Annotated in this window: 234 protein-coding genes, 1 tRNA gene and 1 pseudogene (2 of these 236 cut by a window edge); 106 read left to right on the top strand and 130 right to left on the bottom strand. The window is 58.1% G+C overall.

What is annotated here, in order from left to right:
• The 5 genes from ACT2B1_RS03780 to ACT2B1_RS03760 form a co-directional block, all read left to right on the top strand.
• Positions 1–864, top strand: the 3' portion of a protein-coding gene (locus ACT2B1_RS03780; RefSeq protein WP_171211780.1) for an ABC transporter ATP-binding protein. Its footprint begins 666 nt before the window's first position; only the last 864 of its 1,530 coding nucleotides appear in the window; its start codon lies beyond the left edge, outside the window; the stop codon is at positions 862–864.
• A 1-nt stretch (position 865) separates the two neighbouring features.
• Positions 866–1,960 (top strand): ABC transporter permease, encoded by a 1,095-nt coding sequence (locus tag ACT2B1_RS03775; protein ID WP_171122531.1) that lies wholly within the window; start codon positions 866–868, stop codon positions 1,958–1,960.
• Entirely contained in the window at positions 1,960–2,928 is a 969-nt protein-coding gene (locus ACT2B1_RS03770) for an ABC transporter permease (RefSeq protein WP_481668589.1), read from the top strand. Before ACT2B1_RS03775 ends, ACT2B1_RS03770 begins: the two co-directional genes overlap by 1 nt.
• A 338-nt stretch (positions 2,929–3,266) precedes the next feature.
• Positions 3,267–4,187, top strand: a complete 921-nt coding sequence (locus tag ACT2B1_RS03765) for a sulfite exporter TauE/SafE family protein (protein WP_171124458.1) — start codon at positions 3,267–3,269, stop codon at positions 4,185–4,187.
• 2 nt (positions 4,188–4,189) lie between these two features.
• On the top strand, positions 4,190–4,957 hold the full coding sequence (locus tag ACT2B1_RS03760; protein ID WP_171122536.1) for a TIGR02186 family protein: 768 nt from the start codon (positions 4,190–4,192) through the stop codon (positions 4,955–4,957).
• Positions 4,958–4,960: 3 nt separating this feature from the next.
• Here the strand turns inward: ACT2B1_RS03760 and ACT2B1_RS03755 are convergent, their stop codons facing one another.
• From ACT2B1_RS03755 to ACT2B1_RS03725, 7 genes are all read right to left on the bottom strand, one after another.
• Positions 4,961–5,689 (bottom strand): SDR family oxidoreductase, encoded by a 729-nt coding sequence (locus ACT2B1_RS03755; protein ID WP_481668588.1) that lies wholly within the window; start codon positions 5,687–5,689, stop codon positions 4,961–4,963.
• Positions 5,686–7,218, bottom strand: a complete 1,533-nt coding sequence (locus tag ACT2B1_RS03750) for an ATP-dependent DNA helicase (RefSeq protein WP_171124454.1) — start codon at positions 7,216–7,218, stop codon at positions 5,686–5,688. Before ACT2B1_RS03750 ends, ACT2B1_RS03755 begins: the two co-directional genes overlap by 4 nt.
• Before the next feature lie 61 nt (positions 7,219–7,279).
• Positions 7,280–7,918: an acyl-homoserine-lactone synthase gene (locus ACT2B1_RS03745; RefSeq protein ID WP_171124452.1), complete on the bottom strand. Its 639-nt coding sequence runs from the start codon at positions 7,916–7,918 to the stop codon at positions 7,280–7,282.
• 84 nt (positions 7,919–8,002) lie between these two features.
• Positions 8,003–8,722 (bottom strand): helix-turn-helix transcriptional regulator, encoded by a 720-nt coding sequence (locus tag ACT2B1_RS03740; RefSeq protein WP_481668587.1) that lies wholly within the window; start codon positions 8,720–8,722, stop codon positions 8,003–8,005.
• Entirely contained in the window at positions 8,661–8,879 is a 219-nt protein-coding gene (locus ACT2B1_RS03735; protein WP_481668586.1) for a hypothetical protein, read from the bottom strand. Before ACT2B1_RS03735 ends, ACT2B1_RS03740 begins: the two co-directional genes overlap by 62 nt.
• Positions 8,880–9,085: 206 nt before the next feature.
• Complete coding sequence (gene ccrA, locus ACT2B1_RS03730) at positions 9,086–10,372, bottom strand: crotonyl-CoA carboxylase/reductase (RefSeq protein WP_171122546.1); 1,287 nt, start codon at positions 10,370–10,372, stop codon at positions 9,086–9,088.
• A 136-nt stretch (positions 10,373–10,508) separates the two neighbouring features.
• On the bottom strand, positions 10,509–11,873 hold the full coding sequence (locus tag ACT2B1_RS03725) for a 1-acyl-sn-glycerol-3-phosphate acyltransferase (protein ID WP_481668585.1): 1,365 nt from the start codon (positions 11,871–11,873) through the stop codon (positions 10,509–10,511).
• Positions 11,874–12,016: 143 nt separating this feature from the next.
• Here ACT2B1_RS03725 and ACT2B1_RS03720 point away from each other — a divergent pair, with 143 nt between their 5' ends.
• The 3 genes from ACT2B1_RS03720 (at position 12,017) to deoD (ending at position 15,160) form a co-directional block, all read left to right on the top strand.
• Positions 12,017–13,984, top strand: a complete 1,968-nt coding sequence (locus tag ACT2B1_RS03720; protein WP_171122550.1) for a protein meaA — start codon at positions 12,017–12,019, stop codon at positions 13,982–13,984.
• Positions 13,985–14,112: 128 nt separating this feature from the next.
• Positions 14,113–14,430: an H-NS histone family protein gene (locus ACT2B1_RS03715; RefSeq protein WP_171122552.1), complete on the top strand. Its 318-nt coding sequence runs from the start codon at positions 14,113–14,115 to the stop codon at positions 14,428–14,430.
• A 16-nt stretch (positions 14,431–14,446) separates the two neighbouring features.
• On the top strand, positions 14,447–15,160 hold the full coding sequence (deoD, locus tag ACT2B1_RS03710; protein WP_171239879.1) for a purine-nucleoside phosphorylase: 714 nt from the start codon (positions 14,447–14,449) through the stop codon (positions 15,158–15,160).
• A gap of 249 nt (positions 15,161–15,409) precedes the next feature.
• Here deoD and ACT2B1_RS03705 read toward each other — a convergent pair whose 3' ends face one another.
• The 10 genes from ACT2B1_RS03705 to ACT2B1_RS03660 form a co-directional block, all read right to left on the bottom strand.
• Complete coding sequence (locus ACT2B1_RS03705; RefSeq protein WP_171239880.1) at positions 15,410–15,547, bottom strand: hypothetical protein; 138 nt, start codon at positions 15,545–15,547, stop codon at positions 15,410–15,412.
• Positions 15,548–15,684: 137 nt separating this feature from the next.
• Positions 15,685–16,464, bottom strand: coding sequence for a succinate dehydrogenase iron-sulfur subunit (locus tag ACT2B1_RS03700; protein WP_170414955.1), 780 nt, complete (start codon positions 16,462–16,464; stop codon positions 15,685–15,687).
• A gap of 12 nt (positions 16,465–16,476) precedes the next feature.
• Positions 16,477–18,285, bottom strand: coding sequence for a succinate dehydrogenase flavoprotein subunit (gene sdhA / locus ACT2B1_RS03695; RefSeq protein WP_171122558.1), 1,809 nt, complete (start codon positions 18,283–18,285; stop codon positions 16,477–16,479).
• A gap of 22 nt (positions 18,286–18,307) precedes the next feature.
• Complete coding sequence (gene sdhD, locus ACT2B1_RS03690) at positions 18,308–18,679, bottom strand: succinate dehydrogenase, hydrophobic membrane anchor protein (protein ID WP_171122560.1); 372 nt, start codon at positions 18,677–18,679, stop codon at positions 18,308–18,310.
• A gap of 10 nt (positions 18,680–18,689) precedes the next feature.
• Positions 18,690–19,073 (bottom strand): succinate dehydrogenase, cytochrome b556 subunit, encoded by a 384-nt coding sequence (sdhC, locus tag ACT2B1_RS03685; protein ID WP_171122562.1) that lies wholly within the window; start codon positions 19,071–19,073, stop codon positions 18,690–18,692.
• Positions 19,074–19,276: 203 nt separating this feature from the next.
• Complete coding sequence (locus ACT2B1_RS03680; RefSeq protein ID WP_171239881.1) at positions 19,277–19,939, bottom strand: DUF1194 domain-containing protein; 663 nt, start codon at positions 19,937–19,939, stop codon at positions 19,277–19,279.
• A gap of 57 nt (positions 19,940–19,996) precedes the next feature.
• Entirely contained in the window at positions 19,997–21,025 is a 1,029-nt protein-coding gene (locus tag ACT2B1_RS03675) for a MaoC family dehydratase (RefSeq protein ID WP_171239882.1), read from the bottom strand.
• Positions 21,025–21,231, bottom strand: a complete 207-nt coding sequence (locus ACT2B1_RS03670; RefSeq protein WP_171122569.1) for a DUF1737 domain-containing protein — start codon at positions 21,229–21,231, stop codon at positions 21,025–21,027. The genes ACT2B1_RS03675 and ACT2B1_RS03670 overlap by 1 nt, the downstream gene beginning before the upstream one ends.
• A 10-nt stretch (positions 21,232–21,241) precedes the next feature.
• Positions 21,242–21,796: an NnrU family protein gene (locus ACT2B1_RS03665; RefSeq protein ID WP_481668584.1), complete on the bottom strand. Its 555-nt coding sequence runs from the start codon at positions 21,794–21,796 to the stop codon at positions 21,242–21,244.
• 6 nt (positions 21,797–21,802) lie between these two features.
• A complete protein-coding gene (locus ACT2B1_RS03660; RefSeq protein ID WP_171122573.1) occupies positions 21,803–22,660 on the bottom strand; it encodes an HpcH/HpaI aldolase/citrate lyase family protein in 858 nt (285 codons plus the stop codon).
• A 171-nt stretch (positions 22,661–22,831) separates the two neighbouring features.
• Between ACT2B1_RS03660 and ACT2B1_RS03655 the strand changes: the two genes are divergently transcribed.
• Complete coding sequence (locus tag ACT2B1_RS03655; protein WP_171122575.1) at positions 22,832–23,131, top strand: hypothetical protein; 300 nt, start codon at positions 22,832–22,834, stop codon at positions 23,129–23,131.
• Here the strand turns inward: ACT2B1_RS03655 and ACT2B1_RS03650 are convergent.
• Positions 23,128–23,883 (bottom strand): sulfite exporter TauE/SafE family protein, encoded by a 756-nt coding sequence (locus ACT2B1_RS03650; RefSeq protein WP_171122576.1) that lies wholly within the window; start codon positions 23,881–23,883, stop codon positions 23,128–23,130. The two genes, ACT2B1_RS03655 and ACT2B1_RS03650, sit on opposite strands and share 4 nt — an antisense overlap.
• Positions 23,884–24,030: 147 nt before the next feature.
• On the opposite strand from ACT2B1_RS03650, the gene mdh reads away from it, so the two are divergent.
• The 9 genes from mdh to ACT2B1_RS03605 all read left to right on the top strand — a co-directional run bounded on the left by mdh (position 24,031) and on the right by ACT2B1_RS03605 (position 35,279).
• Entirely contained in the window at positions 24,031–24,993 is a 963-nt protein-coding gene (gene mdh / locus ACT2B1_RS03645) for a malate dehydrogenase (protein WP_170353522.1), read from the top strand.
• A 321-nt stretch (positions 24,994–25,314) separates the two neighbouring features.
• Positions 25,315–26,508: an ADP-forming succinate--CoA ligase subunit beta gene (sucC, locus tag ACT2B1_RS03640; RefSeq protein ID WP_481668583.1), complete on the top strand. Its 1,194-nt coding sequence runs from the start codon at positions 25,315–25,317 to the stop codon at positions 26,506–26,508.
• Positions 26,509–26,591: 83 nt separating this feature from the next.
• On the top strand, positions 26,592–27,473 hold the full coding sequence (sucD, locus tag ACT2B1_RS03635; RefSeq protein WP_170353524.1) for a succinate--CoA ligase subunit alpha: 882 nt from the start codon (positions 26,592–26,594) through the stop codon (positions 27,471–27,473).
• 40 nt (positions 27,474–27,513) lie between these two features.
• Positions 27,514–28,056, top strand: coding sequence for a DUF805 domain-containing protein (locus tag ACT2B1_RS03630; RefSeq protein WP_171122582.1), 543 nt, complete (start codon positions 27,514–27,516; stop codon positions 28,054–28,056).
• A complete protein-coding gene (locus tag ACT2B1_RS03625; RefSeq protein ID WP_171124430.1) occupies positions 28,053–31,010 on the top strand; it encodes a 2-oxoglutarate dehydrogenase E1 component in 2,958 nt (985 codons plus the stop codon). The genes ACT2B1_RS03630 and ACT2B1_RS03625 overlap by 4 nt, the downstream gene beginning before the upstream one ends.
• Before the next feature lie 3 nt (positions 31,011–31,013).
• A complete protein-coding gene (gene odhB / locus ACT2B1_RS03620; RefSeq protein WP_481668582.1) occupies positions 31,014–32,540 on the top strand; it encodes a 2-oxoglutarate dehydrogenase complex dihydrolipoyllysine-residue succinyltransferase in 1,527 nt (508 codons plus the stop codon).
• A 2-nt stretch (positions 32,541–32,542) separates the two neighbouring features.
• The gene (locus tag ACT2B1_RS03615; RefSeq protein ID WP_171122588.1) at positions 32,543–32,812 is read left to right on the top strand and encodes a hypothetical protein; all 270 of its coding nucleotides are present in this window, start codon (positions 32,543–32,545) and stop codon (positions 32,810–32,812) included.
• A gap of 72 nt (positions 32,813–32,884) precedes the next feature.
• On the top strand, positions 32,885–34,273 hold the full coding sequence (gene lpdA, locus ACT2B1_RS03610; protein WP_171239890.1) for a dihydrolipoyl dehydrogenase: 1,389 nt from the start codon (positions 32,885–32,887) through the stop codon (positions 34,271–34,273).
• Between the two features lie 157 nt (positions 34,274–34,430).
• Positions 34,431–35,279: a tellurite resistance TerB family protein gene (locus tag ACT2B1_RS03605; protein ID WP_481668581.1), complete on the top strand. Its 849-nt coding sequence runs from the start codon at positions 34,431–34,433 to the stop codon at positions 35,277–35,279.
• Between the two features lie 9 nt (positions 35,280–35,288).
• On the opposite strand, the gene ACT2B1_RS03600 is transcribed toward ACT2B1_RS03605, so the two are convergent.
• The 4 genes from ACT2B1_RS03600 to ACT2B1_RS03585 are packed head-to-tail and all read right to left on the bottom strand — an operon-like array spanning position 35,289 to position 38,194.
• Positions 35,289–35,894 carry a pyridoxamine 5'-phosphate oxidase family protein gene (locus ACT2B1_RS03600; protein ID WP_481668998.1) on the bottom strand — a complete coding sequence of 202 codons (606 nt, stop codon included), beginning with the start codon at positions 35,892–35,894 and terminating at the stop codon, positions 35,289–35,291.
• Positions 35,881–36,621 carry a lysophospholipid acyltransferase family protein gene (locus tag ACT2B1_RS03595; protein ID WP_171239892.1) on the bottom strand — a complete coding sequence of 247 codons (741 nt, stop codon included), beginning with the start codon at positions 36,619–36,621 and terminating at the stop codon, positions 35,881–35,883. The genes ACT2B1_RS03600 and ACT2B1_RS03595 overlap by 14 nt, the downstream gene beginning before the upstream one ends.
• The gene (locus ACT2B1_RS03590) at positions 36,621–37,520 is read right to left on the bottom strand and encodes a cell division protein FtsX (RefSeq protein ID WP_481668580.1); all 900 of its coding nucleotides are present in this window, start codon (positions 37,518–37,520) and stop codon (positions 36,621–36,623) included. The genes ACT2B1_RS03595 and ACT2B1_RS03590 overlap by 1 nt, the downstream gene beginning before the upstream one ends.
• The gene (locus tag ACT2B1_RS03585; RefSeq protein WP_481668579.1) at positions 37,517–38,194 is read right to left on the bottom strand and encodes a cell division ATP-binding protein FtsE; all 678 of its coding nucleotides are present in this window, start codon (positions 38,192–38,194) and stop codon (positions 37,517–37,519) included. The genes ACT2B1_RS03590 and ACT2B1_RS03585 overlap by 4 nt, the downstream gene beginning before the upstream one ends.
• A gap of 184 nt (positions 38,195–38,378) precedes the next feature.
• Between ACT2B1_RS03585 and ACT2B1_RS03580 the strand changes: the two genes are divergently transcribed.
• Entirely contained in the window at positions 38,379–39,155 is a 777-nt protein-coding gene (locus ACT2B1_RS03580) for a zinc-ribbon domain-containing protein (protein ID WP_481668578.1), read from the top strand.
• Between the two features lie 9 nt (positions 39,156–39,164).
• Here ACT2B1_RS03580 and ACT2B1_RS03575 read toward each other — a convergent pair whose 3' ends face one another.
• The 5 genes from ACT2B1_RS03575 to argH form a co-directional block, all read right to left on the bottom strand.
• Positions 39,165–41,705: a TIGR02302 family protein gene (locus ACT2B1_RS03575; RefSeq protein WP_481668577.1), complete on the bottom strand. Its 2,541-nt coding sequence runs from the start codon at positions 41,703–41,705 to the stop codon at positions 39,165–39,167.
• A gap of 37 nt (positions 41,706–41,742) precedes the next feature.
• Entirely contained in the window at positions 41,743–43,008 is a 1,266-nt protein-coding gene (gene lysA, locus ACT2B1_RS03570) for a diaminopimelate decarboxylase (RefSeq protein ID WP_171239895.1), read from the bottom strand.
• A 65-nt stretch (positions 43,009–43,073) separates the two neighbouring features.
• A complete protein-coding gene (locus ACT2B1_RS03565) occupies positions 43,074–43,223 on the bottom strand; it encodes a hypothetical protein (protein WP_171122604.1) in 150 nt (49 codons plus the stop codon).
• An 85-nt stretch (positions 43,224–43,308) separates the two neighbouring features.
• Entirely contained in the window at positions 43,309–43,491 is a 183-nt protein-coding gene (locus ACT2B1_RS03560) for an argininosuccinate lyase (RefSeq protein WP_171211757.1), read from the bottom strand.
• The gene (gene argH / locus ACT2B1_RS03555) at positions 43,491–44,879 is read right to left on the bottom strand and encodes an argininosuccinate lyase (protein ID WP_481668576.1); all 1,389 of its coding nucleotides are present in this window, start codon (positions 44,877–44,879) and stop codon (positions 43,491–43,493) included. The genes ACT2B1_RS03560 and argH overlap by 1 nt, the downstream gene beginning before the upstream one ends.
• A 21-nt stretch (positions 44,880–44,900) precedes the next feature.
• Here argH and ACT2B1_RS03550 point away from each other — a divergent pair, with 21 nt between their 5' ends.
• The 10 genes from ACT2B1_RS03550 (at position 44,901) to yddG (ending at position 52,892) form a co-directional block, all read left to right on the top strand.
• On the top strand, positions 44,901–45,467 hold the full coding sequence (locus ACT2B1_RS03550) for a TlpA disulfide reductase family protein (RefSeq protein WP_171211755.1): 567 nt from the start codon (positions 44,901–44,903) through the stop codon (positions 45,465–45,467).
• 90 nt (positions 45,468–45,557) lie between these two features.
• On the top strand, positions 45,558–45,887 hold the full coding sequence (locus ACT2B1_RS03545) for a hypothetical protein (RefSeq protein WP_171239897.1): 330 nt from the start codon (positions 45,558–45,560) through the stop codon (positions 45,885–45,887).
• 61 nt (positions 45,888–45,948) lie between these two features.
• A complete protein-coding gene (locus tag ACT2B1_RS03540; RefSeq protein WP_171122614.1) occupies positions 45,949–46,335 on the top strand; it encodes a hypothetical protein in 387 nt (128 codons plus the stop codon).
• Positions 46,332–47,303, top strand: a complete 972-nt coding sequence (locus ACT2B1_RS03535; RefSeq protein WP_171122616.1) for a sterol desaturase family protein — start codon at positions 46,332–46,334, stop codon at positions 47,301–47,303. Before ACT2B1_RS03540 ends, ACT2B1_RS03535 begins: the two co-directional genes overlap by 4 nt.
• Positions 47,304–47,393: 90 nt before the next feature.
• Positions 47,394–47,582 carry a hypothetical protein gene (locus tag ACT2B1_RS03530; RefSeq protein ID WP_481668575.1) on the top strand — a complete coding sequence of 63 codons (189 nt, stop codon included), beginning with the start codon at positions 47,394–47,396 and terminating at the stop codon, positions 47,580–47,582.
• 99 nt (positions 47,583–47,681) lie between these two features.
• Positions 47,682–48,515: an EAL domain-containing protein gene (locus ACT2B1_RS03525; protein WP_171239898.1), complete on the top strand. Its 834-nt coding sequence runs from the start codon at positions 47,682–47,684 to the stop codon at positions 48,513–48,515.
• A gap of 181 nt (positions 48,516–48,696) precedes the next feature.
• A complete protein-coding gene (locus tag ACT2B1_RS03520) occupies positions 48,697–49,872 on the top strand; it encodes an acetyl-CoA C-acetyltransferase (RefSeq protein WP_171122622.1) in 1,176 nt (391 codons plus the stop codon).
• A 186-nt stretch (positions 49,873–50,058) separates the two neighbouring features.
• On the top strand, positions 50,059–50,781 hold the full coding sequence (gene phbB / locus ACT2B1_RS03515) for an acetoacetyl-CoA reductase (protein WP_481668574.1): 723 nt from the start codon (positions 50,059–50,061) through the stop codon (positions 50,779–50,781).
• Between the two features lie 300 nt (positions 50,782–51,081).
• Complete coding sequence (locus tag ACT2B1_RS03510; protein WP_171134846.1) at positions 51,082–52,029, top strand: transcriptional regulator GcvA; 948 nt, start codon at positions 51,082–51,084, stop codon at positions 52,027–52,029.
• Positions 52,026–52,892 (top strand): aromatic amino acid exporter YddG, encoded by an 867-nt coding sequence (gene yddG, locus ACT2B1_RS03505; protein WP_481668573.1) that lies wholly within the window; start codon positions 52,026–52,028, stop codon positions 52,890–52,892. The genes ACT2B1_RS03510 and yddG overlap by 4 nt, the downstream gene beginning before the upstream one ends.
• On the opposite strand, the gene ACT2B1_RS03500 is transcribed toward yddG, so the two are convergent.
• The 3 genes from ACT2B1_RS03500 to ACT2B1_RS03490 form a co-directional block, all read right to left on the bottom strand.
• On the bottom strand, positions 52,889–53,053 hold the full coding sequence (locus ACT2B1_RS03500; protein ID WP_170563647.1) for a YdcH family protein: 165 nt from the start codon (positions 53,051–53,053) through the stop codon (positions 52,889–52,891). The two genes, yddG and ACT2B1_RS03500, sit on opposite strands and share 4 nt — an antisense overlap.
• A 121-nt stretch (positions 53,054–53,174) precedes the next feature.
• A complete protein-coding gene (locus tag ACT2B1_RS03495; RefSeq protein ID WP_171239902.1) occupies positions 53,175–53,948 on the bottom strand; it encodes a tRNA1(Val) (adenine(37)-N6)-methyltransferase in 774 nt (257 codons plus the stop codon).
• The gene (locus tag ACT2B1_RS03490) at positions 53,945–54,160 is read right to left on the bottom strand and encodes a putative signal transducing protein (RefSeq protein ID WP_037316655.1); all 216 of its coding nucleotides are present in this window, start codon (positions 54,158–54,160) and stop codon (positions 53,945–53,947) included. Before ACT2B1_RS03490 ends, ACT2B1_RS03495 begins: the two co-directional genes overlap by 4 nt.
• Before the next feature lie 56 nt (positions 54,161–54,216).
• Between ACT2B1_RS03490 and ACT2B1_RS03485 the strand changes: the two genes are divergently transcribed.
• Positions 54,217–55,215 carry a polyprenyl synthetase family protein gene (locus ACT2B1_RS03485; protein WP_171124389.1) on the top strand — a complete coding sequence of 333 codons (999 nt, stop codon included), beginning with the start codon at positions 54,217–54,219 and terminating at the stop codon, positions 55,213–55,215.
• Here ACT2B1_RS03485 and ACT2B1_RS03480 read toward each other — a convergent pair.
• The 4 genes from ACT2B1_RS03480 to soxR all read right to left on the bottom strand — a co-directional run bounded on the left by ACT2B1_RS03480 (position 55,208) and on the right by soxR (position 60,073).
• Positions 55,208–56,029 (bottom strand): 4-(cytidine 5'-diphospho)-2-C-methyl-D-erythritol kinase, encoded by an 822-nt coding sequence (locus ACT2B1_RS03480; RefSeq protein ID WP_171211748.1) that lies wholly within the window; start codon positions 56,027–56,029, stop codon positions 55,208–55,210. The genes ACT2B1_RS03485 and ACT2B1_RS03480 overlap by 8 nt on opposite strands.
• Positions 56,019–57,734 carry a tetratricopeptide repeat protein gene (locus ACT2B1_RS03475; RefSeq protein WP_174834499.1) on the bottom strand — a complete coding sequence of 572 codons (1,716 nt, stop codon included), beginning with the start codon at positions 57,732–57,734 and terminating at the stop codon, positions 56,019–56,021. Before ACT2B1_RS03475 ends, ACT2B1_RS03480 begins: the two co-directional genes overlap by 11 nt.
• A 101-nt stretch (positions 57,735–57,835) precedes the next feature.
• The gene (locus ACT2B1_RS03470; protein WP_171211746.1) at positions 57,836–59,482 is read right to left on the bottom strand and encodes an electron transfer flavoprotein-ubiquinone oxidoreductase; all 1,647 of its coding nucleotides are present in this window, start codon (positions 59,480–59,482) and stop codon (positions 57,836–57,838) included.
• Positions 59,483–59,617: 135 nt separating this feature from the next.
• Complete coding sequence (gene soxR, locus ACT2B1_RS03465; RefSeq protein ID WP_171122641.1) at positions 59,618–60,073, bottom strand: redox-sensitive transcriptional activator SoxR; 456 nt, start codon at positions 60,071–60,073, stop codon at positions 59,618–59,620.
• 86 nt (positions 60,074–60,159) lie between these two features.
• Between soxR and ACT2B1_RS03460 the strand changes: the two genes are divergently transcribed.
• The 3 genes from ACT2B1_RS03460 to ACT2B1_RS03450 all read left to right on the top strand — a co-directional run bounded on the left by ACT2B1_RS03460 (position 60,160) and on the right by ACT2B1_RS03450 (position 62,159).
• Positions 60,160–60,540: a VOC family protein gene (locus ACT2B1_RS03460; protein WP_171239906.1), complete on the top strand. Its 381-nt coding sequence runs from the start codon at positions 60,160–60,162 to the stop codon at positions 60,538–60,540.
• 141 nt (positions 60,541–60,681) lie between these two features.
• Complete coding sequence (greA, locus tag ACT2B1_RS03455) at positions 60,682–61,152, top strand: transcription elongation factor GreA (protein WP_171122645.1); 471 nt, start codon at positions 60,682–60,684, stop codon at positions 61,150–61,152.
• 14 nt (positions 61,153–61,166) lie between these two features.
• The gene (locus tag ACT2B1_RS03450; RefSeq protein ID WP_481668572.1) at positions 61,167–62,159 is read left to right on the top strand and encodes a hypothetical protein; all 993 of its coding nucleotides are present in this window, start codon (positions 61,167–61,169) and stop codon (positions 62,157–62,159) included.
• On the opposite strand, the gene ACT2B1_RS03445 is transcribed toward ACT2B1_RS03450, so the two are convergent.
• The 5 genes from ACT2B1_RS03445 to ACT2B1_RS03425 all read right to left on the bottom strand — a co-directional run bounded on the left by ACT2B1_RS03445 (position 62,156) and on the right by ACT2B1_RS03425 (position 66,592).
• A complete protein-coding gene (locus tag ACT2B1_RS03445) occupies positions 62,156–63,421 on the bottom strand; it encodes a molybdopterin-binding protein (RefSeq protein WP_171239908.1) in 1,266 nt (421 codons plus the stop codon). The two genes, ACT2B1_RS03450 and ACT2B1_RS03445, sit on opposite strands and share 4 nt — an antisense overlap.
• The gene (gene mobB / locus ACT2B1_RS03440; RefSeq protein WP_171122651.1) at positions 63,418–63,909 is read right to left on the bottom strand and encodes a molybdopterin-guanine dinucleotide biosynthesis protein B; all 492 of its coding nucleotides are present in this window, start codon (positions 63,907–63,909) and stop codon (positions 63,418–63,420) included. The genes ACT2B1_RS03445 and mobB overlap by 4 nt, the downstream gene beginning before the upstream one ends.
• The gene (mobA, locus tag ACT2B1_RS03435; RefSeq protein WP_481668571.1) at positions 63,906–64,550 is read right to left on the bottom strand and encodes a molybdenum cofactor guanylyltransferase MobA; all 645 of its coding nucleotides are present in this window, start codon (positions 64,548–64,550) and stop codon (positions 63,906–63,908) included. The genes mobB and mobA overlap by 4 nt, the downstream gene beginning before the upstream one ends.
• Positions 64,551–64,597: 47 nt before the next feature.
• A complete protein-coding gene (locus ACT2B1_RS03430; RefSeq protein ID WP_481668570.1) occupies positions 64,598–65,551 on the bottom strand; it encodes an AEC family transporter in 954 nt (317 codons plus the stop codon).
• 99 nt (positions 65,552–65,650) lie between these two features.
• Positions 65,651–66,592, bottom strand: a complete 942-nt coding sequence (locus tag ACT2B1_RS03425; protein WP_254449179.1) for a formate dehydrogenase accessory sulfurtransferase FdhD — start codon at positions 66,590–66,592, stop codon at positions 65,651–65,653.
• Here ACT2B1_RS03425 and ACT2B1_RS03420 point away from each other — a divergent pair.
• Both ACT2B1_RS03420 and ACT2B1_RS03415 read left to right on the top strand, forming a co-directional pair.
• Entirely contained in the window at positions 66,591–67,307 is a 717-nt protein-coding gene (locus ACT2B1_RS03420) for an AzlC family ABC transporter permease (protein ID WP_171122657.1), read from the top strand. The two genes, ACT2B1_RS03425 and ACT2B1_RS03420, sit on opposite strands and share 2 nt — an antisense overlap.
• Positions 67,304–67,636, top strand: coding sequence for an AzlD domain-containing protein (locus ACT2B1_RS03415; protein ID WP_171122659.1), 333 nt, complete (start codon positions 67,304–67,306; stop codon positions 67,634–67,636). Before ACT2B1_RS03420 ends, ACT2B1_RS03415 begins: the two co-directional genes overlap by 4 nt.
• On the opposite strand, the gene ACT2B1_RS03410 is transcribed toward ACT2B1_RS03415, so the two are convergent.
• The 7 genes from ACT2B1_RS03410 to ACT2B1_RS03380 form a co-directional block, all read right to left on the bottom strand.
• Positions 67,625–68,257 (bottom strand): hypothetical protein, encoded by a 633-nt coding sequence (locus ACT2B1_RS03410; protein ID WP_171239911.1) that lies wholly within the window; start codon positions 68,255–68,257, stop codon positions 67,625–67,627. The genes ACT2B1_RS03415 and ACT2B1_RS03410 overlap by 12 nt on opposite strands.
• 21 nt (positions 68,258–68,278) lie before the next feature.
• Positions 68,279–68,413 carry an aa3-type cytochrome c oxidase subunit IV gene (locus tag ACT2B1_RS03405; RefSeq protein ID WP_171122663.1) on the bottom strand — a complete coding sequence of 45 codons (135 nt, stop codon included), beginning with the start codon at positions 68,411–68,413 and terminating at the stop codon, positions 68,279–68,281.
• 68 nt (positions 68,414–68,481) lie between these two features.
• Positions 68,482–69,042 (bottom strand): hypothetical protein, encoded by a 561-nt coding sequence (locus ACT2B1_RS03400; RefSeq protein ID WP_481668569.1) that lies wholly within the window; start codon positions 69,040–69,042, stop codon positions 68,482–68,484.
• Positions 69,029–70,867 carry a glycerophosphodiester phosphodiesterase gene (locus ACT2B1_RS03395; RefSeq protein ID WP_481668568.1) on the bottom strand — a complete coding sequence of 613 codons (1,839 nt, stop codon included), beginning with the start codon at positions 70,865–70,867 and terminating at the stop codon, positions 69,029–69,031. Before ACT2B1_RS03395 ends, ACT2B1_RS03400 begins: the two co-directional genes overlap by 14 nt.
• A 64-nt stretch (positions 70,868–70,931) precedes the next feature.
• Entirely contained in the window at positions 70,932–71,381 is a 450-nt protein-coding gene (locus tag ACT2B1_RS03390) for a DUF6173 family protein (protein ID WP_171122669.1), read from the bottom strand.
• 4 nt (positions 71,382–71,385) lie between these two features.
• Positions 71,386–72,432: an MBL fold metallo-hydrolase gene (locus tag ACT2B1_RS03385; RefSeq protein WP_481668567.1), complete on the bottom strand. Its 1,047-nt coding sequence runs from the start codon at positions 72,430–72,432 to the stop codon at positions 71,386–71,388.
• Positions 72,432–74,135, bottom strand: a complete 1,704-nt coding sequence (locus tag ACT2B1_RS03380; RefSeq protein ID WP_171239914.1) for an acyl-CoA dehydrogenase — start codon at positions 74,133–74,135, stop codon at positions 72,432–72,434. Before ACT2B1_RS03380 ends, ACT2B1_RS03385 begins: the two co-directional genes overlap by 1 nt.
• Before the next feature lie 137 nt (positions 74,136–74,272).
• Between ACT2B1_RS03380 and ACT2B1_RS03375 the strand changes: the two genes are divergently transcribed.
• Positions 74,273–75,223 (top strand): L-threonylcarbamoyladenylate synthase, encoded by a 951-nt coding sequence (locus tag ACT2B1_RS03375; RefSeq protein WP_481668566.1) that lies wholly within the window; start codon positions 74,273–74,275, stop codon positions 75,221–75,223.
• On the opposite strand, the gene ACT2B1_RS03370 is transcribed toward ACT2B1_RS03375, so the two are convergent.
• Positions 75,224–75,778, bottom strand: a complete 555-nt coding sequence (locus ACT2B1_RS03370; protein WP_171122677.1) for a YqgE/AlgH family protein — start codon at positions 75,776–75,778, stop codon at positions 75,224–75,226. It abuts the gene before it with no gap.
• Positions 75,779–75,923: 145 nt separating this feature from the next.
• On the opposite strand from ACT2B1_RS03370, the gene ACT2B1_RS03365 reads away from it, so the two are divergent.
• On the top strand, positions 75,924–76,736 hold the full coding sequence (locus tag ACT2B1_RS03365) for a protein-disulfide reductase DsbD domain-containing protein (RefSeq protein ID WP_171239916.1): 813 nt from the start codon (positions 75,924–75,926) through the stop codon (positions 76,734–76,736).
• A gap of 5 nt (positions 76,737–76,741) precedes the next feature.
• The gene (locus ACT2B1_RS03360; protein ID WP_481668565.1) at positions 76,742–77,161 is read left to right on the top strand and encodes an NUDIX hydrolase; all 420 of its coding nucleotides are present in this window, start codon (positions 76,742–76,744) and stop codon (positions 77,159–77,161) included.
• Here the strand turns inward: ACT2B1_RS03360 and ACT2B1_RS03355 are convergent.
• The 7 genes from ACT2B1_RS03355 to ACT2B1_RS03325 form a co-directional block, all read right to left on the bottom strand.
• Positions 77,158–80,556, bottom strand: coding sequence for an efflux RND transporter permease subunit (locus tag ACT2B1_RS03355; protein WP_481668564.1), 3,399 nt, complete (start codon positions 80,554–80,556; stop codon positions 77,158–77,160). The genes ACT2B1_RS03360 and ACT2B1_RS03355 overlap by 4 nt on opposite strands.
• Positions 80,557–80,562: 6 nt before the next feature.
• On the bottom strand, positions 80,563–82,017 hold the full coding sequence (locus ACT2B1_RS03350) for an efflux RND transporter periplasmic adaptor subunit (protein WP_171239918.1): 1,455 nt from the start codon (positions 82,015–82,017) through the stop codon (positions 80,563–80,565).
• 104 nt (positions 82,018–82,121) lie between these two features.
• Entirely contained in the window at positions 82,122–82,664 is a 543-nt protein-coding gene (moaB, locus tag ACT2B1_RS03345) for a molybdenum cofactor biosynthesis protein B (RefSeq protein WP_171239919.1), read from the bottom strand.
• A gap of 6 nt (positions 82,665–82,670) precedes the next feature.
• Entirely contained in the window at positions 82,671–83,291 is a 621-nt protein-coding gene (locus tag ACT2B1_RS03340) for a LysE family translocator (protein WP_481668563.1), read from the bottom strand.
• Positions 83,288–83,887 (bottom strand): metallophosphoesterase family protein, encoded by a 600-nt coding sequence (locus tag ACT2B1_RS03335; protein ID WP_171239920.1) that lies wholly within the window; start codon positions 83,885–83,887, stop codon positions 83,288–83,290. The genes ACT2B1_RS03340 and ACT2B1_RS03335 overlap by 4 nt, the downstream gene beginning before the upstream one ends.
• The gene (locus tag ACT2B1_RS03330; protein WP_481668997.1) at positions 83,887–84,651 is read right to left on the bottom strand and encodes a uracil-DNA glycosylase; all 765 of its coding nucleotides are present in this window, start codon (positions 84,649–84,651) and stop codon (positions 83,887–83,889) included. Before ACT2B1_RS03330 ends, ACT2B1_RS03335 begins: the two co-directional genes overlap by 1 nt.
• A gap of 97 nt (positions 84,652–84,748) precedes the next feature.
• On the bottom strand, positions 84,749–85,138 hold the full coding sequence (locus ACT2B1_RS03325) for a hypothetical protein (RefSeq protein ID WP_171239921.1): 390 nt from the start codon (positions 85,136–85,138) through the stop codon (positions 84,749–84,751).
• A gap of 323 nt (positions 85,139–85,461) precedes the next feature.
• Here ACT2B1_RS03325 and ACT2B1_RS03320 point away from each other — a divergent pair, with 323 nt between their 5' ends.
• The 7 genes from ACT2B1_RS03320 to ACT2B1_RS03290 all read left to right on the top strand — a co-directional run bounded on the left by ACT2B1_RS03320 (position 85,462) and on the right by ACT2B1_RS03290 (position 90,551).
• Positions 85,462–86,397 (top strand): aspartate carbamoyltransferase catalytic subunit, encoded by a 936-nt coding sequence (locus ACT2B1_RS03320; protein ID WP_481668562.1) that lies wholly within the window; start codon positions 85,462–85,464, stop codon positions 86,395–86,397.
• Complete coding sequence (locus tag ACT2B1_RS03315; protein ID WP_171239922.1) at positions 86,394–86,912, top strand: hypothetical protein; 519 nt, start codon at positions 86,394–86,396, stop codon at positions 86,910–86,912. The genes ACT2B1_RS03320 and ACT2B1_RS03315 overlap by 4 nt, the downstream gene beginning before the upstream one ends.
• The gene (locus ACT2B1_RS03310) at positions 86,897–87,283 is read left to right on the top strand and encodes a hypothetical protein (protein WP_481668561.1); all 387 of its coding nucleotides are present in this window, start codon (positions 86,897–86,899) and stop codon (positions 87,281–87,283) included. The genes ACT2B1_RS03315 and ACT2B1_RS03310 overlap by 16 nt, the downstream gene beginning before the upstream one ends.
• Positions 87,280–87,732: a hypothetical protein gene (locus ACT2B1_RS03305; protein WP_171239923.1), complete on the top strand. Its 453-nt coding sequence runs from the start codon at positions 87,280–87,282 to the stop codon at positions 87,730–87,732. The genes ACT2B1_RS03310 and ACT2B1_RS03305 overlap by 4 nt, the downstream gene beginning before the upstream one ends.
• Positions 87,729–89,009 (top strand): dihydroorotase, encoded by a 1,281-nt coding sequence (gene pyrC, locus ACT2B1_RS03300; RefSeq protein WP_171239924.1) that lies wholly within the window; start codon positions 87,729–87,731, stop codon positions 89,007–89,009. Before ACT2B1_RS03305 ends, pyrC begins: the two co-directional genes overlap by 4 nt.
• Positions 89,009–89,614 carry a glycerol-3-phosphate 1-O-acyltransferase PlsY gene (plsY, locus tag ACT2B1_RS03295; RefSeq protein ID WP_171122704.1) on the top strand — a complete coding sequence of 202 codons (606 nt, stop codon included), beginning with the start codon at positions 89,009–89,011 and terminating at the stop codon, positions 89,612–89,614. The genes pyrC and plsY overlap by 1 nt, the downstream gene beginning before the upstream one ends.
• Before the next feature lie 460 nt (positions 89,615–90,074).
• Positions 90,075–90,551, top strand: a complete 477-nt coding sequence (locus ACT2B1_RS03290) for a YHS domain-containing (seleno)protein (protein WP_171122705.1) — start codon at positions 90,075–90,077, stop codon at positions 90,549–90,551.
• A 70-nt stretch (positions 90,552–90,621) separates the two neighbouring features.
• On the opposite strand, the gene ACT2B1_RS03285 is transcribed toward ACT2B1_RS03290, so the two are convergent.
• On the bottom strand, positions 90,622–91,605 hold the full coding sequence (locus ACT2B1_RS03285; RefSeq protein WP_171122707.1) for a quinone oxidoreductase family protein: 984 nt from the start codon (positions 91,603–91,605) through the stop codon (positions 90,622–90,624).
• Positions 91,606–91,799: 194 nt separating this feature from the next.
• On the opposite strand from ACT2B1_RS03285, the gene ACT2B1_RS03280 reads away from it, so the two are divergent.
• Complete coding sequence (locus ACT2B1_RS03280) at positions 91,800–92,657, top strand: DUF2189 domain-containing protein (RefSeq protein WP_171122709.1); 858 nt, start codon at positions 91,800–91,802, stop codon at positions 92,655–92,657.
• Between the two features lie 16 nt (positions 92,658–92,673).
• Here the strand turns inward: ACT2B1_RS03280 and ACT2B1_RS03275 are convergent, their stop codons facing one another.
• Positions 92,674–93,657, bottom strand: coding sequence for an NAD(P)H-quinone oxidoreductase (locus ACT2B1_RS03275; RefSeq protein WP_171239927.1), 984 nt, complete (start codon positions 93,655–93,657; stop codon positions 92,674–92,676).
• 55 nt (positions 93,658–93,712) lie between these two features.
• Positions 93,713–94,405, bottom strand: a complete 693-nt coding sequence (locus ACT2B1_RS03270) for a COQ9 family protein (protein ID WP_481668560.1) — start codon at positions 94,403–94,405, stop codon at positions 93,713–93,715.
• A 111-nt stretch (positions 94,406–94,516) separates the two neighbouring features.
• On the opposite strand from ACT2B1_RS03270, the gene rpsU reads away from it, so the two are divergent.
• Positions 94,517–94,723 carry a 30S ribosomal protein S21 gene (gene rpsU / locus ACT2B1_RS03265; RefSeq protein WP_005614280.1) on the top strand — a complete coding sequence of 69 codons (207 nt, stop codon included), beginning with the start codon at positions 94,517–94,519 and terminating at the stop codon, positions 94,721–94,723.
• A 118-nt stretch (positions 94,724–94,841) separates the two neighbouring features.
• Here the strand turns inward: rpsU and ppk2 are convergent, their stop codons facing one another.
• Positions 94,842–95,759, bottom strand: a complete 918-nt coding sequence (ppk2, locus tag ACT2B1_RS03260; protein ID WP_171122715.1) for a polyphosphate kinase 2 — start codon at positions 95,757–95,759, stop codon at positions 94,842–94,844.
• A gap of 345 nt (positions 95,760–96,104) precedes the next feature.
• Here ppk2 and ACT2B1_RS03255 point away from each other — a divergent pair, with 345 nt between their 5' ends.
• On the top strand, positions 96,105–96,893 hold the full coding sequence (locus ACT2B1_RS03255) for a CPBP family intramembrane glutamic endopeptidase (RefSeq protein ID WP_171239929.1): 789 nt from the start codon (positions 96,105–96,107) through the stop codon (positions 96,891–96,893).
• A 1-nt stretch (position 96,894) separates the two neighbouring features.
• On the opposite strand, the gene ACT2B1_RS03250 is transcribed toward ACT2B1_RS03255, so the two are convergent.
• Positions 96,895–97,353 (bottom strand): Lrp/AsnC family transcriptional regulator, encoded by a 459-nt coding sequence (locus ACT2B1_RS03250; RefSeq protein ID WP_171122720.1) that lies wholly within the window; start codon positions 97,351–97,353, stop codon positions 96,895–96,897.
• A 136-nt stretch (positions 97,354–97,489) separates the two neighbouring features.
• On the opposite strand from ACT2B1_RS03250, the gene ald reads away from it, so the two are divergent.
• The gene (gene ald, locus ACT2B1_RS03245) at positions 97,490–98,608 is read left to right on the top strand and encodes an alanine dehydrogenase (protein WP_171122721.1); all 1,119 of its coding nucleotides are present in this window, start codon (positions 97,490–97,492) and stop codon (positions 98,606–98,608) included.
• A gap of 130 nt (positions 98,609–98,738) precedes the next feature.
• On the opposite strand, the gene ACT2B1_RS03240 is transcribed toward ald, so the two are convergent.
• The gene (locus ACT2B1_RS03240) at positions 98,739–99,545 is read right to left on the bottom strand and encodes a mechanosensitive ion channel family protein (RefSeq protein WP_171122723.1); all 807 of its coding nucleotides are present in this window, start codon (positions 99,543–99,545) and stop codon (positions 98,739–98,741) included.
• 214 nt (positions 99,546–99,759) lie between these two features.
• On the opposite strand from ACT2B1_RS03240, the gene ACT2B1_RS03235 reads away from it, so the two are divergent.
• Complete coding sequence (locus ACT2B1_RS03235; RefSeq protein ID WP_481668559.1) at positions 99,760–100,458, top strand: glutathione S-transferase family protein; 699 nt, start codon at positions 99,760–99,762, stop codon at positions 100,456–100,458.
• Positions 100,459–100,500: 42 nt separating this feature from the next.
• Here the strand turns inward: ACT2B1_RS03235 and ACT2B1_RS03230 are convergent, their stop codons facing one another.
• The 10 genes from ACT2B1_RS03230 to ACT2B1_RS03185 all read right to left on the bottom strand — a co-directional run bounded on the left by ACT2B1_RS03230 (position 100,501) and on the right by ACT2B1_RS03185 (position 110,821).
• Positions 100,501–100,950, bottom strand: a complete 450-nt coding sequence (locus ACT2B1_RS03230) for a YtoQ family protein (RefSeq protein ID WP_171211720.1) — start codon at positions 100,948–100,950, stop codon at positions 100,501–100,503.
• Positions 100,951–101,078: 128 nt separating this feature from the next.
• Positions 101,079–103,475 carry a phenylalanine--tRNA ligase subunit beta gene (pheT, locus tag ACT2B1_RS03225; protein WP_481668558.1) on the bottom strand — a complete coding sequence of 799 codons (2,397 nt, stop codon included), beginning with the start codon at positions 103,473–103,475 and terminating at the stop codon, positions 101,079–101,081.
• A 78-nt stretch (positions 103,476–103,553) separates the two neighbouring features.
• Positions 103,554–104,357, bottom strand: coding sequence for a CE1 family esterase (locus ACT2B1_RS03220; RefSeq protein WP_171239935.1), 804 nt, complete (start codon positions 104,355–104,357; stop codon positions 103,554–103,556).
• A 265-nt stretch (positions 104,358–104,622) separates the two neighbouring features.
• Positions 104,623–104,937 (bottom strand): hypothetical protein, encoded by a 315-nt coding sequence (locus ACT2B1_RS03215; protein ID WP_481668557.1) that lies wholly within the window; start codon positions 104,935–104,937, stop codon positions 104,623–104,625.
• Positions 104,938–106,011, bottom strand: a complete 1,074-nt coding sequence (pheS, locus tag ACT2B1_RS03210) for a phenylalanine--tRNA ligase subunit alpha (RefSeq protein WP_171239937.1) — start codon at positions 106,009–106,011, stop codon at positions 104,938–104,940. It lies immediately after the preceding gene.
• 85 nt (positions 106,012–106,096) lie between these two features.
• Complete coding sequence (locus ACT2B1_RS03205) at positions 106,097–107,164, bottom strand: Hint domain-containing protein (RefSeq protein ID WP_171239938.1); 1,068 nt, start codon at positions 107,162–107,164, stop codon at positions 106,097–106,099.
• 127 nt (positions 107,165–107,291) lie between these two features.
• Positions 107,292–108,662, bottom strand: a complete 1,371-nt coding sequence (locus ACT2B1_RS03200) for a glutamate--cysteine ligase (protein ID WP_171122737.1) — start codon at positions 108,660–108,662, stop codon at positions 107,292–107,294.
• Between the two features lie 64 nt (positions 108,663–108,726).
• On the bottom strand, positions 108,727–109,254 hold the full coding sequence (locus tag ACT2B1_RS03195; protein ID WP_171239939.1) for a hypothetical protein: 528 nt from the start codon (positions 109,252–109,254) through the stop codon (positions 108,727–108,729).
• Positions 109,251–110,099, bottom strand: a complete 849-nt coding sequence (locus ACT2B1_RS03190; RefSeq protein WP_481668556.1) for a GNAT family N-acetyltransferase — start codon at positions 110,097–110,099, stop codon at positions 109,251–109,253. Before ACT2B1_RS03190 ends, ACT2B1_RS03195 begins: the two co-directional genes overlap by 4 nt.
• On the bottom strand, positions 110,096–110,821 hold the full coding sequence (locus tag ACT2B1_RS03185; RefSeq protein WP_171122743.1) for a 16S rRNA (uracil(1498)-N(3))-methyltransferase: 726 nt from the start codon (positions 110,819–110,821) through the stop codon (positions 110,096–110,098). Before ACT2B1_RS03185 ends, ACT2B1_RS03190 begins: the two co-directional genes overlap by 4 nt.
• Before the next feature lie 12 nt (positions 110,822–110,833).
• Here ACT2B1_RS03185 and ubiA point away from each other — a divergent pair, with 12 nt between their 5' ends.
• The 3 genes from ubiA (at position 110,834) to ACT2B1_RS03170 (ending at position 114,094) form a co-directional block, all read left to right on the top strand.
• Positions 110,834–111,796, top strand: a complete 963-nt coding sequence (gene ubiA, locus ACT2B1_RS03180; protein WP_481668555.1) for a 4-hydroxybenzoate octaprenyltransferase — start codon at positions 110,834–110,836, stop codon at positions 111,794–111,796.
• A 65-nt stretch (positions 111,797–111,861) separates the two neighbouring features.
• The gene (locus tag ACT2B1_RS03175) at positions 111,862–113,772 is read left to right on the top strand and encodes an OmpA family protein (RefSeq protein WP_481668554.1); all 1,911 of its coding nucleotides are present in this window, start codon (positions 111,862–111,864) and stop codon (positions 113,770–113,772) included.
• A 1-nt stretch (position 113,773) separates the two neighbouring features.
• Entirely contained in the window at positions 113,774–114,094 is a 321-nt protein-coding gene (locus ACT2B1_RS03170; RefSeq protein ID WP_170387322.1) for a hypothetical protein, read from the top strand.
• Position 114,095: 1 nt separating this feature from the next.
• Here the strand turns inward: ACT2B1_RS03170 and ACT2B1_RS03165 are convergent, their stop codons facing one another.
• From ACT2B1_RS03165 to pgsA, 3 genes are read right to left on the bottom strand one after another with little or no spacing between them, the layout of a single operon-like run.
• Entirely contained in the window at positions 114,096–114,539 is a 444-nt protein-coding gene (locus ACT2B1_RS03165) for a molybdenum cofactor biosynthesis protein MoaE (protein ID WP_171124299.1), read from the bottom strand.
• Between the two features lie 3 nt (positions 114,540–114,542).
• On the bottom strand, positions 114,543–114,788 hold the full coding sequence (gene moaD / locus ACT2B1_RS03160; protein ID WP_142635267.1) for a molybdopterin converting factor subunit 1: 246 nt from the start codon (positions 114,786–114,788) through the stop codon (positions 114,543–114,545).
• Positions 114,789–114,791: 3 nt separating this feature from the next.
• Positions 114,792–115,460, bottom strand: a complete 669-nt coding sequence (gene pgsA / locus ACT2B1_RS03155) for a CDP-diacylglycerol--glycerol-3-phosphate 3-phosphatidyltransferase (protein ID WP_171122753.1) — start codon at positions 115,458–115,460, stop codon at positions 114,792–114,794.
• Between the two features lie 170 nt (positions 115,461–115,630).
• Here pgsA and ACT2B1_RS03150 point away from each other — a divergent pair, with 170 nt between their 5' ends.
• Positions 115,631–116,515 carry a DMT family transporter gene (locus tag ACT2B1_RS03150; protein WP_171239942.1) on the top strand — a complete coding sequence of 295 codons (885 nt, stop codon included), beginning with the start codon at positions 115,631–115,633 and terminating at the stop codon, positions 116,513–116,515.
• Here the strand turns inward: ACT2B1_RS03150 and uvrC are convergent.
• The 7 genes from uvrC to ACT2B1_RS03115 form a co-directional block, all read right to left on the bottom strand.
• Positions 116,512–118,386 (bottom strand): excinuclease ABC subunit UvrC, encoded by a 1,875-nt coding sequence (gene uvrC / locus ACT2B1_RS03145; RefSeq protein ID WP_171239969.1) that lies wholly within the window; start codon positions 118,384–118,386, stop codon positions 116,512–116,514. The genes ACT2B1_RS03150 and uvrC overlap by 4 nt on opposite strands.
• A 290-nt stretch (positions 118,387–118,676) precedes the next feature.
• Positions 118,677–119,456 carry an SDR family oxidoreductase gene (locus ACT2B1_RS03140; protein ID WP_171122757.1) on the bottom strand — a complete coding sequence of 260 codons (780 nt, stop codon included), beginning with the start codon at positions 119,454–119,456 and terminating at the stop codon, positions 118,677–118,679.
• Positions 119,457–119,477: 21 nt separating this feature from the next.
• Positions 119,478–120,440 carry a calcium/sodium antiporter gene (locus ACT2B1_RS03135; RefSeq protein ID WP_171122759.1) on the bottom strand — a complete coding sequence of 321 codons (963 nt, stop codon included), beginning with the start codon at positions 120,438–120,440 and terminating at the stop codon, positions 119,478–119,480.
• Positions 120,441–120,608: 168 nt separating this feature from the next.
• Positions 120,609–121,406: a S49 family peptidase gene (locus ACT2B1_RS03130; RefSeq protein ID WP_171122761.1), complete on the bottom strand. Its 798-nt coding sequence runs from the start codon at positions 121,404–121,406 to the stop codon at positions 120,609–120,611.
• A gap of 113 nt (positions 121,407–121,519) precedes the next feature.
• A complete protein-coding gene (locus ACT2B1_RS03125) occupies positions 121,520–122,281 on the bottom strand; it encodes an ABC transporter permease (RefSeq protein WP_171124289.1) in 762 nt (253 codons plus the stop codon).
• Positions 122,278–123,207, bottom strand: a complete 930-nt coding sequence (locus ACT2B1_RS03120) for an ABC transporter ATP-binding protein (protein ID WP_171211708.1) — start codon at positions 123,205–123,207, stop codon at positions 122,278–122,280. The genes ACT2B1_RS03125 and ACT2B1_RS03120 overlap by 4 nt, the downstream gene beginning before the upstream one ends.
• Positions 123,208–123,307: 100 nt before the next feature.
• Positions 123,308–124,573: a TAXI family TRAP transporter solute-binding subunit gene (locus tag ACT2B1_RS03115; protein WP_171124285.1), complete on the bottom strand. Its 1,266-nt coding sequence runs from the start codon at positions 124,571–124,573 to the stop codon at positions 123,308–123,310.
• A 123-nt stretch (positions 124,574–124,696) separates the two neighbouring features.
• On the opposite strand from ACT2B1_RS03115, the gene ACT2B1_RS03110 reads away from it, so the two are divergent.
• A complete protein-coding gene (locus tag ACT2B1_RS03110; RefSeq protein ID WP_481668553.1) occupies positions 124,697–125,785 on the top strand; it encodes a CaiB/BaiF CoA transferase family protein in 1,089 nt (362 codons plus the stop codon).
• 82 nt (positions 125,786–125,867) lie between these two features.
• Here ACT2B1_RS03110 and hemE read toward each other — a convergent pair whose 3' ends face one another.
• Positions 125,868–126,902, bottom strand: coding sequence for a uroporphyrinogen decarboxylase (gene hemE, locus ACT2B1_RS03105; RefSeq protein WP_481668552.1), 1,035 nt, complete (start codon positions 126,900–126,902; stop codon positions 125,868–125,870).
• Positions 126,903–127,008: 106 nt separating this feature from the next.
• Between hemE and hemC the strand changes: the two genes are divergently transcribed.
• Positions 127,009–127,968, top strand: a complete 960-nt coding sequence (gene hemC, locus ACT2B1_RS03100; protein ID WP_481668551.1) for a hydroxymethylbilane synthase — start codon at positions 127,009–127,011, stop codon at positions 127,966–127,968.
• A 232-nt stretch (positions 127,969–128,200) separates the two neighbouring features.
• Here the strand turns inward: hemC and ACT2B1_RS03095 are convergent, their stop codons facing one another.
• The 5 genes from ACT2B1_RS03095 to ACT2B1_RS03075 are packed head-to-tail and all read right to left on the bottom strand — an operon-like array spanning position 128,201 to position 134,687.
• Complete coding sequence (locus ACT2B1_RS03095; RefSeq protein ID WP_171239948.1) at positions 128,201–129,478, bottom strand: aspartate aminotransferase family protein; 1,278 nt, start codon at positions 129,476–129,478, stop codon at positions 128,201–128,203.
• 1 nt (position 129,479) lies between these two features.
• Positions 129,480–130,583 carry a mandelate racemase/muconate lactonizing enzyme family protein gene (locus ACT2B1_RS03090; protein ID WP_481668550.1) on the bottom strand — a complete coding sequence of 368 codons (1,104 nt, stop codon included), beginning with the start codon at positions 130,581–130,583 and terminating at the stop codon, positions 129,480–129,482.
• Positions 130,580–131,155, bottom strand: coding sequence for a dimethylsulfonioproprionate lyase family protein (locus ACT2B1_RS03085; protein WP_171239950.1), 576 nt, complete (start codon positions 131,153–131,155; stop codon positions 130,580–130,582). The genes ACT2B1_RS03090 and ACT2B1_RS03085 overlap by 4 nt, the downstream gene beginning before the upstream one ends.
• On the bottom strand, positions 131,152–132,234 hold the full coding sequence (locus ACT2B1_RS03080; protein WP_481668549.1) for an alcohol dehydrogenase family protein: 1,083 nt from the start codon (positions 132,232–132,234) through the stop codon (positions 131,152–131,154). The genes ACT2B1_RS03085 and ACT2B1_RS03080 overlap by 4 nt, the downstream gene beginning before the upstream one ends.
• Positions 132,231–134,687: an FAD-dependent oxidoreductase gene (locus ACT2B1_RS03075; protein ID WP_481668548.1), complete on the bottom strand. Its 2,457-nt coding sequence runs from the start codon at positions 134,685–134,687 to the stop codon at positions 132,231–132,233. Before ACT2B1_RS03075 ends, ACT2B1_RS03080 begins: the two co-directional genes overlap by 4 nt.
• Before the next feature lie 68 nt (positions 134,688–134,755).
• Here ACT2B1_RS03075 and ACT2B1_RS03070 point away from each other — a divergent pair, with 68 nt between their 5' ends.
• Genes ACT2B1_RS03070 through ACT2B1_RS03060 form a run of 3 tightly spaced genes read left to right on the top strand, consistent with a single transcriptional unit; the run spans position 134,756 to position 137,155 of the window.
• Positions 134,756–135,643, top strand: a complete 888-nt coding sequence (locus ACT2B1_RS03070; RefSeq protein ID WP_481668547.1) for a MurR/RpiR family transcriptional regulator — start codon at positions 134,756–134,758, stop codon at positions 135,641–135,643.
• Entirely contained in the window at positions 135,640–136,728 is a 1,089-nt protein-coding gene (locus tag ACT2B1_RS03065; RefSeq protein WP_481668546.1) for an aromatic ring-hydroxylating oxygenase subunit alpha, read from the top strand. Before ACT2B1_RS03070 ends, ACT2B1_RS03065 begins: the two co-directional genes overlap by 4 nt.
• Positions 136,729–136,771: 43 nt before the next feature.
• Positions 136,772–137,155, top strand: coding sequence for a carboxymuconolactone decarboxylase family protein (locus ACT2B1_RS03060; protein ID WP_171239953.1), 384 nt, complete (start codon positions 136,772–136,774; stop codon positions 137,153–137,155).
• A 39-nt stretch (positions 137,156–137,194) separates the two neighbouring features.
• Here the strand turns inward: ACT2B1_RS03060 and ACT2B1_RS03055 are convergent, their stop codons facing one another.
• Complete coding sequence (locus ACT2B1_RS03055) at positions 137,195–137,791, bottom strand: TetR/AcrR family transcriptional regulator (protein ID WP_254449181.1); 597 nt, start codon at positions 137,789–137,791, stop codon at positions 137,195–137,197.
• A gap of 140 nt (positions 137,792–137,931) precedes the next feature.
• Here ACT2B1_RS03055 and ACT2B1_RS03050 point away from each other — a divergent pair, with 140 nt between their 5' ends.
• From ACT2B1_RS03050 to ACT2B1_RS03035, 4 genes are read left to right on the top strand one after another with little or no spacing between them, the layout of a single operon-like run.
• Complete coding sequence (locus tag ACT2B1_RS03050; RefSeq protein WP_171239955.1) at positions 137,932–139,287, top strand: flavin-containing monooxygenase; 1,356 nt, start codon at positions 137,932–137,934, stop codon at positions 139,285–139,287.
• Entirely contained in the window at positions 139,284–140,186 is a 903-nt protein-coding gene (locus ACT2B1_RS03045) for a bile acid:sodium symporter family protein (RefSeq protein ID WP_171239956.1), read from the top strand. The genes ACT2B1_RS03050 and ACT2B1_RS03045 overlap by 4 nt, the downstream gene beginning before the upstream one ends.
• Positions 140,183–141,121, top strand: a complete 939-nt coding sequence (locus ACT2B1_RS03040) for an SDR family oxidoreductase (protein ID WP_481668545.1) — start codon at positions 140,183–140,185, stop codon at positions 141,119–141,121. The genes ACT2B1_RS03045 and ACT2B1_RS03040 overlap by 4 nt, the downstream gene beginning before the upstream one ends.
• Entirely contained in the window at positions 141,118–141,897 is a 780-nt protein-coding gene (locus ACT2B1_RS03035; RefSeq protein ID WP_171211697.1) for an SDR family NAD(P)-dependent oxidoreductase, read from the top strand. Before ACT2B1_RS03040 ends, ACT2B1_RS03035 begins: the two co-directional genes overlap by 4 nt.
• A gap of 16 nt (positions 141,898–141,913) precedes the next feature.
• Here ACT2B1_RS03035 and ACT2B1_RS03030 read toward each other — a convergent pair whose 3' ends face one another.
• The 6 genes from ACT2B1_RS03030 to ACT2B1_RS03005 form a co-directional block, all read right to left on the bottom strand.
• The gene (locus ACT2B1_RS03030) at positions 141,914–142,990 is read right to left on the bottom strand and encodes an AI-2E family transporter (RefSeq protein WP_481668544.1); all 1,077 of its coding nucleotides are present in this window, start codon (positions 142,988–142,990) and stop codon (positions 141,914–141,916) included.
• Between the two features lie 224 nt (positions 142,991–143,214).
• Positions 143,215–143,973 (bottom strand): class I SAM-dependent methyltransferase, encoded by a 759-nt coding sequence (locus ACT2B1_RS03025; RefSeq protein ID WP_171211695.1) that lies wholly within the window; start codon positions 143,971–143,973, stop codon positions 143,215–143,217.
• A 269-nt stretch (positions 143,974–144,242) separates the two neighbouring features.
• Positions 144,243–144,332: transfer RNA gene (locus ACT2B1_RS03020), tRNA-Ser, on the bottom strand.
• 325 nt (positions 144,333–144,657) lie between these two features.
• A complete protein-coding gene (locus tag ACT2B1_RS03015) occupies positions 144,658–146,064 on the bottom strand; it encodes an AAA family ATPase (protein ID WP_481668543.1) in 1,407 nt (468 codons plus the stop codon).
• An 857-nt stretch (positions 146,065–146,921) separates the two neighbouring features.
• Complete coding sequence (locus ACT2B1_RS03010) at positions 146,922–147,611, bottom strand: hypothetical protein (RefSeq protein ID WP_481668542.1); 690 nt, start codon at positions 147,609–147,611, stop codon at positions 146,922–146,924.
• Positions 147,612–148,271: 660 nt separating this feature from the next.
• A complete protein-coding gene (locus ACT2B1_RS03005; RefSeq protein WP_480808381.1) occupies positions 148,272–148,748 on the bottom strand; it encodes a MarR family winged helix-turn-helix transcriptional regulator in 477 nt (158 codons plus the stop codon).
• Positions 148,749–148,957: 209 nt separating this feature from the next.
• Here ACT2B1_RS03005 and ACT2B1_RS03000 point away from each other — a divergent pair, with 209 nt between their 5' ends.
• From ACT2B1_RS03000 to ACT2B1_RS02975, 6 genes are all read left to right on the top strand, one after another.
• Positions 148,958–149,488 (top strand): GNAT family N-acetyltransferase, encoded by a 531-nt coding sequence (locus tag ACT2B1_RS03000; RefSeq protein WP_481668541.1) that lies wholly within the window; start codon positions 148,958–148,960, stop codon positions 149,486–149,488.
• Positions 149,489–149,527: 39 nt separating this feature from the next.
• Entirely contained in the window at positions 149,528–149,926 is a 399-nt protein-coding gene (locus ACT2B1_RS02995) for a helix-turn-helix domain-containing protein (RefSeq protein WP_481668540.1), read from the top strand.
• 71 nt (positions 149,927–149,997) lie between these two features.
• Positions 149,998–150,270, top strand: a complete 273-nt coding sequence (locus ACT2B1_RS02990) for a helix-turn-helix domain-containing protein (protein ID WP_481668539.1) — start codon at positions 149,998–150,000, stop codon at positions 150,268–150,270.
• 643 nt (positions 150,271–150,913) lie between these two features.
• Positions 150,914–151,702: a hypothetical protein gene (locus tag ACT2B1_RS02985; RefSeq protein ID WP_481668538.1), complete on the top strand. Its 789-nt coding sequence runs from the start codon at positions 150,914–150,916 to the stop codon at positions 151,700–151,702.
• A 183-nt stretch (positions 151,703–151,885) separates the two neighbouring features.
• The gene (locus ACT2B1_RS02980) at positions 151,886–152,575 is read left to right on the top strand and encodes a hypothetical protein (protein WP_481668537.1); all 690 of its coding nucleotides are present in this window, start codon (positions 151,886–151,888) and stop codon (positions 152,573–152,575) included.
• A 74-nt stretch (positions 152,576–152,649) separates the two neighbouring features.
• On the top strand, positions 152,650–152,898 hold the full coding sequence (locus ACT2B1_RS02975; RefSeq protein ID WP_039524390.1) for a ParB N-terminal domain-containing protein: 249 nt from the start codon (positions 152,650–152,652) through the stop codon (positions 152,896–152,898).
• On the opposite strand, the gene ACT2B1_RS02970 is transcribed toward ACT2B1_RS02975, so the two are convergent.
• From ACT2B1_RS02970 to ACT2B1_RS02960, 3 genes are all read right to left on the bottom strand, one after another.
• Complete coding sequence (locus ACT2B1_RS02970) at positions 152,890–153,903, bottom strand: fatty acid desaturase (RefSeq protein WP_481668536.1); 1,014 nt, start codon at positions 153,901–153,903, stop codon at positions 152,890–152,892. The genes ACT2B1_RS02975 and ACT2B1_RS02970 overlap by 9 nt on opposite strands.
• Before the next feature lie 72 nt (positions 153,904–153,975).
• Positions 153,976–154,182 (bottom strand): cold-shock protein, encoded by a 207-nt coding sequence (locus ACT2B1_RS02965; RefSeq protein ID WP_170430361.1) that lies wholly within the window; start codon positions 154,180–154,182, stop codon positions 153,976–153,978.
• A 534-nt stretch (positions 154,183–154,716) separates the two neighbouring features.
• Positions 154,717–155,217 carry a hypothetical protein gene (locus ACT2B1_RS02960; RefSeq protein ID WP_481668535.1) on the bottom strand — a complete coding sequence of 167 codons (501 nt, stop codon included), beginning with the start codon at positions 155,215–155,217 and terminating at the stop codon, positions 154,717–154,719.
• Positions 155,218–155,344: 127 nt separating this feature from the next.
• Between ACT2B1_RS02960 and ACT2B1_RS02955 the strand changes: the two genes are divergently transcribed.
• The 4 genes from ACT2B1_RS02955 to ACT2B1_RS02940 all read left to right on the top strand — a co-directional run bounded on the left by ACT2B1_RS02955 (position 155,345) and on the right by ACT2B1_RS02940 (position 161,490).
• On the top strand, positions 155,345–155,782 hold the full coding sequence (locus ACT2B1_RS02955; protein ID WP_481668534.1) for a hypothetical protein: 438 nt from the start codon (positions 155,345–155,347) through the stop codon (positions 155,780–155,782).
• Positions 155,783–156,711: 929 nt separating this feature from the next.
• The gene (locus ACT2B1_RS02950; RefSeq protein WP_481668533.1) at positions 156,712–157,794 is read left to right on the top strand and encodes a tyrosine-type recombinase/integrase; all 1,083 of its coding nucleotides are present in this window, start codon (positions 156,712–156,714) and stop codon (positions 157,792–157,794) included.
• Between the two features lie 384 nt (positions 157,795–158,178).
• Positions 158,179–159,222 (top strand): FecR family protein, encoded by a 1,044-nt coding sequence (locus ACT2B1_RS02945; protein ID WP_254428734.1) that lies wholly within the window; start codon positions 158,179–158,181, stop codon positions 159,220–159,222.
• Between the two features lie 33 nt (positions 159,223–159,255).
• Positions 159,256–161,490, top strand: coding sequence for a CHASE2 domain-containing protein (locus ACT2B1_RS02940; protein ID WP_481668532.1), 2,235 nt, complete (start codon positions 159,256–159,258; stop codon positions 161,488–161,490).
• 44 nt (positions 161,491–161,534) lie between these two features.
• Here ACT2B1_RS02940 and ACT2B1_RS02935 read toward each other — a convergent pair whose 3' ends face one another.
• From ACT2B1_RS02935 to ACT2B1_RS02925, 3 genes are all read right to left on the bottom strand, one after another.
• The gene (locus tag ACT2B1_RS02935; RefSeq protein ID WP_171240379.1) at positions 161,535–162,614 is read right to left on the bottom strand and encodes a hypothetical protein; all 1,080 of its coding nucleotides are present in this window, start codon (positions 162,612–162,614) and stop codon (positions 161,535–161,537) included.
• A 106-nt stretch (positions 162,615–162,720) separates the two neighbouring features.
• Positions 162,721–163,038: a DUF3775 domain-containing protein gene (locus tag ACT2B1_RS02930; protein ID WP_171122860.1), complete on the bottom strand. Its 318-nt coding sequence runs from the start codon at positions 163,036–163,038 to the stop codon at positions 162,721–162,723.
• Between the two features lie 89 nt (positions 163,039–163,127).
• Positions 163,128–163,901: a DUF1365 domain-containing protein gene (locus ACT2B1_RS02925; protein WP_171124251.1), complete on the bottom strand. Its 774-nt coding sequence runs from the start codon at positions 163,899–163,901 to the stop codon at positions 163,128–163,130.
• A 147-nt stretch (positions 163,902–164,048) separates the two neighbouring features.
• Between ACT2B1_RS02925 and ACT2B1_RS02920 the strand changes: the two genes are divergently transcribed.
• The 3 genes from ACT2B1_RS02920 to ACT2B1_RS02910 all read left to right on the top strand — a co-directional run bounded on the left by ACT2B1_RS02920 (position 164,049) and on the right by ACT2B1_RS02910 (position 165,826).
• A complete protein-coding gene (locus ACT2B1_RS02920; protein WP_171124670.1) occupies positions 164,049–164,705 on the top strand; it encodes a sigma-70 family RNA polymerase sigma factor in 657 nt (218 codons plus the stop codon).
• A gap of 10 nt (positions 164,706–164,715) precedes the next feature.
• Positions 164,716–165,366 carry a ChrR family anti-sigma-E factor gene (locus ACT2B1_RS02915; protein ID WP_481668531.1) on the top strand — a complete coding sequence of 217 codons (651 nt, stop codon included), beginning with the start codon at positions 164,716–164,718 and terminating at the stop codon, positions 165,364–165,366.
• A 160-nt stretch (positions 165,367–165,526) separates the two neighbouring features.
• On the top strand, positions 165,527–165,826 hold the full coding sequence (locus tag ACT2B1_RS02910) for a hypothetical protein (RefSeq protein WP_481668530.1): 300 nt from the start codon (positions 165,527–165,529) through the stop codon (positions 165,824–165,826).
• A gap of 3 nt (positions 165,827–165,829) precedes the next feature.
• Here the strand turns inward: ACT2B1_RS02910 and ACT2B1_RS02905 are convergent, their stop codons facing one another.
• From ACT2B1_RS02905 to ACT2B1_RS02880, 6 genes are all read right to left on the bottom strand, one after another.
• Positions 165,830–167,065: a DNA recombination protein RmuC gene (locus tag ACT2B1_RS02905; protein ID WP_481668529.1), complete on the bottom strand. Its 1,236-nt coding sequence runs from the start codon at positions 167,063–167,065 to the stop codon at positions 165,830–165,832.
• Positions 167,066–167,117: 52 nt separating this feature from the next.
• Positions 167,118–168,977, bottom strand: coding sequence for a DNA mismatch repair endonuclease MutL (mutL, locus tag ACT2B1_RS02900; RefSeq protein WP_171240376.1), 1,860 nt, complete (start codon positions 168,975–168,977; stop codon positions 167,118–167,120).
• A 280-nt stretch (positions 168,978–169,257) separates the two neighbouring features.
• Positions 169,258–170,187 carry a metal ABC transporter permease gene (locus ACT2B1_RS02895; protein WP_171240375.1) on the bottom strand — a complete coding sequence of 310 codons (930 nt, stop codon included), beginning with the start codon at positions 170,185–170,187 and terminating at the stop codon, positions 169,258–169,260.
• On the bottom strand, positions 170,184–171,389 hold the full coding sequence (locus ACT2B1_RS02890) for a metal ABC transporter permease (RefSeq protein WP_481668528.1): 1,206 nt from the start codon (positions 171,387–171,389) through the stop codon (positions 170,184–170,186). The genes ACT2B1_RS02895 and ACT2B1_RS02890 overlap by 4 nt, the downstream gene beginning before the upstream one ends.
• Positions 171,390–171,391: 2 nt before the next feature.
• A complete protein-coding gene (locus tag ACT2B1_RS02885) occupies positions 171,392–172,195 on the bottom strand; it encodes a metal ABC transporter ATP-binding protein (protein ID WP_171123226.1) in 804 nt (267 codons plus the stop codon).
• A 3-nt stretch (positions 172,196–172,198) separates the two neighbouring features.
• Positions 172,199–173,152 carry a metal ABC transporter solute-binding protein, Zn/Mn family gene (locus ACT2B1_RS02880; RefSeq protein WP_171122879.1) on the bottom strand — a complete coding sequence of 318 codons (954 nt, stop codon included), beginning with the start codon at positions 173,150–173,152 and terminating at the stop codon, positions 172,199–172,201.
• Between the two features lie 201 nt (positions 173,153–173,353).
• Here ACT2B1_RS02880 and deoC point away from each other — a divergent pair, with 201 nt between their 5' ends.
• The 3 genes from deoC to ACT2B1_RS02865 all read left to right on the top strand — a co-directional run bounded on the left by deoC (position 173,354) and on the right by ACT2B1_RS02865 (position 177,565).
• Positions 173,354–174,352 carry a deoxyribose-phosphate aldolase gene (gene deoC / locus ACT2B1_RS02875; RefSeq protein WP_171240372.1) on the top strand — a complete coding sequence of 333 codons (999 nt, stop codon included), beginning with the start codon at positions 173,354–173,356 and terminating at the stop codon, positions 174,350–174,352.
• Between the two features lie 10 nt (positions 174,353–174,362).
• The gene (locus ACT2B1_RS02870) at positions 174,363–176,696 is read left to right on the top strand and encodes an aldehyde dehydrogenase family protein (RefSeq protein WP_481668527.1); all 2,334 of its coding nucleotides are present in this window, start codon (positions 174,363–174,365) and stop codon (positions 176,694–176,696) included.
• A 137-nt stretch (positions 176,697–176,833) separates the two neighbouring features.
• The gene (locus ACT2B1_RS02865; protein WP_171124231.1) at positions 176,834–177,565 is read left to right on the top strand and encodes a cyclic nucleotide-binding domain-containing protein; all 732 of its coding nucleotides are present in this window, start codon (positions 176,834–176,836) and stop codon (positions 177,563–177,565) included.
• Positions 177,566–177,568: 3 nt separating this feature from the next.
• On the opposite strand, the gene ACT2B1_RS02860 is transcribed toward ACT2B1_RS02865, so the two are convergent.
• The 7 genes from ACT2B1_RS02860 to ACT2B1_RS02830 form a co-directional block, all read right to left on the bottom strand.
• Positions 177,569–178,873, bottom strand: a complete 1,305-nt coding sequence (locus ACT2B1_RS02860) for a M16 family metallopeptidase (protein WP_171240369.1) — start codon at positions 178,871–178,873, stop codon at positions 177,569–177,571.
• Positions 178,870–180,210 (bottom strand): M16 family metallopeptidase, encoded by a 1,341-nt coding sequence (locus ACT2B1_RS02855; protein WP_171240368.1) that lies wholly within the window; start codon positions 180,208–180,210, stop codon positions 178,870–178,872. Before ACT2B1_RS02855 ends, ACT2B1_RS02860 begins: the two co-directional genes overlap by 4 nt.
• 82 nt (positions 180,211–180,292) lie before the next feature.
• Positions 180,293–180,811, bottom strand: coding sequence for a DUF3035 domain-containing protein (locus ACT2B1_RS02850; protein WP_171122891.1), 519 nt, complete (start codon positions 180,809–180,811; stop codon positions 180,293–180,295).
• Positions 180,812–180,861: 50 nt separating this feature from the next.
• The gene (lspA, locus tag ACT2B1_RS02845; protein ID WP_481668526.1) at positions 180,862–181,332 is read right to left on the bottom strand and encodes a signal peptidase II; all 471 of its coding nucleotides are present in this window, start codon (positions 181,330–181,332) and stop codon (positions 180,862–180,864) included.
• The gene (gene purH / locus ACT2B1_RS02840) at positions 181,332–182,921 is read right to left on the bottom strand and encodes a bifunctional phosphoribosylaminoimidazolecarboxamide formyltransferase/IMP cyclohydrolase (protein ID WP_171240365.1); all 1,590 of its coding nucleotides are present in this window, start codon (positions 182,919–182,921) and stop codon (positions 181,332–181,334) included. Before purH ends, lspA begins: the two co-directional genes overlap by 1 nt.
• A 22-nt stretch (positions 182,922–182,943) precedes the next feature.
• A complete protein-coding gene (locus tag ACT2B1_RS02835) occupies positions 182,944–184,683 on the bottom strand; it encodes a heparinase II/III family protein (protein WP_481668525.1) in 1,740 nt (579 codons plus the stop codon).
• A 90-nt stretch (positions 184,684–184,773) separates the two neighbouring features.
• On the bottom strand, positions 184,774–186,030 hold the full coding sequence (locus ACT2B1_RS02830) for an RsmB/NOP family class I SAM-dependent RNA methyltransferase (protein ID WP_171240364.1): 1,257 nt from the start codon (positions 186,028–186,030) through the stop codon (positions 184,774–184,776).
• Positions 186,031–186,118: 88 nt separating this feature from the next.
• Between ACT2B1_RS02830 and ACT2B1_RS02825 the strand changes: the two genes are divergently transcribed.
• Complete coding sequence (locus tag ACT2B1_RS02825) at positions 186,119–186,301, top strand: DUF1674 domain-containing protein (RefSeq protein WP_171123228.1); 183 nt, start codon at positions 186,119–186,121, stop codon at positions 186,299–186,301.
• Between the two features lie 4 nt (positions 186,302–186,305).
• Here ACT2B1_RS02825 and ACT2B1_RS02820 read toward each other — a convergent pair whose 3' ends face one another.
• Positions 186,306–187,160, bottom strand: a complete 855-nt coding sequence (locus tag ACT2B1_RS02820; RefSeq protein ID WP_171240363.1) for a LysR family transcriptional regulator — start codon at positions 187,158–187,160, stop codon at positions 186,306–186,308.
• Positions 187,161–187,258: 98 nt separating this feature from the next.
• On the opposite strand from ACT2B1_RS02820, the gene tmpA reads away from it, so the two are divergent.
• Both tmpA and tmpB read left to right on the top strand, forming a co-directional pair.
• On the top strand, positions 187,259–188,395 hold the full coding sequence (gene tmpA / locus ACT2B1_RS02815) for a 2-trimethylaminoethylphosphonate dioxygenase (RefSeq protein WP_171240362.1): 1,137 nt from the start codon (positions 187,259–187,261) through the stop codon (positions 188,393–188,395).
• Positions 188,392–188,982 carry a (R)-1-hydroxy-2-trimethylaminoethylphosphonate oxygenase gene (tmpB, locus tag ACT2B1_RS02810; RefSeq protein WP_171240361.1) on the top strand — a complete coding sequence of 197 codons (591 nt, stop codon included), beginning with the start codon at positions 188,392–188,394 and terminating at the stop codon, positions 188,980–188,982. Before tmpA ends, tmpB begins: the two co-directional genes overlap by 4 nt.
• Positions 188,983–189,110: 128 nt before the next feature.
• On the opposite strand, the gene dapB is transcribed toward tmpB, so the two are convergent.
• Positions 189,111–189,920, bottom strand: a complete 810-nt coding sequence (gene dapB, locus ACT2B1_RS02805) for a 4-hydroxy-tetrahydrodipicolinate reductase (RefSeq protein WP_171124214.1) — start codon at positions 189,918–189,920, stop codon at positions 189,111–189,113.
• A 90-nt stretch (positions 189,921–190,010) separates the two neighbouring features.
• On the opposite strand from dapB, the gene rbfA reads away from it, so the two are divergent.
• The 6 genes and pseudogenes from rbfA to ACT2B1_RS02775 all read left to right on the top strand — a co-directional run.
• Positions 190,011–190,406 (top strand): 30S ribosome-binding factor RbfA, encoded by a 396-nt coding sequence (gene rbfA, locus ACT2B1_RS02800; RefSeq protein WP_170379347.1) that lies wholly within the window; start codon positions 190,011–190,013, stop codon positions 190,404–190,406.
• Complete coding sequence (locus ACT2B1_RS02795; RefSeq protein ID WP_171240360.1) at positions 190,403–191,140, top strand: phosphodiester glycosidase family protein; 738 nt, start codon at positions 190,403–190,405, stop codon at positions 191,138–191,140. The genes rbfA and ACT2B1_RS02795 overlap by 4 nt, the downstream gene beginning before the upstream one ends.
• 60 nt (positions 191,141–191,200) lie before the next feature.
• A complete protein-coding gene (gene truB / locus ACT2B1_RS02790; protein WP_171240359.1) occupies positions 191,201–192,106 on the top strand; it encodes a tRNA pseudouridine(55) synthase TruB in 906 nt (301 codons plus the stop codon).
• A 20-nt stretch (positions 192,107–192,126) separates the two neighbouring features.
• The gene (locus ACT2B1_RS02785; RefSeq protein ID WP_481668524.1) at positions 192,127–192,630 is read left to right on the top strand and encodes a DUF1643 domain-containing protein; all 504 of its coding nucleotides are present in this window, start codon (positions 192,127–192,129) and stop codon (positions 192,628–192,630) included.
• 94 nt (positions 192,631–192,724) lie between these two features.
• Positions 192,725–193,075, top strand: coding sequence for a calcium-binding protein (locus ACT2B1_RS02780; RefSeq protein WP_481668523.1), 351 nt, complete (start codon positions 192,725–192,727; stop codon positions 193,073–193,075).
• Between the two features lie 33 nt (positions 193,076–193,108).
• Positions 193,109–193,324 (top strand): annotated as a pseudogene (locus tag ACT2B1_RS02775) (calcium-binding protein); the annotation flags it as partial.
• On the opposite strand, the gene ACT2B1_RS02770 reads toward ACT2B1_RS02775, so the two are convergent.
• On the bottom strand, positions 193,217–193,486 hold the full coding sequence (locus ACT2B1_RS02770; protein ID WP_481668522.1) for a hypothetical protein: 270 nt from the start codon (positions 193,484–193,486) through the stop codon (positions 193,217–193,219). The pseudogene ACT2B1_RS02775 and the gene ACT2B1_RS02770 sit on opposite strands and share 108 nt — an antisense overlap.
• Here ACT2B1_RS02770 and ACT2B1_RS02765 point away from each other — a divergent pair.
• The 5 genes from ACT2B1_RS02765 to ACT2B1_RS02745 all read left to right on the top strand — a co-directional run bounded on the left by ACT2B1_RS02765 (position 193,466) and on the right by ACT2B1_RS02745 (position 197,223).
• Positions 193,466–193,717 carry a hypothetical protein gene (locus ACT2B1_RS02765; protein ID WP_481668521.1) on the top strand — a complete coding sequence of 84 codons (252 nt, stop codon included), beginning with the start codon at positions 193,466–193,468 and terminating at the stop codon, positions 193,715–193,717. The two genes, ACT2B1_RS02770 and ACT2B1_RS02765, sit on opposite strands and share 21 nt — an antisense overlap.
• Before the next feature lie 146 nt (positions 193,718–193,863).
• Positions 193,864–194,133, top strand: coding sequence for a 30S ribosomal protein S15 (rpsO, locus tag ACT2B1_RS02760; RefSeq protein WP_481668520.1), 270 nt, complete (start codon positions 193,864–193,866; stop codon positions 194,131–194,133).
• A 333-nt stretch (positions 194,134–194,466) separates the two neighbouring features.
• Positions 194,467–195,096, top strand: a complete 630-nt coding sequence (locus ACT2B1_RS02755; protein ID WP_171122923.1) for an outer membrane protein — start codon at positions 194,467–194,469, stop codon at positions 195,094–195,096.
• Positions 195,097–195,207: 111 nt separating this feature from the next.
• Positions 195,208–195,864 (top strand): sulfotransferase family protein, encoded by a 657-nt coding sequence (locus tag ACT2B1_RS02750; protein WP_171240355.1) that lies wholly within the window; start codon positions 195,208–195,210, stop codon positions 195,862–195,864.
• Positions 195,865–196,089: 225 nt separating this feature from the next.
• Positions 196,090–197,223, top strand: coding sequence for a Hint domain-containing protein (locus ACT2B1_RS02745; protein WP_171240354.1), 1,134 nt, complete (start codon positions 196,090–196,092; stop codon positions 197,221–197,223).
• Positions 197,224–197,336: 113 nt separating this feature from the next.
• Here the strand turns inward: ACT2B1_RS02745 and ACT2B1_RS02740 are convergent, their stop codons facing one another.
• On the bottom strand, positions 197,337–198,938 hold the full coding sequence (locus ACT2B1_RS02740) for a BCCT family transporter (protein ID WP_171211670.1): 1,602 nt from the start codon (positions 198,936–198,938) through the stop codon (positions 197,337–197,339).
• A 421-nt stretch (positions 198,939–199,359) separates the two neighbouring features.
• Between ACT2B1_RS02740 and pnp the strand changes: the two genes are divergently transcribed.
• The gene (gene pnp / locus ACT2B1_RS02735) at positions 199,360–201,507 is read left to right on the top strand and encodes a polyribonucleotide nucleotidyltransferase (RefSeq protein WP_481668519.1); all 2,148 of its coding nucleotides are present in this window, start codon (positions 199,360–199,362) and stop codon (positions 201,505–201,507) included.
• A 56-nt stretch (positions 201,508–201,563) separates the two neighbouring features.
• Here pnp and ACT2B1_RS02730 read toward each other — a convergent pair whose 3' ends face one another.
• Positions 201,564–202,199: a DUF1326 domain-containing protein gene (locus tag ACT2B1_RS02730; protein ID WP_171122936.1), complete on the bottom strand. Its 636-nt coding sequence runs from the start codon at positions 202,197–202,199 to the stop codon at positions 201,564–201,566.
• Between the two features lie 299 nt (positions 202,200–202,498).
• Between ACT2B1_RS02730 and ACT2B1_RS02725 the strand changes: the two genes are divergently transcribed.
• A complete protein-coding gene (locus ACT2B1_RS02725) occupies positions 202,499–203,200 on the top strand; it encodes a glycosyltransferase family 25 protein (RefSeq protein ID WP_254429135.1) in 702 nt (233 codons plus the stop codon).
• A gap of 65 nt (positions 203,201–203,265) precedes the next feature.
• Here ACT2B1_RS02725 and ACT2B1_RS02720 read toward each other — a convergent pair whose 3' ends face one another.
• Positions 203,266–203,916 (bottom strand): peroxiredoxin, encoded by a 651-nt coding sequence (locus tag ACT2B1_RS02720; protein ID WP_171122940.1) that lies wholly within the window; start codon positions 203,914–203,916, stop codon positions 203,266–203,268.
• Positions 203,917–204,134: 218 nt separating this feature from the next.
• Between ACT2B1_RS02720 and ACT2B1_RS02715 the strand changes: the two genes are divergently transcribed.
• A complete protein-coding gene (locus ACT2B1_RS02715; RefSeq protein WP_481668518.1) occupies positions 204,135–205,574 on the top strand; it encodes an aldehyde dehydrogenase family protein in 1,440 nt (479 codons plus the stop codon).
• Between the two features lie 175 nt (positions 205,575–205,749).
• Here ACT2B1_RS02715 and ACT2B1_RS02710 read toward each other — a convergent pair whose 3' ends face one another.
• Positions 205,750–206,592 (bottom strand): methylated-DNA--[protein]-cysteine S-methyltransferase, encoded by an 843-nt coding sequence (locus ACT2B1_RS02710; protein WP_171240351.1) that lies wholly within the window; start codon positions 206,590–206,592, stop codon positions 205,750–205,752.
• A gap of 117 nt (positions 206,593–206,709) precedes the next feature.
• Here ACT2B1_RS02710 and nth point away from each other — a divergent pair, with 117 nt between their 5' ends.
• Positions 206,710–207,354 (top strand): endonuclease III, encoded by a 645-nt coding sequence (gene nth / locus ACT2B1_RS02705; RefSeq protein WP_171240350.1) that lies wholly within the window; start codon positions 206,710–206,712, stop codon positions 207,352–207,354.
• Positions 207,351–208,340, top strand: coding sequence for an adenosine kinase (locus tag ACT2B1_RS02700; RefSeq protein ID WP_171122949.1), 990 nt, complete (start codon positions 207,351–207,353; stop codon positions 208,338–208,340). Before nth ends, ACT2B1_RS02700 begins: the two co-directional genes overlap by 4 nt.
• Positions 208,341–208,349: 9 nt before the next feature.
• Here the strand turns inward: ACT2B1_RS02700 and ACT2B1_RS02695 are convergent, their stop codons facing one another.
• The 4 genes from ACT2B1_RS02695 to ACT2B1_RS02680 all read right to left on the bottom strand — a co-directional run bounded on the left by ACT2B1_RS02695 (position 208,350) and on the right by ACT2B1_RS02680 (position 211,121).
• Positions 208,350–209,186: a DUF547 domain-containing protein gene (locus tag ACT2B1_RS02695; protein WP_171240349.1), complete on the bottom strand. Its 837-nt coding sequence runs from the start codon at positions 209,184–209,186 to the stop codon at positions 208,350–208,352.
• A gap of 128 nt (positions 209,187–209,314) precedes the next feature.
• The gene (locus tag ACT2B1_RS02690) at positions 209,315–210,025 is read right to left on the bottom strand and encodes a glutathione S-transferase family protein (protein WP_481668517.1); all 711 of its coding nucleotides are present in this window, start codon (positions 210,023–210,025) and stop codon (positions 209,315–209,317) included.
• 64 nt (positions 210,026–210,089) lie between these two features.
• The gene (gene sigZ, locus ACT2B1_RS02685; RefSeq protein WP_171240347.1) at positions 210,090–210,629 is read right to left on the bottom strand and encodes an RNA polymerase sigma factor SigZ; all 540 of its coding nucleotides are present in this window, start codon (positions 210,627–210,629) and stop codon (positions 210,090–210,092) included.
• A 6-nt stretch (positions 210,630–210,635) separates the two neighbouring features.
• On the bottom strand, positions 210,636–211,121 hold the full coding sequence (locus ACT2B1_RS02680) for an RNA pyrophosphohydrolase (protein ID WP_171122956.1): 486 nt from the start codon (positions 211,119–211,121) through the stop codon (positions 210,636–210,638).
• Between the two features lie 138 nt (positions 211,122–211,259).
• Here ACT2B1_RS02680 and ACT2B1_RS02675 point away from each other — a divergent pair, with 138 nt between their 5' ends.
• The 3 genes from ACT2B1_RS02675 to ACT2B1_RS02665 all read left to right on the top strand — a co-directional run bounded on the left by ACT2B1_RS02675 (position 211,260) and on the right by ACT2B1_RS02665 (position 214,012).
• Positions 211,260–213,287 (top strand): NADPH-dependent 2,4-dienoyl-CoA reductase, encoded by a 2,028-nt coding sequence (locus tag ACT2B1_RS02675; RefSeq protein WP_171240346.1) that lies wholly within the window; start codon positions 211,260–211,262, stop codon positions 213,285–213,287.
• A gap of 153 nt (positions 213,288–213,440) precedes the next feature.
• Positions 213,441–213,638: a hypothetical protein gene (locus ACT2B1_RS02670; protein WP_254428736.1), complete on the top strand. Its 198-nt coding sequence runs from the start codon at positions 213,441–213,443 to the stop codon at positions 213,636–213,638.
• Positions 213,635–214,012 carry a hypothetical protein gene (locus ACT2B1_RS02665; protein ID WP_481668516.1) on the top strand — a complete coding sequence of 126 codons (378 nt, stop codon included), beginning with the start codon at positions 213,635–213,637 and terminating at the stop codon, positions 214,010–214,012. Before ACT2B1_RS02670 ends, ACT2B1_RS02665 begins: the two co-directional genes overlap by 4 nt.
• 24 nt (positions 214,013–214,036) lie before the next feature.
• On the opposite strand, the gene ACT2B1_RS02660 is transcribed toward ACT2B1_RS02665, so the two are convergent.
• Positions 214,037–214,477 carry a DUF4399 domain-containing protein gene (locus ACT2B1_RS02660; protein WP_254428737.1) on the bottom strand — a complete coding sequence of 147 codons (441 nt, stop codon included), beginning with the start codon at positions 214,475–214,477 and terminating at the stop codon, positions 214,037–214,039.
• Between the two features lie 228 nt (positions 214,478–214,705).
• Between ACT2B1_RS02660 and ACT2B1_RS02655 the strand changes: the two genes are divergently transcribed.
• Positions 214,706–215,611 (top strand): LysR family transcriptional regulator, encoded by a 906-nt coding sequence (locus tag ACT2B1_RS02655; RefSeq protein ID WP_171122965.1) that lies wholly within the window; start codon positions 214,706–214,708, stop codon positions 215,609–215,611.
• Between the two features lie 51 nt (positions 215,612–215,662).
• On the opposite strand, the gene ACT2B1_RS02650 is transcribed toward ACT2B1_RS02655, so the two are convergent.
• On the bottom strand, positions 215,663–216,580 hold the full coding sequence (locus ACT2B1_RS02650; RefSeq protein WP_171122967.1) for a hydrogen peroxide-inducible genes activator: 918 nt from the start codon (positions 216,578–216,580) through the stop codon (positions 215,663–215,665).
• Positions 216,581–216,676: 96 nt separating this feature from the next.
• Here ACT2B1_RS02650 and ACT2B1_RS02645 point away from each other — a divergent pair, with 96 nt between their 5' ends.
• Positions 216,677–217,639: a sodium-dependent bicarbonate transport family permease gene (locus ACT2B1_RS02645; RefSeq protein ID WP_171240343.1), complete on the top strand. Its 963-nt coding sequence runs from the start codon at positions 216,677–216,679 to the stop codon at positions 217,637–217,639.
• Between the two features lie 4 nt (positions 217,640–217,643).
• Here ACT2B1_RS02645 and ACT2B1_RS02640 read toward each other — a convergent pair whose 3' ends face one another.
• From ACT2B1_RS02640 to ACT2B1_RS02625, 4 genes are read right to left on the bottom strand one after another with little or no spacing between them, the layout of a single operon-like run.
• A complete protein-coding gene (locus ACT2B1_RS02640) occupies positions 217,644–218,546 on the bottom strand; it encodes an OmpA family protein (RefSeq protein WP_481668515.1) in 903 nt (300 codons plus the stop codon).
• A complete protein-coding gene (locus tag ACT2B1_RS02635; protein WP_171240341.1) occupies positions 218,543–219,115 on the bottom strand; it encodes a peroxidase-related enzyme in 573 nt (190 codons plus the stop codon). Before ACT2B1_RS02635 ends, ACT2B1_RS02640 begins: the two co-directional genes overlap by 4 nt.
• The gene (locus ACT2B1_RS02630) at positions 219,112–219,840 is read right to left on the bottom strand and encodes a GNAT family N-acetyltransferase (protein WP_171240340.1); all 729 of its coding nucleotides are present in this window, start codon (positions 219,838–219,840) and stop codon (positions 219,112–219,114) included. The genes ACT2B1_RS02635 and ACT2B1_RS02630 overlap by 4 nt, the downstream gene beginning before the upstream one ends.
• Complete coding sequence (locus ACT2B1_RS02625) at positions 219,837–220,559, bottom strand: competence/damage-inducible protein A (RefSeq protein WP_171240339.1); 723 nt, start codon at positions 220,557–220,559, stop codon at positions 219,837–219,839. The genes ACT2B1_RS02630 and ACT2B1_RS02625 overlap by 4 nt, the downstream gene beginning before the upstream one ends.
• 52 nt (positions 220,560–220,611) lie before the next feature.
• Between ACT2B1_RS02625 and sfsA the strand changes: the two genes are divergently transcribed.
• Entirely contained in the window at positions 220,612–221,310 is a 699-nt protein-coding gene (gene sfsA / locus ACT2B1_RS02620) for a DNA/RNA nuclease SfsA (protein WP_171240338.1), read from the top strand.
• Positions 221,311–221,479: 169 nt separating this feature from the next.
• Entirely contained in the window at positions 221,480–221,851 is a 372-nt protein-coding gene (locus tag ACT2B1_RS02615) for a lipoprotein (RefSeq protein ID WP_171240337.1), read from the top strand.
• Positions 221,852–221,911: 60 nt separating this feature from the next.
• Here ACT2B1_RS02615 and ACT2B1_RS02610 read toward each other — a convergent pair whose 3' ends face one another.
• Complete coding sequence (locus ACT2B1_RS02610; RefSeq protein ID WP_481668514.1) at positions 221,912–222,292, bottom strand: hypothetical protein; 381 nt, start codon at positions 222,290–222,292, stop codon at positions 221,912–221,914.
• A gap of 187 nt (positions 222,293–222,479) precedes the next feature.
• Here ACT2B1_RS02610 and map point away from each other — a divergent pair, with 187 nt between their 5' ends.
• Positions 222,480–222,740: the beginning of a type I methionyl aminopeptidase gene (gene map / locus ACT2B1_RS02605; protein WP_171122985.1), read on the top strand. 552 nt of this gene lie beyond the right edge of the window; 261 of the gene's 813 nt are visible here — the first part of the coding sequence; its start codon is at positions 222,480–222,482; its stop codon lies beyond the right edge, outside the window.

Genomic DNA, 222,740 nt, shown 5'->3' with positions numbered 1-222,740 from the left:
GTCAAAACGGCCGAGACCAACCCACAGGAACTGGCCGAGCTGATGGTGGGCCGCAAGGTCCTGTTGCAGGTCGACAAGGTGCCCGCTCAACCGGGCAAACCCATTCTGGAAATCGAAAACCTGCGGGTCGTCGATGAGGCCGGTGTCGAACGCGTCAAGGGCATTGACCTGACCGTACGCGCAGGCGAGATCGTGGGCATCGCGGGTGTCGCCGGAAATGGCCAGTCCGAGTTGCTGGAGGTATTGGGCGGAATGCGCCCCGGCCTTGGTTCGATCAAGCTGAATGGCTCTCCTCTGGCGCTGAGTGGTGCTGGATCGGACGGGCAGGCCCGGCGCGCCCAACACATCGCCCATGTGCCCGAGGACCGTCAGCGCGAAGGTCTGATCATGGACTTCCACGCGTGGGAAAACGTGGCGTTCGGCTATCACCGGGACCCGGCGTATAAGCGCGGCATCTTCATGGATAACGCCGCCCTGCGCGCAGACACCGAGCGTAAGATCGAAAAATTTGACGTCCGGCCGCCAGATGGGTGGCTGGCCGCCAAGAATTTTTCGGGTGGTAACCAGCAAAAGATCGTCGTGGCCCGCGAAATCGAGCGCAACCCCGACCTGTTGCTGGTCGGTCAGCCCACGCGCGGCGTGGATATCGGCGCGATCGAGTTCATTCACAAACAGATTGTCGCCCTGCGTGATCAAGGAAAAGCAATCCTGCTGGTTTCTGTCGAACTGGAAGAGATATTCTCGCTGTCCGACCGGATCGCTGTGATGTTCGACGGACATATCATGGGTGAGCGTCTGCCCCATGAAACGGACGAAAAAGAACTGGGCCTGCTGATGGCCGGTGTTGCGGGAGAGGCCGCGTAATATGGATAAAATGCCCAAATGGGCCGACGTCATCCTGATCCCGCTGATCAGTCTGATATTGGCCGCAATCCTGTCGGCGCTGGTCATCCTCGCCATCGGAGAAAACCCTCTCGAGGCTGTAAACCTGATGGTCACCGGCGCGCTGGGGTCCACCTATGGCTGGGGCTACACCCTGTATTACGCGACCAACTTCATGTTCACCGGGTTGGCGGTGGCTGTCGCCTTTCACGCCCGGATGTTCAATATCGGCGGCGAAGGACAGGCCATGTTGGGCGGGCTGGGTGTTGCCATGGTCTGTCTGTATATTGACTGGCCACATTGGAGCATCGCGTTGCTGGCCGCATGTGTCGGCTCGGCGCTGTTTGGCGCGATGTGGGCTGCAATTCCGGCCTATCTGCAGGCAAAGCGTGGCAGCCATATCGTGATCACCACGATCATGTTCAATTTCATAGCCGCTGCGTTTCTGAACTATATGCTGGTCAACGTGATGCGTCCGCAGGGCTCGCAAGACCCCGCGACGGCACGCTTCCCCGAAACTGTGCATCTTCCGACGTTCCAGTCGATGTTCTCGACCGCAGAGAATGCCCTGTTCCGCGGCGCGCCTGCGAATATCTCGTTCTTTGTGGCTTTGCTGGCCTGTGTCGTGGTCTGGGCGCTGATCTGGCGCACTCGGCTGGGATACGAAATCCGCGCCTACGGCCATTCCGAAACCGGTGCTGTTTATGCCGGGATTTCACCCGTGCGTATCACCATCATCGCGATGCTGATTTCGGGCGCGCTGGCCGGCATGATGGCCATCAACAACGTAATGGGCGAGGCTGAACGGCTGGTTCTGAACTCGACCGAGGGCGCAGGCTTCATCGGGATCGCTGTGGCTCTGATGGGTCGATCTCATCCGTTTGGCGTGTTCCTTGCCGCGCTCCTGTTCGGCTTTCTGTATCAGGGCGGCGCGGAACTGGCGTTGTGGACCTCGATCCCGCGTGAGCTGATTGTGGTCATTCAGGCCCTTGTGATCCTGTTCACCGGAGCACTGGACAACATGGTTCGGATGCCGCTTGAAAAGCTGTTCCTCAGCCTGCGGAAAGGAGCACAGTGATGGAGTTCTTTGTAACGCTCATCCAGGTCCTTGATTCCGCCATCCGTCTGGCGACTCCCTTGCTGCTGGCATGTCTGGCAGGGCTTTATTCAGAGCGGGCGGGTATTTTTGACATCGGTCTGGAAGGCAAGATGCTGATGGCGGCCTTCTTCTCGGCTGCGGTGGCTGCTGTGACCGGTTCGGTCTGGCTGGGCCTTCTGGCAGGTATCGGGGCTTCGCTGATCCTGTCGGCGCTGCACGGCGTGGCATCTATCACGTTCCGGGGCAATCAGCTTATTTCGGGGGTCGCCATCAACTTTCTGGCGTCGGGGCTGACTGTCCTAATCGCTCAAAGCTGGTTTCAGCAGGGCGGCCGCACCCCGTCGCTGTTTGGCGGCGGCCGTTTTGAGCCGATCAATTTCCCCTTCGCAGACGCCCTGAGCGGCGTTCCCATTATCGGACCTATCTATTCCGAATTGCTGTCGGGGCACTCCATTCTTGTCTACGTGGCGTTCCTGTTGGTTCCTGCGACATGGTGGATTCTGTATCGCACCCGCTTTGGCCTGCGCCTGCGCGCTGTGGGTGAAAATCCTGCAGCGGTGGATACGGCCGGCGTTTCCGTTGTTGGCCTTCGGTTCGCAGCCGTCGCGATCTGCGGCGTTTTGTGTGGTATTGCCGGAGCGTATCTGGCCACCGCCCTACAGGCCGGGTTCGTCAAAGAGATGACAGCCGGGCGCGGCTTTATCGCACTGGCTGCGTTGATCTTTGCAAAATGGCGCCCGTGGCACGCGATGTGGGCCTGCCTGTTGTTCGGCCTGCTGCAGGCCGTGGCGTTGCGGTTCCAGAATATCGACCTTGGCGGTGTTGTCATTCCGGTTCAGGTCATGGACGCCCTGCCCTATATCCTGACCGTAGTCATTCTGGCCGGGTTTGTGGGCAAAGCAATCCCACCGCGCGCAGGTGGCGAGCCTTATGTGAAAGAGCGCTGATAAGTCCAGATATGGACATGTTTCAGTCCTGTTCGCTGCAGAGCGGCATGCAGAGTTGATTTTGCATGCCGCAAAGGTTCTAAAGAGGTATGCGCGTGTTTCCTGTGATATCCGACCTCGAACAAAGACCCACCGGGGATCCGGGCGCACTGGAACACAATTGGGAAGCGGCGGCATCTCAATTCCCTTTGCTCAACCCGGGTGTTTTGATCGGACGGATCACAGCCGGGTCGCCAAGCTTTTTCACTGCCTCCGAACGCGTTAATGCGCAACCACGTCACTTTTTGCCGGACCGTATCGCAGCGTGCGATGCATCCAGCCTCAACCGTTAAATAGTCATGCAGATTTATCTACCAATCGCCGAAGTCTCTGTGAACGCCTTTCTGTTGCTGGGGCTGGGCGGGATGGTTGGCATCCTGTCGGGCATGTTTGGTGTCGGCGGCGGCTTTCTAATGACGCCGCTGTTGTTTTTTATCGGTATTCCCCCGGCCGTGGCCGTGGCGACCGAAGCCAACCAGATCGTCGCCTCTTCGTTTTCCGGCGTTCTGGCGCATTTCCGACGACGAACTGTCGACTTCAAAATGGGCACGGTCCTTCTGACAGGGGGGTTGATCGGTGCGGCGCTTGGGGTAGTCGTCTTTAACTATCTCAAAAGTCTGGGCCAGGTCGATCTGCTGGTAACGCTGTGCTATGTCGTCTTTCTTGGGGTCGTGGGCAGCCTGATGTTCGTCGAGAGCCTGAACGCATTGCGCAAATCAAAGAAGGGCGGCGGTGCCCCTGCCCCCCGGCGGCAGCGCGGCTGGGTTCACGCGATGCCGTTCAAGATGCGTTTCCGCACCTCGGGCCTGTATATCTCGGTCATCCCGCCTATGCTGGTCGGCCTTTGCGTCGGCGTTCTGTCCGCGATCATGGGAGTTGGCGGCGGATTTATCATGGTTCCTGCGATGATCTATCTGCTGGGGATGCCCACAAAGGTCGTTGTCGGAACTTCGCTATTCCAGATCATCTTTGTGACTGGCTTTACCACAATGCTACATGCGACCACCAACTATACGGTGGATATCGTACTGGCCGTCCTGCTTTTGGTCGGCGGGGTTGTCGGCGCGCAGATCGGAACAGTGATCGGATCACGGATGCCCGCGGAACAGTTGCGCGTACTTCTGGCGGCGTTGGTTTTGGTTGTTTGCGGCAAACTGGCCCTGGACTTGCTGATCGAACCCTCCGAGCTTTACTCGCTTGGCACGGAAGGGGGGCACTGATCATGCTGAAACGCTTGATCCTGCTTTTTGCGTTATGCGTCACCCCTGCCCTTGCCGAGGATGAGCAGGTCGTGCTTGGCCTTAGTCATGACCGCGTGGCCATCACTGCCACATTCGATGGTTCTGAAATCCTGATCTTTGGCGCGGTCAAGCGTGAAACTCCCATCCCCTCGGGCCCACCGCTGGAGGTCATTGTGGCCGTTGCTGGCCCCTCGAGCCCTGTCATGGTTAGACGCAAGGAACGCAAGCTGGGGATTTGGGTAAATACCGACAGCGTCCTGGTGGACCTTGCGCCCAGCTTTTATGCCGTTGCGACCAGTTCACCGCTGGATGACATTCTGTCGGATACCGAGGATCTGCGGTACAGAATTTCAATTGAACGCGCCATCCGTTCCGTTGGTGCAGCGATGCATATCCGAAGCGCACAGGACTTTGCCGATGCCGTCGTCCGCATTCGCGAAGATGAAGGGCTTTACTCGATCCGTGAAGATACAGTGGCCGTGGACGAACAAACCCTGTTTCGAACCTCGATCGCCATGCCCGCCGACTTGACCGAAGGCGACTATACCGCGCGCATTTTCCTTACCCGGGACGGCAGCGTGATTTCACAGTTCGAAACCACGATCGACGTTCGCAAAGTCGGTCTGGAGCGGTTCCTTTACAACATGTCCCGTCAGCAACCGGTTTGGTACGGGCTGATGTCTCTGGTAATAGCCATTGCTGCGGGCTGGGGCGCGTCCACCGCTTTCCGTTTACTGCGCGAGAACTAAAGGCTACCCGCGACCGATATAGGGCATGGTTGTCGCCATCACGGTCATGAACTGGACATTGGCCTCAGCCGGCAAGGACGCCATGTGAAGCACGGACTGGGCCGCATCCTCAACCGCCATGGTTGGATCGGGCTGCTCACCCGCCGCAATCGCATTGTCGACCAATCCCTGAACCATCTGCGTCCGCGCGTTGCCGATATCAATCTGGCCGCAGGCAATCCCGAAGTCGCGCCCATCCAAGGACAGACTACGGGTCAAACCGGTGATTGCATGTTTCGTCGCTGAATAGTGGACCGAGTTCGGGCGCGGCACATGCGCTGCAATCGAACCGTTATTGATGATCCGCCCACCCTGCGGGGATTGGTGCCGCATGATCCGAAACGCTTCGCGTGCTGACAGGAACATCCCATTCAGGTTGACGTTAACGCTTTGGTACCAATCCTCCAGCGCGATTTCGTCAATCGTGCCGCCGGGTGCAAAAATTCCCGCGTTGTTGAACAGCACATCCAATCGTCCGGCCTTGTCCAGAAAGCTGTTGAACGCGCCCGAGACCGCCTTGGGCTCTGTCACATCCGCCGGCAAGGGAACAGCGTTAGATCGGCCACTGGACATCGCCGCCAAAGTGTCCGCGCTGCGCGCCAAAAGCCCAACGGTCCATCCCTCATCCAGAAAAAGCTCGGCCGTCGCGCGCCCAATGCCCGCGCTGGCCCCAGTGACTATGATCGTCTTCATGTTTCTTCTGCCTCCAACGTCAGCGAGGCCGCCGGATGCGCACGCAGATCATCCACCAGCAGCGGGTGGGTGGGTTTGGCCAAGCGGTTGCGCACCACCCAGATCAACCTCTCTTGCGCGCGGGTGATGGCCACATAGGCCAACCGCTTCCACAACGGCTGCCCGGCCTCTGTCCGGCCCATCCGGGCGGCTGCATAAATGTCCGGGGCAAAGACCTGAACCGTGTCCCACTGCGACCCCTGCGCCTTGTGGATCGTCACGGCGGCCCCATGCAGAAAGGTTGCGCCCATTCGCGCGGCATAGGGGATAAAGGGCTCTTCCTCATCCGGCATCTCAATTTTCACAATCGACGCAGCGCTGACCTGCGGGTCTTCGGCCCCCATGACGTGCAACCGGGAAAACCCCGGTTTACGTCCCGGCCCCAGATAGATGACCTGAGCACCCTTGATCAGCCCGCGCGCCTCAAGGTCCAGACGCTTTTTGCGATGTTTCAAGGGCAGCTCAATCCCATCGCAAATCAACGGCTCACCCTCCAACAACTCGGTGTCGGGGGCGCCGTGGACGTGCCGGAACGCCTGAATCAGACGGATACGCGTCGCATTGCGCCAGACCAGAACGGGGCTGCGAGCCATCAGATCAACTTCGACTCTTTGTCCCCAGACTACACGCTCATCCTTTTGGGCGGTCTGTTCGACCAGCCGTTCGAAATCTTCGAAACCCATCTGCGGGTCTGCCAGCGCATGAGCGAGGTCCAGAATAGGGTTATCCGCAGTCTGTCTGTGTACCCGGTGCAAAATCTGCTTACGTGGCTCGGGCAATGCGTCAAACACCATGCTGCCGGATTGATTGACCGGGGCCAACTGGGCGGGGTCGCCAAAAAGCAACAGCGTTGGGAAAATCTCTTGCAAATCCTCGAACTGGCGATCATCCAGCATCGAGGCCTCGTCCACGAACCCGATATCAAGAGGTTCATCCCGACGTTTCCAACCCGTTATGAAATCGGACCCGCGCAACCCCGCGGCTGCCAAAGCGCCGGGGATGGATTTGTTGTTCTGGTAGAACGCAGCCGCGCGGTCCAGCGCTTCGTCCGTCAGCCCTTCGATCTCGGGCTGCTCATCGTTGCCCGCCAGCCATTCGGCGATGCGTTCGTATTCCGGGTCATATACTGGCGTATAAAGGATACGATGGATCGTTGTCGCGGGCACCCCGCGCAGGCGCAACACACTTGCTGCCTTGTTGGTCGGCGCAAGGATGGCCAAGCTGCGCTTTTCGCGGGCCTTGCGGCTTTCGAAATCGCCCGAGACAACCTGAACGCCCGTTTCTGCAAGGGCCTTGTAAAGCTCGGCCAGCAAAAGGGTCTTCCCGGATCCCGCCTTACCGATAACCGCCATGACACCGGATTTCCCGTTGCCCGGAAGCTTCAGCAGGGCGTCGTCATCCAGATCAACTCCGGCGGATTTGAGCATCTCGGCAATGCTGTCATAGGCGGCGGCCTGATCATCAGAGAAGGTCACGGGGGGCAAAGACATGGCGCGACCCTACAGGGCCACGCCAGCTATCACCAGATACGGAATTACGTTTTCGCGTGCTTCAGGCTGACAAGGAAAATCGGTGTTGCCGCCCGGTCCCGAACGCGGTCTTGAACCACAGCCGAGACAATTCCCGCGGGATACCCGCGCGCTCTGCAACCCGATAGCAGTCTTCAGCCGAATAGGGCCAAAGCCCCACGGAAATCTGGTCACGGCCTTTACCTTCGGAGCCTAAAACGTTCGGCGATGACCCGATAAGGCGATAGATCCGAATCATCCGCGCATCAAAAACACCCGCGATGTGAGTCAGGCCGAACCCTTCCATGATTTCACCCCCGCTCAACATGATTGCCCCAGCGGTATGAGGGCTAGCCGTGCGAGACAGGCAAAAGCGAGTCACCTCCCAGATCACGGGGCTGTTGATCGGCTCACCCCCTGTCAGATGTCCGAAAACCTCATTCACCATGACGCGGCCCGTTGTCGGCAGAACCCGCATGGACCCGCCATGGCTGCCGTCCTCCTCCTCCCAGATGACATAGAGCGGGTTCAGATCATCGTATTGATCCCGCTCCTCTCCGTTTTCATTGACGTAAACATCCCAGCCCAGCCGGGTTTTGAACTGATCCGCGCGATCGCGGAACATTCCGTCGGCCAGCTTCGGAAACTTGTGCAATTCATCTGCGAACAAATAGCGCAACATGACTTTTTCCCCTTGTCGTCCTGTGCAGGAACGAAGGGGGGTACAAAGTCGTAGTTAATTTCCCGTTCGAGGAGCGCCCGACCGTTAAACCACTATTAATCCTCGGCTGAGTGCGGTGGCGATGGCGTGGGTGGTGTTCTGCGCCCCAAGCTTGGCACGGGCGCTTTCGATGTAAACACGTAGCGTATGCTCTGAGATTGACAGGGAATGGGCCACCTGCGCCCGGTTATAGCCCAACGCCAGCAATGTCATGGCATCCACTTCTCTTGGAGACAGCCCGCGGGTCGCGTCCGGCTGCCTGTCACTTTCAAACTCCAGCGCCTTGCGATTGAAAAAATGAGCAATCAGGATCAATTCGCGCCCATGGGTTTCCATGAAGCTTTTCCAGGTGTCATCCTCACAAGAGTGATTTACCGTAAACAGGGCGAATTGCCCGTTCGGGCCACGGATCGGGATTGAATAACCCTGATTACCTACCCCATGTTCCAGTGCATCTTTATAGAAGTTTTTTGCGACCTTTCTCGACCAATCCAATGTCTTCCAGTCAACAGGATGGAATCTTTGGAAACACCCCAAAATCACAGGGTCAATTCGGTGGTAGTTTTTCTCTCGGTATCTTTCGGCCCACCGATCAGGATACGTAGTATAGCCGTATTGATCACCGGCCCCGTCAACCCAATGGTAAATGATATGTTCGATCTGCAGCCTGTCGCGAAGCCGAACGGCGACATCGCCAAGTTCGTCAAGCGTGCTGGTGTTTTCCAAGTCCTCCAGAACTTGACTCAAATCGAGTTGTATTCCCATCCGCGGGTGCCCGTGCCTCGTTGCTTGCGGACGCAATCTCGGCTGCGGCGATCAGTTTGGTGTCATCCAACTGTTCGGCAAGCGTGGTCAGACCGTTCTCAACCGCAAAGGCGTTGAGGTCCGACAGAACGTCCAGTATCCACTCATTTCTCGCCATCTAGGGTCGCTCCGAAAGGGTTAACGAAGGGTTAACACAACTATAGCATGCGGGATGTTTTTTGCCCTATTCACCGGTTTCTACTCCCCCAAAATAGGGGGCAACGCTTCGGTAACTTATTGAAACAAAAAGATATGGATGAAATAGAAAACGCCCGCGAACCGAAACAACGATTCGCGGGCGAAACTATTTAGGATTCAGCCGGTTTAGCTGCGTGCGTCCAGAACCTCTTCCAGTGTACGCATTCCTGTCCGCGGCGCCTGAACCAGAACCGACATGTTGCCTGGCTTGTGCTCGTTCCGCATCATCTTCATGTGCGCTTCGGGCAGTTCATTCCACGAGAACACTTCGGACATGCACGGATCCAGACGACGCTCGACCATCAACTGGTTTGCGGCTGACGCCTGTTTCAGGTGAGCAAAGTGCGAACCTTGCAGACGCTTCTGGTGCATCCACATGTAACGCACATCGAAGGTCAGGTTATAGCCGGTGGTCCCGGCGCAGATCACAACCATGCCGCCCTTTTTCACCACGAAGGTCGACACCGGGAATGTGCTTTCACCGGGGTGTTCGAAGACCATGTCGACGTTCACACCCTTGCCGGTGATGTCCCAGATCGCCTTGCCGAATTTGCGGGCTTCTTTGAACCACTCGGCATATTCCGGTGTGTTCACCGTGGGCAGTTGACCCCAGCAGTTGAAATCCTTGCGGTTCAGAACGCCCTTGGCACCAAGGCCCATCACAAAGTCACGCTTACTTTCGTCCGAGATCACACCGATCGCGTTTGCACCAGCGGTGTTGATCAACTGGATAGCATATGACCCCAGACCGCCCGAAGCACCCCAGACCAGTACGTTCTGGCCGGGCTTCAGGTCATGCGGCTCGTGTCCGAACAGCATCCGGTAAGCAGTTGCCAACGTCAGCGTGTAACAGGCGCTTTCTTCCCAGGTCAGGTGCTTGGGGCGCGGCATCAACTGCTGTGCCTGCACGTTGGTGAACTGAGCAAACGATCCGTCGGGCGTCTCATAGCCCCAAATCCGCTGGCTGTCCGAATACATCGGATCACCACCGTTACACGCTTCGTCGTCACCATCATCCTGGTTGCAGTGGATCACGACCTCGTCGCCCACTTTCCAGCGCTTAACCTTGTCACCGACGGCCCACACGATGCCCGATGCATCGGAACCCGCGATATGGAAAGGCTGGCCGTGGCCGTCAAACGGGCTGATCGGCTTACCCAGCGACGCCCAGACGCCGTTATAGTTCACACCGGCGGCCATAACCAGAACCAGCACCTCGTGGCTGTCCAGCTTGGGAACATCGACCACTTCAAGCTGCATTGCCGTGTCCGGCTCACCATGGCGTTCTTTGCGGATCGCCCATGCATACATTTTCTTTGGAACAAATCCCATCGGAGGGATTTCGCCCATCTCATAGAGGTCTTTTTCCGGCGCGTCGTAGGACGCGATACCGCTTTCGGTGTCCAGAGCCATGTTGGCCTCCTATTATTTCAACCCTTCGCCGCGATGCAGAATCGCAGCATTAACAGATGAGATATTGGGCATTGAGCAACATTGCAATAGAATTTGCACCTATTTTGTAATTTTATGACCCAGCAGATGCAGAAATTTACTTTGCTGCCGCAGCATTCATGCCTTCGACATCTATGGGCGCGGACGCCGCGTAATAGCTCAACAGGTCAACCCTTTGGCCGGATTGAGATATTTTCCCGTCCACCTGTTTCAGAATCCGCCGCTGCACGAGTTGATCCAAAGCCTGTGTGATTGCTGTGTCCTCGGGGCCTACCAAAGTTCCGTCACGTCGCATGAGTTCAGACACGAAGATACGCACGTCATCTTCCAGCAATTCCCCGCGTTCTTGAATCAGTTTGCAGATGGCAGGCAAGGGAACCAAAGGAATCGCGTCGCGGATTTGGCCCATCAAGGCGCGGGCAAGGTCTGTCATGACATCCCGGTCGTGATCTGATCGGAAGTCCTGCAAAGAAATTGGCTGACCATACCGGACCGAGGCCAAGCCAAATCGCGTGTATCGCCCGATCAGCTTTCGCCCAATCTGTTTCATGATCCAACCGGTGATCACCCCGATCCGGGCGCGAAAGCGCCGATCACTTCCGAGGGCCGCTTTGGTCAGGATCGTATCCTCCAACACCCGGTCATAATTCAGAGCCACTGGAACAAAGACGACGTCTTGCCCGTCTGGGCTGGTGCCATCCAGAATATATTTCAAAAGCCCCAGCTTCGGACGCCCCAATGCTCCGGTCAGGCTTAGCCCCCCCTCTGGGAACATGGCCTGTGTCACCCCGGCTTCGGTTGCATGTCGCACGTAGCAGGCCAGCACCTGACGATAGAGTTCACTGCCCGATCTGCGCCGAATAAAATAAGCCCCCATCGCCCGAATCAACCGGCTAAGAGGCCAGACCCGCGCCCACTCACCGACGGCATATGACAGTGCAGAGTGCTGAGCCGCTAGGTAGGTCACCAGAACATAGTCCATATTGCTTCGGTGATTCATCACGAACACAACGGTCGCGTCTGGATCAATGTTCTTGATGGCCTCTTCGTCCTGATAGCTAAGGCGCACATCATAGAATGCGTTGCTCAGCATCCGCGCCAATCTGATCGCAAAGCTGAAATAGGCAACTGCGGAAAAGGATGGCACGATCTCACGCGCATATTTTCGCGCCTGCTCGAACGCGACCGCCTCGGGGACACCTGTTTCGCGTGAATGATCCTGCACCGCCTGCCCCACCTGAGGATCGTAGATAAGGCGCTGAATCATGTCATGACGTTCAGCCAGCTTGAACGGTTGGATCGGTCGTTGAAGCCGTTCGTTCAGGCGTTTGACCGCGCGCTCCAGTCGACGTCGAAAGAACCACCTCACGGATGGGAACAGGAAATGCGATGCCAACGTGACCGCGGCAAACACCAGGATCAGCAAAAAAAGCCAAAGCGGAAGCTCAACGGTCTGAGTCATGCGCGCACCCTGCCAGCAAACGTTGCGTCCTACAATCAGAACAAGCCAGAATGCCGCGTCGCAGCGAATTGACATATCCCGAAAATTGCGCTTTAGAACCCATGGACGTAATTTTCTTACCCACCTGAGATACGAGGCACGTTATGACGCAGACGCAGAAAGATCGCCCCTGGCTCATCCGAACCTATGCCGGTCATTCCACCGCCAAGGCATCAAACGCACTGTATCGTGGGAACCTTGCCAAGGGTCAGACCGGGCTTTCTGTGGCCTTCGATCTGCCGACGCAAACCGGTTACGACAGCGACCATACCCTGGCACGCGGCGAGGTTGGCAAGGTGGGTGTGCCGATCAGCCATCTGGGCGACATGCGGGTTCTGTTCGACCAGATTCCGCTGGAACAGATGAACACCTCGATGACCATCAACGCGACCGCTCCTTGGTTGCTGGCGCTGTATATTGCAGTCGCCGAAGAACAGGGCGCGGATGTCTCGAAACTGCAAGGGACCGTTCAGAACGACCTGATCAAGGAATACCTGAGCCGCGGCACTTATGTATGCCCGCCCAAGCCCTCGCTCAAGATGATCGCGGATGTGGCCGAGTATTGCTATTCCAATGTGCCAAAATGGAACCCGATGAATGTGTGTTCCTATCACCTGCAAGAAGCGGGCGCGACACCTGAACAAGAGCTGGCCTATGCGTTGGCAACCGCAATCGCCGTTCTGGACGAATTGCGCCCGCGCGTACCGGCCGAGGATTTCCCGGCGCTCTGTGGTCGGATTTCGTTCTTCGTGAACGCAGGCATCCGGTTTGTGACCGAGATGTGTAAGATGCGCGCCTTTGTTGACCTGTGGGATGAGATTCTGCAGGACCGCTACGGCGTCGAAAATCCAAAGTTCCGCCGCTTCCGGTATGGCGTGCAGGTGAACTCTTTGGGTCTGACGGAGCAGCAGCCTGAAAACAACGTCTATCGTATTCTGATCGAGATGCTGGCTGTGACCCTGTCCAAGAAAGCCCGTGCCCGTGCCGTGCAATTGCCTGCGTGGAACGAGGCATTGGGCCTGCCCCGCCCGTGGGATCAGCAATGGTCCATGCGGATGCAGCAGATTCTGGCCTATGAAACCGACCTACTGGAATATGACGACCTGTTCGAAGGCAATCCCGCCGTGGATGCCAAGGTCGAAGAGTTGAAAGAAGGGGCGCGCGCCGAACTGGCCAACCTGGATTCGATGGGCGGCGCGGTCGCGTCGATCGAATACATGAAGTCCCGCCTCGTCGATTCGAACGCCGAACGCCTGAACCGGATTGAGCGCAACGAAACCGTTGTGGTCGGTGTGAACAAATGGACTGACGGCGAAGCTTCGCCCCTTCAGACCGAGGATGGCGGCATCATGGTTGTCGATCCGGCGGTCGAACAGGAGCAGATCGACCGCCTGAACGAATGGCGCACTCAACGTGACGAGGCGGCAGTAACCGCGGCGCTGGCTGCACTCCGCAACGCGGCACAGACGGGCGCCAACGTCATGGAGCCGTCGATTGCCGCAGCAAAAGCAGGTGTAACCACAGGTGAGTGGGCGGAAGAAATGCGCAAGGTCTACGGCACCTATCGCGGCCCGACAGGGGTTTCAGGGTCTGTGTCCAACAAGACCGAGGGGCTGGACGACCTGCGTGCCGCCGTTGACGCGGTTAGTGATCAATTGGGGCGCCGCCTGAAGTTCCTAGTTGGTAAACCCGGGCTGGACGGCCATTCCAACGGGGCCGAACAAATCGCCTTCCGGGCACGCGATTGCGGCATGGATATCAGCTATGAAGGTATTCGCCTGACACCCGAGGAAATCGTGGCTGCTGCATCAGAAGACAAGGCACACGTCATTGGATTGTCGATCTTGTCTGGCAGCCACATCCCGTTAGTTCAGGACGTCATGACCCGACTGCAAGAGGCTGGTCTGACGGATATCCCTGTTGTCGTCGGCGGGATCATTCCTGATGAAGATGCAGCAAAACTGAAAACTATGGGCGTCGCGAAAATCTACACGCCAAAGAATTTCGAGCTGAATACGATAATGGGCGACATTATCACTCTGGCTGATCCGCAGAATTTGGCAGCAGAATAGCCGACCCTCTCGTTTCTTTTATCGGTATGCCTATTCCCTTTGGTAAAGGGGATAGGTAAAACCCATGCCTGCACTTAAAGTGAGCCTTAAGGGAGGCTGCCCATTCGGGCATGGCATGGAGAATAATAATGACAATTGATCTCGAGGTTATGTCGCGCAAGGAGCTAATTAAACTGCGTGATAAAATCGAAAAGGCGCTTAAAAAGGCGGAAATACGGGAACGGCAAGAAGCATTGAAAGCCGCTGAACAGGCCGCTGCTCAATACGGGTTCTCTTTGTCTGAATTGGCTGCAGACGGCGCTGGGTCGGGAAAAGGGTTTAAGGCCAAGGCCAAGTACCGCAACCCCGCAGACCCCTCACAAACCTGGTCTGGTCGGGGACGCAAGCCGCAATGGATACACGACGCGCTTAAGTCTGGTGCAAGTATCTCGGATCTGGAAATCTGATTGGAATAAAAAACAAATGACGATTCATATTGGCGCTGAAAAAGGCGAAATCGCAGAAACTGTTTTATTGCCGGGTGATCCCTATCGGGCAAAATGGGCGGCGGAAACATTTTTGGATGACGCGAAACAAGTCAATAATGTGCGCGGCATGCTGGGATTTACCGGAACCTGGAAAGGAAACCCCGTTTCCATTCAAGGTAGCGGAATGGGAATGCCGTCATTGTCGATCTACGCGAACGAATTAATTCGCGACTTTGGCGCAAAAACGCTGATCCGGATCGGATCGTGTGGGGGAATGCAAGATAGTGTCAATGTCCGCGATGTCATTCTGGCAATGACTTCGACAACACTAAGCACCCCGTCGCGTGGCATCATGAAGGAACTCAACTTTGCGCCTTGCGCGGATTGGGGTCTGCTGCAAGCAGCAGCTCAAGCGGCCGAGGCCAGCGGCACTCCGACCCACATCGGGGGAATCTACTCCTCGGACGTGTTCTATGATGAACGGCCCGACCTGAACGAACAGATGGTCCGTCACGGAGTTCTTGGCGTCGAAATGGAAGCAGCCGAGCTTTACATTCTGGCCGCACGGCACAAGTGCCGGGCTCTGGCCGTTCTGACCGTATCCGATCACCTGCTAACCGGTGAGGCTCTGCCCGCATCCGAACGGGAAAGCAGCTTTGGCGACATGGTTGAAATCGCTCTGCGTGCGGCATTCCCAAATGCCGCCTAAACAGGACGGGACGATCAGAGTATCCTTTTGAGATTACTTCCTTAGGCAGGTTTTAGGGCTATCAGCCCCAACCTGTTGCGCCCCGCAATAGGCGCAAATCCAGACACCCTCCTTACGGTGCTGACGCCAGCGGCAGTCACGTGTCAAAGACGATGTTCGTGACCGCCAGATGAAATACGCAGAAACGCCAGCGGCCAGCAAAAGCAATAGAATGGGCATGCTTATGCATTACCCATTCCTTTAATGCGTTCAAGCGGCGTTCGCATATTCGAACAAGTCTGGTTCATGGGTGTCAGACGCAACAGGTTCCGGCGTGTAATAGGCCCAAGCCTGTTCCAGCGCCTCAAGCGCTTCGTCTGCTTTGGTTTTTAGGTTTTGATCCTGCATCGGAGCGATCCCTTTTACAGTTGAATCACTCCTCCCTGCGCACAAGATAGTGCCGAGCAGGGAAGGCTGCATCGCATTGTTTTGCAACCTCGCCATGCGCTTGCCGCAATGCGGCAAGCACTGATTTTGCGCGCACCTTAAACTGCGCGTTCGACCATCATCTTCTTGATCTCGGCAATCGCCTTGGCCGGGTTCAGACCTTTAGGGCAGGTCTTGGCGCAGTTCATGATCGTGTGGCAGCGGTACAGCTTGAACGGATCTTCCAGCTCATCCAAACGCTCACCGGTCGCCTCATCACGGCTGTCGATGATCCAGCGATAGGCATGCAGCAATGCTGCGGGGCCAAGGTAACGGTCGCCGTTCCACCAGTAGCTGGGGCATGAGGTCGAGCAACTTGCGCACATCACGCACTCATACAGACCATCCAGCTTTTTGCGGTCTTCGATGGACTGCTTCCATTCTTTCGCGGGCCGGTTGGTCTTGGTTTCCAGCCACGGCATGATGGACGCGTGTTGCGCATAGAAATGGGTCAGATCGGGGATCAGGTCCTTGACAACCGGCATATGCGGCAGCGGATAGATTTTCACGTCGCCCTTGATCTCATCCATGCCATAGATACAGGCCAGCGTGTTGATCCCGTCGATATTCATCGCGCACGACCCGCAAATCCCTTCGCGGCAGGACCGGCGGAAGGTCAGCGTGGGATCAATCTCGTTCTTGATCTTGATCAGCGCGTCCAGAACCATCGGGCCGCAGCTATCCATATCAACGAAATACGTATCAACACGCGGGTTCTGTCCGTCATCCGGGTTCCAGCGGTAAATCTGGAACTTGCGCACATTGGTTGCGCCTTCGGGCTTTGGCCATGTCTTACCGGTGGTGATCCGGGAATTCTTGGGGAGGGTCAGTTGTACCATAAGTTCCTCTCCTTAGAACGTCCGCGCCTTGGGCGCGATTTTCTTCAGGCTGATGCCGCCTTCATCCTCGGTGGTCAGAGGATCGACGATAACGGGGCGATAGCTGAGTTCGACCTTATTTCCTTCAACCCGGCTGACCGTGTGAACGCGCCAGTTTTCGTCGTCACGCTCGGTGAAGTCCTCATGCGCGTGGGCACCGCGGGATTCCTTGCGCGCCTCGGCCCCAACAATAGTGGCAAGCGCGCTTGGCATCAGGTTGGTGAGTTCCAGCGTTTCCATCAGATCGCTGTTCCAAACCAACGAGCGGTCGGTAACTTTAAGGTCATCCATCTTGGCGGCAATCGCCGTCATCTTCTCGACGCCTTCGGCCATTGTCTTGGCGGTCCGGAACACGGCTGCGTCGGCCTGCATGGTTTTCTGCATCTCAAGCCGCAGGTCAGCCGTTGGGATAGACCCGCTAGCGTTGCGAACGGCATCAAACCGGTCAAATGCCTTATCGACCGAAGCTTGGTTCAGCACCGGGTTCGGCGCGTCGGCATCGACAACCTTACCCGCCCGGATCGCAGCCGCGCGACCAAACACCACGAGGTCGATCAGCGAGTTGGACCCCAGACGGTTCGCACCGTGGACCGAGGCACATCCGGCCTCACCCACCGCCATCAGGCCCGGAACAACTGCGGTCGGATCATCGGCGGTCGGGTTCAGAACTTCGCCCCAATAGTTCGTCGGGATACCGCCCATGTTGTAGTGGACGGTCGGCAGAACCGGGATCGGCTCTTTGGTGACATCAACACCGGCAAAGACGCGCGCGGATTCCGAAATCCCCGGCAGTCGTTCAGCCAACGCTTCGGCGGGAAGGTGGCTGAGGTTCAGGTGAATGTGATCGCCATTGTCGCCATGGCCACGACCCTCGCGGATCTCCATCGTCATCGAACGGCTGACATAATCGCGTGGCGCAAGGTCTTTGTATTGGGGCGCGTAACGCTCCATGAACCGTTCGCCTTCTGAGTTGGTCAGATAACCACCTTCGCCCCGTGCGCCTTCGGTGATCAAACAGCCCGAGCCGTAGATGCCAGTCGGGTGGAACTGCACGAATTCCATATCCTGCAGGGCCAGGCCCGCACGTGCCACCATACCGCCACCGTCACCGGTGCAGGTATGGGCCGATGTTGCGCTGAAATAGGCGCGGCCATAGCCGCCAGTTGCCAGCACCACCATCTTGGCGTTGAAGACATGCATCGTGCCATCGTCCAGCTTCCAGCAGACGACGCCCTGACATTGCCCGTCATCGGACATCACAAGGTCGATGGCGAAATATTCAATATAGAACTCGGCATTGTTCTTCAGCGACTGACCGTACAGCGTGTGCAGGATCGCGTGACCGGTCCGGTCTGCGGCGGCACAGGTCCGCTGCACGGCGGGGCCTTCGCCGAATTCCGTAGTATGGCCACCGAACGGGCGCTGATAAATCTTGCCCTCTTCGGTGCGGCTGAATGGAACGCCGTAATGTTCCAGTTCGTACACCGCCTTTGGTGCCTCACGCGCCAAATACTCCATCGCGTCGGTGTCACCCAACCAGTCCGAGCCCTTGACGGTGTCATACATGTGCCACTGCCAATGGTCTGGTCCCATGTTCGACAGGGACGCAGCAATACCGCCCTGCGCCGCAACCGTGTGCGAGCGGGTCGGGAAAACCTTGGTGACACAAGCCGTGCGCAGGCCCTGCTCGGCCATGCCCAGAGTGGCGCGCAAACCGGCGCCGCCGGCGCCGACAACAACCACGTCATAGTCGTGTGTTTCGTATTCGTATGCAGCTGTCATTTGTTTTTATCCCTACCGCGCCTTAAAGCGCCAGCTTCACAAGGGCAAAAAGCCCCGCAGCAATCAAAGTGTATCCAAAAGCTGCAACTGCCATCAGGCTCAGCTTTTCTGCGACGCCGTGCACATAGTCCTCAATCGCCACCTGTGCCTCGCGGACCAGGTGAATAATAACGACGACCAGCGTCAGCCCAGTTATGATCGCCGGGAACGGACGGCTGTAATAGGCAAGAACCTCTTCGTAGGTTCCGCCCAGCCCGTTCGCGAAAGTGAACACAAATAGTGGAACAAGGAAAACCAGTGCCGTCGAACTGGCCATCATTTGCCAGTGATGATGTGTCCCCTGCCGGCCTGCACCTGTGCCCTGCGCACGTTTACGGTCTGTCAGATAACTCATGGTGTCCCCCTTAGACCGCAATCGCTGTTATGAACGAAAGAACGGTGGCCAGCACCAACATGCCGATCCCCAGCTTTTCCGAGATGTTGACGTCCACGCAATACCCCAGATCCCAGATCACGTGGCGCAACCGCCCGAGCATGTGATAAAAAATCGCCCAGGTCGCGCCAAACATGACCAGATCGCCCAACCAGCTTCTCATCAAGCTATCAATAAAGTTGAACGCGGACTCTGACGTTGCGGCTGCCAGCAGCCACCACACAACGAAGAATGACATCGCCAAGGCTGCGATTCCGGTGATCCGCACCAGAATAGAGGTCGCTGAGGTCAACTGCGGGCGATAAATCGTAAGATGTGGTGAAAGAGGGCGATTGCCCCGATTTACATCGGCCATGTCGGATTGGCTCCTTTTCGGTTGCTTCCGAAGGTTTTACTGTTTTTTGCAAGTCTGTCACGCGCTGCAACTGCAAAAAAGCTCATATTTGGCGCAAAATGGTGGATATTTTGAAATTGTGATCACACAAAATAATGACGTGATCACAAATGAAATCACAGCTTTCAGATGTTAGCGCCTTCACCTCCGAATCTGACCCAAAGCTATTCCAGCCCGGCGGTTTGCTGTGTCACTTCGCGCAGCAGTTTCTTACGAATTCGTTCGGGGTAATCTTCGAAACCGGCGGCAGAAACGACGAATGCGCCTTCGCCAACAATAACATTCTCAAAGAAATATGCGGTCAGGTCCGGTTCGGTTTCCTCGATGGCAATCGCGTTCACAGTCACGCCCCGGCTGCGCAAAACGCCATGAATTTCCGTCGGTTCAACCCCTTCGTTTGAAATTCCGTCGCCCGAGATGTCAATCAAGTGCCTTTTGCATTCAGAAACCGTATTGAAACTGGTTAGGGTCATTTCCAGTGCTTCGCCTATCGCCGTTGAGAAGTTGCGCCACACACGCGGGTCCGATGCCACTTGTCCAGCAAAGGCGTCCAGCGTTTCGAAACTGTCAATTCGCGTCCATGGTATCGTCACTTTCTGACGCGATGCGCCAGTCCACTGCACCAGCATTAGGCGCGCGTCACCGCGCACCAATGCCTCGGACACAATGGGGTCGCGCAACCCGGCCGCAAGGCCGTCCATCTGGATACGGTACTCGGTGGAATCAACAGACCCCGAAACGTCCACAGCCAAAGCCAAGGCCAGATCACAAGCCAAAGCAGGCGGAGTCAGGCAGACACAAACAGCAATCGAGCGAAACACGAGCATGACCGCAGCCTAGCACGTTTGGAAAAGGCTGCGATCACATGAATGTGGGCGGCCCGATCAGACGGGCATCAGGGCCCAATAGTCCAGATCAAGCAGGATGTTTGGCATGTACCGACCATCTTCGTTCTTTAGCTCAAAAGGCTCCCCACCTTTGGTCGCCACCAATCGCAAACGGATCGCCCCAACTCCGGGAACATCTGTCTCGGCCTTGTCCAGAACCTCGGACCACGCCTTGATCGTATCGCCAGCGAAGCACGGGTTGGCATGTGCACCGCCGTTCAGGCCAACCACCATCTGTGCATTGGCTAAACCGTTGAACGACAGCGTCCGCGCCATCGAGATCACGTGTCCGCCATAGATCAACCGCCCTTCGGGTCGAAAGGTCAGGTCGAAATGCACCTTGGCAGTGTTCTGCCACAGACGCGTGGCCAGCATATGCTCGGCCTCTTCCACGGTCACACCATCCACGTGGTCAATCTTTTCGCCGATCTCATAATCGCCCCAGCGATGCGCCTCACCCGCTAGGGCGAAATCGTAGTTCGAGAAATCCAATCCCTGCGGGATGACCAGATCGCCCGGCTCCAGCGCCTTTTTCAGTTGCGGCACAACCGCTTCGGGCGCTGGGGTGGACAGGTCCGATTTGCGCACCATCACCCAGCGGACATATTCCATGACCGCCTCGTGGCGCTGGTTCAGACCACGGGTGCGCACGTAAACCACCCCGGTCTTGCCATTCGAGTTCTGCTTAACCCCGATTACCTCGGATTCCGACCGCAGCGTGTCACCGGGATAGACCGGCTTCAGCCAGCGCCCCTCGGCATAACCCAGATTGGCCACCGCGTTCAGCGAGACATCCGGCACAGTCTTGCCAAACACCACGTGAAACGCCGCCATGTCGTCCAACGGGCTTTGCGGCAGGCCCGAGGCCCGGGCGAACTCATCCGAGGAATACAGCGCATGGCGCGCCGGATACAGCGCGTGATACAACGCACGTTCGCCATCGGTCACGGTGCGCGGTACCGCATGGTGCAGCACCTGCCCGACGGAATAATCCTCGAAAAAGCGGCCCGGATTGGTTTTTGCCATTATTGCTGTCCCAGTTTCATGTCAGAGGAGTAATCTGCCGCGACCTCTTTGGTCACAGCCTGCGCGCAGCGCATCACGTTATTTGCTGCGTCAAAGGCATAGGACGGGTCGCCATACAGCTCCCAGCCTTTGGCCAGCGCGTCGGACACTTTGTGGCAAAAGGCCGAGGTGTCCTCTTCCGTCAGCAGACGATAAAGTTTTGCCATCCTCAGCCCCTTATGATCCGAACGGCGACGGGCCAACCAACCCGTGAATATAGCCGATCACGCCCAGCAGCACGATTGAGGCCACAAAGAACATCGCATCCTTGCCATAGGTGCCGGGCTCACCAGGGGTCCAGTCGGGTTCGGCCCGGTTGATCATAACCACCTCGACCAACGCCCACAGGAACAGCCCGCCAAACAGGATGATCGAGGCTAGATCGCCATTGACCAGCAAATGCGCAAATGCCCAAGCGCGGAAGCCTGCCAGTTGCGGGTGGCGCATCTTGTTCAGCAGACGGCTTTTTTTCCCAGCGGGGCTCATCATGAAGATGGCGATCAACACCAACAGATTGTTGATGTGAACCATGAAAGTCGGCGGTGCCCAGACATAGATGAAATCGGTCATGCGATAGCCGAAGATCATCAGCAAAATCGCCGCCACCAGCGCCAGAGCTACCGCGCCTTTACCACCATTGCCCATGGCCGCGCGCCGCGCGGGCGCGACGCGTTTGAACAGATGTGCGGCCCACCAAAGCGCCACACCAAGGATCAGAAGAACAAAGCCCATGCTGGCTTACCCCGCTTGCAAAGCTGAAATCGCCTCTGCTTTTGCCAGAATTTCGCGGGCGGTTGCAACGTGCAGGTTTTCCACGATCTTGCCATCCACGACAGCAACGCCCTGCCCTTGTGCTTCGACCTCTTCAAAGGCGGCAATCTGACGTTGCGCCAGGTCAATTTCGGCGTCAGACGGGGCGAAGGCCGCGTTCGTTATCTCGACCTGAGCGGGGTGGATCAGGGTCTTGCCGTCAAAGCCCATGTCACGGCCCTGCGTGCATTCTGCGGCCAGACCTTCGTCATCCTTGAAAGCGTTATAGACGCCATCCACGATGATCAGCCCCTCGGCCTTGGCGGCCAGCAGACACAGGCCCAGCGACGTCATCAGCGGCAGGCGGTCGGGGCGGAACCGGGTCTGCAATTCCTTGGCCAGGTCGTTGGTTCCCATAACAAAGCCCGCCATCAGCGGATGCGCGGCGATCTCGGCGGCGTTCAGCATTCCGCGCGGGGTCTCCATCATCGCCCAGATCGGGATATCGCCAGTGATCGCGGCCAGCGCGTCCACATCAGCGGCCGAGTTCACCTTGGGCAGCAGAACCACATCGGCGTCCATGTCCCGCACGGCCTCGGCATCGGCGCGGCCCCATTCGGTGTCCAGTCCGTTGATCCGCACAATCTTAACCCGCGCGCCATATCCACCCGCGGCCAAAGCGGCCTTGAGCGTTTCCCGCGCGTTGTCTTTTTCGTCGGCGGCGACGGCATCTTCCAGATCAAAGATAATCGCGTCGACCGGCAAGGTGCGCGCCTTGTCCAGCGCCCGATCTTTCGAGCCGGGGATATACAGAACAGAACGATAGGGGCGCTGACGGGGGTCCATTGGCCTCTCCCTTGTGAAATAAAGTTGCGCGGAATGGGGCATTTTTTGTCGGAAAGTTCAAGGACAAAATCGCCGCGTTGCAGCATTCGCGACGCAACGTGCGTCGGTTTAACCAGATTTCGGCACGTCACTTGCACCCTTTTGGACAGATGGAATCGAAAGGGTGCAAGGATGCAGAATACGCTGTTCAAGATGACGATGGGGCTGGGCATCATGGTTCTGGCCGCCGTTCAGGTGCAGGCACAGACCTGCGCGCCCCGCGAGGAGATCATAAAGCGACTGGCTGAAACCTATGGCGAGACCCGACAGGGTATTGGCATCGCGCGACAAGGTGCGGTGATGGAGGTCTATGCCTCGACCGCAAGCGGTAGTTGGACGATCACGGTGACGTTGCCGGACGGGATGACCTGCCTAATCGCGTCCGGTCAGTCCTATGAGGACATGGACGAGGCACTGCCGCCCAACGTCTAAGTCAGTGCATCCCAGATCAGCTTGCTACCCGTCAGAGTCAGCAGGACATAGGCGATGCCAAAGAATAAGCGTTCGGACATCATAAAATGTGCCCGGACACCCAACCATGCGCCAAGAATGGCAAAGGGGGCCAGCAGCAAGTCCGCCAGCGCCGTATGCCACGTAAACAGGCCCAGATAAGCGAAGGGCACGAATTTCACCGCGTTGATGACCCAGAAGACCAGCACGGTGCTGGCCTGAAACTCGGTCTTCGTCAGGCGTTGCGACAGCAGGTACACGGCGGCAGGCGGACCGCCAGCATGGCTGACAAAACTGGTGAACCCGGCCACCAACCCTGCAAACAGCCCGGCCGACGGCGGCAGACGGTTGGCAAAACCACGAATCCAGCCCCTGCTTTGCGCCACATGCCAAATCACGAACCCGACCGAGATCCCTCCGATCAGCAGGCGAAGCAAGTCGTCGTCGGTGGCACGATAGAGCCACGCGCCCAGCGCGACACCCGGCACAGCCCCCAGAATCAACAGGCGCGAATCCGGCCAGCTCCACCGTTTCCAATAGGGTTTCAGGGTGGCAACGTCGATCACCATCAGAATCGGCAACATCAACGCCAGCGCCTGTCCGGGCGTCAGGATCAACGCCAGAATCGACGAGGACGCAAAGGCCACACCCGACCCGAACCCTCCCTTGGAAATGCCTGCAAAGATCACGGCAGGGATAGCCACGGCAAAGAACATCAAGTCCAGTTCGAACATTCAGCATTCCAGAAAAGCAAGAATTCACGCCCCTTGGACGCTAGGAAAATCGGTATGCGGTTGTATGCCACGCAGCAGAACACTTGCACAAATCCGTTTTACCGACTAGCACAACCGCGATTTCAAAACCCATCGGAGATATTCCAAATGGCCAGACCCAAGATCGCGCTGATCGGCGCAGGTCAGATCGGCGGCACGCTCGCCCACCTCGCTGCAATGAAAGAACTGGGTGATGTCGTCCTGTTTGACATCGCCGAAGGCACACCGGAAGGCAAGGCGCTGGACATCGCTGAATCCGGCCCCTCCGAAGGGTTCGACGCCAAGCTGAAAGGCACCCAGTCCTACGAGGACATCGCTGGCGCCGACGTCTGCATCGTCACCGCCGGTGTTCCCCGCAAACCGGGCATGAGCCGCGATGACCTGCTGGGCATCAACCTGAAAGTCATGAAATCCGTGGGTGAAGGCATCGCCGCCAATGCGCCCGATGCGTTCGTCATCTGCATCACCAACCCATTGGACGCGATGGTCTGGGCGCTGCGCGAATTCTCGGGCCTGCCCCACAACAAGGTCTGCGGCATGGCAGGCGTTCTGGACTCGGGCCGTTTTGCGCATTTCCTGTCGGAAGAGTTCAACGTGTCCATGCGCGACGTCACAGCATTTGTTCTGGGCGGCCACGGCGACACGATGGTTCCGTCGGTGCGCTATTCGACCGTTGCTGGTATCCCGCTGCCCGATCTGGTTGAAATGGGCTGGACCACACAAGAGAAACTGGACGCCATCGTTCAGCGTACCCGTGACGGTGGCGCCGAAATCGTTGGCCTGCTGAAAACCGGCTCGGCCTTCTATGCTCCGGCAACATCGGCGATCGAAATGGCCGAAGCCTACCTGAAAGACCAGAAGCGCGTCCTGCCCTGTGCCGCCTATTGCAACGGCGAACTGGGCGTTGACGGCATGTATGTAGGCGTCCCCACCGTGATCGGCGCGGGCGGCATCGAGCGTGTTGTCGACATCAAACTCAACGAAGAAGAGCAAGCCGGTTTCGATAACTCGGTCAACGCTGTGAAGGGCCTGATCGAGGCATGTAAGGGCATCGACAGCTCTCTGGCCTAATTTCGGCCGTTTCGACATTCCAAACCGGCCCACAAGTTGGGCCGGTTTTCTTTTGTACTGGCCTCTTGATCCGCAATACTTGCGGGAAGAGTATTAGCGCAAACACCTCAAACACCCTTTTTGAATGTGTTTTCAAAGGCGCGAAACGATTTATCGAATCATAAATTTAACTTCCGTCATTTTGTGATCACACCCCAAAAAAGTGTGATCACAAACAGTAAAAATCTCTGTAAAAAAGGGCTTTGAAAACAAAAAAACCTTTAAATTTACCCTTCGGACATTTCTATAACGAAGTAATCGTAGTCAAACGGGACAGTTTCGATGAACATTCACGAATATCAGGCCAAGGCTCTTCTTCGCAGCTATGGCGCTCCGGTCTCTGAAGGTCGCGCGGTTCTGCGCGCCGAGGAAGCCAAAACCGCAGCCGGTGAACTGGACGGCCCCTTGTGGGTTGTAAAGGCCCAAATCCACGCGGGTGGCCGCGGCAAGGGCTCGTTTAAAGAGGCTGACGCCGGTGAAAAAGGCGGTGTCCGTCTGACCAAGTCGGTGGAAGAAGCCGCCGAAGAAGCCAAAAAGATGCTGGGCCGCACGCTGGTCACACATCAGACTGGCCCCGCAGGCAAGCAGGTCAATCGCATCTATATCGAGGCTGGTTCCGGCATCGAACGCGAACTGTATCTGGCCCTGCTGGTGGATCGCCAGACCAGCCGCATCTCGTTCGTATGCTCGACCGAAGGCGGCATGGACATCGAAGAAGTGGCCGATTCCACGCCTGAGAAAATCCTGTCCTTCTCGGTGGACCCTGTGACCGGCTATCAGGCTTACCACGGCCGCCGCATCGCCTTTTCGCTGGGTCTGGAAGGCGCGCAGGTCAAGCAATGCGTCAAGCTGATGGGTCAGCTGTACCAGGCCTTCGTCGAGAAGGACATGGAGATGCTGGAGATCAACCCTCTGATCGTCTCGGATAGCGGCGACCTGAAGGTACTGGACGCCAAGCTGGGCTTTGACGGCAACGCGGTTTACCGCCACCCCGACATCGCCGAGCTGCGCGACGAGACCGAGGAAGACCCCAAGGAACTCGAAGCCTCCAAATACGATCTGAACTACATCGCCTTGGATGGTGAGATCGGCTGCATGGTCAACGGTGCCGGGCTTGCGATGGCGACCATGGACATCATCAAGCTGTATGGGGCTGAGCCTGCCAACTTCCTCGACGTGGGCGGCGGTGCGACCAAAGAGAAAGTCACTGAGGCGTTCAAGATCATCACCTCGGACCCGAACGTCAAAGGCATTCTGGTCAACATCTTCGGCGGCATCATGCGCTGTGACGTCATCGCCGAAGGCGTTGTCGCAGCGGTGAAAGAGGTCGGCCTGAAGGTTCCGCTGGTCGTGCGTCTGGAAGGCACGAATGTCGAGAAAGGCAAAGAGATCATCAACACCTCTGGTCTGGACGTGATCGCCGCGGACAACCTGAAAGACGGTGCCGAGAAGATCGTGAAGGCGGTAAAAGGCTGATTGTCATCCCGTAAGGCGGGCTTCAGCCCGCCTTTCCCAAGATTTTGGCGGGCCAAAACCCGCCCTACAAAGGAGAACGCCAGATGGCAGTCCTCATCGACGAAAATACCAAAGTGATCTGTCAGGGCTTTACCGGTTCGCAGGGCACATTCCACAGCGAACAGGCCATTGCTTATGGCACCAAGATGGTCGGCGGTGTAACCCCCGGCAAAGGCGGGATGACCCATCTTGACCTGCCCGTGTTTAACTCGGTCCACGAGGCCAAGCATGTGACCGAAGCCAACGCCAGCGTGATCTATGTGCCGCCGCCTTTCGCGGCTGACTCGATCCTCGAAGCGATTGATGCCGAGATGGAGGTGATCGTCTGCATCACCGAAGGCATCCCGGTTCTGGACATGATGAAGGTAAAGCGGGCGCTGGAAGGCTCGAAATCGCGCCTAATCGGCCCGAACTGCCCCGGTGTCATTACGCCCGACGCCTGCAAAATCGGCATCATGCCCGGCCACATCCACAAGCGCGGCTCGGTCGGCGTTGTGTCGCGTTCGGGCACCCTGACCTATGAGGCCGTCAAGCAGACCACCGATGTGGGTCTGGGCCAATCCACCTGTGTGGGCATCGGCGGCGACCCGATCAAAGGCACCGAGCATATCGACGTGCTGGAATGGTTCCTGGCGGACGACGAAACCCACTCGATCATCATGATCGGTGAGATCGGTGGCTCGGCCGAAGAAGAAGCCGCGCAGTTCCTGGCGGATGAGGCCAAGAAGGGCCGCAAAAAGCCGGTTGCTGGTTTCATCGCAGGCCGCACAGCCCCTCCGGGCCGCCGTATGGGCCACGCGGGCGCGATCGTCGCCGGCGGCAAAGGCGGAGCCGAGGACAAGATCGAAGCCATGCGCTCGGCCGGTATCGTTGTGGCAGAAAGCCCCGCGACGCTGGGTGAGGCCGTGCTGGAAGCGATTGGTTAAAGCGGCGGCTTAGCCGTCTACTTTGGGAGGAACGGAAAACATGACCTTTGGTGAGGCTGTCAAAACGTGTTTCTCAAAGTTCTTAACATTCTCGGGCCGCGCCTCGCGGCCCGAGTACTGGTTCTTTTTCCTGTTTATCGTGATCTGGAATATCATCGCCGGGATTATTGACTGGCAGTTTTTCACTCAGGTCACCACGACGGAAACGGGCACGACGAAATCCGTCACCGCCACATCAAGCCAACCGGTACAGTCAATCGTCGGCGTAATCGTCTTTTTCCCGCATCTCGCGGTCGCATGGCGCCGGATGCATGACACCGGGCGCAGCGGGCTTTATGCGCTGCTGCCGATCCTGCTGATCCTCGGAGCCGCCGCAGTTCTGATTTTCGGAATTGGTCTGGCGTCCAGTTTCCAGCACGGTGGCAATCTGGACATCCTGTTTACCCGCGCCACTTTGCTGGTCGTCATTCCGACGCTGCTGGTTCTGGTGGTGTCGCCTCTCCTGGTGCTGTGGTGGCTGACCCGCCCCAGTCAGCCAGGCACAAATCAATACGGTCCCAACCCATATGAGGTAACCCAATGACCGAACACTCGCCCAACTCTGCCTTTCATGCCTCAAGCTTTATGCAAGGGCATAATGCCGAATATCTGGAGCAGCTTTATGCTCAGTACACAAAGGACCCCGGCGCGGTAGACGCGGCCTGGGCCGAGTTTTTCAAGGCCATGGGCGACGCGACGCCGGACGTCCAGAAAGAAGCCGAAGGGCCATCATGGGCGCGAACCGACTGGCCGCCGATGCCAGCGGATGATCTGACCGGGGCGCTCACTGGGGAATGGGCCGAGATTGACGCCAAGGCGGCGGGAAAAAAGATCAAGGACAAGGCGGCAGACAAAGGCGTTGAGGTCAGCGACGACCAGATCAAGCGCGCCGTTCTGGACAGTCTGCGGGCGCTGATGCTGATCCGGGCCTATCGCATCCGGGGCCATCTGGCCGCCAATCTGGATCCGCTGGGGATGCGGGCGGCCAGCACCCATCCTGAACTGGACCCCAAGACTTATGGGTTCACCGAGGCCGACATGGACCGGCCGATCTTTATCGACAACGTGCTGGGTCTGCAGATGGCCTCGATGCGGCAGATCGTAGATATCGTGAAGCGGACCTATTGCGGCACCTTCGCGCTGCAATACATGCATATCTCCGACCCTGAACAGGCCGCGTGGCTGAAGGAACGGATCGAAGGATACGGCAAGGAAATCGCGTTTACCAAGGAAGGCCGCAAGGCGATCCTGAACAAGATGGTCGAGGCCGAGGGCTTCGAGAAATTCCTGCACGTCAAATACATGGGCACCAAACGGTTCGGTCTGGACGGGGGTGAGGCCCTGATCCCCGCGATGGAGCAGATCATCAAGCGTGGCGGTGCCTTGGGCGTCAAGGAAATCGTCATCGGGATGCCGCACCGTGGCCGTCTGAACATTCTGGCCAACGTGATGCGCAAACCCTATCGCGCGATCTTCAACGAGTTTCAGGGCGGCAGCTTCAAGCCCGAGGACGTGGATGGCTCGGGCGATGTGAAATACCATCTCGGTGCTTCTAGCGACCGTGAATTTGACGGCAACAGCGTGCACCTGTCGCTGACCGCCAACCCTAGCCATCTTGAGGCAGTGAACCCGGTGGTTCTAGGCAAGGTCCGCGCCAAGCAGGATCAGTTCAAGGACGCCGAGCGTACCTCCGTGATGGGCATCCTGCTGCACGGCGACGCAGCTTTTGCCGGTCAGGGTGTTGTTGCCGAAGGGTTTGGCCTGTCTGGTCTGCGCGGTCACAAGACCGGCGGCACCATGCATATCGTGGTAAACAACCAGATCGGCTTTACCACCGCGCCGCATTTCAGCCGCTCCAGCCCATATCCGACGGATATCGCGCTGATGGTTGAGGCACCTATCTTCCACGTGAACGGCGACGACCCCGAGGCTGTGGTTCACGCCGCCAAGGTCGCCACTGAATTCCGCCAGAAGTTCCACAAGGACGTGGTCATCGACATCTTCTGCTATCGCCGGTTTGGTCACAACGAGGGCGATGAGCCCATGTTCACTAACCCGATCATGTATAAGAAGATCAAAACGCATAAGACCACGCTGTCGCTGTACACCGAGCGTCTGGTCAAAGATGGCCTGATCCCCGAGGGCGAGATCGAGGACATGAAGGCCGCGTTCCAGGCTCATCTGAATGATGAGTTCGAGGCCGGAAAAGACTACAAACCCAACAAGGCCGATTGGTTGGACGGGCGCTGGTCGCACCTGGACAAGAACAAGGAAGAATATGTGCGTGGCGACACTGCGATCACGCCCGAGACAATGGCCGAGATCGGAAATGCGCTGACCCATGCGCCTGCGGATATCGCCGTTCACAAGACGGTGTCGCGCCTGCTCGATCACAAGAAGCAGATGTTCGACAACGGCAAAGGTTTTGATTGGGCAACGGGTGAAGCGCTGGCCTTCGGGTCCCTGCTGACCGAAGGCTATCCGGTGCGTCTGTCCGGCCAGGACGCGACGCGCGGCACATTCAGCCAGCGCCACTCTGGCTTTGTGCATCAGGAGACCGAGGAACGGTATTACCCGCTGAACAATATCCGCGCCGGCCAGTCGCAGTATGAAGTGATCGACTCGATGCTGTCCGAATACGCGGTGCTGGGCTTTGAATATGGCTATTCGCTGGCCGAACCCAACGCCCTGACCCTGTGGGAGGCGCAGTTCGGCGATTTTGCCAACGGCGCGCAGATCATGTTCGACCAATTCATCAGCTCGGGTGAATCGAAATGGCTGCGTATGTCCGGGTTGGTGACGCTGCTACCGCACGGGTTCGAAGGGCAAGGCCCGGAACACTCGTCCGCCCGGCTTGAACGGTTCCTGCAGATGTGCGGTCAGGACAACTGGATCGTGGCGAACTGTACGACGCCCGCGAACTATTTCCACATCCTGCGCCGACAATTGCACAGGACATTCCGCAAACCGCTGATCCTGGTAACGCCCAAGTCGCTGCTGCGTCACAAGCTGGCCGTCAGCACGGCCGAGGATTTCACCACCGGGTCCAGCTTCCACCGGGTGCTGTGGGATGACGCGCAGCAGGGAAATTCCGACACCAAGCTGGTCGCAGACAAAAAGATCAAGCGGGTCGTTCTGTGTTCTGGCAAGGTCTACTATGACCTGCTGGAAGAGCGCGACGCGCGCGGTATCGACGATGTCTATTTGTTGCGGATCGAACAATACTATCCCTTCCCCGCGCACTCACTGATCAACGAGCTTGAGCGATTCAAAGGGGCCGAGATGGTCTGGTGTCAGGAAGAACCCAAGAACCAAGGGGCCTGGACCTTTATCGAGCCGAATATCGAATGGGTCCTAACCCGGATCGGTGCCAAGCATACACGGCCACGCTATGTCGGCCGCGCGACGTCGGCCTCGCCCGCAACGGGTCTGGCCAGCCAACACAAAGCCCAACAAGAAGCGCTGGTGAACGAAGCGCTGAGCATTGAAGGAAAATAAGCAATGTCCATTGAAGTTCGTGTTCCCACGCTGGGCGAGTCGGTCACCGAGGCCACGGTCGCAACCTGGTTCAAAAAACCGGGCGACGCAGTGGCTGTGGATGAGATGCTGTGCGAGTTGGAGACCGACAAAGTCACCGTCGAAGTCCCTTCGCCTGCCGCTGGTGTGATGGGTGAGATTGTTGCAGCCGAAGGCGAAACCGTAGGCGTTGACGCTTTGCTGGCGACGATCGCAGCCGGAGAAGGCGCCGCCCCGGCTCCGGCGGCGGCCCCAAGCCCTGCGCCTGCCGCCGCACCCGCAGCGTCTGGCGGAAGCGTGGACGTGATGGTTCCTACGCTGGGCGAATCCGTCACCGAAGCGACTGTGTCCACTTGGTTCAAACAGGTCGGCGACAGCGTCGCGCAAGACGAAATGCTGTGTGAGCTTGAAACTGATAAGGTCTCGGTCGAGGTTCCCGCCCCGACGGCTGGCGTATTGGCCGAGATCGTAGCGCCCGAAGGCACCACCGTCGACGCAACGGCAAAGCTGGCCGTGATTTCCGGCGCAGCGGCAGGTGCAGCCCCGGCACCGTCAGCACCGGCAGCGGCACCTGCCGCGGGTACCGGCGATGGCAGTGGCAAGGATGTCGCCAACGCACCGTCCGCTGAAAAAGCTATGGCCGAAGCAGGACTGTCTGCAGATCAGGTCACCGGATCCGGGCGCGATGGCCGCATCATGAAAGAGGACGTCGCAAACGCTGTTGCAGCGGCCGCTACGGCACCAGCACCTGCGGCGGCTGCCCCCGCCCCTGCTTCCCCTGCCCCACGCGCGCCGGTTGCCGCAGAGGATGCCGGGCGCGAAGAGCGTGTGCGCATGACCCGTCTGCGCCAGACCATCGCCAAGCGCCTGAAAGACGCGCAGAACACGGCCGCGATCCTGACCACCTATAACGAGGTGGACATGACCGAAGTGATGGCCCTGCGTAGCCAGTACAAAGACCAGTTCGAGAAAAAGCATGGCGTCCGTTTGGGCTTTATGTCCTTCTTCACCAAAGCCTGCTGTCACGCTTTGAAAGAAGTACCTGAGGTGAACGCCGAGATCGACGGAACGGATATTGTCTATAAGAACTTCGTCCACATGGGCGTGGCTGCGGGAACTCCGCAGGGTCTGGTGGTTCCGGTCATCCGCGACGCGGACAGCATGTCCTTTGCCGAAATCGAAAAGGCGATCGCAGAAAAAGGCAGACGTGCCCGTGACGGCAAGCTGTCCATGGCCGAGATGCAGGGCGGCACCTTCACCATCTCGAATGGCGGTGTCTATGGCTCGCTGATGTCTTCGCCGATCCTGAACCCGCCGCAATCGGGCATTCTGGGTATGCACAAGATTCAGGACCGCCCCATGGTGATCAACGGTGAGATCAAGATTCGCCCGATGATGTATCTGGCCCTGTCCTATGATCACCGGATCGTTGACGGCAAAGGCGCGGTGACGTTCCTTGTCCGCGTAAAAGAAGCGCTGGAAGACCCACGCCGCTTGCTGATGGATCTGTAATCATGGCGACTCATGTACTTTGGGAGGCTGACGTGGCGGACTTTGATGTCTGGCTGAAAGTCTTCCGCGAAGACCAAAAAATGCGAGAGGCCGCGGGAATCCGGGACCTCCACATCTGGAAAGACCCAGATCAGAAAGACCACGCAGTTGCGTTGTTCGAAATCACGGATCTGGAGCGCGCTCAGGACTTTATTGAATCTGAGGAACTGGCCATGCATCACGAGCGTGGCGGAGTTGCCCATATCAAAACAAAAATTCTGACACCGGTCTGACTATTGCCGGGTGCGCCATCCCATGATGGCCACCCGATTTAAATTTAACTCCTCAGGTTCTAGGAGAATAAAATGGCAAACTATGATGTCATCGTTATTGGCGCCGGCCCCGGCGGCTATGTCTGCGCGATACGCTGCGCCCAGTTGGGTCTGAAGACCGCTGTCGTTGAAGGGCGTGAAACGTTGGGCGGCACCTGCCTGAACGTAGGCTGCATCCCATCGAAGGCATTGTTGCACGCATCGCACCAGCTTCATGAGGCCGAGCATAACTTTGCCAAGATGGGCCTGAAGGGCAAAAGCCCCTCGGTCGATTGGAAGCAGATGCAGGCCTATAAGGACGAGGTGATCGACGGTAACACCAAGGGCATCGAGTTTCTGTTCAAGAAGAACAAGATCGACTGGCTTAAGGGCTGGGGCTCAATCCCTGCCGCAGGTCAGGTCAAGGTGGGCGATGAGGTCCACGAGGCCAAGAACATCATCATCGCCTCAGGGTCCGAGCCGTCCTCGCTGCCGGGTGTCGAGGTGGACGAGAAAATCGTCGTGACTTCGACCGGTGCGTTGTCGCTGGGCAAAATCCCGAAAAAGATGGTTGTGATCGGCGCGGGCGTGATTGGGCTGGAGTTGGGCTCGGTCTATCAGCGTCTAGGCGCCGAGGTGACTGTGATCGAATTCCTCAACGAGATCACGCCGGGTATGGACCCCGAGGTACAAAAGACGTTCCAGCGGATTCTCAAGAAGCAGGGCCTGAAGTTCGTCATGGGCGCCGCCGTGCAAAAGACCGAAGCCACCAAGACCAAGGCCAAGGTCACCTACAAGCTGCGCAAAGATGACAGCGAGCACGTGATCGACGCCGACACCGTGCTGGTCGCCACCGGGCGCAAGCCGTTCTCGGATGGTCTGGGACTGGATGCTCTGGGCGTCGAGATGACGCCGCGCGGCCAGATCAAGGTTGGCAGTGATTGGCAGACCAACGTGCCCGGCATCTATGCCATCGGTGACGTGACCGAAGGCCCTATGCTGGCCCACAAGGCCGAAGATGAAGGCATGGCCGCCGCCGAGCAGGTCGCAGGCAAGCACGGCCATGTGAACTACGGCGTTATTCCCGGTGTGATCTACACTTGGCCCGAGGTCGCAAATGTCGGCGAAACCGAAGCCACGCTGAAAGAGGCGGGTCGCGCCTATAAGGTCGGCAAGTTCATGTTCATGGGCAATGGACGCGCCAAGGCGAACTTTGCCGCCGACGGTTTCGTCAAGATTCTGGCCGACAAGGAAACCGACCGCATTCTGGGCGCACATATCATTGGCCCCGCTGCAGGTGACCTGATCCACGAAGTCTGCGTCGCGATGGAGTTCGGTGCGTCGGCTGAAGACCTGGCCCTGACTTGCCACGCCCACCCGACCTACTCGGAAGCCGTGCGCGAGGCTTCGCTGGCCTGCGGGGACGGCCCAATCCATAGCTGACCTTTCAGCACTCAAAACATCAAAGGCGGGCCAAAGTGTCCGCCTTTTTTATTCCGCGACTCTGCCTTAGTTTTGCTCTCGCTTAGGTTGATCAACACCTTGTGACCGCTGGGCGCGTCCCTGCGGCTGGGATCGAACAAATTTTTTTGAGGCTGATATGAGATTTCTTTCATTTTGCGCTGCGGCGCTGATTATCGCGTTATTTTTCGGAAAAGAGGCACAGGCGGGGCGCGCGGGTGGCGTTTGGGGTACATCCGAGCAGATGACCCTGATTACCCCTACGGATATTGAAGACAACAACGGTCAAAATCTGTCGTTGTGCCATCTGACCAAGAAAACGCACATCATGTTCGCCGGGGTTTGGCGCAGCTCTATCGGCTATGTGATGGCGCCGAATAAATGCGACAGCGACAGTTATTACAACATGCCCGCAGACAGGCTGGAGCTTGGGAAAGCACTGGGAGACTTTCCTTCGGACTTGCCAGCGCAACCCAAAATGTCGCGTGCGGACATGGTGTCCGGCTTTTGGGGCTTGGGCGCAATCGCCGTTCTTCTTATTTTGGCCGGAGCAAAAAAGGCGGGGCAATCCAAGCGCACGAAAGAACGCTATGCGGAAATGGGCACAGCAAATCCCGCAGCGTTGCAGGCAATGGATGCGATGTGTCACGCTGCAAAAGCGGACGGCTCGCTTGATGCGGCGGAAATTTCAACGATGGCCAACATCGCCCAGCAGATGACGGGTGAAACCTTTGATGAATCCCGTATTCGCCGCATATACAATATGGCCGAGGCCAAACCAACGGATGCGCAATTTGCAGCCTTTGGCCGTGGGCTGACTGCCGATCAGAAACGCATGGTCATGCAAGCCACGCTGATGATCGTGGGCGCAGATGGCGATCTGGACAAGGCTGAAACAGTGTTTATTCACAAACTGGCCAAGGGTCTCGGCATCAGCGTGGACGAGGTCAAGGCGATGTTCCAGAACATGACCGCTCAACCCGCCTGATCTGCGGATTTACCACATCGTTTTCGCGGCTCGTGCTTGCCATTCCTGATCATAGCGCGCGCCGCCCTCTTCTCCGCTTGAGGCCTCAGCTAGAATTTCGCCGATAGTGGGAAGGTTGGCGCTTTCGTCACCGCTGTTCCAGGTGCGCGCCCGGATAAGCGCGCGGGCGCATTGTGTGTAGACCTCGGCGATGTCGACAACGATCACCGTCGCTGGACGTTTGCCGTTTTTCTCAAACCGCCCTGTCAGAGCCTTGTCTGCCGTCAGTCGGGCCGTGCCATTCACACGTACGACATTGTTTGACCCCGGCACCATGAACATCAGGGAAACGCGCGGGTCGCGCACGATGTTGCGCAGGCTGTCCAGCCGGTTGTTGCCCCGCCAGTCGGGCATCGCCAGCGTTCTGTCATCCAGTTCCAGAACCACGGGCCCGTCATCTCCGCGCGGGCTGCCATCCACACCTTCCGGACCGACTGTGCTGAGGACGCACAAGCGCGACGCCATGATCCATTTTCGGTACAAAGGGGTCATCCGGTCCGCCACTTTGCGTAGGGATGGCGCACCTGGCGTACCATAGAGGCTTTCGAGCGTTTCTATGTCCTCAATGAACTCCATCTGGATCAAACCCCACTTCCCGCATCAACGCATCTGAACGCGTTTCGATTGCCTCTTCCAGTCGGGTCAGAAACGCCTCCCGCTCGACACCCGGCTCGATCGGGTCCAGGAAATCGACAATCGCCAGACCGGGTTTTCGCATCACCCCGGTCCGAGGCCAGAAAACTCCGGCGTTAGTAGCCGCCGGAACACAGGCAAAACCCAACCCTTCGTATAGCACTGCGGCACCAACCTTATAGGGTTTCCGCGCGCCGGGGGCGACACGCGTGCCTTGCGGATAGATGACCAACTGACCCGGCTCGGCAAACTCTGTCGCGACGTCCTTTACCATCTTGGCCACCGCTACGCCTTTCTTGCCGCGATTCACCGGGATACACCCAAGCCGACGAGCGTAAAGACCAATCATCGGAGTCCATAGCAATTCCCGCTTCATGATGAACTTTCCATGCGGGACCGCGTGGAAGATTATCATGATATCCAGAAACGACTGGTGTTTGGCCCCAATTACCACTTCATCCACGGGCACCGTGCCGCGAACTTCGAAGCGAATACCAACCATCCAACGTGCCAGCCATAGGGTTGTGCGGGCGTACAGCTTGCAGGCCTGCAACGCGCCTTTCTTGGCAAACAGGGCGTAAGGCGCAAAGACAATGCCCAGAACCAACATCCAAGCGTAAATCACGATCATGAAAATCAACGATCGAATCCACTGTATCGCATCAGCCATCACGAAAGCTCCGTCAATTTGCGGGTTGCCGCGGTCCAAGTGGCCAGAAACGCAACTGCGGCTCCCATAAGGGGGATAAGTAACGGCAGAAACCAACCCAGCCCCTGAAACCCGAGGCCGGTCAGGAACCCACCCTCATCCGAGGCTTCGGGCAGCAGCAAGACCCCTGTCATCCCAAGCACAACGCCGACCAAGGCACCAAAGAACGCGCGATACGTGAACCGACGCACGAAAGCATTTGCGATGAACCTGTCGCGCGCGCCCACAAGCCGCAGAACTTCGATAATCTGCGCATTGGCCGCAAGTGACGCGTTTGCAGCCAATGTGATCATGGCCGCCGTCGCAACACCGATCAGCAGGATTGAAATCCACCCCAGCCGTCGCAGCGACGTCGCCGCATCGACCAGTGGCTCGCGCCAACGGGTATGGTCATCCAGCACAGCGCCCGGCACCTCGGCCCCAAGCCGCAAGCGAAGGCCGGTTACATCCAGCCCTGGCGCGCCCTCGATAATCTCGATCAGTTGCGGGACGGGCAGCGTATCCAATGGCAGGTCCGGGCCGAACCACGGAGACAGCAGGGCCAATTGCTCATCCGATGTCAAAGCCCGCGCAGATGCAACTCCGGGCGTTTGCGACAGCACCGTCAACGCGGCCTCGGTCTGCGCGGCAAGCTGATCGGACGGGGCATTGATGCGCAACGTAGCGGCCCCTGCCAGCTCGGTCGCCCAACGGTCCGCCAGTCGCCCCGATGCCAGTGACAGGGCCAGTGCAAACACCGCAAGGAAAGCCATCGCGCCTGAGACAAACACTGTAAGCTGCGCCGTATACCCCGTTGGGGGAACAACGCGATCAGTCCGCTTGTCCCGTTTCAGCAGATTGCGAATGGTACCCTCGCTCATAGATCTGCTCCGGCCAGTTGGACCTGTCGTTGCGAGATGCGCAACACACGCGCCTGAACCTGGCTTTTGGCCGCCCGGATGAGGCTAAGGTCATGGGTGGCGATCAAAACAGTTTTTCCCATCTTGTTCAGCTCCACCAATAGACGCAGCAGACGCTGGGACATCTCCCAATCGACGTTCCCGGTGGGCTCGTCCGCCAGCACGACATCCGGCGACAGGATCACTGCCCGGGCCAGGGCTGCGCGTTGACGCTCACCACCGGACAGTTCGGGCGGAACCGCGTCTTGCCGCGTGCCAAGCCCGACCCAGTTCAACAACTCGGTCAAGTCCTGCTGCTGCGCAAATTCGGCACGGCCCGACACCATCAGCGGCAGGGCCACGTTCTCGGCCAATGTCATGTGATCCAAAAACCGGCAATCCTGATGCACGACTCCGATCCGGCGGCGCAGCAACGCCATTTGATCGCGGTCCAGCGTGGCAACATCTTGCTCAAATGCCTTAAGCTGGCCTGAGGTCGGCAACAGCGCCCCATAGCAGAGTTTCAAAAGGGTCGTCTTACCCGCCCCCGACGGCCCGGTCAGAAAATGGAACGAACCCGGGTTCAACTGTAGGGAAACATCGCTCAGCAATGCCCCTCCACCATAGGTATAGCTGACGTTTTCCAGCTCGATCACAGGCGCCCCCCGGTTATTCTGTTGTTCTTCTTGCCCGAGCATGGTGACGGTTTCAATGCCTGCACCGGGTCGAATTGGTGACACTTGCGGCGTGAAACCGAAAACACTCTTTGCTGTCAGGTCTTAACGGAATATCATTCCTGAAAAAACTATCATCAGGTCAATACTATGGCCGGGAGGCAGCATGCGTCTTACTTGTCCGAATTGCGGTGCCCAATACGAGGTGCCAGACGAGGTTATCCCTTCAGAGGGGCGTGACGTTCAATGCTCCAACTGCGAAAAAACATGGTTCCAAAGCAAAAAACCAGAACCCGTGGCCACGCCCGAACCAGCGAAACCCGAAACCGGCACGACTGAGAAAACCCCGGCAGAACCTGCGCTGGAACCACCGCAAAAACCTGCAGCGGACGCGGAACCGGATACCCCAACGGCCGAGGACAAACCGTCCGAGGACTCAGCGTCGGGCAACGTTGATCCTGCCGTAGCGAACATCCTGAAAGAGGAAGCCGCGCGTGAGGCTGACCTGCGCGCGAAAGAAGCTGAAACTCTGGAAACGCAGCCCGATTTGGCGCTAGACGCGCCTCCAGAGCCTGAGCCAGAGCAGGCAATCAAGGACCTGACGGCAAGGGAAACGGCCGAGGATGCCGGTCAGAAAGACGCGCTTCCCGATGTCGACGCAATCAATTCCTCGCTGCGTAGCGAAGAACCCGCACCCAAGAAAAAAAAGAAAAAGAAAGAAGAGGTGGAACTGGTACCGCGCAAGTCTGGCGGTGGGTTCCGGCGTGGTTTCCTGCTGATGATCATCATTGGCGTTATCCTGTTCCTGATCTACGGCAACGCACAACGCATTTCCGAGGCCGTACCGCAGGCTGATCCTGTCCTTGATGGCTATGTGACACTTGTCGATCAGGCACGCGTTTGGCTTGAGGCGCAGACCGGAGCCGGCACACCGCAGAACTGACCTGTCGCGTTAGAACCGCTCCAGCAGTCGCTTGAGATATTCCAGTTCAATCTCAGGCCGGTCCGATTCTCCGGTCCGGCGGCGGATTTCGTCCAGCAATTCCCGTGCCCGGCGATAGACATCTTCGCCCTGCAGCAGGTTGTCATCGGTTGAAATCGACCCTGCTGCACCCGGGCTACGACCCAGAGGATCGCGATTGTTGGCCTGCATGTCGCCTTCCTGCGCGCCTTGACCGGGCTGGTTCTGCTGGTTCTGGGCTAACGCCTCACCCAGTGAACGCATACCTTCGCGCAGGGCTTCCATCGCCTCGGACTGGCGATCAATCGCCTCGGCCAGATCGTCACCGCGCAGCGCTTGCTCGGCCTCGTCCATGGCGCGGCCCGCACGACCCAGCGCGTCGCGGGCAAATTCGCCCTCGGGCGTTCCAGCGCCGGGCAAGTTCTGTTGCTGCCGACCAAGCTCATCGCGCAAGGCTTGCTGGCGATCGGCCAGCGATCCCTGACCCTGCTGACCTTCTCCGGCCTGATCCGAACCCTGACCCTGACCACCTTGGCCTTCGTGGCTTTCGCCGCGGCCCTGACCCCCATTTCGGCCTTCATTGCCCTGATTTTCACCAGCTTGCGCGCCGGGATTGAACTGTTCCTGCAAATCGCGGAAAGCCTGATCGCTCAGCCCCTGCTGTTCGCGCAGCGTCTCGGCCAGACCTTCCATCGCCTGCTGGCCTTCGGACTGCTGGCCCTGACCCTGACCTTGCGTGATGCGCATGTTTTCCATCATCTGCTGGAACTCTTCCAACGCCTGCTGCGCCTCGGCCATACGGCCCTGTTCCATCAGTTCCTGAATACGGTCCATCATGCGCTGCAGGTCGTCCTGCGTCATTTGCATGGTTTCGCCGTTCTGACCTTGCTGACCTTCCTCACCGCCATTTTCCTGCGCCAACCGCTGAAGCTGCCGCATATAATCCTGCGTAGCCTCGCGCAGTTCTTGCATCAACTCGGCGATTTCTTCATCGGTTGCGCCGTTCTGCATCGCCTCGGTCAGGCGTTCCTGCGCGCGACGCATCCGTTCCAACGCATCCGCCAGCGTTCCTTCCTCGATCAGAACCGCCAGATCCCACAGGGACTGAGCAATCTCAGCCTGCTGTTTCGGTTTCAGGCCGTATTCGGTGAATGTCTCAAGCCGCCGAAGCGTCACGCGCAACCGCAGATAAGCCGTATCCGATCGGAACACGTCTTCGGGCAAATGAGACACTGCCCGCAAAAGCTGCGCAACGCGCGTGGCGTTCTCGCGTGTCCATAGCAGATCGCGCCGCTGTTCGATTATCGCCGCCGCCAAGGGATCGAAAAAACGACGGGCAGGCAGCGCCGTCATATACGGCTCGGACTGCGTTTCCTGATCTGCGGCATCGCGCGCGGTCAGAGTGATTTTGACAGGCAGATGCGCCCAGGGGTGTTCCGAGAAATCCTCGATAAAGTCCTCGATAAAGTCGGTGCGATCCCCTGTAATCGGCATCGGCAATTCAACGGAAATTACGTCGCGTGGTTCTGGCTCAAGCGTCAGACCATAACGGCGGTCAACAGAGGCAAGGTCGAGTTCGATGGTGGCCGAACCGGATTGAACGCCATAGTCATCACCAGCCGCAAAGGGCAGCTTCATCTGCCCTCCAGCTTCGGCCTCGGCTATATCCGCAACGGCAATCTGGGGCGGCGCGTCCGCTATGATATCCAGCGTCCAATCTCGTCCAGAAGGACCATCAATCCTCAATAGCCCGGACCGGTCAGCAACAAATTCCTGCTCGGGCGCGGTTGCAGCTTCGGTCCCCAGCGGAGTGGTTGTTTCGGTAAGGCTGTGCGCACCGACCTCGCCATAAAAGCGAAGCGTTACCCGGCTGCCCTGCGGGATCGACAGCGTTGGGTCGGATTGATCGGCCAGATAGAGCGTCGGTAGGCCGGTGTATCTTGGCGGCTCTACCCAGCCTTCCCAACTTGGCCCCTGCCCTGCCATCGCGGCCCCCGGTGTCATCTCGGCCACCGATCCGATGCGCCAGAACGACCCGAACAAGGCAGCGATCACCAAGGCCAGCAGCGCCGAATAGCGCAGGGCATAGGGGTCGCGATCCGCAAGGCGCAAGTTTGGCTTGACCGGCTCGGCCTGTGCCGCACGCTGGGCCATCCGGTTTTGGTGCGCGCGCCACAAAGCGACAGAGTCCGCATCCATCGAGCCAATTGCCTGACTGTCCATAAGCGCCTGAATAGGTCGGCCCGGAAGGGTCTCATCCAGACGCATCAACGCTTCGGCCCGGGACGGAAGATGGAATCGCCTTGCCCCCAAAGCCAGCGCAGCCAAAAGACCCAGCACCGAAAGTGATCCGACGATCCAGACGGTTTCAACCGTCACAAGATCTTGCAGGCCCAGCATTAACGCGGCCAAAATCACCATAAGTACAGAAAAAAACGGCCAAAAAGCACGCCATACTCGCTCGGCCAGCATCCCTGCATGCGTCAGCAGCAGGGACAGTCTTGGGATCGGCAAGGTCGGTCTTGTGCGCAAGGCGGGCCTCCGTCAACGGGCCCGCGCGCCTATCGCGTCAAAGCCACTCTGGTATGGTATCGCGGTTTATCATTTCGTCAAAGCTTGGGCGTTCACGAATTACGGCGAATTGATCGCCATGCACCAGAACTTCGGGGATCAGAGGGCGCGTATTGTATTCGCTGGCCATCACCGCACCATAGGCCCCGGCGCTGCGGAAGGCGACCAGATCGCCCGGCGCAAGCGGCGGCATGCTGCGCTGTTTGGCGAATGTATCGCCGGTTTCGCACACGGGGCCCACGATGTCATAGAGTTGCTGTTCCACCCCCGGCGCGGGTTCATTCACGGCGACGATATCGTGATGCGCCTCGTACATTGCGGGGCGGATCAGGTCGTTCATGGCCCCGTCGAGGATCAGGAAATCACGGCCTTCACCCGATTTCACGTAGATTACTTTGCTGACCATCAGCCCCGCATTGCCCGCAATCAGGCGGCCGGGCTCGATCTCGATCTCGCACCCCAGATGGCCCAGCGTTTTCTGGATCAGCGCGCCATATTCCACCGGCAGCGGCGGCGCATCATTCACGCGAGTATAGGGGATACCCAAGCCTCCGCCCAGATCCAGACGACGGATATTGTGACCTTCGGCGCGCAGCTGCTCGGTCAACTCGGCGACTTTGGTATAGGCTAGCTCGAACGGTTCCAGCTCGGTCAGCTGCGAGCCGATATGAACATCGATGCCGATCACCTCCAACCCCGGCAGGCTGGCTGCTTGGGCATAAACCTCGGACGCGCGGGCGATCGGGATGCCGAACTTGTTTTCCGACTTGCCGGTGGCGATCTTGGCGTGGGTCTTGGCGTCCACATCCGGGTTCACCCGCACGGTGATCGGTGCCACAACGCTCAGTTCCAGCGCAATCGCGTTGATCACTTCCATTTCAGGTTCGGATTCCACGTTGAACTGGCGGATACCGCCGGTCAGCGCCGTGCGAATCTCATCCGCCGTTTTGCCAACACCCGAGAATACGATCTTGTCGCCTGGCACGCCTGCGGCCTTGGCCCGCAGATACTCCCCGCCCGAGACCACATCCATCCCCGCGCCCGCCTGCGCCAGCGTCTTCAGGATCGCCTGATTGCTGGCCGCTTTCATCGCATAGCAGACAAGGTGGTCCATGCCGTCCAGCGCATCATCAAACAGCTTGAAATGCCGCAGCAGGGTCGCTGTGGAATAGACATAGAAAGGGGTTCCGACGCTCGCGGCGATTTCGGAGATTGGGACATCCTCGGCGAAAAGCGCGCCGTCGCGATATAGAAAGTGATCCATACCCGCGCGCTTAGACCAAAAAGGGCGCGCGGATCAATGGATTCTGCGCGCGCCCTTGCGTTGCATTAGTTGGATGTTGAAACGCCGACCCGTCCGTAGCCGGAAATCTTGATCCCTGACCCGCCCGAGTTGGTCTCGGGCTCTGGGCGCGGGTTGTACGAAGGATCACACGCCGCCAGAACGGCAAGCGACAGGATCAGGCCAATAGTTTTCATTCGTGTCTCTTCGGAGTTAAGGCGCCAAAGCGCCAGTTACCGGGTGCAAATGGGCGCGGAGCCAGAGAATTGCAATCTTCGTTCGTCAGCGGCCCAGGTAAATTCCCAACCCGCCGCGTTGCAGACCAATTCCGCCACCCACATGCGTGCCGCTGCTGCCGACGCCGATATTGGCGTTCATCGTCGGTTGAATCGGCTCGCCGTCCGCGCCGCACCCGACCAGTACCGCTCCGAGCGAGACCAAAAGCAAAACTCGCATGATCTGCATTACACCAACGCCTTCCACCGCTTGATCTGGGCACGCACCTGATCCGGGGCTGTGCCGCCGTAGGATTGACGCGAGTTTACCGAGTTTTCGACGGTAAGAACAGAATAGACATCCTCGGTGATATCCGCGTGAACCGATTGCATGTCTTCCAGCGTCAGGTCAGGCAAATCGCAGCCCTTGCTTTCGGCCATCGCGACCAACGAACCGGTGACGTGGTGCGCGTCGCGGAATGGCAGGCCCAGCACCCGCACCAGCCAATCGGCCAGATCGGTCGCGGTCGAGAACCCAGACCCCGCCGCAGCCGCCAGACTGTCGCGGTTGGCGGTCATGTCCTTGACCATCCCCTCCATCGCAGCCAGCGCCAGCATCCAGTTGTCGGCGGCGTCAAAGACCTGTTCCTTGTCTTCCTGCATGTCCTTGGAATAGGCCAGCGGCAGACCCTTCATCACCATCATCAGCGCGGTGTTCGCGCCGTAGATACGGCCAACTTTGGCGCGGATCAGCTCGGCCGCATCGGGGTTTTTCTTTTGCGGCATGATCGACGAGCCGGTCGAGAACCGATCCGACAGCGTGACAAATCGGAACTGGGCCGAAGACCAGATCACCAGCTCTTCGGCAAAGCGCGAAAGATGGACGGCGCAAATCGAAGCCGTCGACAGGAATTCCAACGCAAAGTCACGATCGCTGACCGCATCTAGCGAGTTCGCAGCGGGGCGGTCAAAGCCCAGCGCCTGCGCGGTCATGTCCCGATCAATTGAGAAGGACGTTCCGGCCAGCGCTGCAGCACCCAAGGGGGATTCGTTCATCCGTGCGCGCGCATCTCGCACACGCGACAGGTCACGGCCAAACATCTCGACATAGGCCATCATGTGATGGCCCCAAGTGACTGGTTGCGCCGTTTGCAGATGGGTGAAACCGGGCATGACCCAATCAGCCCCGGCCTCGGCCTGTGTCAGCAGCGCGCGGATCAGGGCCAGCAGGCCGGTTTCGGCGGCATCAAACTGATCGCGGACCCAGAGTTTGAAATCCGTCGCGACCTGATCGTTTCGCGAACGCCCTGTGTGCAAACGGCCTGCGGGTTCTCCGATCACCTCTTTCAGGCGCGCTTCGACATTCATGTGGATGTCTTCCAGCGCGGTTGAAAACTGAAACGAACCGGACTGAATTTCTGACAAGACTGTGAGCAGCCCTTCCCGAATGGCCTGCGCATCACTATCACTTATGACGCCTGTGGCAGCCAGCATGGCGGCATGGGCGCGCGAGCCTGCGATGTCTTGGGCTGCCATCCGCTGATCGAACCCGATCGAGGCATTGATTGCCTCCATGATCGCGTCTGGACCGGCGGCAAAGCGGCCGCCCCACATCTGGTTCGAGGATTGATCGGTCATGTAAGAAAACCCGGAGTTGATATGCGCCTATTTCGTCTGATCCCCCTTTATATGGCCCTTGCGCTGGGTGCAAATGCGGCTTTGGCTGCGGATGTCGAATCTCTGAAGCCGCTCCGTGACGGCACGCTGAAACGGCTGATCCTGCACAAAGAACCCAAACCTCATGAGTTGGTCGAATTCCAGCTTGAAGATGACGGCGGCACCGCAACGCTGGCGGATTACAATGGCAAGTATGTTCTGGTGAACTTCTGGGCCACGTGGTGCGCCCCTTGCCGTAAGGAAATGCCCCAGATTGCTGAACTGCAGGAAGAGTTCGGCGGCGACAAGTTCGAGGTTGTCACCCTGGCCACAGGCCGCAACTCGGCCGCCGGGATCAAGAAGTTCTTCGAGGAAAACGGCATCGATAACTTGCCCCGCCATCAGGATGCGGGCTCGGCTGTTGCGCGTGAGTTCGGTGTGATTGCCTTACCGATTACCGTGATCCTGGATCCCAATGGCGACGAGATCGCCCGGCTTATCGGAGATGCCGAGTGGAATTCAGACAGCGCGAAAGCGATTATCGCGGCTCTGGTGGGTGCGGAAAGCTAGGCCCAACGCACCAAACTCCATTCTGTGCTAAACTAAGACCGGCCCCAACGGGCCGGTTTTCGTTTGTAACCTGCAGAAAGGGAGACGGCGATGAAACCGGTAGTCTTACTGATTGGCCGTTTGCCAAATGTGATCGGTGATGTTGCGCAGCAATTGGACCATATGCCCATTCAATGGCTCGGCGCGCATGATCAGGACGAAGTCAGGCGGCAACTGGATGCCGAACCGCAGATTGCCTGCGCCATAATTGGAGCAGGGCTGGACGACAAAATACGTGGCGAACTGGTTGGAATAATTGCGTCACGCAGGCCGGATATCTGTATCCACCTCAAAGATCGGGCCTCCGGTCCCGAAGGGTTGGTCCCGTTCGTCAGACGCGTTGTTCAACACGAAGTCTTGACCGACGCCCCGGCAAGCTGACGCGACGCCACCTTTGACAGTTTCCGCCGGGATTTGCACTCTGCCCGTCGGGAGGAAGGCTATGCCGCTTGAATTACTGCTGGTTCTGGTGGTTGGAGGAATCGCCGGGATCACGTTGATGATGCATCTCTCGGGCAAATCCCGTGTGCGTACTCTGACGCCGGAAAGCGCGCGGTCGGAATGGCTGCGCCATGTGCCGGATGATGACATCATAGATGTGACAGTGGCCCATGATGGCCATAGCGCGCTGATCCGCACCCCTTCTGGTAGCGGGCTGGTGTGGTCCTTTGGCGCAGACACTGTGGCCCGTCATTTGCTGGACTTTGACTGGATGGACCATCCGGACGGATTTGAAGTCTTTTTCCACGAATTCGGCACACCCAAAGTCCTTGTCCGCCTAGACGAATTCGAACGCCAGCACTGGCAACTTCTGTTGGAGCCTGCATGACCGATCAAGTTACATTTCCAGACGCCGTGCAATGGGCCATTCCCTTTTTCATTGCCGCCATTCTGGCCGAATTCATATGGATCGCCGTGAAAGGCAAAGGGGGCCGGTACGAGACCCGGGATTCTGTCACTTCGTTGATCATGGGGGCCGGCAATATCGCCTCGGATCTCATGGTGGGGTTCTTGATATGGGCCGGGTTCATGTGGCTTTGGCAAATCACTCCGCTGAATCTGGGCACGTCGATCCCGGTGATTATCCTGTGCTTCGTGCTGGATGATCTCCGGTATTACTGGGTGCACCGTTTCGGTCATCGCATCCGCTGGGTCTGGGCCAGCCATGTGAACCACCACAGTTCGCAGCACTACAACCTGACAACGGCGTTGCGACAGACCTGGACCTATTCATTCACCTTCATGATGGTCGTTCGTTCACCATTGATCCTGCTGGGGTTCCACCCTGCAATGGTGCTGTTCTGCGGCGGTGTGAACCTCGTCTACCAGTTCTGGATTCACACTGAAGCCATAAAGAAAATGCCCCGCTGGTTCGAGGCCGTAATGAACACCCCTAGCCATCACCGCGCCCACCATGGCCGCAACGCACGCTATCTCGATTGCAACTATGCGGGCACCTTCATCATCTGGGACAAACTGTTTGGCACCTTCGTCCCCGAGCAGGAAGACGACAAAGTCGATTATGGTCTGGTTCACAACATCGGCACGTTCAACCCTTTGCGGGTCGCCTTCCATGAATGGGTCGGTATCTGGCGTGACGCCACGCAACCGGGGCTGACAGTGCGGCAGCGGCTTGCCTATTGCTTCGCGCCTCCGGGCTACAGCCACGACGGAAGCCGCGACAACTCGGAACAGATCAAAGCCAAGCACATTGCCCGCCATCCCGAAGATCGCGGGTCGCCCGGATTTGAACAATTCGAAACAGAAATGCCCAATTCGCAGGCAAAGCGCGTCTGACGCCTCCACCCAACTTATGTCTGATCTTGAAATGTGATGCGCGCAATCCATATCAACGGGATACGCGAAACACACAGCAGGAGGCAGGACATGACCCGATCTATGACCGCATCGACCATATTGGGTCTGACTGGTTTGCTGGTTGCAATGTTCGCCGCGTTAAGCGGAGCGTTGCCCCTGTTGATTGCAATTGGGTTTTCCATGTTGGCGCTTGGCTTTACCGGAGCCGTAATCGGGGCCGCTGCGTCTCTGGGGCGAGCTTGGGAAGCGGCACGATAACGCTGACGCACGGATCATTCCCACCCACCGTTAACTGCAAATTCACGAGTATGCCTTGAAATCGAAACCTGACCTATGGCGGCAGGGATTGTCAGACTCATGCAGGACAAAACACTGGCAGACATGCCCGAGGGGGCGGAAAACCCCCTGAATGCGGCCGTCACTTCGCGCGATGCGACGGCGGTACAAATGGCCTCCGAAGCGATAAAGCACAAACAATGCAAACTGGCCTTCCAACCCGTTATACAGGCCAGCCCTCCGCACGGCGTCGCATTTTATGAGGCGTTCATCAGGGTTCTGGACGAAACAGGCCGGGTGATCCCTGCGCGTGAATTCATGCCGCAACTGGAAAAGACTTCAATCGGTCGTGAAGTGGACTGCGTCGCGCTTGAGATGGGATTGCGCACGCTGGCCCGGAATCCCGACATCCGAATGTCGATTAACATGTCCGCACGTTCGATCGGGTATGGGCGATGGTCCCGCGTGATGGAACGGTTTCTCAAGAAGGACGTTAGCATAGGTGAGCGCTTGATTTTGGAAATTTCGGAAAGCTCGGCCATGACCTTGCCTGATCTTGTGGTCGACTTCATGGACCGTATGCAGCCTCGGGGGGTTGCGTTTGCACTGGATGATTTTGGCGCCAGCAATTTCAGCTTTCGTCATTTCCGCGAGTTCCTGTTCGATGCGGCCAAAATAGATGGCCAATTTGTCCGCGGCATCAGCACCAACCCTGACAATCAGGCACTGGTGCGCGCCCTGATCGCCGTCGCGCGTGAGTTTGAAATTCTGGTCACCGCCGAATCGGTAGAAACCAGAGAAGACGCGGAATTCCTTATCGCTAACGGCGTTGACTGCCTTCAGGGTTTTTTGTTCGGCTCGCCTTCGATCAAGTCTCCGTGGAAGGCGGAAAAAACACCTAAAACAGCAAGTTAACCGGGAACAATCCGCCCAAACCCCGCCTGAGACAAGCTGACCATTGCTGCAACTGCAGCATTGCGCTATTCCAAGTGCAGTTGGAGCGGGGGATCACGAGGCGCTCTTTCTGTCAGGGGCCACCCCTGCGACCTGCGCCGTCATGTTTCCCACAGAACCTTGATGGTAAAGGATTGTCTTAATGACCAACGTAGTAATTGCATCCGCAGCACGCACAGGCGTCGGCAGCTTCGGCGGATCATTCGCCAACACCCCTGCCCATGACCTCGGAACGGCAGTTCTTGAGGCCGTGGTTGAGCGTGCCGGAATCGAAAAAGGCGAAGTCAGTGAAACCATCATGGGTCAGGTACTGACCGCCGCGCAGGGTCAGAACCCCGCGCGTCAGGCGCATATCAACGCCGGTCTACCCAAAGAAAGCGCCGCCTGGGGCATCAACCAAGTCTGCGGTTCGGGCCTGCGGGCGGTTGCGCTGGGCGCGCAACACATCCAGTTGGGCGATGCGGATATCGTCGCCGCCGGTGGCCAGGAAAACATGACCCTGTCCCCCCACGCCGCTGCGCTGCGAGCTGGTCACAAGATGGGCGACATGAAATACATCGACACCATGATTCGCGATGGTCTGTGGGATGCGTTCAACGGCTACCACATGGGTCAGACCGCTGAAAACGTGGCCGAGAAATGGCAGATCAGCCGCGATGCGCAGGACGAATTCGCAGTCGCCAGCCAGAACAAAGCCGAGGCCGCGCAAAAAGCCGGCAAGTTCGCTGACGAGATCACGCCCTTTACCATCAAGACCCGCAAGGGCGACATCGTGATGGACAGCGACGAATACATCCGCCACGGCGCAACGATGGAGGCGATGGCCAAGCTGCGCCCCGCGTTCACCAAGGACGGCTCGGTCACGGCGGCGAATGCGTCCGGTCTGAATGACGGTGCGGCGGCGACCCTGCTGATGTCGGCCGAGAATGCGGAAAAACGCGGGATTGAGCCTCTGGCCCGCATCGCATCTTATGCCACCGCGGGTCTGGACCCGTCGATCATGGGCGTCGGCCCGATCTATGCATCGCGCAAGGCGCTGGAAAAAGCCGGCTGGTCGGTTGACGATCTGGATCTGGTCGAGGCCAACGAAGCCTTCGCCGCACAGGCCTGCGCCGTCAACAAGGACATGGGCTGGGACCCGTCGATCGTGAATGTGAATGGTGGCGCGATTGCCATCGGCCACCCGATCGGTGCCTCGGGCTGCCGGGTTCTGAACACGCTTCTGTTCGAAATGAAGCGCCGCGACGCGAAAAAGGGTCTCGCGACCCTCTGCATCGGCGGCGGCATGGGCGTCGCCCTGTGTGTGGAGCGCGACTAAGTGGCTTGAAACCCGAATACAAAGGGGCGTCCGGTGGGCGCCCTTTTTTGTTACACTGGGGCCTGCCCCACAGATGCGACGATATTACCGTGCGGAACTTCAAAATTCAGAGCGAAATAATATTGCGCAAGATCACCTCTCAAAGTAACAGCATTACCAAGACGATATGAATTGGAGGAGTCCTAAATGGCACGTACAGCACTCGTCACCGGCGGTTCCCGCGGCATCGGCGCAGCAATTTCCAAGGCGCTCAAGGCTGAAGGATACAATGTTGCAGCCACCTATGCCGGCAATGACGAAGCCGCAGCAAAATTCACCGAGGAAACCGGCATCGCCACGTACAAATGGAATGTTGCCGACTATGACGAGTCCAAGGCTGGGATCGAAAAGGTCGAGGCCGAGGTCGGCCCGATCGACATCGTGGTCGCCAACGCAGGCATCACCCGCGATGCGCCGTTCCACAAGATGACCCCGGAACAGTGGCATCAGGTAATCGACACCAACCTGACAGGTGTGTTCAACACCGTGCACCCGGTCTGGCCTGGAATGCGCGAGCGCAAGTTCGGCCGCATCATCGTCATCAGCTCGATCAACGGTCAGAAAGGCCAGTTCGCGCAAGTGAACTATGCCGCGACCAAGGCAGGCGATCTGGGCATCGTGAAATCCCTCGCGCAAGAAGGCGCGCGCGTAGGCATCACCGCAAACGCGATCTGCCCCGGCTACATCGCAACCGAGATGGTCATGGCGGTCCCTGAAAAAGTACGTGATTCCATCGTTGCGCAAATCCCGGCTGGTCGCCTGGGTGAGCCCGAGGAAATCGCACGCTGCGTTGCGTTCCTGGCGTCGGACGATTCTCAATTTATCAACGGCTCGACCATTTCGGCCAACGGTGCACAGTTTTTCGTCTAATCCGAACACAGAAACAAAAAACGGGCCGGTCTCTTCAGACCGGCCCTTCTTTTATCCCGTAAGGACGCGCGCGCTGCGTTCAGCGGGAACCAAAAAGCCAGTTCATGGCCTGCTTAAGCATCTTACCGCGTTCAGCATGGGCCCGCTGAAAGGCGCGGGCGGCTGCGGGGTTTGTTGTCATCTCGATCATGGCAGACATCCTTTCAGTTCAGCTTTGTTTGACTTGAGCTGAATATGCGCCTTATCAATGTTGGCGACAAACGAGCTTTCTGCGAACTTCAGTTAAGAATTTCTTATGCTATGAGCGACTACCTTCCCCCTCTGACCGCGTTGCGCGCCTTTGATGCCGCCGCGCGCCATATGTCCTTTGCGAAAGCCGCCGAAGAACTGCATGTCACTCCTGCGGCCCTGTCCTTTCAGATCAAATCACTTGAGGAACATCTGGGCCGCCCTTTGTTTCGCCGCCTAAACCGAGCCGTCGAACTGACCGAGGCTGGGCGCGCACTGGCACCCGGCGCGGCCGAGGGCTTTGCCGCATTACAGGCCGCCTGGCAGGCGGCCCGAAGGCAGGGAAACGATACCAGCCTGACCGTGACCGCAGGCCCTGCTTTGACCGCCAAGTGGCTTGCCCCGCGCCTTTATGAATTTGCGCGGGCGCATCCTGAGATTGACCTCAAATTCTCGGCCACCTTGCGCAATATGGATCTGGAGCGTGACGACGTAGATGTGGCAATCCGGTTTGGCTATGGCGATGACGAGGGATTATATTCCCTGCCCGTGCGCAAAGAATGGCTGACGCCAGTCATGACACCTGAAATGGCCGAACGGTATGCAACGCCCGACAGCCTGAAAGACGCCCCCCTGATTTTTGACGACTCGATTGCGTTTCTCCAACCGCCCAGTGACTGGCCCACATGGTTTCGGGCGGTCGGCGTAAATTATGCGCCCACACATGGCGCGCATTTTTCGAATGCAGACCACGCGATCGACGCAGCGGTTGCGGGGGTTGGGGTTGTGCTTGGTCGCCGCGCGATGATCATCAAAGACCTGACCGAAGGGCGCTTGGTCGCACCGTTCAAGACGGCCATCGAAACGCGGGGGCGGTTTCGTTTTTTGTGCCTCCCGGGGGCAGAGAACCGCCCCCAAATCGCCGCCTTCCGGGATTGGTTCATGGACGAGATTGAAAAAACCGCGCATATCTCGGATGAATTCGAAATCATTCCGGTGGAAGAGGTCCCTGCCCTATGACAAGAACCCGTGCGACAGGGATCGGATTTATCGCGGTCCTGCTGTGGTCTTTGCTTGCCTTGTTCACGGTAGGATCTGCGCCCACACCGCCATTGCAGCTAAACGCTATATGTTTCTCAATCGGCGGCACGCTTGGATTAATCTGGACCTGGGCCAACGGTGGCCTGTCTCAGCTTCGAAACGTGCGCTGGACAACCTACCTGTTCGGAACGATCGGGCTATTTGGCTACCACGCGCTGTATTTCTCGGCCTTGCGCATGGCACCTGCGGCCGAGGCTGGCTTAATCGCATATCTCTGGCCCTTGCTGATTGTCCTCTTTTCAGGGCTGTTGCCCGGCGAGAACCTACGACTGGGGCATCTGTTCGGTGCCTGTCTGGGGTTCGCCGGGGCCGCTGTGATCATTGCCGGGGGCGGAAGTGCAGGATTCCAATCGGATCACCTGCCGGGATACGCCCTGGCCCTGTTATGCGCGCTGACATGGTCCGGCTATTCGGTATTGTCCCGGCGCTTGGGCGACACGCCGACAAGCTCAGTCGCCGTGTTCTGCGTTGCTACGGCCATAGCGTCCGCTTTACTGCACCTGGCCGTTGAAGAGACCGTGTGGCCGGACACAGCGACAAGCTGGGTTTCCGTGCTGGCCTTGGGTCTGGGGCCGGTGGGACTGGCGTTTTATGTCTGGGATATAGGGGTTAAACAAGGCGACATTCAAATTCTGGGAACGGCGTCCTACGCGGCACCCTTGTTGTCTACGCTTATTTTGGTTGTGGCCGGGATCGCGGCCCCCTCGTGGGGATTGGCGATCGCGGCCGTTTTAATTACGAGCGGCGCGACCATCGCGGCCCGCGCCAGTATGAGCAGTTAACTGGACAGGCGCTCGATCTCTTCTTTCAGTTTCAGCTTCTGTTTCTTGAGTTGAGCGATATGGAGATCATCGATACCTGGCGAGCGTTGGGCTTGTTCTACTTCGAGACCGAGAGTTTCGTGCTTTTTCTTCAGTTCCGTCAGATGTGCGCTCACGCTCATGGCGATACTCCTTTGTTGGTGTCTCAGGTTTACGTATGAAGTTGATCACATCGTTTCCAGCCTGTCACGCTGCAGACGCACAGAATCTGTAATAAATCCGACAAATTCGGCTGGTTAATGCCTATCGGTCCGGGAAACAGGCCAGCGCTGCGCCATCGCGCAACACCGAAGATACGTGCGGCGTATAGCTTTCCCCGTCTTTTTCGTGGCGCTCTCCTGCGTGCAAAATCAGGGGTGCATGCAGTTGGAAAGCTGCGCGCCCCCCCTTTTTTGCCCGCAAAATCACCAGCTCGGTCTTGCGCCCGGACCGGGCTGACAGCGGCACAACTTCGATTGATCCCAGCCGCCCAGAACACGAGGTCAGCATTTCCGGCAACCGATCCGCCTTTTGGATCATGTGTAGGGAACCCTTCGGCGCAAGGCGTTTGGCTGCAGCGTCAAACCAAAGGTCCAGCGGTGTATCTCCGCCCAATGCGACGCTTCGTCCCTGATCCACGGACGGGCTATGCGCCCCGACACGGTAATAGGGCGGATTGGCGATCACATGATCAAACTGACGCTGTTTCAGGTCCGACGGCATGGCCGTCAGGTCCGCTTGAATAACTTCCAGCCGTGCGGCGTTTTCAACAGCGTTCCGACGAGCCAGATCAGCATATGGCGCTTGTAATTCCACCCCGACAGCCTGCAACCCCGGCACACGTGCCATCAGCGACAGCACCGCTGCCCCAGCCCCGCAGCCCAACTCCAGCACGCTTTGGCCCTGTTTTGCCGGAACACAAGCGGCCAGCAGGATCGGGTCCACCCCGGCGCGGTATCCGCCACGAGGTTGCCACAGGCGCACACGGCCACCCAAAAAGTCATTCAGGGTCAGGTCATCATCGTCAAACAGGGTCATCGGCCCAACGGAATTTCATTGTCACGCATCACGCGCTCGGCCCGCGTCAGGTCATCGGCCCGGACCATCAGGCGGCGCGGGAAAATTCCTATGCCACCTTCGAGGATGCTCATATTTACGTCCATCTGAAAGCAGTCTATATCCTCGCCTTCAAGAAGGGCGGATGCAAACGCCAGGATCGTTGGATCGGTGCTGCGCAAAAGTTCTTTCATGGGGATGGATGTAAGGGCAAGGTGCGGCAGAAGTCGAGCCTTGTATCAGGAGTGTGATGACGATCAGCACGGTCTCAAAACCGCATGAGCGGCTGGCGGAAATTCTCGCGGGTGAAATGGACGCAGTAAATGAACTGATCCGAACCCGCATGGCGTCCGAGCACGCCCCGCGTATCCCGGAAGTAACGGCGCATCTGGTCGAGGCGGGCGGCAAGCGTTTGCGCCCGATGCTGACCCTGGCCGCAGCGCAACTGTTTGGCTATCAGGGCAGCCACCATGTACGGCTGGCAGCGACTGTTGAATTCATCCATACCGCCACTTTGCTGCACGACGATGTTGTGGACGAAAGCGGCCAGCGGCGTGGGCGCCCCACGGCAAACCTTTTGTGGGACAACAAATCCAGCGTTTTGGTGGGCGACTACCTGTTCTCGCGCAGCTTTCAGTTGATGGTCGAGACAGGATCGCTGCGCGTGCTAGATATCCTGGCAAACGCATCAGCGACGATTGCCGAAGGTGAAGTCCTGCAAATGACAGCGGCCACCGATCTGGGCACCAACGAAGCGATCTACTTGCAGGTTGTACGGGGCAAAACGGCGGCATTGTTCTCAGCCGCGACCGAAGTCGGCGGTGTCATCGCCGGTGCAGCAGAAGAGCAGGTTCAAGCCCTGTATGACTATGGTGATGCGCTGGGGATCGCCTTTCAGATCGCGGATGACCTGTTGGATTATCAGGGCGACAGCACTGCGACCGGCAAAAACGTCGGTGACGATTTCCGCGAACGCAAACTGACCTTGCCCGTAATCAAGGCCGTCGCGCAAGCAACCCCAGAAGAACACGCATTCTGGGAGCGTACGATTGGCCGTGGCCGTCAGGAAGACGGTGATCTGGACCACGCGCTTGGGTTGATGGCCAAATACGGCACGCTGGACGCCACGCGCTCGGATGCGCTGGGATGGGCGAATAAGGCCAAAGCGTCGCTCGACATTCTACCCGACCATGAAATTCGCACGCTGCTGCGCGATTTGGCGGATTATGTGGTGTCTCGCCTCAATTGAGCTGAACCGCGCGACACCACCAGTCGGGATAGGCTGCGCCAATCTCGTAGGCTGCGTAATGGGCCGCCTTCATACTGGGGTAGAGCGCAAAGCACGTCGACCCTGACCCTGACATCCGAACAAGCAGAGCCTCCTTGGTGGCGGCAAGTTCATCCAGAACCCGACCAACCTCGGGTGCAAGCTCCTTGGTCGGGCCTTCAAGATCGTTTCGTTGATCGCGCAACCATGTGGCACAGTCCTCAGCGGCGGCAAAGATCGGTATATCATCCGGCATGGGGTCGTTGTTGCGGCTATCCAGTGCAGAGAAGACGGCCCCTGTGGGAACCTCAACGCCCGGATTGACCAAAAGGGCTGGCATTTGTGGCAAAACAACCGGTGTCAGCCCATCGCCAATGCCGCGCATTCGGCTGGCCTGCGCAGCCATGCAGACGGGGATATCCGCGCCAAGTGACAAAGCGATCTCATCTGGAATGCTGCCGCCCTGATCGCCAACCATGCGCAAAGTGGCCGCGGCATCGGACGATCCCCCACCGATCCCGCCACCGTGCGGCAGCACTTTGTTCAGGTCGATATGCCCTGCCCAACCTGCGGCTTTGGCCGCTTTCCAAACCAGATTACGGTCATCCGCAGGAACGCCTGCCGCATGCTCACCTGTAACCGTGATCGACAGGTGATCTCCGCGCGTGAAGCGCAGCGTGTCACCCACATCCGCAAATACCACCAGTGAATCCAGCAGGTGATACCCGTCGGCCCGTCGACCGGTCACATGCAGAGTCAGGTTGATCTTGGCGGGCGCGAAAGCCTCAGCCTTCATTTGCGACCTTCAATGGGTCTGCACCTTCTTCGGCCAGAACTGCATCCAGCCCGATCTCAAGCTTGCGGCGAATTCTGTCCGGGTCGGCTTCGCCGTCCGTGTCATCGGGGTCGATGAAGGATAAGGCGCGTTTCCATTGGAACTCGGCCTCGCGCGCGCGTCCGACCGCCCAATAGACATCCCCCAAATGGTCGTTCACCACGGGATCGACCGGCATCAGCTCAACCGCGCGCTCCATATGCTCAACCGCTTCGTCATAGCGTCCGAGACGGAACAGAACCCAACCCAAGCTATCCACAATGTAGCCGCTGTCAGGCCGCGCGGTGACAGCGCGTTCGATCATGTTCAATGCTTCGTCCAGCTTCTCGCGCCGCTCAACCAGCGAATACCCCAGATAGTTCAACACCTGCGGCTGATCCGGGTTCAGTTCCAGCGCCTGCCGGAAATCGGCCTCGGCCTGATCCCAGTTCTTGAGCCGCTCGTGCGAGATGCCGCGCGCGTAATACAGGAACCAGTTTCCCCCGACACCGCCTTCAATCAGTTCGATGGCCTTGTCATAGGTTTCCACCGCATCAGCATAGTTCTCCTGCCGTCGCTGAAGATCGGCCAACGCAACATGAACGCTGGGCAGGTTCGGACTTTGGGTGGCAAGGGTCTGCAAGACTTCGGCGGCCGCATCGGTTTTACCTGCGCGGCCAAGCACCTCGGCGCGGCCCAACTCGGCTGCGTGATAATCGCTGCTTTCGGCAGGCACTTTGCGATATGCCTCAACTGCCAGATCATATTGCTCGAGCTCGTCCAGCAACTCAGCGCTCAGCAAAATTGCGTCAACGTGGTCAGGCCGTAAGAAAGCTGCGGTTTGTGCGTAAAGCAGAACGTAGTTCTCCGCCGCCTCGGTGCTGAGCGCAGCCCCCACGGAAAAGAACACTTCTGCCATGCCGTCCTGCGCCGTTCGCACATGCGTGAAGGGCAGGGTTTCTTCCGCTGTCAGGCGCGCCTCATAGCTTTCGATGGATGGGTCGCTGCCAGCGGCAAACACGTCATCCAGAAAGGCCAGCGCATCCTGGTTGCGATCAAGCTGTGACAGCACCTCAACCCGTGCCAGTGCCGCACGGCGCGTGAATTTAGCAACCGCCCCTTCGTCGGCTGCAAAAATCGCTTCGGCCCCTTCGAAATCCCCGACCGAGGCCAATGCCAGCGCCTTGTGGTAAAGCGCGAATTCCCGCAACCCTTCCTGTGTCGCCACCTGATCGAACTGATCCATCGCTTTGGTCATGGACCCCTGACCAATGTGGGCCCATCCCAACATCAAACCGTCGACCAACGGTCCGACGCCCTGCGTTTCGGGATCAAGCGCCAACAGTTCGTCCAGCTTGTCATCCGCAACAAGGTTAGCGGCGATAACCATCCGAGCCGCCTGACTGGGAAGGTCCATTTCAACAACTGTGCGGGCCACAGGCTGAGCGCGCTGCAACTCGCCCAGCGACAGCCTGGCAACGACGACGCTTTCCAGCAGCTTGTGGTTTTCGGGGTCAGCGCGCAGGGCCTGAGCAAAGTAACGCTCGGCTGCGGTATAATCGTTCTGGAAAATCGCCTGACGCCCGGCCAAATATGGCCCGGACCCGGTATCCGAAAAAGCCGGAAACGTGACTGACGAAGAAAGCAGCGCAACTAGCGCTGCGCGACGGAGGAGGGAAGCCACCAAAATCCTGCCTTGCTATTGTTTACTGACCAACAAGCTAGGACTTTGGCAGGTAAGAGGCAATGGCAGAGCCTTCACGACCCTGCCAGTGCCCGTCTTTTCGCTTACATGTTGGGATAGTTCGGCCCGTCACCGCCCTGTGGCGTGGTCCAGGTGATGTTCTGGCTGGGATCCTTGATATCGCAGGTCTTGCAGTGAACACAGTTCTGGAAGTTGATGACGAATCGCGGTCCGTTCTCATCCTCGACCATCTCGTACACGCCTGCCGGGCAATAGCGTTGCGCCGGTTCGTCGAACTTGGGCAGGTTGACATTGACCGGAATCGCTGGATCGGACAGCCGCAGGTGGCAGGGCTGACTTTCCTCGTGATTGGTCATTGCAAACGAAACATTGGTCAAACGGTCGAACGACAGCACGCCATCGGGTTTGGGATAGTCGATGGGCGTGTGCTTGCTGGCCTCTTCGGTTGCTTCGGCATCGTTCTTGCCGTGACCCAAAGTGCCAAACAGCGAAAAGCCCAGCGTGTTGGTCCACATGTCCAGACCACCAAAGGCAAGAGACGCCGTCAGGCCCCATTTCGACCACATCGGTTTGACGTTGCGCACCTTCTTCAGGTCGCTGCCGATGGCACCGTCGCGCACGTCGGCCTCGTAAACAGTCAGCTCATCGCCCGCACGGTCGGCCTTGATCGCGTCAAACGCGGCCTCGGCTGCGGCTTTACCCGACAGCATCGCATTGTGGTTACCTTTGATGCGCGGCACGTTGACCATACCCGCCGAACAGCCCAGAAGCGCCACGCCCGGCGCGACCAGTTTCGGCATCGACTGATAGCCGCCCTCGGTGATCGCACGCGCACCATAAGCCACGCGCTTGCCGCCTTTCAGCAACTCGGCCACCATCGGGTGATGCTTGAAACGCTGGAATTCCATGTAGGGATACAGGTGCGGGTTCTTGTAGTTCAAGTGGACCACAAAACCGACGTAGACCTGATTGTTTTCCAGGTGATAGATGAACGACCCGCCGCCTGCGTTGCTGCCCAGGGGCCAGCCCATCGTGTGCGTGACCGAGCCTTCCTTGTGCTTGGCCGGGTCGATCTCCCAGATTTCTTTCATGCCGACGCCGTATTTCTGCGGCTCTTTCCCGGCTTGCAGATCGTACTTGGCGATGACTTCCTTGGACAGCGACCCGCGCACGCCTTCCGACAGGAAGACGTATTTGCCGTGCAGTTCCATCCCCGGCTCGGTGTTGGGGCCATATGAGCCGTCGGCCTCGAGACCAAAGACACCGGCAACCACGCCTTTGACTTCGCCATTCTCGCCGTAAACCAGCTCGGAACACGCCATGCCGGGGAAGATTTCCACGCCCAGCTCTTCGGCCTGTTCAGCCATCCAGCGGCAGACATTGCCCATCGACACAATGTAATTGCCGTGGTTGTTCATCAGTGGCGGCATCGGCCAGTTGGGGATGCGGATCTGTCCCGCCTCACCCAGCATATAGAAGTTGTCCTCTTCGACCGGCGTTTTCAGCGGCGCGCCTTTTTCTTTCCAGTCTGGGATCAGCGCATCAAGGCCACACGGGTCAAGAACCGCACCCGATAGGATATGCGCGCCCACTTCCGAGCCCTTTTCCAGAACCACAACATTCAGGTCCGCATCCAACTGTTTCAGACGGATGGCCGCCGACAGGCCCGCGGGGCCTGCACCCACGATCACCACATCGTATTCCATCGCTTCGCGTTCAATCTCGGCCATCGCGGGCTCCTTAGCTAACTTTCCGAATTGGCGCTTTCACTGCGTGGTCTGCGCAATTTTGTTTCACGGGTGATTACATGGTCACAAAGACCTTGGTCAATCAAAACACGGCGTAACATTGCTGCAATGCGGCAGTTATGCCTCGGGAGAGTCCCCCATCAGATACCTGGGACCGCTACCATAGGACTTGGCACGGTCATCCGGGTTGTAAAGCGCGCATTTCGGCAGGCTCAGGCACCCGCAACCAATACAGCCGTCCAGATTGTCGCGCAGTCGTGTCAGTGTCTCGATTCGCTGATCCAGATGGGTCCGCAACCCGACACTGATTTTCTGCCAATCCTTTGGGGTCGGGGTCCGATTGCCCGGCAAGCCTGACAACACTTCACGGATTTCGGGCAAGGTCAGGCCGAACTGTTGTGCGATCATGACAAAGCTCAGCCGACGAATATCGGCGCGTTGATACCTTCGCTGCCCGCCCGCATTCCGCCAAGGCGCGATCAGGCCCTGCGCCTCGTAATATCGAATGGCCGAAACTGCCAACCCCGTACGCCGTGCAAGAGCGCCAATTGCAAGCCCCTCAGATACCGCCATTTTACCCTCATAAATATCTTGACCTAAAGTTAGGTTTAGAAATTACGGTGAGTCGGGACAAGCTTCAAACTTAAAAAGGAGTTCCCATGATGGCGACGCTTGAACACACAAACTTCACGGTCCGCGACCCTCAGGCTTCGGCCAAGTGGATGCACGATGTCTTTGGCTGGAAAACCCGCTGGGAAGGACCGGCGATCGCGGGCGGATATACGGTCCACGTGGGCAGCTCGCACACCTATCTGGCACTTTACGCACCCAGCGATCCCAAACCATCAGGCGAAAGCAGCTATGACATCATTGGCGGGCTTAATCATGTTGGTGTTCTGGTCGAAGATATCGACGAAACCGAAGCCCGGGTTGTCAAAGCCGGGTTCACGCCAAAGTCGCACGCGGACTACGAACCCGGTAAACGGTTCTACTTTGATGACGAAAACGGCATAGAATTCGAAGTCATTAGCTACGACTAGGCTGTAATCCGCAGGTTGGGCGGCTTCGCCCCCTTGCATTTCCCGCGCCATTTGGGTCAGGTATTTGACGACCCATCAATTCGCCCCGACGCTTGTCTCATGCGGCGGGGCGAAACAATTTTATGCGTGGACGAAAAGAACATGGAAAAAATTCCGATGACGCCCGCGGGCAATGCCGCGCTCGAGGCGGAACTGAAAAACCTCAAGTCGGTCGAGCGCCCGGCGATCATCGAAGCCATCGCCACGGCCCGCGAGCTTGGCGATCTGAAGGAAAACGCCGAATACCATTCGGCCCGTGAAAAGCAGGGCTTTATCGAAGGCCGCATCAAAGAGCTGGAAAGCATCCTGTCGCTGGCAGATGTGATAGACCCTGCCAAGTTGTCGGGCGCGATCAAGTTCGGTGCAAAGGTCACGCTTGTCGACGAAGACACGGATGAGGAAAAGACCTGGCAGATCGTGGGTGAGTATGAGGCCAATATTGAAAACGGCCTGCTCAACATCAAATCCCCCATCGCCCGCGCCCTGATCGGCAAGGACGAGGGGGACAGCGTCGAAGTCCGCACCCCCGGCGGTGTGCGCTCTTATGAGATTTTGAACATAGAATACGCCTGACCGGAGCGGTAACCATGTCCGAGCCCACGCCAGAGCAGGAAGACGAGCGGCCGACCGCACTGGGCATATATGACAAGCCTGCAACGCCGTCAGTGACCGAAATCGAGATTGTCGCGATCGCGCTCAGTGTGATCTGGCTGATCGTGTCGGTCGTGTTTCTGGTCCTGCCCGGCAAGGTGGAAGGCGGCAGCTTTGTCGTCACCTTGCTGGCCGTCTTCATGCCCGTCGTGATGATCTGGGTTGCGGCCACGTCGATGCGTGCCAGCCGGGTCATGCGTGAAGAAAGCGCCCGGCTGCAAACCGCCATTGACGCGATCCGGCAGGCTTACGTGATGCAGCAACAGCGCGCCGCCAGCGGGTATGAACCCGCCGTTACCAAGAAACTGGATGAAATCGCTCAGACCGCGAAAAAGACCGAAAGCGCACTGGCAACCTTTTCGACCCAGCGCACCGAACCCGCGCGTAGCACAATCAACAGTGGGACAGGGGACCAAACTTCGCTGGAGCTGGGCACGCAGGCCGACGAGATTGCCCCGCGGCTGAGCACGGATGTCTTTATTCGCGCGCTGAATTTTCCCGAGACACAGGAGGACACCGAAGGCTTCGACGCGCTGCGGCTGGCCCTGAAGGATCGAAAAACGGCGCAGTTGGTGCAGGCGTCACAGGATGTTCTGACCCTGCTCAGTCAGGAAGGCATCTATATGGACGACCTGCGCCCCGACATGGCGCGACCAGAAGTCTGGCGACAGTTCGCCCAAGGCGCGCGCGGTCGCGCCGTTGCGGCATTGGGCGGAATTCGAGACCGATCGTCCCTTGCACTGACAGCTGCACGCATGAAGCAGGACCCGATTTTTCGGGACGCGGCACATCATTTCCTGCGCCGGTTCGATCACATGATTGTCGAGTTTGAACCGGATGCCAGCGATGCCGATCTGACCGCGCTTGGTGATACGAGAACCGCGCGGGCTTTCATGCTTTTGGGGCGTGTGGCCGGTACGTTCGACTAAAGCCCGAAACTGCCATAGGGAATAAACCGCACCATGTCGCCCGGCTGAATGTGGCGGGCACCGTCCTCGATCTCGACCAGACCCTCCGCCCAGCTCAGCCCGCTGATCCGACCGGACCCTTCCGAGGCAAAGACTTCGACTCGGCCCCCGCGAACACGGCCGCGCAGATATTCACGTCGTCCGGGTTTCTTGTGTTTTTCAAACGCGGCAGGAAGATCAAAGCCCTGCGGCGTCGACCAGCCCTCGCCCGCCAAAAGACCAAGCGCTGGCCGTGCAAAAATCAGCGTGCAGACCAGCGCCGCCACGGGATTACCCGGCAAGCCGAAAACAGGGGTTTCCTTCCACATCCCAAGCGCCAGAGGGCGCCCCGGCTTCAATGCAATCCGCCATTCCTGCATTGCACCGGCCTGTTTTAACAAGGCTGACACGTGATCTTCATCCCCCGCCGATGCCCCGCCGCTTGTCAGGATTACATCCGACTGCCCGGCTGCAAGATCCAACCTGTCCTTTAGGATCGCACGAACATCGGGGACACGCCCCAGATCAACCGCTTCGAATCCCATTTTCCCGATCATCGACAAAAGCATCGGGCGGTTGGCGTCGAAAATCTGACCCGGCCCAGCGATGTCGCCGGCTTCAATCAACTCATCGCCTGTCGACAGAACGGCAACGCGCAACTTGCGGCGGACCGGCACCTCGGCAATCCCTATCGCCGAAAGAAGCGCAAGATCTGCCGGGGTCAACCGTCGCCCGGCGTCCAAAACAGTATCGCCTTCGTTCACGTCCTCTCCGGCGCGGCGGGCGTTTGCGCCTTTCCTGAGCGGGCCGTGAAAGGCGATATGGCCATCCTTGACGGTGACGTCTTCCTCGAGAACGACAGTGTCCACGCCCTCGGGCAAGGCGGCGCCCGTCAAAACCCGTAGGGCATGGCCCGAGGCCACCCGCCCCTCAAAGGGCATCCCTGCCGCTGCACGTCCATCTTGCAGGGGCATCACCTGCGGCCCTTCCGGGGCAGCGCCAGAAAACCCATACCCATCCACGGCGGAATTCGGCTGCGGCGGGTTTGAACGCAGCGCCTGAATATCTTCAGCCAGAATTCGCCCCTCGGAGTCCGAGACCGGAGTCGTCTCAGACCCGGTCACACCTGTCAGCCTGTCCTGTAACAGAGCCAGGGCATCATCCACCGGCGTCCAGCTCACCCCGGCGGGCAGCGCAAAACAATCGTTGCTCAATGGGGGCGGTGCGATGTTCGGTTTGCTCATAACCCGACTTCCTGCAGGATAAAATCTGCGATGGCCTTTGTGTCGTTCAGGTCGAAAACGGGCACATTCAGGTCCATCAGTGTATCGCTGGCCACGGCGCGGATCGTGTCATTCTCCTCCGCCAACAAGCTATTACCGGGCTCGGCCCTGAAAGCTTCGATCTTGGGATGGGCTTCACGTTTGAAACCTTCGATCAGAACCAGATCAACCGGAGTCAGTCGGGCCAGAAGGCTTTTCAAGGACGGCTCGGGCGCTCCGCGCAATTCCTGCATGATGGCGATCCGTTGGCCCGAAGCCAGCAAAACCTCATTGGCCCCGGCGGTACGATGGCGATAGCTGTCGGTGCCCTTCTGATCGACATCTACACTGTGATGCGCGTGTTTGACGGTGGACACGGAAAATCCGCGCCCGCTGATTTCCGCCACCAGACGTTCCATCAACCCGGTTTTGCCTGCGTTCTTCCAGCCGGTGACGCCATAAACTCTCATGCCTGCGCCAACAATTTCTGCGCCCGGTCCAGATCATCCGGCGTGTTGACGTTGAAGAAAGGATCAAACGGATCAACAGGAAACAGCGCCTCGCGCCCCGCATGTTGATCCGTCCACAGGACGACTTTGCGCAAACCACCCTGCAAAGCCGCGCGCAGGTCGTCACGCAACGCCACGGGCCACAGTCCGAATGTCGGATGCCGGTTGATCTTTTTCCCACCCCCGGATTTCAAGGCCTCATCCCCTGTGCGCGGCGTGGTTGCAAGAACCAGCGGGTTGGCCTGCCCTTCTGCTGCCTCGGTCAGGCGCATAACCAGATCGCGCGGAAAGAACGGCGTATCGGCGGCGGCGGTAACGATACATTCAGCATCCTGTTCAGCCGCCCAGTCGAGCCCGGCCAAAACGCCCGCGAGCGGGCCTGCAAACCCTTCGATCGTGTCGGGAACAATCGGCAGGTCGTACCCACCAAACCGGGTCGGATCGCCATTCGCGTTCAGCGCCAGATCAGCCACCTGCGGGCGCAACCGGCCAATCACGTGGTCCAGCAGGCTTTTGTCGCCAATTTTCAGCAGGCCCTTGTCTCCACCCCCTATCCGGGTGGCCAGACCGCCTGCAAGGATAACGCCGAGAGGTTTGTTCATTCCTGTACCTGATTGGGATCAGTCGCTTACAACCTTGTAAATCGAACTCAGTTCAATTGGAACGCGGTTGGATAAAGGTTGTGCAATACAAATAACCACATAATCAACGTTCCCACCGACAAAAACGACGTTGCGGAAACGATGTGCGCGGCCAGTTGCGGTTCCTGATCATAGTGCTTGGCAAGCAGAAAGATGTTCTTGGCGGTCGGAACCGCCGCTGAAACCGTTGCGGCGATTGTCCAAAGTGGGTCCAGACCAATCAGATGCGCCGCCAGAAGCACCAGCCCGGGCGCAGCGATCAGCTTGACCAGTGTCAGAAGCAGGATCAAAGGCCCCGTTTGAATAATCGTCCGCACGCTGGTCGTGAAGCCGATTGCGAACAGCGCAACCGCGGCCAAAGCTTGGCTCAGAAGTTCAAGGTAATCGGATACCGAATCCGAAAACCCGATCCCGGTGAAGGAATACGCGATTCCCAGCAATGTGGCCGCGATGATCGGATTTTTCAGCACGTTCAGGAAAATCCTGTAGATTGGTGTCTTGGCGCTGGCCTTATGTCCAGCCGAGCTTTCCAACACGGTCGTCATGACCAAAAGCATCAAGGCGACAACCAGATTCGCCAACACAGCCGGTAGCGCACCCTTGGCTCCGAAAATCGCGTGTAGAACGGGCAACGCAACTAAAGCCGTGTTCGAGGCAACCCCGGCAAAGGCCGCGACGGTGGCAGAACCGGTCTCAAATCCCGTGAAACTTTTCAAACCTGCGAAAAGCAGCACAAACAAAAGCAGCAACGTCCCGCCGTAAGACAGATAGAACCCATAATTAAGAAGATTTTGGAACTCTTCCTGCCCGATCAGATAGAACATGATGGCCGGGATCAGGACATAAACCGCAAACTGGACCAGCGCGTCAGACGTGTCCTGGCCCAAAAGGTTCGTCCAGGAAAATACGTATCCGGTCAGGATTACCGCGAAAACCGGCGCGATAAGATTAATCAGCTCCATGTTGCCATCAGGCGGGAATTCACCTGCACTCCTGTTTGCTATACCCCATACTAGGGCATATCTGTCGGAATTCGCAGTATTATTTATAAAGTGCCATTTCTAGCCCAGTGCGCTTTTCCGTTTGTGCTTTTTCTCTTCAATCGGAACGGTTGCCGGATCCACGTCCCGCACGAGCCGATCTTCGCCTGCCAGACACACGAAACGCTGCCCGCGCATCCGACCGATCAGCGTCAACCCAACCTCGCGCGCGATCTCAACGCCCCAGGCCGTGAAACCCGAACGGGATGCCAGAACAGGAATACCCATCATGGCCGTCTTGATCACCATTTCCGAGGTCAAACGACCTGTGGTGTACAGGATCTTGTCCTCTGCCGCTTCGCCCTCGGACAGCATCCAACCGGCGATCTTGTCGACCGCGTTGTGCCGACCCACGTCCTCCATATAAACCAACGGGCGGTTTTCCCGGCACAACACCGTGCCATGGATCGCACCCGCCTCAAGATAGAGCGAGGGTGTGCGGTTGATCTTGGCCGCCAGATCATAAAGCCACGATGTGCGCACGGTGACCTGAGGCAAGCGCACGTCTTCGAGACCCTCCATCATATCCCCAAAGACGGTTCCAACGGCGCAGCCACTGGTACGGGTCTTTTTCTTGAGCTTATCCTCATAAGACGTCTCGCGCGCCGTGCGGACAACGACGATTTCCAGATCTTCATCGTAATCGACACGGGTAATCTGGTCGTCAGGCAGCAGCATGCCCTGATTGCGTAGAAAACCCAGCGCCAGATATTCGGGGTAATCGCCAATGGTCATGGCGGTCACGATTTCCTGTGAGTTCAGGAAAATCGTCAGCGGACGTTCTTCCACCACTGAAATCTGGCTGGCCTCGCCATTCTGATCCACACCTTCGACGGCACGTGTCAGGCGGGCCGCCCTGGGGTCGGGAGCGATGATGTAGTCTGACAGGTTCTGTTCCGTGGCCAATTGCAACCCTTTCCCAAGACCGCTACTGCTGCGATCAACACCATAGGATTTAGCCATGGCAGACACCACATCCAAGTCATACTTCTGGAAAGGGTTTCGGGACGGGACCCCGTTTATCTTTGTTGCGATCCCGTTCGGCACACTGTTCGGCGTGTTTGCGACCGAAGCAGGCTTGAACATCGTCCAGACGATGGCTTTCACCTCAACCGTTTTTGCCGGGGCCGCCCAGTTTGCCGCCCTGCAACTGCTGCAAGATCAGACCCCGACCGCGATCATTCTGGTATCCGCCTTGGCGGTGAACCTGCGCATGGCGATGTACTCGGCCTCATTGACGCCGTTTCTGGGCGCGGCCCCGATGTGGCAGCGTGCTTGCGCGGCCTATCTAACTGTCGACCAATCCTATGCCAGTTCGATCGTTCAGTTCGAGAAAGAGCCAAACATGACCGTCCCGCAACGGATGGCCTATTTCGTCGGCTCGGTCACGCCGATCACACCTCTTTGGATACTGGCAACCTACCTCGGCGCGGTTCTAGGTACGCGTATTCCGGAAAGTTGGGCACTGGATTTTGCCCTGCCGATCACATTTCTGGCGATGATCGGCCCAATGATGCGCACCCTGCCTCATGTGGCGGCGGCACTTGTTGCGATCATTGTGTCCCTGCTGACGGTGGCGATTCCGTTCAATCTGGGCCTGCTGATCGCCGGGTGCGCCGGCATGATCGCAGGCGCGCAGGCCGAATTGATGGCCGAACGCAGAAAGGCCGCCGCATGACACAGCCTGATCCTGTCACTATCTGGACCATCATCATCGGGCTTGCCATCGGCAGCTATGCCCTGCGCTTTGTCTTTATCGGCCTGGTCGGAGATCGCCCGATGCCGCCATGGTTGCTGCGCCATCTGCGCTATACGGCCGTGGCAATCATTCCTGCGCTGATCGCGCCGTTGGTCGTCTGGCCCACGGCAACAGGCGGTCAACCCGACGCACCGCGCATGGCAGCGGCGGCTGTGGCCATAACTGTCGGACTATTCACCAAGAACGTGATCGCGGCCATCTTCAGCGGGGCCGCAACGCTTTACGGGCTGCTCTACCTATTGGGCTGAGTCAGCCTCCAACTGGTTCAGTTGCTCATTATTAAAGGCGAGACCGGTTTGAAGATCGGCGTCGTCGTTTTCCCGGTATTCAGCGGTTTGAACACCCGGTAGCTGGGCAAACTGGTCCGACAACTTAACGGGATAGAACGTGGTTTCGATCTGCTCGAACCCCGGCACTTGCTGCAGCAACTGGGCGGTCGAATTGGCACAGAATGCACCTGCAACCGGCCCCGATTGCTTGGCAAGCTGCAGGGCAATCTCGGCCTGTTGGGGGGTCACTTCGACAGTTTGAATGCGCGCATAATGCGTTTCGCGCGCGTGGCTGCTGCGATAAGCGCGTTCCACATTCGGGGTAATGCCGTACAGGACGTCGTCCTTGATCGGCACCACATCCGCCCTGAATGATCCGGCGGGGTCAAAGATCACCCTTTCGCTGCCGCTGATCATCAGCGACGTATGGGCACCTGAACCCGTCCGGGTGCTGATCATTGTATAAAGGGTCAGGCTCGACGGCCCCGGATCGCGATAGGACCGCGCCGAAATTTCAGCCAAATCCGCCTGCGGACGCTGTGACCCAGCGCAACCCACAACTGTCACAGCCAGCAGGCAGGCAATCAAAACCCTGATCACGGCCAACCCCGTTTTTCGGATTTAAGCGGCAAAAACCGCCAGGAAAAGGCAGAGGAAGGCGATGGCAACCACACACCATGTGGTCGCTTTGATGAACCCGTTGAAGGTTTTGGTTTGGACGGTGATGTCCATTTCGCCGTGCTTGTGTTCAGCCATGATTGTCAGAATCCCAATTCGCGTGTTTGAGATGTTGGATAATCGAAAATCCCGGGCCTGTCACCACGTCATTCGCGCGCAGGGGTCAGGGGTGGAAACACCGAACATCCCGGATAGCCGAACCCCCAGCGCCACGGAAGCCCGGAACACGGAGCTCCGCCAAATCGGACGGCTGCGTGCATTGCTTCGGCGGTCACGGAGTGCGCTAGGCGGATCTGATCCGGCGTCATGTCATAGCGCTGTGCGTAGCCATCGGCGTGGTCTTCTCCGTGCTGTTTGACACAGGCGCGCAAGGCGCTGTCCGCTGCCACGCGGGCCGCGAAACTGTCATCGGCCGTAAGCGCGCCACCGGCATTGTGATAGGCGCGGTCATGGGTGACGCAGCATCCCTCCCACGGCGGGTGGGCTTCGTAGAGCGCGCTGAACTTGGGAAATGTATCCGCAACAAAACGCCAGCTTGCCGACAGGCCGCCCGAACAGCCATCTGTTTCAAACGGCGTCAAGGCGGCCTCGTCCAATTGCGCGACCAAGGCGCGATGCGCGGGCATTTCGATGCTGCGCAGGACATCCTGCGAATGCGCAGGTGATGCGATCAGCCCCACCGCAAAAATCAGGTTACGGGCTGTCATCTCGCATCGCCTCTGTGTCTATTGACAGACCAAACGCGTTGGCCAGCCACAGCACCAACCGCTCACCCGGCCCCATTTCGGCACGTGCGCGCAGAACTTCGTTTGCCATAGCGGGGCGGTCTGTGATCAGCCCGTCCACGCCCATCGACGCCATCGCAGACATCTGCAGCGGATCATTGACCGTCCAGACATAGATGTCCTTGCCCGCCGCCTGAACCGAACGCACCAGCCCCGGCGTGGCCATCGCAGCATTTACAGCGACAAAATCCCCTTCAAGCCCTGACAGATCACCGATTGCGGTGGCCGCAAGAACCCCGGCGCGCCAGTCCGGGCGCAATTTCTTCATCTTTTGCACGGCCGGATACTTCAGCGACATCGTGGCGATGTCGTCCTGCATATCGAGTTCCTCGACCAAGGCCGCCACGCGGTTTTCCAGATCAACGTCGTGACCATAGTATTTCAATTCGATGATGACCTTGGACTTGCCCTTGGCCGCCGCCAGCACGTCGCGCAGGGTCGGGGTGCGTTCTTCCGCGTATTCGGGGTCAAACCAACTGCCGACGTCGATCTCGGCCACCTCTTCAATGGTCACATCCCAAACCTTGGTGGGGACGCCCGCCAGTTTCATGAAATCGCTGTCATGAGCAACGATCACCACATCATCCGCAGTTTCCTGCACGTCGATCTCGACCCAGTCGGCGCCGTCCTCGATCGCCTTCAGGACAGCCGCCATCGTGTTTTCCGGCCGCAAGGCAGCGGCCCCGCGGTGGCCAATGACCTCGGCCCGGTCGGGGGCCTGTACCTGTTCCAACAGATGCTGACCAAACCACAGACCGATCAGCACCGCGACCACAGCGCCGCCGACTGCGGTGAACAACGGCACCCGCAGGCTGCCGGGTTCGGGGTGTGGAGGCTCATCCGTCCTGATTTCAAAGAACCTGTCCAGAACCACGGCCAATGCGCCCAGCGCGGTCGCTGCCAAAACCAGCCCCGCCAGCGACCATAACCCGGCAATCAAAAGGCTGTAGGTCAATGCCAGGCGCAGGTTCGAGCTGTCCTGAAGTGGCACGATGGCGAACAGCACCCCGGCAACCCATGCAATCAGCGTCGCAATCAGCAGCCGCACTATCAGCCACACCGCAAGTTCGATCTTTAGCTGCCCCCGTTTCCCTTCCATCCTTTCGGTGCTGAGGGCGAAGGTCTCAGCCGGGCGCACCTGTTCGAACAGAACCAGATGCAGCGACAGCGCCCATCCCGACAATCTACGGATCAGAACCCAGGCCATGACCAGCAAAACAGCCCCGATCAGAACCACGGCCAACCAAAAAGAGGGCGGTTTGAAAGTCAGGTAATAGTTGATGTCATATTCCGTCAGTGTCCACCAAGCGATCAGGGCAGACACCGCAGCGAAGGGCAAAACCAACAGCAAGACCCGCAGAACAAACCGCACCGCGAAGCCAAACAGCGCTGGAAGGCTCGACAAAATCAGGCCGATGGCAGCGCTTCCTGCGCGCCATGGGTCAGATTCCCCCATCCGCAGCGATCCCGTCATGACAGAAAATACGAACACTTCGGCCAGCAGAAACAGGCTCAGAACGGCGACAGCGACCAAAAAACCGGCCGGAGATAGGACAAAGGCCGCGATGTCCTGATCCGTCAGCGCCGTCTGGCTGGACAGTGAAACTGCAAGGTTCGCGGCAATCGCCAGCCCCGGTGTGATAAGCGCGATCAAAAGCAGACGCACCACGAAATAGATCGGAACAAACACGCGGCGGCGCGCCCATGCGCCTTTGTAGGCATTTGTAACGGCTGAGAAACTTGTCACCTGACGCCCCCCTGAATGATCCCTTCATTCAAGGCCGCGCCGTCACGAATTGCAAGTCAGGCGATCAGCTTTCTTCCAGATTAGCCGCCAGCCGGAACCCGATGCGATTTGCGGGTTTGTCTTCGACCGATTTCGGCAGGGCGCGCAGCATCACGTTCAATTGGCTCACATGCTGCACAAGCTGGGTTCGCGCACCAGTCGCGTCCGAACCGTAGAAAGTGATGACATCGGGGTCAAAATACCCCATCCCTTCGATCCGCATTACACCCGCATCGCCGCCGGTAAAGCCCATCGCGATCTCGTGGTCGCTGTCCAATGTCTGCTCAAAGTTCTGGATGTACAGGATCAGACGCTCATAGGCCCATTGCGCAGGGCTTTTGGTTTCTACGGGCGTCTTCAACGGGTCGGGCAGGTCTTTTGCACCGGATTTCGCATCGGGGTTGGAATGAACCTCGTAACATCGGGGAAGGGCCGCGGATTCTGCTGCCTCGGCCGAGGTTTCGATCTTGTCCATACCTTTACCCTTTGCGCTGAAACTCCCACGCCCCGTCCGCGCGGAGCGTCCGGGTGACAGCACCAATGTGGTAAAGATGGTTGAGATGTGCAACCGACTCAACCAAAGCCAGCCCGTACTCACCCTCGGAAATCTTGCGTTTGAACAGCGGAAGGAAACAGTCGGCGGCGGTTCTGGGCGTGTCCAGATAGTCGCGCAGGCGATCCAGTGCACTGTGGTGGTTTTCGATCAACTGCTTCATCCGTAGTGGCAAACCGGTAAATGGCAGCTTATGCCCACCCAGCGCCAGTTGGTCAGGCCGGGCCAGACCTTGCAGACGCTCGCACGCCTCCAGCCATTCAGCGACCGGGTCCGCCATCGGTTCGGTGACAAAGACGCCAAGGTTGGGACTGATCGAACTGAGAATCTGATCACCCGTAATCACCAGATTGTCGTCGCGGCTCCAGAATGTGGCATGTTCGGGTGCGTGGCCATTGCCCATATGCACGACCCAGTCGCGACCACCCATGCGGATCACGCCATCCTGCTTGATCCGGGTAAAGCCCAACGGCATCGAATAAACCGTGTCGCAATAGTTAAAGGGCCGCTCGGTCAAGCGCTTGGCCAGAATGTCCGGCGCCATGCCGGCGCTGCGATAGTAGTCCAGCGTTTCCTGCGGCCAGTTTTCCTGCACATCCAGCGTCAGCATTCGCGCGAACAACCACGCCGTGCGGGTCGTGATCAGTTCCGCGTCGTGTTCGGATTGAAACCAACCTGCATTGCCGATGTGATCCGGATGATGGTGGGTGACCACCACGCGTTTGACCGGCTTACCCGCCAAGGGGCCAGCCATCAGGGTTTCCCAGATGGCACGGGTCTTATTCGACGAGAATCCGGTGTCGATCAGCGTCCATCCATCACCGTCATCCAACGCATAGACATTGACATGATCCAGCGCCATGGGCAGCGGTAACCGCATCCACAGAATACCTTCGGCGACCTCGATCGCTTGGCCCGTAGCCGGAGGCTCGGGCCATGGATAGCGGATCGCCAAAGAGGTATCGCCGTCCATCAGGCTGCCAGCTCGTCCGCGCTGAGGGCATAGACATCGTCCGCGCCGTTCTGCGCCTGCGCCAGAAGACCCGCGAATTCAGGCAGCAGCGCATTTACATAGTAGCGCGCCAGCTTAAAGCGGGGGCCTTCCGGTTCCGCCAGAGCCGCCTTGAGGTGATAATGCCCACCCAAAACACGCGCGAAGGCGTGCAGATAAGGCACCGCACCTGCGAAACGGGTATTCATGTCGGTCTGCGACACAAGCCATTCGGTAGCTTCACGCAGGCTCTCGGTGGCTTCCCAGACAGGTCCGGCCAATTCGGGCATAGTCGCGCGCGCTTTTTCTGCGTGATCTTCGATTTCGTCCAGAAGGCGGCTGGCCGCTTCGCCACCATCCATCATCTTGCGGGCAACAAGGTCCATGGCCTGAATGCCGTTGGTGCCTTCGTAGATCGCAGTCACACGGACGTCGCGGTAAAACTGTGCAGCTCCGGTTTCTTCGATGAAGCCCATGCCGCCATGCACCTGAACACCGGTTTCCGAGACACGCATACCGGTTTCGGTGCCGAACGCCTTGCAGATCGGGGTCAGCAATGCCGCACGCGCGCTCCATTCCGCGTCGCCAGTGGCATCGGCCATGTCGATCGCAGCCGCATTTGCCAGCATGATCGAGCGCGCAGCAAAAGTGTCGGCCCGCATCGCCATCAACATCCGGCGCACATCCGCGTGGTCGATAATGGTCCCGGACGGTGTCTTGCCCTGTTTCCGTTCCAAAGCGTATTGCACCGCGTGCTGATAGGCACCTTCCGCAGCACCCACTCCCTGACCGCCAACGCCCAGGCGCGCGTTGTTCATCATGGTGAACATCGCGGCCATGCCGCCATGTTCCTTGCCCACAAGCCAGCCCTTGGCGCCGTCATACTGCATTACACAGGTCGGCGACCCATGCAGGCCCATCTTGTGTTCCAGCGAAACCACTTTCAGGTCATTGGCCACACCGGGGTTTCCACTCTCGTCCGGCAGGTATTTTGGCACCAGAAACAATGAGATACCTTTTGTGCCCGGCACTCCATCGGGCAAACGCGCCAGAACCAGATGGCAGACGTTTTCGGCAAAATCGTTGTCACCCCACGAGATATAGATCTTCTGACCTGACACCGCATATGTGCCGTCGCCATTGGGTTCCGCTTTTGAAGTCAGCGCGCCAACGTCCGATCCGGCCTGCGGTTCGGTCAGGTTCATGGTGCCCGACCATTCGCCTGCGATCATCTTGGGCAGGTACAACTCTTTCAACTCATCACTGGCGTGATGTTCCAGCGCCTCGATCTGGCCCTGTGTCATCAAAGGGGCCAGTTGCAGCGACAGACAAGTGGCAGCCATCATTTCGTTTACTGCTGTGGTCAAAGTCATCGGCAGGCCCATGCCACCATATTCGGGGTCCGCGCTCATCCCGATCCAACCGCCTTCGGCAATCGCTTTCCAGCCGTCCGCATAGCCCGGCGAGGTGCGCAGCACGCCGTTTTCCAGACGCGCGGGTTCCAGATCACCGGGGCGTTGAAGCGGTGCCATAATCTCTTCGCACATCTTCCCGGCTTCGGTCAGGATGGCGCTGACTACGTCCTCGCTGGCTTCCGCGAATTTTTCAGTCGCAGCGATCTGGTCAAACCCGATCGCGTTTCGTAGCAAAAATTCATAATCAGCGATTGGCGCGCGGTACGGCATGTCTTCCCTCGGAGTTGTTTCGTTCGGTTTAGTATGGCGGGGTTGGAAATTCCACCGCCGACCTATATGCATCTGGGTTTGAACGATTACGTAGCTTTACCAATGTTACACGCAATCAAAACGCAGCGTCACCGCCAATGAGTCCTAACGGCACACGGGAATATACCGCGACCCCCAGCGGAATAGCGCAGGCTGCGGACCTGTTACGGCAGGGGCTGTTGGTCGCCTTTCCGACCGAAACGGTTTACGGGCTCGGCGGAGATGCCCGAAATGGCGAGGCCGTGGCCAGCATTTACGCCGCCAAGGGACGCCCCAGTTTCAACCCGTTGATCGCGCATGTTGCGTCTGTCGAAGCCGCTCAACGCTTTGTTGAATGGTCCGATCTGGCGGAAAAGCTGGCGCGAGCTTTTTGGCCCGGTCCGCTAACATTGGTGCTGCCCTTGCGCCCAGACCACGGCATCTCTTCTCTGGTGACCGCCGGGTTGGACACGCTGGCCGTGCGCGTTCCAGCGCATCCCACGGCACGCGCGCTGCTGGGTGCGTTTGACGGGCCAGTTGCGGCGCCTTCGGCCAACCCTTCGGGTCAGATCAGCCCGACCACGGCCGATCACGTGCGGGCCGGGCTGGACGGTCGCATCGCCGCCATTCTGGACGACGGGCCCTGTGGTGTGGGATTGGAATCCACCATCGTCGGGTTGGCTGGCGCCCCGGCCCTGCTCCGCCCCGGCGGAGTGGCGCTGGAACAGATCGAATCCGTTCTGAACACTAAACTGCATCTCCACCTGCCGGGGGACCCGTTATCCGCGCCGGGGCAATTGCAGTCGCATTACGCCCCGGACGCACCTGTTCGGCTAAACGCCTGCGAAACGCAGGGCGACGAAGTTCTGCTGGGGTTTGGGGCGGTCGAATGCGATTCGAATCTGTCGCCGGACGGAAACCTGACCGAGGCAGCGGCCAATCTGTTTGCCGCGCTGCACAGCCTTAACGAGACAGGCCGGCCCATTGCGGTATCGCCGATCCCGGATCACGGTTTGGGTGTGGCTATCAATGACCGGCTCCGCCGTGCAGCCGCCCCGCGCGATAGCTGATCAGGCGCGCCCGGCGCTGGCCGACAAAGTCAGCGGGTCCACACCCAGCGTTGCAAGTGTAGCTTCCCATTTCTCATCATCAGGAACGTCGAACACAAGCCGCGACGACGCCTCGGTCGTCAGCCAACCGTTTTGGGCGATCTCATCCTCAAGCTGCCCCGGCCCCCAACCAGAATAGCCCAGCGCCAGCGTGGAATTCAAAGGCCCCTTCCCCGAGGCAAGATCTTCAAGCACGTCCAAAGTGGCGGTCATGCTGAAATCGTCCGAGATTTTCATCGAATGCAGGTTCGCGTCGTAATCCGAACTGTGCAGCACAAATCCACGGGACATTTCGACCGGACCTCCGAAATGGACCAGACGCTCGCCTATGATCGGGATCTCGCAGGCGATATTTAGCTGTTCAAGCAGGGCTTTGATCCGCAGGTCCGACGGTTTGTTCACAATCAGCCCCATGGCACCGTCTTCCCCGTGGCTGCACATATAGACCACCGAATGATCAAAGCGCGGATCCCCCATGCCGGGCATGGCAATCAACAGTTTTCCGGTCAGGTCCATAAGATGCCATCTCTTGCTGAGTACCTTTCAACAATGGCCTTGGGGGGGTTGGATTGGCAAGGGATCAACGCAGATTTCCGCGGATTTCATTCTGGTGACCGGAACGTGACTTGGATTCTGGCCCAACTCCGCGCATGTATTGGGTATGAAAGTAAACGGGACATTACCTGCGGTCGCATTGACCCTGAGCTTTTTGACATCCGGGCCAGCTTTGGCTCAGGTCACAGGGTCGGTGGTCGAACTGGACGTGCTGGATGGGGGTCGCACCGCGCAGGGCACCTATCTGGGGGCTATGCGTGTGACTTTGCAGGAAGGTTGGAAAACCTACTGGCGCGCGCCCGGAGATGCCGGAATTCCGCCTCAGTTTAACTGGAGCGGCTCGGACAATGTGGGCGATATATCCTTTACATGGCCCGCGCCCTCGGTCTTCGATCAGAACGGTTTGAAATCTATCGGATACCAGGATCAACTGGTTCTTCCCGTTGAAATCACACCGAAGAATGCCGCCAAACCCGTTCGCTTGCGGGGAACAATGGATTTGGGCGTCTGCAAGGATGTGTGCATCCCCGAGCAGTTGGGCTTTGATCACACGCTGAATGCTGATGCAGGCCGCAATCCCGCGATCGCCGCCGCGCTTGCACAGCGCCCGTTTTCCGCGAAAGAGGCGCGCGTGGCGCACACCAGTTGCCGTCTGACACCCACGTCGGACGGAATGCAGATCGAAGCCCGCGTCACCATGCCCTCGGCCGGAGGGCGTGAGATCGCCGTGATCGAACCCGGCAACCCGATGCTGTGGGCCTCGCCCCCGGAAACGGAACGACAGGGTGACACGCTGGTTGCCACGTCTGAGGTGATCAGCGAATCCGGCGGTGCCTTTGCGCTGGACCGATCCGAGATTCGGATTACCGTTTTAGGCGCAAGCCACGCGGTTGATATTCAGGGGTGCAGCGCAGGCTGACAGGCATGACGCAAACTCCCAAAATCGGCGCATTGGCCGTCGTCGTCCATAACGAACAGGTTCTGTTGGTCCAGCGCAGCAAACAGCCCGACGCGGGGCTTTGGGGTTTTCCCGGCGGCCACGTAGAATGGGGCGAAACTGTTCTTGAGGCCGCGCAACGGGAATTGCGCGAAGAAACCTCGGTCATTGCCGAGCCTTTGCGATATCTGGATAATCTGGACCTTCTTCGCCGGGACGCGCAAGGCGCAGTGCTGTCACATTACCTGCTGGTCGGTGTCGCCTGTGCATACCGCTCAGGAACCCCTATTGCCGCAGACGACGCGCAGGATGCGCGCTGGTTTCCTTTGGATCAAATCCGTCGCGGCGAGCTGGCCATGAGCGACCGAGTGCCAGATTTGCTGGAAACCGCGCTAAACCGCGATTAGGCTGGCCGCCCTTTCAGACGTACATACAGCAGGCTGGACAATGTGACGGAAAGCAGAAGGATCAGCACCGCCCCGGCAAAGAAGGCGCCAAGCCCCATCTGCAATACAGCGAGTCCATCCTCACCGGCATAAAGTCCCGACAGCGGTCCAAACGGTATGCCGGTCACGGCTGGCAGAACCATCGTCACGCCAAGCCACAGCAACATGACCAGCCCCGTCACAGCCAGCGCACCGCGCACGACACGGTCCGGTGCCCGCAGCCCCCTGCGCATGGCTGTCATTGGGCGCGACAGGTCATTTAGAATGGCCAGCAGCGCAGGAACCAGCAGCAGAACCAGCAGCATCCCGAAGGCCAGCCCGTAGACCAGAGTAATAACCGTCGGCTTGAGGAATTGCGCCTGTTGCGACCCTTCATACAAAAGCGGCGTGAGTCCCAGAACAGTAGTCAGCGTCGTCAGCATCACCGGCCGCAAACGGTCTGCCGTTCCTTCAATGATCGAAGGCACAAGCCCACGCTCTTGCCGGTAAGCATCGATGGTCGTCACCAGAACAATCGAGTTGTTGATGATGATCCCAGTCATCCCCAACAACCCCACTACTGTGAACATGCTCAGCGGCACGTCCCAGACGTAGTGCCCCCAAATCGTTCCGACCAAGCCAAACGGTATGATCGCCATAACGACCAGAGGTCGCGTCCAACTGGCGAAGACCCAGGCCAAAACCAGATAAATCCCCGTCAGGCACAAAATCAGACCAGTCCGCGCCTCGGACAGGAATTCATCCTCCTGTTCACTCAGGCCTGCCATCGTCCATTCGACCTGACGCTCCGAGGCGATACCGGGCAAAATCTCTTCCTGCATCGCGCGGGCGATTTCGGCGGCCCGGGCGGGGTCATCCTCGGAAATGTCGCCATAGACCGAGACCACCCGCAAGCCGTTCTCGCGCCGCACGGTCGAGAACCCGGACTTTCGCTGTACGGACACGATATCGGCCAAGGGTACATAAACGCCGTCTGGCGTGCGCATCAGCGTTCGCTCAAGGAAGTCGGCGGTCAGTTCCCCCTCGGGAAGTTCCACGCGAATCTCGGCGCTTCGGGGACCATCGGGGAAGGTGGCGGCCTCAATACCGTTCAACCGGTCGCGCAGAACCCGACCCAGCGTTTCGATCCGGAAACCCAGCGCCTGCCCCTGCGCTGTGAGATCCAGAATGAACTCTTCCTTGTCATATGCCAGATTATCTTCAAGGGCCGAGACTTCGGGGTATTTCGAAAGTTCGGATTGCAGATCTTCAGACGCGGATTTGAGCGTATTTACGTCCGCGCCATAAAGCTGAACGTCAATCGCATCACCACCCGGACCGGACCGCCAGCCCCGGAAGCTGAGGATTTCCACCTTGGGATGGCGCGGAACAAAGTCCTGTAGCTCGCCCACAAATTCAAAGCTGGAATAAGGGCGCAGATCGGCGTCGATCAATTCAATCGAAATCCCGCCCAACAGGTCCGAATCCTTGCCATCCGCTGCCGACAAACCGCGCCCTGCTGTGCCGCCCACTTCGGCTAGCACGTATTCGATGGGATTGCGCCCATGGCGTTCTTCGTAAATCTCGCCCAGTTCTTCGGCTGCGCGTTGGACCTGCTGCATCATTGCCAGCGTGTCGGCGCGGGTCGCGCCCTCGACCATGATGAAATTGCCTGTGATCGAGCCGCGCTCGGGCGCGTTGAAGAACCGCCAGTTCACGTCGCCCCGAATGAAAAGCGCGATCTGGCTGGCCAGAAATACGATCATGACCGCAACGACGACATACCGCGCCCAGATTGCCCATGCGATCAAGGGCCGGAACAAAGTGTCCCGGACCCAACGGAACCCCCGATTTACCACCCGGTTAGGCAAGTCATACCAATGTTCCTTGGCCGAATGCGCGATTGCGTGGGCCATGTGGTTGGGCAGGATCAGAAAACACTCGATAAGCGAGGCGATCAGGACCGCGATGACAGTAAAGGGTATGTCGCGGATCAGCTCTCCGAACCGCCCGCCAATGGCAGTTAACCCGAAAAAGGCGATCACAGTTGTCAGGGTCGCGGCAAAGACAGGCATCGCCATGCGCCGCGCGGCGCGTTCGGCAGCGATCATGGGGGCCTCGCCCAGCCTTCGCGCCCGGAAATCCGCGTGTTCGCCAACAACAATCGCGTCATCGACAACGATGCCAAGCGTAATGATCAAGCCAAACAACGAGACCATGTTGATCGAAAGCCCGCCTATATACATGAAGGCGATGGCCGCAGACATGGCCACCGGAATACCCGCCGCAACCCAAAAGGCGATGCGCGCGTTCAGAAACAGGAACAGCAGGCAAACGACAAGCCCTAGCCCAACAAGCCCGTTGTCGATCAGAATATCCAGACGGTTGGTAATCGCCTGCGCTCGTGTGCGGATCAACTCAACCGTCACGCCTTCGGGCAGGCTAGCCTGCATCTCGGCAACCACATCTTCGACGGTATGCTGAATTTCAATGGCATCCCCGAGGTTCGAGCGGTCGACCCGCACGGACATGGCCGGGTTATCACCCACGTAATAACTGCGGTTCCGGTTGACGCCCTCCACCCGGATCACGGCGACATCGCCAATCAGAAGTTTTGAGCCGTCCTCGAAATTGCGGAGCGGAATGCCTTCGATTTCCTCTGGCGTCCGCTTTTCGGTGCCGGTCCGAATGCGCGCATTGGCTCCGGTAACATCACCTGCTGGATTCGCCGTTACTTCGGCAGCGATGGCCGAGGCGATCTCGGACAGGGTGATATCATTTGCGATAAGCTGCGCTGTCGGAACTTCGACCACGATACGAGGGGCCGCAAGGCCACGGATCGTCGTCCGCGTGACACCCACGGCGAACAGGCGGTTGATCAACTCATCGGTGAACTTGGCCAGATTGTCAGGCGCGACAGGTCCTGTGACCACCACATCCGTAACTCGGTCGCGCCACCCGCCGCGGCGTATAGTCGGTTCGTCGGCGTCTTCCGGCAGGTTGGTCACACCGTCGACGGCGGTTCTGACATCCTCCACTGCGCGGGACATGTCCCAGTTGGGCTCAAACTCCATCCGAATACTTGCCCGCCCCTCGCGCGAGGTGGTTTCGGTACTGGCCACCCCCTCGACCGCCAACAGCGCAGGTTCAAGAAGCTGAACGATGCCATTGTCCACGTCTTCGGGACCGGCCCCGTCCCACGCGACGTTCACATCGACGCGCTCAAGAATGACATCGGGAAAAAACTGCGCGCGCATGTTCGGGATGGCCGCTGCCCCCAGAACAAGCATGACAAGCAGCAAAAGATTGGCGACCGTCCTGTGCCGGGTAAAGTAGCTGAGAACGCCGCCTGCCGCACCGGGTATGTCGCGCATCATCGGGCCTTACCCCCCTGCCCGATTTTCCAGACGCCGCACAAGTGACGCCGGCACTTTCGCCTCACGCAACTGCCCCAGAACGCGGTCCTTCACAGCATCCGGCATTCGATCACTGGCTTCGACCTGCGCCACCAACCGCGCGCGTTGTTCTTCGGTCAGCTCGACCATATCGGCCAATGCGCCTGCGTTGGCCTCGGCTCGCAGGGGTCGCACCCGGACACCCGCCCCCAGCAGGGGCGTTCTGCCGACCACAACCTCTCGGCCTTCCAGACCCTCACCGCGCAACAAGACCTCATCCCCCTGACGACGAACAAGCTGCACAGGCAGCGACTCAAGCCTATCCCCCTCGCCCAGCACCAAAACCGTGCCGACCGCATCCAGAACGGACGAGGGCAGGCGCACGACGTTGTCCAACGGTTGTTCCTCAACAGTGACCGTCACGAAATCGCCGGGCTTGAACCCGGATGCATCGTCCAGACGGGCATAGATCAACCGCCCGGTCTGCCCTTCGCCCGCCGAACCGCTGTCGCGGCTGATGCGCCCTTGCGCCATCAGGTCGGTGCCTGTGACCTCGAGCGACACTGTGACAGGCGCGTTGATCAACCCGCCCTGCGCATCCAGCAGGCGTACATATTGCGCAGTCGATACACGGAACGCCACCTCCAGCGCATTCGGATCGACCAGTTCAGCCAGCTTTTCATTGGCGGACACCAAGCGCCCTTCGACCAGCGTCACATCTGTCAGCGTACCGCCAAACCGCGCCTTTACTGTCATGTCATCCAGATCGCGCTCGGCGGCCTCCAGCGCGATACGCGCCCGCGCCAGCAGGGTGGTCGCCTGATCCACGCGCGATTCCGCCTGCGCCAGTGCAATCCGCCGCGCCAGAACCGACTGTTGAGCGGATGCCTCGGCCAGTTCAGCCTCTTCCACGGCGGCCGGGGTTCCGACGCCCCGCGTCTGCAAGTCTTTCTGACGCTGCAAGGCACGACCGCGCAGGCCTGCCTGCGCCTCGGCCGAATTCAACTCGTCCTGCGCCAGCAGCAAAGACCGCTCGGCATCGCGTTCTTCGAACTGAGCGTCCAGAAGATCGGATTTCGCACGATCCAGTGCAGATTGCGCATCGGCGGGGTCAAGCTCGACCAACACTTCGCCTTGTGTCACCACACCGCCATCTTCGAAGTCTTCGGACAGCGAAATCACCCGCCCGCCCAAAGCCGCGCGTAGTTCCAGCCGCCTGCGGCTTTGCACTTCGCCGAAGGCCTCCAGATAGGGGATGACAGTCGTAAGCTCGGCTGGCTGGACGGAAACGGCAAACACACGCTCGCGCGCCTGCGGAGCCTCATCGTCGCGTGTCAGCACATCCTGAACAGCACCCGAAATCATTTGGACAGCCACAAACAGCAGGGCCAGCGTCACAGACGCCAGGAACACACCGACAAGGCTCTGCCGTAGAAATCGCATTCACTTTTACCCCGGTTGCATCAGGCTGCCATTTGCAAAAGGTAGCCGGGCTGTCGAAATTGCCAAGCTACAAAGCACGTTAAACGCTTAAACGTGTGAACAGTTTACTTCCGTCGCAGATGTTCGTCCAATCTGGGCATTATTTCCACGAAATTGCAGGGCCGGTGTCGGTAATCGAACTGTTTTTTCAAAATGCCGTCCCACGCATCCTTGCACGCGCCGGGGCTGCCGGGCAGCGCAAACAGATAGGTTCCTCCGGCCACGCCGCCGGTTGCGCGGGATTGCACCGCCGAAGTGCCGATTTTCTCCATCGACACTATGGTGAAAACGGTGCTAAACGCGTCGATTTCTTTCTCATAGACGTCGCGATGCGCCTCGACTGTTACATCGCGCCCGGTCAGTCCGGTACCACCGGTCGAAATCACGACGTCGATTTCCGGGTCCGCGACCCAATTCCGCAACTGCGCAGCAATCTCGGCACGCTCATCCCGGATGATCTTGCGGTCCGCGACTGTATGGCCAGCCCGTTCGATCCTGTCGACAAGCGTCTGGCCCGAGCGATCTTCCTCCAGCGCGCGCGTATCCGATACGGTCAAAACAGCGATCCGGACGGGGATGAAATCCAAGGTTTCGTCAATGCGCGACATTTAGCGTCAGGCCCTTTCCATGATGGCAAGTCGAATGGCAAGGGCCGTGAAAATACCGCCCGTCACCCATCCCATGATACTAGAGGCGCGCGGGTTCGAGATCAGCACTCGCCCCGCACCGCCTGCGAAAACCCCAACCAGCCCATTCACCACGAATCCGCCCAGCGCGATGATCACGCCCAAGATCAGGAATTGCGGCAGGATCGGACCGATGGCCGGGTTCACAAATTGCGGGATAAAGGCCAGCACGAACAGAATGACCTTGGGATTGGTCAGGTTCACAACCAGCCCGTCCCGAAACGCGTATCGCGTTGGTTTGGCGGGTTTGTCATCCGAAACCGCCCCGTAGCGGATTGCACCCCAGGCCAGATACATCAGATAGGCCACGCCCATCCAGCGGATCACGTCGAACAACCACGGCAGGGTAGACACGGCAGCACCCAAGCCAAGCCCTGCCAGCAACACGTGAACCATCAGCCCCGCGGAAACCCCCGCGCTGGCGATCAGTGCAGGTTTCGCACCAGATCGCAGCCCCTGTCCGAAACAGAACATCATGTCGGCCCCCGGCGTAAAATTCAGCGCCATAGCCGCCGGTATGAATGCCAGCAACGTCACCGTTTCGATCATGAGGTCACCTCGAACCAGTTCACTTTAGGACCAAGATTGGCGATCTGCGTGCGTCCGATGGCGCCACGATAGCCCCAACTATCATGGATATGGCCGTGCAAAGAGTATTGCGGCTGCAGGCGTTCTATCGCATCGCGCACGGCAACCGACCCTACCGCATCGCCCATTGACGTCGTATCGCCATACCCTTTGGGCGGGGAATGCGTGATCAGGACATCGGCGGCGTCGCAACGCTCCAGCAACTCGGCGGCTTCCGATTCCGACAAGTCACAGGACCACTCACCAAACGGCGTGGCAGGAACACCATATCCAAGGCCAAACAGACGCAGACCATCCACAGTCATCCCCGACCCGTGTAGAACGTGGACACCCTCGGGCGCGGCACCCGTCAATTCGGCCGCGCTTTCGGCGTTTCCAGGGATCAGGACAAGAGGGGCGGAAATCTCTGACAGCATCGCCATCGCCTCATCCAAACCCTGTCGCATGTTGCAGTAATCACCCGCGCCGATCACCAGATCAGCCTCGGCGCTGGCCACGGCAATCTCGGCCGCGCGGTTGCGTGCCATATGCAGGTCTGAGAAAGCGAGAACTCGCATCACTTACCCTCCAGCCAGGCTTTCAGCTCCAGCAAGTCTGCCCATGCCTGCCGTTTCAACTGTGGCTGACGCCGCAGGTCTTCGGGCCGCAGCATCGGGATCACCGGCAGGTCAAACCCCTGATCCCACTTACCGCGCAGCCGGGTGATCCCGCGCCTGCCCAACACAGCCTGAGAACTGATGTTGCCCATGACCACCAGAACATCCGGCTTGGCCAGCGCTACATGTCGCTCCAGAAACGGCTGCATCATACCGATTTCCTGAGGGTTCGGGTCCCGGTTCTGGGGCGGGCGCCAGGGAAGAACATTGGTGATATAGACGTTTTTGGACCGGTCCAGATCTATCGCGGCCAGCATCCGGTCCAGCAACTGACCCGCTCGACCTACGAAAGGCTTGCCCGCGCGGTCTTCTTCGCGGCCCGGCGCTTCGCCGACGATCATCACCCGCGCACCCGGTGTGCCATCGGCAAAGACCAATTGGCGCGCCCCGCGTTTGAGTTCACAATGCTCGAACGCATCCATCGTGCTGCGCAACTGATCCAACGACCCTGCGCAGGCGGCTGCCGCCTTTGCCACGGCAACCGGATCCACCTGTTTCGGCTTTTCGGGCGCGGCTTGGGCTGCTGCAGGCTTTTTGGCCTTGGGCGCGGTATCGGGCAGCGCATAGCGATCCACCGGAACATCCCCGGTCGCTTCTGTTGCGCCCAGTTCGACCTGCCATTCCAGCAAAGCCCGCGCCGTGTGATAGTCCAAAGCCGATTCCATAACCCTCAATCTAACCACCTTTTGACCGAGGGAAAGCGAATAGCACTTGATCGGATGGCCCGTCCCGCTCAGCATTGTCTCATTCATGTTGGTCCTATTACGATTCCTTGCCATTGCACTGTTGCTGATCCCCCTCGGCGACCCCGGTTTCGCGCAGCTTCAAAACCGAGGCGGTCTGTATGACAGGAACACCTTTCCAAACCGGGGCGGCATCTATGAGCGGAACAATCAGTGCCCCGGTGGTCAGTTCAAATGCGGTGCGCGCTGCTGTTCCGGCGGGCAAAGATGCAGTTTCGACGGCCACTGTATTCCGATGGGCGGCACCTATTGCGGGGGTGGGCGCACATGTGGCCCGTTCGAGCGGTGCGTCGCAGGCGGCAGATGCGCACCACGAGGGGTAAACAAGTGCCGGTCGCGCCTTGACTGCCCCGGCGGCAGCTTTTGCAATACGCGGGGTGAGTGCGAACGGACCACGCCCGATCTTCAACCGCTCCCTTCCTTAAAATGCGATGACGGACGGACCTGCGATTCGGGCTCCGCTTGCCTGCCCGGCGGTGGATGCTCGCGCCCGGGCTGGTTTTTCTGCGAAAAAACCGGGTCGCAATGCCGTCCCGGGTTCAAGTGTTCCAAGAATCAGGGCTGTGTCCCGGTCAAGGCGGTGGACTGCGGCTATGGCAAATGGTGCAAACCCGGTGAACAATGTCTGCCCGACGGCGGGTGCGAGAAACTGCCCGAAGGGTCCGATCCGTAGGTTGCCTTGCCTCGCGCAGCTTCTTATAAGCGGCTCGATTGTCAGACAGGAGCCCGCCCATGCGTTTCGCCCATCGTCACCTTCTTGGCATCGAGCATCTGTCGCAATCCGATATTACCGCCATTCTTGATCTGGCCGAAAAATACGTCGATCTGAATCGTCAGCCAGCCAAGCGTTCAGACGTGCTGTCAGGGCTGACCCAGATCAACATGTTCTTTGAAAATTCGACCCGCACACAGGCCAGCTTTGAAATCGCGGGAAAGCGATTGGGCGCGGATGTGATGAACATGGCGATGCAGGCCAGCTCGATCAAAAAGGGCGAAACGCTGATCGACACGGCGATGACCCTGAACGCGATGCACCCCGATCTTCTGGTGGTGCGGCACCCCCATTCCGGCGCGGTCGATCTGCTGGCACAAAAGGTTAATTGCGCCGTGCTGAACGCAGGCGACGGGCGCCACGAACACCCCACGCAAGCTTTACTGGACGCGCTGACAATTCGCCGCGCCAAGGGTCGGCTGCACCGGCTGAACATTGCAATCTGCGGGGACGTGGCCCATTCGCGCGTGGCCCGGTCGAACTTGATCTTGCTGGGCAAGATGGAAAACCGCATCCAGCTGATCGGACCGCCGACTCTGGTGCCCGGTCAATTCGCTGACTTCGGTGCTGAAATCTATGACGACATGAACGAGGGGCTGAACGACGTGGACGTCGTCATGATGCTGCGCCTTCAAAAGGAACGGATGGACGGCGGCTTCATCCCTTCGGAACGCGAATACTATCACCGCTACGGGCTGGACGCCGCGAAACTGGCGCAGGCCAAGCCAGACGCCATCGTCATGCATCCCGGCCCGATGAATCGCGGCGTGGAAATCGACGGCACTTTGGCCGACGACATCAACCGCTCGGTCATTCAGGAGCAGGTCGAGATGGGCGTCGCCGTCCGCATGGCCGCGATGGAGCTGCTTGCCCGCAACCAGCGTGAGGCCGCATGAGCGATCTGACCGTTGCCCCCCATGAACACGGCGTGATCCGCCTGTTCACGCTGGGCATGCGCCCGGAAGAGGCGAAGTTTCTGCGCGAACCGGGCGCTGCGGATCAGGTTCTGGGGGTTGCGGGTCTGGTCCCGAATCAAATCGACATTTTCCCGGTCGCCGACCTCGAAGACCTGGGGCTTTATGGATATCTCAACGAGGGGTGCGGGGTAACGGAAGATCAGTTGAACCGCACAGATCTTGAGGCGGTTGACGGCTGGGTCATGGCCGTTCGCAGCGCAGCTTTCGGTGGAAACGCCGCCGAATTGCACCCCGATCCAAGGCTGCACCTCATCGGCCTTTATACGGAAGAAGCAACCAATTGGTCCGGCGGTGCCATTGCATCTGAAAGCGCCAAGCCGTTCTCGGCCCCGCAGGCAGCTTCGGCTGACGACACGCCACGCCGTGTCGGGTCCGCTGTCTTGGGACTTGTGATCCTGTTGTTGATCGGGGGTGTTCTTTGGCTGATCCTGTGACCTTCACCGCCGACAAAAGCGCCTATATCCGCACCAACACATGGCTGGCCGCCTTTGCCATGGCGGGTGCAATGGTCGTGCTTTGGCTGGTCGGAAATCCTTACATCTGGACCGGAGCGCCTGCGGGCCTGGCCGCGGTTGGCGTCCGCGCATGGTATCTGGCCTCGGAAGAACTGACCAACACGTGGCAGATGTCCAAGACCGCCCTGACAGGTCCCGGCCCACGCAACGTACCGCTGAACCAGATCGAGGTGGTCAATATCATGGGCAGCTTCGTTCAAATCGTCACCAAGGGCGGCGACAAGCACCTGATCAAGTATCAGGCCAACCCCGCCGCCACCAAAGCCGCAATCGAAAGGGCCATGGCATGACCGACGATTGGTGGCGCGAGAAAGTACCAGAGACAGAAAAGATCCTGTGGCACGGGCAACCTTACCAGGGGTACTTTCCGCCCCGGTACGGATGGATCTACAAAGCAGCCATTGTTCTGTTCGTCTCCGTTTGGGCTGGAAGCCCATGGATCATCGACACCGCTGAGGATTTTTGGAAACTCCTGATCGCTACGTTAACTTGTCCTTTTGCCGTCTACGCGGATCGCTTTGTTCGAGCAAATCGCGTTTATGTTGTAACATCTCAAAATGCTTGGCAGTTGAACCGGCATAACAAATCAAAAAAGCTGAAAGTCGACCGGTTTCTGGACTTTTATGCCAGCCAACAGGCAGTGTCATTCGCTCGACACCCCTTTTTCTCATTTGACCACCTGCCCGACCCTGACGCTGCCATGACAGCCCTGACCAAAGTCCGAGAGGCCAAGACATGACCGACCAATTGTTCACCAACGCCCGCCTGATCGACCCCGAGGCCGGGACGGACTTGCTGGGCTGGCTGCACGTCTCCGACGGCCGGATTACCGCTCGCGGCGAAGGGGCGGCCCCATCCACCGACGCGCAGGTGATCGACTGCGGAGGGCATCGCCTTGCCCCCGGCATCGTCGATATCGGCGTCAAGGTTTGCGAGCCGGGCGAGCGGCACAAGGAAAGCTATAGATCCGCAGGTCTGGCCGCCGCTGCGGGGGGCGTGACCACAATCGTCACCCGGCCCGACACTCTGCCCGCCGTTGACACACCCGAAACGCTGGAATTCGCCACCCGCCGCGCACAGGCGGATGCTCCGGTGAACGTCATGCCTATGGCCGCCCTGACCAAAAGGCGCGAGGGGCGCGAGATGACCGAGATCGGGTTCCTGCAAGACGCGGGTGCCGTGGCCTTTACCGATTGCGACCACGTGATCGCCAATACCAAGGTGTTTTCCCGCGCGCTGACCTATGCGAAATCCTGCGGCGCGCTGGTGATTGCCCATCCACAGGAACCGGGCCTCAGCGCAGGGGCCGCCGTCACCAGCGGCAAGTTCGCCGCCCTGCGCGGCTTGCCCGCCGTTTCCCCCATGGCCGAGCGGATGGGGCTGGACCGCGACATTGCCTTGCTTGAGATGACCGGCGCCGCCTATCACGCCGACCAGATTACCACCGCCCGCGCCCTGCCCGCGCTGGAGCGCGCCAAGCGAAACGGGCTGGATATCACCGCAGGCACTTCGATCCACCACCTGACGCTGAATGAACTGGACGTGGCCGACTATCGCACCTTCTTCAAGGTCAAGCCGCCGCTGCGGTCCGAGGACGACCGGCAGGCCGTGATCGAGGCAGTGCGGACCGGGCTGATCGACACGATCAGTTCGATGCACACCCCGCAGGACGAGGAAAGCAAACGCCTGCCTTTTGAAGAAGCCGCATCCGGCGCTGTGGCGTTGGAAACGCTGCTGCCTGCCGCGCTGCGTCTGTATCATAGCGAACAACTTGACCTGCCGACCCTGTTCCGCGCCATGTCCCTGAATCCGGCCAAACGGCTGGGGCTGGAATCCGGCCGCCTGGCACCGGGCGCGCCTGCTGATCTGGTTCTGTTCGACCCGGATGTCCCATTTGTGCTGGACCGGTTCAGCTTGCGATCAAAGTCGCAGAACACACCGTTTGACGGCCAGCGGATGCAGGGTAAGGTCACCGCAACCTATGTCGCGGGACAAGAAGTTTACCGGAGACCCTGATGCCACCATTTGACAGTTCCATGACCCAATTACTGCTGTGGGCTGTGTTTGGATACCTGATCGGGTCCATCCCGTTCGGGATGATCATTGCCAAGGTCATGGGCTTGGGCAACTTGCGCAATATCGGGTCTGGCAATATCGGCGCAACGAATGTGCTGCGCACCGGCAACAAATCGGCAGCCGCCCTGACGCTGCTGTTAGACGCGGCCAAGGGCGCAGTTTCAGTCCTGATCGCACGAGCGATGGCCGGCGAAGATGCGGCTCAGGTCGCGGCGCTGGCGGCCTTTCTGGGGCACTGTTTTCCAATCTGGCTGGGATTCAAGGGCGGCAAAGGGGTTGCCACCTTTCTGGGGATTTGGCTGGCCCTGGACTGGCGCGTTGGCGTGGCGTGTTGCCTGACATGGTTGGTGGCGGCTGCGATCTGGAGGATTTCGTCGCTGGGCGCACTTGCGGCGGCGGCGCTTTCGACCATTTGGGTCATGATCCTGACGGACACCACTACATTCGTTCTCGGAGCGATCCTCACCTTGCTGGTCTATTGGCGGCATAGCGCAAATGTTGCGCGTATACGTGCCGGAACAGAACCCAAAATCGGGCAGCCTTGACCGCGACACAGCCCTTTCTACAGGCATTTTTTGCCCTACCCGCTGGAACATCAACGGGGCGGTTCAAAGGCAATCCCTATGTCCTGACCCGAACCGAGCTGGCCGGGGGCAAATCCCAAAAACTTGTCGCCCATCAATTAGGTGGGCCGGACTATATAAGCCTGAACCTTTATCTCACGAAAAACAGTGGCGCCTTGCTGCGCCCATGTGAGATGTCGGTGCAAAAAGTCACTGATTTTGTTTTTTGTTTTCAGCCGGATTATTAGGCATCGCCCTATTTTCATGCCTGAAATCCAATTATTACAGCGCCCTCACATTTCATTGTTTTGAACGTGATGCCAAGGCCGCCCATTTCGGGGTCGTGACGGCCAATTCCTGACCGCACTGAACAAAATCTCGAGAGTTGACCGGACACAATTTGCGCGTCGTCCGGTGGCTCAATTCACGAAAGGTGAAAACCATGAACAAGATCAAATCCCTCATCGGCGGCGTTGCGCTGTCCGTCGCAGTCGCAAGCACAGCTCTGGCCGCTGGTGTTGAACTGAACGCAAGCTCGACTGGTCTGGCGTTGCAGGGCTATGACCCGGTTGCCTATTTCACCGTTGGCGAAGCGACCAAAGGCGACTACCGCATCACCGCGCTGCACAACGACGCGCTGTACCGTTTTGCATCGGAAGAAAACAAAGTCGCGTTTGAAGAAAACCCCGAAGCGTACCTGCCTGCATATGGCGGCTACTGTGCGTTCGGCACCGCAATGGGCTTCAAGTTTGACGGCGACCCGAACTACTGGAAAATCGTTGACAACAAGCTGTACCTGAACCTGTCGTCTGACATTCAGGAACGCTGGGAAGGCGACATCCCGGGCTTTAACAAAGCCGCAGACGCCAACTGGAAAGACATCGCAAGCAAAACTCCGGCCGAACTGCAAGCGCAGTAAGCCAACCCTTGCGAAGAAAAGACCGGCGGCAGGAATGCCGCCGGTTTTCTTTTTTGACGACGGTTGCCGTTTACAATTCCAGCACCGTGCTGCCTGTGGTCTGGCGCGCTTCAAGCGCGCGATGGGCGTCCGCGACTTGTTCCAGCGGGAAACGCTGATCTATGTGTATCTTGACCTCATTGCCCGCCACCTTGCCGAACAAGCGCCGAGCCATGGCCTGACAAACAGCGTGATCGGCAATATGGGTGAACAAGGTCGGCCGGGTGATTTGAAGCGACCCCTTCTTGCCCAGAATTCCGATATCCATCAGCGGCACGGGACCCGACGCATTCCCGAACGAAATCATCATCCCCAGCGGCCTAAGGCAGTCCAGCGACCCGTTGAACGTATCGGCCCCGATCGAGTCCATCACCACATCCACGCCTTTGCCACCCGTAATCTCGGCGACGCGTTCCGCAAAGTTTTCGGTCCGGTAATTGATGCAATGGGTGGCACCGTTGAACTGCGCCAGACTGCATTTCTCATCCGTGCCTGCGGTTCCAATCAGCTTGATGCCTTCGGACTTGGCCCATTGGCAGGCAATCAGGCCCACACCCCCGGCTGCCGCATGGAACAGAACGGTGTCTCCGCGTTTCAGCGGCGTCGTGCGATGGAACAGATATTCAACTGTCATGCCCTTGAGCATCATTGCCGCCGCCGCGTCGAACGAGATTTCATCAGGCAGGGGACAGACCTGAGCCGCAGGCATGACACGCGCTTCGCAATAGGCGCCCGCTGGGGCCGCGGCATAGGCGGCACGTTGGCCGGGTTCCAGATGGGTCACACCGTCGCCAACGGCTTCGATTATCCCTGCGGCCTCCATACCCAGAGCGTGCGGCAACTCCATCTGGTACAGTCCGGTGCGCTGGTACACGTCGATGAAATTCAATCCGCAGGCGTGATGGCGAATGCGTACTTCTCCGGGTCCCGGTTCACCAAGGGGGCGGTCTTCGATCTTGAGAACCTCAGGGCCGCCGTGTTCGTGAATAACGACGGTTCGTGCCGTTTGATGCATGCTGAACCTCCTGTTGTCTGCCGCCAAGCTAACACGCCTGCGACACATAACAATCGGCACAATACTGCGAGCAACCGCCAAAACGGAAAAAATTGTGTTATACTGGTGCCTAAGCGTTGCCGGCTGGTCCGGCCAAAGGCAACTGTCGCCGGATCATCTCTGCTGCGTTCAAATGCAAACCGGAGGGGATGACGATGGCCAAGACTATTGGAAATCCGATCAGCTGGGCAGCCCGCAATATTGGTGCGACCGGTGATCATATCGCAGAAAGCGTGACCCGTATCGGCAGTTCGGACACGCAGCAATTACCGCGGGTTCAGACTCTGACCCTGAGCGACCTCTGGGCCTGTCTGCGCGCGGGTTCGGAAGATTTTGTGGAAACCCGAGCAGACGCGATTTTCGTCGTGCTGATCTATCCGATCGCAGGACTTTTGATGTTCGGGTTCGGGCTGAACAGGAACATGGTTCCTTTGCTGGCCCCGCTGATCGCAGGGTTTGCCCTTGTCGGACCAGTGGCTGCCGTGGGCCTTTATGAAATCAGCCGCAAACGCGAACAGGGGGCCGAAGCCCATTGGCTGGACGCGTTCGGCGTTTTCCGCTCTCCCTCATTCGGGGCGATACTAGCGCTGGGTTTCTACCTGGTCATGTTGCTGCTGATTTGGCTGATGGTTGCGCAAAGCATTTATGTCCAAACCCTGGGACCCGATTTGCCAACGTCCCTTGGGGCATTCCTGACCGAAGTCTTCACGACCCGCGAAGGCTGGACCATGATCCTAATTGGCAATGCAATCGGGTTCCTGTTTGCCCTAATCGCATTGGCCATCAGTGTGGTCAGCTTCCCATTGCTCTTGGATCGCAAGGTCGGTGTGCCGGTGGCCGTCGTAACATCGGTACGGGTGTTGCGACATAACCCGGGGGTTATTCTGACATGGGGACTTATCGTTGCCGCCTCATTGATTCTGGGCGCAATTCCGATGCTGCTGGGGCTGATTGTGATCATTCCGGTTCTGGGCCACGCCACATGGCATCTGTATCGCCGTGCCGTGGCCTGAACCGTTCGGCTGGCGCTTAGCCGACCTTCAGAACGATCTTGCCAATGTGGCCTGAGCTTTCCATTCTGGCGTGCGCCGCCGCTGCATCGGCCAGCTCGAATTCGCTGTCCATCACAGGTGCCACTTTCCCGGCGTCAAGCAGAGGCCAGACGGCCTCGCGCAGGTCCTGCGCGATCTTCGCCTTGGCCAGATCGGATTGCGGACGCAAGGTGCTGCCGGTCAGGGTCAGACGTTTCACCATCATCATGGCAAAGTTCAATTCGACCACCGGCCCCTGCAGAAAGGCGATCTGAACCAATCGCCCGTCCTCGGCCAAGGCTTTCACGTTGCGCGGGATGTAGTCGCCGCCCACCATATCAAGGATCAGGTTCGCGCCGCCTTCGGCGCGCATCGCTGCCACGAAATCCTCATCGCGATAATTGATCGCCTTTTCCGCGCCCAGCTTTTCGCAGGCCGCGCATTTTTCAGCCGACCCGGCGGTTGCAAAAACCCGCGCGCCAAACGCATTCGCCAACTGGATCGCCGTTGTACCGATTCCGCTGGAGCCGCCATGGATCAAAATCCGCTCGCCAGCTTTCAGACCGCCGCGCGTAAACACGTTTGACCAGACCGTAAAGAAGGTTTCGGGCAGGCACGCGGCCTCTTTCAGGCCCATGCCTGCGGGCACCGGCAAGCAATGCGCGGCGGGTGTGGCCACGTATTCAGCATAGCCACCCCCCGGCAAAAGCGCGCAGACATTGTCGCCCACGGACACCCCTTCGACACCGGCTCCGACGGCTACGATTTCACCAGAAGCCTCAAGCCCCGGCAGATCACTGGCACCCGGGGGCGGATCATAAGCCCCCGCCCGTTGCAGCGCGTCGGGGCGGTTCACACCCGCGTAAGCCACTTTCAGGACAACCTGACCGGCTTGTGCCTCGGGCACCGGGCGTTCAACCAATTGCAGAACATTCGGGCCGCCGGGCTTGGTAATTTCAACGGCGCGCATCGTTTGGGTCATGGGCAAATCTCCTTTGCCCAATGCCTAACAGCCAAATAACGAAAGGCCCAGACGCTTACTTGCGTGGGTTCAGCATTCCCGGCAGATCAGCTTTCATTTTCATCGGAGCCTTCACTTGACCCGCCAGCCAGTTCGGAACTGCAAGAAACGGCTTGAACAAAGGGTTCCCGTTCACCTGCGCCTTGATCTTTTCGAACTGCATGACATTGTCGATGCGGCGGTCCAAAAACTCCCACGATTTTTGATGGTTCGGCGAATCGTCCCCCAGCCAGAACAACACGGTTGAGGAATAGACCCCAGACAGCGTCGCGCGCTTGGTGTACCAGTTCACGTCGTCAGACGTATCGCCCAGCGTATCCCAGATCAGATCGCAGGTCTGCCACATTGCTTTGGCCCCGTCGGCCGCGTGCATCGGCAGTGAAAAAAGTGTCACGCCCCGGCGCACCAGTTCTTTGTCCTCAACCGCTTCAAGGCGGAACCGGACGGCCGCGGCGATGCGGTCGCGGAACTTCAGATCGCTTAAATTCTCGGATTTCAGGCGCTCCACCATCGCAGCGTCCCCCCGCGCGTGAAACGCTAGCGCCAGGTCGACCGCACCACGGGGGTAGATGGCGCGCGCCAGCGCGTCGTCCATATCGCAATCGGCTATGGCCATTCGAAAGCTGGTTTCAGACCAGCCGTCAAAGGGCACATGGGCCAGCATCGCGTCCAATAGCTGGGTTTTGGCGTCTTCATAAGTGGTGGTCATGGCGGTACTCCGGGTTCTTGCACCAGTACTAGACAAGTTAGGGACGCTTTGCTATACGGCCACTTCCTGCAATTTCCTTGCAACTCTATCTAGAAAGGTGGTGACAACCACATGCAGGTTAGTGTTCGCGACAATAACGTCGATCAGGCGCTTCGTGCCCTGAAGAAAAAGCTGCAGCGCGAAGGCGTGTTCCGTGAAATGAAGCTTAAGCAACATTTCGAGAAACCATCCGAGAAAAAAGCGCGCGAGAAAGCTGAAGCGATCCGCCGTGCCCGTAAACTGGCACGCAAGAAAGCCCAGCGCGAAGGTTTGCTCTAAGCACCTGACGCTCGTCCAGCTTTGGATGACACTATTTGACGACCCCCGAGGCCACGCCCGGGGGTTTGTCGTTTCAAGGCCAAAGAAAAACGCCCCCGAAACATCAGGGGCGTCAGAATCAATAGATTTTCGGAACGTGCAACTCATCCGGCAGGATGCGGCGTTCATATTCCGGGTTGTACTTACGATCCGGCAGATTGACCTTTTCCTGCGGTACGTCCGTATAGGGGATCTTGGTCAGCAGGTGTTCGATACAGTTCAGCCGCTCGCGTTTTTTGTCGTTGCCTTCGACGATATACCACGGTGCCTCGGGAATATTGGTGCGGAACAACATATCCTCCTTGGCCTTGGTGTAAGCTTCCCAGCGGATGCGGGATTCCAGATCCATCGGAGACAGCTTCCACTGCTTCATCGGGTCGTGGATGCGCATAAGGAATCGCAACTGCTGTTCCTCATCCGTGATCGAGAACCAGTATTTCAGCAAGATAATCCCCGAGCGCACTAGCATCCGTTCAAATTCGGGAACGTCCTGAAAGAACTGTCCGACCTGATCCTCGCTGGCAAAGCCCATGACCCGCTCGACGCCCGCGCGGTTGTACCATGACCGGTCGAACAGAACGATTTCACCGGCCGCAGGCAGATGCGGAACGTAGCGCTGAAAATACCACTGGCTTTGTTCCCGGCGGCTTGGCGCTGGCAAAGCCACAACCCGCGCGACCCGAGGGTTCAGTCGCTGGGTGATCCGCTTGATCACCCCCCCTTTTCCTGCGCTGTCGCGGCCTTCGAACAGAATACAGACCTTGGCCCCGGTATGCTGCACCCAGTCCTGAACCTTGATCAATTCGGCCTGAAGGCGCAGCAGGTTGCGGAAATAGACTTTGCGGTCCAGCATCTCGGGGTGCTGATCCTTGTAAATCTTGCGGATCTCCATCGACAGCATTGGCTCGCTAAATTCGATCTCGAAATCTTCGTCCAGCGTGTCTTCCAACTCGGCTTCCAGCCAGTCTTTGGGGGCATCGTTGTTTTCGTAAGCCAAGGTCTGTTCCTTATCTCATATCGGGCTCGGACCGTACCGGGCGAGTGTAAACGCCTGATGTCATCAGAAAAATTGATGAAGGCCCTTTTCCTAAGCTTAACCGCACTGGGCCGCAAGGTCACTGCGACACGAGAAAACGCGTAAGTCAGCACTGGCGACAAAGGATGCACACGCCGTGTACACGCGGCAAAAATACCGCATAGCCAAATGGTTGGCACCGCTGCCCCGCACGTTATCTTGCCTTATTCAACCGCGTGAACGCATCTGTACCTGAAGCAAACCCGCGAGAGTCCCGTGACACATTTTGCATCTTTGCTACCCGCAATTTGGCCCTGGCTGATACTCATGACTGCGCAGATCGTCGCGGTCGCTGGCAAGAGGATGCTCTGCCTTGCTTTGCTCGCCCTGTTTGGCGCGGCCGCTCTTACAACCGGGTTGATCACCCCAATCGCGCTTTGCATTGCGCTTGCGGGTCTTGTTGGCGCGGCCATTATACCTCGGTTATCCGGGTATTCTGCAGGTTTTGGACATACCGCAATGATCTTGTGGGCCGTTGCCTTGGGTGCGCATCTGGTCCCTGGCTTCCATAACCTGCTGGTTCTTGATCAGGTCCAATCGGGACCAGACAGCACGGCGTTCAGCATGTACTTGAACCTGGACAAACCCCTGGTTCTTTTCGCCGTTCTTCTGGCCTGGCCCAACGTGAACACCCCAATCGCTCAGGTTCGCCGTCGCCCCTTGTTCGTTGGCCTAATACTCTTGCCTCTGCTGTTCGCAACTGGCCTTGCAACCGGGGCCGTACGGCCCGAGATCGGCCTGCCCGAGTGGTGGCTGTTGTTCGCACTCGCAAACCTGCTGCTAACCTGCCTGACGGAAGAGGCTTTCTTTCGCGGCTATCTGCAATCCATGATTTCTTCAAAACTTGGGGCAGCCTTGGGAATTGCCGCCGCGAGCGTTCTGTTCGGTCTGGTGCACTGGCCGGGTGGATTGGCGCTGGTCGCGTTCGCTTCGATCCTCGGGGCGGCTTGCGGGCTTGGCTATTATGCAACCGGTCGGCTTTGGGTGCCCACGCTGATGCACTTTGCGTTTAACGCGGTGCATCTGGCCTTTTTCACCTATCCCGGCCCTGTCTGAATTACACTGGCAAAGCCGTGGTCTTGAACACCGTCCGCAGCGCGAAAGAGCTTTGCATCTGCGCCACGCCCGGCAGTCGCGACAAGTACTGACGGTGAATGCGAGCGAAATCTTCAGTATTTTCAGCCACGACCTTCAGAATATAGTCCGCCGTTCCCGCCATCAGATGACACTCAAGAACATCCGGAATCCGTGCAACGGCCTTCTCGAATGCATCCAGAACCTCTTCGGCCTGACCCTGCAGCGTGATCTCGACAAATACGGTCGTCGGCACCTTCATCATGCGCGCATCGAGCAAGGCAACATAGTCCCGGATATACCCTTCTGACTCGAGTCGCTGCACGCGACGATGACAGGCCGAGGGCGACAGGTTGGCCTGCTCGGACAACTCGGCATTGGACATCCTGCCATTTCTTTGCAACGCGGCAAGAATCTTTCGATCTGTCGTATCAAGGCTCATGAGCGCAATCCTTTTGCAGGTAGACGCTATTTTATCGAAGAATCTTCGGAAGAAAAGCACAGTGGCAGGCAGAGTTTCACAGAAATTGCATCCGGCATTGCCTATATTTTAGGCAATTAATAAACGGAGAGGCCAAATGAAAATCGGTTGCCCCAAGGAAATCAAACCGCAAGAGTTCCGCGTCGGCATGACACCCAACGCCGCGCAAGAGGCCATTGCCAGAGGTCACGAGGTGATTATCGAAACCGGGGCCGGACAGGGCTCGGGCTTTGACAATACCGACTACATCGCAGCCGGAGCGACGATCGTCGACACCGCGGCCGAGGTTTTCGCCACGGCAGACATGATCGTCAAAGTGAAAGAACCGCAGGCAGCCGAGCGCAAGATGCTGCGCGAAGGTCAGTTGTTGTTTACCTACCTCCACCTTGCACCCGATCCAGATCAGACGCATGACCTGCTTGCTTCGGGGTGTACGGCCATTGCTTATGAAACCGTAACCGACTCCAGCGGTGGCCTGCCCTTGCTTGCGCCGATGTCCGAAGTCGCGGGTCGCCTTGCGCCGCAAGTCGGCTCATGGACCCTCCAGAAGGCCAACGGTGGCCGCGGGGTGCTGATGGGCGGTGTCCCCGGTGTAGGCCCCGCGAAAGTTGTGGTTATCGGCGGGGGTGTTGTGGGAACGCATGCCGCCCAGATCGCAGCCGGCATGGGCGCAGATGTCACTGTGCTGGACCGCTCTCTGCCGCGCTTGCGCTACCTCGACGACGTGTTCGGGAACAGGTTCAAGAACCAGTACTCGACGGCCGGTGCCACGGCTGAGCTGATTCAAACCGCGGACATGGTCATCGGTGCGGTGCTGATCCCCGGAGCCGCTGCGCCAAAACTGGTTACGCGCGAACAGCTATCCACGATGAAACCCGGCGCGGTTTTGGTTGATGTCGCCATTGACCAGGGTGGTTGTTTTGAGACCTCAAAAGCCACAACCCACGCCGAGCCGATCTACGAGGTCGATGGCATCATGCACTACTGCGTGGCCAATATGCCCGGCGCCGTCGCGCGGACTTCGACCATTGCATTGGGGAACGCGACGATGCCCTTCATGCTGGCGCTAGCCGACAAAGGTTGGAAACAGGCCTGTCAGGACGATCCGCACCTGCTGGCCGGGCTGAATGTTCACGCCGGACAACTGACCTATTATGCGGTCGGTAAGGCGCTGGGTATCGACGTTGTATCGCCCAATGTGGTGATCAAGTCCTGAACCCTCCCGCCCCTGAAAGCGCCCTCTGCCGAGGGCGTTTACAGCGTTGGGCCAAGCGCCGCGCCAAAGGCGCGGCGCCGGACCCAACCGGAGAAGGGCATTTCAATGCCCGACCGACGGGCGGGAGCACTTACGCCTGTTTGTGAATCTCCACCGAATGCGGATATGGAATCGAGACACCCTTGGCGTCGAACGCTTCCTTGATCGCTTTGGTCAACTCGAACTTCACGTCCCAGTAATCGGCATTTGCGCACCACAACCGTGCGGTCAAATCAACCGAGCTGTCGCCCAGATTGGTCACCCGTACCCAGGGTTCGGGATCGCTCAGAATGCGGCTGTCCGCCTGCGCGACACTTAGAATGATCTTCATCGCCTCATCCGCGCTGTCGCCATAGTCGATCCCAAACACCAAATCGACACGCCGGGTATCATGCGCCGAATAGTTCGAGATGATCGACCCCCAGGACTGACCATTGGGGACAATGATCTGTACGTTGTCGGGCGTCACAAGCTCGGTCGTGAATAGGTTCAGGTCTTTCACGGTGCCGGACGTCCCGCCAATGTCGACATACTGACCCAGCTTGTAGGGGCGGAACACCACCAGCATCACTCCGGCGGCAAGATCGCTGAGCGTTCCCTGAAGCGCCAAACCGATCGCAAGCGAAGCAGCACCCAGAATGGCGACGATGCTGGTCGCCTCGATGCCGAAAATGCCCAGCACGGCGACCAGAACCATGGCCAGTATCGCCCATTTCACAAGGCTGGCGACAAAATTCCCAAGCGTCTGATCAATGTTCGGTGTTGCATTGATCCGGCGGCGGACCACGCCGCTGATCGCTCCGGCCACGATCCACCCAAGGATTAGAACAATCAATGCCTTCACAGCGTTCACGATAAGGGGGGCAAACGCACCCACCTGAGTCACGACCTCATCCACGCGCTTCTCCTTTCCGAGTTGTTCCTGACCCGCGACGGCTGCGCGGGATTGCCGAAGTTTGAGCGATAACGGGGCTTTGGTCTAGGTGTGAGATCCAGACCTTTTCCCCGTTGTTCCAGAATACACAGCCGCTGACCGGCTGCGCACACTCCCACCACTGGAAGGATCGTCCATCCGTGCTTACCTGTTGCAGACCGTCTGAAAGGAACCAACCATGCTGGACACCACCTCACACCCGATTACAGCTCGCTGGCCTGCCAGCAGCCCCGACAAGATCCAACTCTATTCCTATCCTACGCCCAATGGCGTCAAAGTCTCGATCATGCTGGAAGAAACCGGCCTGCCCTATGAGCCGCATCTGGTCACGCTGGCCGACAAGGATGTTAAAAGCCCCGAGTTTCTTTCGCTGAATCCCAACAACAAGATCCCCGCGATCATCGACCCCAATGGTCCGGACGGAGAACCGCTGGCGCTTTTCGAAAGCGGTGCGATTCTGCTGTATCTCGCCGAAAAAAGCGGCAAGTTGCTGGGGTCAACGCCGGCCGACAAACATCGTGTCACCCAATGGCTGATGTTTCAGATGGGCGGTCTGGGGCCGATGTTCGGACAGTTGGGCTATTTCCACAAATTCGCCGGAAAAGAGATCGAAGACCCACGCCCCCGCGAACGGTACATCGCCGAAGCGAAACGGTTGCTGAACGTCCTGGACACACAACTCAGCGGTCAAGACTGGATCGCCGGAGAGTATTCGGTCGCCGACATAGCCATCGTCCCATGGCTGCGCGGTTTGGACTATTATGGCGTCAAAGAAATCGTGGGATGGGACGATTTCGCGAACCTTCAACCCTATGTCGACCGGTTCCTTGCACGGCCCGCCGTTCAGCGCGGCCTGCGCATTCCAGCGACAGAGTAAAACCGGGTAGGGTGAGGTCCCGCCTCACCCCGCACCTTCACTTCAGCCAGGAAGTTTGCCCGTCAAAACGTACCGCAGCACGTCAACAACTTGCGCGGGCTGCTCGGCAACTGCCAGCGCAGCGGCGTCCACCTCTTTCAGGGCGTGCTGGTGATCGGGGCCGTGCAATACGATCAGGGACTTGCCCAAAGCCGCAGCATACCCTGCGTCGAACGCTGCGTTCCACTGCTTGTACTTCTCGCCAAACCGCACCACGACAACGTCAGCATCGGCGATCCCCTTGCGCGTGCGAATAGCGTTAACCATCGCGCCCTTATGGTCATGCCAGTATTTGTTCGACTCGGCACCCAGAATGGCCACTCCGCAATCATCGCTGGCGTCGTGATCCGTCACGGGGCTGTTGAACGTAATATCCAACCCTTTTGCGCCTTCGATGATCTGCTCACGCCAGTCGGTGTGAATCTCTCCGGACAGGTAAACGCTCAGGCTCATGGAACTCTCCTTGCTGGTTGGCGCGACCCTAGTGCGAATTCCTTGGCAACCCAAGGGGTCGCAACGTCATAGGTTCGGCAAAAAAAGCGCGCCCGAAGGCGCGCCCTGAACTTCGATTGCAGACCGGCTTAACCGCGCAGCGTTCCACCGGTCGCCTTGGTAACCTTGGCGATGATCTTCTGGGCGGCCGCCTCGATATCTTCTTCCTTGAGCGTCTTGTCAGTCGGCTGAAGGCGAACAGTAATGGCAAGGGATTTCTTGCCCTCACCGACGCTGCCACCGATGAATTCGTCAAAGACACGCACATCCTCGATCAGTGCCTTGTCCGCACCTGCGGCTGCATTGACCACAGTCAGTGCCTCGACACTTTCGTCTACGACAAAGGCAAAATCCCGCTCGACCGCTTGCAGGTCACGCAGTTCTAATGCCGCTCGGGTCGCGCCGGACTTACGGGGCAGAGGCACCTCATCCGGCCATATCGTAAAGGCCATCGCCGGGCCTTTGATATCCATCGCCTGCAGGATACGCGGGTGCAGTTCACCAAACACACCCAACACCTTTTTCGGACCCAGACAGATTCTACCGTGACGGCCCGGATGCCACCACGCATCGCCATCGCGCAGAATCTGAACCTTGGCGGGCGCACCAATGGCTGCAAGCACAGCCTCGGCATCTGCTTTCACGTCGAACAAGTCGACGGGGCGTGACGCACCATGTACGTCCTTTGGCCCATCGCGGCCGACCAGCAGACCGGAAATCTGAGTTTTCTGTTCCCCCGGTTCGCCATCATGGAAGACAGGGCCGACCTCGAACAGGGCCACATCCGCATATCCGCGCGCCTGATTGCGCGCCGCAGCCTGCAACAGACCGGGCAGAAGATCGGGGCGCATATGGCTCATCTCAGACGAGATCGGGTTTTCCAACTGCGTCACCTCATCACCGCCACCGAACAGCGCAGCCGACGCCTGATCAATGAACGTGTATGACACGCACTCATTATACCCCAAGGCCGCGCAAGTACGACGTGCCATGGATTGACGGCGCTGTGTGGGCGTCATCACCGGTTTGGGGATACCATCCGTGATACGCGGCAGCGGCTTGCCTTTAAGCTTGGTCAGGGACGCAATCCGCGCGACCTCTTCCACCAGATCGGCTTCACCCATGATATCGGGGCGCCAACTGGGAACATGGGCCATCTCGCCCTCAAGGCGGAACCCCAGACGGGTCAGGGTCTGGCGCTGCTCGCTTTCGGGAATATCCATCCCGACCAGCGACTGCACACGCGCCGCGTCCAGCTTGTAGGCACGCGCATGGTTCGGTGCTTTGCCTGCTTCGACAACGGACGAAACCTCGCCCCCGCAGATATCCAGAATCATCTGCGTTGCCTGCTCCAGCCCTTCGCGAGTGTAGTCCGGATCAACGCCACGTTCGAACCGATAACGCGCGTCCGAGTTGATCTTGAGCGCACGACCGGTCAGGGCGATCTGCACATGATCCCAGAACGCGCTTTCGAGGAAGACATTCACTGTCTCTTCGGTACAACCGGTTTCCTCGCCACCCATGATGCCAGCGATAGATTCCGCGCCCTTGTCGTCCGAAATCACCATCATGCCGGGCTGCAAAGTGTATTCTTTTTCGTCCAGCGCCACCAGCTTCTCGCCGCCCTTAGCGCGATGAACGCGCAGGTTGCCCTGCACCTTGTCCGCATCAAACACATGCAACGGGCGGTTCTGGTCAAAGGTCATGTAATTAGTGATATCCACCAGAGCCGAAATCGGACGCAACCCAATCGCCTTCAACTGATCCTGCAACCATTGCGGGCTGGGGCCGTTCCTGACCCCGCGGATCACCCGTCCGGTGAAGTGCGGCGCACCGTCCAGCGTGTCTTCGTCAATCGTCACCTTGATCGGGCTTTCGAAATCGCCGGGTACAGGCGTATAGTCACGCTGCTTCAGCGTCCCCACACCCCGCGCGGCCAGATCGCGCGCAATCCCCGCCACACCAAGCGCATCGGGGCGGTTCGGCGTGATCGCGATCTCGATCATCGGGTCGACCTTCGAGGGTTCATTCTCGGCCAGCCAGTCCACGAACGTGTCACCCACCTCGCCCGAGGGCAGCTCGATAATGCCGTCATGTTCGTCCGACAGCTCCAGCTCGCGCTCGGACGCCATCATGCCAAAGCTTTCGACGCCGCGAATCTTGCCGACGCTGATGGTGATATCCAGACCAGGGATATACATGCCCGGCTTGCAGACAACGACCGTGATCCCTTCGCGGGCATTGGGCGCACCGCAGATGATCTGCAAATCGCCCTCATCGGTTTCCACGGTGCACACACGCAGCTTGTCCGCGTCGGGGTGCTTCTCGGCGTGTTTCACATGGCCCAGCGTAAAGCCTGCCAGCCGGTCCGCCGGGTTCACGATCTCTTCGACCTCAAGGCCAAGGTCGGTCAGCGCCTCGGCGATCTCATCAACCGACGCATCCGTATCGAGGTGGTCTTTCAGCCAGGACAGAGTGAATTTCATTGCAGCGGGCTTTCTTGGGCAATCATCCGTTTGGCACAGGCAATGGCAAAGATTGCGCCAAGGTGCAAGCGCTGCGCGCTACGGATAGGTGGGGGTGCGGCCCAAAAGCTCGTCCAATTGCCAGCCGATCCATCCATGCGGAATGAAATGTCCGCCCGGATGCGTGTCCAGCACCACCTGCCCCTGCGCACAATCGGTCCATTCCGTGCGGCTGAGCGTCAGGAACGGCTTCACGCTCCAATCCCCGCGCGGGGTCGCGCCGTTGCAATTGAACTTCTCGCGCCACAGCGCCACCGGATAGGTCGTGTCCCCATCGGGGCCGAGGGGGAAATCCATCACCGTATCATCCAAGCCATGCACATGCCGCACCTCACGCGGAGCTTCGGGGCAGGTTTCCGTCTGACGGATCGAGCCGGCAACAGCCAGCAACGCCGCCATGTCATTGCCCGACTGACACACAAAGCGCCACGCCATCGCACCGCCATAAGAATACCCCGAGACATAGATACGGTCCGGGTCGACCGGATAGCGATTGGCCACATCCTCCAGCACCCTGTCGGCAAAGGGGACATCCCCAGTATCCGCCGACCAGAAATTCCAGCTTTTGCCCAAGCCGTTCGGGGCCACCAGCAACACACCCCGCAGCTTCGTGGCCCCTGCGATCCGTTCATGGTTCACCACTACGGTGCCCTGCCGCGACCATCCGTGAAAATGCAGCAGCACCGGCAGGCGGCTTTCCCCATCCCATCCATCCGGCTCCAGCACATGATACGAACGGTCTCCGACCTCACAGGCGGTATCGCCATGGCAATCGGATTTCCAAGGTCCCATGGCGAGCGCCGGGGTTGCGGTCATCAAGAGGAAAAGCAGTCGATAGATCATAGGTCAGAGCCTAGTCACCCGACACGCGGTGTCACATAAAATATTGGTGTAGGCCGAGCTTCAGCCCGGCACCCGACGCATGGCGGACTCAAGCCCGCCCTACGATTAACGGAACCACAAGCCGCGCTATTGCCAGACCGCGGGTTGGCGATCCAAGGGAGGTGTTGGGCACTTTATGCCAGCCAAATCTGAATATCGTTCGAGCGTCGCGCCGACGGAGACAAATCGCCAGCCCGTGCGGGCGGTCTGGCGATAGCGCGGCGGCCTATCGGCCTTTGTTCCGTGCCCTTTCGTCGAGTTTTTTTGCCCCATCTTGTACATTTGAAATACGGTTTACTTTTTCGCGCTTGTCTATGAACTGAATGCCCAGCCGTATGTAGCCAACAAACAAACCTGGAATGGCGGCAAACATTATGATGAAGCCAAAAATGATGGACAATGGGCCAAACAGTGCCATTGTAATATGGGTTAATGCAATCGGTCCAAGGAGCAAGCCTAGCACCCACCAAAAGGGTGCGCCTTTTACTCGATCACTCCACCAATCGAAATAGCGCGCAAGATATACGCCCAGCGGGTACACCTACCTACTCAAACCACCATGCAGGTTCGGCATATCCAGCGCCGCGAACCCGTAGTGGCGCAGCCAGCGCAGATCGCTATCAAAGAACGCCCGCAGATCAGGAATACCGTATTTCAGCATCGCCAGACGGTCGATGCCGATGCCAAAGGCAAAGCCCTGATAGACCTCGGGGTCAATCCCACCGGCGGCGATCACCTTGGGGTGAACCATGCCGGAACCCAGAATCTCCATCCAGTCGTCGCCCTCGCCGATCTTCAGCTGGCCGTTATCCCAAGAACAGCGGATATCAACCTCAGCCGATGGCTCGGTGAAGGGGAAGTGCGAGGCGCGGAAGCGTAGTTCGACATCGTCTACTTCGAAGAACGCCTTAACGAACTCTTCCAGAACCCATTTCAGGTTCGCCATCGAGATGTCTTTGTCGATGGCCAACCCCTCGACCTGATGGAACATCGGCGTGTGGGTCTGGTCGTAGTCGGCGCGGTACACACCGCCCGGACAGATCACGCGGATCGGCGCGCCTTGCAGTTCCATCGACCTGATCTGCACCGGAGACGTATGCGTCCGCAGCACATGCGGAGGGCGATTGTCACCCTCAGCGCGGTGCATATAGAACGTATCCATCTCGGCCCGTGCAGGGTGGTGGCCGGGGATGTTCAGCGCGTCGAAATTGTACCAGTCGTCTTCAATGCGCGGCCCTTCGGCCACCGAGAAACCCAGTTCAGCAAAGATCGCAGTCAGTTCCTCGGTCGCCTGACTGACCGGGTGGATCGACCCCTGTCGGCGCGCGCGGGTCGGCAGGGTCACGTCCAGCCATTCAGTGCGCAGGCGTTCGTCCAGCGCGGCATCGGCCAAAGCCGCCTTTTTCGCGGACAGGGCCGAGTTGATCTCGTCCTTCAAAGCGTTCAGCGCAGGGCCTGCGACCTGACGTTCCTCGGGCGTCATCTTGCCCAGTTCGCGCATTTTTAGCGCGACCTCGCCTTTTTTGCCCACGGCCGCGACGCGGATCGCCTCAAGCGCGTTCTCGTCGCCTGCCTCGGCGATCTGCCCCAGATATTTTGCCTTAAGATCGTCCATGACGCTTCCTGAACCTGGCCTCTGACTGATGTTCAGGACCTGCTATCACAGCGACGCGCGAAAGCAAGAGGGGGCCGGTGCGCTTTCAAATCGACCGCAGCGCGATTGCCTCGGCCTTGCGCTGTACGGGCCGTGATGTCGGGCCATAGCTGCCAGGATGGTCGCGCAATTCGGGAAACAGCGCGAAAAGTTCATCCGCCGTGTCAGCACCAAGCCCCTTTAGCCCTTCACCCCCTGGAAAAAAACTCTCAGAAATCAAGCCAGAGGTTGAGACAAGCTGATGGCGATCAAACATCAGATGCACATAGCGCACGATATCGCAGGGCGCAGAGGCGATCGTTTTGCCATTGGTCAAAGCGCTGGCGGCGATCAGAACGTCGTCCTCGCCAAACAGCAATTGCGCCTGCCAGCCAGAAATCAGCAACCGATGTTGGGGTGAGACAAGGATGTCGCGCTGCGCGCCCAAGGTGCCGGCCTGAATCCGAACAGGGGCAAACCGGCCGTTGCCCCTGACCGTCTGCCCTCCGACCCACCGCACCGGGCACGCACCGTCGTCAACCGTCAAAACCAGATCGCCCGGCCGCAGCGTTTCAACCCGACGCGGGCCGTCCGGTGTCTCCACAAGCGCTCCCGTCACAAAACAGGCCGCACCGCTGTCACCCGGCGAAAGAGGCGCGTTAACCTGCGTATCAGGGTCTGGCTGATTAAACTGAATAGACGTCGTCGTCTGACCCGGATTTGTCAAAACCGGCAGGTTTTCCGAGGTCGCACCAGCAGCGGCCCCATCCAAAGCCAGAATATTCTGCGTCCCGCGACCGATGTCGTAAAAGTCGATTACTTCGTTCGTCGCGGTATTGGTGAGCGCATAAGCCTCAAAAATGTTCGGACCACCGCCGTTAGGATCGGTAAGCAGGATCGGGAAATCGTCCGCCGAGATCACAAAGACCTGCTCGCCGTTGTCAGGGTCGGTAAAGACCTGAACAGACGGGTCATCAAGCGGAATTTCTATGCCGACCGTACCATTGGCCTGATAAAAGGACACCGTGAAATCCGATGGGTCCTCGGACGGGCTGAGCGAGACTTCCAGAAACTCGGCCACGCCTGTTTGCGCGGCATACGCGTTCGAATAATGTAGTTCACTGATACGAGCCATATGTCCACCGACACACAAAGGTTTGTCGGGACTATACCCTCAAAACCAAAAACCGAACCTTAATACACATGAGATTTGGACCGGGGATCACTCAATTGCAACAATCCGGCGATCGGCGTGACGGCAATCAATAGCTGTATTCGGGATAAATCCGGGTCAGATCGCCGTTCCAGTCGCCATTGTAGTGATCCAGCAACTCGTCCGCGGGGACTTTGCCTGTCTCGATGCTGTCCTTCAGAGCGTTCAGAAAATGGGTCTCATCCGGAACCAACCCGCCAGCGCCGGGCAAGGCGCGGGACTTCAGGCCAGACTCGGCAATCGAAACAACTTCGCGCGCAAGATCGTGCATGTTGATGTTTCCGACCCGTGCCTGCAGGCCATCTTTAGCGGCCTCGACGCGTAAGGATTCGCGCGTTTCAGCGTCCCATCCTTTGACCAGATCCCACGCGGCATCCAGTGCACCCTGATCATAGGTCAGACCCACCCAGAAGGCAGGCAACGCACACAGCCGACGCCAAGGGCCGCCATCTGCGCCGCGCATCTCCATGAACTTCTTGATCCGCGCTTCGGGGAAGGCGGTCGTCAGGTGATCGGCCCAATCCGACAGGGTTGGCGTTTCACCGGGCAGCGCGGGTAGTTTGCCCTGCAGGAAGTCGCGGAAGGACATGCCCAGCGCGTCGATATACTGCCCATCGCGATAAACGAAGTACATCGGCACATCGAGCGCGTATTGCACGTAACGCTCGAATCCGAAGCCTTCTTCGAACACGAAAGGCAGCATTCCGGTCCGCGCATCGTCCAAATGCCGCCAGATATAGCTGCGCCAGCTTTTCTGGCCGTTCACCTTGCCCTCGAAGAACGGCGAGTTCGCAAACAGTGCGGTCGCCACCGGCTGCAACGCCAGCGCCACACGCAATTTCTGCACCATGTCGGCCTCGGACCCAAAGTCAATATTGACCTGAACCGTACAGGTGCGACGCATCATGGCGCGCCCCATGGTGCCAACCTTTTCCATATAGTCGTTCATCAACCGATAGCGGCCCTTGGGCATCAACGGCATCTCGTCATGGGTCCAGATGGGGGCCGCGCCCAGTCCGATGAACCCCACGCCGATCTCGTCGGCAATATCCTTCACCTCGCGCAGGTGGGTGTTCACCTCATCGCAGGTCTCGTGGATGGTCTCGAGCGGAGCACCCGACAACTCCAGCGCACCGCCGGGTTCAAGGCTGACATTCGCGCCGTCTTTCTCAAGCCCGATCAAGTGACCCGCTTCGCGCACCTCGGCCCAGCCATGGCGGTCGCGCAGACCTTCCAGCACAGCCACGATCGAGCGTTTGCCTTCAAACGGCAGCGGTTTCAGAGTGTCTTTGCAATAGCCGAACTTCTCATGCTCGGTCCCGATACGCCAATCGGACTTGGGCTTGCAGCCCGATTCCAGATATTCGGCAAGTTGTTCGTGGCGTTCGATCGGCCCGCCGCCGGACTGGGGGATGGACATGAACCGCTCTCCGATCCTGATGTGTCTGTCTTTCGGTCAGTCCTGCGGTGAAATGCCGCCAGTGTCAATGCAGCCGAAGATGTTGCGGGCGCATCGGCTTACGCTCCCATATGACCACCGGATGCACGCCTCCGCTGTTCAGTTCCGCCAGCATTGCTTCGGTTTTAAGCCCCGGCAAGGCCGAGAAAACGTCGAACAACGCCTCGGCCCCTTCTGCATTCACAGGAATGTGAAGCGCAGGCTGACCCGGCTGATCCAGAACCCAATGCGCAGGGTTCGAGGTCGGGTCCAATGCCAGCCGCTCGATTTCACGTGCAGCGACGATGCCACCATCCAACGGGCCAAGATAGGTGATCTGCCCTTCGTCAATAGTAACAACGCCGGGTCCGCCTGCTCCGGTTCTGAACCGCGCGCGTTGAATACCGACCACGGTCAACGCCGCGGCGACAATCACCAGCACCCACCCCAACCAGCCAAGCAGGCCCCCGGGGCCGCTGATCCAACTGAGTCCGACCAACAGAACCACACCGGCCGCCAGCACCTCGCGCCAGCGCCACAGGGTCAGTTTGGCTTCGGGTCGGATGAAACTCATGCCGGGTCCTTTGGGGTCTTGAACAGGATCAGGGAATACTGACCTGCGGGTTTAAATCCGATTGCGATATAAGCACGCGCAGCGGAATCGGAAGCCGCAAAAAGAACAGCGCGGGTTACACCCGCCGCCCGAGCCTCAAGCAGGTGCAGCGCGACAGCCAATTTCGCATAACCGCATCCGCGCAAGGTAGGCGGGGTATAAACGCCACCGATTTGCACCACTTCGGGCAATCGCGCATTGAATCCCGTCATTCCCACAGGCTGACCAGAAACCAGCAAAGCCCGGTGAGAATCGCGTTCGACATAGGCGGCAACGTCTTTCTTTGACTGGTTTTGCGCGCGATCCTCGTCGAAATCCATCGCTTCGGTCAGGTAGCTCTGACGCCAGCCCTCGGCAATCTCGCGATCCACATCACCCAGCGGCACTAGCGTGGCGCCGGACGTTTCGGGCAAGACGATGTGGTTCAGATACAGTGTGAAGCCCGGTTCGTCACTGTTCATGGTCGCAGGCCGATTATCCCACCCCGCCAAATGCATGAATCGGCGGGCCTGCGTTGCCTCGGCCGCCAGACCGAACAATGCGCGACCCCGGATCAACTCTATCGCTTCTAAAAGCTCGACATCGCTGCAATCAGGGCATTGCGGCAGCACCATACCCTCGTTCGTGATGGCAAGAATGGCACGCGGACTATCGCCCAATGCCCAGACATTCAACGCGCGCGGGTCACACCCCCGCAAACCAAAATCACGCAAATTGGCCAGAGGAAACATCGATGTCTGAATGTGTTTCGACAGAAACCGGTCGATCATTGGCACGTCTTCTTGTCGCGCCTGCCGCCACGTCACGTCCAATCCCCCAGCGCCTGCTGCCACATTGTCAGCGCAGCAACCGCCGCCGTATCCGCCCGCAGGATGCGTGGGCCCAGACTGACCACATGCGCAAAGGGCAACCCAGACAGGCGCGAGCGTTCCCGATCGGAAAACCCTCCTTCGGGCCCTATGAGGATAGCCCAGGGCTGATCCTTTTCGTTCGCTGCCAGACGCAGGGCTGATCCCACCTCGGCCTCGTCACAGAACATCAGTTGGCGACCGTCAGGCCATGCATCCAGCACGCGGTCCAGACGCTGCAGGTCGGCGACTTGGGGTACATAAGTCCCGCCGCATTGCTCAGCGGCTTCGACCGCGTGGGCCTGCAGGCGGTCCTGTCGGATACGTTCGGAATTGGTGAATTCGGTCTGGACGGGCAGGATGCGCGCGGCACCCATCTCGGCCGCCTTTTCGACAATGAAATCGGTCCGTGCTTTTTTGATCGGCGCAAAAAGCAGCCACAGATCAGGCGGAAGTTGCAAAGGTTTGGACTGTTTCAAACAGGTCAGCACCCCGCCGCGTTTTCCGGCCTGCACGACCTGGGCCAGCCACTCTCCGTCCTGGCCGTTGAACAGCGCCACGTGCCCGCCCACGGCCAGACGCATGACGCCGAAAAGGTAATGCGCCTGCTCGCGCGTCAAATCAACGGATTGCCCCGGACCCAGAGGGTGCTCTACATACAGTCTGATCTTTGCACTCATGAGACGTTACATATGCAAGGCAACGCCCCAACACCAGACGGTCAGGTCGCCGATGCGGTATCCGGCAACTGGGTCGATACACACGCGCCCGCTTTCGCCCGGCCATACTTGCGCCTGAGCCGTGCAGACCGGCCCATCGGCACATGGCTATTGCTGATCCCCTGCTGGTGGGGTCTGGCGCTGGCGATCCTGAGCGACGGCAATCCGCGTTTGGAAGATCTTTGGATCGCTGTCGCCTGTGCCATCGGTGCGTTCCTGATGCGGGGCGCGGGCTGCACATGGAATGATATCACCGACCGAGAATTCGATGCTCAGGTCGAACGCACCCGGTCGCGACCCATTCCTTCGGGACAAGTCAGTGTGCGGCAGGCTGCGTTCTGGATGGTGCTGCAATGCCTTTTGGCGTTGATGATCCTGCTGACCTTCAATCGGGCCGCCATAGCAATGGGCGTGCTGTCTCTGCTTCCTGTAACGATCTACCCTTTCGCCAAACGCTTCACTTGGTGGCCGCAGGTGTTTCTGGGCCTCGCGTTCAATTGGGGCATCCTTCTGACTTGGGCCGCGCATACGGGAACAGTCAGCGTTCCCGCAATCACGCTGTATCTGGCAGGCATCGCGTGGACGTTGTTCTATGACACGATCTATGCCCATCAGGACGCCGAAGATGACGAGCTGATCGGCATCAAATCCACCGCCCGTCTATTTGGTGAGAACACGGCGAAATGGCTGAAATACTTCCTTGTCGCAACCGTCGCGTTAATGGGCCTTGCGATCATCGACGCAGCAACGGCACAGGCGTCGACCCTTGCACTGTTCGTGGCTCTTTTCGGTCCTTGGGCGATGGGATGGCATATGGCGTGGCAGTTGCGCGGATTGGACACGGATGACAACGCCAAGCTGCTGCAATTGTTCCGCGCCAATCGGGACACCGGCCTTATTCCGCTGATCTTCCTTGGCGTCGCGTTGCTGGTCTGATTGCACCTCGGCGCAGGCCTCTGTAAGAGTGCTGCTCAATCACCCGAGGAGTCGATTGCCCGCACATGCGCCTGCCCTATTTCATCGCCGTTGCCCTGATTTTCCTCGTGTCAGCCGGAGTATCCCTGCTGGCGGCCAGTTACGCGGTGACAAAGGTCGAAGAGGCATCCGAATTCGCAGTGCGGCGCGCGCTGGACCTTAAAGGCCATGACTGGGCCGAAGTTGAATCCGACGGCCTGCGAGTCATCCTGACCGGAACCGCACAGGATGAGGCCGCCCGTTTCAACGCATTAACAGCCGCTGGGACCGAAGTTGATACGTCGCGCGTCATTGACGAGATGCAGGTTGAAGCGACGCGTCAGTTGGCTCCACCACGCTTTTCCGCAGAAATCCTGCGCAACGACGGCGGCATTTCGGTTATTGGCCTCATACCTGCCAGCCAGGACCGGGACGCGTTGGTAGACCGGCTTCGCAATCTGGATGGCGGCAAGGTCTCGGACCTGATGGAAACCGCAGACTATCCAAAGCCGAAAGGCTGGGAAGAAGCGTTAAACTATTCGGTTGAGGCTCTGGCGCGTCTGCCGCGCGCCAAAATCTCGGCCAGCCCCGGACTGGTCAAGATCACGGCCATCGCAGACAGCCAGCAGGAAAAAGAGCAACTGGAACAGGACTTGACCCGGGCAGCTCCCCCTAGCCTGCGCATCGGGCTGTCCATTTCAGCCCCAAGACCGGTGATCACGCCTTTCACCCTGCGTTATTTGATTGATGAGTCCGGCGGGACCTTTGATGCGTGCTCGGCGCAAGACGAAGAAGCGCGCGACACGATAATCCAAGCGGCGCAAGGTGCTGGTCTGACGGGTCCGTATTCCTGCACGATCGGGCTGGGTGTGCCATCGCCCCGCTGGCCCGAGGCTGCATCTCTGGGCATTCGCGCGCTGGCGGAAATTGGTCAGGGTTCAATCACAATTTCGGATGCTGATGTAACGCTGGTCGCCGCCGAAGGCACCAATCCCGCGCTTTTTGACAGGATCGTAGGCGAGCTTGAGGCCGCTCTGCCCGGTGTTTTCGCCTTGCACGCCGTATTGCCGGAACCGACCGAAGACGCACCTGCAGGTCCGACAGAGTTCTCCGCAACACGCAGCCCTGAAGGTCTGGTGCAGATGCGCGGCCGTTTGGGTGACGAAGCGGCGCGCGACATGGTCGACAGTTTCGCACGGGCGGCTTTTGGGTCTGAACGAGTTTATACCGCCGCTCGGATTGCCCCCGATTTACCGTCAGACTGGCCCGTGCGCGTGCTGGCCGGGCTCGAAGCCCTGTCTCACCTGCACAATGGCGCTCTGACAGTAACGCCGGATGATGTCGTCCTTAGCGGCATCAGTCACGATCCCGAGTCCAAGGCACGCATCGCCGGTCTGCTGTCCGAAAAACTGGGGGACGCGCAGGACTATACTCTGTCCATCACCTATCAAGCACCCCCTGAACCAGAAGACACGCTGCCGGACCCCGAAATGTGTGAGGAGCAGATCGCGGAAATTCAGGCAGCAACCAAAATTGCCTTCGAGCCGGGCTCGGCCACGATTGCGTCAGACTCGCGCGATACTGTGAACCAAATTGCCGACATTTTGCGAAAGTGCGGACCAATCCGGATGGAGATTCAGGGCCATACCGACAGTCAGGGCCGCGAAGAGATGAACCAACAACTCAGCCAGGCGCGGGCACAGTCCATTCTGAACGAATTGCGCGGCCGCCGGATTCCAACCGGCAGCTATTCGGCCGTCGGCTATGGTGAAACCCAGCCCATCGCAGATAACGACACCGAAGAAGGCCGTGAGGAAAATCGCCGGATCGAGTTCCGACTGATCCGACCCGAACCTGTCGCCAATTCCGAAACCGGGCTTGAGGCGATGGAAGCCACGACAGGCGACTCGGAAGACGCGCAGCCAGAAGCCGAAAATACCGGCGCAGAGGAACAGTAAGTTGAACAGAATCGAATTCATCATCGCCACCGCCGTTATCCTGTTTGCGGCATTCTGCATGGGCTGGTTCGCGAACTGGCTTGCGCACCGCCTGTCGCGTGTGCGTCAAAGCGATGTGGCCGATCTGGACCGCATGAGTCAGGAATTGCACGAAGCCGAAGAGACCCGCGATCAGGCGATTACCTACCTGCAACAGCGTGAAGCGGAACTGACCAACCAACTGACGCAGGCCGAGGCGGAATTGTCCGCAGCCATGGATGGCCTGCGCGCTGCACGTCAGGAGGCCGAGGAACTGCGGGGCCGTATCAACAACGCGGACTGACCTACCACCGGGTCAGCGCGTCTTCATCCTCGTCCTTGGCGGCCACCCAATCGGCCCCATCCGACGTGATTTCCTTTTTCCAAAACGGTGCGCGGGATTTCAGGTAGTCCATCAGAAATTCTGCAGCCTCGAACGCATCCTTGCGGTGCGGTGCGGCGGTTGCCACCATCATGATCCGATCCCCCGGAGCCAGTCGCCCGTGGCGGTGGATGACAAGGACATCACCCAGTGACCAGCGGCTTTGCGCCTCTTCCGCGATCTTGGTCAGGGCACGTTCGGTCATGCCGGGATAATGTTCAATCTCCATGACATCCAAATCGGCCGCAGCCAGATCACGGACAACGCCGGTAAATGTCACAATCGCCCCGTTTGCGGCATCACTCGCGGCAAAGGCGTTGGCTTCGGCCCCCAGATCAAACGCCTCTTCCTGAACCACGATACGCATGGATTAGCCGCCGGTCATGGGAGGGAAGAACGCGACTTCACGAACCCCGGCAAGCGGCGCGTCAAAGTCCGAAAGCTCCTGATCGAGCGCCACGCGCAGCGCCGAAAGATCAGCAAAGGCTGCGGCATAGCGATCCTCGCGCGCGCTAAGTTCCGCGACCAGATCGGAAACGGTCGCGGCTTCGGTTTCCACCCGCTCTTTCGGCAGGCCAATGCGCTCGCGCACCCAGGCGAAATACAGCACGTCCATCGCTTAACTCTCCTTCAGATGGGGCATGGCTTTACGTAGGTAGTCGTAGCCCGTGATCAATGTCAGGGTCGCTGCGATCCACAACAGCCACAATCCGATCCGGCCCGACCAGAACATCCCTTCAAGGTGCCAGCGGATGTTGTTTACATCACCTACCTGTCCCGTAAGAACCTGATCAATGGTCGTAGGATCCATTCCGAACGTGGACATCACAAAGTTATGCTCGAATATCCCTTGCGAAAACAAGATAGCGATCGCAACCATCTGCGCGGTGGTCTTCCACTTGGCCAGCTTGGTCACTTTCAGCGTCCCCGCCACATCGCCCAGATATTCGCGCAGGCCCGAGACAAACACCTCGCGGAACAGGATCACGGTTGCGGGCAGTACCAGCCACGGCGTCCAGTGTTCGGTGGAATATCCAACAAGGATCATCAGCGCGATCACCACCATTGCTTTGTCAGCAATCGGGTCCAGCATTGCACCAATCTTGGTTTCCTGTTTCCACGCCCGCGCCAGATAGCCATCAAACCAGTCGGTGATTGCGGCAGACAGGAACAGGATCAGGGCAAACCAGTCCGCATAGGGTCGGGTGAAATACAGAAACATCACGGCCAGACCGGGGGCCGCAAGCAGGCGAAGAACGGTCAGAATATTGGGCAAGTTCCACTTCATGACCCGACCCTACATCGCCGGTTCAGGACATAAAAGGTGGCCCATCGAAAATCTGACCCGATCACAGGTAGTTGTGGCGCCCGGGGTCAAAGGGTCGCAACCCCGAATGCGCGGCTTGGCGCGCGGGGGCTTTGCGGTCAGATTGGCGCGCGGTCCAGACAGAGCAAAACATGACACAGCACATTCAAACCGATCCCCGATCCAACCTGATCGGCAGCGCGTGGATGATCGCCGCAATGGCGCTGTTCGCGCTTGAGGATGCGCTGATCAAGGCGGCCTCGGCGGCGATTCCGATCTGGCAGGTGCTAGTCCTGTTTGGCGCGGGCGGCGCGGTGATCTATGCGGCGGTGGCCCTGCTTCGCGGCTCGCGGCTGTTTCAGGAAGATGTACTGTCGCGCCCCATGAAAGTACGTGTGGTGTTTGAAATTCTGGGGCGGCTGTTCTATGTGCTAGCCATCGCACTGACGCCGCTTTCATCCGCCACGGTGATCTTGCAAGCCACGCCTCTGGTCGTTGTCGCGGGGGCCGCGCTGGTCTTTGGCGAAACCGTCGGCTGGCGGAGGTGGAGCGCCATTCTGGTCGGGCTGATCGGCGTCGTGATCATCATTCAACCGACCGGAGACAGCTTTTCGCCCCTGTCCATCCTTGCGGTGCTGGGGATGCTGGGGTTCGCGGGCCGTGATCTGGCCAGCCGCGCTGCGCCCGCCTCACTGGGGACCGAGGTGCTGGGTTACTACGGTTTCCTCTGCATCATCATCGCCGGGCTGGCCTATCGGTTTTGGGAGGGGACACCGATGCAGCCCCTTACCCCGCATGTCAGCCTGCACATGACAGGCGCAATCGTGGTGGGCGTCTTGGCCTATGCCTCGCTGATGAAGGCGATGCGCACAGGCGAGGTCTCATCCGTCACGCCCTTCCGCTATTCCCGGCTGTTGTTCGGGATCGGGCTGGGCGTGGTCATGTTTGGTGAGCGACTGGACCAGACCATGTGGATCGGGTCGGCGCTGATCGTGGCCTCGGGCCTCTATATCCTGTGGCGCGGACGGCGAGCCTAGCCCTTGTCATGGAAGAAATCATAGACCTTCTGCGCCAACCCGGCTGAGATCCCCTCAACCGCTTTCAAATCCGCCAGGTTGGCCCGGCTGACCGCCTTGGCGCTGCCGAAATGAGTTAGCAACGCGCGTTTACGCGCCGCCCCGACGCCGGGGATTTCGTCCAGAGGCGTCGCCCCCACCGCTTTGGCACGTTTCGCACGATGGGTGCCGATGGCGAATCTATGCGCCTCATCCCGCAGGCGCTGGATGAAATACAGCACCGGATCATTGCGTTTCAGCGCAAAGGCGCGCTGGCCGATGCGGTGGAATTCCTCTTTGCCGTGGTCGCGATCCACGCCCTTGGCGACACCGACCATCGGGATGTCTTCGACGCCATGTTCGACCATGATTTCATGCACCGCGCTCACCTGACCCGCGCCACCGTCGATCAACAACAGGTCCGGCCAATGCCCCTTGTCGCGGTCGGGGTCTTCTTTCAACAGGCGGGTAAAGCGGCGGGTTAGGACCTCTTTCATCATGCCAAAGTCGTCGCCGGGGGTCAGATCATCCCCACGGATGTTGAACTTGCGATAGGCGTTTTTCATGAACCCTTCGGGGCCCGCCACGATCATCCCGCCCACCGCATTGGTGCCCTGTATATGGCTGTTGTCGTAGACCTCGATCCGGCTTGGCGGGCTGTCCAGGTCAAACGCCTCGGCCACGCCGCGCAACAGCTTGGCCTGCGTGGCGCTTTCCGACATGCGGCGGGCAAGTGATTCACGCGCGTTGCGCAGGGCACCCGCGACCAGTTCCTGCTTCTCGCCGCGCTGGGGGACAAGGATTTCCACCTTGCGCCCGGCCTTTTCCGACAATGCGTCCTGCATCAGATCGGCGTTTTCGACCGCATCCGACAGGATCAACTGACGCGGCGGTTCCTTGTTGTCGTAGAACTGACCAAGGAACGCCTCCATCACCTCGGCTGGCGACACATCCGCCCCCACCCGAGGGTAAAAATCCTTGTTTCCCCAGTTCTGGTTGGCGCGGATAAAGAACACCTGCACACAAGCCTGCCCGCTCTCCATATAGAGGCCGATCACATCCGCCTCGGCCACGCCGCGCGGGTTGATGCCCTGGGACGTCTGCACCTGCGTCAGCGCCCGAATGCGGTCGCGCAGGCTGGCGGCACGTTCAAACTCCATCGCCTCGGAGGCGGCCATCATCTGTTCAGCCAGTTCTTCCTGCACCTTGGTCGACCGGCCCGACAGAAAGCGTTCGGCATCCTTGACGCTTTCGCAGTAATCGCTTTCCGAGATCAGCCCAACGCACGGCCCCGAACAGCGCTTGATCTGAAACAGCAGACAGGGCCGCGTGCGGCTATCGAACATGGAATCCGAGCAGTTGCGCAGCAAGAACGCCTTTTGCAACTGGTTCAGCGTCCGGTTAACGGCACCCGCACTGGCGAAGGGGCCAAAATAGGCGCCCTTTTCTTTCTTCGCCCCACGATGCTTCTTGATTTGCGGAAACCCATGATCCTTGGCGACCAGAATGTTCGGAAAACTCTTATCATCGCGCAGCAGCACATTGTATTTCGGCTTGAGCTGCTTGATCAGGTTCTGTTCCAGCAGCAGCGCCTCGGTCTCGGTCCGCGTGGTCAGAAACATCATCGAGGCGGTCGCGGCGATCATCTTCTCGATCCGCCCCGAATGACCGGGCCGCGTATAGTTCGACACCCGCGCCTTCAGGTTCCGCGCCTTGCCCACGTACAGAACCCGGCTGTCCGCATCCAACATCCTGTAAACGCCCGGAGAACTGTCCAGCGTTTTCACATAACGCTGTATACATTTGTATCCAGTGGCTTGGCCGTCGGGGTTCGATTCGTTCTGGGTGGTCATGAGTCCGAAATATGATTCCCTGACCATGGCTGCAATCTTAAGCGTCTCAATTCAAGAGAAAACAAATCCACGGTTTCTGTGGATAACTATGAAGATAAGTTTCCAAGGGTCTCGATTTTCCCTTGATTCATTAAGGATTCCTTGATTTGCACAAAAAATAGGCGTCATGTTAACTGTCTGTTTTTAAATGTAATTTTTTCATACACATGGCAAGTGTATGAAAAAAAAGACAATTTTGTAACGCGCAAGTAACGGAAATGCGAGCGGTGCAAAACTTGAGGCAAAGATGCCTATTCAACCCCCAAAACATCCGGAGTTTGCCATCCAAGATGCTGCCCGCCATCGACGCATAGTAACTGCCCGGTCACGGCATGCGCGTCCAGAAAATATCCCAGCGCAGCGGTGATATCAGATGGGTTCGCGCCGCGTTCAAGCACGGTATTAGCGCGCTGCGCCTTGAAGTGATCTTCGCTTTGCCTGTGGCCCTGCATCGTCGGGCCGGGGCCGATCGCGTTGACGCGGATCGCGGGGGTTAGGGCCTGCGCCGCCGTGCGGGTCAGCGCCCAAAGACCCATCTTGGCAATGGTGTAGGACATGAACTCGGGCGTCAGTTTACGGACACGCATATCAACCATGTTGACGATCAGGCCAACTGCCACGGGCTCTCCCGCATCGTCGGTATCCGGTTCCAGATCCTGCTCTGCCATTGCCTGTGTCAGAACGAAGGGCGCGCGCAGATTACTGTCCAGATGCCGATCCCAGCTTTCACGGGTCGCCGTATGGATGTTATCATATTCAAAGATCGAGGCGTTGTTGACCAAACAGGTAATTGGCCCGCCCAAAGCCTCAGCCGCGCGCGGCAAAACCGTCTGGACCTGCGCCTCGTCCAGCAGGTCGGCCTGCAATGCGATAGCCTTGCGACCCATGGCCTGAACCTCGGATACAACCTCGGCGGCAGGATCGGCAGAAGTCGCGTAATGCACAGCAACATCATACCCGCGTTGGGCAAGGTACAAGGCCATGGCTCGGCCAAGGCGGATTCCTGCACCGGTTACCAACGCTCGGGTCATACGTACTCCCTCTTAATCAAGTCACGCCAACAAAGAGATGACGTAGACCGCATAGAGCAGAGTCAATAACAGTCCCCACCCACGCGTGATGTCTTTTTTGAAGAACACAAACGGGATCAGCAACAGCGACGCGCCCAACATGACCCACAGATCGAACCGCAGGAATTCCTGATCAACCGGAATAGGCCCGACCAGTGTGGCGATGCCCACGATGGCCAGCAGGTTGAACATGTTCGAGCCGATCACATTGCCTAACGCAACGTCCGCCTGACGGCGCAGGGCGGCCATGACAGTCGTTGCCAATTCCGGCAGCGAGGTCCCGACCGCGACCAATGTCAGGCCGATCACGGTTTCGCTGACGCCATAGGTGCGTGCGATGACGGTCGCATTATCCACCAGCAGATGCGCCCCCATCGGCAACCCGATCAGACCCAGAACCAAATAGATCGAGATCTTCCAATAAGGCATGTCCGGGTCGGCTTCTTCCAGCCCGTCAAGCTCTTCATCGTCGGCGCAGGCTTCGCCGCAGGCCTTGCGGTGAGCGTGGGCCTCGCGGAACGCATTCCACAGAACAAGACCAAGCGCGGCCAACAGGATCGCACCGCTGTACAAATTGAATATGCCACAGAAGGCCAGTCCGATGAAAAGAACTGAGGCCAGCAACATGAAGACATAGTTCTTGCGGCTGTCGCATTCACTGGTGTGCAGCGTCGCCAAAAGCGCAGGCAGACCCAGCACCAAAAGGATATTGGCCGTGTTCGACCCCACCACATTCCCCAGCGCGATCCCCGGCGCATTTTCCTTGATGGCGCTGATGGCAATCAGCAGTTCGGGGGCCGAGGTGCCAAAGGCCACGATTGTCAGACTGACGATCAGCGCGGGCACGCCCAGACGCAGGCTCAGGTTCACCGCACCACGCACCAGCGCATCACCCGCCAACAGCAGGATCAGCAGCCCGAGGCCGGAAAGCAGCCATGCCGTCATGTACGGCCTCCTTTTTCGCAGGCGCAAGGACCTTTGCCGATCCTGAACCGCCCGCAGCGCGGGCATCTTGAAGACTGCAACCTCTGCTGTCCCGGAAAGCGCAGTTTCCCGAACATGGCTAGGACACCCATAGCAATCAGAAAAAGGGTTACGATCTTGATAATCACGTTACAAACCGAAACGCGCGTAGGCCGCGCGCTCCTCAAGGCCGGCAATCGCATCCTGGGCCAGTGACGCCCCGAACCGAGACCACAGCGGTTTGCGAAGGCCGTATCGACGGAACTTTACCTTGTCGCCGAAACGCTCCTGCATCTTTGGCTTAAGATGGGCGATACCGTCGATCAGCCCCAATTCCCGCGCGCGCCGGGCTAACCAGACCTCGCCGGTGAACAGGTCCTCGTTCTCATCCAACTTTGCGCCCCGGCGGTTTTTTACATGGGTGATGAAATTGTCGTGAATATCGGCCAGCAATCTTTCGAGCCGCGCGACATCCTCTTTCTTTTCCGGAGAGAACGGGTCCAGCATGGACTTTGACTGCCCGGCCGTGTGGACACGACGTTCAATTCCCTGACGTTTCAGCAACACATGCGCCCCGAACCCGGACGAGATCACCCCGATCGAGCCAAGAACCGAACTGTCGTCTGCATAGATTTCATCGGCTGCCGCTGCCAGCCAGTACCCGCCCGAGGCTGCAACATCCTCGACAAATGCAATGACCGGCACATTCAGTTCGTCAGACAGCCGCCGTATGCGGGCGCCAATCAACGAGCTTTGAACCGGTGACCCTCCGGGCGAGTTAATTTCAAGCGCCACCGCAGAGGGTTTTCCCTTGCGAAAGGCTTTCTCAAGTACCGGGGCAAGCGAAGTATCAGACATCGACGCACGTCCGGCCATTCCGATGGCACCGGACAATCGCACGACAGCGACGCTGGGTTGTTTTTTGAGAAACGGCAGGCTGAGTTTCATGGATGCCGATGTAGAGTGCAGCCAACCGGTAAACAAGGGACCGCTGGGGCCTAAAACGCGACGTGAACCAGATTCACACACATGACGGGCAAAAATGCAACGCCACGGATCGCCTAGCTGCGAATGCGCCAGCCTGTTTTGAAAATCCACCCGATGATGCCCAGACAGATGCCGGTGAACACCAAAATTGCCAAAAGGCTGAACCCAATGGGAACATCGGCAAGCCCATAGAAGGACCAGCGGAACCCGGAAATCAGATAAACCACCGGGTTGAACAGGGTGATTGTCTGCCACACTGGAGGCAGCATCGAAATCGAATAGAACGTACCACCCAGAAAGATAAGAGGCGTCACCACCAATTGTGGGACCAGTGACATCTGTTCAAAATTGCTGGCCCAGATGCCTATTATGAACCCCAGCAGCGAAAAGCTGAGACAGGTCAGAACCAGAAACCACACCATCGCAAAAGGGTGTTCGATCCTTAGATCCACAAAGAACGTGGCGGTAATCAGGATCACCACCCCCACGAACAGTGCCTTTGTCGCGGCGGCTCCGACGTAGCCGATCACAATCTCGATAAAGTTCACGGGGGCGGATAGCAGTTCGTATATCGTGCCTAGAAACTTGGGAAAATAAATCCCAAAGGACGCGTTCGAGATCGACAGCATCACTACCGACAGCATGATAAGCCCCGGTACGATGAACGCACCATAAGATACGCCCTCGATCTCTTGGATACGGCTGCCGATTGCGGTGCCAAAAACCACGAAATACAACGAAGTCGACAGGACCGGAGACAGAAAGCTCTGCGCCAGTGTTCGAAAGAACCGGGCCATTTCGAACCGGTAAATGGCGGCGACGGCGGACCAGTTCATGCGGGGGCTCCGGACACTAGATTAACAAAAATTTCCTCAAGGCTCGACTGACGGGTCTGTACATCGCGCAACACCAACCCCGCCTGGGCCACGTCATTCAGCAAGGTGGTGATGCCTGTCCGGTCGGCGTGGATATCATAAGTATAGATCAGCACATCACCGTTTCCGTTCAAAGTCAGGTTGTGCTCGGCCAGGGCTTTGGGAATGGATTGAATGGGTTCTGTCAGCATGACCTCGATCTGCTTCTTGCCCATCTGGGCCATAAGCGTGTTCTTGTCCTGAACCAGCAGCAATTCACCCTTGTCGATGACCCCCACGCGGTCAGCGATGGCCTCGGCTTCTTCAATGTAATGCGTGGTCAGAATGATGGTGACGCCTGCCTGTTTCAGCTCGGCCACGATCTCCCACATGTCTTTGCGCAGCTCAACATCAACACCGGCTGTGGGCTCGTCCAGAAACAACACCCGCGGTTCATGCGCCAGTGCCTTGGCGATCAGAACGCGGCGCTTCATGCCGCCTGACAATTCCTTGATCGCGTTCTTGCGCTTGTCCCACAAGGACAGCTTGCGCAGGATTTCCTCGATCCGAGAATTGTCAGCACCATACCCGAACAACCCGCGCGAAAACCGCACCGTATTCCAAACTTTCTCGAATGGCTCCAACGCAATCTCTTGCGGAACCAGCCCAATCATTCGACGGGCGGCCCGAAAATCGGTCTGGATATCATGCCCGCCTACCGTCACCGACCCGGAAGTCGGGGTCGTGATCCCGCAAACGGTTGAAATCAGGGTCGTCTTGCCCGCTCCGTTTGGCCCCAGCAGCGCAAGAATCTCACCTTCTTCAATATCCAATGAGACGCCCTTCAGCGCCTCGAAACCGTCGGCATAGGATTTGCGCAAGTCCCTGATGGACAGAATTGGTGTCATTCACTTTCCCCGTTCTGGCGGGGACATTACCCCGGCGAACCGACACAGAACAGGCCCATTCCGCACAGGGTCCTGCGCATTTTTGTACGCGCCAACAGCCTCAAGCGGGTCCGGCATTGCGCAATTCGGCTATTCGCTTCTGGATCAACTCAACGTGCAACCGAGCGTCGTATTGCCCCTGCCGATAAGCAGCCGGCAACCGCAGCGCAGCCAGACGCTCATCCAGTTCACTCAAATGCGCCTGCATCATGTCCAACTCGGCGTCGCTTGGGTCATTGGCCAATTCCAGCTCGATATCGCGGATTTCGGGGTAATGTTGCCAAACACGCCAGCGCATCGCGTAGGCATAGGCAAAGGGCAGCAGCCGCATCAACGGAACCACGATAAAAAAGAACGGCAACAACAGCAGCAAAACCCGGTTGATCTGCGCGGCAATCCAATAAGGCAGCCAGTTATGCCAGGTGGACGGGCCATCAAGGATCAATTGGCGCGCGGTATTGCTGACATTCAGGCCGGTGCCGTCAATGTTCGGGAAAACGCCCGGGTCCGAGATAATGCCCCTTGCCTGGTGCAACTCGATCGCTGCCATCGTCAGACGGTTGACCAAAGCCGGATGCAGATCGGGTCGCACGACCAACCGTGCCTCGATCGCGACCAACTCAACAGCGCGTGGCGGCAGCACAGGGTCCAAAGACATTCCCCCGGCCGGCACCGATACCACCGTCGCATAGGTCAGGCGTCTGGAAATTGCCTGTACATGGGCCAGGTCCAACACCCGCAGCCCCGGAGATTCATAGGCCGCCTTGAGATAGGGCGCTTCTATCGGGGCCACATAGACTGCGATATCCAGTTCACCCGCAAGCAGGGCAGCCGCAGCTTCGGCATAAGGTATTGAGAAATGTTCGTTTGCGTCCTCGGCCAGCCCCACGGCCCGTTCAAGATCACGAAACGCCGCCGCCGTTCCTGACCCTGGTGCGCCACTGTTGATCCGCAAACCGGACCAAAGGGCAGGATTGCGCGGGATGGCCGCGTCTTTGTTCACCAGAAAAACAACAGGCTCAAAGAATACGGCACCGACAGCTTCGGCTCTGTTTGGGTCAACCTTGATTCCACCTTGCAGAAAAGCGGCATCCACCTCGCCATTATTCAGCAGATCAGCATTCTCTACCGATCCGGCCGTTTCGAGTATTTCAAGCCGGATGCCATCCCGCGCCAATATGTCTGCATAGTCCTGCGCTACGGTTTCATAGGCCCCACCCGCGGGACCCGCAGCCAATACGATGGTTCCAGGGGGATGCAGGCGCGACAGAACACCGGCGAGAACCGCCAGCGCAAGAACGCTCCCGAAAAGGATCCACAACCGCATCCGAGCCTCTCTCCAATCCCCGCTGGAAACGCTAGTGGTCACGTAACCATCTTGCAAGCCATCAGAATCCGGCCTTGCAATTCCCGCAAAGCCTCGAAACCCTGCCTGAAAAGGAGGGCCACAATGCTGAACGGAATCCGGATCATCGAAGTCGAGGGCTTGGGCCCCGGCCCGTTCGCGGCCATGATGCTGGCCGACCTGGGCGCAGATGTCATAACCATCCATCGCAAGGGCCAGCCCACCACCCCCGGAATACCTGAGAGTTCCGTGCTGGATCGCGGCAAGCGGTCCATAGACCTGAACCTCAAGGATGACGCCGATCTTGAGATCGCCTTGCGCCTGATTTCGTCAGCCGACGCACTGATCGAAGGCTTCCGCCCCGGCGTGATGGAAAAACTCGGCCTCGGACCCGAAACCTGCCACTCCCTCAACCCCAAACTGGTCTATGGCCGCATGACGGGCTGGGGGCAGGACAGCCCCCTTTCGGACAGGGCGGGCCACGACCTGAACTATATCGCGATGTCCGGCGCGCTCTGGTACGCCTCGGCAGCAGGGCAACCCCCACAGACACCGGCAACATTGGTGGGCGATATCGGGGGCGGCGCGATGTACCTTGTCGCAGGCATAATGGCTGGCCTGATCAATGCACAGCGCACAGGTCAGGGTACCGTCGTCGATGCCGCCATCTATGACGGCTCGGCGCATATGATGAACCTGCTCATGAGCATGCGTCAAACCGGCAACCTGTCGGAAACACGCGGCCATAGCCTGCTGGACGGCCCCCACTGGAGCCGCACCTATAGTTGCGCCGACGGAGGGTTCATTACGGTGCAATGCCTCGAGCCAAAATTCTACGCTGAGTTCCTCAATAAATTGGGCCTGTCACAGGATCCTGACTTCACTAAACAATACGACCCAAAACTGTGGCCACTGCTCACCGCGCGCCTATCCGAAATCTTCTCTCGACACCCCCGCGATCATTGGGCGATGCTTTTCTACGACACCGACGCCTGCGTCGCCCCCGCGCTTAGCCCCGAACAGGCACATTCCCATCCCATGAACAACGCGCGCCAGACATGGCAGAACATCGACGGAACCCTCCAGGCCGCCGCCGCGCCGCGCTTTTCAAACCACGCATGGCAACCTAAGCCCAGCCCATTGCGCGGCGAACACCGTTCGGAAATTCTGGACGAACTCAACCCAAAGCGCTGATCCGCCCCTTCACCTGGCTATAAATATCCCGGGGGATGAATTGGCCGCAGGCCAAGAAGGGGGCTGGCCCCCTTCAACCAGCTTACCGCGATCGCACAGTGTCAATCATCAATTGCACGTTCTCGGGGTCGGCATCCGGCGTGATCCCATGCCCAAGGTTGAAAATATGCGGTCCCTTTGAAAACGCCTCAACGATCTTGCGCGTTTCATCCACCAAAGCCTGCCCACCCGTCACCATATGGGACGAGGCCAGATTGCCTTGAACACAGCCATCCACCTGCACGTGGGCCGCCGCCCAATCCGACGCGACCGAGTTATCCAGCGCCACACAATCCACTCCGGTCGCCTTCGCAAACCCGACATAGCCGTCACCGGCCTCACGCGGGAAACCGATCACCGGAATGCCGGGATGGCGCGCCTTGATGGCCTGAGTGATGACCCGGCACGGCTCAACGGCGTATTTCTGGAACGCGTCCCCCTTCAACGACCCGGCCCAGCTGTCAAAGATCTTGACCACCTCGGCCCCTGCCTCGATCTGGGCCGAGAGGTATTCGATCGTCGCCAGCGTGATCCGCTCCAGCAACGCCTCGAACAATGCCACATTCCCTTCGCGCAGCGCATGGGCCGGGCCCTGATCCGGCGTGCCGCGCCCGGCGATCATATAGGTCGCCACCGTCCAGGGCGCGCCTGCAAACCCGATCAACGTTGTCTCGGACGGCAATTCCCGCGACAGGATACGCACGGTCTCATAGACTGGAGACAAAGTCTCGTAAATCGCATCCATGGGCTTCAAAGCGTCAAACTCGGCCTGCTGGGTGATGGTCGACAGGCGCGGTCCCTCGCCGGTCACGAACCACAAATCCGCGCCCAGCGCCTGCGGTACCAGCAGGATATCGGCAAACAAGATCGCCGCATCGAACCCATAGCGGCGAATTGGTTGCAACGTTACCTCGGCCGCCAGTTCGGGGTTATAACACAGCGACAGGAAATCCCCTGCCTGCGCCCGTGTCGCGCGGTATTCAGGCAGGTAGCGCCCGGCCTGACGCATCATCCAGATCGGCGGCACATCCTGCACCTCACCCGCCAGCGCCCGCAGCAGTTTCTTTGTTTCGGCCATGTCTGCCCCCAATCATCAGGTTTGCGCCACGGGTCGGCCCTCAGTGGCAATTTGTCAAGCTCTGCCCCCATTGTCAGGGCAATGTGACGCGACTAAAGCTGTGCGCATGACACTGACCCTGCCCTCCCCCGACTCGCCGCTCAAGATCGGTACCCGAGGATCACCTCTGGCGCTGGCACAAGCCTATGAGACACGGCAGCGACTGGGCGCGGCTTTCGACTTGCCGGATGAAGCGTTCGAGGTCGTGGTCATCAAGACCACTGGTGACAACCGCGCCATGATCGACGCGGACCGCCCGTTGAAAGAGATCGGCAACAAGGGCCTCTTCACCAAGGAAATCGAAGAGGCGATGCTGCGCGGCGATATCGACATCGCTGTCCATTCCACCAAGGATATGCCCGTCGAACAGCCCGCCGGGCTGGTGCTGGAGACGTTCCTGCCGCGCGAGGATGTGCGCGATGCGTTCATTTCCCCACAATTCGCCTCAATCCACGACCTGCCGCTGGGTGCCACCGTCGGCACCTCATCCCTGCGCCGAAGGGCGCAGTTGCTGAACCGCCGCCCCGACCTGAACGTGGTTGAATTTCGCGGCAACGTTCAGACCCGCCTCAAGAAACTGGCCGATGGCGTGGCGGATTGCACCTTTCTGGCCATGGCCGGTATCCGCCGCCTGAAAATGGACGGCGTCCCTGCCACCGCCATTGCGCCCGAGGACATGCTGCCTGCCATTGCGCAGGGCACTATCGGTATCGAACGCCGCAGCGACAATTCCCGCGCAGCTTGTATGCTCGAAGCCATCCACCACGCCGAAACCGGCCAGCGCCTGGCTGCAGAGCGCACGCTGCTGGCTGCGCTGGACGGTTCGTGCGAGACGCCGATCGCTGGCCTTGCCGAAATACAGGACGGCCACCTGCGCCTGCGAGGTGAGGTTCTGCGCCCGGACGGGTCCGAGGCCATCTCGGAAGACATCACCGGTGCGGTTGCCGATGGGCCCGAGATGGGCCACGCCATGGCGAAAACGCTGCTGCAGAAGGCGGGTTCAGGCTTCTTCGACTGGAGAAGTTGAGAAAAAGTTGCGCAATGTGAACTACTTCACTGCTCGCATTTCCAAACGCTGACAAGATACAGATACACCGATTGAGACGTCGGGCTGCTCTCGAAAAAGTCGAAAGTTTGCAAGTCTGTCCGTATTTTTAAGTGGTATTCGAGGGGGCGAGGTGCAGCCCCGGACATCCAATCAGTCAGGGCCGCTGTCATCAACTGGCAGCGGCCCGTTTCTTTGCCCAGACTAAATCCGTTTAGGCATTGGCAATTATCTGGACCGCTTTTTCAACCGCGTGCTTAGTCTGTTGCAGGTCCGCTTCCGTCACAGCCAAGGAAGGATAAAGCTTGCCCGGCGACTTGAATATCCCGCTCGCCCTTAAGCTGTTGTTGTAAATCACGTTACGATGCGGATCATCATGCTTGGCGCTGCGGTACTCACGGCAATCGTTTTCCGTGAAAAAGATATCGAACAACGTCTCGTCGCCGCAAATCCGAAACGGAATCCCGGCTTTGACCAAGGCAGTACCCTGCATCTGTTGCAACGCTGCACCCGTTGCGCGCAGTTGGTCATAGACGCCGTCGCGCCGAAGAACCTCCATAGTTTTCAGGCCCGCGACCGAGGCCACCGGGTTTCCCGACAAGGTCCCAAGCTGCATCAGCCACCCGTCCTCGCCAACCTGATCCTTGTCGAAATGTTTCATGATCTCGGCGCTTGCACCCAGCGCAGCCAATGGGAACCCTCCGCCGATGATCTTGCCCAGCGTGCAGATATCGGGTGTCACACCGTATTTCTCCTGCGCGCCGCCATAGGCCAGACGGAACCCTGTGACGATCTCGTCAAAGATCAGCAGGACGTTGTGCTTGTCGCACAAGTCGCGCAGCCCTTGCAGGTATCCGGGCAAGGGCGGGATGATCCGCTGCAAAGGTTCGACCATGATCGCAGCGATATCGTCATGCTCATTCAGCAGGGCCGCGACGGCCTCAAGGTCGTTGAACGGCGCAATCAGCATCTGCTCGGCCACCCCCGCAGGTATCCCGGCGCTGTCAGGAACCGCTTGCGGAAAGTTGACCCGACGGCTGGGGGCAAGGCTCATCTGCGCCTCGGCGCTCATGCCATGATAGCCGCCTTCAAATTTCAGAATCTTGTCACGCCCGGTATAGGCGCGGGCCAGACGGATGGCGTACATGTCGGCCTCGCCACCCGAGGCCACAAAACGCACCTGTTCGCAGCACGGCACCGCATCGACAATAGCCTCAGCCAGTTCGATACCCTTGGCGTTATTGGCAAAGAAGGTCATGCCCTTGGGCAGTTGCTCCAGCACTGCCTCCATCACTTCGGGGTGGCCGTGGCCCAGCAGCATCGGGCCGGACCCGATCAGATAGTCGATGTATTCATTGCCGTCCTCATCCCAGACGTGGCTGCCCTCGCCACGTGCGATAATGATGCCGGGGTCGAAATTGCCAAAACCCCCAGCGGGCAAGACCTCATTCGCACGGGCGATCCATTCGGATTGGGTGTTGATCTTGCGCATCTCAGGCAATCTCCAATATCGGGGCGCCAAGGATATCCGGGTCGGGCGTCACGCCCAAACCGTGTCCTTCAGGCGGAGCAATGCGGCCGTCTTTGCGGCTGGGCGCATCGGGGCAAAGGCGTGGCGCCACGTAAGAGGACAGATCACAGGTGTTCATCAGCGATCCCTGCGGGGTCGAGGCCGCGAAATGCAGCGCGGCCGCGGTGACGATATCGGACCCCCATGTGCACTCGGCGCAGATTTCGGCCCCCAGATATACGGTCAGGTCCCGTGCACGGCGCATGGCCGACAGACCTCCGAACTTAGATAGTTTTAACGCCACCGCATCCATGCAGCCAAGTTCATGCGCCCGCAGCAGCGAGGCCAGATCATGTGCGTTCTCGTCGATCTTCATCGGCAGGCCAGTGGCTTGCCGGACGGCAGCACAATCTTTCAGCGTTTTGCAGGGCTGTTCCAGCATCACATCCAGATGCGCCACCGCGCGGCCCGTGCGTGTGGCCTGAAGACGCGATGCGCCGCAGTTCCAGTCGCCATAGACGATAGGGCCCTGCCCCACGGCCTCGCGCACTTTGATCAGGCGTTCAGCGTCGGCCTGCCAATCGGCTTCGACCCCAAGTTTGACCTGAAACTGGCGAATGCCTGTCTGATAGGCGACTTGCGCGATGCGGGCCATCTCATCCGGAGCAACGCAGGTGATCGAGTGATAAAGCGGCATGTCCTTGCGCGTGCGCCCGCCCAACAGCGCATAGACCGGTTGGCCCGTGGCTTGGCCGAACAAATCCCACAGCGCCAGATCGACGGCGGACTTGGCGTAGCGATGACCTGGCAAAAACCCATCAAGCTTGCGCATGGGCGCGTCCGCCCCGAAAGGTGACATCCCGAGGATTTCCGGGGCCATTTCAGTAATCGCGGCGGGAACACCATCGGCATAGGCCGGAAGGTAGTGGGGGATCGGGCAAACCTCACCCCACCCTTGCAGGCCAGTATCTGTGATTAGGCACAGGACATGGGTTTTGACCGTGGCGCAGGTTTTGCCTTCGGCCATGCGGTACGTTTCATGGCTGCTGAGGTCGACAGACCAGAGGATGAGTTTGGTAATCTTCATGCGGCGTCCATCTGGGGCAGATCGTCCAAGCCTTCGCCGCGCCACAACACATAGGTCAGGATCGGGCTGTCGGTGGTGATCATGGCATGGCTCTGCCAACTGGCATGCAAGCGGGTTTGATTGGGGGTTAGGTCGGCCTCATTTCCTTGAACGCGAAACCGCGCGCGGCCAGCGGCGATCAGGTACAGTTCTTCGGCCTTGTGGCTGTGCCAATCATAGTTCAGCCCGTCACCCCAATAGGCCACATAGCCGCGCAGTTGCGCCGAGTAGAAATGGCCCGTTGGACCGAACAGCTCGTAATATCCATAGCGATTCAGGAAATCGGCTCCGACTTCGTCTTCAGTATAGGTCTGTTTCCAGTTGGCCAGATGTGCGGTTGCGCGAATTGCCTCGGTCAGGGCTAGGGTCGGCCCGGCGTCGGGCCGGATTGCCTGCACCAGGGGAACCGCCGGAATCGCGTTTGGCTGCACATCAGCGGCAAACAAGTCATCGGGCCAATCTCCGAACGCAGCCAGATCGGGATGCGTGTAATGCAACCGCCGCGCGGCTTCGAGGACATCATCCATGGTCATGGGATCACCACAATGTTTCCAGTGTGTTGTTTCGCGATGAACGCGGCCTGCGCCTCGCGCAGTTCTTCCAGCGGATAAGTCGCGGCAAGGGCCGGTTTGATCTGACCCGCCTCGATATATTTGACGAGGTTTTGCATCACCTGCGGGTCGATGACGGTCGAGCCGGTGAAGGTCAGGTCGCGCAAATAGAAGGTGCGCAGGTCAAAATCCACCATTGGCCCTGCGATGGCACCGGAACAGGTATAGCGCCCGCCACGTTCAAGGATGTCGATCAGGTTGGACCAATAGGGGCCACCGACCACATCGGCGACCACTGTGATTTTTTCGTCCCCCAGCGCCGCACGCAAGTTATCGGGCGCGCGCGGCAGGATTTTGTCCGGGCCAAGTGCGGCGACGTCGGCGTGTTTCGCCTCGGACGCCAGTGCAATGACCCGCGCGCCGCGACGTTTGGCCAGTTGCACCAATGCGCCTCCGACCCCGCCCGAGGCTCCGGGCACCAGAACGGTGTCATTCTGGCTGACATTGGCGCGGGTCAGCATCCCCTCGGCGGTCGAGTAGGAACAGGAAAACGTCGCCAATTCCGCATCCGACAGGTCGGAGGTAATCGGCACAGCATTCACGGCCAGAGTGGTGGCGTATTCCGCAAACCCTCCGTCCCGTTCCGAGCCGTAGTAGCCGGTTTTGTCCTTGTTTCCGGGATCATCCGGGTCGCGCAACCAGCCATCTGTGATTACACGCTGACCGATGCGGGCCGGGTCGACGCCTTCGCCTACGGCGACGATATGGCCACAGATATCAGCTCCTTGGATGCGTGGGAAGGTGATCGGGTTGCCTCCCCAGGTGGGGTCTTCTTCGCCTACCTCTTCAAACGCGCCTCCGGTGGTCGCGTCAGTGACGGTCTTGGAATACCAGCCCGACCGCGTATTGACGTCCGTGTTGTTCAGACCGCAGGCGGCGACCTTGATCAGCACTTCATTGGCAGCCGGTTCGGGGCGGGGCCAGTTGGGGTGCAACACCATTTGTTCTAATCCGCCATGACCCATCGTGACCATGGCTTTCATTGTATCGGGCAGGGTCATTGCGCGGCCTCCAGTACGGTGTCAGTGCGTGGCAAAAAGCTTTGGGGATCGTAAGCCGGTTCATCCAGCACGCAGGCCACGCGGGGTCGGCCGTGGATCACGACCTGCAAGGCTGTGCCGGGTGTGGCGGCCTCGGGTTTGACGTAAGCGAAGGCGAGGATCTTGCCGACGGTATGCCCATAGGCCACCGATGCGATCGAGCCGACGACGCGGCCATCCAGCATCACCGCCTCACCGCCATGTCCGTCGATCTCACCATCCGGTTCAATCTCCAGATAAGCGCAAACCCACGGCAGGTCGCTGTTCAGGGTCTTGTCTTTGCCCAGATACTCCTTGTCGGTGCGCGCAAAGCGCAGCACATCGGCCTCGGCCAGAGTGACCTCATTGGTCAGCTCGCCTGCGCCTTTGAAGCCCTTCTCCATCCGCATCACATTCATGGCAAAGCTACCATAGTCGGCGATGCCGTGCGGTTCTCCGGCGGCCCAAAGCGCCGAGTAAACGTCCAAACAGGCGGCGTTTGGCATGTGCAACTCCCAGCCCAGTTCCCCGGCATAGGACATGCGGAAAGCCCAGACCTTGTGACCCGCGATGTCGATTTCCTGCGCCGAGAGCCAACGGAACCCGGCATTGGTCAGATCGGCATCGGTGCACCGCGCCAGCACATCCCGCGATCGGGGGCCGTTCAGTGACAAGGCAGACCAGTCAGCGGACAAAGCGTTGATCTGCACATCCTCATCCACACGCTGTTGCGTCATATGGTCCAGCAGGCGTTGTTCGAAGAAGGCCGCGCAGACCAGATAAAAGCGATCCTCGGCCATTCGGACGATGGTTGTCTCCAACTCGATCCGGCCACGGCGGTTCAGCATATGGGTCAGCGTGATCGAGCCGACCTTTTGCGGCATCCGGTTGGCGGTCAGCCGATCCAGCAACGCATAGGCGTCCGGTCCTGAAACCTCGATCTTGGTAAAGGCGGTCACATCCATGATGCCGACGCGTTCGCGCACCGCTTTGACCTCGGCTGCGACCATGTCATCGGCGGGGGTTCGGCGGAAGGAATAGTGGTCACGCTGTTCCACCCCATCCCGCGCGAACCAGCGGGGGCGTTCAAACCCATAGACCTCCTCATGGACCGCGCCCTTGGAGTTCAGCAGATCATACAAAGGCGACGGTTTGATCGGGCGCCCCTGGAGCCGGTTGAAATGCGGAAAAGGGATTTCGTGGCGCAGGCAATAATCTTCCTCGGCCTTGATCACCTGCCAGTCCTTCGTGGCATAGCTGCCGAACCGGCGCGGATCGAACTCGCGCATAGAGATATCGGCGGCCCTATGCACCATCCAGCGCGCCAACTCACGCGTCAGGCCCGGCCCCCAGCCAATGCCGATCTGGGTGCCGCAGCAGCACCAGTAATTCCGCACGCCCGGTGCAGGCCCGATCAAAGGATTGCCATCGGGTGGGTGCGAAATCGCCCCATGCACATCGCGCTGAATGCCCAACTCGGCAAAGATCGGCATCCTGTTCAGGCTTTCCTCAAGCCACGGCATCACCCGGTCGTAATCCGCGTCGAACAGCCAGTTTTCATATTCCCATGGGCAATGATCGTGCCAAACCGAGTTCGGGTTTTCTTTTTCATAAATCCCGATCAGGCCCCGATTTTGCTCCATGCGGATATAGCCCGAGACTTTGCGGTCATCGCGGATAACCGGCAATTCCTTGTCCAGATTCTGGAACTCGGGCACCGGCTCGGTCACGAAGTAATGGTGTGTCATCGAGGTCATCGGCAGTTGCAGCCCGGACCATTCGCCCATCTGACGCGCATAGGTGCCGCCCGCGTTCACCACATGCTCGCAAGTGATGGTGCCCATTTCGGTTTCAACCACCCATTCGCCATTCTCGGCCTGCGTGATGTTGGTGGCGCGACAGTTGCGGAAGATGCGGACGCTCCTTTGGCGCGCGCCCGTGGCCATCGCCATGGTCACATTGGTTGGGTCCACATGGCCGTCATCGGGCGTGTTCAGCGCGCCCAGAACACCGTCCAAGTTATAAAACGGGTGCAGCTCGGCCACCTTCTCAGGGCCAACCAGTTCAATATTGAACCCCAGCGAGCGACCCACCGACAGCGTGTGGCGCAGCCAGTCCATCTCATCCTCGGTATAGGCCAGACGGAACGAGCCGCAGCCATGCCATGTCACCGGCTGGCCGGTCTCGGCTTCCAGAGCACCGGAGTACAAACCGATATTGTAATCCACGCATTTCCCCAAACCAAAGCTTGAGGTCGAATGCGTGATCTGGCCCGCCGCGTGCCATGTGCTGCCGCTGGTCAGTTCGGCCTTTTCCAGCAGGACGGTATCCTCGCCCCAGCCTTCATGCGCCAGATGATAGGCCAGACCGACCCCCATGACGCCGCCTCCAACGATGACCACGCGGGTGTGGGTGGGCAATTTCTTCTCGGACATGACATTTCCTCTTCCCGAGTCGCTTTTCTGCTCGACAGGCTAATTCCACATTTGTACCATCGTCAATCATGAATGACACAAATGTATCATCCACCGTATTGGATCGTCTCAGTGAAGAATGGGACGCCCTGACGCCCGAGGCACAGAAGGCCGCGCGCTATGTGCTGGAAAACCCCACGGATGTCGGGGTTTCGACGGTGCGCGAGATCGCCGAAGCCGCCAAGGTCAAGCCCAACACCTTTGTCCGCATGGCGCGGCAAGTGGGCTTCGAAGGTTATGAGGATTTCCGCGCGCCCTTCCGCGATGCAATTCGGCGCGGTGGTATATCCTTTCCCGATCGCGCCCGCTGGTTGCAGGATATCGGCAAATCGGGTGAACTGGGCGGGCTTTATGCCGATATGGTCGGTGCTGCGATCCGCAATATCGAGGACACCTTTGCCGGGATCGACGCCGCCCGCCTGAAGGCGGCCGCCGAGGATATCTGGAACTGTCGCCAGATCTTTACCCTGGGCGTCGGCGTGAACAACTCGAACGCGCGCAACTTCACCTATCTGGCGTCGACGGGGATGAAGCAGTTCCATGCCATACCGCGGCCCGGATCGACCCCCGTGGACGATCTGGCCTGGGCGGATGAGCAGGACGTGCTGATCGCCATCACCTGCCACCCATACCGGACCGAGGTGATCGACGCGATCAAACTGGCCCGGCAACAGGGTCTGACCGTCATCGGCATCTCGGACAGCCCCGCCAGCCCAGTGATCCTGAACGCGCAGCACGGCTTTGTCGTGGCGGCTGACACGCCGCAATTCTTCCCTTCTTCCGTCTCGACCATCGCTTTGCTGGAAACGCTGCTGTCCTTTGTGGTGGCTGTGTCCAGCGATGAAATCGTCGACAGGGTCGAGAAGTTTCACCAACGCAGGCACCACCTTGGTCTTTACGCAGAGGAGCCCGAATGAACGCCCCCCTGACCCATTCACTGGACGCGCGATACTATACCGACCCTGCGATCTTCGTGCAGGAAATGCAGGGGCTTTTGGCGCGAACCTGGCAATTCGCGGGCCACGTGGCGCAGGTGCGCGAACCCGGCGATTACTTCGCCTTCGAGATTGCGGGCCAGAACCTGTTCTGCATTCGCGGTCGTGACGGTGAAATCCGCACGTTTTACAACGTCTGCCAGCACCGGGCGCATGAGATGGTCAGCGGCGCGGGCAATACCCGCGTTGTCGTCTGCCCCTATCATTCCTGGACCTATGAGCTGTCAGGCCAGTTGCGCGCCGGACCAAACATCAAATCAGTTCCCGGTTTCGACCGCAGCGCCATTTGCCTGACTTCGGTGCGGACCGAGGTGTTCAACGGTTTCATCTTCGTCAACCTCGACGATGACGCCGCGCCCATGGACGACTGGTACCCCGGCGTGCGCGAGGAAATCCGTGCCTTTGTTCCACAGATCGACGATCTGGAACCGCTGGAATGGGTGGAAATCCAAGAAAACTGCAACTGGAAAGTCAGCATCGAGAACTATTCGGAATGCTACCACTGCCCGACCAACCACCCAACCTTTGCCGAAGGCGTCGTCAAGCCCGAGACATATGACATCCAGCCCGATGCGGGCGGCGGCTATGTCCTGCGTCATACGACCGAGTGTCAGAGCCTCGACAAGATGACCTACCCGATCGACATGTCTGTACCGCACGCGGGCGATTATCAATCGTGGTTTCTTTGGCCGATGTTCTCGTTCCAATGCTATCCGGGCAACGTGCTTAACACCTATCATTGGCGCGCACATGACGCCGATCACTGCACCGTCTGGCGCGGCTGGTACACCGAGGGCGGGTCCGAAAGCGCGGTGATCCGGCAACTTGCCGTCCAAGACCGCGAAACCACTGTCGAAGAGGATGTCCGTCTGGTCGAATCCGTTCATCGCGGTCTGAAGTCCCGCGGCTACCGCCCCGGACCATTGGTCTTGGACCCCGGTTGTGGTGTGATGTCAGAACACTCAATTGCTCGGTTGCAGCAATGGATGCGCGAAGCCGTGGACTGAAGACCTGCACAACAGATCGAGACCCGAAAAAACAGAGGATAATATGGCAGATATTTTCGACGAAGACCTGTTCCTGAAAGGGTTGGAACAACGCAAAAGCACTCTGGGCGCGGAATATGTCGAGAAGAACCTAGCCGCAGCCGATGACTTCACCCGCCCGTTTCAAGAGGCCATGACCGCATGGTGCTGGGGCTTTGGCTGGGGCGATGACGTGATCGACGCCAAGACGCGCTCGATGATGAACCTGTCGATGATCGGTGCGTTAGGCAAGATGCACGAATGGGAGATCCACTGCAAAGGCGCGGTTAACAACGGTGTAACCCCCGAAGAAATTCGCGCCATTATTCACGTGATCGGCATATACTGCGGCGTCCCACAGGCGTTGGAGTGCTTCCGCGTCGCGCGTAAGGTTCTGGGATACGCATAACCGACGTGATGCGCGGCAGGTCCGAGGCCATTCGCGGGATCAGGCGGTCTCGGCGCCTAAACTGCCAGTAATGCCTGCCTCGCAAAAACTCAGCAGATTCTCGATCATATCCTGAGCCTTGGGCCCACCCTCGGAACCGGACAGGGCCGAAATACGCCAGTCGGACGTACACAGGGCCAGCATCGCAGACACCGCATAGACCAGTGACGCGGACACGCGGTTTGGATCGGCATCGGGGAACCTGGCGCACAAGGCCTGAACCGCGAAAGACGCGGCGGGATCGAAATGCACCTTTGCCAGCGCCCGCCAGCGCGTATCCGCAGAGACCATCGCCACAATACGCGCGTAGGCCAGCCATTGCGGATCACCACCGAACGCGCGCGTGATCAGCGGTTGCATATAGGCCGCGACAAAGTCCCTGACCTGCCAATCCTGGCCCTCCAGCGCCTTGATCGCGGTCAGGCGTTCTTCGGAAAGAACGGAGGCACGGCGCGCGACGATCCGTTCAAACAGCTCTTCTTTCGGGCCACCGTGAAAATTCACGTTCGCCTTCTGAACCTGTGCCCGCTCTGCGATGTCCCGAATCGATGCGCCTTCGAATCCCCGTTCGGAAAAAACCTGCTCGGCAGCGTCCAAGATTCGCTCTCGCGCAGCTACGGATCGCTGCGACGGCGCCCTTTTTCTTTCTTTTACAGCGTGTTGCGACATCTCAAAAATCAGTTTGCCTTATTTAGAACGATCGTTCAAGGTAAATGACGTCGCAGGAGGAGAGACGCATGGAGCAGGTGCAGTTTGGAGCGGGCCAGCCGGTAAAGGTGAAGGCCCGCCCGGAAGATAGTTTTGCGCTTATCGGGGCCGGGCCTATGGGTCTTGCGATGGCAAAAACGCTCATCGAGCAGGGCGTGCCGTTTCAAGGATTTGAACTGGCAGATGATGTGGGTGGTCTGTGGAACATTGATGCACCTCGGTCCACGATGTACGAGACCGCCCACCTCATTTCTTCGAAACGCATGACCGAATTCGCAGATTTCCCGATGCTTGAGGAAACCGCCGAATATCCCTCACACCGCGAACTAAAGACCTACTTTCAGGACTTCGCCACCGCGTTCGATTTGTATCAGCACTTCCACTTCGGTGCCGAGGTTCTAAGCACCAAGCCGCTGGACAAAGGTGGGTGGGAGGTCCGCTGGCGCGACAAATCCGGCACCGAGCAAACACAGAAGTTCGCGGGCGTTCTGATCGCCAACGGAACCCTGTCAGAACCCAACCTGCCTGAGTTTGAAGGCACGTTCACCGGTGAATTCATCCATGCGTCGCAGTACCGCTATCCAACGCAGTTTGCGGGCAAAAGGGTTCTTGTCATCGGCGCGGGAAACTCGGGCTGTGATATTGCAGTTGATGCGATCCACCATGGGGTTTCGTGCGACATTTCCATGCGTCGCGGGTACTACTTTGTTCCGAAATACGTCTTCGGCAAACCAGCTGACACGATGGGCGGGAAAATTCGCCTTCCGATGTGGCTGAAGCGCAAGGTGGATGGTGCAATTCTAAAATGGTTTGTGGGGAACCCTCAGAAATACGGGTTTCCAAAACCGGATTACGAACTGTACGAGTCCCACCCCATCGTGAATTCGCTTATCCTGTTTCACGCCGGGCATGGCGACCTGAAAGTCCGCCCTGACATTGCACGGTTTGATAGCAAGACCGTCCACTTCCGGGATGGCAGTTCGGCCGAGTACGACATGATTCTTGCGGCGACCGGGTACAAGCTGCACTACCCGTTCATCGACAATTCGCTTCTGAACTGGACAGGTGACGCACCGCATCTTTACCTGAACTGTATGCATCCTGAACGGGATGACGTGTTTGTTCTGGGCATGGTCGAAGCATCCGGGCTGGGCTGGCAGGGCCGGCACGAGCAGGCCGAAATGATCGCTCGGTATATTTCCGGGTTGCGGTCCGGAAACACGGCAGCAGAAGCGATCCGCGCAACCAAGGCCGAAGGGTTCGAGCGGGCAACGGGCGGCATGAACTATATCGACCTGCCCCGCATGGCCTATTACGTCGACAAGGCAACCTATCGGCGCGAAGTGACGGGCCAGATCGCGGCTCTTAGGGCGGCAGAAAAATGAACGGGATCGACCAGGTCACACTGAACTTCGACGCGAGCAACCTGAAGCTGTTGAACGCCATCCTCGCCGTCGTCATGTTTTCAATCGCGCTGGACCTAAGGTTTGATGATTTTCGGCGGGTGGCTCGGGGGCCCAAGCCCCTGATCGTCGGACTGATTTCGCAGTTCGTCGTTTTACCCGCCCTGACATTCCTGATGATCGTCGCGTTAAAGCCCATGCCCTCTGTCGCGATGGGGCTTATTCTTGTTGCGGCATGTCCTGGTGGGAACATCTCGAATTTCATGACCCATCGTGCAAAGGGCAATGTCGCGCTGTCCGTGTCGATGACAGCTTTCGCAACCGTCGCAGCGATCATCATCACGCCCGCAAATATCGCGTTCTGGGGCAATCTCTATGGCCCGACCCGTGAAATCCTGCAGCGCACTGAAATCGACCCGGTCGCGGTGGCAATCACCGTAGGGTTCATGCTGATCCTGCCGCTGATCCTGGGAATGTTTGTGAACGCGCGCTTTACACTGTTTGCCGATCGCATTCGCCGACCGATGCAGTGGCTGTCGATGGCCATCTTCGTTGCGTTCATTGTCGTCGCATTGGCGGCGAACTGGGACAACTTCCTTCAGGTTGCCGGGGCCATCATCGGGCTGGTCATCCTGCACAACGCCCTGGCCTTTCTGGGCGGCTACTTCACCGCCACCGCGGGCGGCCTGTCCAAGCGCGATCGTCGCTCGGTCACGATCGAAACTGGAATCCAGAACTCGGGGCTGGGGCTGATCCTGATCTTCGCCTTCTTCGGTGGCTTGGGCGGCATGGCCGTTGCCGCAGCCCTATGGGGTATCTGGCACGCAATATCGGGCATCGCCCTTGCCGCGTTCTTCGCAAGACGAGAGATTCCGCAATGACCCGGATTCTGATCACAGGTGCAGCCGGAGCCGTTGGCACGGCGCTGCTGCACCGACTTGGCCCCCGATCTGATCTTGAGATCATCGCGACCGACATTCGGGAACCTTCGAACCTGCCCGCAAATGCGCGGTTCAGAAAAATGAACGTGACCGGAAATGACCCTCAATCCGTCATCCTCGAAGAGCGTCCTCATACGATTGTACATCTTGCCTCTATCGTAACACCCGGTCCGAATTCGACCCGCGAACTGGAATACAGGGTTGATGTCGAAGGCACGCGCAATGTTCTGGACGCCGCAATCGGTGCAGGCACCCGACGATTGGTGGTAACATCGTCTGGGGCGGCCTATGGATATTACGAAGACAACCCCGTTCCGCTAAAGGAAACGGACGCGATCCGAGGCAACGAAGAGTTTGCCTATTCCTGGCACAAACGTCTGGTCGAACAGATGCTGGCCGAGGCCAGATACTCTGCGCCGGATCTGCAACAGGTCATCCTGCGCGTTGGCACGGTACTTGGTGCAAATATCGAAAACCAAATCACCGCCCTGTTCCGCAAGCCCCGCCTTTTGGGCCTGAAAGGATCGGACAGCCCATTTGTCTTTATCTGGGACAAGGATCTGGCGGAAATCCTGGTGCGGGCCGCGACTGACAGTCCCGCCGGCATCTTCAACGTATCCGGCAACGGATCGCTGACCATTTCACAGATCGCGTCGGCGATGGGAAAGTCGGTACGATGGTTACGGCCTGGGCTGCTCAAAGCTGCGCTAACATTTGCGCGCCCTCTGGGTCTGTCACGCTATGGCCCTGAACAGGTGCGTTTTCTGCTGTACCGCCCTGTGCTGGACAATTCCGCGCTTAGGACAAGTTTCGGATATGAGCCCGAGCTTTCCAGCGCAGAGGCATTTCAACGCTGGTGGGAGGCCGCACAATGACACAAACCGCAGTGATAACCGGCGGCGCGGGTGGACTAGGCCGAGCCCTGTCTGCGGCGCTGCGTGCCCAAGGGTGGCACACCGTACTGATCGACCTTCCGGGCCCCGAGCTGGACTCTTATGCCCGCTTGGACGGCGTAACCACATTCGCCTGCGACCTGACCCAACCAGACCAGATCAAAGAGACCTGCACCCAGGTCATTGAATCCTGCGCGTCGATTGATCTGGTGATTTACAACGCGGGCGTTTCGCAGATCTCTGCCTTCGCCGAATGCGATATGGCCTCACACCGAAATCTCTTCGAGATCAATTATTTCGCGGCAGTCGACTGTGCCAGGCAGTTTCTGCACCCTTTGCGACAGTCCAAGGGAACCCACTTGGCCATATCCTCGGTTGCCGGGTTTGCGCCGCTTTTTCATCGTACTGCCTATGCCGCCAGCAAACACGCGCTTGAAGGGTTCTTCAAATCGCTTGGCGCAGAAGAAATCAAGCATGGTGTAAGTGTCAGCATCGCCGCACCTTCGTTTGTAGCCACCAACATCGGACGCCCCGATGCGGCACAAAGCGGGTTTGTCAGGCCGGGTTCAGCCTCGGACGGCGTTGACTATATGGAGCCTGAGGACGCAGCCCGCGTCATCCTTCGCGGCTATGCCCGAGGCAAGCGGTTTATCCCCGTGGGCCGCGTGGCGCGGCTGGCCAATATCGTGAACCGCATTGCGCCGGGTTTTTACTTTTCACAAATGTTGCGCACGATCGCCAAGGACCATCCGACCTGATCCGGTGCGCCGCGGGTCAGGTATCTATTTTTCCATCACCGGACATCAATATCGCGATAGGTTTTGTGGCGGGGATGTTGGACATCACGATCATAATGCAGACGGTTATCGGGACGCTCATCAAAGCCCCTGCGACACCCCAGATTGCCGTCCAAAACGTAAGCGCAAGAATAACCATGAAGGGTGACAAATTCAGGCTTCGCCCCAAAAGCATGGGCTCCAGGATATTGCCAACAGAAAACTGGACCGCGCCGCACCCGCCCAACACGATCAATAGCGGGATGACTTCTTCAAATTGAACCAGCGCCACCACTGTCGGCAACGCCACGCCAATAATCGAACCCACTGTTGGAATGAAGTTCAGTATGAAGGCAAGAACGGCCCATGTTTCCGCGAAATCCAACCCCACCGAAGCCATCACCAGATAGCTCCCAAAACCTGTAAGAGCGCTGGCGAAGGTCTTGATGCCTACATACCGCTGAACGCTGTCGGATGTTCGATCCAGAATACGCCTTACCTTCTCGGCGGTTTCTTCATCTTTGACCGCCAGCTTGATCTTTGCACGCATCGGGGTGCGCTCGATCAGCATGAAGGGGACATAGAGTAAAACCAGAAAGAACGCGCTGAGGAAGGCACCGGCTGACCCGATCACACCCTGCGCGAACCCCGACAGGTTGATCTGCTTCAACGCCTTGAGCGCGGCCGCATAGTTATCTTGCCCCACCAACGAAACCACGCGCGCCAGAATACCTGTCAGTTTTTCTTCATATCGCGGAAAAGCTTGCGAGACTTCGCCCGCCTGACTGGACAGGATCGACAGCACAACGCCAACCCCCATTATCACGAGCGCAATGGCCGCAAGTTGCGCAATCCATTTGGGAATTGTCCGCCCCCCAAGACTGACCCTGCCGATTTGATCCGACGTGGCCGTCAGCAGAACGAACAAAAGAACTGCAAAAGACAGCGGCACCAGAACCGAGGACGCAAGCACCAGCGACGCAACGAAGAAAAACAAAAATGCGACCAGATGATACCAGAAAGCCAGTCCCCGAAAGTATGACGAGGGCGTGCCGGGTTGCTTGGTCTTATTCATACACAGGCTCCGTCCACAGGTTGCCAGAACTTTAAGACATTACTTTCGGACGTATTTGGCCTTTTCACGAGACATCTGACAAGGGCCACTCAGCAGCCGGTAAGTTCGGCTGTTTGGCCCCTGCGGTGAACTGCACTCCGAAAAGTGCCCGGGCGACCGCGACTGCCCGTTATTGAAATTCAGACTTTCGCTGATCAAAACTCGCAATCAGTCGCCATGCGACGTCACCCCCTCTTTACGGCAGAGGCTGAAAAGAAGGGGCGAAGGCGCGGGAACACGCGTTGCGTCAGGCGCATCAGGCGTTTCCCGCGCATACCGCGATAGATGATTTCCCGTGTCTTAAGATCAAAATGCTCAAGAAATTCTATGACATCGCGTGTCGTGTATTCGCGAACATGACCCATATGGCCCAATGTGCGCAGCTTGCTGAATTCCTCATAGGGATCGGGGCAAACAAACGCGCTTCGGTTTGACAGAACCAGATTTCGAATACCCGCCAAACTTTGCAGGTTTGGGGTCGAAAGAAATAATTGCCCGCCGGGTTTCAGCACGCGGGCCACTTCACTGATTGTGAATATCGGATCAATACGCAGATGTTCAAAAACCTCGTTGAAAATCACAACATCCGCGACGCCATCGTCAAGCGGCACGGGATCCCTCTCAATATCGCATTTCAAAATCTCAAGCGATCCGGTTGCTTCCGTGATCCGGTCAGGTTCAAGATCAAGCCCGATGACCTTAAATCCCGCCGACTGCGCTGCATGAGTCAATAGACAAGGCGCCGACCCGAATTCGACAACCGTGGCACCGTCAGCCGCATTTTCCCGAAGCATCCTCAGGTCGATCGCCAGCCGCTTTCTGTGATTGAGAGTATATTGCGTGAACCAATCGCTGATCGCCTCTGACGGGCGCAACTTCTCATAGGCCGCATCTATCAGAGCAATATCTGCCTCGGTGAAATCTGGCTCAATTGATCGCTTCATGCGCTGGTAACCCTCCCGTTGGGGCAATGACCGGCTTTCTCAACTCGACCAGCCCGCGCATCTCCCCAATTCCAGAAATCTGATATTCCAACAGCGGTTTGATGGCCACCTGCATTATGACGCGCATATCAAGTATTAGCCGCCGCCGTCGTTTGTTACAGATCGAAACTCTGTCAGCGCTTTACGGGCTGGGCACTTACACTCATGAAAAAAGAGCGACGATCCAGCTTCTATCTCGTCTTCATTTTTTTGATTTTCGCGCCGGTTGATGGCGGAGACGAAGGGATTCGAACCCTCGAGACGGTTTCCCGCCTACTCCCTTAGCAGGGGAGCGCCTTCGACCACTCGGCCACGTCTCCGTCGACGCGTATACAACCCTATTCACCATGCCCACAAGGCTAAAAACGATGGGAGATTGAATTTTGTGGCAATGCCGCAAAAAGTGCAAACCAAGCAGAACAAAGCGTGATTGCGCGCACGAAAGAGGCAAGATTTTGGCAACAAATATTCAAGTTTTGTTCTTCGCTTCTGACTACGCAGCCATATTCCACTGACCAGCATGTCCAGCGGTCAATCAGGTCTCCTTACCTGTTGGATGTTCGTACATGACCCGTAAAGGATATCTCAGACTGTTCCTTGTGTATCCCATCTGCGACGGATGTGTATCGACACACTTTCTGCCTTTTAGGCCGAGGCAATCAGAGTCTGAGATCTGTCAATCAAATTTCTCAAAAGTTCTGAAAGAACGCGGATAGATTGATGTTCGGGCCATGTGTTCAACAACCAGTCATGGTCATCCAGGGTCATCCCAAACATGCGTTCGTCAACCTCCAGTTCCTGCGCATAGTCAGCTTTCAGGCTGTGAATGATACTAGGAACCTGTTCAATGCTGGGACTGTCGAAACGAACGACCAGACAACGGCTTACCAGTGGTCGAGGAAGCTTGCTCAAGTCGTTTGCTGTAAACAGCCAACAGATGTGGGACGCATTCACGTTTGTGGCCAGAAAGCGTTCGTAGAACGTCTGAGCTTCTGTATTTTCTAGGAGCCCGAGAAGTTCTGCCCAGACACTTCCATTGTGGCTTGGCAACGCTTTGTCCAACTCGTCGATCATGATGAGCGGGTTGAGCGCTCTTGCACTGCAAACCGCCTTTGTAATGACACTGGGCATTGCAGTTGACCAGCCGGCGCTTACACCAAAAATGTTTGCGTCAGCATGACCCGCAACGCTTCTGATAGTCACGTCAATATTCAAGGCATCTGCGATCTCACGGCACAATCTGGTTTTTCCAACGCCGGGTTCGCCGGCAAGGATGATAGGCCGCATTTGCAACCGATCATTTCCAAACTGCCAGTGCCGATAGAGCTGATCATAAACCAAGTCAATTGCTGGTTCGGCGTTGGGAAACCGAGTATTCAGGCTTGTGAGGTTTTCCAAGTTTTGCTTGGTCAGGATGTTGAAATGCTTGGGACGAAAGGCATCCAGCACTCCGGCTTCTTTAGCTGCTCTCTCGATGGTTTTGGGCAGTTCTGAGAGGGGTTGCAGCGCATAGCTAGCATCCTGTTTCCTCCGTTTCTTTGCAGCCCTCTCAAGACCTCTCAGGTGCCGTTTCTCCGCTGCGATCATGAGGGCCTCTTCGTCATTCTTTGGCGAGCGGTCTGTGATGGCCGATTGAAGCACCGAAATCGGGAGAAATTTCAAGAAAGCCTTCCCCGCATGCCGGAAAGCTTCGACATTATCGAATGCTGCAATCCAATTTGCCATGTACTTCGAACCAGGCTCGCTTCGAAAACTTGCCCATTCGTCGTGATACTTGGCGGATTCCTCGAAAGCCCAGGGTGCTTCTTTGCGAGCGGCCTTGAGGCAAGCCGCTTGAAGTTCCCAAAGCTCGGAACTAGCCAGAATGGCGCTCTTTAAGTCTTCAAGATCATTGAATTCTAGGGCCGAAAGCCAATTCAAAAGTTGGCTCTTTGCAAGGTTTCCAGCATTTGCCCATTCGTCCAGGGTCTCGCTCACGACCGGACAGATTTCGTTTACTTGCGTGTCGTTGGAAGAACGTTTGGCGGGTGGCTTTTTGTTGGTAAATCGCATTCTGATCTCGTCAAGGCTAAGTTTATTGGCTTGAGAGAGCGGCTAAATTCAGCGGTATATGACTTGTCGGAATGTGAAACAGGCGCCAAGCATTCAACGGTTTCTCTCAAGAGGGCAAATTTGAGAGAGCCCGTATAAAGCTGGAGGAGGCGCCAAGAATGCTAATCATAGTTTTAATCTAATCTTACTTGCTGGCATTCTCAAGACAGCCTGGAAGAAATACATAACATTCATATATTTAAGAGCTCTGACAGTAGATCTCTTTGCTGCCGTATCCCGAAGATTACGTTCAGGACATCCTGCCGAGCATCACATGGCGCCGAGCGGAAGTAAGTCCAGTTTTCGCGCTCTATTGCGGATAAATGGTCCACTTTTGCCTTCATCCTGGATCTTACCGAACTTTCGCGACAGCATCCAATATGATGGGCGTTTGGTGATGAGTGACACTCAAAGGGCTTTGCCCTGAATGCCAGCCAGTCGGCAAACGTTCTCGGATCAATTTGCCAATGTCCCAGGTCATTTTTTTAAGCGCGAACGGAACCCCCCTTGATCGCCTTCAAAATCGGGTTCTTGGTTGTTCCACTTTCTAGCTTTGCTTCTATCATCGTCAGGTAGGTCATCTACTTCTCCCTCTAATTGTCTTTGGAAATAATCAGGAAAATGAGCGGGGGAACGCATGGAGCAATAGGGGCGATGGGCCAAACGTGTTAGTTTCCGGCGACGAAGTTGCAAGAACTGACGGCCCTTAGCTGACTTTGGTGCGAAATCCGTCTAACGACTGCTCCCAGCCCGAAGCGGACATTCACAATTAGACTTTGCAGTTTCAAAGACGCCAAAGAGCGAACTTTTACACGAGGCTATACCCGATACCAGTTTTCAACGTCTCGGGTAGCTTCCTCGACTGTAAAAGCAGCCTCTACCTCTGCGATTACACACCGTACTTCATCCGGGCTTGCAATAAGTTCCAAAATACTCGCCCCTAGATCATGGGCTGACCCGGCATTTGAATAAATCGTATCGACCCCAATTCTGATGGCGTTTCGGTATTGCAGTAGGTGCTCAAAAAAAAGCACATAAATCATCTCTTCGTAAGGAGAATGACTGTCCGCTTCAGAGATCAAACCCAATTCTGCGGCCTTGGCACACGTCAAACGCCAAGCCAGTTCCATTGTCGATGGAGGCGCATCTCTGGTCTCATCAGGATGCTTTGGGTTCGCAAACGTAGACCTTCGGAAGGCTTCGAGATTTGCACGCAAGCTCTTTGTAGGAACGGGATAGATGAATGTGGTTTCCTCGGATGCTAAGGTTGGTTCAACCTGATCCGACTGCGCCTGGATGAACTCGGAAAACCTGTTTCCGATGATAGGGACTTCACCGACAATCATGTCTGTGGGATCGGTATTCTCTGCCAGCCATCGCGCCAGGGCTCTCCGACCCCACAGCCCGGCTGCCTTTCGGATCAACGGATGAGTTCCATCCGAAACATCTGGATACCTTGCGAGTATGTCTTCGGTCTGAAAAGCCGCGAGCCCTGAATCCCAACGCATGATATGCACGCGACGTCTCAATGAGACTGAAATGGATATCTGCTGGCGCAACAGGAATGACTTTCCAGACGCTGGTAATCCAGTGAAGAAAACCATGCGGCAACGACGTGCAGCGTCGGCCAAGTGTCTTCCAATCGCAGTGTCCGCAAAACTGTCGATAGAAATTGCGAATCTCCTAGTTCGGTGTTGGCCGCAGACCGGAGCGGCGAGCGTTCACCACCTCCAAGATTGTTGCCCAAGAAATCCGGCGATTTCACAGATGAATTGTCAACCTAAATTGCCCCAAAGCCCAGGTTGAGAGCTTTCTATTGAACATAGATGCTTCGGGGCTCGCAGCAAATCCATGCCGCGACCGGCTTAGACGGCAATATCAGATCCTAGGCGTTACCGGGATGATCCGACCAGGTAGACAAGGTTGACGAAAGACACGCTGCATTACCCATGGGGACTGGCTAGGCGATGCCTGCTAAGGGTTTCATTTACTGCTCGCCGCCCAAAGCGGAACTGTCGTTCTAAAGGTAAGGATTGGCCGCTAGCGCAATGAATATGTGGTAATGAAAGAACGACCAAGTTGACGACGACTCCGTTCGTGCCGCCAAATCCTTTCTTGATGAAAGCCTTAACAAAAAGACACGCGAAGAGGTCGGTCTTTCCGGCACATTACTCCGTCTTGTTCAAATCGCCGGTTGTCAGGATCGCGCCAGCCTGAAGGTCCTCGGCGTCCAGCATCGTTGCGACCCTTTCGAGCGCGGCAACAAGCATTGCCTGCTCCCAGTCCTCCATTTGCTTGAACCGCTGCACATAGAGCTGTTGCAGTGGATCAGGGGCGTCCTCAAGGGTTTTGCGCCCTCGATCCGTGATCAGGATATTGGTCTGCCGTCGGTCGGTCATGGATTTCTCGCGCACAACCATGCCGCCCGAAACCAGCTTGTCCACCAGCGCTGTTACAGTGGCCTGGCTGACATGCATGCGCATTGAAATCGCCTTTGCCGTGGTTTGCCCGGTCTCGCCAATCACTTGCAGCACACGAAGCTGGACCGCGGTCAGCCCGGCGGATTGCGCCAGTTCACGGCCGGACATCTCGGTGGCGCGCAGGATTCGGCGCAGGGCGACAAGGCTGCTGTCGATACGATCCATGTATCTACTCCGCGTTCGATTGGAGTGAGATTGTCAAAATTGCATTGAGTGCTCAAGCGTTAACCGAAAGTGAAATAATTAGTTCTACTAATTAAAATATCACTAGTAGAGGTAGATTTATGACGCTTCTGTAAAAGATAGCTTCGTCTTTTGAAGTTTCGTCTTTCCTGTGGTACTTAGCTAATCAAAGTTTTTTGATGGAGCGGTACATGCAGCATTCTTTGGAGTTGTTCGAACAACCCATTCCGGTATCACGTCCCCCTTTGCCGGCAGGCCGCGCAGCGGTGTCTTCACTGGCCAGAACCGCGGATCAAGAAGCTATTGGTGACCTATTTGGCGAACTGGCCGCGTTTGATGACTACAAAGAACTCTCGATTATTGCAGAACTGGATGGAGACCAGGTCGGCGCGATGCTCGCTTATTTTCTGCCATATGACCCGGAAACCCTGTTTATCTGGCAGGTCGGCGTTTCAGAGGGTGAGACGGATAAGGGCCTTGTGTCGCTAATGCTGGGTCAGGTGATGCGTCGGAACGTCTGCGCCGATGTAACCCGTGTTCAGACTGTGATTGCGTCCAACGACGAGCGCACCTGGGCTTTGTTCCGTCGGTTTGCGCGGTGGCAGCGTTCTCGGATGGACAGCCAACCCTTCATCACGCAGGCACTGACCCATTATCGCCGCCATGCAAACAGCAACCTTGTGACGATCTGTCTTGAGGGTCGTAATGAACTCGCGGCCTGACCGTGACATGGAATTTTTCAATCAAACTGAGAGAGCAGAATGAACGTAGCCACGACGATATCAAACGACACCTCATACTACGGTGATGAAGCGGCAACTCTGGGCGACCGGATCGTCGCCGCGCGCGAAGCTGTAGGATATTCGCAAAAGAAACTTGCTAGTCGCCTGGGCGTCAAACTGAAGACCGTGCAAGGCTGGGAAGAGGATCGTACCGAGCCGCGTGCGAACAAGGCGCAGATGATGTCTGGCATTCTTGGGGTCTCTCTGGTTTGGCTTCTGAGTGGTGAAGGAGATGGTGTGCTTGAACCGACCGATACCACTTCCGGATCGGAGGATATTCAGGGCATCCTTGATGAAATCCGGACCCTCCGAACGGATATGGCACAGACGACCCGCAGATTGAGCACAGTCGAAAAACGCCTGCGCGCCAGACTTTGACATCTGCGCAAATGCGAACTTCAGGCATGACCTACGGCCATGCCTCAAACGACAATAATAGGGAGCAGATCATGACAGGACCAGACCCCAGCCTCGTGCCCGTCGATCCGGCGCAAGGCACCCGTTCGGACACCAATTCCGATCTCGTCGCATCACCGCTTGAGGTTCGCGAAAAGGCCGGTTTGACCGTGGCGGAAATGGCCAAGCTTATCGGGATGAGCGAATCTGGTTACAAGTTGTGGGAGAGCGGCGCTCGCCGCCCCGGAGGGCCTGCGTATAAGCTCCTTGCGCTACTGGATGCTCATCCAAAAGAAACAGTTGCTCGTCTTCGGGAACAGATTTGAACGATACCCGTGCAGATCGCTTCGTTCTACCTGCCGGCCACGGGCACGATTGGTCTCATTGTCAGGCCAAGAACAGAACGCAAATTTACTTTGGCAATCGGCCGATCACACTGCGGTATAAATGTGCCCAGAATTCCTATCTCACGATTGTGCCTTAATGCCCGAAATTGGCCATTGAAGCAGATTTTCAACGCTATGCGTTTGTGAAGCTGCACTGCGCATCACAGAACTCAGTTTCTGCCAATTCGCCGATAGCTCCGTTTCAAAGGTGGTATCACGCTGAATTTTGCCTCTCAGTTATTCACTTAACCACCTAATAACTCGCCGGTCTCAAAAATTGATCATTCCGCAGCACACGCTTCTTGACGAGCATGCGTCCTTGACTCTTCACAGACTAGGAACGACAAGAGTGTATTGGTAAAAAATTACTCGCCGCCGCGATGCTGCCGGTTACGATAATCCAATGGCCTTCAGACTAATTGTAGCATGTGCCCCAACATAGGAACGGGTTCCGCTGGGGTCTTCGCTATGAGCTCGTTCCTCGCAAGCATTTGCAACTGTCACCTGACGTGCTCCAGTCATCGCGTGACCCATGAAAGAAGGCGCCGTATGAACAACACATGGCTCTTGAATTGCGTGCTTGATGCCCGATAGATCAGGCCTCAGGCTCCGTTTCGACCATTCATTCATCGTGTTTGCTCGCTGCATTCTTTGTTTGATCCCGACACTTTTGGTGTTTCTCTCAGGAACGCAGCTTCCTGCTCAGGTCGCGGGCAATGCCGATGGGTCTGTTTGTGACGAAGGTTTCGAAAACAAGAACGGATCCTGCCAAAGAACTGACTTACCAGAAAACGCATTTTTGACGGGTAGCGCCTATGGCAGCGGCTGGGAATGCAATCACGGTTTTCAGATTGTCGGAGAACTCTGTGAGGAAATAAGAGTTCCTGAAAATGCCTATCTTGCATCAACCGGAGATCAGTGGGAGTGCAATCGGCTGTTCCAGCGTGTTGGAGAAGAATGTGAAGAAGTGATTTCGCCTCAGAATGGGTACGTCGAAACCCGGTTTGGCGTGCAGGAAATACACTGCAACTGGGGATTTCGTAAGGAGAACCAGGATTGTGTTGCAATAGAAGTCCCAGAAAACGGTCGTCTGAGCGACAGAGGAAGCCCGGATGGTTGGGTATGCCTCAGAGGTTACAGGGCAGCGGATAGCGGCTGTGAGCCCGTGGCAGTTCCACAGCATGCATACCTTGCGCCTGAAACTTATTCCGGATGGAAGTGCGAACGTGGTTTTCGCGCAAACCGAGACAGGTGCGTTGCGATCCTTGCCCCTTCAAACGCGCATTTGAATCGAAGAGGTGATGGTTGGGAATGTAATCGGCCGTTCACGAGACAGAACGACAAGTGCACCGAAAATGTGGCGCGACAATAAGTTGGTGGAAACCAAAGCCGCCTGACAAATCCGGAAGGACTACGCCGTGAACCATAACTCGATTGACGAAAACCTGGGTAAAAGTCTCAAAGCCGAAAAGGCGCGTCGCCGGTCCTATGGGATTAAGATATCTATTGCGTCAGCAGTGTGCGTTGCAGCGATAATTGTAGTGGTGTTTCTCTGATGCGTAAAAATGCCCCTCAAGTAACCCTTCCCGGTTCAAAGATGTCAGCTCATGGTTTGGAACAAAGAGCGTTTCAGGACCGCAGTGTTCGTAAGTCGCGGAACGCTGACGTATCAGGAGTGATTGAGGAAGAATTTGGAAAGTACTTGATTAAGGCTGGCGTTCTGAGCGGCAATAGTGTTGCACGGGCATTTCCCAAGCCGCCGGCTAAAACGCAGGCAATGATTGCCGATGCAGTTGGAGAAACACCAGTATTGGCCATTGAAACCTTAAAAGAAATTCTCGAAGAACGAGACAGGAAGCGTAGCGGTCAACGCCGTTTGGAAGGAAACTCCGGCACCCTAGTTCCCAGTGAAGGAGAATATGCCGAGGCATTGCGCCAGATCAGGCTCACCCCCGCGCAGGTCACATTGCTCAAAGCACTTACAATCGCAGGCAAGGACGGTCTGACCATTGGTCACTTGTCTCAGGCGGCCGGTTACAAATCGCGCGAGGCCTCAATCAAGGTCTTTAAGAAAATCGGTCTATTGATTGCGGAGTATCTAGAGCTTGAACTTCCCGAAGGCGGATCAGTACAGAATGATGGCGCCGCTCAGGTACTGGCATTTTCTCACATCGAAAGTGACGACGAGCCAGCAACTTGGATAATGCATCAGGAACTGCGCGACGCTGTTCGTTCGGTTCTATGACGTACGTTCCAGCCCCAGCTCTTGTAGCGAACTTCGAACCGGAACAAATGCACGAAAGGTTGCTCACGTAGCTTATGTTGGAGAAAAGACCATATCCGCTCGACCTGATCTATGTACCTGTGAAACGGGCGAAAACGCTTGATCAACAAAAAGTTCTGACGCTGGCCGAAGATATTCTGAAGAACGGCCAGAAGACCCCGATCCAGATACGCTCGGACAACAAGAGGTTCGTGCTGATTGAAGGCCTTCACCGATTAGAGGCCATTCGCGCCCTAGGAGGTGATACCGTCGAAGCCTATCTGGTACGCGCCAGACTACACTAAATGCCTATTGGAATTGGCGTTCGACAAAGCCTCGGAAAATGTAAGCAGACGTTGACTTTTTTCATCCCAAAGATGCAATCGTGCACAATGAAAGCTCTCATATAGAGTAATACGCTGGCAATTTTCTAACGCAGAATGGTCACGCAAAACTTCGTTTAGCCGGTAAAACGGTATGCGGCTGGCAAGGTGGTGAACATGGTGTACGCCGATGTTAGCAGAGAACCACCGCAGGATGCCTGGTAGGGCATAGTGAGAACTTCCATAGAATGCAGCGTTCTGAAGGTTCCACCCCTCTTCCCGTTCCCAGGTCGTGTGTTCAAACTGGTGTTGAATATAGAAAAGCCAAATACCAATCGATGATGCGACAATCATGGTTGGTAGGAAAACATACGCTAAGACCTCAATGCCTCCGGCCCAAAAAACTAGGGCCAATATCCCTGCAATTGCAGCGTTTGTTCCCATCGCACTTGCCCAGTACAGCCAGCCCGAACGCATGAAACCAAGAGGTAAACGGTTTTGAATAAAGAACGTATAGATCGGCGCAACACCGAACAGGAAGACGGGGTTCCGGGTCAGACGATACGCGGCACGCCCGAACCAATTCCGCTTCAGGTATTCTTCAGTGGTCAATGTAGGGATGTCACCCATACCACGCCGATCAAGGTTACCGGTTGAGGCGTGGTGAATCGCATGGCTTTGCCGCCAAACGTCATAGGGTGTCAGGGCAAGAACACCTAGAACCCGGCCGGTCCAATTGCAAACAGTGCGGTTTCTAAAGAAAGATCCATGACCACAATCATGCATAATGATAAAGATACGGACCAGAAATGCGGCATTCAGGACGGCCAGTAATATTGCGATCCAGACACTAAAAGATAAAGCCATCCACGCTAGAGCCCATAGTGCGAATAAGGGGACAACGGTGATCGCAACTTCATAAATACTGCGCTTCGCATCGGGCACACGGTATTGCGCGAGCGCCCGCGTCCAGTCTTTTGGTTGCAACTTACTTGTTCTCCAACGGCTTATAGTAGCCCAGCGTGCAATCGGGCACCCGAAAAGGGTGCCCTTAAAAAGTCAGGCGAGTGCCAGATTGGCGGCGCTGTCTCGTCCGTCACGGCCCGCTTCAACGTCGAAGGTAACCTTCTGGCCATCCTTCAATTCGCTGATGCCGGAACGTTCAAGTGCTGAGATATGCACGAACACATCGCGCTTGCCATCTTCAGGTTCGATAAAGCCAAAACCTTTGGTCGAGTTGAACCATTTTACTGTGCCATTTGCCATGGTGGAGGTCTCCTAATACTTGCCGCCCGCATCATTGCGGCGACTCGGCGTGGTCGGTCTGAATCGAAAGACTGAACGCCGAATTGGGGAGACAGCAGGTCGAAAAAGAAAAACGTAAGCCTTGTGTATATGGACTTCGAGTACGCACGATACAAGCCTTGATGCTTTGGCGGACAACAGAGAATTTGAGCCTGTCTGGCTTAGAACTAGGCAAGTAGAGGTGAAACCGTTGCTCTTCGATCCAAACTTGACGGTAGCTTGGGTCAGCGGCACAGAAGACTAACGACCCCTTATCGGAAATTATCCTGCTGCATACGAGACAGCGATAAGCGTACGTTTTGGTGCCTTGGCGAGACTTTGCAAAGCCCGCTTTTTGCGCATAGCGGCTGATGGTTGACAGAGCAACGAATGGCATCAGTCCGCCTATGTTTAGCGATCTAGGTCACGCGTCGGCGAGCGAATAAATGAACCACCGACGCTCATTTCGATTCTTCCCAGCAACCGCTTAATTTGTTTCAGAGTGGCCAAGAATTATTAGACCTTAACCAGACGATAGTAACTGGCTCTGGAAATGAAGGGTGCTTCTAGCTGTGCGTATACAAATTCACCTAGTCCGGATTTCTTGAGGGCCTTCTTTAGCTTGTTCATTCGTTTGAATGCCAACGCCAAACCGGATTCATAGCCATCGATTGAGACTCGGCGTTCCAAGGCAGGAAATGTCAGAGCAGCAAACTGCGCCTGGCCTTTGACTTTGACCTCATAATGATACTGAAGATTGGCGGCAGTTTGTGTCGTATCAACTAAAGCAACGGACGGTAGCCGCTTGTCGTGCTTGTATGCGGAATAGCAGATTGCGAGATACTCGTTGTCGGGCAAGCCCAACAAGAGTTGTGCTGCTTTCTTCTTGCCGGGCCGGTATAGGTCGTGACCGACCTCGGCTGCCATTTCAGCCACCATGGCGGACATTTCCCGATACCTTGCTGAGCCTGGACCAAGTCGAGAGCCGCCATGATAGCCCACCTTTTTCCCTGCCATCCTTAGTGTTCTTGGCTGAAGCACTTCATGGCCATAAATCCGCTTCGCTTGCCTGCATTGCCGCTTGCGCTTCCGGTGATCACCTCTGCTCTGAGCACACTTTCTTTGTTCGCGGGATCTGCCCGCGTTGTTCTTCTTCACAACCTTTGCCCTTCAGCTCGATGGCCAAAGGTCGGTTGCCGTTTTCAGCTTTTTTGACTCCGTGCCTCTGACCGCAATTTCCTGCGACCAGTGCTGCCTTCACGTCTGTTCAAGACGTGAATTTGCTTCCGCCGCTCGCAACAAAGGACATGGCACGAACGCGGTTTCAGACTTTTTAAAGGATTGGGAGTTTTGCGAAAATTTAAGAAACCTGACGGCGGCAATGAGTTTGTATGCCGGCAGTTCTGGGAACGAGTTAAAAACTAAATTTCTGATCGTCCCCCCATTACGTCATCGAAAAGAAACCAAATTCCACAGGTTGGAACACATTTTTCACAAGCCTGTTCTGGCACCTATTTTCGGTTTGGATCAAAGCGACCAGCCGCTTGTTCCGCTTTCAAGCCCGCCTGAACAAGCGCTCTGATCGCGGCAGATCGTCCATAGATCTCGTTCTGATGTGTGTACTGGCGAACAAGCGCCAGCTCATCCTCAGTCATTAGTATTTGTAGCCTTTTGGGCGGTTCTTCTGAGAGTTTTTCCATGACCTTAAGTTAACACTATACACACAGTGCGTCAAATGTTGACTCGCCAATCGAATCATTATACACACTATACACACCTTTAAGCTCAACAACCAAGGGAGGGAGCAATGCTCTCATTTCTCCACAAGTTCTTTCACAGCGCACACGAGGTTTGCGTTGTTCTGTATGTTTGCCATTTTGTTCTGACGTACGGACAGAAGATGTATCTGTTTTGATCTGTGAACGTCGGCGCAGGTACTCGTCTCTGCATCGCAGATGAAACATACATCACGCTTCCGTGACTCGCCCTATGGTAATGAAATTTTCCACTCAACCGAGGTCATACCGGAGGTGTCAACTTAAACTCCGGCAAAGAGACGCGCAGCCAATTCAAAACGCAGCAAAAATGTGTTTTGAGGCGCCCTCCTGACCCCGGCAGTTCAATCTGAAAAGTCAACCTGGAGTAGACGCAAGTGCATGTTTTGTAATCATAATTTTCCTTGACTGCATACCGAAAGTATCGATGAAGGGGGCAGAAGAAACTCAATCGGTGCTCGAATGATCGAAAATCAGCTAACAGGCAGTCGGTACATAGACCAAGGCAAAACACTTCCGATTGGGTTTTCACTCAGAGCCGTGGAGGATGCGCAGAGATGAACACAAGCCCAAACTGGATAGTACAACCAGCCGGCATGGATGACGCAGCCCGAGCTCTGGGGATTTCACGAAGAAGTCTGACAGACATTCTAGCAAAGCATCAATGTTACGAACGGCGCGGCAACAAAAAGGTGTTTTACCCGGAACACATTGAGGAACTGAGAGAGGCCTTAAAATGCCAAAGAAAGACTGGGAACCGAAGTGGACGGAGCAAGGTTGGGCGGTCTCGTTTTCAATCGAAGGGCGGCGGATTTGCCGACGCCTTGGCATCCGTGACAAAAGCCTCAAAGGCGTAGCTCGCGCTAAGGCCCAGCAACTTTATAAAGAGGAATGGGCGGCCCAATTAGCTATTCCTACAAACAAAGAGGTGCCATTTTGGGAGGCGGCAAAGGGCTACGTCGACGATGGTGGTGAAGCACGTTTCCTGCCAAAACTCATCGGGTATTTCGGCAAGTACACAACAATTGATCAAATTGGAGAGTTGGAAATCGTGAACTGTGCCATGGAGTTGTACCCCAACGCAGTTCCCGAAACTCGCAGACGCCAAGTGCGTGTACCAATCACCGCGGTAGTTCGCTGGGCGAGGGGAGAGCGGAAAAGGCCGTCCACAGATAACAAGCGAGTACGCTGGCTCCATCCAGAAGAAGCTGAGGCGCTGTTGAAAGCCGCCGCCCAACTTACCCTGCCGCGCCACGACAAGCCCGAACCGTATACACTCAAGAAGATTGCTTTCCTTTTGGGGTCTGGGTGCCGAACAGGAGAGTGCTTTGCAGCGGACATTAATGATTGGAATCCAGCAACCTCTCAACAGTTTATTCCTGCTGAGGAGGACGGCGCAGGTAAAACTGTATCGAGTGAGCGCTTGGTACGGCTACCTAGCCGTGCTGTATGTTTAATGGGGGAGTTGCCCGAGTCGGGACGCATGTTCCGCACGCCATATGGAAAACCGATCAAGTTGAGAAAGAATGGCGGCGGTCAAATGCAAGCGTCGTTTAACAAGGCCCGAGATGCGGCCGGCCTTGGAAAAGATGTGACACCACACGTTCTCCGGCATACTTGGGCAACTTGGTACTACGCTCAGACAAGAGACTTCGGTGGGCTCATGGACCTCGGGGGCTGGGCAAAGAGCGAAATGGCCAATCGTTATAGAAAGATTGCACCTGACGACTTAGCGGATCGCCTGCTTGAACATGGGTGGGACTTTCGGCAAAAATCTGGCAACATCGAACTAGATTCCCGCTTACGGATTGTAAAATAAGGGAATATTCTGACCAAGTTTTCCCTTAGCAGGGGAGCGCCTTCGACCACTCGGCCACGTCTCCGCTGGCGGGTATATCCTTGCCTGCGCACCAGATACAAGGCGATTTTCCTGCGCTTCGCCAATTTTCTAAAAACCGACACTCATTTGATATTCCAAGCTGGGTCACATGCGAAAGAACGGCAGAGCAGCCCCTGCTCGATATGCACCCAAGCCAATGAAAAACATGCAGAAAGTCAGGATACTTGCCAAAAGCACGATGTTTAAGGCATATTTGGTCAGACATATTTTAAGCCATATCAATAAAAAGACTGATTTTTCAGAGGTTCAAACCGGGCAGTGAGCACATCGCTCACGACATATTCTATTTGGGGGAATAGACGCTTGGCCTGGTTCAGAGTTATTTTTGTTATTCTTTGTGTGTCTCTTATGCCTGTTCAGGCGATTGCCAACATCGGGACGGTTATCGGAGTTAAACAAGGCGCCAAGATCACACGCGCCGGAAATTCGCAGCCATTGGAATCGGGAATGGAAGTCGTCTCGGGCGACGCGATATCCACTGATGGCAATGGACTGGTCCAGTTGGTTTTTGTCGATGAGACAAAGATCGCGATTGGCCCGAATGCCAGTATGGTTCTGGACGTGACGATGTTGCGCGGCAACCGCAAAGCCAAGTCATTTGCGGTACAGGCCCTCGGCGGCAGCTTTCGGTTTATCTCGGGCAAAAGCAAGAAACGAGCCTATTCGATCCGAACGCCGACCGCGACGATGGCAGTTCGCGGCACGACGTTTGACATGTGGGTCGTCCCCGGCAGCCAAAGCGCCATGCTGGTGCTGGAAGGAAATGTTCAAATGTGCAGCCTCAGCGGAAGCTGTCGCGCAACCGGACGGCAGTGCAGCCTGTTCGCCACGAGCGAAAGCGGAAGTGTCGGTCGCCCTGTGGATCAAGCACAGTATGAGTTGGCTTTGAGCAATGGATTTCCCTTCATTCAGTCTCAGGAAAACTTGCTCAGCCCGTTGCAGATCGACATTGGTGGTTGCGCGGGAGAGCTTGCGCCGGTCCCGGTCCTGAAGTCTGATGCTCAGTTTCAAACGCCTGGAAGACCGCGCAGGGCAGCTTTCCGCGAAACGCCTCGCAATGCCCCCCCTGCCCCAGAGCCCCGGTCGCCAGAGCCACCTGCGCCGGAGCCACCTGCGTCAGAACCACCAGCACCAGAGCCACCCACGCCGGAACCGCCTGCGCCAGAACCACCTGCACCGGAACCTCCGGCACCTGAGCCAGAAACCAAGACAAACCGGTCCGGCCATGGGGATGGCAGCAATCCCGGAGGGCAAACCAGAAATTCACGCGGCTTTGGCAATCCCGGAAAGGGCAAAGGTCCGGGGCACGGAAAGGGCAAAGGTAAAGGCAATCAAGCAGCGCGTTAACAAGGGCATAGCCCGCTGACTTCGGAGGTTAACGTGACCGTGAAGCCCAAAGAAAGAACACCTCGCCGGCGTGGTTTTCGACTGGTGGGTCTGGGTCTGATCCTGATCGGATGTTTCATCAGGGTCATGGATCCTTATCCCGTGCGGATGACGCGGCTGGTTTACTTTGACATTCTACAACGCGCCATGCCCAGAGAGTACAACCCTGATCTGCCTGTTCGGGTTCTGGACATTGACGAAAAGTCTCTGGCGAATTGGGGCCAGTGGCCTTGGCCCAGAACCTTATTGGCCCAGATGGTAGAAAACCTGGGCGAATATGGTGCCGCAGCCATTGCGTTCGATATGCTCTTTGCCGAACCAGACAGGTATTCTCCGGTTCGGTTGCTGAATGATCCAGCGCTCGCTGGCGTGGTGACGGTCGAAGATCACGCGCAAAAGATGGACTATGACGTGCTGCTCGGAATGGAGGTCGCCAATTGGCCCGTGGTCATGGGAACGGCTGCTCGATTGTCTGACGAAGGCAATCAGGTCAGCCCGACGGCAGGGATTATTGAAATTGGGGAAAATCCGACCGCTGGCTTGATCTCGGTTCCTTATTGGACCCCGATCGCCGCCCCTCTTGATCGCAGCACCGCCGGGATCGGCGGCGTCAACGTCTCACCTCTGGGCGGAACGGGAATTGTACGACGGGTTCCAGTTCTGTGGGGCGGCCCGAGCGGCCCCATGCCCGGCCTGGGGATCGAAGCCCTAAGGGTTGCCATCGGCGCGCCTTTTATCCTTGCCGAAGGTGCATCCGACGAAGAAGGCATCATGCTTGCTGTCGAACTGGGGGATTTTCGCTTGCCAACAACCGAAAACGGCGAGGTTTGGATCAGGTACAGACATGACCAGCCAGAGCTGTACCTCTCTGCCGACGATGTGATGCAAACCCCGGATGACCCGGATTTGAGGGCTGAAATCGAGGGTCGGATAATTTTAATCGGGACATCTGCGGCCGGCTTGTTCGACATGCACCTGACGTCATTGGGGGAATCCGTTCCCGGCGTGTCGATCCACGCCCAGATGCTGGAACAGATCATTACGGGCGAGATGCTCAGCCGGTCTGACGTGACCGCCGCACTCGAGCTTTTGTCCTTTGTCCTGCTTGGCCTGATTGTGATCGCGGTCATGTCCAGCTTTGGCGCGGTCGCCTCATTCGTCGCCGGCGGTGCGGCGGCGGGTGTTGTTCTGGGCACCAGTTGGCTGGCCTTTCAGAACCAGCTTGTCCTGTTCGATGTGACATTTCCCTTGATGGGCGGAATGGCGAATTTTGGGATGCTTGCCGGCTATTTGTTCGTTTCGACCGAGCGGGAGAAAAGGGAAATCCGGCAGGTCTTTTCCCACTACGTCGCCCCCGAGATTCTGGACGAGATGGAAGTATCCGGTCACAGTCTGCAACTGGGCGGTGAAACGCAGGAAATTACCGTCATGTTTTCGGACATCCGGGGATTCACGCCATTGTCGGAATCTGTGTCAGCCACCGATCTTGTCGCGTTGTTGAACGAGCTGTTCTCGCAAGTGGGCGATCAGATTCTGAAGGAACGAGGGACAATCGACAAATTCATCGGTGACGCGGTGATGGCGTTCTGGAATGCGCCCCTGCCCGTTGAAGATCATCCTTGCAGGGCAGCGTATGCCGCCTTGTTGATGCGCAAAGCACTGACAGAATTCAATGCATCGGACGTTATGCGAGGCAGACCTCCGATTGCCTTGGCAACGGGCTGCGCCACGGGGCAGGCCTGTGTGGGTAATATCGGGTCGCGCAGCCGGTTCAACTACACCGTCATTGGGGATGTTGTTAACGTCGCGGCGCGGATCGAACAAAGTTGTCGCCATGTCGAATACGATATCTTGGTCTCAAGCTCGGTGCACCGCCTTGCCCGGCAGGATCTGGCGATGCTTGAGGCCGGGTTTGTCGATCTCAAGGGTAAATCCGATCTCGAAGCCGTGTACGCATTGGTTGGCGACAAAACAGTGCTCGACAGTCCGAAATTTAGAAAACTGTCAACGGCACACGGTGATCTGGTGGCTGCCATGCGGGACCGCCAATCCCACGTGCAGATCGAAAAGATGTGCCAGCGTTGTGCCATGATGGCTAAGGAAATCGAACCCGGCCTTCAACGCTTTTATCTCTCACTGCCCGGGCGGGCTGCGGATTTTCGGTCGGACGTCCAATCAAGCCAAGTGGTGTTCAGCCATCATGGTCGGGAAAGGCAGCCATCCGCATAGCGTTCATTCGGTCGCCCGTTCGGTACACTTGCATGTTCCCAGAATTAGTTCTGCTCAAACTGAACCAAGGTGTTTTCAATAAGAAACTGCGCTGCGGGCTCCAGTTGTTCTGTCGACAAGATCGAACGAAGCTCCGAGTTCAATATGTCCGTTTCCCAAGACTTCGCTGCAAGGGCAATCCACACGGCAAGCGGTGAATTCTGCTGCAACTCGCGTTTGAAAATGTCCAATATCTGCGTCTGAAACTCTGACCGGGCTGTACCGGCATCGGTCAATGCTCGGACCAAATCGCGTTTCATGTCCTGGGACAGGCTCTGCTGTTTCAGGGATGCCTCAATCGCCGTAATCGCGGCAGCACCATCAACCTCAATTCCCGCAAGCGCCCAGTCATAAAGATTCGTGTCGCCAGAGGCCAACGCCTGCTGATAGCGTGTTCTGACGGCGGCTTTGGCCGCCGGGTCTGACTGAAGGCCCAATAGCCGGATCACAGCAGGCGCGTAGGCCAGCCGGTTCACGGACCGCAATTCCTGCAGCAACGCGGCGGAAGATCCCTGATCGCGCAATTGCCGGACCATTGCATAGGGCGCACGGTGAAACTCGATCAAAGCCGCGTTTCGCAGCAACGCATCCTCATGCCCAAGATACGAGCCAAAAAAGGCGACGCGCGATGGGTCGTCGGTCTTTCCAAAAGCCCAGGACGCGCCTTGATGGCGTATCGCCTCCACGAAATTCGCACGCTCTGGCGTCATCAAGAAGCCTTTGATCCATCCCATAGACAGGCTACGTCCAGCCTTGTCCGGATATCCTGCACCGTAAATAATCAACACGCGTCTGCCGGGATCGGTGCGAAACGCGGATCGGGTCACGCTGTCGACCAGAAAGGGAATTTCCGGCAATGCGGAAAGCTGTTTTGCCGTGCCCTTCAGAATTGACACGGGTGAATAACTGAACGGGTTGTCCAAAGCCGGTGCAGCCAGAACGATAACGCGGGCGGACAATATACGATCTGCCAACGAGTATTCCGGCAGCGTTATGCAAACCGGGCATGCGGCCGACGGGCGCGGCCCGGCCAGGCTGCCTGCCAGAAATACCAAAGCCACCACTGTGACCAGCACTGAGCGCACCAAAAACCCTTTCGTTCTAAAGGCATTTGGGGGCAAGCGTACCTGAACGCCGCAAATTTTGCGAATGAACTCAGGTCATCAGAGGGTATTTCCCGACCCTAGACCGTCACATAAGGTCATTTTCAACGTCTTCAGCCGAGATACCCAACGAATCCAAACCATTCTCAAGATGGTCTGACAGGTGCGGCGTTCCGATCAGGTAATCCGCGCAGGGTGTTGATGCCTCGGCCTTGGCGGTTGCGATGGCCTCGGCCAGATCTTCGGCGAAAAAGCTTTCGCGCCCGATCCACATGACGGCGACCAGTTCGGCCTGTTCATCCTCGCTCATCCGGTCGATGAAAGCGCGCAATTCGCCCTCGGCCCGGTCCAGTTCGCGCCCCATCATGGCGACCTGAGCGACTTTTCTTGCCGAGATTTCCAACATGGCCCAACTCCTTCGTGTTCGCGGTTTCCAACCTACCACAAACACGCTGCCGGGGCCTGAGTCTTTGATCTTACGCAAACAACCCGGGCTTATGGCTCGCGGACCCGCGAGACTGCATGATCCGGGACAGGGGCAGAGCGAAACGGACGAAACCTGGCCTTTTTCAACTTCAGTTTCAGCGCCTGCCACAGGATCAGGGCAAAAGCGCGCCGCGCGCCGAACGGTCTACGTATCAACGACCAAAGGATCGTCCGGTCCGTCAGCGCAGAACGCGGGCCGGTAAGCGTTGCAATCAACCCACCATTCTTTCGCCCGTAATCTATCCACACGCCGACCCTGTCCGCGCGGTAGTCAAATCGGAAGGTATAAGCACCTTCGATCTTCTGGAACGGTGACACATGCATCAGCTTGTCTGCCACGATCCGGTCCGAGGGCTGAATTGGCGCAAAATTTTGGTTGTGACACAGATAGCTGTGGCGCGTGCCATAGGTATTGGTCACTTCGGCCACAACAGCATAAAGCACGTCTTCCGCGTCGAAACAGAACCAGAAACTAACGGGGTTGAACACGTGACCGAAAACGCGCGGCTGGGTCAATAACATGATCCTGTTCGGCTGCGTGACACCGAGGTCATGGAATTGCTCACGCAGCCACGCGGCGCCGCGCCCTTTGCCGGGTTCTCCGCCGTGATCGCGATCCCGCCAGTTCGTCACATTTACCCCGTTGACGGTGAACAACGCGGGTGTGGGCCCGGTGTTTTCCGGGTCCAGCAGGATGTAGTCGACAGAATAGCGAAAAGCGTTTTCAATCGACCCTTTGCGGCCGTGAAACGTATGCCCTGCAATGTGATCGACCCGGTTCATGCGGCCTTTTCCATTCTGACTGTAAACCGTTCAAACGGCGGTCTTTTCCTCAAACCTTATACAGATATTCTACGAAACGAACGCCCATATGGATTATTATTTGCTGCAGAAACTGATCCATCTTGGGCAGGCCCGCGTAATGTGGTTATGTTTACCGAGATCGATACCGCGAGCTTGGATGAACCGGTGGCCGACGGGCCTCTAGCAAAAACCTGGCACGCGAAAGAACGTGTCAGGGGCAGGCCGGTGAACGAAGCAAACGGCAGTTGCAATACCAAGACCGAGTGGGTTGAACACGTCACCCGCATTCGGGATGCGCAGGATCAGGCGGCATTTGCCGAGCTGTTCCAATATTTTGCGCCACGTATCAAGGCGTTCCTGATTAAATCGGGGTCTGATGCGGCGATGGCCGAGGAATGCGCGCAAGAGGTGATGGCGACCTTGTGGCACAAGGCGCATCTGTTCGACCCCTCGCGCGCGACAGTGGCCACTTGGGTCTTCACGATCGCACGGAACAAACGCATTGACGTCTTGCGCAAGCAGCGGCGACCGGAACCCGAAGATCTGGGTTGGGGTCCCGAGGCTGAACCGGAACAACATGACGTCATTGCGTTGCAACAGGAAACCGCGCAATTGCGCGACGCATTGTCAGCGTTGCCACAGGCGCAGAGAGAACTGATCGAAAAGGCGTATTTCGGTGACCTGAGTCACCGCGAGATTGCGTCTCAGACCGGGTTGCCCCTGGGAACGATCAAATCACGTATACGGCTGGCGCTGGACCGCTTGCGCCACGCGATGAACTGAGATGATGACGATGAGCAACAAGATCAAACATCACCTGACAGATGACCTGCTGATGGCGTATGCTGCGGGCGGTTTTCCAGAAGCATTCGACCTGATGGTGGCAACGCACCTGTCCCTGTGTGACCATTGCCGTGCGCGCGCCGAGAGCTTTGAGGCCGTCGGCGGGTGCGTCCTGCAAGATCAGGACGATAGCGTTGCGCTGAGCGACGGTTCACTTGCCGCAACCATGGCGCTGATCGCCAATGGCGCGCCGATTGCCAAGCCTGATCGACCCGGCTGTTCCGTGCTTCCCGCGCCACTACAGGATTATGTGGGCGGCGACGTGAATGACATCCAGTGGCGCGCGATTGGGATGGGCGTCAAACAAGCGATCCTGCCCACAACGCGCGCAGCCACAGCCCGGTTGCTGTTTATTCCTGCAGGGGCTGCTGTACCGGACCACAGCCACAACGGCATGGAACTGACAATGGTCCTGCAAGGGGCATTCTCGGACGAAGTCGATCACTTTGCGCGCGGCGATGTCGAGATTGCGGATGAAGACCTGCACCACACGCCAACGGCGGATATCTATGAGGATTGCATTTGCCTGGCGGTCACCGATGCACCACTGAAATTCAACAAACTGATGCCGCGCCTGTTCCAGCCCTTTCTACGCATCTGATCTGCGTCGCCGTTTTGTGTTATACTGAGACTTCGACCCTGCAATCGGAGGATGTATTCATGAAAGCACTTGCCCTGACACTTGCCTGTATCGGTTTCGCACATCTGCCAGCGCTCAGAGCGTTGCCGACGTAAAGTTCGAGACAGGCAACTATGGCACGATGGTCAACGGAACCGTTACGGGCAAAGAATATTTTGACTACCGACTGGGTGCGAAGGCCGGGCAGGAACTGTTCGCAGAGCTTCAGGTCAGCGACACCAACGGGTATGGCGTAATTTATTTTAACATCCTGCCTCCGGGCAGTGACGGTGCCGCGATCTATAACGGGTCCATCAACGGAAATACCGCACGGGTTGAACTGCCTGAGGACGGAGATTACACGATCCGCGTCTACCTCATGGGCAATGACCGAGACTCCGATAAGACGGTTGGGTACAATCTGGACCTTTCGATCCAGTAGCGTTTAAGCCTCACTTTTACCAAGCGGCACCACGTTGGCGTGATCCTCTGGCGCGAGTTCCTCGAAATCAAAATTGTCCAGACGTTGTGCGCGACGCCCGGCTTTTTCGGCACTGATCTTGATGTCCGAGATATCCTTGGCCGCCTGTCCAAAGTGACGGTCCAGATTGGCCACGCGATCGCCCAGTCGTTCGACATCTTTGTGCAGCATTCCTAGTTCCTTGCGGATCGCACCAGCCTGTTCGCGCATTCGGGCGTCTTTCAGGATCGCGCGCATGGTGTTCAGCGTCGCCATGCAGGTGGTAGGGGACACGATCCAGACGCGCGCGGCAAACCCATCGCGGACCACATCGGGAAGACGTGCGTGCAACTCGGCATAGATCGCCTCGGACGGAACGAACATCAGCGCGCCATCGGCGGTTTCACCATCCAGAATGTACTTTTCTGAAATCGCCTTGATGTGGACCTTCACAGCGGCACCAAATGCCTTCAGGCACATTTCGACGTCGGATTTGGTTTGAGCCGCCGCCAGTGCCTCGAAATCCTCCAACGGAAATTTTGCGTCAATGACAATGGGTCCGGGCGGGTTGGGCAGATGGATAAGGCAATCCGCCCGCTTGCCATTCGACAACGTGGCCTGCAACGAATAGCTGTCAGCAGGCAGCGCCTTCGAGACGATGTCGTTTAGCTGAATCTCACCGAACATCCCGCGTCGTTGTTTGTTCGACAGAATGTCCTGCAACGACAGCACATCGCCCGACAGCTTGGTGATATTGTCCTGCGCCTTATCGATCGCCGCCAACCGTTCCTGCAATTGCGTCAGAGAGGTCGCGGTCTGTTTCGACGATCCATGCAGTGATTCCTTCATCCTCTCCTGCATCTCGGCCAGCGCGCGGGCGGATTTCATCGCGTTATCCGCCAGCCGGTCATTCATCTGCTGCTGCACCGAAGAAAGCCGCGCCTCAACCGTCTGGATCACCTGCACCTGCGCATTGGCCTGCGTGTCCGAGACATGTTGGAGTCCACCGCGCAACTGCTCCTGCCCTTGACCCAACTGCTGCACATTCTGCCCCAGATGCGCCATCTGCCGCGCCAACGGTTCTGCCATCCGCGCCGAGCGATTGGCGGCACGCAAAGACAATAACAACAACAGCAGGATCAGCGCCACCACCCCGCCCCCGATCAGGATCAGGATCACGGGGTCGTTCAACGCAACTTCTGTGCCAGCAATCTCGATCATGTCGCCTCGGATGTTCTTGTTTTATTCTTCATATCGCACGCGCGCGGTGGGTTCAACTGCGTCCGAACAAACGTTCGATATCAGCCAGTTTCAGCTCCACATAGGTTGGCCGCCCGTGGTTGCACTGTCCGGAATGGGGCGTCGCCTCCATCTCGCGCAGCAGGGCATTCATCTCTTCGGCCCGCATCCGGCGACCCGACCGGACCGAGCCATGGCAAGCGACGCGGCTGAGGATCGCCTCTATCCGCGCCTGTACGGTTTGGCTTTCGCCCTGATCGGCCAGTTCGTCAAGGATATCCAAAATCATCGCCCGGGCGTCGACCTCACCCAATATGGCCGGCGTTTCGCGCACCGCGATGGCACCGCCGCCAAAGGGTTCCAGCGTCAGGCCAAGGCGTGACAGGTCATCGGCCACGGCCATTAGACGGGCGCAGTCGCCATCGGACAGTTCCACAATCTCAGGGATCAGCAGCGCCTGCGCAGCCACCCCATTTTCCGCCATCTGATGTTTGAGCTTTTCATAAACCAACCGCTCGTGCGCTGCGTGCTGGTCGACGATCACCATGCCGTCTGCATTCTGGGCGATGATATAGTTCTCATGCACCTGACCGCGCGCCGCACCCAAGGGCAAATCCTGCGCTGGGGGCTCTTCTGTGGCCACGGGCGCAGGTTCCACAACACTGCCGCTGTAGTCCTGTGACAGCTCCGCAAAACCCGGCGCTTGGGCCTGATACGCCACCTGTCGCGCGGCGGACGAGGGGCGGTCCATCTGATACACCCGCGCCGGGGTGGGTTGCGGGGGCAGCGCGGGTTCCGGCCGCATCGCACCCAGAGTCGCATTCGCCACGGTCGAGGATGCGCGATGTCCCGCCTCGGCCAGCGTGTGCCGCAGGGCCGAAACGATCAGCCCGCGCGCCACGCCGGGATCGCGGAACCGGACCTCGGATTTCGCGGGATGCACGTTCACATCAACCAGCGCCGGGTCACAGTCGATGAACAAAGCCGCTGCCGGGTGGCGGTCGCGGCTAAGGAAATCGAAATACGCCGCCCGCAGCGCGCCGGTCAGCATCTTGTCGCGCACCGGGCGGCCATTGACGAACAGGTACTGCGCCACCGCCGCGCCCCGCGAATAGGTCGGCAGAGCGGCATACCCATAAAGGCGAATCCCTTCACGCGTGGCGTCGATCTGCAAGGCGTTCTCAGCAAATTCGCGCCCTATGACCCAGGCCAGACGAGCGTGCAGGGCATCAAACAGATCACCGTTCTCGCGGTCAGCGCGAAAGGTCACGCGCCCCTCACCCCCGCCCGAGACATCGCGCAGGGTGAAAGTAATCGCCGGTTCGGCCATGGCCAGACGTTTGACGACGTCCGTGATGGCCTGCGCCTCGGCCCTATCGGTGCGCATGAATTTCAGACGTGCGGGCGTGGCAAAGAACAGGTCGCGCAGTTCAACCACCGTCCCCGCACGCAGAGCGGCGGGCTTCACGGCGTCTGTCTTGCCGCCCGCAACGTGGATAGAAGCGGCCTCGGCCCCCGAAACGCGGCTGGTGATTGTCAGCCGTCCTACCGCGCCCAGTGACGGCAGCGCCTCGCCCCGAAACCCGAAAGTATGAATGTTCAGCAGGTCCGATCCGTCGATTTTGGACGTCGCATGACGAGACAGAGCCAGCGGCAGATCCTTGCCGGAAATCCCACACCCGTCATCGGTGACTCGGATTAAAGTCTTTCCTCCATCAGCAATATCAATGGCAATGCGCGTCGATCCCGCGTCGATTGCATTTTCAGCCAGTTCTTTCACGGCAGAGGCTGGCCGCTCGACCACCTCACCCGCCGCGATGCGATTGATCGCAGCATCGTCGAGCTGTCGAATTACGGGTCGAGTTTCGCTGATATTGGGGTTTGCCTGCGCCATACCCCTAGACCTAGCACAGTCACAGACGATTCTGCCACAGGTTTGAGGACCGGATTTTAGGGGGGCGAGGGGGCGTTCGAACAATCGCGCCGTGTCACAGAGAGGCGGCGAACATCGCCGCGATTGTCCGAACGAACCATTGTGAGTGGTGGACGTCCTTTAGCAATGATTGGTTCGTAGCACGATGAAACGCATGTGACTCTTAAACTCTGGTCGGGGTCATTTGGTGGGCGGAGATCAGCCGAAAGACCGCATCCTCACATAGCAAGATCACGCCTAGTCAAGTCGTACCGGGCGCGCTGGTCCGCGTTCGACAAGGGCCCCAAATTGCGGCGCAAGCAAGGATCAAACCCGAAACCGTTGCGATCATTCCCGCCGCGCTGACAGCATCTACAGCGCCCAACCACAACGGCCCGTACCCCGCCAGCACATAACCCGCGACAGCCGAAACAATCGCGAAAACGATACTCCAAGCGATCTGAGTTTCCAATCGGTTGGTCATCATGCGCGCCGCCGCCGGGGGGCATATAAACATCGCGATCACGATGATCGAACCCACGGCATCAAACGCCGCAACGGCCGCAATCGCCGCAACGATCACCAGAGCCATGCCAAGCGCTCCGGTCCTGATTCCGATCGTTCGGGCAAACCCTTCGTCGAAGGTAGAGATCTTGAGCGGTCTCCAGAACAGCCAAGTGAACAAGAAGACACCGGCCAATGTCAGCGCGATACGGGGCAATTCGGGCGGCAGCCCCGCCAGCGCCTGAACATCCCACACAGACGCCCATCCCACCGCGTCCAACCAGATCAAACTTTCAAGGTTCCCGTACAATGCATGTTCGACATCCAGATGAACGGTCGACGTGTCAGTTTGCTCCAGCAACAGCACCCCGGCTGCGAACATTGTGGTAAAAACGACCCCCATTGCGGCACCGGATTCAATCTGACCCAGCCTGCGGATGGCCTCGATCATGATAACCGCCACCACCGCGGCACCTGCGGCACCCAGCATCATGGGCCAGGTCGAAATCTCTCCGGTCAGCAGAAAGGCCACAACGATACCGGGTAGAACAACGTGGCTAATTGCATCGCCGATCAGAGCCTGCTTACGCAGCACCAGAAAATTGCCTGGCAAAGCGCAGGCGATGGCCGCAAAAGTTCCGATCAGCAATGGCGTTAGGGACAGGGGGACGAATTCTTCTCCGCTCATGGGGTCACTCCCTGCGGGTCGCCGATCTGACGGTCAATTTCGGTGATCTGATCTGGGGTCAGGATAGTTTCAATGTCACGCAAACCGTCATACAGGGCAGCCGTGGCCTCGTGCGACTGATCCGCCCGGACGATCTCCCACCGTTTTTCGTCGCGCAGCGCCTTTGCAGCGCGTGCCCTGCCCGCTTCTGTCGCAACCCCATCAGCCCGCACCAGCCCCGCGCTGCGCAACAGGCGAAGCGTTAACGGCTCGTAGATATTTTGCCCCTGCGCCAGCGCCAAAAGCCCTTGTCGAATATGGACCCTGCGTTGGAATCTGAGATGCCGCAAGACAGCCGCCAGTACCCCCCGCACCGGCGCAAGCAATAAGGACACTGCAAACAGGGCAAAGCTGACCAGAACAATGATCGGACCGGTTGGCAGATTGGGAGCCGAGGCCGACAGTGCCGCCCCCAGATATCCCGAAAGCCCTCCGGTCAGACCGGCCAGCAGCACTACACGTTCCGACCGCTCGGTCCAGAAACGCGCGGCAACAGGCGGAATGATCAGCAACGCAACGATCAGGATCAACCCAACGATTTTCAACCCCACAACCGTCACGGCCATGACCAGCCCCATCATTGCAAGGTCAATGCGATGCACAACATGCCCGCGGGCCGCCGCATATTCGGCGTCAAACGCCACCAGAGTCATGGGGCGGCGAATGATCATAACCAAAGCCAGCGTTGCCGCGCCACCAACCGCGATAATCATGGCGTCAGCCCACAACATGCCCGCCGTAGAGCCCAGCAAGAACCCTTCCAGCCCGGCCTGGCGGCCCATACCCATCGTCTGAATCACCGTCAGCAGGACGATACCAACTCCAAAGAACACAGACAGAACTGCGCCGATCGCTGCGTCCTCGGCCAGCCTTGTGTGCCGGGTCAACCAGTTCATGCACAGAAGGCCCACCCAAGCGGAAAGGGCTGACCCAACCAGCAGACCGATCAGATTGCGACCATCGCCCCCAAGCGCGACCAGAACCATGAACGCCAGACACACGCCCGGCAGAGTCGCATGGCTGATCGCGTCACTGACAAGCGCACGTTTTCTCAGGAATAGAAACGTTCCGGTGACCCCAGCCGAAATACCCAGCAAAGTCGCGCCGATGGCGACCAGCGTGGCGTTATAGCCAAGCTGCAGGGTCAGGGCATCCCAAAGCATGTCTACCCCAGCGCGCGCGAAATCTGGTCGATCTGAGCGGTAGCAAGGCGGCCTCCATACGCAGATTGGAGCGTTTCAGCGGTGAATGCCTCGGACACCGGTCCTTCGGCGACTTTGCGCGTGTTGATCAGGAAGACGTGGTCAAAATAATCCGTGATGGTCGCCAGATCATGATGCACGGCGACAACAGTCTTACCGGCTGTTTTCAGCTCCTTCAACACCGCTATGATCGCCTTTTCCGTGGCCGCATCAACGCCCGCGAACGGCTCGTCCAGCAGGTAAAGCTCTGCGTCCTGAGCCAAGGCGCGTGCTAGAAAGACGCGCTGTTGCTGGCCGCCTGACAATTGACCGATCTGGCGGTCGGCAAAGTCGCGCATTCCCACCCGGTGCAGACAGTCCATCGCCCGCGATATGTGACGAAACCGCACCCGACCAAGCAGCCCCAACTGACTGGACAGCCCCATCAGCACCACGTCGATCACACGGGCTGGAAAATCCCAATCGACACTCGCCCGCTGTGGGACATAGGCGATCCGTTCGCGCTGTTTGTCCAGCGGCTTGCCAAACACTGTCACCTGACCGGACAAAGGCGATACAATACCCAAAGCCGCCTTTAGCAGGGTGGACTTGCCCGCGCCGTTGGGCCCGATGATCGCAGTCATCGCGCCCGGCTGAACCGTCATATCCACAGAAAAAACCGCAGGTTTCTGGCCGTATGAGACTGTCAGACCCCGGATCGCCAACGGGCTATCATCAAGACAGTCCTCCGATATCGAAACACCCTGATCAGCGGCCAGTTCCAGCATCACTCAAAACCCCGCAGACAGCTTTCCGTTCATGCCACGGTCAGGCACATCCGCACCCAGCGCCCCGGCAATCACGGTGATATTGTGATCCAGCATCCCAACATAGGTGCCTTCATAAGTTCCCGGCTCGCCCATGGCGTCCGAGTAAAGTTCGCCGCCAACGCCAACCTCATGACCCCGTGCGGCAGCACCTTCAATCAGGGCGCGCATTGACCTGTCAGAGACCGAGCTTTCGACGAATACCGCCCCAAGCTGTTGATCCACCAGCGTATCGACCAGTTCACCAATCCGGTTCAGACCGGCCTCGGACTGGGTCGAGATCCCCTGAATGCCCATCACCTCGTAGCCATATTCAGCCCCGAAATAGCCAAACGCATCATGCGCTGTGACCAACACGCGGTTGTTTTCGGGGACAGAGGCAAGGGCCTCAGCAGCATATGCTTCCAACTGTTCAATCTCAGCCAGATGCACCTGTGCGTTACTTGCAAAGAGGTCAGCGGCCTCGGGGCGCGCCTCGGTCAAGGCTGCTTGCACCTCGACCACCACGTCGCGCCAAAGGGCCGGGCTCATCCAGACATGCGGGTCGAACTTGTCGGCGTAGTCGTCATGCGCCCGCAGTTTAGAGGTATCTACCCCTTCGGCCACCGCCACGACGGGGCGTTTACGGCCCAGATCATGAAAAAAATCCTGCATCTGCGCCTCAAGATACAGCCCGTGCCACAGAATGAGGTCAGCGCGGGTCATGGCAACGATATCGCTGCGGGTCTGACGATAGGCGTGCGGGTCCACGCCCGGACCCATCAGGCCTTTGACGTCGACCTCATCACCGCCAATCTGACGAACGGCGTCTGCAATCATACCCGTGGTTGCCACCACCTTCAGCGGTGCCTCGGCCCATGCCGTAACGGGCAGTGCAGCGGCAAATGCCAGCGCTGCAATAAAGGTACGACGAATCATAGTGTGACCCCGGCTTTCTATCCCCTTGAGTCTGAATATGCGAACCATTCGCAACTAAGTCAACGCTATTGCGAATTATTCGCAAGAAAGGTGATCAATTTTGTCCATTTGGTCAAAAAAATAACACCCAGGCGGCCGCCACGCCTTCCATTTAGGCGCAACCCGTGCGATTTTGGCGCAAACTTCCCAAAGGATGTGAAGATGGATACGCAGAGCTCAGACAGCCCCGTGCGCACCGCGCATCTGCCGCAAGTGACCGAACCCCGGAACCCTGGAATGGATCTGGACCTTGAATGGGTTCGGGGGGTTCAGGCCAACACCTCGGCAATCGAACGCCGCGCCGCGACCCTACCGGGCCGACGGTCGGTGAAAAAAGACTATCAGGCCGCGTGGCTGTTGAAGGCAATCACGATGATCGACCTGACGACGCTGTCCGGTGACGACACTGTGGGGCGAGTGCGCCGCCTGTGCGCGAAAGCCCGTCAACCGGTCGCACCCGCGCTGCTGCGGGCGATGGATATGCCTGCGATCACCACCGGGGCCGTCTGCGTCTATCATGATATGGTCGAAACCGCTGTTGATGCGCTGAAAGGCACTGGCATCCCAGTCGCCGCTGTCTCAACCGGGTTTCCAGCAGGACTGTCACCGTTCCACCTGCGCGTGGCTGAGATCGAAGAAAGCGTCAAAGCAGGGGCGGAAGAGATCGACATTGTCATCTCTCGCCGCCACGTTCTGTCAGGCGACTGGCAAGCTTTGTATGATGAGATGAAGGCATTCCGAACCGCCTGCGGTGATGCCCACGTCAAAGCCATCCTCGCGACCGGCGAGCTGGGCAGCCTGCGCAATGTCGCGCGCGCTTCGGTCGTGTGCATGATGGCGGGGGCGGATTTCATCAAGACGTCGACCGGCAAGGAAAGCGTCAACGCCACGTTGCCCGTCACCCTAGTGATGATCCGCGCGATCCGCGACTACTATGACCGCACCGGGTATCGGGTTGGCTATAAGCCTGCAGGTGGGATTTCCAAGGCAAAAGACGCTCTGGTCTACCTGTCACTGATCAAGGATGAGTTGGGCGACCGCTGGCTGGAGCCGGACCTGTTCCGCTTTGGCGCGTCATCGCTGCTTGGCGATATTGAACGACAGTTGGAACACTATGTCACCGGGGCATACTCTGCCGGCTACCGTCACTCCATGGGCTGAGGAAAGAACAATGACAGTCAAAGAAATCTTCGAGACCATGGACTACGGACCCGCCCCCGAAAGCGCTGCCGAGGCTTTGGCATGGCTGGTCGATCAGGGTGGCAAGTTCGGCCACTATATTGACGGTGCCTTCACCAAGCCGGGCAAAGGCTTCGAAAGCCGCAACCCGGCGACCGGAAAGGTTCTGGCCAAGCTGACCCAAGCCAAGCAGGGCGACGTGGACGCCGCCGTTTCCGCCGCCCGCAAAGCCCAGCCCAATTGGGAGAAACTGGGCGGTGCTGGCCGTGCGCGATACCTCTATGCCATTGCGCGGATGTTGCAGAAACATTCGCGCCTGTTCGCGGTTCTGGAAAGCCTTGATAACGGCAAACCGATCCGGGAATCGCGCGACATCGACATCCCTCTGGTCCAGCGGCATTTCTACTATCACGCAGGCATGGCGCAGTTGATGGAAAGCGAGTTGCCCGATGCGCAGGCGTTGGGTGTGTGCGGTCAAATCATTCCGTGGAACTTCCCCCTGTTGATGCTGGCATGGAAAGTGGCCCCCGCTTTGGCAATGGGAAACACAGTGGTTCTGAAACCTGCTGAATACACCTCGCTTACCGCGCTGCTATTTGCCGATATCTGTTCGCAAGCCGGGCTGCCTAAGGGCGTGGTCAATATCGTCACCGGCGATGGCGTGGTGGGCGAGATGATCGTGGCCTCGGATGTGGACAAGATCGCCTTCACCGGCTCAACGGTTGTGGGGCGGCGCATCCGCGAAGCGACGGCAGGCTCGGGCAAAGAACTGACGTTAGAGCTGGGCGGCAAGTCCGCCTATATCGTCTTCGACGACGCGGATATTGATTCAGCTATCGAAGGGCTGGTTGATGCGATCTGGTTCAATCAGGGTCAGGTCTGCTGTGCAGGTTCGCGCCTGTTGGTGCAGGAGGGAATCGCTGATCGTTTTCATACCAAACTGCGCGCGCGGATGGACAACCTGCGCATTGGCGACCCGCTGGACAAATGTATAGACGTCGGCGCAGTTGTGGACCCGGTTCAGTTGCAGACCATCAAGGATATGGTCGAAAGCAACACCGCAGGTGACCTCTACCAAGCCAATTGCGCGTTGCCCGATAATGGCTGCTACTATCCTCCGACCCTGATTTCGGGGTTGGAAACCTCGGACCCACTGATGCAGGAAGAGATTTTTGGCCCTGTTCTGGTGTCGTCCACCTTCCGCACCCCGTCCGAGGCGGTCGAGCTGGCCAACAACACGCGCTACGGACTGGCAGCGACTGTCTGGACCGAGAATGTGAACCTCGCGCTGGATATTGCGCCGAAACTTGTTGCGGGCGTGGTCTGGGTGAATGCGACCAACCTGTTCGACGCCGCCGCCGGGTTTGGCGGCGTGCGCGAAAGCGGGTTCGGGCGCGAAGGCGGCTGGGAAGGACTGACCGCCTATACCAAGCCCAAGTGCAAGTCCAATGCGCTGACAAAGCTTGACGCCACCACCGGCGAGGGTGCGCCAGTTGATCCAATCGACCGCACCGCAAAAATGTATGTCGGCGGCAAGCAGGCGCGACCCGATGGCGGCTATTCCAAACACGTTTGGGGTAAATCGGGCCTGTTGGGGCATGTGGGTCTGGCGAACCGCAAGGACGTACGTAACGCGGTCGAGGCTGCGGCAGGCGCAAAAGGTTGGTCCAAGACTACCGGCCATCTGCGGGCGCAGATTCTGTATTACATTGGCGAAAACCTCTCGGCCCGCGCAGGTGAATTCGCCGCGCGGATCGACGCCATGACCGGCGGCAAAACCGGCGCGGCCGAGGTTGAGGCCTCGATCCAACGCCTGTTCACCGCCGCCGCATGGGCCGACAAGTATGACGGTCAGGTGCATGGCGTCCCGATCCGGGGTGTCGCGATTGCGATGAAAGAACCCGTGGGCGTGATCGGCGCGCTTTGTGCGGATGAGGCACCTCTGCTGGGTCTGGTGTCAGCCATGGCCCCGGCAATCGCGATGGGCAACCGAGTGGTGCTGGCCGCGTCCGAGCCCTTTCCGCTGGCCGCAACGGATTTCTACCAGATCCTTGAAACTTCGGACGTGCCCGCGGGCGTGGTCAACATCCTGACCGGAAGCCATGCGGAACTGGCAAAACCGCTGGCCTCGCACCTGAATGTGGATGCAGTCTGGTCGTTCTCGTCCACCGACCTGTCAAAAGAAATCGAGGTCGTCTCAGCTGGGAACCTCAAGCGGACATGGGTCAACAACGCCAAGGCAACGGACTGGAACGTGGATCACACGCGCCAATTTCTGCAGGCGGCGACCGAGGTCAAGAACATCTGGGTCCCCTACGGCGAATAGGACGGCGCGGACCGGCCTGCCTGCTTTAAACGGGCGAAAGGTCGCTCATGCGTGAACATGTTGTGACGCGGGTCACATACAAGTTCACAGCCCCACCCCAGTTTAAGGCCCATTCAATCCCAGAATGGGCCTTTTTCATGCTGAATTTTCCAATAGATTTCCCAACGTCCCTTCAACTGGTCACAATGGTGGGCGTGTTCGGGGCGGGGCTTTATATCCTGAACTACTTTCTGCTGCAGATCGGCATCGTCCGGGGCAATGGGGCCCTTTACCCCTTACTGGTCATCATCGCAGCGGGCTGCGTTTTGATCAGCATGGCCGAAGAATTCAATCTGGCCGGGGCGATCATCCAGATGTCTTACATCGCAATCTCTGTGATCGGGTTGTTGCGCGGATACCTCTCGCGCCATCTGGTGCGCTTCTCCGAGGCCGAACGACAATTCATCTCGCAACACCTGCACTCGCTCAAACCCCATCAGGCACGCAGATTGCTGAACACGGCTGTGATACAGACTTTCGATACCGGGGATATCCTGATCGAAGAAGGTGAGACGACCGACTTTCTGGGTTTCGTCCTAAAAGGGCGCACAACGGTTCTGAAAGACGGGCAGGTGATCAATCAATGCGGTGCAGATGAGATTTTAGGGGAACTGACCTTCAGCCTTGGCCTGCCCGCGACGGCCACGGTGATCGCCACGGAACCCACAACCTGCTTGGTGTTCGACGACCGTCGCCTGTCCCGGCTGCTGCGGCGAAACCGGCATATCGACGACGCATTGAAAGCCGCGCATTTCAGACATGCGCGACAAAAGCTGTTGAACAGCAACAAACACACATTACAGGCCCAGAAACGGCCCACAGCGGCCTGAACTTTAGCCGTCCAGACCTTCGGGTTTGCCGACGACCGTGAAATGTAGACCCTCGGGGTCCAGCAGTTCTGACGCGACGCGGTTCACGTCTTCCAGTGTCACCGCGTTCACCTTGTCGTTGCGGGTCGAGATATAGTCGATCGGCAGGTCATCCATCTGCATCCCGACCATGATGCTGGCAATCTGACCGTTCCCGTCAAACCGCAGCGGATACGCGCCCGTCAGATAGGTTTTGGCATCATCCAATTCTTTCTGTGTGACGCCCTCTGATGCTGCGCGCGCCCATTCGTTTCGGATAACGTCAACCGCCTCGGCGATGCGGTCGTTTGAGGACGACACCGACCCCAGATAGACCGAGGCCAGATCCTTGGGGACAAGATAAGTTGCCACGCCATAGGTCAGTCCACGCTTTTCACGCACTTCCTGCATCAGGCGACTTTCAAATCCGCCGCCGCCAAGAATGTGGTTCAGAACAAACGCCGCAAAGAAATCGGGGTCATCACGATCAATGCCCGCATGTCCGAACAGAGCGACCGACTGAGGGGTGTCGAATTCGACAATACTGATCCCGCCGGGAATGGTCACTTCGGCACGGTCTGGAATGGGTTTCCCCGTTTCGGGTAGATCGGCAAGCAGTTTGTCCAGCAACGTACCCAACTCGTCGGCAGTAATGTCGCCAACCGCGCCTACGTATAGCCGATCTTTCGCGAACACGTTCTCAAAGGCCGAAACGACGTCGTCCCGGGTCAAGGCCGTCACGCTGTCAATGGTGCCTTTCCCCTCGGACCCATAAGGGTGGTCCCCGTAGGCCATGCGCGCAAAATTGCGCCCGGCGATATCATTTGGGTCTGTCTGGTCCGAGCGCAGGCCCGACAGAACCTGCCCCCTGACACGGTCAACGGCATCCTGATCGAACCGGGGTTCGTGGAGCGTGGTGTGCAGCAGATCAATCACGTCATCCCGGTTTTCGGTCAGAAACTGCGCCGAGACCGAAACCGTATCATCGCTCGCATTATAGCTGAACGAAGCTGCCAGCGATTCCAATTCGCGCGCATAGGTGCGGGCGTCCATATCCCCGGCCCCTTCTTCTATCAGGCCGCTCATCAGATATGTGGCCCCGCGCTTGTCGGGATCATCCAAAGACGTACCACCGCGAAAGCGCAGCTCCAGCGCCGTGAAGGGGATCGAGTGATCTTCGACAAGCCATGCCGTAATCCCACCGGGCGAGGTGACCTCCTGAATGTCGATCTCGGCCCATGCGGGCAACGCGATGACAAATGCGATCAGGGTTGTGAAAATCCGTTTCATTGCGTCACCTCGTCGTCACGCATCAGCCACCCGGTCACAGAGGATTCCGGCTGCAAGACCTCACGGGCAGCTGCGATAATCTCGTCGCCGGTCACAGCCTGAAGGATATCGGGCCACGCCTGAACATCCTCGACCGTCAGCCCGCTGGTCAGGGCACGGCCATACCGGTTCCCGATGCCGTCCACATTGTCACGCGCATAAGTTTGCGAGGCGCGGAGTTGCATCTTGATCCGGTCCAGATCCTCTTGGTTCACACCTTCGGCAATAAAGTCGGCTACGGCCTGATCCATTGCATCTTCGGCCTCCTGCAGAGAAACTCCCTGCGCCGGTACGACCAAAAGATCAAAGGTTGTGTCGTCCAGGGACACCCCACGGTAGAATGCGACCGTATAAATGGCCTTTTGCTCCTCGAACTGCAGCTTTTCGTTCAGGTAAGACGTGTTTCCGCCGCCCAGCAATTCAGCCAGCAAGAACAGCGCCGCCGCTTTTTCCTGCGCGCCGGGGTCACGCTCGGGCGCAAGATAACTGCGCTGAACATAGGGCTGAGACACGCGCGAATCCTTGTAGGTCAAGCGACGTTCAGCGGTTTGCGGCGGTTCCTGAGACCGCACCCGTTCGGGTAGGTCGGGGTTGGCCGGGATGACGCCGTAATACTGATCCGCCAGTTCCTTGACCGCGTCGGGCTGCACATCGCCGGTGACCACAAGAATCGCGTTATTTGGCGCATAGTGGGTCCGGTAAAAAGACAGCGCATCTTCCATGTCTAGCGTTTCCATCTCGTGCCGCCAGCCGATGATCGGAACGCCATAGCGATGGTTCAGGTATTGCGCGGCGTTCATCTGCTCGCCAAACAGTGCGCGCGGGTTGTTTTCGGTGCGCTGGTTGCGTTCCTCGAGGATTACATCACGCTCGGTGCGGATGTCCTCGTCGGACAGGCGGATGTTGCGCATACGGTCCGCTTCCATCTGCATCATCAATTCCAGCCTATCGGCTGCAACGCGCTGATAATAGGCGGTATAATCATAGGACGTGAACGCATTGTCATTGCCGCCGTTAGCCGCAACGGTCGCCGAAAACTCACCCGGCGCAAGCGTATCGGTCCCTTTGAACAGCAAATGCTCCAGGAAATGAGCCACGCCGGACGAGCCAATCGGCTCATCCGCTGACCCAGCGCGGTACCAGACCATATGCTGCACCACCGGGGCGCGGTGATCCTCGATCACGACGACATCCATGCCGTTGTCCAGCGTAAAGGTAGTGACCGCTTCAAGGCCATCCTCGGCAAAAACCGGTGTGGCGGCGATCAGGGCGGCCGACAATGCCAGGGCCCGAACCATGGGGCATCCTCCGTTTCGTTCTGTGATCTTCAAACTACGGTGGTGTGGCGCGGGTTCAAGGCCGATGACGAAAAGTTAAGGATTATTCATCGACCGGCGGTGCCGAGGGCGTCTCTATCCCCGCACGGCGCGCGGCTTCGTTCTGAATGTCAGCATCAAGGGCTTGGCGGCGATAGATTTGCGAGTAACGGTCGACCTTGAACAGGCGCAATCTGGTAAAGCGGCCCTGCTTTTTGCGGAACGCGGCATCTTCGCTGTCGACGACCTGACGCGTATTCGCTGGCACACCATAGCGGCTGGACGCTGTCACAAGCGCCCCATCCGACGACGGAATCGGCGTATTTGGGTTCAGCGCCGCAGCATTGCCGCCCAGCGCCACGACCGCGTCCGCATTGGGCGTCGGGTCTGTCAGATTGCCTCCGCCGGGTGTCGGTGCAGGCAGAAACTGATAATCCTTCGGCTGTGTCAGCGGTTTGACTGGCAGGACCGAGAATTCATCCGGACCCGGGCCGGGCGCTTCAAGATGGCGCAAGCCAATGTCAGAGCATCCCGCCGTAGCAACGGCCAATGTCACTGCAATAATGGAACGCGGCAACCGCATCAAAGTCTCCAGCCTGTTTGAGGGGCTTTTATCGCATTTCCCCGGGCGCGTCACGAGGCCTTTTTTCCATCAAACAACACAAGTCCGATGGCACCGGCAAAGATGAACACGTCGGCAAGGTTGAAAACAAACGGGTTGTTGATGCCGCAGCAGGACATGTTCAGAAAATCCAGCACATAGCCATAAAGCACCCGGTCCAAAACATTCGCCAGCGCCCCGCCGATCAGTAGCCCGCCGCAAAACTGCATCAGATTCGACGGTGTGGACCGCAGCAACCAGATCAGCGCACCCAGCGAGATTGCCAGAGAAATCCCAATCAGCACCCAGCGCGCCGCATCCGTATCGCCCTGAAACAGGCCGAAATTGATGCCGCGATTCTCGCCGTACTTGAACACTAACAGGGGCGGCAGAACGTCAATACTGCCCTCGGACACGCGCATGACGTGAACGACCAGATACTTACTGATCTGGTCGATCAGAAATGCCGCAAGCGCGGCCCAGAGCAGAGGACGATACCGCATCAGTGACGGAAGTGGCGCATGCCGGTAAAGACCATGGCAAGGCCCGCCTCATCCGCGGCCGCGATCACTTCATCATCGCGCATCGAGCCACCGGGCTGGATCACACAGGTCGCGCCAGCCTCTGCCGCCTCCATCAGACCGTCAGGGAAGGGAAAGAACGCGTCCGAGGCCACGGCCGAGCCGATGGTCAGCGGTTGCGGCAGCCCCAGCACGTCGGCCATGCGTTCGGCTTTCTTGGCGGCGATCAGCGCCGAATCTACGCGGCTCATTTGCCCTGCACCCACGCCCACTGTCGCGCCATCCTTGACGTAGGCGATGGCATTGGATTTGACGTGTTTTGCCACTTTCCAAGCAAACAGAAGATCGCGCATCTGTTCATCAGACGGGGCCTTTTTGGTCACGACCTTCAAATCATCCATGCCGACAAAGCCGTTATCCTTGTCCTGCACCAGCAGACCACCAGCCACTTGCCGCACGGTCTTGCCGCCTGCGGTCACGTCAGGCAGCGCCTCGGTCGTCAGCAGGCGCAGGTTCTTCTTGGCAGCAAAGATCGCTTTGGCTTCATCCGAGGCACCGGGGGCAATTACGACCTCAGTAAAGATGCCCGTGATTTCCTGCGCGGTTTCCGCGTCCAGAGGCTGATTCAATGCCACAATTCCGCCAAAGGCGGACGTGCGGTCGCAGTCGAACGCAGCCTTATAGGCGTCGATCAGCGTGGCACCCGTCGCCACACCGCAGGGATTGGCGTGTTTGATAATGGCACATGCAGCACCTTGCGCCGGGTCAAACTCGGCCACCAGTTCAAACGCCGCATCAGTGTCGTTGATGTTGTTATAGCTCAGTTCTTTACCCTGATGCTGCAGGGCCGTCGCCACACCGGGACGGTTGGTGCCATCGGTATAGAACGCCGCTTGCTGATGGCTGTTCTCACCATAGCGCAGGGTCTGTTTCAGCTCACCCGCAAAAGCACGACGGCGCGGAGCCTTGGCAGCCAGCGCATCGGCCATCCAGTTCGACACGGCAGTATCATAGGCCGCCGTGCGCGCATAGGCCGTCTGCGCCAATGTCTGACGGAACGCATAGGATGTCTGGCCGTCATTGGCCGCCAGCTCTGCCAGCAGCGCGTCATAATCTTCGACATCAACCACAACGTTGACAAAAGCGTGGTTCTTCGAAGCAGCACGGATCATCGCGGGGCCACCAATGTCGATATTCTCAACACATTCGTCATAGCCCGCACCTTTGGCGACGGTCGCCTCGAACGGATAGAGGTTCACGACCAACAGGTCGATCGCGCCAATGCCGTGTTCGTCCATCGCCGCAACGTGGGTGTCATTGTCGCGCAGCGCCAGCAGACCGCCATGCACCATCGGATGCAGGGTTTTCACGCGGCCATCCATCATTTCGGGGAAACCCGTCACGTCGCTGACATCCTTGACCTCAAGCCCGGCCTCCCGCAGCGCCTTGGCCGTGCCGCCGGTCGACAACAGTTCGACCCCGCGCTCGGCCAGTGCCTTACCCAAGTCTATCAATCCAGTCTTGTCGGAAACGGAAAGCAACGCGCGGCGCACGGGGTGAAGATCGGTCATGGGTCCAAAGGTCCTTTTGGCGTCAGTCGAAATCGGGCTCGTCCCGGTGCATGTCGCGCACGGCATAGGCTGTATCCTGAGCCTTGCTCAACGTCCACCGGATGCGCGTCGCATACTCCATTGCGCGGCCAGATAGAACGATCTGTTTTGTCGCGCGTGGCTTCAAGCGCCCCTTCTCAAGGTAAACGCTTGGTTCAACTGACAATTTTGCCACGCCATCGTGGCGGAACACCCAGATCTCACCACTTTTCAGCGCCATGGACACCGCCGCGCCACCCAGATCAATCGCAGCATCCACATCCGGGTGCAGGTGAAACCTTACGTCAAACTCGATACCTTTGAGGTTCGACGCATCCAACGCCTTGTCGAACTGCCGCTTGGCCTTGTCGGTCGCCGTCAGCAAAATATCTTCACCAGTCAGCTCGCGACCGTCAAAGCGCAGCTCGAAGGTTCTGGCATGGGTCAGACCGAACACCTTGGCGTATCCGTCGTGGCCGATCATGAAACGCGCACCCTCGATGACGTCCTCGAACTCTGTCGGCACGTCCTTGGGAGTATCGACCAGCGCCTCTTTCTCGGTGCCAGGAACCGGCCCGGTCAGGCGCGCGCTGGAATAACCATCCAGACACAGGGTTGAATGCGATGGCGTCGCCCGCCCGGCCCGGCGCCACTCCAGCCCGAAACTCTCGCCCGAGCCGCAATTCACGATCAACGGCCGCCGACCAGACGTAAGCTCGAACGCCAATGTCGAGGCGTGCGCATTGTAAGACGCCGTGCCTTTGGGCGGGGCGCTTGCATCCACGATAACGCTGGTGCGCGCTGCGTATAGCCGGGCATATCCCATCGCCAGCCCACTTGCGTGCTGGGGTCGGACCCCGCTTTGCGCCAAGGCCTGATCCAGCCGCCCTTCAAGGCCGCGACCGCCCCCATGAAACCGGGCCAGCGCACCGTCCGAATGGCGCAGGTTGCGCAGGGTCGGCGCAATACGCTTGATTGCATCTGCCTGCGCCCCGGGTGTGCCACGCCCCAGATCGCTGAGCGCCGCCGACGTCCAGGTCAGCAGGGTAAACACCTCAAGCAACTCTTCGGGATTGCGCGTTGGGATGCCGCCATGCGTGTCAATCTGTTTTTCGCACTCTCTCGCCAAAGCCCGCAGCGCCGGGTCCGCCATCTGCTCGAGCCCTTGCAACGCCAATCCTGCCTGCACCAACCCGGCCAAAGCCTCGAACCTTGGCAAACCGGGTGTTGCGGCCTGCCATCGTTTGGACAGGAACCAGGATTGCTGCGCCAAAGCCCGAAAAAACACCTTGGACCGTTCGTCATCCATGCCGCGTAACAGAAACGCCGAATGGTTGATCCACCGTATCACCCGGCGTCCGGTCAGATCCGGTGCCCAGCCCGGACCCTGCCCACGACCATGTGCGTCGATCCAACCCCACACCCAGCGCTGCGCCTTTTCACGGGCGCGCATATCTCCAACGGCGGCTAGATCATCCAGCCACGCAAACCCGTGGCGTTCATTGTCAAAACCAGTGCTAGGCGCAGTCACGTCCCACAGGCCGGTATCCTGCGCTTCGACCAGAAACCCCGCGAACAACAGGTTGCCAGCAACCAACTGACGACCCCGCGCGAACGAGCCCACGGTGCGCGGCTCGGGATCAGCCGCGAACCCTGCAACCGCCTTGCGACGCTGACTGAGCCGCGCATAAAGACGGTTCTGAAACCGCGTCCACCGATTGGCCATGGTATCTGAGTTCGACATGCCGCTCGTTACTCTGCCTCTTGCGCTCTGCTGGCGCCTGAGACCCAACGATAGACCGCGACGCCCGTCAAGTCACCGAAAAGCGTCGCCTTATTCCGTTTTGTTCAGACAGGCGATGTAGAACCCGTCCATTCCACCGCGATCCGCCCAGTAATCGGGCCGCAGACGCAGGCCGCCCTCTTCCGTGATCCAGCCTTTTTCGACCCCGGCCACCATGACGGCCCCGCGATCGACCTGCATGTCGGGATACTGGGGCAACGCCTCTTCGATCTGAACCTCACCTTCATCGGGCAGCAGCGAACAAGTGCAATAAACCAGCCGTCCGCCGGGTTTAAGCAGACCCCACGCATGAGCCAGCATCTGCGCCTGCAATTCGATCAACCCACCAAATTCCGATCCGTCCTTGGCAAAGGGCAAATCAGGGTGCCGACGAATGGTTCCCGTGGCGGAACATGGCGCGTCCAGTAGAATCGCGTCGTACTGGCCCTGATGCTCCAACGCATCCCCGGCGATGACTGTGGCCTTCAACCCGGTCCGCACAAGGTTTTCGCGCACACGCTCAAGCCGCGACTCCGAGATGTCCAGCGCTGTGACTTCGGCCCCTTCTGCCGCCAACTGCAAGGTCTTCCCGCCCGGTGCAGCGCACAGATCCAGTATTTTCTCACCCGACTTGGGTGCCAGTATTCGAACCGGCAGCGCCGCTGCCGCATCCTGCACCCACCAGTCTCCGCGATCATATCCTGGCAGCGCCGAGACCTGACCCGCATCACGCACCCGAAGCGACCCGGTCGGCAATGCCTCACCCGGACCGTCGGTGTCGGGTTTGGTGGATATATCCAGCGGAGCGCCGTCGAAATGCGCGCTTTCCATACCCGTTACCGCCTCGGCGCCCCAAGCCATGACAAGCGGATCGCGCAACCATTCGGGCAGGCGCGGCACACGCATCTTTGGCCATGCGTCCGGCCCTTCGGCGACCACTTTGCGCAGTACAGCATTCACCAACCCTTTGAGGCGGCCATGCTTGCGCGAGCGGCCCACAATTTCGACCATGGAATTGACGACACCATGCGCCGCCTCACCGTGGCACAGCTCAACCGCGCCAAGACGCAGGGCGTTATGGACCGTCAGCGCGGGCGTCCGGTTCAGGTGATTGTCCAGCAGACGGTCGGCGCGCTCCAATCCGCGCAGGGTTTCCAGCGTCAGGCGCTGCGCCCGCGCGCGGTCCTCGGGGCTCAATCTGTCCAATGCGCCGGCGGCCAGACATTCGGACAACAGTCGCCCTTCTCCCAGAATCTGATCCAGCAGATAGATCGCGCTGCGCCGTGCTGCCGTTGCGGTGTCGGACATGAAATCGCCTTTCGATACGCCGCGCCTGCATTGCCAAGCGGGGACGGGGGCGTATATCAAGCCCAAGCACGGAAAGGAACCCGATGTCATGAGCGATGATTCCAAAGACCTGCCACCAGCCGCCCAGCGCGCTTTGGCCGAGGCCGAAGAGCGCCGCCGCAAGGCCGAGGAGAAGGCAAAAGAGAGTCCAAAGGAACTGGGTGGACGCGACGGCCCCGACCCGGCGCGTTATGGCGATTGGGAAAAGAAAGGCATCGCAATCGACTTCTGATTGCCTAGCCGCGCAACGCCCGCAGGAAATCCATGATCAGAGCGCGCTGATTTTTCGACTTTGCCCGTTCTTCGGGCCATGTCAGCCAATACCCATCCTTCGTTTCCAGTTCAGGCAAGCCCATCCTGTGCAAACGACCCTCGCGCAGGTGCGCGTCGGCCAACGGCACCGACCCCAGCACAACGCCCAATCCCTGACACGCCGCCGTCAGCGCGTGTTCCATTGAGTCAAAGCTGACTTTCGAAGGGGGCACGTCCTCGTGTCCGGTTTTGTTTGCCCAATCGCTCCAACCCGGTCGCTCACCACGCAGGTTGATCAGCGGCGCCCCCCACGCGACGTCCGGTGCAGCCATCGGAACGAGCACCTCGGGCGCGATCAGTTCTGCGTCGCGGCCGGGCCATGCCCCGCGCCCGTACCGGATCTGCAACCATGTAGGTTCCTCAGCCAAGGACGACCGACGCGCGACAGAGTCGGTCATGACCCGCACTTCGGGACGACGCGCTTGAAACCGGATCAGGCTCGGCAACACCAGCGCGTGGATATTCGACGACAAACCGGCAACGCGCAATTCACGGGGGGCTTTGCCAAACAGATCTTCGGTATTCCGCTCTAGCGCCTGCAGGCTGTCCTGCACCAGCGGCAGATAGCTTTCGCCTTCAACCGTCAGCGACACGCCGCGTGCCTCACGCACGAACAATGTCCGCCCCAGCCACGCCTCAAGGTTTCCGATCCGCTGACTGACCGCCGCCTGCGTCAAACCGAATTCTCGTGCGGCTGCCGAAAACCCGCCCAAACGCCCTGCGGCCTCGAACACGCGCAGCCAATCCAGTGGCGGTAATCCGACTTTCTTTTTAGACATAAATTTTTCCAGCCCTCAGTCGTAATAAGGTTTAATTGTGTTTATGTCACTGGACGCATATCTCCTCAAGCGTAGCCCGCGCTGATCAGGAGGCCCCTATGCTGTGTACCGCCAATCATGATGCGTCCGTTGTGACAGTAGAGTTTGATACCGGCATTCAGGCCCGTTTCCATACGATATGGCTGCGTGACAACGCGCTGGACCCAGAGACACGCGCACCCGGCAATGGCCAGCGCCTGATAACAATCGGCGATATTCCCGCCGATGTTTCCGTCGAGTCCGCAAGCGTAAAAAACGGCGACCTGCACATCACTTTTCAGCCCGAAAACAAAAGCGTGACCTTTCCCGCCGATTGGCTAGCCGATCACATCTATGACTGCGATCGACCGCTTCTCGCAGGTCGGACAGCCCCGGGTATAACGACGTGGCAAAGTGGTTTGGACGCCCCCAGCGCAGATTGGGATGAGGTTCACGCCGACCCCGCAGCCAAGCGCGACTGGCTGGCCGCCATTGCTGAATTCGGCTTTGCCAAGCTGACGAACGGCCCGTGCGAGCCGGAATCCCTGCTGAAGGTCGCAGATCTGTTCGGCTATGTGCGCAAGACCAACTATGGCCCCTATTTCGAGGTTCGGACCGAGGTAAATCCGACCAACCTCGCCTTTACCGGGCTGGGTTTGCAGGCCCATACCGACAACCCTTATCGCGACCCGGTGCCAACCCTGCAAATCCTCTATTGCCTTGAAAACAGTGCCGAAGGTGGGGACTCGATCGTGGTGGACGGCTTCCGCGCTGCCGAAAAACTGCGGGATCAGAACCCCGACGGCTTTGCCTTGTTGTCAGGTTACCCGGCCCGGTTCGAATTTAAGGGGTCTGACGGCGTTTGTCTGCGCGCGCGCCGCCCAATGATCGAACTGTCCCCGGACGGAGAGTTGATCGGCATCCGGTTCAACAACCGCTCCTCTGCTCCTTTCGTGGATATCCCGTTTGACCACATGGAAGCGTATTACACCGCCTATCGCCAACTGGCCGAGATCATTGATGACCCTGCCATGGGTGTGTCCTTCAAGCTGGAACCGGGCGAGAGTTTCATCGTCGACAACACCCGTGTCCTGCACGCGCGACTGGGATATTCCGGTGCGGGGTCACGCTGGTTGCAGGGGTGTTATGCTGACAAGGACGGCTTGCTATCGACGCTGGCCGCAATGGAAGAGGTCCAACCGGAGGCGGCGGAATGAAACCTGATTATTCGACCCTGAACCGGGACAATATCGTGGCCTTTATCGGTGACATCTTCGACCGCCGAGGCAGCGAAGAGTATCTGGGGGAACCCGTCACCATGGCCCAGCACATGCTGCAAGGCGCGACCATCGCCGAACAAAACGGAATGCCGGAAGAGATTATTGTGGGTGCCTTGCTTCATGACATCGGCCATTTCACGTCCGAGTTCGGCAGTTACCATCCCGACGACACTGAAGACCGCCACCACGAGGACGCAGGCGCGGCGGTGCTGGAACAGTTCTTCCCCTCGGTTATCACCGATTGCTGCCGCTACCATGTGGCCGCCAAACGCTATCTGTGCGCCACCAAACCCGAGTATTTCGACCGCCTTTCTGCAGCCTCAGTTCATACGTTGGAATTGCAGGGCGGCCCGATGAGCGCCGATGAAGTCGCCGAATTCGAGTCCAATCCAAACTTGAAAGAGATCGTTCAGGTCCGTTATCTGGACGAAGCAGGCAAACGCCCCGACATGGAAACCCCCGACTTCGCCCATTTCGCCCCCATGGTACAGAGGATGGTCGATCGTCATCTGGGCGCGGGCTGATCACAGGAATTAGCCTGCCCCCAATATTATGAAATTCCACCTGTCTTGTGCGGCAGACCTACGCCCTGCACGCGGTCTGGACCGACGTCTATGTTGCTTACAACTATCTGAGATTGCTGATTTAGCCCCTACAACCCCAGCACATCCACCATGTCATATTGACCCGGCGCCTTACCCTGCCCCCAGAGCGCGGCCTTCAACGCGCCGCGGGCAAAGATCGCGCGGTCGGTGGCCAGATGGCGCAGGACGATGCGCTCTCCTGGTGCGGCGAACAGGACGTCATGTTCGCCGACGATGTCGCCTCCGCGAATGGCGTGGAATCCGATATCCCCGCGCTTGCGCGCTCCGGTGATGCCGTCGCGGCCCCGATCAGACACATCGGCCAGATTGACACCGCGTCCTTCGGCTGCGGCCTCGCCCAGCATCAGCGCCGTGCCCGAGGGCGCGTCGACCTTGTGGTGGTGGTGGCCCTCGATCACTTCGATATCGAAATCCTCATCCAGCGCAGCGGCAACTTTTTTGGTCAGTTGCACCAGCAGGTTGACGCCGAGGCTCATATTACCAGCGCGCACGATCGCCGCGTGGCGGGAGGCAGGCTCAAGCGCGGCGATCTGTTCATCCGTCATGCCCGTCGTGCCGATCACATGGACACAACGTGCCTGCGCTGCCAGTGCAGCAAATTCCAGCGTCGCTTCGGGCGCGGTAAAATCGATGACAGCCTGCGCCTGTGCAAACGCCTCAAGCGGGTCATCCGTAACAGTAACACCCAGCGCCTGCCCGCCCATCGCGGTGCCCACGTCCTGACCGATCCAGTCATGGCCCTTACGCTCGACCACGCCGACCAGACGCGCCTGATCGCTGTCGGTCACGGTCTTGATCAGCATCTGCCCCATTCGGCCCGAAGCCCCTGTGATGACGATCCCCGGAATATGGGTCATGGCGTTCTTTCCCTGTTTCTGTCGGCTCAAAGCCTCCTACCCGGTTCGGGGCCGCTTGGCAAAGGTGGGATTTGGGCTTAGATCGAGGACATGGCAAAGAACAAATTCCACGATGGCCCCGGCCCGTCCCAACGGCAACTGCGTGTCGGCGAACTGATCCGCCGCACCCTGTCCGAAGTTCTGGCGCGCGGAGATGTCCACGACCCCGACCTGAACCGCATGTCGATCACCGTGGGTGAGGTGCGCACCTCGCCCGATCTGAAGATCGCCACCGCCTATGTGCTGCCATTGGGCGGCAAGGGCCAAGAAGACGTGATCGACTTGCTGGCCCGCAACAAGGGCGAGCTGCGGCGCATGATCGGCAAGAAGCTGAACCTGAAATTCTCGCCGGATCTGCGGTTCCGTCTGGATGACACCTTCGACCGTCTGGACGACACCCGCCGCATGTTCGAACAGGACGCGGTGCGCCGCGATCTGGACGAGTGAACCGCGCGCTGGTCACATTGGGCGCGGTCCTTTGGGCCGCGCAGGCCGGTGCGGTAAGCTGCGAGAAAGTCACCCACGACGCCAAGCGTTATACTGTTTGCGAGGTGGACGCCGCCAACCAGGATCTGCGCCTCTTTCTGAACGACGACAATGGCGATCTGTTGGGTCATTTTTCCTCGGTGAACGACGCGCTGGCCAGTGACGGCAAGCGACTGGCTTTTGCGATGAATGCCGGGATGTATCACGACGACCGCTCGCCAGTGGGCCACTATGTCGAGAATGGTCAGGAACAGATGCGCGTCATCGCCAATCCCGGCCCCGGCAATTTCGGCCTGCTGCCCAACGGTGTGTTCTGCATCCGCGAGGGCCGCGCGGATGTGTTCGAGACTTTAGATTTCGTTGATCAATCTCCTGATTGTCAGTTTGCAACCCAGTCCGGCCCCATGCTTGTGATCAACGGAGAGTTACACCCGCGCTTTCTGCCCGACTCGACCTCGGTTTTCGTGCGCAACGGTGTCGGCACCAGCGCCGACGGCACGCGGGCCGTGTTTGTGATCTCGGACGACTATGTCACCTTCCACGAATTCGGCAGCCTGTTTCGGGATGTGTTGGAAACCCCGAACGCGCTGTTCTTCGACGGTAATATTTCACGGATGTACGAACGGGCCAGCAATCGGTCGGACGTTGGTTTTTCGCTCGGGCCGATCGTGGGCGTGGTCGAGGACGCACCCTGAAATTGACAGGGCTTTTGTGATCCGCTAACTCGCGCGCCTTAGCAAGATTCAAGGTAAGACATGGGACGCAAACGCAAGGGCCGGGACATTTCCGGTTGGCTGGTGGTGGACAAGCCCGCGGGCATGACCTCGACCGCAATGGTGAACAAGGTGCGTTGGGCGATGGATGCCAAGAAAGCGGGCCACGCGGGGACGCTGGACCCCGAAGCAACCGGCGTTCTGGCCGTTGCACTGGGTGAGGCGACCAAGACCGTTCCATATATCACCGATGCGTTGAAAGCCTACACCTTCACCGTGCGTTTGGGTCAGGCCACCAACACCGACGATGCCGAGGGCGAGGTGATTGCGCAAAGCGATGCACGCCCCACGGATGACGATATCAAGCAGGCGCTGACGCCGTTTCTGGGTGATATCATGCAAGTGCCGCCCAAGTTCTCGGCCGTGAAGATCGACGGCCAGCGCGCCTATAAGCTGGCCCGCGATGGAGAAGATGTGGAACTGTCCGCCCGGCCGCTTTGGGTTGAGGAGCTGATCCTTGTCGACCGCCCTGATGAAGACCATGTGGTGCTGGAGATGACCTGCGGCAAAGGCGGCTACGTCCGCTCGATCGCCCGCGATCTGGGCGCGGCGCTGGGATGCCACGGACATGTGAAAGAGCTGCGCCGCATCTGGTCCGGCCCGTTCGAGGTTGAAGATGGACTAAGCATCGAACAGATCGACGAGATGGCCAAGACCACCGCCTTGGACGACTACCTGCACCCGCTAGAAACCGGCCTCGCCGACCTGCCCGAGTTGAAATGCACCCCCGAGGGTGCCACACGCCTGCGCAACGGCAATCCGGGCATGGTGCTGGCCTCGGACGTGGAATACGGCGATGAGGCGTGGGCGTCTTTGGATGGTAAGGCCGTAGCGGTCGGCATCTATAAATCCGGCGAATTGCACCCCAGCCGGGTGTTCGTCACCTAAACACCGTGCTAGGCGGGGGCATGATTACCCGAACGCATATCAAGGGGGATGCGCCCTCGACAGCCGTCTACTCCGATTGCGAAAACTACCGTTATAGCCTGACCCGCGTGTGGGATGCGGACGGGCGCAAAGCGTTGTTCGTGATGCTGAACCCGTCCACTGCGACCGAGGTGCAGAACGACCCTACGGTTGAACGCTGCGAACGCCGCGCTCGGGCGCTGGGGTTTGGTGCGTTTCAGGTCACGAACATCTTTGCATGGCGCGACACCGACCCGCGCAAAATGCGCGCCGCCGCCGATCCAGTTGGGCCGAAAAATGACACAGCCATTCTGGATGGTGTGCAATGGGCCGATCAGATCATCGCCGCTTGGGGCGCCCACGGCGCCCATCTTGATCGCGGCCCGGCGGTCGAAACCCTGCTGCGCGGCACCGGGCAGCCGCTGTTCCATCTGGGGCTGACCAAGGACGGCCATCCCAAGCATCCGCTCTATATTGCCTATACCCAACAGCCCGAACCATGGTGATCAAGGGTTAACCACAAATCCAACTCGACTTTGACCAACCATCTGGCAACATGAGACAAATCCCCTTGATACAGCACGTTTGCGGAGGGATGTCATGTTTCTATTCGGCTTGCTGGGCCTTGCCGCAGTTGGTGGCGCAGCCTATGCGATTGGTGATGTTTTTGAGGCCAACCTAGACCTTGAAGACGAGGAAACCGTCGAGGATGAGCCGCAGGACATTTCAGACGGCAACCTGTTGGATGTTGACGAAACCGTAGACATCCCTGCTGAAATCTCGACGGGGACAGTGATATCCGAATTTCAGGATGATCTGATTACTGCAGGGTCAGAGGAGTCGGACGTCCTGACCGGGCAGAATGGCGACGAGCAGATCAATGGGTACGGTAGCAACGATACCGTTGCAGGTGGGGAAGGTAACGACACTCTGCACGGCGGCGAAGGCTAAGACCACCTTCTTGGCGAAGACGGAAATGATGCCCTGCACGGCGAAGGCGGGGCAGATCAAATAGCGGGGGGTGAGGGGAACGATGCGCTGTTTGGGCATCTCGGCGACGACATTCTGGACGGCGGCACGGGTGAGGACGAGCTATATGGCGGACAGGACAACGACACCCTGATCGGTGGTAAAGGCGCCGATGCTCTGCATGGCGGCTATGGCGACGATCATCTGGACGGTGGCGCGGGACAGGACGTCCTGTTCGGTGGTGATGGTGACGACGTCCTGATAGGTTCGGACGATACTGCGGATTTTCTGAACGGCGGTGATGGAGATGACACCATATTGGCTGATGGCAAAGATATTGTAACTGGCGGCGACGGCAGCGACGATGTTGTTGTGACGGATCAGCAGGAACAAGCGATCACTGTCATGGATTTCCAGCCGGGGCAGGACAAGTTGCTGATCTCATGGGAGGGTGAAGAAGACCCCGACATAAGGATCGAGCCGGACCCCGAGGATGACACGCTGACCAATGTCTCGATCAACGGCCAGCACGTCGCGCAGTTGCTGCACGCCGACGAGCTGACCACCAATGATATCCAACTGATCGCAGAAGGAGATCTGGCGCAACTGGCGGCGACAGGTTAAGCCGCACAGAATCCCTTTGCCATTTATCCCAATTCCGCTTATACGCGCGCATCCGTGCCGGAATCGGTGCGGTTTTCTCCATGGGCCTGCGCTGGACGACATCCCGGCCTGCGCCATCAACCTTAACCTTTTACAAGGAGACCCCGATGTCGATTACTGCCGCTGAAAAAGCACGCGTCATGAAAGAATTCGCAACCAAGGACGGCGACACCGGTTCGCCTGAAGTACAGGTTGCAATCCTGACCTCGCGCATCAACACCCTGACCGAGCACTTCAAGACCCACAAAAAAGACAACCACGGTCGTCGCGGTCTGCTGAAAATGGTCGCCCAGCGCCGTAAGCTGCTGGACTACCTGAAGGGCAAGGAAGAAGCGCGTTACCAGGAACTGATCCAGAAACTGGGCATCCGCCGCTAAACACCAACTGGTGTTTTCGGGTTCGAAACCCCGGATTTTTGACTTTAACGCCCACCAAACGGTGGGCGTTTTTGTTTGGCCCATAGACAAGTTCAGGCTGCGATTCGATAACCGCAACCGAACCGGGACACCTGCCAAAACCTCGGAATTCCTAAAGCCGCACCGCAGGACCGCTGATCGCGAGCCGATGTCTTGTTTTTTGGCACCAACACCCGCCTAAAATCTTAACGTTTTCTACATTTTCTTTTCCACTCCGGGCGGCTGCCCTATGATTCCCCTCAGCCCTGACACAAGTCATCATGTAATTTGCGTAATTGTTTAAGGAGAGTTTGGATGAGGAAGTTTGCCCTCTTGTCCCTGATACCACTGGTGCAAGCCGTTCCTGACGCGGCCCATGCGGATAGCACGTCTGCCGCAAGCGCGTTTGAGGGTGTCTATGCGGGGCTTGAAATTGGCGCGGCCGCAGCAGACGGAACAACGGATTTTCCGGTTCTGTCCGGCGGTACGAGAAATGCCTCGTTCGATCCCGACAACGGCCGCAGCTTTGGTGCGCTGTTTGGCTATAACATGCAGCGCGGCGATATGATCTATGGCGCTGAAGTCCGGTATTCGAACCTGTCTCATGTCGTCGAAAAGGGCGACCCCGAAACGCGGGAAGTGATGGATTTCGCTGACCTTCGTGGCCGGGTTGGGTACGTGAACGGCGATTTCATGTTCTACGGCGCTTTGGGTTGGTCATGGTCCAGATTGCGGGTCCACCCAAGTGCGCAATTTGACAGGGAAAGCCAGACAACTCTGGACGGCTTCAACATCGGCTTGGGTATGGAGTACAACTTCAACGACCGCTGGTTTGCCGGTGCAGACTACACCTATCGTGATGTGAGCGGCGATTTTGACGACGCACCAAACGACTCGGATTTTGACCTGAGCACCATCACGGCACGCGTCGCCTATCGTTTCTGACGCGCACAAAACGTCCGGCAGGTCCATAATCCTGACGGCCCGAAACAGGCCGATGCCGACAACTCGGCTCGGTCTGGCAAGCTCGTACAGCCGCGCCCCAAAGGAAAACCGATGCCCATTTTTCCGAACATCAAGGTGATCTTCGTCCACATCCCCAAATCCGGCGGATCAACTGTGACTACGGTTCTGAAACGGGACCGCTTTTTTGGGCGGCAAGTCAATCCGCGCGACCCGCGCGACAAAAATATCGACTATATCTCTCAGTACTTTGACCTGTTGGGCGCCGACGCCAATGACTATTTCAAGTTCAGCTTTGTGCGCAATCCATGGGACCGCTTTGTTTCAGGGTATCACTACGTGTGTCAAAGGCGGCCCGAAATCACCGAGGTAACTGAACATGGGTCGTTCAAAGAATTCGCGCAGGCCCTTTCCCAAGACCCTGAAAAGTTTCTGCAAATCCGCTATTTTCAACCGCAATATCTGTACCTGACCGACGCATCAGGAAACATGCCCCTGGACTTTGTCGGGCGTTTCGAACGGTTTGATTACGACCTTCGCAAGGCACTGAAACAGATCGGAATGCGACGCCTTGTTATTCGGCACCGCAAACAGTCGAAGCGCACGGATTATCGGGATTACTATGACCAGGAAACCCGCGACATTGTTGGCCGCGTGTACGCCCGGGACATCGATGTGTTCAATTATGCGTTCGAAGATGGACGCCACCGTGAAAAACCGGGTTTATTTGGACGGCTCGGGCAGTCCTAACTACAGTCCGTAGCGCCAACAAGGCCGGCACTGAGCCCGTCCGGCACAATCGCCTAATGGCATACTTAAAACGCAGAAACTTAAGAGATTTTTCAAAAAGTTCTGCAAGGTAATTGTAGGAACACTCTTTTCGAACGCTCCGGGATGGGCCATTAGTCGTTTCGTCAAACAAGGGAACAAAGTTTTTTGTTCTCGTTTAGATTCTCAGGACTGGTCGACCCTCAAATGGCAAATTTCAGCATCGCAAACGGTGACTCCGCCACGTTTACGGATACGTCCGCAGGTGACGGTTTCGTCATTGATTTTGACACACTGGACAACAGCTTCAGCATTCGGATCAACGATGTTGACCTGTTCATAGGCGGGCCAGCTGGCGCGGAGAACGAACTTCAGTTCCAAATTGTCCAAACGGAAGGGCAGACTGTCCAGTTTGCCGATGGCGACCGGTACGAAATTGACACGCCCGCCGTCTGGCAGCTTGGCAATACCAACGGCGAACCCGTCGTCCGCCTGGAGGTGAGCCCCGACGGCACCATCGAACTGTACGGTGTAAAGGAAGACAACGGTCCGCTGGTCCCGCTGCAATTGTTCAACGGGCTGACCGTCAACACGGACGCAATTGCAGCGGCCTGGAATGACAGCGGCGACAACACAATTGAGATTGACCAGTCAGAAACAGGCCCCACAAACGCGGCCGGCGAATTTATCGACGTCCTGTGTTTTGCAGCCGGAACACTAATTGAGACCCGCGAAGGCCCCGTCGCAGTTGAAGACCTGAAAATCTCGGATCAGATTCTGACCTTTGACAACGGCTTTAAGCCTATTCGCTGGATCGGGTCGCGCGCGTTGACCCGGGCCGAGCTTGACGCCCAGCCAAGGCTCAAACCCATTGTAATCAGGGCGAACGCCCTGGGGGTCGGTTACCCCAAGCGGGACTTGATTGTTTCACCGCAACACCGCGTTCTTGTTTCGTCGGTTGTCGCCTTGCGCATGTTCGAACGCAAGGACGTCCTGATCCCGGCGAAAAAGCTGATTTCTCTGGACGGTGTGGAAACTCTGAAGGCGACACCGGATGGGGTGGAGTATTTCCACATCCTGTTCGATGCGCATGAAATCATCTGGTCCAACGGGGCACCGACCGAAAGCCTGTTTACCGGGCCGGAGGCTTTGAAATCCGTCCCCGAGGATTCCAGAAAAGAGATTCTGGAGCTGTTCCCCGAATGCTGCGAGCCGCAATTCCAGACACATTCCGCTCGATATATCCCGCAGAAGGGCAAACAGGTGCGAAAGCTGGTGGAACGGCACCGGGCCAATCACAAACCCCTTATTGACTGCCTTGCGTCCTCGGCTCAGAACTAGGCGGCAACTGACCCAATCGCGGCCTTCAAGTGCGGGTTACTTCTCATTGCGCAGTCTTTAACCAAAAAAACGCCCGCCAAATGACGGGCGTTTCTGATTTCATTCGAACGTTGTTACATCTTGGCTTTCTCTGACTTCAGCGCCAGCCAGAGGCAATAGCACATGATCAGAACAACCATCGTAAACGGAATACCGGTCGAGACCGCCGCACCCTGAAGGGCAACCAATCCACCGCCCAGCAAGAGCGCGATTGCAACCAGCCCTTCCAGTGTGCACCAGAACACGCGCTGGATCACCGGAGCATCCATCTTGCCGCCCGCGGTGATCGTGTCGATCACCAGCGAACCGGAATCCGACGAGGTCACAAAGAACACCACGATCAGGATCAACGCGATCGGTGCGACGATACCATAAAGCGGAAGCTCTTTCAGGAAGCCAAACAGCGCGCCTTCGGGGGCATAGCTGTCGATCACGGTGGCGCGGACACCTTCCGCTCCGCCTGCGTTCAGCATGTCAATCGCGGCACCGCCGAAAGTAGACATCCAAAGGGCGCAAACCGCCGTGGGTGCCAGCAACGCGCAGATAACGAACTCTCGCACTGTGCGGCCCTTCGAGATACGGGCGATGAACATGCCCACAAACGGCGACCATGCAATCCACCAGGCCCAGTAGAAGGTCGTCCAGCCGTGGAAATAGCTGGTATCTTCTCGCCCGAACGGGTTGGACAAGGCCGGTAAGTGCAGCACGTAATCTGTCATGACGTTGAAATACCGCGCAATGGCTGTCCCAACACCGGTGACCGCGATCACGAACAGGAACAAACCAACGGCCATGATCATGTTGATCTCGCTCAGCCGTTTGACACCTGCATCCATGCCCAAAAGGACCGATCCCAGAGCAATCATCGTGATTCCGATGATCAGCAGCACCACAACTGTCGGGCTGGGTTCGATGCCGAACACTTCATAAAGGCCTGCGGCCACCTGCTGCGCACCCAATCCAAGCGAGGTTGTCAGACCGAACAGCGTGGCGAAAACAGCCAGGGTATCAATGATATGACCCCACCAGCCCCACACGCGCTCGCCAAGGATCGGGTAGAAGGCCGACCGTAGGGTCAATGGCAAGCCAAGGTTGTAGCTGAAGATCGCCAGTGCAAGGCCGACGGCGGCGTAGACGGCCCAGCCCTCAAGCCCCCAATGGTGGATCGTACCGACAACACCGGCATACTCATTACCGGGCACCGCGATATCAATTCCCAATGGAACTGCGTTTCCGTCCTCGGCAAAGTTGTAATAAACCGGTTCCATCACACCGAAGAACAACAAGCCGATCCCGATCCCGGCTGCGAACATCATCGCAATCCAGCCCGCATAGGAATAATCGGGTTTGGCGTCTTTGCCGCCGATCCGTACCTTGCCAACGGGCAAGACGATTAGCGCCAAACAAAACAGGGTGATTGCATCCACGGAAAGAACAAGGAACCAATCGAACGTACTGGTCAGCCATGGCCGGAGCCATCCAAAGAACGTCGCTGCGGCCTCTTGATTGGCCAATGCGATCAGAACGAACGCAAATATGAGGATACTTGAGATCAGGAATACCGGGTTATGGATGTCCAAACCGAAGGGTCGGACGTTATCCTGCCCAAGTTCGTATTCGGTTTCAAAGTCATAGATCCGAGGATCCGGATCCAGCATTTTCTTCGTCTGAGCCATTCGACTGCCCCTCTGTCCGCTAGGTGCAAACGCCAAGGTATTCGGTCGACTGACGGATATGAGTATTGTACCCCCTTGGCGCGTTTCCGTCTTTTCGACCGCGGGTTCAGTGATAACAGCTTACACTGACATCATATTTTTGCAAAATGCATTCGAATTGCCGCATTTGTACAAACAAATTCGAACGAAAGCCTGGTATGTTCGGCAACTCTGTTCCGATGGGTCGGATTGCCGTCAATTGCCCCACTATGCGGTTTCGCTTTCCTTTGGCTGCAATCTCATGTATGCGCGCGGGTATCTGAGACGTTGTGCCCTGACCCCGGCACTCGAACGGAAGATAAAATGGGGTCGGCGGCAATGGGGCCGCCATGCAAAACGGGAGACCCGGAGGGCCGGGAGTGCTCCCTTTTAGGATACGCAAATGTTTGATGTAACAAAGAAATCAATGCAGTGGGGCGAAGAGACGCTGACACTGGAAACTGGCAAGGTTGCCCGTCAGGCGGACGGCACCGTGATCGCCACGCTGGGCGAAACCAGCGTCATGGCGAACGTGACCTTTGCCAAGCAACAAAAGCCCGGTCAGGACTTTTTCCCGCTGACCGTGCACTACCAAGAAAAATACTATGCCGCCGGTAAGGTTCCGGGTGGCTTCTTCAAGCGCGAGGCGCGCCCGACCGAGAAAGAGACGCTGACCGCGCGTCTGATCGACCGTCCGATCCGCCCGCTGTTCGTTGACGGCTTCAAAAACGAAGTTCTGGTCATGTGCACCGTGCTGTCTCACGATCTGGTCAACGATCCCGACATCGTGGCGATGATCGCGGCCTCGGCTGCTTTGACCATTTCCGGTGCGCCTTTCATGGGCCCGATCGCCGGTGCCCGTGTTGGTTTCGTGGATGGCGAATACGTCCTGAACCCAACCGTAGACGACATGCAGGACCTGCGCCTGAACCCCGAACAGCGTCTGGATCTGGTTGTGGCCGGCACCAAAGACGCCGTGATGATGGTGGAATCGGAAGCTTACGAGCTGTCCGAGTCCGAAATGCTGGGCGCCGTGACCTTCGCGCACGAGCAGATCCAGCCGGTCATCGACCTGATCATCGCTCTGGCCGAAGACGCCGCCAAAGAGCCGTTTGAATTCGCAGCACCCGACTATGCGGACCTCTATGCTGCTGTTTCGGCCGCTGGCGAAGAGCAGATGCGCGCCGCCTTCGCAATCACCGACAAGCAAGAGCGCACCGCCGCTGTTGCCGCCGCCCGTGAAACGATCAAAGAAGCCCTGACCGAGGAACAGTTGGAAGACGCTAACCTCGGTTCCGCGATGAAAAAGCTGGAAGCTGGCATTCTGCGTGGCGACGTCGTCAAAGGCGGCAAGCGCATCGACGGTCGCTCGACCACCGATATCCGTTCGATCGTTGCAGAAACCTCGATGCTGCCGCGGACCCACGGTTCGGCCCTGTTCACCCGTGGCGAAACGCAGGCGCTGGCCGTGACCACGCTGGGCACCGGTGACGATGAACAATTCATCGACGCGCTGCACGGCAACTTCAAATCGAACTTCCTGCTGCACTACAACTTCCCTCCGTATTCGGTTGGTGAAGTTGGCCGCGTTGGTGGCCCCGGCCGTCGCGAGATCGGCCACGGCAAGCTGGCATGGCGTGCGCTTCAGGCGGTTCTGCCTGCGGCGACCGACTTCCCCTACACGATCCGTATCGTGTCCGAAATCACTGAATCGAACGGCTCCAGCTCGATGGCTTCGGTCTGCGGCGGTTCGCTGTCGATGATGGATGCGGGCGTTCCGCTGAAAGCGCCGGTTGCTGGTGTGGCCATGGGCCTGATCCTGGAAGATGACGGCAACTATGCCATCCTGTCGGACATTCTGGGTGACGAAGACCACCTGGGCGACATGGACTTCAAAGTGGCGGGTACCGAAAACGGCATCACCTCGCTGCAGATGGACATCAAGGTTGCGGGCATCACACCCGAGATCATGGAGAAAGCCCTGGCACAGGCCAAGGACGGCCGGATGCACATTCTGGGCGAGATGGGCAAAGCCCTGTCCGAGACCAACGAATTCTCGGTCCACGCCCCGCGCATCGAGACCATGAACATCCCAACCGACAAGATCCGCGAAGTGATCGGCTCGGGCGGTAAGGTCATCCGCGAGATCGTCGAAGTTTCGGGTGCCAAGGTCGACATCAACGACGACGGCGTCATCAAGATCGCGTCACCGGATGGTGAATCGATCCAAAAGGCCTATGACATGATCTATTCGATCGTGGCCGAGCCGGAAGAAGGTCAGATCTACACTGGTAAAGTGGTCAAGATCGTCGACTTCGGTGCCTTCGTGAACTTCTTTGGCAAGCGCGACGGTCTGGTCCACGTATCTCAGATCGAAGACCGCCGTCTGAACCATCCGTCGGATGTTCTGAAAGAAGGTCAAGAAGTTAAGGTCAAGCTGCTGGGCTTTGACGATCGCGGCAAGGTCCGCCTGTCGATGAAAGTGGTCGATCAGGAAACCGGCGAAGAGATCGTGCCTGAGAAGAAAGAAAAGAAAGAAGACGCCGAGTAATCGGGAACTCTTTTCTTAAATAATGAAAGACCCCGGTTATGGCCGGGGTCTTTTATTTAGTGGGCCACGCCGGACGGCCCATGCTTCATAATATGCCATTGTCCAAAGCTGTCGTTCAAATCCAGTTTGATCGCCGCATTCGCTTTGGTCGATGCATTGCCAATTTCCGCCAGAGTGAATTCGATCCCACCGGGGATGTCGATCCGCACCCGGTGCTCTCCTCCGCCGTGCGGGGCCTGAATCGGTCGTCCGGTCGAGCTGAGCACATCGCCGATGGTAACACTGGCCGTGCGCCTCTCCATATCCATCTCGAAATCAATTGGCAAATACAGCGTCTCGTGAACGGTTTTGCACATCGCCCGAAAGACGAACCAATGGGTCGCCATTTCTTCGGTCTCTTCACCGTGGAAGACCTTTTCCAGCGCCGCGCGCTGCGCATCCGAGGCGCTTGGATCGATGATAACCTGCATCTCGCCGCCGCCTTCAAAAATCGGACCGGGCCACGCATAAATTAGTGCGGCTTTCGCCCCGACAAGGTTCGTATCGCCAAAATGCCCCTTTGAAATTTCCAGAACTTCAAATCCACGGCAGTTCCCGTGTGTAGGCAATTCTTCGAACTGACAAGGGCAGGCATAGCCGCAGTTGCAGTTCCCAAAAGCCTCACCTTCGACATACCAATCTGTAAATGCCATCGTCTTCTCCTGTAGTGCACAGTGTGAACGCTCGATGTTTGTGGCCGTGTGCCTGTTCGTCAGCTCAATCGCCATACCCTATCACAAAAGGTCGGATTCACGAACCGAGGCGCACCTGCCAGTTCGGTGCCAAACAAGGTCTTTCAGACCATGTGACAGATCAATCGCACAAGTCCTGAGGGAATTTCTGTATCTGACCGGACCTATAGTTGTATTTTGCCCTTCTTACCCTCTGGTTTCTCTTTCCCAGATTGCGTGCGTGTTCTATGCACTTGTGCATGCGCTCTTTTGTTATTCACATGTCCTCAAGTACGGCCCGGCGGCCCAACGCAGAAAAGCTTTGCGCTAGTCTGCCAAACGCCGAACTATTCGAGGCAGTGAATGGTCGCAATTCTGACCAGATCGCAGATGTAGAGTTGTTTCCCGGCAATTTGCATCGTCCCGAATACCCGTTCAATTTGCGACCAGCAGAAATCGGAGTGTTCGAAAGCCACCGCCGAATCTGGCAGAAGCTGGTGGATGAAAAGATCGACCTGGCCATCATTACCGAGGACGACCTGCGCGTTGACCCCTGCCGGATGGACGAGGCGCTGAAGATGCTCACCCCGATCGCGACACCCGACCATTACATCCGCATTCCGGTAAAGCAGCGCGAAATTGCGGCGCAGGTGCTGGCCCGGCGCAACGACATGCGACTGATCCTGCCCAAGGTGATCGGATTGCAATGCGTGTGTCAGTTGGTCGGACGTCGTGCGGCCGAGCGGCTGCTTGAGGCCACCAACAAAATCGACCGCCCGATTGACACGTTCCTACAAATGCACTGGTTGACGGGCCAGCCGATTCTGGCGCTGCTAGGCAGCGGCAATCAGGAGGTCGCCAACGAGATCGGTGGGTCCACGATTCAAACCCGCCCCCCACTTGGTGACAAAATTTCCCGAGAGTTCAAGCGCGCCGCTTACCGCGCGAAGCTTTATCAACACCCGCAGCGACCCGCGGCGTGACCGGCGCATAAGATCGAACCTATGCGCACAGCGGATAAGCGGGGCATTTAGCCCCGCCCTCTGTCTTAGCTGGGCGCCTTGGTTTTGCGCAGGTAAGGGAAGATCGTCTCAAACTCACCAAACTTTTCCTTGGCTTCTTCGTTCGAAACCGCTGGTGGAATGATCACGTCTTCGCCCGGAATCCAGTTGGCCGGAGTTGCTACGCCCTTGGCGCTCATTTGCAAGCCGTCCAAGGCGCGCAGGATTTCTGCAAAGTTACGGCCTACGGTCATCGGATAGGTCATCGACAGCTTCAGTTGCTTGTCAGGGCCAATGATAAAGACCGAACGGACCGTGGCGCTGTCAGCCGGTGTGCGGCCATCCGGCAGGTACGCTTCGGCTGGCAGCATGTCGAAAGCTTTCGAAACGGCCAGCCCGTCATCCGCGATGATCGGGAAACCGGGGTTGGCATTGCCATAAGCTTCGATGTCTTTCTTCCACTTTTTGTGGTCCTCGACGCCGTCGACGGACACACCCAGAACTTTGGTATTCCGTGCAGCCCATTCATCATTCAGTTGGGCCACGGCCGAGAATTCGGTGGTGCAGACCGGGGTGAAATCCTTGGGGTGCGAAAACAGAATGGCCCAGCTGTCACCAATCCAGTCGTGAAACTGAATGGTTCCCTGATCCGTTTCTGCAGTGAAATTCGGGACGGTGTCGTTAATGCGCAAACCCATGGGGCGTCTCCTTTCCTGCTGATAAGCCGAAATCGGCTGACGCAAATTTAATCACTTTGCCGACAAGTTAAACCAATCATTTGAGGCTGAGTGACAAAACTGCGTTACTCATACGATCGCGCATTTGGAATTGCCCCCTTGCCCCTTGCTGACCGGGGTGACAAAGTGCCCGCAAAACCGACCGGGCGGTCGGAGAATATTTGTGGAAAGGTGGAGCCATGATCGACAAGCGGAACTTCTATATTAACGGCCAGTGGGTCGCCCCGGCACAGGCCAACGATTTTGAGGTCATCAACCCCTCGACCGAAGACCCCTGCGCGGTGATTTCACTTGGAGGCGCCGACGATACCAACGCCGCAGTCGCTGCCGCCAAAGCCGCCCTGCCCGGCTGGATGGCAACCCCGGTGCAAGAGCGCATTGCGCTGGTTGAAAAGCTGGTCGAGATCTACCTGTCGCGCTCGGAAGATCTGGCGCAAGCCATGTCTCTGGAAATGGGTGCTCCGATTGATATGGCGCGCACGCAGCAGTCTGGCGCCGGTGTCTATCACCTGAAAAATTTCGTCCGTGCAGCCAAGGCGTTTCAGTTCGAACGCCCCTTGGGGGATCACGCCCCCAACGACCGGATTATCTATGAAGCTGTGGGCGTCGCCGCCCTGATCACACCTTGGAACTGGCCGATGAACCAGATCACACTCAAGGTGGGCGCGGCTGCGATTGCGAGCTGCACCATGGTTCTGAAACCGTCCGAGCAAAGCCCGCTGAACGCGATGATCTTTGCCGAGATGATGGACGAGGCCGGGTTCCCGGCAGGCGTGTTCAACCTAGTGAATGGCGATGGTGTGGGCGTGGGATCGCAACTGTCGGCGCATCCAGATGTGGATATGATCAGTTTCACCGGCTCGACCCGCGCGGGCACCGCGATCTCAAAGAACGCCGCAGATACTTTGAAGAAAGTGCATCTTGAACTGGGCGGCAAGGGCGCAAACGTCGTCTTTGCCGATGCCGATGAAAAGGCCGTTAAGCGCGGCGTGCTGCATATGATGAACAACACCGGCCAAAGCTGTAACGCCCCCAGCCGTATGCTGGTGCAACGCCCGATCTACGATCAGGCGGTCGAGACTGCCGCGCAAGTTGCCAACATGGTTTCGGTCGGGAACGCTCAGGAAGAAGGGCGGCACATTGGCCCCGTGGTGAACGAACTGCAATGGACCAAGATTCAGGATCTGATCCAGAAGGGCATCGACGAAGGCGCCCGGCTGGTCTCTGGTGGCACCGGGCGGCCTGAAGGTCTGAACAAGGGCTATTACGTGCGCCCCACCGTTTTTGCCGATGCCAACAACCAGATGACCATCGCGCGCGAGGAAATCTTTGGCCCGGTCTTGACCATGATCCCCTTCGATACCGAGGAAGAAGCCGTCGAGATCGCCAATGACACGCCCTATGGCCTGACCAACTATGTTCAGACACAGGACGGCGACCGCGCGAACCGCATGGCGCGCGCGCTGCGGTCGGGCATGGTCGAAATGAACGGCCAGTCCCGCAGTGCCGGATCGCCTTTCGGGGGCATGAAACAATCCGGCAACGGGCGCGAGGGCGGCGTTTGGGGGCTGGAAGATTTTCTTGAGATCAAAGCTGTCGGCGGGTGGGCCGCCGAGTAAACGCCTGGCACAACGTCTGGCTCGGGCGTCCAGCCCGGGCCGCGCCCGACCCTCCCCCCGGGAGGGCGCTTTGGCGACGACAAAAGCGGCTCATGCTTCGTCCGTACTTTCAAGATAAAGCGCCCATGAAACACGTATTGCAGCGCCCACCCAGGGTCGGACGCGCCCCTAGTGTCTAAGCATCCGCCTGCGCGGCTTCATAGGCCAGCATGGCGCGTTTGACGGGCAGGCCCCAGTGATAGCCGCCCAACCCGCCGGATTTCCGCAAGGCGCGGTGACACGGAATCAGCCAACTGACCGGATTGCGCCCAACCGCAGTACCAACAGCACGCACCGCTTGCGGAGACCCAACCCGCTGCGCGATCTCGGAATATGTCGTTACCTGCCCCGAAGGGATATGCATCAGCGCTTCCCACACTTTGATTTGCAGCGGTGAACCGATCAAGTGCAGCGGAGTTTCCCCACGGTTCGCCCCAAACGATGCCTCGACCCACGGGCGTAGCTTTTCGGTATCCTCGACGTAATCCGCCTTGGGCCAGCGGGACGTCATGTCCTCCATTGCGGCTGCCTCGCCAGTTTCCGCACCGAACGCCATGCCGCAGATGCCCTTGTCGGTGCCCATCACCAGTGCCGGACCAAAGGGGCAATCGAACCAGCCCCAATAAATCGTCAGACCCGCGCCTTTGCGCGCGTATTCGCCGGGACTCATGGATTCCCATTTCAAGAACAGATCATGCAGGCGACCGCTGCCAGACAGACCCACGTTATGCGCGGTTTCCAGCGTGGTGAAACGCTCGCGCAGCAGGGCTTTTGCATGGCCCAGCGTCAGGTACTGCTGATACCGTTTCGGTGACACCCCGGTCCAGCGTGAAAACAGACGCTGGAAATGGGCCGGGCTCATGTCCATCTGATCGGCCAGTTCTTCCAGAGACAGGGATTCGCCGCCCTGATCAATCAGTTCAATCGCGCGCCGCATGACGTTGTAGTGATATCCGCTTTCGGGGGTTTGAACATTCATGACTCTCACCTCGTATGTTGCCCGAACCATATCGCGGTGACAGCGCCCCGGCGACCCGAAACCTGCGCATTGGCTTTAGGCTTGTGTCACCGGCCCTTGGGCGGCATTAAGGCGCGGATGGCAAAACAACTTGATTATCACACGATCCGCGAGATCTTTACGCGCTTTCAGGACGCCGACCCCGAACCCAAGGGCGAGCTTGAGCATGTGAACGTCTATACCCTTGTCGTGGCCGTGGCGCTGTCGGCGCAAGCGACCGATGCGGGTGTCAACAAGGCCACGCGCGAATTGTTCAAGATCGCCGACACCCCGCAAAAGATGCTGGATCTGGGTGAAGAGGGCCTGATCGAACACATCAAGACCATCGGCCTGTTCCGCCAAAAGGCCAAGAACGTCATCAAACTCAGCCGCATTCTGGTCGAAGACTATGGCGGCGAGGTGCCCAATTCCCGTGCCGCCCTGCAATCCCTGCCCGGTGTAGGGCGCAAGACGGCCAATGTGGTTCTGAACATGTGGTGGCGGCAACCGGCACAGGCGGTGGATACGCATATCTTCCGCGTCGGCAACCGCACCGGCATTTGCCCCGGCAAAACCGTGGACGCGGTCGAGCGCGCAATCGAAGATAACATCCCCGCCGATTTCCAGTTGCACGCGCATCACTGGCTGATCCTGCATGGCCGCTATCACTGCAAGGCGCGCAAACCCCTGTGCGGAACCTGTATCATCCGCGATCTCTGCGAATTTGAGGACAAGAACCTATGAAAACCTATCAGCTTACCGGTATCGGCAACGCCGTCGTGGACGTGATCTCTCAGGCCGATGACAGCTTTCTGGAGCTGATGGGCATCGAAAAAGGCATCATGCAACTGATCGAGCAGGAACGCGGCGAGGTGCTGTATGCCTCGATGGAAGGTCGGGTGCAGACGCCGGGCGGTTCGGTCGCCAACACCATCGCAGGGGCCGGGGCGCTGGGGCTGGATGCAGCCTTTATTGGGCGTGTGCATGACGACGCTTTGGGCCGGTTCTATGCGGATGCGATGAACGAAGAGGGCGTCGACTTCGTCAACCCTCCGGTGCCGGGAGGGGAACTGCCGACCTCGCGTTCGATGATCTTTGTCTCGCCCGATGGGGAACGGTCGATGAACACCTATCTGGGGATTTCGTCCGAGCTGTCTTCGACCGACGTGTCCGCGGATGTGTCGGGCAACAGCCAGATCATGTTCCTTGAAGGCTATTTGTTTGACAAGGAAAAGGGCAAGGCCGCATTTCTTGAGGCCGCGCGCACCTGTCACAAGGGCGGCGGCAAGGCCGGGATCGCAATTTCCGACCCGTTCTGCGTGGAACGTCACCGGGTCGATTTCTTGCTGTTGATCGAAAACGAATTGGATTTCGTCATCGGGAACGAAGCCGAGATCAAATCCCTGTTCGAAACCGACGATCTGGAAGACGCACTGGCAAAGACCGCGGACATTTGCCCTCTGGTTGTGTGTACCCGGTCAGGCGATGGTGTGACGGTGTTGTACGAAGGGCAACGGGTTGATGTGCCCGTCGAAAAAGTTGTGCCGGTCGATGCCACCGGCGCGGGCGATCAGTTCGCCGCCGGGTTCTTGTTTGGCATGGCCACGGGCCGCGATTACGAGACCTGCGCCAAAATAGGCAATGTCTGCGCCCGCGAAGTGATCAGCCATATCGGTCCCCGCCCCGAGGCGAACATGCAAGAATTGCTGCGGGCCGAAGGGTTACTATGATCCCGTCTATTAGAAACCAGCTGCCGCGTCGTTCAGAGACCAATCGTATTTGTAGGAGCTGACGCGGCGCACGTCTTGTAGGCGCGTTTTCAGATCCGGATCGGCAACGGTTCGGATATAGGCTAAGACCGCCTGTTCGTTCGGTCCGAAATCTTCGCGGAACCAGATGAAGATTTTGGACAGGATCAGCCCGCCATTGTCGTTGAACCGAACCCCGCGCGGGTCGTTGATATATTCATGTTCGGCGGCGGCGAAATCACGCTCCAGCGTTTCGGCCTGCCAAGCGCGGTTCATCAGGTTGGGGCAGCCGACAGCCGCACAATTCAGCGCGTAGTGGATTCGCGGCTCGGCATAGTTGGGTCGGATGATGCGATGCTCGATATCGTTCAGGGTCAGAGTCTGCCCCGCGACCATCACCAGAGGCCGGTTCCACGGCCCGATTGACAGCGGCCCGTCCTTGATGTCGCGGATCGAGGCGACGGGGTAGTTCTCAAGGATCACATCCACCGTCACCGCGTTATACATGTTGATCCAATAGGCCAATTGCTGATCGCGGGTCAGAGCGGCAGGGTCCACCGCTTGCAACGCCGTCAGATACTCGTCCAGCCGCACCTTGTCGGCCTGCGTTACCTGCCCATAAGCCACTCGGTTCACCCCTTGCGCATCCGGAGCGACATAGCGGTTCAGGAACAGGGTCCAGTCACTGTGATCCACTCGCGCACCGGGCGGTGGCGCAGATTGCGTCAGGGCACCGTCCGGCAATGGGGCCGCAGCGGGCAGGGCCAACCGCTCGACACTGGCGCAGGCGACCAGCAGGGGTAGCAGCAAGATCAGTATTAAACGCATTGAGGCCCCCCCGGCATTGACGATGGACCTTGGGCAACGCAGCAAGGTCTGGCGGATACCCAACAGTTAGAGGCGAACCCCGGACAGGGCTACGCCCCCTCACGTCAACGTGCAGGACGGTGATCGCATCAACCGCAACATCCGCGCGATTGACGTGTCTGGACCGACGTGGGTGCTTCGTTCTGGTTAGCGCCCCGGCCCAGCCAGGTGCGATAGGCCAGATAAAAATCTGTAAACCGAACGGCGAAATCTTCGGATACCGACTTTTGCGGAATCCCTGTCGCCAACACAGCCTGTTGCCATGCCTTCACCTTGGGATAACGCGCCAGCATGTCATGACCGCTATGCGCTTCGACGATCGAAGCGCGGTGCAATAGCGGCAGCCACGCCATATCGACATTGCCCAGCGCCTCGCCACCAAAGAACGGGTCGCTGCCCATTGTCTGTTCGACCCTAGCAAAGGCGGCGTTCAGTTTTGACATACGTTCGGTAAACGTCGCCAAATCGGCGCTTTGCATCGCGCTGCACTGGACAAGATAATGCTTGCTGGCCTGATAGCTCCAGGCGCGGTTCAGGGCGCGTTGCTCGGGCGTCAAATCGGGTTGCAGCGGCGCGGAAATGTCATCGATATATTCCGCGATCGCGTCAGACTCGAAAAGCGGTGTGCCGCCTTCAGTCACCAGAACAGGCACCTGACCTGTTGGCGAGAGGTCAAGGAACCAGTCGGGCTTGTCGCTGAGACTGATGTAATCGATCTGATAAGGTATCTGCTTGGCCTCAAGCAACGCGGTTACGCGCTGCACGAAGGGGCAGATTTTGAAGCTAATGATACGGATCATCTTCATTTCCTTTTGGTGGTTTCATCTGTCAGACGAAGCCCGCGCCAAAAAGACGACGTTCAGATCAACATTTTTTGCAGTTTTCCGATTTTATCCGCACATCCGCGATGTTTCCGCGCGCATCCATTGTGATGTCACAGCAGTTTTCAAACGCTTTTCGCAACTCAGCCCGACCTTTCTGTACGCGGGATTTGAGGGTCGAATACGGTAGACCATGTGCCACAGCGTAATCATTCTGAGACATTCCGTTGATATCTATAGCCATCAGCATATCCGCTGTTTCCGCGGGCAGGCCGCGAATGAACGGCTCAACGCAGCCTTCCAAATCCTGCCGGGTTTCGGGGTCATCGCGGTGATACCACAGGTCATCCGGGTGCGCCTGCGCGCGGCCGGACTTGCGATAGAAATCAATGATGGTGCGATCTGCGGTCTGAAAAAGCCATGGCTGCAACTTGGACGGATCCATCAGCGCAGGCAAACCTGTAAACACTTTGACCGAAATCTCTTGCAACAGGTCGTCCACATCCGCTGCATTCGCAACGCGCGAGTGCAAAAACGCCTTCAGGCGCGCACGGTACTTGGGCCAGATGTCCTCGATGCGCATGACACTTTATGACAGGTGTTCGGCAAAGGCGGCAACAACCTGTTCATAAACGTCACGTTTAAACGGCACGATCTCTTGCACCAAGCGCGAAGGCTCCTGCCATTTCCACCGGGTGAACTCGGGGTGATCGGTGTCGATATTAATCTGATCGTCGCGGCCTGAGTAGCGCAGCAGAAACCATTTCTGCTCTTGCCCACGAAAGCGACCTTTCCAGATTTTCGGGACGATATCATGCGGCAGGTCATAAGGCAGCCAACCTGGCGTTTCGGCCACGACCTCGACCAGATCAGCGGTCACCCCTGTTTCTTCCCAAAGCTCGCGCAGGGCCGCATCGCGGGGGTCTTCGCCCTTGTCCACGCCCCCTTGCGGCATCTGCCAAGCGTTCTTGTGGCGATCATTGCGCTGGCCCACGAAAATCTGGCCATGCGCATTCATCAACATCAGGCCAACACAAGGACGATAGGGCAGTTTCGCGATCTGATCAGGGGTCATGCTTGGTCTCTTTTTCCTGTAACGATCCGTCTGTATCAACTGCCGGTGCGACAGCATAGACCGTGACGCAAGGTTTCGCGTGACAAAGTTGACGCGAACATCAATCTAACGCTGAAAATCCGGGAGGGAGAGTTTGCCATGACTGCGTACCCAAATATGCTGGCCCCGCTTGATCTGGGCTTCACCACACTGAAAAACCGCGTTCTGATGGGCTCGATGCATACAGGGCTTGAGGAAACAGGCGACTGGAACCGCGTGGCCGAGTTCTATGCAGACCGCGCCCGTGGGGGCGTGGCCCTGATGGTGACGGGTGGGATCGGTCCGAACCTTGAAGGCTCGGTTCTGCCGGGCGCGTCGATGATGACCAATGATGACGAGGTTGCAAAACATTCCATCGTCACCCAGCGCGTGCACGAAGCGGGCGGCAAGATTGCCATGCAAATCCTGCACGCAGGCCGCTATGCCTATGGCCCCAAATGTGTGGCGCCCAGCCCGGTTAAATCGCCGATCTCTCCGTTCCCGCCCAGCGAACTGGACGAGGAAGGTATCGAGAAGCAGATCAGCGACATCGTCAACGCGGCTGCTCTGGCCCAGAAAGCGGGCTATGACGGGGTCGAGATCATGGGGTCCGAAGGGTATTTCATCAACCAGTTCCTCGTGACCCACACCAACAAGCGTGAGGATCGCTGGGGTGGCTCTTACGAAAACCGGATGCGCCTGCCGATCGAAATCGTGCGCCGCACGCGCGAAGCCGTGGGAACCGATTTCATCATCATCTACCGCTTGTCGATGATTGACCTTGTGCCCAACGGTTCGACCTATGATGAGGTTGTGGAACTGGCGAAGCGGGTCGAAGAGGCTGGTGCGACGATCATCAACACCGGCATCGGCTGGCACGAGGCGCGAATCCCGACCATCGCCACCAGCGTCCCCCGCGCGGCCTTTGCCTGGGTGACCAAGAAACTGATGGGCGAGGTCAACATTCCGGTGATCACCTCGAACCGGATCAACACCCCCGAAGTCGCCGAAGAGGTTCTGTCCACAGGCTGCGCCGACATGGTGTCGCTGGCGCGTCCGATGCTTGCGGATGCGGAATTCGTGAACAAGGCCATCGCGGGCCAGTCCGCGAAGATCGCGCCTTGTATTGCCTGCAACCAAGCCTGCCTTGACCATACGTTCGGCGGCAAATTGACCTCGTGCCTGGTCAATCCACGCGCATGTCATGAGACTGAACTGGTCATCGAAAACGCTGCAACTACCAAGTCGGTTGCCATCGTGGGCGCAGGTCCGGCCGGTCTGTCCACCGCGATGACCGCTGCCCAGCGCGGCCATGACGTAACCTTGTTCGACCGCGCCGCCGAAGTGGGCGGACAGCTAAACATGGCCAAGCAGGTTCCGGGCAAGGAAGAGTTCTGGGGACTGGTCGACTGGTATCGCACCATGATCGCAGATCTGGGTGTGAAGGTCGAACTGAACCGCGATGTCAGCGCCGATGACCTGACCGGATTTGATGAAGTCGTCATCGCAACCGGCGTCAACCCGCGCGACCCGGAAATCCCCGGGCAAGACCGCGAGAATGTCATCAGCTATATCGACGTTCTGCGCGACAAGGCCGAAGTCGGCAAATCCGTCGCCGTGATCGGTGCCGGCGGCATCGGGTTCGACGTGTCCGAGTTTTTGCTGGAAGACGGCCACAGCATCACCGCGGACCTGCCTGCTTGGATGAAGGAATGGGGCGTAACCGACCCGGCCGAACACCGCTCGGGTTTAGCTCCTGAAGGACCGCAGCCTGCAGCCCCGGCGCGCGAGGTAACATTACTGCAGCGCAAGAAACAGGCGCATGGCAAGGGACTGGGTAAAACCACCGGCTGGATTCACCGTGCGACGCTGAAGATGAAGGACGTGAATTTCGTTGGCGGCGTCAATTATGAGCGCATCGACGACGACGGCCTGCATATCAGCTTTGGCGAAGAGCGCGCGGACCCAACCGTTATCGCGGCAGATACGGTTGTTCTATGTTCCGGTCAGGTTTCAGAACGCAGCCTTGCGGATGCGCTAATCGAACGCGGTATCACTCCGCATGTGATCGGCGGCGCGGATCTGGCCGCAGAACTGGATGCAAAACGCGCGATCAATCAAGGGACGCGTTTGGCGGCTACGTTCTGACGCGACGATAATTTTTTTGCGCCATGGGAAGCCGTCTCGGAAGAGGCGGCTTTTTTGATGCCGCTTGACTCCTTATGTACATATGTACATATACAACAAATGAATCAGAAAATAGTACGTATCCAAACTGGAATTCGAATCGAAAGACGGCTTTTGAAAGTTCTGAAGGGGCTGGCAGAGTCGCTGGACATGACCCTGAGCGATCTAATCGAAGGCATGGCCCTGCACAGTTTTGAAAACAAACCGGCGTTTTCCGAGGAAACGCTGGAGAAGATCAAGCAACTCAAAAGTGTCTATGACCTCGACTGGACGTCCCAAGACAGCCATCGCTTCAAGGAGGACGGTGAATGAGCGCCGATATCACTAACGCATTTGAAGCACACGCCATCGACAACACTACGTTCGGACATGCCGAACACGTGCAAGTCGCATACGATCTGCTGCGCAAGTATGATTTCATCGATGCCGCGGCGATCTACGCGAAAGGAATCCGATCGCTTGCTGCCAAGGCGGGTGACCCTGACAAGTTCAATCTGACGATCACTTACGCGTTCATGAGTCTGATTGCCGAGCGTCTTGCCAATGGGCAATCAGATGACTTTGCAGCGTTCGCACAGGAAAACCCCGACTTAATGACTAAGGTTGTCCTCAACAATTGGTATACAAAAGAACGGCTGAATACGGCGCTGGCGCGCAGAGTCTTCCTACTACCTGTTGCCGCCTAAATAGGTCGACCGAATGCGCACAGCCTACTCGACCGTGATCGTAATCACTTCGGACACAATTGGCGTTGCGTGTGGCACATGACCCGCATCCCCCAAGACCAGTTGCAGCGTATGTTCGCCCGGTGCCAAATCCAGTGTCACTTCGGTTTGCCCACCACCGAAATGGATGTGGTTGTCATCGGCAGGCAGACCATAGGCCAACTCATCGGCGCCGTCCTCGCCCTCACCCAGCGGTGGGCGGTCGATCAGAAGGTGGTGATGGCCGGTGTTCTCTTTCTCTGTTCCGGCTGGGGCGACGCCCATTCCACTTAGGCCGAAAACGATCGTCACGGGTGATTTTACGGTATCTCCATCCGACAAATTCACGAAATAGACCTCGGCATCCGGGTTCGAAGGTGTCTCACCTCCGGCCAAAGCAAGCGTCGCGGAAAGGGTCAGGGCAGCGATGGTAAAAAGAGCTCTCATTGTCTTCTCCATGGTCACAAATTTGCCATGCTCATCTTAACATATTTAGCCAAATTCCCATAAAAGCCTGCGTGTATTGAGTTTGTGGCGAATTAAGAAACCATCGTTTCCGCGTTTCCTATACGCAAACGATCCGAATAAAATCCCTGATATTATCCCATGTCTGCCCAGTTTCCGCCCAGATTGGCCGCAAAAATCGGTCAACGAACCAATACCTGGGGAACGAGAATGGACAGACTGACCGAAATGGAAGCCTTTGCCAACGTGGTGGACCAGGGTGGCTTCACCGACGCGGCCAAGAAAATGGGCATCTCCAAGTCGGCCGTGTCAAAGCACGTATCGAGCCTGGAGGCCCGCCTGGGCGCCCGCCTGTTAAACCGCACGACTCGTCGTGTTTCGCCGACAGAAATCGGCCTGGCCTACTATGACCGGGCGCGTCGCGTCCTGAATGACGCGGGTGAAGCCGACGCCTTGGTGACCTCGATGCAATCCGCGCCATCCGGGTTGCTTAGAATCAGCGTCGCGACAGATTTCGGCGTGAATCACCTGTCACCGGTTTTGTCAGGTTTTCTGGCAGCTTACCCGGATATCACAGTGAATATGGTTCTGAATAACCGGTATGTGGAACTAATTTCAGAAGGCTTTGATGTGGCCGTTCGAATCGGAGAGTTGGAAGACAGCACTCTGCGCGCCCGCAAGCTGACGGAAACCGTGAAACGTATGGTCGCGGCCCCAAGCTATATCGAGAAATACGGACGTCCGCAAAAGATCGACGATCTGAACGAGCACAAGCTGCTGCACTATTCCAGCCAGTCGTCCGGCAATGTATGGAAACTGACCGCGCCTTCGGGCGAAAAACGTCAGGTCCGTACTGCAGGCTGGCTAAGCGTCAACGACGGCCAATCCCTGCTGAACGCGGCGATCTCGGGCCTTGGGATCGCCCATCTGCCCAGCTATCTTTATGCGGACGCGCTGAAATCTGGCCGCGTTCAGGATGCGATGCCGTCACTGCCCGACGAGGTTCAAGGCGTCTACGCGGTTTACCCGCCCGGCCGTTTCACACAGCCCAAAGTAAGGGCATTCATTGATTTTCTGGTCGAGTCCTTCAACGACAAGGGCCCGATGGATTGGTAATTTCTCCCCGGTGAAGACTGTACGACCCGCGCATTTTGTGCGGGTCTTTTTTTATTCGGGCGAAACCGTCAACCCCATGTCGCGTGCAACCGCGCGCAGAGATTTCGTCAGAATATTCCGGCCGGGCAGGTCGTCTTCCCCACGACGCGCCAACAGCGCGATATCGCGATTGGCATTTGGAATAGCCAAGGGGCGCAGCCGAACCTCATCGCGGTAGATACCCTGCCGCCGCGCGTACAAATCAGGCAAGACGGCGACTCCGACCCCCGAAGCCGCCATCAATACAATCGAATCCAGCGTTGTTCCTTCATATTCGTCCGACACGACACCGCCACACTCGGCGGCCAGCGCATATACGATTCGGGACAGACGATGGCTTTGATCCAGCGTCAGGATCAAACGGTCGCGCAGGTCTTCGGCGGTGACGCCATGCAAATCCCGCGCCAACAAGTCGTCAACGGCCACGCCGATCCACAAGGTTTCATTGAACAGACGCTGCTGCATCGTGTTGGGATGATCTTCGGGGGTTGAGATTATTAGGTCAAAGCGTCCGGCCTTTAGCCCCTGTTCCAGATCGCGTGTATTCTCTTCACGCACAACAATCCGCAGACCCGGCCGATCCCGGTGAATCTTTTTGATGGCCTGCGGCAAAAGATATGGGCCAATTGACGGCAATACGCCCAGCCTCAACCGTCCACCGACCGGCGCGTCGCTGGTCATGGCGTGGCGCAGGTCCTGAACCTCGGCCAATATCTTCTGGGCGCGTGAAATGAACGCCTCGCCTTTGGCTGTCGCGTGAACACCGCCCCTATTGCGTTCGAAAATGCGCAGGCCAAGCTCTTGTTCTACTGCTGATATCTGCGCTGACAGGCTGGGTTGGCTGACATTCAGCACGTCTGCTGCAAGCCCGAACCTGCCAAGGCGACTGACGGTGACGATATATTCAAGCTGACGCAGAGTTGGGCGCATTTCATAGCCTCAAACTATGTTAAAATTAGAAAGATAATATTTGGATAATGCATTTCGGCAAGGCACCTAGCCCAAAAACCGGGACAGGAGCCGCAAATGCCAACCGTAATCGACACGCTGTCCAGCAATTTGCTGGTGCCCACGATCCTTTTCTTCGCGCTTGGGCTGCTGGCCGCCTTTGTGCGCAGCGATCTTTCGATCCCCGCAGGTGCGGCCAAGTTCATGTCGCTGTATCTGCTGCTGGCCATCGGGTTCAAAGGCGGCAGCAATCTGTCCGAGCATGGCATCCATTTGGACCTGTTTCTAACGCTACTGGGTGGCGTGGCGCTGTCCTTTGCCATTCCGTTCGTGGCCTTTGGTTTGCTGCGGGTCATGACCCGGCTGGACCCGCTGAACGCGGCTGCGGTCGCCGGGCATTATGGGTCGATTTCGATCGTCACTTTCGTGACTGCCACAAGCCTGCTGGACCTTGTCGGCCTCAGCCATGACGGGTTCATGGTCGCCGTCGCCGCCGCGATGGAGGTGCCCGCCATCCTGTCCGCTCTGTGGCTTGCCCACAGATCAAATGGCAATGGCGTAAAGGAAGCGGGGCTTTGGCGCGATTTGCTGGCAAACGGATCGATTGTCCTACTGACCGGGGCGTTCTTCATCGGGGCCATAACCGGTGGTGAGGGGATGCAGATGATCGCGCCATTCATCGTGACGCCATTTACCGGTATCCTCTGCCTGTTTCTTCTGGACATGGGCCTTTCAGCCGGGCGGAGCTTGCTGAGTAACCGCGATAAACTGTCGGTGGGGCTGTTTGGCTTTGGTGTGCTGATGCCCCTGATCGGAGCAGTGATGGCCTGGGCAGTCGGCGCAGTGATCGGCCTGTCCGAAGGCAGCCTGTTCCTGCTGATGGTGTTATCCGCTTCGGCCTCTTACATCGCGGTGCCCGCAGCAATGAAAATCGCGCTGCCCAAGGCCGAATCCGGGATTTACCTGACCCTGTCACTGGGAGTTTCGTTCCCGTTCAACATCACGGTTGGATTGCCGCTTTATCTGTGGTGGGTGATGTGACGGATCAGTTGACCAGCAAAATCGCCGCGACCCGGCGGTTCAGGTCCCTTCCCTCGGGCGTGGCGTTCGAGGTCAACGGGGCAAGATAACCGATACCGCGCGCCTCAAGCCGGTCTGCCGCGACACCATGTTTTTCGATCAGGCGGACGCGAACCGCCTGAGCCCGCCCTGTGCTGACCGAGATATTTGCCTCGAGCGTGCCGGTGTCATCTGTGTTGCCCACAAGGGCCATCCGCACCGCTGGGTTGTCTTTCAGATATGCAGCGATCAGCGCAAGCGACGCAAAGGGGCCGTCGCCCAACGTGATCTCACCGGTGCGAAAATGCAGATCGTCCAGAATGACATGGCCGTTCTGTTCAAGATCAGCCAGCAGCCCCTGCGACTGTTCTACTGTCTCTTCGATGACAAGCGGCGGAGGGGCCTCGGCATCTGCAGGCGAAACGCGGATCATCTGAACATAACCATCGGGTGGGTTGCGGCTGACCAGCAAACTCAGCGCTTCGTCCCCGCGCGTGGCGGACAAAAAGCGATAGTCCTGAATGGCGACATACATGTCAGGCGTTGGCACAACCTCGGTTCCAAAGCGGAAGTCAAAGCCACCGCAGGTGCGCGCCTCACACTCAAACAACACATCGAACCCTTGTGCCTGAATCTGATCCCGCAAAGGTTCCAGCAACTGCAGCGTTGTGCTGGACCCCGCCTGCAAGCGCCACGTCAAACGCTCAACCCTACCTTCGACCGTTCGGGCGGGCACAGAGCCGTCGGCAAAAACCCCGGTTGGCATGTCATAGCTGTCCAGGGCACTGGTCCTGTCGCTCACCAGACGCGAACCAGAAGACATCGTCAGGTCTTGCGCGGCAGCCGGCCCGACCCACAGGGCCAGTATGAGGGTGAGGATTCGGATCATCGGGCCTGCGCGTGATATTCTTCATTGGGGGCCATCGCCGTGGCGCTGGCAACCCGGTTCGACATGTTGAAAAAGCCGGTCACATTGGCAATGTCCCAGATATCACGATCCGAAAATCCCGCGTCGCGCAGGTGCTGACGATCAGGTTCTTCGATCTCGGTGCTGGCGGTCGTCATCTTTGCCGCAAAATCCAGCATGGCGCGCTGACGCGTATCCAAAGGGGCAACACGGTAGTTCATCACCAACATCTCACCCAGTTGCGGATCGCCCGATAATTGCCGGACCGCCGCACCATGGGCCACAAGACAGTAAAAGCACTTATTGATGGCCGAGACCACGACGGCGATCATCTCACGTTCCAGTTTGGACAAGCCGCTGTCGCCCAGCATCAAATCGTTATACATCCCCGTAAAGCCATTCAGCTTGTCGATGTCGAACGCATACGCCTTTAACACATTTGGCACAAAACCCAGTTTTTCGACGCAGATATCAAAGTACTTTTGGGTTTCGGGCGGCAGCGGATCGGCCATCGGCAGGTTCAGGGCTGTTGGCAGGGTGTGATCAGTCACGTCGGGCTCTCTCCTTGGGTAAGCTGACGGTAATGGTATTCTCCCACGATCTCCATCCCAAGCGCATGATAGAGACCGTTGGCCCCATCATTCGCCTTGGTGCAGATCACGCTAAGCGTTTCAGCGCCTTGCTCCTGCGCCCAGAACGCGGCAGCGCGCATCGCCCACCGGCCCAAGCCGTGACGCCGGTGCGACGGCAAAACCTCTAACGCGTGCACCATGGCAACCGTGTCATGCGCCGCGACAAAAGCAGTTCCCGCTGGCTGGTCCGCTCGCCGCATTAACAGCCCGGTTTTCGGCCCCGGCGCGCGATCCATCACAGCCAGACGGTCGGGGCCAATACCCCCCTTGGCCCAGATTTCGTTCATGATTGCCAACAGGTCCCAGATGGCAAAAGCCGTGACACGTGGGATCGGGATATCCGTCAGATGCTCAACAGGGCAGGAATAGATGTTAACCGGGTCCAAAACGTCATACCCACGGTCCGCAAGCTGTCTGTCCAGCACCTCATCCCCCGGCCAAAGACAGAATATGCGCTTTTGCCCCATGGCCTGCATCGCAGCTTCGGCCTCTTCAATGTCAGCTATTGCCGCCGGGGCAAGCGCACTTGCAGCCGACACGCGAGAGCCCCCGCCCAACCCCCGCCGCAACCGGAACGGGCCGTGCACCTTGTACTCGGCGGCAGGCCAAGTGCCGTCGACCACGTCGCCCCAGTGCAGCGTCAAAGGTCTAGCTCTTTCGCCAATCGAGTAGTGGCTGCGTCAACACGAGCACCGTCGGTCCCGCGGATGACAACATTGGACCCGAATACGCCGTTGACCTGAAATGGATAGCTGCCAATGGAAAGATCAGGGAAGTCTTCGGCCAACACGGACAACGTCGCGGCAATGTCCCCTTCCCCGCGATCCACCCGCAGGGTTTGCGACAATAGCGGGCTGCCACGGGTCAACCCATGCAGAACGCTGGCGACCATTGCCTGAAATACCGAAGGAACCCCGGCCATCACATGCACGTTCTCGATAGTAAAGCCCGGTGCAGTTGAAACCGGATTGTCAATCAGCGCTGCACCGTCAGGGACGCGCGCCATGCGCAGGCGCGCCGCATTCAGCTCCAGCCCGGATTTCTCGTAGTGCGCCTCAAGCAGGGCACGTGCGTCGTCACGAATATCAATCGGCGTGTCGAAAGCGCGGGCCATACAGTCGGCGGTGATGTCGTCATGGGTCGGACCGATCCCACCGCTGGTAAAGACGTGGTCATGGGTTGCAGACAGCGCCTTGACCGCTGCTTCGATTGCGGCGGCCTCGTCGCTGACGACACGCACCTCTTTCAGGTCAATGCCCAGCTTGGTCAGTTCACCGGCAAGGTAGTGCATATTGGCGTCGCGCGTGCGGCCCGACAGGATCTCATCCCCGATCACCAGCATTGCGGCGGTTGGATTGGCCATGGCACGTGCCCCCCTCTTGATCGACCCTATGGGCAGGTATAGGCCCTTGGCCATGCGATTTGAAACCCCTCTTGTCCCCGCCCGCCTGATCCGCCGATACAAACGCTTTCTGGCTGATTGCAGGCTGGAGGACGGGCGCGAGGTGACCGCCCATTGCGCCAATCCGGGGTCGATGATGGGGCTGGCGGAACCAGAGCAGAAAATCTGGCTTGAACCCAATGACGACCCAAAGAAAAAGCTGAAATACGGCTGGCGGCTGGTCGATCATGAAAACGGCCATTTCACCGGGGTCGACACATCGGTTCCGAACAAAGCCCTGCGCGCAGCCTTGGAGGCGCGGGATATCCGTGAACTGGCCGCCTATGAAACCGTCCGCCCCGAGGTAAAATACGGCGAAAACAGCCGCATCGACTTTCTGTTGACCCAACCCGGCCTGCCGGATGCCTATGTCGAAGTCAAAAGCGTGACCCTGTCGCGCCTGCCGGGGCTGGCTGAATTCCCCGACAGCGTCACTGCACGCGGCACCAAACATCTGGGCGAACTTTCCGCGATGGTGGCACGGGGTCACCGGGCGATCATGCTGTACCTTGTGCAGCGCACGGATTGCGACCGGTTTGCATTGGCCGCCGATATAGACCCAACTTATGCCGACACGTTCGAAACCGTTCAGGCACAAGGGGTGGAGCGTCTGATCTACACGACACGCATCTCACCCGAAGGTGTTTGGGTACTGCCTAAGCCTTTGGACTAATTCGCAACCTAACGACTTTTACGGGTTGAGCCCTGTTCGAATGCGACGCGAACAATTGGCCGTCACTCGCCTTAAAAGTGCCACACTGCAGCAACACACACAACTTGAAGGGTGGGTCTGGCACGACAGAATCCGGCCTTCCAGTTCCGAGGCAATATCAGAGACATCAATGAAAAAGACATTTTCCGTACTTATCGCCGCGCTCACCCTGACCGCCTGTTCCGTGGACCCCCAAGCGGCGGCAACCCGCCGTGCCACACTGGTTCAAAGTGTTTTCCCAAACCCTGCTGACCAACAAGGTCTGGATCTGGCATTTCCACTGGAATCAGGTGGCGTTTACAAGACCATTGAAGTCGGCTTCTTCCCTGACGAAGTGACCGAGCCCGAAGTCAGACGCCGCGTCGCAGCATTCTGCGCAGGTCAGGCCAGCCCAAGGCTAACCGGACAAGCCGCAATCAAAAAAGACCTTGGTGTCAGCAACAGAACGCAGGCCGACGGGTCAGTCCGCCCCGTGCATTTCATTTTCTACACTTGCGTCTGAGACAAACAAAAAACTGCAAGCGTCCTCGATCATAGGGTCGGGGGGCTTGCAAAATCCGGCTCAGTTCAAGAAGCGGAAATTTCCCAGAAATGAACCGCTTATCGGACTTTTCCCCCGAAACTGACCATCTTCGCTCTGCCCAACCATGGCGCAAAGCTCTTGCCCTTGTCGGAAGTTCGCCCACCGGCTGCAGATTTTGTCTCCGTCCAGCCACCAGGTTCCGGTGTCGCGCCCAAGATGGAGGACTGTGGCCTCGAAGCTTCCGTCGCGCCGCAGAGTGGCGGTACCAGAGATATGGAACCGCTCAAACGCAATCTTTCGGCTGATGTTCAGTTCCGAGGCCAACTCCTGCGCTGTCAGGGTTCTATGGTCCTCGCGGCAGCCGCCCAGAAAGACCGCCACGGCGAAAACAAGCCATCTCTTCACATCAAGAATCTTCATTCTGCCACGCTGTACGGAAAACAGTGCTGGCGCAGCATAACAGAGGCAGACAGAGACCCTTGCTTGAAATTCCCGTGCTCAACGCCATTTGAACAGTTGAAAAAACCCGCGACCCATCGCCCTCTGGTACTTTCTGCACAAGCAGCGTAAAAGAAATGCTGCGCGAAACATTTGGAGCCTCGCACCGATGAAGGAACATCGTGGCCGTCTGACCAAGGACGGTATCCGCATCTATGAACAGGGCGACTTTGCCGGTATGCACGCGGCAGGGGCCTTGGCTGCGCGGATTCTGGATGACATTGCTGAGCATGTTTTTCCCGGTCAGACCACCGGGGCGATTGACGGCCTGATCACCCAGATGGTCGAGGACGCAGGCGCGACATCGGCCACCATCGGCTATAAGGGCTATCAGCACGCAAGCTGTATCAGCGTCAATCACGTGGTTTGC

The sequence above is a fragment of the Ruegeria sp. S263 genome (assembly GCF_056780525.1).
Note: the sequence above shows the minus strand (reverse complement) of the source record. Positions and strands in the feature narration are given on the sequence as shown.

Excerpts from the sequence above, each read along its gene's own strand:
- mdh (WP_170353522.1), top strand. The coding sequence starts at position 24,031 with ATGGCCAGACCCAAGATCGCGCTGATCGGCGCAGGTCAGATCGGCGGC.
- rpsO (WP_481668520.1), top strand. The coding sequence starts at position 193,864 with ATGTCGATTACTGCCGCTGAAAAAGCACGCGTCATGAAAGAATTCGCA.
- ACT2B1_RS03025 (WP_171211695.1), bottom strand. The coding sequence starts at position 143,973 with ATGAAGCGATCAATTGAGCCAGATTTCACCGAGGCAGATATTGCTCTG.
- ACT2B1_RS02700 (WP_171122949.1), top strand. The coding sequence starts at position 207,351 with ATGAAAACCTATCAGCTTACCGGTATCGGCAACGCCGTCGTGGACGTG.
- ACT2B1_RS02825 (WP_171123228.1), top strand. The coding sequence starts at position 186,119 with ATGAGCGATGATTCCAAAGACCTGCCACCAGCCGCCCAGCGCGCTTTG.
- ACT2B1_RS03420 (WP_171122657.1), top strand. The coding sequence starts at position 66,591 with ATGGCAGACACCACATCCAAGTCATACTTCTGGAAAGGGTTTCGGGAC.
- ACT2B1_RS03315 (WP_171239922.1), top strand. The coding sequence starts at position 86,394 with ATGAGCGATCTGACCGTTGCCCCCCATGAACACGGCGTGATCCGCCTG.
- ACT2B1_RS03200 (WP_171122737.1), bottom strand. The coding sequence starts at position 108,662 with ATGTCCATCCCCCAGTCCGGCGGCGGGCCGATCGAACGCCACGAACAA.
- ACT2B1_RS02640 (WP_481668515.1), bottom strand. The coding sequence starts at position 218,546 with ATGATCCGAATCCTCACCCTCATACTGGCCCTGTGGGTCGGGCCGGCT.
- pheS (WP_171239937.1), bottom strand. The coding sequence starts at position 106,011 with ATGGACGATCTTAAGGCAAAATATCTGGGGCAGATCGCCGAGGCAGGC.
- tmpB (WP_171240361.1), top strand. The coding sequence starts at position 188,392 with ATGAAACCTGATTATTCGACCCTGAACCGGGACAATATCGTGGCCTTT.
- ACT2B1_RS03110 (WP_481668553.1), top strand. The coding sequence starts at position 124,697 with ATGCTGAACGGAATCCGGATCATCGAAGTCGAGGGCTTGGGCCCCGGC.
- ACT2B1_RS03185 (WP_171122743.1), bottom strand. The coding sequence starts at position 110,821 with ATGAGTGCAAAGATCAGACTGTATGTAGAGCACCCTCTGGGTCCGGGG.
- ACT2B1_RS03665 (WP_481668584.1), bottom strand. The coding sequence starts at position 21,796 with ATGGGCTTTGTTCTTCTGATCCTTGGTGTGGCGCTTTGGTGGGCCGCA.
- ACT2B1_RS03320 (WP_481668562.1), top strand. The coding sequence starts at position 85,462 with ATGCGTTTCGCCCATCGTCACCTTCTTGGCATCGAGCATCTGTCGCAA.
- ACT2B1_RS02920 (WP_171124670.1), top strand. The coding sequence starts at position 164,049 with ATGTTTACCGAGATCGATACCGCGAGCTTGGATGAACCGGTGGCCGAC.
- ACT2B1_RS03150 (WP_171239942.1), top strand. The coding sequence starts at position 115,631 with ATGACACAGCACATTCAAACCGATCCCCGATCCAACCTGATCGGCAGC.
- ACT2B1_RS03715 (WP_171122552.1), top strand. The coding sequence starts at position 14,113 with ATGACAATTGATCTCGAGGTTATGTCGCGCAAGGAGCTAATTAAACTG.
- ACT2B1_RS03090 (WP_481668550.1), bottom strand. The coding sequence starts at position 130,583 with ATGAAGATTACCAAACTCATCCTCTGGTCTGTCGACCTCAGCAGCCAT.
- ACT2B1_RS02715 (WP_481668518.1), top strand. The coding sequence starts at position 204,135 with ATGATCGACAAGCGGAACTTCTATATTAACGGCCAGTGGGTCGCCCCG.
- ACT2B1_RS02990 (WP_481668539.1), top strand. The coding sequence starts at position 149,998 with ATGACAGGACCAGACCCCAGCCTCGTGCCCGTCGATCCGGCGCAAGGC.
- ACT2B1_RS02855 (WP_171240368.1), bottom strand. The coding sequence starts at position 180,210 with ATGGTTCGGGCCCTGGCATTGTCGGCCGCCCTGATCGCCGCCACACCG.
- ACT2B1_RS02730 (WP_171122936.1), bottom strand. The coding sequence starts at position 202,199 with ATGGCATTTACAGATTGGTATGTCGAAGGTGAGGCTTTTGGGAACTGC.
- ACT2B1_RS03560 (WP_171211757.1), bottom strand. The coding sequence starts at position 43,491 with ATGCAGATCATGCGAGTTTTGCTTTTGGTCTCGCTCGGAGCGGTACTG.
- ACT2B1_RS03735 (WP_481668586.1), bottom strand. The coding sequence starts at position 8,879 with ATGGCGAGAAATGAGTGGATACTGGACGTTCTGTCGGACCTCAACGCC.
- ACT2B1_RS03195 (WP_171239939.1), bottom strand. The coding sequence starts at position 109,254 with ATGAGTTTCATCCGACCCGAAGCCAAACTGACCCTGTGGCGCTGGCGC.
- ACT2B1_RS03040 (WP_481668545.1), top strand. The coding sequence starts at position 140,183 with ATGACCCGGATTCTGATCACAGGTGCAGCCGGAGCCGTTGGCACGGCG.
- ACT2B1_RS02725 (WP_254429135.1), top strand. The coding sequence starts at position 202,499 with ATGTCCTCAAGTACGGCCCGGCGGCCCAACGCAGAAAAGCTTTGCGCT.
- deoC (WP_171240372.1), top strand. The coding sequence starts at position 173,354 with ATGGATACGCAGAGCTCAGACAGCCCCGTGCGCACCGCGCATCTGCCG.
- ACT2B1_RS02980 (WP_481668537.1), top strand. The coding sequence starts at position 151,886 with ATGCGTAAAAATGCCCCTCAAGTAACCCTTCCCGGTTCAAAGATGTCA.
- ACT2B1_RS03655 (WP_171122575.1), top strand. The coding sequence starts at position 22,832 with ATGCAGAATACGCTGTTCAAGATGACGATGGGGCTGGGCATCATGGTT.
- ACT2B1_RS02960 (WP_481668535.1), bottom strand. The coding sequence starts at position 155,217 with ATGGCAGGGAAAAAGGTGGGCTATCATGGCGGCTCTCGACTTGGTCCA.
- plsY (WP_171122704.1), top strand. The coding sequence starts at position 89,009 with ATGCCACCATTTGACAGTTCCATGACCCAATTACTGCTGTGGGCTGTG.
- ACT2B1_RS03205 (WP_171239938.1), bottom strand. The coding sequence starts at position 107,164 with ATGGCTCGTATCAGTGAACTACATTATTCGAACGCGTATGCCGCGCAA.
- ACT2B1_RS03235 (WP_481668559.1), top strand. The coding sequence starts at position 99,760 with ATGCTGGACACCACCTCACACCCGATTACAGCTCGCTGGCCTGCCAGC.
- moaB (WP_171239919.1), bottom strand. The coding sequence starts at position 82,664 with ATGTCGCGCATTGACGAAACCTTGGATTTCATCCCCGTCCGGATCGCT.
- ACT2B1_RS02720 (WP_171122940.1), bottom strand. The coding sequence starts at position 203,916 with ATGGGTTTGCGCATTAACGACACCGTCCCGAATTTCACTGCAGAAACG.
- odhB (WP_481668582.1), top strand. The coding sequence starts at position 31,014 with ATGTCCATTGAAGTTCGTGTTCCCACGCTGGGCGAGTCGGTCACCGAG.
- ACT2B1_RS02870 (WP_481668527.1), top strand. The coding sequence starts at position 174,363 with ATGACAGTCAAAGAAATCTTCGAGACCATGGACTACGGACCCGCCCCC.
- ACT2B1_RS03000 (WP_481668541.1), top strand. The coding sequence starts at position 148,958 with ATGCAGCATTCTTTGGAGTTGTTCGAACAACCCATTCCGGTATCACGT.
- ACT2B1_RS03615 (WP_171122588.1), top strand. The coding sequence starts at position 32,543 with ATGGCGACTCATGTACTTTGGGAGGCTGACGTGGCGGACTTTGATGTC.
- ACT2B1_RS02885 (WP_171123226.1), bottom strand. The coding sequence starts at position 172,195 with ATGCTGGAACTGGCCGCTGATCAGGGTGTTTCGATATCGGAGGACTGT.
- ACT2B1_RS03450 (WP_481668572.1), top strand. The coding sequence starts at position 61,167 with ATGTCCGAGCCCACGCCAGAGCAGGAAGACGAGCGGCCGACCGCACTG.
- ACT2B1_RS03760 (WP_171122536.1), top strand. The coding sequence starts at position 4,190 with ATGCTGAAACGCTTGATCCTGCTTTTTGCGTTATGCGTCACCCCTGCC.
- ACT2B1_RS03625 (WP_171124430.1), top strand. The coding sequence starts at position 28,053 with ATGACCGAACACTCGCCCAACTCTGCCTTTCATGCCTCAAGCTTTATG.
- ACT2B1_RS03115 (WP_171124285.1), bottom strand. The coding sequence starts at position 124,573 with ATGCGGTTGTGGATCCTTTTCGGGAGCGTTCTTGCGCTGGCGGTTCTC.
- ACT2B1_RS03650 (WP_171122576.1), bottom strand. The coding sequence starts at position 23,883 with ATGTTCGAACTGGACTTGATGTTCTTTGCCGTGGCTATCCCTGCCGTG.
- nth (WP_171240350.1), top strand. The coding sequence starts at position 206,710 with ATGGCAAAACAACTTGATTATCACACGATCCGCGAGATCTTTACGCGC.
- ACT2B1_RS03070 (WP_481668547.1), top strand. The coding sequence starts at position 134,756 with ATGAATGACACAAATGTATCATCCACCGTATTGGATCGTCTCAGTGAA.
- ACT2B1_RS03775 (WP_171122531.1), top strand. The coding sequence starts at position 866 with ATGGATAAAATGCCCAAATGGGCCGACGTCATCCTGATCCCGCTGATC.
- ACT2B1_RS03750 (WP_171124454.1), bottom strand. The coding sequence starts at position 7,218 with ATGTCTTTGCCCCCCGTGACCTTCTCTGATGATCAGGCCGCCGCCTAT.
- sucD (WP_170353524.1), top strand. The coding sequence starts at position 26,592 with ATGGCAGTCCTCATCGACGAAAATACCAAAGTGATCTGTCAGGGCTTT.
- soxR (WP_171122641.1), bottom strand. The coding sequence starts at position 60,073 with ATGGCGGTATCTGAGGGGCTTGCAATTGGCGCTCTTGCACGGCGTACG.
- truB (WP_171240359.1), top strand. The coding sequence starts at position 191,201 with ATGGGACGCAAACGCAAGGGCCGGGACATTTCCGGTTGGCTGGTGGTG.
- ACT2B1_RS03415 (WP_171122659.1), top strand. The coding sequence starts at position 67,304 with ATGACACAGCCTGATCCTGTCACTATCTGGACCATCATCATCGGGCTT.
- ACT2B1_RS03550 (WP_171211755.1), top strand. The coding sequence starts at position 44,901 with ATGCGCCTATTTCGTCTGATCCCCCTTTATATGGCCCTTGCGCTGGGT.
- ACT2B1_RS03305 (WP_171239923.1), top strand. The coding sequence starts at position 87,280 with ATGACCGACGATTGGTGGCGCGAGAAAGTACCAGAGACAGAAAAGATC.
- ACT2B1_RS02750 (WP_171240355.1), top strand. The coding sequence starts at position 195,208 with ATGCCCATTTTTCCGAACATCAAGGTGATCTTCGTCCACATCCCCAAA.
- ACT2B1_RS03460 (WP_171239906.1), top strand. The coding sequence starts at position 60,160 with ATGATGGCGACGCTTGAACACACAAACTTCACGGTCCGCGACCCTCAG.
- ACT2B1_RS02915 (WP_481668531.1), top strand. The coding sequence starts at position 164,716 with ATGAGCAACAAGATCAAACATCACCTGACAGATGACCTGCTGATGGCG.
- ACT2B1_RS02610 (WP_481668514.1), bottom strand. The coding sequence starts at position 222,292 with ATGAAGATTCTTGATGTGAAGAGATGGCTTGTTTTCGCCGTGGCGGTC.
- ACT2B1_RS03670 (WP_171122569.1), bottom strand. The coding sequence starts at position 21,231 with ATGGCAAAACTTTATCGTCTGCTGACGGAAGAGGACACCTCGGCCTTT.
- rpsU (WP_005614280.1), top strand. The coding sequence starts at position 94,517 with ATGCAGGTTAGTGTTCGCGACAATAACGTCGATCAGGCGCTTCGTGCC.
- ACT2B1_RS03385 (WP_481668567.1), bottom strand. The coding sequence starts at position 72,432 with ATGGACGGCGATACCTCTTTGGCGATCCGCTATCCATGGCCCGAGCCT.
- phbB (WP_481668574.1), top strand. The coding sequence starts at position 50,059 with ATGGCACGTACAGCACTCGTCACCGGCGGTTCCCGCGGCATCGGCGCA.
- ccrA (WP_171122546.1), bottom strand. The coding sequence starts at position 10,372 with ATGGCTCTGGACACCGAAAGCGGTATCGCGTCCTACGACGCGCCGGAA.
- ACT2B1_RS02625 (WP_171240339.1), bottom strand. The coding sequence starts at position 220,559 with ATGGCCAATCCAACCGCCGCAATGCTGGTGATCGGGGATGAGATCCTG.
- ACT2B1_RS03140 (WP_171122757.1), bottom strand. The coding sequence starts at position 119,456 with ATGACCCGAGCGTTGGTAACCGGTGCAGGAATCCGCCTTGGCCGAGCC.
- ACT2B1_RS03360 (WP_481668565.1), top strand. The coding sequence starts at position 76,742 with ATGACGCAAACTCCCAAAATCGGCGCATTGGCCGTCGTCGTCCATAAC.
- ACT2B1_RS03700 (WP_170414955.1), bottom strand. The coding sequence starts at position 16,464 with ATGGTACAACTGACCCTCCCCAAGAATTCCCGGATCACCACCGGTAAG.
- dapB (WP_171124214.1), bottom strand. The coding sequence starts at position 189,920 with ATGACCCATATTCCGGGGATCGTCATCACAGGGGCTTCGGGCCGAATG.
- ACT2B1_RS03565 (WP_171122604.1), bottom strand. The coding sequence starts at position 43,223 with ATGAAAACTATTGGCCTGATCCTGTCGCTTGCCGTTCTGGCGGCGTGT.
- mutL (WP_171240376.1), bottom strand. The coding sequence starts at position 168,977 with ATGGCGCAGGCAAACCCCAATATCAGCGAAACTCGACCCGTAATTCGA.
- ACT2B1_RS03085 (WP_171239950.1), bottom strand. The coding sequence starts at position 131,155 with ATGACCATGGATGATGTCCTCGAAGCCGCGCGGCGGTTGCATTACACG.
- ACT2B1_RS03030 (WP_481668544.1), bottom strand. The coding sequence starts at position 142,990 with ATGAATAAGACCAAGCAACCCGGCACGCCCTCGTCATACTTTCGGGGA.
- ACT2B1_RS02905 (WP_481668529.1), bottom strand. The coding sequence starts at position 167,065 with ATGATCGAGATTGCTGGCACAGAAGTTGCGTTGAACGACCCCGTGATC.
- ACT2B1_RS02650 (WP_171122967.1), bottom strand. The coding sequence starts at position 216,580 with ATGCGCCCAACTCTGCGTCAGCTTGAATATATCGTCACCGTCAGTCGC.
- ACT2B1_RS03125 (WP_171124289.1), bottom strand. The coding sequence starts at position 122,281 with ATGAACTGGTCCGCCGTCGCCGCCATTTACCGGTTCGAAATGGCCCGG.
- pheT (WP_481668558.1), bottom strand. The coding sequence starts at position 103,475 with ATGAAATTCACTCTGTCCTGGCTGAAAGACCACCTCGATACGGATGCG.
- lpdA (WP_171239890.1), top strand. The coding sequence starts at position 32,885 with ATGGCAAACTATGATGTCATCGTTATTGGCGCCGGCCCCGGCGGCTAT.
- ACT2B1_RS03400 (WP_481668569.1), bottom strand. The coding sequence starts at position 69,042 with ATGACAGCCCGTAACCTGATTTTTGCGGTGGGGCTGATCGCATCACCT.
- ACT2B1_RS02675 (WP_171240346.1), top strand. The coding sequence starts at position 211,260 with ATGACTGCGTACCCAAATATGCTGGCCCCGCTTGATCTGGGCTTCACC.
- ACT2B1_RS03280 (WP_171122709.1), top strand. The coding sequence starts at position 91,800 with ATGGCCAAGACTATTGGAAATCCGATCAGCTGGGCAGCCCGCAATATT.
- ACT2B1_RS03120 (WP_171211708.1), bottom strand. The coding sequence starts at position 123,207 with ATGACACCAATTCTGTCCATCAGGGACTTGCGCAAATCCTATGCCGAC.
- ACT2B1_RS02880 (WP_171122879.1), bottom strand. The coding sequence starts at position 173,152 with ATGATTCGTCGTACCTTTATTGCAGCGCTGGCATTTGCCGCTGCACTG.
- ACT2B1_RS03600 (WP_481668998.1), bottom strand. The coding sequence starts at position 35,894 with ATGGAGTTCATTGAGGACATAGAAACGCTCGAAAGCCTCTATGGTACG.
- ACT2B1_RS03740 (WP_481668587.1), bottom strand. The coding sequence starts at position 8,722 with ATGGGAATACAACTCGATTTGAGTCAAGTTCTGGAGGACTTGGAAAAC.
- ACT2B1_RS03490 (WP_037316655.1), bottom strand. The coding sequence starts at position 54,160 with ATGAAAGAACTTTTGCGCAGCACCGATCCAACGATCCTGGCGTTTGCA.
- ACT2B1_RS03660 (WP_171122573.1), bottom strand. The coding sequence starts at position 22,660 with ATGGACCCCCGTCAGCGCCCCTATCGTTCTGTTCTGTATATCCCCGGC.
- ACT2B1_RS03545 (WP_171239897.1), top strand. The coding sequence starts at position 45,558 with ATGAAACCGGTAGTCTTACTGATTGGCCGTTTGCCAAATGTGATCGGT.
- ACT2B1_RS03480 (WP_171211748.1), bottom strand. The coding sequence starts at position 56,029 with ATGAAGGCTGAGGCTTTCGCGCCCGCCAAGATCAACCTGACTCTGCAT.
- ACT2B1_RS03365 (WP_171239916.1), top strand. The coding sequence starts at position 75,924 with ATGAAAGTAAACGGGACATTACCTGCGGTCGCATTGACCCTGAGCTTT.
- ACT2B1_RS03035 (WP_171211697.1), top strand. The coding sequence starts at position 141,118 with ATGACACAAACCGCAGTGATAACCGGCGGCGCGGGTGGACTAGGCCGA.
- ACT2B1_RS02755 (WP_171122923.1), top strand. The coding sequence starts at position 194,467 with ATGAGGAAGTTTGCCCTCTTGTCCCTGATACCACTGGTGCAAGCCGTT.
- sfsA (WP_171240338.1), top strand. The coding sequence starts at position 220,612 with ATGCGATTTGAAACCCCTCTTGTCCCCGCCCGCCTGATCCGCCGATAC.
- ACT2B1_RS03485 (WP_171124389.1), top strand. The coding sequence starts at position 54,217 with ATGACGATCAGCACGGTCTCAAAACCGCATGAGCGGCTGGCGGAAATT.
- ACT2B1_RS03355 (WP_481668564.1), bottom strand. The coding sequence starts at position 80,556 with ATGATGCGCGACATACCCGGTGCGGCAGGCGGCGTTCTCAGCTACTTT.
- tmpA (WP_171240362.1), top strand. The coding sequence starts at position 187,259 with ATGCTGTGTACCGCCAATCATGATGCGTCCGTTGTGACAGTAGAGTTT.
- ACT2B1_RS03370 (WP_171122677.1), bottom strand. The coding sequence starts at position 75,778 with ATGGACCTGACCGGAAAACTGTTGATTGCCATGCCCGGCATGGGGGAT.
- deoD (WP_171239879.1), top strand. The coding sequence starts at position 14,447 with ATGACGATTCATATTGGCGCTGAAAAAGGCGAAATCGCAGAAACTGTT.
- ACT2B1_RS03405 (WP_171122663.1), bottom strand. The coding sequence starts at position 68,413 with ATGGCTGAACACAAGCACGGCGAAATGGACATCACCGTCCAAACCAAA.
- ACT2B1_RS02995 (WP_481668540.1), top strand. The coding sequence starts at position 149,528 with ATGAACGTAGCCACGACGATATCAAACGACACCTCATACTACGGTGAT.
- ACT2B1_RS03520 (WP_171122622.1), top strand. The coding sequence starts at position 48,697 with ATGACCAACGTAGTAATTGCATCCGCAGCACGCACAGGCGTCGGCAGC.
- ACT2B1_RS03375 (WP_481668566.1), top strand. The coding sequence starts at position 74,273 with ATGAGTCCTAACGGCACACGGGAATATACCGCGACCCCCAGCGGAATA.
- ACT2B1_RS03725 (WP_481668585.1), bottom strand. The coding sequence starts at position 11,873 with ATGACTCAGACCGTTGAGCTTCCGCTTTGGCTTTTTTTGCTGATCCTG.
- ACT2B1_RS03290 (WP_171122705.1), top strand. The coding sequence starts at position 90,075 with ATGAACAAGATCAAATCCCTCATCGGCGGCGTTGCGCTGTCCGTCGCA.
- ACT2B1_RS03530 (WP_481668575.1), top strand. The coding sequence starts at position 47,394 with ATGACCCGATCTATGACCGCATCGACCATATTGGGTCTGACTGGTTTG.
- sigZ (WP_171240347.1), bottom strand. The coding sequence starts at position 210,629 with ATGCGCATCGAGGACATCTGGCCCAAGTACCGTGCGCGCCTGAAGGCG.
- ACT2B1_RS03495 (WP_171239902.1), bottom strand. The coding sequence starts at position 53,948 with ATGACCCTGTTTGACGATGATGACCTGACCCTGAATGACTTTTTGGGT.
- ACT2B1_RS03045 (WP_171239956.1), top strand. The coding sequence starts at position 139,284 with ATGAACGGGATCGACCAGGTCACACTGAACTTCGACGCGAGCAACCTG.
- ACT2B1_RS02835 (WP_481668525.1), bottom strand. The coding sequence starts at position 184,683 with ATGTCGAACTCAGATACCATGGCCAATCGGTGGACGCGGTTTCAGAAC.
- ACT2B1_RS03380 (WP_171239914.1), bottom strand. The coding sequence starts at position 74,135 with ATGCCGTACCGCGCGCCAATCGCTGATTATGAATTTTTGCTACGAAAC.
- ald (WP_171122721.1), top strand. The coding sequence starts at position 97,490 with ATGAAAATCGGTTGCCCCAAGGAAATCAAACCGCAAGAGTTCCGCGTC.
- ACT2B1_RS03050 (WP_171239955.1), top strand. The coding sequence starts at position 137,932 with ATGGAGCAGGTGCAGTTTGGAGCGGGCCAGCCGGTAAAGGTGAAGGCC.
- ACT2B1_RS02680 (WP_171122956.1), bottom strand. The coding sequence starts at position 211,121 with ATGACCCCTGATCAGATCGCGAAACTGCCCTATCGTCCTTGTGTTGGC.
- ACT2B1_RS03285 (WP_171122707.1), bottom strand. The coding sequence starts at position 91,605 with ATGCATCAAACGGCACGAACCGTCGTTATTCACGAACACGGCGGCCCT.
- pgsA (WP_171122753.1), bottom strand. The coding sequence starts at position 115,460 with ATGAAGTGGAACTTGCCCAATATTCTGACCGTTCTTCGCCTGCTTGCG.
- purH (WP_171240365.1), bottom strand. The coding sequence starts at position 182,921 with ATGACCGATCTTCACCCCGTGCGCCGCGCGTTGCTTTCCGTTTCCGAC.
- greA (WP_171122645.1), top strand. The coding sequence starts at position 60,682 with ATGGAAAAAATTCCGATGACGCCCGCGGGCAATGCCGCGCTCGAGGCG.
- ACT2B1_RS02615 (WP_171240337.1), top strand. The coding sequence starts at position 221,480 with ATGAAAAAGACATTTTCCGTACTTATCGCCGCGCTCACCCTGACCGCC.
- ACT2B1_RS02655 (WP_171122965.1), top strand. The coding sequence starts at position 214,706 with ATGGACAGACTGACCGAAATGGAAGCCTTTGCCAACGTGGTGGACCAG.
- ACT2B1_RS02745 (WP_171240354.1), top strand. The coding sequence starts at position 196,090 with ATGGCAAATTTCAGCATCGCAAACGGTGACTCCGCCACGTTTACGGAT.
- ACT2B1_RS03430 (WP_481668570.1), bottom strand. The coding sequence starts at position 65,551 with ATGGAGCTGATTAATCTTATCGCGCCGGTTTTCGCGGTAATCCTGACC.
- ACT2B1_RS03010 (WP_481668542.1), bottom strand. The coding sequence starts at position 147,611 with ATGCGTTGGGATTCAGGGCTCGCGGCTTTTCAGACCGAAGACATACTC.
- ACT2B1_RS03425 (WP_254449179.1), bottom strand. The coding sequence starts at position 66,592 with ATGGCTAAATCCTATGGTGTTGATCGCAGCAGTAGCGGTCTTGGGAAA.
- ACT2B1_RS03165 (WP_171124299.1), bottom strand. The coding sequence starts at position 114,539 with ATGCGTATCGTGGTTCAGGAAGAGGCGTTTGATCTGGGGGCCGAAGCC.
- ACT2B1_RS02820 (WP_171240363.1), bottom strand. The coding sequence starts at position 187,160 with ATGTCTAAAAAGAAAGTCGGATTACCGCCACTGGATTGGCTGCGCGTG.
- ACT2B1_RS03470 (WP_171211746.1), bottom strand. The coding sequence starts at position 59,482 with ATGGCCGAGATTGAACGCGAAGCGATGGAATACGATGTGGTGATCGTG.
- ACT2B1_RS03390 (WP_171122669.1), bottom strand. The coding sequence starts at position 71,381 with ATGGACAAGATCGAAACCTCGGCCGAGGCAGCAGAATCCGCGGCCCTT.
- ACT2B1_RS03765 (WP_171124458.1), top strand. The coding sequence starts at position 3,267 with ATGCAGATTTATCTACCAATCGCCGAAGTCTCTGTGAACGCCTTTCTG.
- uvrC (WP_171239969.1), bottom strand. The coding sequence starts at position 118,386 with ATGACCACCCAGAACGAATCGAACCCCGACGGCCAAGCCACTGGATAC.
- ACT2B1_RS03510 (WP_171134846.1), top strand. The coding sequence starts at position 51,082 with ATGAGCGACTACCTTCCCCCTCTGACCGCGTTGCGCGCCTTTGATGCC.
- ACT2B1_RS03275 (WP_171239927.1), bottom strand. The coding sequence starts at position 93,657 with ATGACCCAAACGATGCGCGCCGTTGAAATTACCAAGCCCGGCGGCCCG.
- ACT2B1_RS02695 (WP_171240349.1), bottom strand. The coding sequence starts at position 209,186 with ATGCGTTTAATACTGATCTTGCTGCTACCCCTGCTGGTCGCCTGCGCC.
- ACT2B1_RS02645 (WP_171240343.1), top strand. The coding sequence starts at position 216,677 with ATGCCAACCGTAATCGACACGCTGTCCAGCAATTTGCTGGTGCCCACG.
- ACT2B1_RS03720 (WP_171122550.1), top strand. The coding sequence starts at position 12,017 with ATGACGCAGACGCAGAAAGATCGCCCCTGGCTCATCCGAACCTATGCC.
- ACT2B1_RS03535 (WP_171122616.1), top strand. The coding sequence starts at position 46,332 with ATGACCGATCAAGTTACATTTCCAGACGCCGTGCAATGGGCCATTCCC.
- pnp (WP_481668519.1), top strand. The coding sequence starts at position 199,360 with ATGTTTGATGTAACAAAGAAATCAATGCAGTGGGGCGAAGAGACGCTG.
- sdhA (WP_171122558.1), bottom strand. The coding sequence starts at position 18,285 with ATGACAGCTGCATACGAATACGAAACACACGACTATGACGTGGTTGTT.
- ACT2B1_RS02890 (WP_481668528.1), bottom strand. The coding sequence starts at position 171,389 with ATGCTTTGGGATGCCCTGACCCTGCAGCTTGGCTATAACGCCACGCTG.
- ACT2B1_RS03005 (WP_480808381.1), bottom strand. The coding sequence starts at position 148,748 with ATGGATCGTATCGACAGCAGCCTTGTCGCCCTGCGCCGAATCCTGCGC.
- ACT2B1_RS03350 (WP_171239918.1), bottom strand. The coding sequence starts at position 82,017 with ATGCGATTTCTACGGCAGAGCCTTGTCGGTGTGTTCCTGGCGTCTGTG.
- ACT2B1_RS02865 (WP_171124231.1), top strand. The coding sequence starts at position 176,834 with ATGCTGAATTTTCCAATAGATTTCCCAACGTCCCTTCAACTGGTCACA.
- ACT2B1_RS03230 (WP_171211720.1), bottom strand. The coding sequence starts at position 100,950 with ATGAGCCTGAGCGTTTACCTGTCCGGAGAGATTCACACCGACTGGCGT.
- ACT2B1_RS03630 (WP_171122582.1), top strand. The coding sequence starts at position 27,514 with ATGACCTTTGGTGAGGCTGTCAAAACGTGTTTCTCAAAGTTCTTAACA.
- ACT2B1_RS02665 (WP_481668516.1), top strand. The coding sequence starts at position 213,635 with ATGAGCGCCGATATCACTAACGCATTTGAAGCACACGCCATCGACAAC.
- ACT2B1_RS02950 (WP_481668533.1), top strand. The coding sequence starts at position 156,712 with ATGCCAAAGAAAGACTGGGAACCGAAGTGGACGGAGCAAGGTTGGGCG.
- ACT2B1_RS03250 (WP_171122720.1), bottom strand. The coding sequence starts at position 97,353 with ATGAGCCTTGATACGACAGATCGAAAGATTCTTGCCGCGTTGCAAAGA.
- ACT2B1_RS03745 (WP_171124452.1), bottom strand. The coding sequence starts at position 7,918 with ATGTTGCGCTATTTGTTCGCAGATGAATTGCACAAGTTTCCGAAGCTG.
- sdhC (WP_171122562.1), bottom strand. The coding sequence starts at position 19,073 with ATGGCCGATGTAAATCGGGGCAATCGCCCTCTTTCACCACATCTTACG.
- ACT2B1_RS03220 (WP_171239935.1), bottom strand. The coding sequence starts at position 104,357 with ATGATCTATCGACTGCTTTTCCTCTTGATGACCGCAACCCCGGCGCTC.
- ACT2B1_RS03060 (WP_171239953.1), top strand. The coding sequence starts at position 136,772 with ATGGCAGATATTTTCGACGAAGACCTGTTCCTGAAAGGGTTGGAACAA.
- ACT2B1_RS03080 (WP_481668549.1), bottom strand. The coding sequence starts at position 132,234 with ATGACCCTGCCCGATACAATGAAAGCCATGGTCACGATGGGTCATGGC.
- ACT2B1_RS03525 (WP_171239898.1), top strand. The coding sequence starts at position 47,682 with ATGCAGGACAAAACACTGGCAGACATGCCCGAGGGGGCGGAAAACCCC.
- ACT2B1_RS03595 (WP_171239892.1), bottom strand. The coding sequence starts at position 36,621 with ATGGCTGATGCGATACAGTGGATTCGATCGTTGATTTTCATGATCGTG.
- ACT2B1_RS03270 (WP_481668560.1), bottom strand. The coding sequence starts at position 94,405 with ATGACCACCACTTATGAAGACGCCAAAACCCAGCTATTGGACGCGATG.
- ACT2B1_RS03445 (WP_171239908.1), bottom strand. The coding sequence starts at position 63,421 with ATGAGCAAACCGAACATCGCACCGCCCCCATTGAGCAACGATTGTTTT.
- ACT2B1_RS03075 (WP_481668548.1), bottom strand. The coding sequence starts at position 134,687 with ATGTCCGAGAAGAAATTGCCCACCCACACCCGCGTGGTCATCGTTGGA.
- ACT2B1_RS03605 (WP_481668581.1), top strand. The coding sequence starts at position 34,431 with ATGAGATTTCTTTCATTTTGCGCTGCGGCGCTGATTATCGCGTTATTT.
- ACT2B1_RS03095 (WP_171239948.1), bottom strand. The coding sequence starts at position 129,478 with ATGCGCAAGATCAACACCCAATCCGAATGGATCGCCCGTGCGAATGAG.
- lspA (WP_481668526.1), bottom strand. The coding sequence starts at position 181,332 with ATGCGGTATCGTCCTCTGCTCTGGGCCGCGCTTGCGGCATTTCTGATC.
- ACT2B1_RS03590 (WP_481668580.1), bottom strand. The coding sequence starts at position 37,520 with ATGAGCGAGGGTACCATTCGCAATCTGCTGAAACGGGACAAGCGGACT.
- mobB (WP_171122651.1), bottom strand. The coding sequence starts at position 63,909 with ATGAGAGTTTATGGCGTCACCGGCTGGAAGAACGCAGGCAAAACCGGG.
- ACT2B1_RS02785 (WP_481668524.1), top strand. The coding sequence starts at position 192,127 with ATGATTACCCGAACGCATATCAAGGGGGATGCGCCCTCGACAGCCGTC.
- ACT2B1_RS02895 (WP_171240375.1), bottom strand. The coding sequence starts at position 170,187 with ATGAGCGGAGAAGAATTCGTCCCCCTGTCCCTAACGCCATTGCTGATC.
- sdhD (WP_171122560.1), bottom strand. The coding sequence starts at position 18,679 with ATGAGTTATCTGACAGACCGTAAACGTGCGCAGGGCACAGGTGCAGGC.
- ACT2B1_RS02965 (WP_170430361.1), bottom strand. The coding sequence starts at position 154,182 with ATGGCAAATGGCACAGTAAAATGGTTCAACTCGACCAAAGGTTTTGGC.
- ACT2B1_RS02780 (WP_481668523.1), top strand. The coding sequence starts at position 192,725 with ATGTTTCTATTCGGCTTGCTGGGCCTTGCCGCAGTTGGTGGCGCAGCC.
- hemE (WP_481668552.1), bottom strand. The coding sequence starts at position 126,902 with ATGGCCGAAACAAAGAAACTGCTGCGGGCGCTGGCGGGTGAGGTGCAG.
- ACT2B1_RS02660 (WP_254428737.1), bottom strand. The coding sequence starts at position 214,477 with ATGAGAGCTCTTTTTACCATCGCTGCCCTGACCCTTTCCGCGACGCTT.
- ACT2B1_RS03540 (WP_171122614.1), top strand. The coding sequence starts at position 45,949 with ATGCCGCTTGAATTACTGCTGGTTCTGGTGGTTGGAGGAATCGCCGGG.
- ACT2B1_RS02975 (WP_039524390.1), top strand. The coding sequence starts at position 152,650 with ATGTTGGAGAAAAGACCATATCCGCTCGACCTGATCTATGTACCTGTG.
- ACT2B1_RS02930 (WP_171122860.1), bottom strand. The coding sequence starts at position 163,038 with ATGTTGGAAATCTCGGCAAGAAAAGTCGCTCAGGTCGCCATGATGGGG.
- rbfA (WP_170379347.1), top strand. The coding sequence starts at position 190,011 with ATGGCAAAGAACAAATTCCACGATGGCCCCGGCCCGTCCCAACGGCAA.
- ACT2B1_RS02690 (WP_481668517.1), bottom strand. The coding sequence starts at position 210,025 with ATGATCCGTATCATTAGCTTCAAAATCTGCCCCTTCGTGCAGCGCGTA.
- ACT2B1_RS03335 (WP_171239920.1), bottom strand. The coding sequence starts at position 83,887 with ATGCGAGTTCTCGCTTTCTCAGACCTGCATATGGCACGCAACCGCGCG.
- ACT2B1_RS03755 (WP_481668588.1), bottom strand. The coding sequence starts at position 5,689 with ATGAAGACGATCATAGTCACTGGGGCCAGCGCGGGCATTGGGCGCGCG.
- ACT2B1_RS03255 (WP_171239929.1), top strand. The coding sequence starts at position 96,105 with ATGACTGCGCAGATCGTCGCGGTCGCTGGCAAGAGGATGCTCTGCCTT.
- argH (WP_481668576.1), bottom strand. The coding sequence starts at position 44,879 with ATGACCGATCAATCCTCGAACCAGATGTGGGGCGGCCGCTTTGCCGCC.
- ACT2B1_RS03065 (WP_481668546.1), top strand. The coding sequence starts at position 135,640 with ATGAACGCCCCCCTGACCCATTCACTGGACGCGCGATACTATACCGAC.
- sucC (WP_481668583.1), top strand. The coding sequence starts at position 25,315 with ATGAACATTCACGAATATCAGGCCAAGGCTCTTCTTCGCAGCTATGGC.
- ACT2B1_RS02860 (WP_171240369.1), bottom strand. The coding sequence starts at position 178,873 with ATGAAACGGATTTTCACAACCCTGATCGCATTTGTCATCGCGTTGCCC.
- ACT2B1_RS03015 (WP_481668543.1), bottom strand. The coding sequence starts at position 146,064 with ATGCGATTTACCAACAAAAAGCCACCCGCCAAACGTTCTTCCAACGAC.
- ACT2B1_RS02925 (WP_171124251.1), bottom strand. The coding sequence starts at position 163,901 with ATGAACCGGGTCGATCACATTGCAGGGCATACGTTTCACGGCCGCAAA.
- moaD (WP_142635267.1), bottom strand. The coding sequence starts at position 114,788 with ATGGACGTGCTGTATTTCGCCTGGGTGCGCGAGCGCATTGGCCTGCCG.
- ACT2B1_RS03130 (WP_171122761.1), bottom strand. The coding sequence starts at position 121,406 with ATGAAACTCAGCCTGCCGTTTCTCAAAAAACAACCCAGCGTCGCTGTC.
- ACT2B1_RS03705 (WP_171239880.1), bottom strand. The coding sequence starts at position 15,547 with ATGCAGGATCAAAACCTAAAAACCAAAGCAGACGAAGCGCTTGAGGCG.
- ACT2B1_RS03770 (WP_481668589.1), top strand. The coding sequence starts at position 1,960 with ATGGAGTTCTTTGTAACGCTCATCCAGGTCCTTGATTCCGCCATCCGT.
- ACT2B1_RS02740 (WP_171211670.1), bottom strand. The coding sequence starts at position 198,938 with ATGGCTCAGACGAAGAAAATGCTGGATCCGGATCCTCGGATCTATGAC.
- lysA (WP_171239895.1), bottom strand. The coding sequence starts at position 43,008 with ATGGATCACTTTCTATATCGCGACGGCGCGCTTTTCGCCGAGGATGTC.
- yddG (WP_481668573.1), top strand. The coding sequence starts at position 52,026 with ATGACAAGAACCCGTGCGACAGGGATCGGATTTATCGCGGTCCTGCTG.
- ACT2B1_RS03175 (WP_481668554.1), top strand. The coding sequence starts at position 111,862 with ATGCGCCTGCCCTATTTCATCGCCGTTGCCCTGATTTTCCTCGTGTCA.
- pyrC (WP_171239924.1), top strand. The coding sequence starts at position 87,729 with ATGACCGACCAATTGTTCACCAACGCCCGCCTGATCGACCCCGAGGCC.
- ACT2B1_RS02830 (WP_171240364.1), bottom strand. The coding sequence starts at position 186,030 with ATGTCCGACACCGCAACGGCAGCACGGCGCAGCGCGATCTATCTGCTG.
- ACT2B1_RS03330 (WP_481668997.1), bottom strand. The coding sequence starts at position 84,651 with ATGGAATCGGCTTTGGACTATCACACGGCGCGGGCTTTGCTGGAATGG.
- ACT2B1_RS03580 (WP_481668578.1), top strand. The coding sequence starts at position 38,379 with ATGCGTCTTACTTGTCCGAATTGCGGTGCCCAATACGAGGTGCCAGAC.
- ACT2B1_RS02850 (WP_171122891.1), bottom strand. The coding sequence starts at position 180,811 with ATGCGGTTGCCGCGTTCCATTATTGCAGTGACATTGGCCGTTGCTACG.
- ACT2B1_RS03135 (WP_171122759.1), bottom strand. The coding sequence starts at position 120,440 with ATGACGGCATGGCTGCTTTCCGGCCTCGGGCTGCTGATCCTGCTGTTG.
- ubiA (WP_481668555.1), top strand. The coding sequence starts at position 110,834 with ATGCAAGGCAACGCCCCAACACCAGACGGTCAGGTCGCCGATGCGGTA.
- ACT2B1_RS03500 (WP_170563647.1), bottom strand. The coding sequence starts at position 53,053 with ATGAGCGTGAGCGCACATCTGACGGAACTGAAGAAAAAGCACGAAACT.
- ACT2B1_RS02710 (WP_171240351.1), bottom strand. The coding sequence starts at position 206,592 with ATGAATGTTCAAACCCCCGAAAGCGGATATCACTACAACGTCATGCGG.
- ACT2B1_RS02985 (WP_481668538.1), top strand. The coding sequence starts at position 150,914 with ATGCCCGATAGATCAGGCCTCAGGCTCCGTTTCGACCATTCATTCATC.
- hemC (WP_481668551.1), top strand. The coding sequence starts at position 127,009 with ATGACACTGACCCTGCCCTCCCCCGACTCGCCGCTCAAGATCGGTACC.
- ACT2B1_RS03680 (WP_171239881.1), bottom strand. The coding sequence starts at position 19,939 with ATGCTCGTGTTTCGCTCGATTGCTGTTTGTGTCTGCCTGACTCCGCCT.
- ACT2B1_RS02910 (WP_481668530.1), top strand. The coding sequence starts at position 165,527 with ATGGTCAACGGAACCGTTACGGGCAAAGAATATTTTGACTACCGACTG.
- ACT2B1_RS03675 (WP_171239882.1), bottom strand. The coding sequence starts at position 21,025 with ATGGCAAAAACCAATCCGGGCCGCTTTTTCGAGGATTATTCCGTCGGG.
- mobA (WP_481668571.1), bottom strand. The coding sequence starts at position 64,550 with ATGAACAAACCTCTCGGCGTTATCCTTGCAGGCGGTCTGGCCACCCGG.
- ACT2B1_RS03340 (WP_481668563.1), bottom strand. The coding sequence starts at position 83,291 with ATGATCGAAACGGTGACGTTGCTGGCATTCATACCGGCGGCTATGGCG.